Source organism: Bacterioplanoides sp. (assembly GCF_965219715.1).
GTDB lineage: Bacteria > Pseudomonadota > Gammaproteobacteria > Pseudomonadales > Oceanobacteraceae > Bacterioplanoides.
The window spans coordinates 4358079-4588764 of record NZ_OZ244785.1 but is presented as its reverse complement, the minus strand read 5'-3'; the positions used below and the strand labels follow the sequence as shown (position 1 = coordinate 4588764).

The window sequence follows — 230686 nt, the reverse complement described above, 5'->3', positions numbered from 1 at the left end:
TCCGGCCGTTACCTTCGTTTTCCACCAGGCACAAAGTACCGCTGTTGGCGACGGCCATATTAACCCCGGAAATACCGGCGTCTGCGGTCATAAATTTATCGCGCAAAATAGCACGGGCATTGCCGATTAATTCATCTACATCTTCGGTGTAAGGCACATCACTGCCGTCGCTGGTTTCGGCACGGGCATGCATTAAACGCGCAATCTGCTGCTTATTTTTGTGAATCGCCGGCATGATAATGTGTGACGGTGTTTCTTTTGCCAGCTGCACCAGATATTCACCCATGTCCGACTCAAGACATTCGATGCCTTTATCTTCGAGGAAATGATTCAGTTCGATTTCCTCGGTCACCATGGATTTACCTTTCACCACGGTTTTGGCGTTATTGTCCGCCAGAATCTGGTAAATCATGCTGCAGGCTTCATCGGCGTCTTCCGCCCAATGCACCTGAATACCGTTGGCCGTCAGGTTCTTTTCCAGCGTTTCGAGTAAATCCGGTAAATTATTCAGCGTGTTCTGACGTACGGCTTCGCCACGATCGCGTAACGCTTCGAGCTCTGCCGCATCCGGAAACATGGCTTTACGCTTGCCCACGAGAAAATTGCTGGCGCCGAGAAAACTCGCACGTAATGCTTCGTTTTCCAGCGACATTTTTGCCCGCGCTTTAAAATGGCGCTGCTGCATATCGGCAAATTCGTGCTCTTCACGATTCACCAGATTGGCGAGCTCTTCGCGGCTGACTTCATTAACCGCAGACAGGTCTGCAACAGGAATCTGGTTCATTGGCTGCGCTCCCATAACAGAGTGGCCAGATGTTTGGCTGGCATGGAGCGGCCCTGTTTATCCAGAGTACCGCTGATATTCATTAAACAACCGCAATCGGCGCTGGTAATGACGTCAGCACCGGTCGCCGCCATATTGTCGGCTTTATCTTTGGCCATGGCGGCGGAAATATCCGGCTGCTTCACCGCAAAGGTGCCACCAAAACCACAGCACTCAGTGACCCGCTCCGGCTCAACCACCTGAACGCCGGATAACGATGACAATAAGGCCTTGTGTTCATCCGCCACCTTCATTGAGCGACGCGCGCTGCATGAAGTATGTAGTGCAACTTTGGCCGGTTGCGAACACGTATCGGTCAGGCTGACCTGCAGCACATTCACCATAAATTCAGAGAATTCATACGTGCGTTGAGCCAGGGCGTTGGCTTCTTTTTCTTCCGCCTCACCGGCAAACAGCAGCGGGTAGTCTTTATGCACCATCGCCGCACAGGAACCCATCATCACCACCACCGGAATATCACCGGCAAAGGCCTTCAGCTGCTGGCGCGCCACCTTACGTGCCTCCTCGTCATAACCCGAGTTGTACGCTGGCTGGCCGCAACAGGTCTGGCTCTGTGGAAAGATCACTTCAACCCCTTCGCGCTCCAGCAGCGAAATGGCGTCCATACCCGCTTGCGGATAAAAGCTGTCGACCAGGCAGGTGCCCAACAGATAGACCTGTTTTGGCTTGGGCGGATACGCCCGGGTTAAAGAATCACTGTGCTGCATAAATCACCGCTTGCTTTTGTTATGTCTTAATTACCATAATTGGTCATACCAATTACCCAATTAACTTTATGGGTTTAAATTATCGTGATCCTGAAGCGTCCGTCAAATAACCAGACAGGTTAATACCCGGATTTTATTTAGACCTTTGTCTTAAGTTTTGCCTGAAATTAACCACTGACAGCCTTTCAAGGCTGCTATAGAATTGGTTTTACCTTTTTACGTCTTAGTAATTTATTTGTTGATTAGGCGTATTTCACAGCATTCGTTGGGCCCGTTATGACTGAACACACCATCCGCTCCACCAAAATATCTGATGTCATTGCCAAGCGTCTGGAATCGATGATTCTTGAAGGCAGCCTGGCACCGGGGCAAAAAATGCCACCGGAACGGGAGCTGGCGCAGCAGTTTGAAGTGTCGCGACCGTCGTTACGTGAGGCGCTGCAAAAGCTCGAAGCCAAGGGGCTGGTGGTGCGGAAACAAGGCGGTGGCACCTTTATTTCCAACGACATTGGTTTGTCATTTGTCGACCCGCTGACGCAACTGTTCCAGAGCCATGGTGAGTTTAATTACGACTTGCTGGAGTTTCGTCACGCCTTAGAAGAAGTCGCGGCCCACTATGCCGCGCTGCGTGCAACACCGACCGACCACGAAATCATTGAACATCGTTATCAGGAATGGCTGACCATTCACGAAAGCCGCAAAGGGTATAAAGAGGAAGCAGAAAAAGACTGGCATTTTCATCTTTCGATTGCCGAAGCCTCCCACAACGCCGTACTGCTGCATTCCATGCGTGCCCTGTTCAGCCTGTTTAAACAAACTATCGCCAATAACCTTGAGCACCTCTACACCCGCGAAGAGCGCCGTCACGAAATTAAAGAACAACACGCCGCCATAAAAGACGCGGTTATTCAGGGCGACCCTAAGGCCGCGCAGCAAGCCGTTAATGAACACCTGGCGTTTGTTGAAGAAACCCTGCAACAAAGCGCCCGGGTAGAAAGCCATTCGCAACGCTCTCTGCGTCGCATTGGTTTGATGCGTTGAGATGAAGATTCTGATTGCCGGGGGTTCCGGCGGTATTGGCCTGGCAAGCATACACACCTGCCTGCAGCGTTATCCGGATGCGCAGATTTATGCCAGTTACCGCACGACTCAACCGGAGTTTGATCACCCAAGAGTGCATTGGCATTTGCTCGACATTAATGACGAGCAATCTCTGGCTGACCTGGCCAAAACCCTCGGAAAAATAGATATTCTGATTAACGCTATCGGCTTTCTGCACAGTGAAACAAAGCGCCCGGAAAAAGCCTTAAAACAATTTGATGTCGATTTCTTTCAACAGAATATAAACAGCAATACCTTGCCAAGTATTCTACTGGCAAAGCATTTTTCAACGTCACTGAAGTCTGACAACAACAGCTATTTTGTCGCGTTGTCAGCGCGCATAGGCAGCATCAGTGACAATCGCAGTGGCGGCTGGCTCAGTTATCGTTGCAGCAAAGCCGCGTTAAATATGGCGCTGAAAACCATCGCCATTGAATGGCAACGCACTGTGCCAAATTGTTGTGTTTTATTATTTCACCCAGGAACCACAGATACCGGTTTCTCCAAACCTTTCCAGAAAAACCTGCCGTGCGGGCAATTACATTCCGCTGAAGTCACCGCCAATGCCTTATTGGATTTAATTGCTGACTCCACTCCGGCAGATAGCGGCCGCTTCGCCAGCTTTGATGGCAATGATATTGATTGGTGATTGTTTAAGCCAATGACATCCGACTCATGAGACACTGGACTGAGGCGACAAACCTGTTATGTTAAGCCTCAATAATATTTATAACACTAAGGTCTTCCATGCTGCGGCATCTGATCAGAATTATCCTGCTGTTGTCACTGACACAGGTAGCATTATCTGAAACCATCACCATGGCATTTGGTGAAAAAATCCCCCCCTACTGCTTCCCCGAAACAAATTCCGGTATCGAGCTGGATATTATCAGCGAAGCCCTGGCCTACCGTGGTCACACACTGAAACCCGAGTATTACCCACTCGGCCGGATTCCGGTCGCTTTTCGCCAACAACGGGTTGATGCGGCGATGACCGATCTGGGAGAAGACTTAACCAGCAGCGGTGGTTTTTATGGCGAACCGGCGGTGCTGTATTACAACGCCTTTATTACGTTAACGAAAAATCAGCTGACGATCACTCAGCCCGGCGATTTAAAAGACCTGAGCATTATCTCATTTCAGGGAGCGGATAAACGCTTTCCTGAATGGCTGAGCCAGGTAAAAGTGGGGAAAAACTACAGTGAAAAGAATGACCAGAATACTCAGGTAGCGATGCTACAGAGTGGCCGCAAAGATGTGGTGCTCAGCGATATTTATATCTATCGTTATTTCGAAAATCTGGCGTATAAAAATACCGGACTGAAACCTTTAGCGGTTACCGTTCACGATGTGATAGCGCTGAACCCACAAGATTATCGGCCAGTATTTCGCAGTAAAAAAATCCGTGATGATTTTAATGCCGGATTACAGCATATGAAAAACAGCGGCCGCATCCAGCAAATCTACGACCACTACATAAGCCACTAATCCATCACAACCAATACCGCAGCCGCTAATCCATCAATTATTAAATAATCAGACAAAAACCTGCGGATTAATCCTTCAGACGCTGCTGCAACGTTTGCCAGGCTTCAATCACCTGGTGGCTTTCACCTTCGCTGCCAACAATAAACTTCGGATTAACCACTTTACCTTTACTCAGGCAGGCTTCTTTTACCAGGCCAATACCCACCAGTTTGTCTTTAACGTAGAAGTTGTGACGGAAATAAAAGTATTTATGATCCCAGCCAATCAGCTGCGTATCACAACGGAATTTTGCCAGCGGTGAAACCGGGCGCAGATAGGTAAAATCCTGGGCCGCGATCATACGCACGTTATAGCTGCCCGATTGTGCCAGCCGGGTACCATGCCAGAAGCCATAACGGCCCAGTTCCATAAAGCTGTAAAAACGGTAATTTGGCAGATGATCGCGCCAGCCCAGGTCGTGCAGCCAGACGCGAAAATGCTGACTAAACACATGCTGAAAAGGTTTTTTATGGGTGCCCCAGGCGCCCAACAGCACCAGCAACAGACGTCCAAACAGATTCATACGGTAAATTTCTCACACACAAGCATGAGACAAAGTCTAAGACAGTGAACATCCCGGGCCATTGGCTGAGTCGACGCTGTTAACGGTTCCATCAGTTTTATCGGCAACCAGTACGCCGTAACCCAGCAGCCCCTGCTGGCAGGCCCATTTCAGAAAGCTGGCCGTTACCTGATATTTGAGCCAGAACAAACGACTGTGACGATGCTGATAACGCGACTTAAAAGCCGTGAGCCAGGAAGCAAAACCCTGCATGACAGGCTGTGATAAATCCTGATAACGAACCTGACTGAATCCGGCCTGTTGTAACAACAACCGTTGTTGCTCCAACGTCTGAATATTCTGCGGCGGAATACGGGAGGCGGCAAACATCCAGCGCAATAACAGCCGTTGTTTTATGCTCATGGCAGCGAATGGTTTAAGCAACACTAAATCGGTAAAACCGAGACGACCGCCCGGCGATAATAGCTGCTGACTGCGCTGCAAAAACGATTGGCGTTGCGTGAAATGATAAATACAATCAAGCGCCACCACCCGATCGATACGCTGCGATCTTAATTGTTGCCATTGAGGGGCGCTGAGCGCAGCAATATCGCCGTAGCAACATTGCTCGGCAGCACGACCATAACCCTGTTGTTGTAATCGTTGTTGCGCCAGTTCTGTCTGGCTATGGGATTTATTAAAGCCGTGCAGCGATTGAATCTGGTATTGCTGCAGCCACAACAACAGCTGATCGCCACAGCCAAAGCCAATATCCAACACGCGGGATTGAGCATGTAATCCCACCTGCTGTGCCAGCTCTGTCGCCAAGGCACAACAAGCATCGGCATATTGCTGCGCATGCCCTTCAACTTTTTGCTGCGAGTCTTCGCCAACCTGCGGCCATAATCCCAGATTGCCCCAATAACTCCCGGGTGGATTCAGCTGCTGCTCGGCCAGATTATGAAATTCCTGTCGCGACATCGCCTGCCGTAACCTGATCGCAAGCGTTACGCCGAGCGCCAGGGAATATCAACTCCCAACGCTTCAGCAATAGCAACGGAAGAGTCGACCGCTGCATCTAACAGCGGGACTTTGTCGGCCAGATAGGAACCACAAAACCACACCCCGGTCTGGTTGTTTTGCTGGGATTGCCGTAACTGCTGCATGGCTTTACGGCTTTCCAGTGTCACCACCGGACGGGTAAATTCGATCCGTGCCAGCAGCTTATCAGCGTCCGGTTCAAAGGTCGGGTGCCAGGTCTGAAATACCGTGCTTTGCTGGCGATATTTATCAATTGCTTTGGTCAGATCCACACTGACCTGGGGACGTTGCAGGCCCGCTTGCGGCAGACAATAACTCACCGCCGAACACCCTTCGCCCTGCTGCGGTAAAAAGCTGCTGTCGGTATGAATCATCATATCCGAACGCTCAAATGCCACCGTGTTCAGCAACTGTTTTTGCTGCTCAAAGCCTTGCAACATGGCCGCTGCCTGCTGTGCCTGGGAAGCAATCACCACCTGATCAAACACCTGGGTATCACCATCGGCACTGCGTACTTCAACACCGCTTTCAGTATGGCGAACCGCCACCACACTTTTGCCGGTTTGCACGCGAATGCCATCGGTTAAGCGCGGCACAATATCGTCGACGCCTTTTCTGGCATTGGTGATACCAAACTTCCAGATACCACTGGTGAGATACACCAGAATGATTTCCGCCGGGTAATCCAGCAGGCTCTGGTAATCACAGGTACAGGTAACCGCCAATACGGGTAATAACACGGTTTCAGTAAAATCCGCTGGCACCTGATGTTGCGTCAGAAACTGCCCCAGCGTCTGCTGTTTAACATCGCTGTTTTGCTTCAGCGCACGCTGTGCCAGTCGTGCGAATTGTTTGTACTGAATCATTAAGCGCCAGGCTTTTGGCCGCAATAATGAACGCAGTTTCGGGTAGGAAAAGTGTCGACCGGCAAACTGAATATTGCCGTAATGCAGAATCTCGTTACCGGCGGCATCAAGAAATACACCGGAGTGGTCACCCATTTCGATATCCACACCAATATAACGGTACAACGCCATCAGATTGGGGTAATAGCCTTCACAGAAAACCCGCAACGGAATATCAATACGATTGCGAATACCATCCGCATCGTAGTCGATGGTAAATACGCCCATCCCCACCCGCTCATGGCTTTCCAGCAGGGTGACCTGATATTTCTGTTTTAGTAACCAGGCGCTGGATAATCCGGCAATACCACTGCCTATGACTGCCAAACGAGGCTTTTCTGCATCAGCAGACATACAAAGACTCCTATGTATTCAGCGTCAACTTACCCCAGAAGCATCACAGCGACAACCCCACCGACAAGTAGGTGTGGGTGGTTGAACCATTGGCCTCATCCAGCCCTTTGGCGTAGCCGATTTTAACCGGCAGCAAGGCACGATAACCCAGCACAATTTCGGTGGTGATTTCGACTCCCACGCCGGTTAACGGTTTGGCATCCTGATGGCGGAACCAGGCGCTGCCATGATCGGCAAATATTCGGGCAGAGATATCGGCAACACCTAACGGATTAAGGCCCCAGTTATCATCAATTCGCGCTAACGGAAATGCCAGGCTCAGGCTCTGACGAAATACCCGGTGACCTTCCTGAACACCGCTGCTGTAACCACGCAACCGGTATTTATTACGCGCAAATAAACTGCCTTCTTCACCACTGCTGCTGCCAAGCACAAACGATTCGGCACCACGATCAGCAATACCTCCGGCGAGGTCATAACTCAACGCGGCACGACCGGGTAAATCAAAGGTATGGGCAAAGCGTCCCTGGTAAACATTGCCGTCGAACTCGGACGCAATAATATCGTTGGTTTCGACAATCAAATCGGCATAACTGCCCCAACCAACGCCGGGAACATCGAGGAAACTCTGGCGGTTATCAAAAGTCGCGGCGGCACCCACCAGCGATTCATCGCGATCCAGTGGAAAATCGACAATTTCTTTATGCTCCCGTACCAGGCCTAAATGGAATCTCAGCTGGTCCTGCCACAATGGCGAAATAATATTGCGTTGTAGCAGCCATAAATCATCACGCTGAATATTACGCACCAGCTCGCCATCTTCGATGCGGGAACTGCTGAGGGTATCGTGGTCGCGGCTGAATAAAAACGTCCAGCGATTGTCGTACTGGTACAACAACTGGGTATTCCATTGTTTTTGTTCGCTGTCGCGGTTCACCATCACGCTGTAACGATGACGACCTAATGCATCCGTGCCTGCGGTAATAACACCCAGACGGCTTTGATCATCATTGGAAATGGCCACCGGTAACCAGGTATGAGGACGAATGCTGCGCCAGAAAGCACCGCTGACCAAATTATAAAACTTGCCAGGTTCTGCAGCAGCATCCGCATTATTTTCTGGACCGATATAGTGGTAATTATATTGCCCATAAAAATCCGCTACGTTACCTGCCGCTGTTTGTACCGGTCGTTGCTGTACGATCTGATAACCATCATCCGCATAACGGGCATACTGCAGCCATTCACCGGATGGATTGCTGATGATCTGAGGATTAAATACACCGCTCAGGGTATGGGTTAATTGTTGCAACGCTCCGTTGGCTGGCGTCAGCTGATAGATATTAAAAATACGGTGATAATCGGCACTGAATATAATATCGCCATTGGCCAGAAATTCCGGAGAATTTTCCACCGCCCGGGTATCGGTAATTTTCTGCCAACGCAGTGTTACCTCTGAAGAACCTGACTCGAAATGGCTCAGCTCCAGATTCCAGCCCTGACCCCGGCGTTTGATCGCGGCAACTATATCACTGCTTTTTATATCGGTGCTTTTAACCTCACTACCTTTAGTATCGGTAGTTTGTTTAACATCAAAATCACCCAGTACATCGCCGTCCTGGCCGCGCCAGATTAATTGCTGTGATATCAGCTGATATTCATCACCCAGCGTTAACAGCATCAGCTCACTGATACCGGCAATATTGCGCGATGCCAACACCTGACGATTATTCAGCCAGCGCGCCTTACGAAAACGCTGATCAAACGTCAGTTGCTGCCAGCCGTTATTTTCACGCCAGATAAATAAATCACTCCATACCCGACCACTGGCCCGGGTTAGCAGACGCGCCGCAACAATGGTCTGATCATCGGCGACATCGATATAACGAATGCCTTTTTCCGGTGTTAATTGCTGTATGTCTGCCGCCGGATCAGAAGGAATAATCTCCAGTGCCTGGCGGTCTTCACGGTTATTGCGCAAGGCCAGTAATTGCCGGTTGTAATGGCTGAACACCGGCATTACCGGAATATTCTGCGCCAGTATTTCAATTTCGCTCGCGTGTTGTGACAGTTGTTGTTGCTGTGCTTGCTGTTGCTGAAGGCGTTGAATTTCCGGCGTAAAACGGGCAATCAGATATTGTTGATAGTCAGACCATAATTGATAAAAGTTTTTACGGAAAATCCGGCTGGCGCTGGATTGCTGCATAAAGAACGCAATAATCTGACCGCTGTAAAGCTGCAGATAATTGCGCACGGCATTTTCGCCGTATTCTTCCACCAGGTATTCAACAAAAAAAGCGCCGTATAAATAAGCCCGGTTGGTTGGGAAATGACGCCCGGTGACTACCACTTCGCCTAACGATTGCAACTCGCCACTGGCCACCTCAGTGCGCATTAACATGCTGTAAAAACTGCTTTGCAGGCGGCCGTAACCTGCGTCTTTATTGGTTTCCAGATAAACCGCCAGTCCTTCCAGTAACATCGATGGCGTTAATGCGTGGGGAAACGGAGAAACCGGTACTATAAACGGCAACAAGGGTGTACGACCAAAAATATTACGGCTTATTTTTACCGACCCACGTGCCATTTCTGTGTGCAGCACATGAACGTATTCGTGGCGGATTAAACCGTGCAGCCAGTCATCACTGCTTTCCAAACTGTTTACATCCTGCGGTGGCGAGCTGTAGAGCCGCATCTGTGCAAACGGGATGGGTGTAGCCCAGCCATTGGATAAATCAAATTCATCCACCAGCACCATACGTGTGGGTTCCGACGGTAACGTGACTTTGCCGGCGGGGCTGGTAAAAAACGGCACCAGTTCGTTATGTACGTCTTCCGCCAACAGTAATGACCGCTGCGCCATCGTTGCCAGTTTCGGCTGATAAAAAATTTCAAAATTTTCGGAGCGCTTGCTCAGCCAGCCTTGCGATTCCGTGTCCTGATTCTGATCCCAGGCAACCGGCACGGCCATCGCCGGAACGGAACAAACCATGGCAACAATCATCCAGCCAGCGCCTTTCAGCAGCCCCCTGCTGACTGCTAACAACCACCGACTTACCAGTAACAACCACACGTGCATAAAAAACAGCCTGTCAGAATTATCCATAAGGGCCCCTATGATAAACAACTCAACGACTGCGAACAGCTTGCGCGTGTAAATTGTCTGTCATACGCTTTTCTTTTAGCTGTCTATGCGCGAGCCGTATTCAGGAGGTTGCTATGCCCTGGTCAGATCATCATCGTCGTGCCGCCCGCTACAACCGCTGGATCAACCATTCGTTGTACCAGGTCTGTATGACTCTGGACGACCAGCAACTGAATCAGGATGTCGGATTATTCTTTGGCTCCATCAACGGTTGCTGGAATCATCTGGTGATTACCGACCTGCTGTGGCTGAGTCGTATGAGCAATGCCTATCCGATTCTCGAAGAACTGCACAATATTGAATTTCCGCGCAAGCTGGATGGCCATATCAGTGATGATATTCGCCAGCTATGGGCCTTACGGGAAAAAATTGATGACGTGTTAATTCGCTGGTGTGATCTGCTGCGCCAGAGCGATGCCACCGCCGTGATTGAATACCGCTCCACCGCTGGTGACGATTACGCCAAAACACTCGACCAGGTGCTGCAGCATCTGTTTAATCACCAAACGCACCACCGTGGTCAGATCACCGCTGCGCTCAGTGCCCTGAAAATCAACTTCGGCGCGACGGATCTGTTATTTGCACCATTGGATGACGGCTAAGAAGGCTGTTTAAGGAGCCAGGCTTTTTTGAATGGCCGGGTTGCTTAAGAGGCCAGGCTGTTTGAATGTCGAAAGGCTTGCGCAGCTATCGGGATAACGGATGAAACCGTCGCCAACCCATTATTCAGAAATAACGAATCAGTTCCGCAGCAATAATGCCTGCAACGGCTAAAGCGACCCAGTGCCAGTGGCGGAAGATGGGCTCGGGCAGCGCCGATGGCTCGACCGCATTGGCCTGATCGTATTGCTGCACCAACTCACGACCTTTATCGTAATCGTCGTTATTAACCATCACCCGCACGTAATTTTGTGCCGACAAGTCGCCGATGGCGCCCGTCAGATATTCACCTTCGATAAAAGCACTGATGCGGTGTTGCTGCATCATGCCCACAATCACATGGGCTTCGAGCATATCCGCCGCATTGTAGACACACTTCATACGCGATTCTTATTGTATTGTTGTTCTCTGATTATAGATCCCCGGCGACAATCTGTTCAGCACGACCAAGGTGGAAACGGTAAATCTGGAACGGGCCCTGTGCTTTCATCTCATCCCGGGACACACCAATCACCTGATGTAATGCCGAACAGGTGACGTAAAGATAACCGTCTGCTGCCAGACTGAAACCGTCCGGCCAGCGCAAGTCTGCGGAACGCAGCAAGGTCTGCAGCTCGCCATCGGGAGTGCGCCGGACAATGGCTGAATGCTCCAGATCGGATAAATACACATTACCGCTGGCATCAATGGCCATACCATCGGTCATGGTTTTTTCGCCCAGTGCTTCAACCCGCGACTCAAGCGTGGCATACGGTAGCTGCTTATCCTGCAGATCCGCCGTTTTCACACGATACAGCTGCTCAGCACTGATACCGGCAAAGTACAGCCATTCTCCCTGCTGATCTAAGGCAATGCCATCCACACCGGGATTCACGGTAAAGGCGTTAAATAAGGTCATCGCACGTCCCTGAACCACCGGCTGGTAATCTCCGGCGGCCACGGTGTGACTACCGTGCAGATGGCGCCAGCTGTCCTGCTGTTGTCGGTCGAACACCACCAGTGCCGGAGTACGGGCAATCAGACTGGCATCGGTAATATAGAAGAAACGGCCATCCGGGCTGATGCGGAAGTCGTTAGCGTGGGAACCCAATGGGAAGACGTTACGTGGAAAGCGATATTCCTGCAGCAACTCACCGGAGTTGATATCAAACGCCAGAAAACGCACGCGGCTGAGACCATGACGACCGTTATCCAACAGCCACAGTTCGTTGTTATAAAGACGCAGCGACAGCACTTCATTCAGCGCCTTTTCGTGCTCTCCACCGGGTTGCCATTGTGTGTTGGGAAACGCATGAGCAGAACCATCACGCCATTCTGCAACATTCACTTCCGGCCCGGCTTCCGGGTGGAAGGTAAAAAAGATACGGCCGTTATCAGCAACGGCGATATTTCCCGGCGGCGATGGCAGCTCTGCCACCACTTCCAGCTCCGTTGAAGGCAGCAGTGGTGTCGAGGTTAAATCGGGGAACTGACCATTGGTGAAATAGGCATAACGCACGCCAGCAAACCCGGCAACCAACAGTACAACGATGAGCATAAGCCAACGAGCAAACATCCGGCATCCTTCTTATTCTTGTTAACTGCGCGCACACTAACAAAGAACGGAACAGCTGTTAAGGCACAGGCCTGCAAAACCAACAGCCGTTAGCCCTGTTCAAACCGACACTCGTCACATCTTCCATTAACATAATCCACATCGATCTTGCCGATCGGCGCCAGCGGGTGAGCTATCACGCTATTTAAGGTAAAGTGCGCCTTTGTTTCTGTCGGAAGTTCATCATGTCGTTACCGGTGATATATCAGGACGATCATCTGATCGCCATCAACAAGCCCAGCGGGTTATTGGTTCACCGCAGCGAAATTGATCGCCATGAAACCCGCTTTGCTCTGCAGCTGGTGCGCAATATGCTCGGCCACCATGTTTTTCCGGTACACCGGCTGGATAAACCAACCTCGGGTGTGCTGCTGTTTGCTAAAAGCTCCGAGATCGCCAGCAAGGTCGTGGATCAATGGCGTGAGCGAGCGGTCGACAAACGTTATCTGGCGCTGACCCGCGGGTACTTCCCGGAATCGGTTCATCTCGATAAAGCCATGTCACCACCGGTCGACAAGTACGCCAAACACGAAACCATTAAGCCGCCGCAGGAAGCCATCACCGATTTCCGCTGCCTGGCGCAGATCGAATTACCAATCGCCATCGATAAATATCCGCAGTCGCGCTACTCGCTGGTGGAAGCCATTCCGAAAACCGGCCGCAAACATCAGATCCGTCGTCACCTGAAACATCTGGCTCACCCGATTATTGGTGATGCCCGATATGGCAAAGGTAAACACAGCCGCTATTTCCGCGATCATTTTGAAGCGCCACGGCTGTTGCTGCACGCCTGGCAACTGACCATGGAACATCCGGTCAGTGGCGAAGAGCTGGTGCTGACCGCCGAACTGGATAACGTCTTCCGCCGTCTGGTGAAACGGTTTGACTGGCAACAGCAGCTGCCGCAACCATTGCAGGACTTCAGCCATGAGGTTGACCCTGCCATGGACGACTTTTTCGTTGAGCGTGACGAACCCACCGCGGTATCCGACATTCCACCTCCTCCGCCACTGGCGGAATAAGTCCAGCAAGCCTGGCAGTGGATCTTCAACTTTCGCTGCCAGACTGAACAATTCCCCGCGACCGCTCACCGTGATGGATCAATGACTGTGGATAAAAAACTGGATGATTTTTTTACAAATGGCTCCAGCTCAATAACCACGCGCCTTGCAGCCAAATGTGTATAAATACGGCTAAAAATTTTTTTAATACTTTCAACCGCTTAGGGAAAACACCAAGACAGCGACAGGTTATTGACTTTGAGAATAAGTATTAGTTGCAAGGTAAAATCTCTGTGTATAAGGCAGTTTTTGTCGACTTCAGGCCCTTGACTTTGATCGCTCGGTTTTAGCCGGGGAAAACCCATACGAATTCTTTCTGGTGTGATTTTCTGCCGTTATGGTTGCCCACAGTTTTTGTGGATAATTCTGTGCTTAACCATCATAAAAAGCGCCCGAAGTGCGATAAAACCTCACCCCTAGTCAAATTGATCACTTTTTAAACAGTTTAAATTTTTCTATACTTTTCAATGAGTTATAAATTGCAATAGTTGTTTTACGAAAAATCCGAAGAAAATCCGGTGGATTTACAGCGCTGCATCGCCAATGTGCATAAGCGACACCAAATGCGCAAAAGCAGTGCCAGAAACAGGCAATAACCACAAAATAAACAAGGCTTAAATCAACTACGACAACAGCCACGGTTAATCATGGCCTGCAAGGTAAGTGGATACTTCTTCACAGATTCTGTGGATATCTCAGTGGACAAGCATTAGAAAACAGCACCCAATGCCCGGTTTTATAAGGCCGGTGACAAATTGATGCATTTTTACTCAATTTAAAAAAAGCTTGAAAAACAACAGATTAGAAAACAACCAAACGAAGGTGCCAAAATTACGTGGCGAAATCGACAAGCCAGTCAGCCAATGTTAATAAGCCTTGATGCCCAGCTTCAGTAACGCCTTTGTCAGCAGATTATCGAGGTTTGCCAGATCTTGCTCACGTATCTCAGATACCGCCAGCCCGGCTGCCGTTAGCTGTTCCAGCCGCTGCATCTTACGGCGCAGAAAATCTGCACTTGGCTGCCCTTTTGGGTATCCCCAGAATTCAATAATCAGCCCCGGTTGTGGCAGATAGAAATCGACGGCGACGGTTTGTGGTGACTCATCTTCGGCAGTCTGGGAAGCCAGTGCCGTTACTGCAACAGGGCGCTCACAGGCGTAACTGATGCGATGCAGATAACACCAGTTGGCAATCAGTCGCTCACCAGGGTTTCGGCACTGGCGCCCATCCAGACTGCGGCAGTCCGGGTTATCAGGATCAAGCTGAGCAATTGCGGCCTGCCAGTCAGGTCGTTGTTCGATTGTTTGAGGCCAGCTGACGTAAGTTGCGCCCTGCTCGGTTTCTTTTTTAACGCCACCCAGCGATTGGCCCACTGCGGTCAGTTGCCAGCCCGAAGCAACCGCTTCGATCCAGCCCAATTCCGCCAGCAATAAGTTAACCAGCCGTGCCGGAGCGGCAACTGGTTTTGCCAGTGCAGTAGCGCTGAGCTGCTTTTCTTCCATGGTTGCCAGCAGGCGATGTTGTAACAGAGATTCTGGCCAGACGATGTAGCGGCCGTATTTGTCCGATTGCAGGTATTCACCGCCCTCAAACTCGCCTTTCGCCGTCAGCTGGTAATGGTTTTTACCATCTTCTCCTTTCTCGCGAGTAAGCCACTGCCGCTCTAACAGCCGCTCAAATAACATACGGCTATCAATGCCCGCTTTTTTAGCCAGGCGTGTGGTTGATAACTTCTGCGAACGTGCCTCAGCCACCGTTGCCACACTCCTTCTTGTAACGTGCTACCAGTTCTTTGCGATAGGCAGCACCTTTGGCTTCATCCATATATTCGCGCTCACCCTTATCGTTGGTGGTGTAGATAGCATTGGCGCGTAACATCTCATCACGCTTTGCCGCCAGGCGTTTACACATGGCCGCCTTACGCTCTTTTGCGGCTTTGGCTTTGGCGCGTTTCTCTTCACGCTGCTGACGTTCATCCGACAGCGTTTTCAGTAATTGTTGTTGCCGGCGAGCACGGTCAGCTTCATTGGCAACCGGTTCATTACTGGTACGGGGGGCAATTTTTAATTCGACTTTTTCAGCCGAGGTCGGCTTCTTACGCGGTGGCTGATCACCAAAATGGACTTTGCCATTTTCATCAACCCACTTGTACACCTGCGCCTCAACAGCGCCAGCAGTCATCAATAGACTGATTAAAACCGTTAATCCATATTTCATTATTCTGTACTCCATTTAATTCTGTGCCGATCATAACCCGATTAATCTGAGCTGGCACGACCTGGTGACTGACCACATTCCGCCAGCCAGTTCTGCCAGGCTTTAACGTGACGCAGATTCATTTGCTCAAACTGTTGTTTCTCGAGTTGCAGCGACTCAAACCACAATAAAAACTGCGGGTGCGGCGACAGCTCAGGGCTGAGATTGGTCGCTAATGATTTAACCGCCTTTAATCGTGGCCATAATTCATTGCCGAATTTATAAATGCGCCCGAGATACGGCTGCAGCTGAGCGACATAAAACTGATTAAATACGTTACGCAGATATTCCGCCTGTTTTTTCTCCACGCCGTTGCTGCACAAACTTTTCTTTTGCTGACTCTGCTCCAGCATCAACGCAGCACGATATAAGCTCGGCGTCATAATTCGCAGACTGTTACGCCAACGGCTTAACGATTCAGCCAGATGTAACTGCTGTAGCTGCTGCTCCATATCAGAATCGGAATAAACGTAATTCTGTTGTTGCCAGTCAAGCCCCTGATCGATGGCATAATCCAGCGCCACCAGCCCCGGGCGCAAATGACCCGGCGAAGCTCCCCCCTGCTCCAGCGGTTCACGACTGCCAGAAATATACGATTGCCATTCAGCAGCGGCAAACCAGGCATTCCACCAGATTTTTAATGCCTGCTGACGTTTTTGTTGCAACGCCTGACTCAATAACTGCGCCAGCTCCGGGTTACTGCTTTGTAATGCCTCGATACAGGCTGGCGCCAACAGCAGGAAGTCCCGTTCCAGATGCATTTTCTGACTGGCAGGTGCCAACTTGCCTAACTGGCTGTTTTTGTAGCCCAGCGACTGTGCCAGCTCGCAGGATTGCAGTTTCAGAAAATCCAGCAATGAGACCTTACCGGATTCAATCAGATAGCTTTGCTGCTTCACCTGGGTCAACGGCGGAGGGTTATTAAGGAATGAGGGATCGTCCGGCAGATTTTCAGCAGTAACCCGGGCGATTCGTTCGAGATAGTCCTGTGCAATCTCGTCCGGGGATGGGCTACAGGCAGCCAGCGTCAGAGAAATAAAAATTAACAGCCATTTCATAGATTAACCGTCCGATTTCAGCCATGCGGTTCTGGCAATCAACATGTGTTCCAGTGTAAAAGTTTATCGGTCTGACGAACAGCCAGCGGTGAACATCGCCATGGGTGATAGTTGCGACTACCTCCGATGAGCGTGATTATCAAATCTTGATCAATATCAGCGTTTTCTGGCGTTAACCTGATAGCCTGCGGCCAGATTCTCGCGTTTTTTGCTCCGGAGCCCGATATGAAACCAGCCACCGATTTCCAACAACCAACCACGCTACCTGCGTTATTGCATGCCGATGTTGCGATTGTTGGTGCCGGCCCCGCCGGGCTGAGCTTTGCATTGTGTCTGGCCAACTCCGGACTGAACATCACCATCGTCGATCAACAACCGCTGGCTGCCATCGCGGACCCAGCCATGGACGGGCGCGATATCGCCATGAATCATTTATCCAAAGGTATCCTTGAAGAGCTGGGCGTCTGGCAACGTTTTCCGGCGGGCGAAGTACACCCGTTAAAGGAAGCCAAAGTCATCGACGGCAACTCACCTTACACCCTGCACTTCGAACGCAGTGATGATCCGGTTGCACCTTTGGGTTATCTGGTTGCCAACCATCAGATTCGCAAAGCCTTGTACCAGCAGGTTATTGAACACGAAAATATTCGCCTGATCACGGAGGCCAGCGTCACCAATGTGCATACCAACGCGGCGGATGGCGTTATTGAACTCACTGGCGAACAAGGTCAATCAACACTGAGAGCGTCACTGGTGGTTGCGGCCGATAGCCGTTTTTCCGCTGTACGCCGTATGATGGGCATCTCGGCACGAATGAAAGATTACGGCCGGGTAATGATGGTGTGTAACATGGAGCACGAACGTGACCATGAAAACACCGCCCGTGAATGCTTCTTTTATGGTCGTACCTGCGCCATTTTGCCGCTGGGGCCAAACCGCTCATCGATTGTGATCACCACTCCGTCATCACGCTCAACTGAACTGACCAATCTGAATGACGAAGACTTCACCCGCGAAGCTGAAAATATGCTCAGCCAGCGTTTAGGCAACATGAAACTGGTCACAGAACGCTACTCTTATCCGTTGGTTGGCGCCATGTCGAACCGTTTTATCGGCCAGCGTTTTGCCTTAATTGGTGATGCGGCGGTGGGAATGCACCCGGTCACGGCCCACGGCTATAACCTCGGACTGCGCTCTGCCGACACACTGGCGCAACAGATCATCAAAGCTCAGCAGTCCGGCAAAGATATCGCTTCACAGTGGGTACTGGGTAATTACGAAGTACGCCATAAACTGTTAAGCACACCCATTTATGACGGCACCAATCTGGTGGTGAAGATGTTCACCGATGATAACCCGATGGCCAAAGTTGCCCGTAAAGTGGCACTGCGCTTTGGCAATAACTTTAAACCGTTTAAAAATCTGGTGACTCAGCGCCTGATTCAGGAACGCTGATTCGGAAACGTCAGCAGCCAGTGGTTACCTGTCGCACAACGGGAGCGATAACAACCGTCAGATAGCTATCGTAGGATACATAACAGCCGGTATTGATGATTTGTTGAGCGGTAGCGCCCGTGGCAATCACATCGGAGCGGGTCATATACAGTTCGCGGGTGATCAGACCGTTTTCAGAGCCATTAATGATGGTGTTAAAGGTCCAGTTATCCAGATCGATGTCCATGGCTTCGAGAATTTCCGGAACACCATCACCGCTGCCAAAGCTGCTCCCCGGGGCATCAAAATCAAGAGCCACCGGGTAGCCCTGGTCGAATAACACACCGTTGGCGATAAAGCCGTTATTTAAGCCACCAGCGTCCTGATTGACCCGGGCGATGGTGTGTTGTGTCGCCGCTGTTGAATTAAACGTGCCGGCTAACCCTTCTAATGCAGCAATACGTGCTTCGTCACGGAGATCGGCAAACCGTGAAATAACAAAAGCCGATAAGATTCCCGCAATAACAACCACCGCAATTAACTCAACTAAGGTGAAACCTTCAGAGTTTTTCTGCATTTTCATAACCCGCAGTCCAATACTAATAACCAAAAGACACAATCTGTTATGAAGATTAGTCGATAAGGTGAGGTGACTGTAGGAACAAATTGTTATTTTAGTTAATTAACCCGCGCGATCCTGCCAACAGCGTTGTCTGGCGCCAACGGCAACAAGCGCGACACAAGCGACTGTGACCAAAAATAACTACGACCAAAAGTAACTGCGAACGGCCCAGCGTTCTTAGAAAAGCAGATCACTTTCGGGTTTACACGACGATTACACCCAGCCAACATGGCAAAATTTCCCATTTATTGCATAATGGTGGCATGAATCAGCTGCAAACCCCTTCCCGTTTGTTATCGGTGGTACGCACCATATTGCGTCCACTGGTCCACCTGTTACTCCGGTATCAGGTGACGTTTCCCGTGCTTATGCCAATTCTGAAGCAGCTGTATGTTGATGTGGCAGAGCAGGATTTCCCCATCGATGGCAAAAAACAAACCGAAAGCCGCTTAAGCCTGCTGACCGGTATTCACCGTAAAGACGTCAAACGCCTGCGCCAGGAAGCCGCGGAACATATTGAAGCTCCGGCTTCGGTCTCGCTAGGCGGGCAAATGGTGGCGTATTGGCTCAGCACTCCGGGTTATCACAAAAAAGGTAAACCCCAGCCGTTATTACGTCAGTCTCAAACCCCCGGTGATATCAGCTTTGAAACTCTGGTAGAAACCGTTGGCCGCCAGGATATTCGTCCACGTGCGGTTCTGGATGAATGGCTAAGACTGGGCGTTGTCCGGGTTATTAAGCAAAACGACAGTGACGATAAAATCGAGCTGTGTAATGAAGCCTTTATTCCCCGTGATGGCGAAGACGAAAAGTTATTTTATTTCGGACGAAACTTGTCTGACCACATTAAAACCAGCAGCCATAATTTATTACCCGACAGCGAACCGAGACTGGAACGCAGCGTCTATTACGGCAGCTTATCCGCCGAAGCAGTAGACGAGTTACACCACTTCTATCGCGAACAAAGCATGGAACTGCTGAAAAAAGTGAATGAAAAAGCCCGCGAGTTAAAACAAAACTCGCCTGGTGACTATCGAATGAATGCCGGCGTTTATTATTGCCAGGAAAGGAATGAGGAAAATAATGAACATTAATATCGCGATGTTTTCCGCGCTGCTGTTAACTGCTGTTAGCACTCAGGCTGGCACTGAAATAGAAGGCATTGGAGGAACCGGCCAGCGACCGGGCGAAGATGGTTTTGGTGGTACCGGTAAACAACAGGGTGGTCAGCGCCCGGAGTTTCCACAACGGCCTGAAATGCTGGAATTACCCGCACTGGAAAGGCCACAACGTCCAGAAACATCTCGCCCTGAGATTGTCCGACCGGATACCGGAGAAGTGTCTGACGGTGCCAGTGAACCGCCGGCTGGAGACGTGCGTAAATAATTCAGCGGCGCTTAAATTTCGGTGCGGCTTTAATTCCAGTGCCGCTGCCGAAAACAGAAAGACCTCAGAAGCGGACACTCAGACCCACACTCCAGTCACCGTCCGCTTCAGCACTGCCGTACGGTGACCAGTGATAGTCCAGCCACTCGAAACCAGCCATTAACGTAATCGCATGATTGTTATCGCGGCCAGGTTGGCTGGCTTCACTGCCATCATAAAACAATGAATAGTCGGCCAGTTTTATTCCAGCCCCCCAACGCCAGCTGTTCTGCAAATCAAACTCGCGACTTTTACCACGCTGGCGATAACCCAGATACGACCAGTAAACACCCTGCTGCCATTGCTGCAGCAATTGCAGCCGAATCCCCTGATCAACACTGCCGGTACCCAATGAATCCTGCGCTTCGGCGGTTGGCAACTTCAGACGAAAACGTACGTCCCACCAATGGGATAACCAGAGCCGCTGAACCAGATAGGTGGCCGACAGCCAGCTGTCTGTGATTCCTTGTTTACCGTCGCTGTAACGCAACCAGCCGGAACCGGCTTTTAACCGCCAGTGCTGTAGTCGCCAGCTGCCACTGAGGCTGACCTGGTTCCAGGAATCCGAACGTATATCATCCCCTTCGCCATAATGCACTCCCAGCTGGGCCGAGCTGAACTGCAGCTCATTCTTCTGCTCACCTTTCTGCCCGTTTTTCTGCTTACTGCCGACCTCTGCTTCATTCGCATGCAGCCCAACACTCACGCTGCTCAATAATCCAACCAGCAACGACACAAACCAATAACGCACCACAATCCCTGATATCCGGCAATTCAAAGGCGCTGATTGTATCAGCTCAGCAGTGTTTTTGTTCCAGAAGCTCGGATGCCTGGGTTTACAAGCCACTGACTTGATATGGAAATTTTTCCCACTTATCATCCAAACAATAAATGGTAAATTTTCCCATAAACGGATTGGAGATTGTTATGCGCCCTTATGTGACCAGTGCCATCCTGGCAGCCAGCCTGGGGTTAACGGCATGTATGTCGGATAATAAAAACTCAGACAAGATTGATGTCGACAACGCTCTGAAGAACAGTACGCAACTGGAGGCCTACCTGAAAAAAGGCCTGATTGGTGATATGGACGGTCAGCGCCGCAATACTGGTGAACCGGTTGCGGAAGCTGCGCAAGATTCCGCCAGTGGTGGTAGCCAGCCTGATTTTGGCAACAACAGTTCAACCACCAACACTCAGGAAAGCAATGTCGATGAAGCCGACATGGTGAAGCAAAACGGAGACTATCTTTACGCCTATTCACCGCGTAATTTCCGTACGTCGCAAAACGGACAAGGCGGTAGTAAACAAGCGATCCGCGTGTATCAAACACGAACCAATCCGGTGCGCAGCAGTAAAGTCGGCGACTATGAGTTACCGCAGCACTTTTACCAATTCCACGGGATGTTCCTGCATAACCAGGAGCTGATCACCTTATCTCAGGAAGGCACCGTTTCGATTTATCACGGCCCGGCTGTTGCCGTCGACGCTACGATCGAACCCGAAGCTGCAAATACCGACATCTCAGCCACCAGCCCGATACCAACTACCGATCAGATGCTGAAAGCATCACTGACATTCCTCAATCTTGATAACCCGGCACAGCCACAAAAACAGACCCAACTGGAATTTGAAGGTGACATCGTTGCCAGCCGTCGGGTAGGCAATTTTCTGTACGTTGTAAATCGTTTCCAGCCGCTGGTGTTACGCACTCAGGAAGACTATCGCGATCAGCAAAACTGGGTCCGCAAAGTCATCGATACCCCACTAGAAAAATTGCTGCCGCGTTACTGGGTGAATGGCGAATTAAAAGGCACGTTATTTAACGATTCCGGCTGCTACCTGCCCGATCTGCAACAACAAGGCGGTTACCACAATATCGTTACTCTGCTGAAAATCGACTTATCCAACCCAACCAGCTGGCAGGCCAAATGCAGCAGTGGCCGTGTGAATGATGTATACACCTCGGACAACGGCTTATTTTTAGCCGCTGGCTATTACAACAAAGGCACACGTATCGATCAGTTCTCAATGGACGATTTGTCGTTGCAGGCCAGCGGTCGCATTCCGGGCTTTTTACAGTGGCCAATGCCCGCCTTCCGTATGAGCGAAAAAGACGGCTATTTACGGGTGCTGGTTTCCAACCGTGATTTTATTGCCCTGCCTGAGCCGATTGACAGCCCGGTCGCGCTGGAATCAGACGCAGTGCCAGCGGGTGATAACATCCCACCATCCTGGTCTGATGCCCGCCACCGCTTATACGTACTTAAAGCCAATGCTCAGCAACAATTTGACCAGGTTGCTGTTATTCCTAACCGGGAACAAACCACCATCATTGGTAAGCCCGGCGAGCAGGTAAAATCCGTAGGTTTCCGCGGTGATCGTGCCTATATCGTCACCTTCCGCCAGACGGACCCTTTGTATGTGATTAACCTTAGCCAGGCCGATAAACCGTTTGTTGAAGGCGAACTGGAAATTGAAGGCTTTTCACAATATCTGCATCCGCTGTCAGACAATTTATTACTTGGCCTGGGTATCGATGCCAACAGTGCCGGTCGTACTCAGGGCTTAAAAGCGACTTTGTTTGATGTCAGCAACCCGGCCGCACCAACTGAGATCAACTCCCAGTTGTTTGCTGATGATCGATCCCATGCGGAATACCTGTACGATCACAAAGCGGTCAGCTTCCTCGACAGTGCGGATCAACAAACCACCCGCATCGCTTTCACCTGGAGCAACTGGAACCGCACCCGCATTAACCACATGCGTGTGATCGACATCGATAAATCCAGTAAGTCGATGAGCCTGGTGACCGACCATATTTACGCGAATGGCGGCGAGCAATCTTACGAGCGTTACAGCCGTGCAGCGTTACATGCCGATGGCGTACATCTGGTTCAGGATGGTGAAGTGACCTCAGGGCCGGTTTCCAGCTTTCACTGAGCACGACTGACGACATAATCCATTTCCCTTCGGCTCACCGATAGCAAACCTGTTGTGGTGGCAGGTTGCTATCCGTGAGCCTTTTTTCTTTCATCCGTCACTGCTGTCACCTGCCGTCAGTAGCCGCCGCTCCATCGCAGACTTTTAATAATCTGACGCTCAACTTTCCAGCCTCAATTCGCTAAACTAGCGCGCTGTTTTTATTGGTACTTTCCAGATACCCATTGGAGTCAACGCATGGTCAGCCCGTTACAGCCCGATTGCCCAAGTAAAGCCGCAGAACGCCGCTTCTGGGGAGACCTGCACGGCGCCAGTCAGGCGCTGGCGATTGCCAGTGCAGCGAGCAATCAGAAAGGTCTGACCTTAGTTGTGACCCGTGATCCGAACACCGCTCTGCGCTTAGAAGAAGAGATTCGTTTCTTCGCCAGCGAGCTGCCGGTATTACACTTCCCGGATTGGGAAATCCTGCCCTACGATGTGTTTTCTCCACACCAGGATATTGTCTCCCAGCGTATCGCCACCCTGAGTCAGCTGAGCGATTTAAAACAAGGCGTTCTGATTCTGCCAATCAGCACCCTGCTGCATCGTTTACCGCCAGCCAATTTTTATCAGGGCCAGAGTTTTGCGTTGGATATCGGAGCCAACTTCGACGTTGACGCGACGCGTTTGAAACTGGAAGCCGCCGGTTACCATTGTGTGGATACCGTCTACGAACACGGCGAGTTTGCGGTGCGTGGTTCGATTATGGATATCTTCCCCATGGGCCAGGAGATGCCCTTCCGTATCGAATTATTCGATGACGAAATTGAAACCTTGCGTACCTTTGAGCCCGATAGCCAGCGTACCGTCGAAAAAGTCGATTCCATCCGTATTTTACCGGCACGGGAATTTCCACTAAACACCACGGCCATTCGTACGTTTAAAGGTCGCTGGTACGACTTCTTTGAACAAGACGGCAAGCAGTGCCCGATTTATACCGATATTGCCGATGGTATCGCTCCGGCCGGTATAGAGTATTATCTGCCGCTGTTTTTTGACGATGATTTAGGCAACTTCTTCGATCACCTGCCAAAAAACACCCTGGTGATTCACGACAGTGAGCTGGAAGCCTCGGTTGAACATTTCCGCAAAGACGTGGAAGAACGCTACGAAAGCCGTCGCTACGATATCCAGCGCCCGATTCTGGCACAGAGCCATTTATTCCTGGCCGCCGATCAGTTATTCAGCCGCTTAAACGAATTTCCACGAGCCCAATGGCACGATAAAGACTTACCGGATCGGGCTGGCGCTACGGCGTATGCAGCGGAAAAAATGGTGGATATCAGCGTTGATTCGCGTCTTGAGCAACCGTCACAACGCCTTGAATTCTGGTTAAAGGAAAATGCCGCCGATCAGGGTGGTAACCAACGGGTTTTATTCTGTGCTGAATCCGCCGGTCGTCGTGAGGCATTAAAAGATTTATTGCGCCGTATAGAAGTTCGCCCACGGGAAATCGACAGCTGGGATGAATTTGCAACAGGTACAGATGCGCTGGGCATTATTATCGGCCCAATTGAGCATAGTGTGCAGCTGACCGAAGATCAGCTGGTGATCATCACTGAAAACGAATTATTTGGCCAACGTATTCAGCAACGTCGCCGTCGTACCAAGAAAACCACCGATGCGGATTTAATGATTCGTGATTTATCCGAGTTACAGCCGGGCTCTCCGGTGGTGCATCTGGATCACGGTGTTGGTCGCTATTTAGGCCTGGAAACATTGGAAGCCGGTGGCCAGACCAACGAATTTTTAATGCTGGAATACGCCACCGGTTCAAAACTATACGTACCGGTGTTATCGCTGCATTTAATTTCCCGTTATGGCGGTGGTGATGAAAGTACCGCACCGCTGAATAAACTCGGCAGTGAAAAATGGGCAGCAGCGAAACGTAAAGCGGCAGAAAAAATCCGCGATACTGCTGCTGAGTTGTTGGATATTTATGCTCGTCGTGAAGCGAAAAAAGGTTTCGCCTTTGATAAGCCCGACGATGATTATCATCGTTTTGCCGCCGGTTTCCCGTTTGAAGAAACCCCGGATCAGCAGGCGGCGATTGAAGCTGTCATTGGTGATATGACCGGCAAACGCCCAATGGATCGTCTGGTGTGTGGTGATGTGGGCTTTGGTAAAACCGAAGTGGCGATGCGTGCGGCCTTTATGGCGGTACAAAGCGGTAAACAGGTGGCAGTGTTAGTACCGACTACCCTGCTGGCGCAACAACACTATCAGAACTTCGCTGATCGTTTTGCCGAATGGCCGGTAAAAGTCGACGTGTTATCGCGTTTTAAATCGGCGAAAGAAACCCAGGCATCGCTGGATAAAATGCTGGAGGGTAAAACCGATATCGTGGTAGGTACCCATAAACTGCTGCAGAAAGATGTGAAGTTCGACCAGCTCGGGTTATTAATTATCGACGAAGAACACCGCTTTGGTGTGACACAAAAAGAGCGCATTAAATCCCTGCGTGCCAACGTCGATATTCTGACCTTAACCGCCACGCCAATTCCACGTACGTTAAATATGGCAATGGCGAGCATTCGCGATTTATCGATTATTGCCACGCCGCCTGCCAAACGTTTAAGTGTGAAAACCTTTGTTCGCCAGCACGATGACGCCACCATTAAAGAAGCGATTCTGCGGGAAATCCTGCGTGGTGGTCAGGTGTATTACCTGCATAACGAAGTCAAAAGCATCGAAAAAGTCGCACGTGAATTAGGCGAAGCCATTCCCGAAGCGCGTGTCACCTTTGCCCATGGCCAGATGAGTGAGCGCGAATTAGAAGGTGTGATGGGCGACTTCTATCACAAACGTGCCAACGTGCTGGTGTGTACCACCATTGTTGAAACCGGTATCGATATTCCATCGGCGAATACCATGATTATCGAACGGGCCGATAAATTCGGTTTGGCGCAGCTGCACCAACTGCGCGGCCGTGTTGGTCGTTCGCATCACCAGGCGTATGCGTATTTATTAACGCCGCCACCAAAAACCATGACCAAGGATGCGGAGAAACGTTTAGAAGCGATTTCTTCCGCCCAGGATCTTGGCGCTGGCTTTATGCTGGCGACCCACGATTTAGAAATTCGTGGTGCTGGTGAGTTATTGGGCGACGAACAAAGTGGTCAGATCGAAACCATTGGTTTCACCCTCTATATGGAGATGCTGGAGCAGGCGGTGAACGCGATTAAATCCGGCAAACAACCGGGTGATGATCTGGTACTGAATCAGGGCACCGAAGTGAACCTGCACGTACCGGCGTTAATTCCGGCGGATTACCTGCCGGATGTGAATGGTCGTTTAACCCTGTACAAACGTATCGCCAGCGCCCGTGATGAAGCCGAATTAAAAGATCTGCAGATCGAAATGATCGACCGTTTTGGTCTATTGCCGGATGCGGTGAAAAACCTGTTCCGCCAGACTGCGCTGAAACTCAAACTGACACCACTGGGCATTGCCAAACTGGATGCCAGTGACGAAGCCGGTCGTATCGAATTTGCCGCACAAACCAGTATCGACCCGTTTACTCTGGTCAAACTGGTGCAAACCAAGCCCGGCAGTTATAAACTCGAAGGCGGCCATACATTGCGCTTCTTCTTTAATATGCGCACCATGGATCAACGTTTTAATGTGATCGAACAAGTGGTCACCGAATTGCAAAAGGACCCTAACTCGTGAGTTTCCTTTCCTCTTTACGCCGCAGCGCCGCAGTTTTTTCGTTATTACTGCTGTCTGCCGCTCTGCTTCCGGCAACTACGCTGGCAAACCCATGGTATCGCGTGGAAGTTATGCTGGTTGCTTATCAGGATGAAGAAACCATCGATCATGAGTTATGGCCGGATGCCATCACCAGCGAACCACCTGCTTTCGAAATTGCCGACGAAATCGATAATACCCAGCACAGCTATGACTGGTGGTTAAAGCCACAAGCAGATGGTTCTGAAGCCACTGCTCTCTGGTCGAAATTTGGCGTGGAAAAAACACCGGACAGCCAGTTCCCACAGCCGTTAACTCAGCTGGACTATCTGATTTTTGCCGACAAAGCCGCCAAGATTAATCGCCGCAAAGATATGGAAGTGATCTGGCACCAGGCCTGGATTGAACCGGTTCAGAGCGAAGATAAAGCGATCAAACATCCAATCGACGTTTCATTGAAAGACAAGCTGGACATTCAGCTGCGTGGCACCATTCAGCTGCATGTCAGCCGTTATCTGCACATCAATACCGATCTGAATATTCAGCATTATGAGCTGGCTGAACCGAATGAATTAGCGGCGCTATCTTTGCCTGCTTCCAGTAATGAAAAATCAGATTACCGTGCCGATTTATTGAGTGGTAGTGAAGTCTCCTTGAGTGAGCCTCAGCTAGCTCCGATTCGTTCGGCCAAAATCCAGCAAAGCCGCCGCATGCGTAGTAAAGAATTACACTATGTGGATCACCCTATGCTGGGCTTAGTGGTGAAAGTCATTCCGATTGAAACGAAAGAGGATGTTTTGCCTCCGGAAGATGGCAAGAAATAGAAACCACTCTTATTAATTACTTGGGAATGGCTCTAATATACGGATAACAATATTTAGCCATTCTCTCGTCTGATTGACTTCCCAATCATCAATTTCTTCTCCTGATTTTTCTTTTCTTCTATATATCTCAAGTAGTGTACTAGATTTAGTAAGAAGCTCGTTCCATTGAATATAACATTCTTCACTAATTATCGAAGCTAGAGTTAAATTTATTCCAAGCAAATGTTCTTTTGATTTAAGTAACTTTAGAAACCCGCCCGTAATCGTCATCAATTGATTTTCTTCGGGCGTTAATATAATTGAATCAACTTGCTTTCGCCTAAGCCGGAAACTCAATTCATGTAGCTGATTTCGAATCTCAACAGCTTCTGCAAGAGAAAGGTGTTTATCAGAGACCAAATTAGGTGATGGATAAGCTCTTCGGATGTCAAACAAGAGAGGTGCAACAAAATGGTTTAACAACACTCTCATATTATTTTGCTGCTTTCTTTGTGCGCTCTGTGCACGACGATACGATACTGCATCGAGAATAATATTAAATATTATCCCTGACAGCCCCAATGAGAATAGAGTATTTCCCAACAAAGACTGGCCATTATTATTAACTAATGCCCAACCAATGAATGCCATCGCCCCGAATGAGGTCAAGAGTAAAAAATATTTTTTAAGGAATAAAGAAATCTCATCTCGAATCACAATATAAGCCAAAACACTAATGTTTATTACTAACCAAATTAGACAAACGTATTCCATTACTCACTTACAATCTTTTGCTAAGAAGGGGATGATTATATACCCATCTCACCGCACCTAAGAAATCAGTTCAACATTTACTCAACCTTCCATCCAAGCTATCATCTAGATTCATTAACTCCTGCGGAGACTAAGCTATGGGCGAAGCAGCAGAATCTCTTATAAATCAAGCACTTGCTCTTACATCCAAAGAAAGAGCGATCATTGCTGAACAGCTCCTGTTAAGTTTAAACAAGCCCAATGAAGAGCTTGATCAGATATGGGCCAAAGAAGCAGAAGCCAGAGTTGAAGCACTTAACCAAGGCAAACTGAAAAAGGTTTCCGCCGATTCTGTTTTAGGAAAGTGATCAGTGAAGGTCTCTTTCCTTGACGTTGCTGCAACCGAATTTAGAGAAGCCTTCGACTATTACGAGTCTGAGCAAACAGGGTTAGGAGAGCGCTTCAAAATCGAAGTAAAAAATGCAATCTCCCGGATTACCACCCATCCAAATGCTTATCAAAAGCTGAGTAAACAAACACGCAGATGCCTGATTGCAAAATTTCCGTACTGCATCATTTTTCATCACAACCATAACGAAGTAACCGTTATTGCCGTTGCCCACCTTCATAGACAACCAGACTATTGGTTGTCGCGTTAGCAATAAGGTTCTGCCACACCAGCAATCAGAATATGAAAAGGCCAGCTATCACATCAGCAGGCCTTATACGCACAATCAAGATATTCCGAAGAGTCGAAACTCTAACCCGCCATTTTTTCTCTGCCATTCAGTAAAAAATCACTCACCACCGAAATCACTTCCGGATCCCTGATAATTCTGCGATGACCTAAACCCGAAGCCTTCCAGATTTCTGCGCCAGAAAGTTTGCTCTGAATTTTCTCCGCTGCTGCAAAAGGCACTTCAATATCATCTTCCGAGTGTATTAACAGTACATCCGGCTGACACGGCAACAACATATTTCCCACATCAAGTTGGGCAGCCGGCCGCCCAACCTTTTCTCCAACGCCGTGTATAAACAGTTTGGTTGGTTTATCCGGTAAGCCAACAAAGCCCGCAAAGGCTTGTAAGGTATCGAGCATATTGGCAGGAGAGGCAATTAATACGTAGCGCGGAATATTCACACCAGACTCGCGGGCAATGGCCAAACCAGCGCAGCCCATTGAGTGGCCAACCGCTGCAGCAAAAGGACCCAGCTCTTCACTGGCGGCACGGACCGCATTAGCAAATTCCACCGGATTGGTTTCCAGCCCACCGGAGTTGCCATGCATCGGTGCGTCGATAGCAATTACTTCATACCCCTGCTGTGATAACGACTCCGCAATCACACTCATCTGACTAGCGCGGCTCTCCCAGCCATGCATCAATAAAATCCGCTGCCCTGCTCCGGCCCATTTCAGTGCGCTGAGTTGGCGACCATAAGCACGACCAAAGCTGATTCTTTGTGCCCGGGATTCCGCCTGCTGTTCCCAGTCTTTTGCTGCAAAAGCCCGCGGCGATAGAAACAGTTTGACGCTTTGCTGCGCCGTTTTATGCGGCATCAGGCGCCCCATGATCTGGTTTTTACTTCTCAGTATCTGCATAACATTCATCGTTATTCACCTCAGTGTTAGCCGCTCCCTTATCGCCATTAACATGTATATACATATATCTGGCCAAATTTTTACATCGAAATAATCGCTTCGGTCAGTTCAACCAGTTGCTCGCTGGCCGCTTCGCCTAAGCGATCACTGACATCTTGTTGCGCCTGCTGCCAACGTTCCCTGGCTTGCTTAAAAATCGCTTTGCCATCCTCAGTAAGAGACACCATAGACACACGCCGGTCCTCTTCCCCCGGTCGGGTTTCAATATAACCGGCCTTTAACAGCAACTTCAGATTGCGTGTCAGAGTAGTTTGCTGCAACACCAGCACACCTTGCAGGTCTTTTTGCGAAGTTGCTTTCAGGTACCACAGTGCTCTTAAAACAGAAAATTGCGCAATGGTGATTCCCAGGTCGCGCAGATAGCCGTCGTAATGACTGGTCAGCACCCGATTAGCCTGACGCAGGCGCAGGTTGAAGCAAGGCTCCACACGCTTATCCAGTGCTCTTGGGTCGATACTGTCTGTCATAGGCCTTCTCAAATTCTGACGCTGCAGCAAAGTATATGTATATAAATGTATTTTTTACAAGCCCCTGCTCCGACAGAAATGGACGAATAATCAAATAAGAAAGACGTTAAAGCATTATAAATCCAGCTTTTCAGACGGATACTGGTGGGCCATAACAGTCGAAGCAGAAGGTAAACGATGGAATATTCATTATTACAGTGGCTGACCGGCGTGGCGCTACTGAGTACCGGCCTGATGACTGGTGTCTATTTTACCTTCTCCGTGTTTGTGATGGCCTCACTGCGGGCACTGCCACACGATCATGGTGCCAAAGCGATGATCAGCATTAATAAAGTGATTCTGACGTCAGCCTTTATGCCATTGTTTTTTGGCTCCAGCCTGCAGAGCCTGGCATTACTGTTCATCGGTGATGGACTGGTGCAGCTGGCTGCTGCCATTTATCTGCTGGGTATGTTTGTGATTACCGCAGTATTTAACGTACCTCTGAATAACCGGCTACGTGACGCACCGGAGCAACAGCTGAACGAAACCTGGCAGCAGTATTTGCGTCACTGGACTCGCTGGAATCATATTCGCACTCTCAGTTCTCTGATTGCAGCGACCTTGTTTTTACTGAGCTTGAGTGGCGACTGAAGTGGCTTACAATAGCCGGGCAGCCATTTCTGGAGCCCGCTATGCCCACCTTGCCTTCATTTTCTCAGCTACCTTCTTCACTAAGACCTAAGCCGCTACCACAGTTACGCCGCCTGTTATCCGGGTTGATCATTATCTCACTCGGTTTATTAACCGCCTGTGCCGGGACGTCGAAAAACGGCAATCAGAAAATCATTGTTGTTGGCGCAGGTATCGCAGGCCTTGCCGCAGCACAGCGGCTGAAAGAAAGCGGTCATCAGGTAACCGTGCTGGAGGCGCGCGATCGTATTGGTGGAAGAATATGGACGCTGCAGGTGGGTGATATCAAACTGGATATGGGCGCCAGCTGGATTCATGGCATCAACGGTAATCCCGTTTACGACCTGGCCCAGCAACTGAATCTGGATACCGTCGCAACCGACTACGACAATATTGTGCGTTACGACCATTCCGGCAAACAAACACAATTAAATGAGCTTGAAGTCGAACAGTTCTTTTCATCACTGAATCGCCAGGGCATACAAAACCCTGATAGCGCTATCGCCGAATTAGCGGCACAGGCAGACACAGCGGGTCTGTCGCCACAACAAAGAAATTACCTGATTAACACCACGCTTGAACATGAATACTCAGGTAGCAGCCAATCACTTTCTTTTGCCGCTCTGCAGGAAGGTGAAGAATATTCCGGCGGTGATGTTATTTTCCCCCAGGGTTATGCGCAGATTATTAACCACTTACAACAGGGCCTGAACATTCAGCTGCAACAAGCGGTAAAACAGATCAATTACCAGGAAGATCAGGTTATTGTGTCCACGTCCCAACAACAGGAATTCCGGGCTGATAAAGTGTTAGTTACCGTGCCACTGGGTGTATTAAAAAAGCGCGTCATTCAATTTAACCCGGTGTTGCCAGAAAGTAAGCTCAGCGCCATAGACCGTCTGGGAATGGGCACTCTTAATAAAGTGTATTTAAAATTTCCCTCCAACTTCTGGGGTACTCAACAAGATCTGATTGGTTTTATTGGCGAGGGAAATGGCCAATGGGCTGAGTGGCTGAATATTGCCAAATACATCGGTGAACCTGTTTTACTTGGCTTTAACGCCGCCAGCTTTGGTGAAGCCATTGAGCAGTTGAGTGATGCTGAGATCCAACAACAAGCCATGACCACTCTACACAAAATATATGGCGAGGATATTCCTCAACCTGAAAAAATCTGGGTAACACGCTGGCACTCCGACCCATTCAGCTACGGTTCCTATTCCTTTCTAAAAACCGGTTCACAGGCTAAAGACCGGGCGGAGCTGGGACAGCCAATTAACAATAAAGTGTATTTTGCTGGTGAAGCGATTAACCGGGATTACCCGGCAACCGTTCATGGTGCTTATTTATCCGGATTGGCTGCTGCCGAGTCGATGTAAAAGATAATCGCGACTCAGCCGAATTTGCTGTCACCCCTATCAAACTAAAAACGGTATTACCTCAAAGGAGCCTGCATTTTTGCAGGCTTTTTATTAGGCCTTTCTTCCTTTCGCTTTTCTCCCTCCTCCCTCCTCCCTCCTCCTTTCTCCTTTCTCCTTTCTCCTTTCTCCTTTCTCCTTTCTCTCTGGTGGTACCTCTTAATCTTCCTTTCACTTATCTGCGATTCGGGAAACACTATATATAGAACAAAATCAAACCTAAGACACAAGATATAGCCATAGAAATGAAAGCAGAGTTAAGAACGGATACACCTTATGTTGTTTTTCAGGAATGCCCTGGAGAAGTTACTCTGGCCTTTAGCTGTTATGGCTGCCCGCTTGCCTGCGACGGTTGTCACAGTCCGGAACTCTGGTGCGCCAGCAATGGACAACCCTTATCAGATCAGCAATTCCAGGCATGGCTTGATTGTTATCAGGGGCTGATTACTGCCGTGGTGTTTTTTGGTGGTGAATGGGCGGTGTTTAACCTGCAGCAAAAATTAAAAATTGCACGCCGTTACCGGATAAAAACCTGTCTGTATTCCGGCTTAAAACACATTTCCTGCCATCTGCGCCCTTATCTGGATTTCGTAAAACTGGGCCCCTGGATCAGCGCTCATGGTGGCCTGAACAACCCAAAGACGAACCAGCGTTATTACCAGTTAACCGACGGTGAAATCAGTGCTGACCTTACCTGTTTATTTCAGCAGGCTGATTAACTTCACAGCCGATTCATTGAAAAATCGTTGCCATTAATACCCAAGGAGATACGCCATGTTGCGCCTCACCCCAGACCAGATTCAGGAAAAACTGCAGTTTATCGATGACTATGTTCACGCCAGCAATGCGGCTCAGGGATCGAAGTATGACGCCAATGCCAACGTCACCCATAAAAATATTGCCACGCTCGAAGCCGAGTTAATGAAAGATGCGGTAATTCAGGTAAACCGGGCCAAGGTGAAAGAGAAAATTACCCAGCTATATGATGCACAGCTGGCAGAAGAGTACGAGCGCCAGATCAACAACCACGAAATCTATATCCACGACGAAACCAGTTTAAAACCTTACTGCGCCTCAATCACCATGTATCCGTTTTTATTACATGGGTTAACCAAACTGGGGGGCGAATCCAAAGCGCCTCAACATCTGGAATCTTTTTGCGGTTCGTTTGTTAATCTGGTGTTTGCTGTCAGTGCCCAGTTTGCCGGTGCGATTGCCACCGTTGAATTTCTGACTTACTTCGATCATTTTGCCGCACGCGATTATGGTGATGATTATCTGGAGACCAACACCAAATGCATCGCTAACCACCTGCAACATGTGGTGTACGCGTTAAATCAGCCTGCAGCAGCTCGGGGTTACCAAAGCGTGTTCTGGAATATTTCGATTTATGATCGGTATTATTTTGAATCCATGTTCGCCGATTTTGTGTTTCCTCACCAAGATGAACAAGGTGCGCTACAAAAGCCCGATTGGCAGCGGGTTGAGAAACTGCAGCGCTTCTTTATGGACTGGTTTAATGAAGAGCGTAAAAAAGCCATCCTGACTTTCCCTGTGGTGACTGCAGCCATGCTTACCGAGAATGGCGACTACAAAGACCCGGAGTTTGCCCAATTCTGTTTTGAGCAACTGGCACAAGGAAACTCCTTTTTCAGCTATTTATCCGATAATCCGGACTCGCTGGCTTCCTGCTGCCGTTTACGTAACGAGATTACTGACAATACCTTTTCTTATACCTTAGGCGCCGGTGGAGTCAGCACCGGCTCTGTTAATGTGATCACCATGAATATGAACCGCTTGGAGCAGGATGGTCGTGATTTAAACAGCGAAGTCGAAAAGGTTCATAAATACCAGCTGGCTTATCGCATGCTGATGGAAGACTACCGGGATCACGGCATGTTACCCGTGTACGACAATGGCCTGATTGATCTGAATAAGCAGTTCTTGACCATTGGGATCAATGGCATGGCAGAAGCAGCAGAGAGCCAAGGAATTTCAGTCGGTAATAACCCGGAATATAAAGCCTTTGTGCGCGACCGTTTACAGGTGATTTATCGGGCGAACCAGAAAGCCAAAAAAGAAACCGGAATATTATTTAACACCGAATTTGTTCCCGCTGAAAACCTCGGAGTTAAAAATGCTAAATGGGACAAAAAAGACGGCTATCAGGTTAACCGGGACTGCTATAACTCATATTTTTATCTGGTAGAGGACACAAACTGTAATCCGCTCGATAAGTTTATGCTGCACGGCGAAGAAATGGTCGAATATCTTGATGGTGGTTCCGCATTACACCTCAATCTGGAGGAGGCCTTATCGGCTAAACAATATCGCCAGCTCTATAAAGTAGCAGCCCATACCGGCTGCCAATATTTCTGCATTAATGTTCGCATCACGGTTTGTAATCAGTGCGATCATATCGATAAGCGTACCGTTTATCGTTGCAACAGCTGTGGCAGTAATAACGTTGACCATGCCACCCGAGTGATAGGTTATCTCAAACGGGTATCTGCCTTTAGTCAGGCACGTCAGCAGGAACACGATATTCGTTTTTATAAACGACAACACGCTGAGCAGACTGCGCTTTAACTGAGGATACTGTTCCCGGCTGACATCAGTCAGCCGAGAACAATACTACCATCAGCAGTAACATCAGAATCCAGAAGGCTGACATAAGCTGCCAGAACAATAATGGGCTGCGGGCCATCTCGATTTTTGGATCATCACGCAGGAAATCCGGGTTAGGATTTTTCAGGTCTTTAATAAAGTCGGCAATCGAGAAATAGCGTTGCTCGAGGTCGAATTTCACTCCCTTCTCCAGCGCCCGATCAAACCACAGTGGAATAATATGATTGTATTGGCTGGCCGTGTGATAACGCAGGCGATCATAGTCCGCCGCAGTGCGGCATTCTTCAACCCCTTCGCCATAGGGTAAGTGGCTGGTGAACAGCTCATAGGTGATGGTTGCTAACGCGTACAGGTCTCCCTGGGTTGCACTGTTTTTTCCTAATAAGTAATTCGGATCGGCATAACTGGCGGTACCTAAAACTCCCTCATGACGAATTGGGGTAAATACTTCAGCCAGACTGGCGACGTACACCGAACCAAAATCAACAATTTTGATCCGGTTATCGGCGTTAATCATAATGTTGGCCGGGCGCAAATCCTGATGCACGGTATCGTTGCGATGTAATGCCGACAACCCCAAAGCGATTTGCTCAACAATATTAATGGCAATCGCCGGATCCGGTTGTGGATTATCAGCGATCCATTGCTCCAGTGTTACGCCGTCCACCAGCTCCAGCAAATAATAGAGAAATTTTTTCTCACGTTTAACCTGCTTCACTTCCACCAGGTAAGGGCTGGAGATACGTTTTCCGACCCACTCTTCCTGAATAAAACGGTCGATATAGTGGTTATCACCCTCGTAATTCAGCGACGGCGTTTTCATCACCATCACATCACCGGATTCTGAATCGCGCACCTTATATAACTGGCTGCGGCTGCTGGCGTAAATTTCTCCCAGCACTTCAAAACCATCCAGCTTCATACCGGCTTCCAGCGCAGGCGGAAATGGCAGCCGGGTTAAGCGTGCGTTGTAATCATCGATATTTTCTTCATCCAGTTTATCGATCACCCCAATGGTGGCACTGATATTGTCATCGCTGCCGTTCTCCAGCGCCTTTTTTACCAGATTCGCTGCCCGTGCCGAGGCCTCGCCCGGCTGGGATAACAGGCTGATCAGTTCATTGTCATCCATAAAGGTATGTAAGCCGTCACTGGAACACAGCAGGATGTCATTCTCCTCCAGCGGGAACTGGTTATATTCCAGATGTAACTGGCTATCCATCCCCACTGCCCGGGACAAAAATTCCTCGCCTTTTCTCAAGGTAACCGAGTGATCCTGAGTCAGCTGTTTAAGCTCGCCATTGCGCAATAAATACACCCGACTGTCACCCACATGAAACACATGAGCGGTGCGCGACTTAATCACCACTGCACACAAGGTACATAAAAAGCCTTTACCTTCGACTTTGTACTTCAGGCTTTTGCGAAATAATCGGAGGTTGATCGCAGAGACAATATTCTCCGCACTGTAGCCAACACTCCAGGTATCCGGGGTGTTGTAATAATCTTCAATAAAGTTATTAACCGTACTTTCACTGGCTTCCTGGCCCGCTTCGGCGGTACTGACACCATCGGCTACTAGTAAACACACTCCTTTATGTTTCAGCTGATGGTTATTATCGGGAACACATAAACCCACGGCATCTTCATTCAGGGGCTTTACCCCTTTATCGGTTGCAGCACCACAATTAACGTTAAGATTGTGGCTGGTGTTTTCCATGGTTTTTTCCATATTGCGCTCCTCTATCTGAAACGTTAACTGCGCTTCTGAAACCGAAAAATCAGCAAAGCATTATTTTTCAGCCGCCGGATCGGACAGCACATCCATGTGCTGGCGATCCTATCGCAACGTCCTGTTGCTGCTTTGAAAAACAATCGCTTTACTGATTTCTGTTAGCTTCGAAAGTGGTTAATTAACCAATATCAATCACATGCACAGTGCCGTCTTCGGCCACTTCGGTCATCTGGCCTTTTGGTTCATCCAGGAACATGGCGGCGAAGAAAATCACTGCAGCCGCACCGGCAATTACCAGGAAGAAGGTGCTGTAATCAACAAAGCTTAATACTGTCAGGAAAGTTACCGCGCCGACGTTACCGTAAGCACCTGCCATACCGGCAATCTGGCCAGTCATGCGACGTTTTACCAGAGGAACGATGGCGAATACCGCACCTTCGCCCGCCTGTACAAAGAAGCTACAGCACATGGTGGCGATTACCGCAGCCGGGATCCACCATTCACTGTTAATCTGCGACAGCACCAGGTAACCAATCGCCAGACCACCAATCAGGAACATCAGCGACTTACGACGACCAAAATTATCCGAGAACCACCCCCCGGTTGGACGTGCCACCAGGTTCATAAAGGCGAAACCAGAGGCTAATAAACCGGCTTTAACAGGGTCCAGGCCGTCGAAAGTTTCCAGGAAGAACAGTGGCAACATAGAAACGACTGCCAGTTCAGAACCAAAAGTAACGAAGTAAGATAAATCGAGAATCGCAACCTGCTTAAAGTTGTATTTATCCGATTCAGGCACACCGGCTTTTAAATGCTCGTGGTTAACGTGCCAGATCGAACGGGTTTGTACCGCAAACAATGCAACCAACACGCCCCACAGAATATACATAGTATTGGTATCAAACAGGCTCACACCGGATGGTGACAGTTTCCACGCCAGCACACCCAGAGCAACATACATAGGTACGTTCATCAGCAGGTAGAAGTACAGGTCTTTCATGCTGGTGACTTCTAAACCACCGGATTTTTTCGGCTTAAAGTAAGTCGAACCTTTCGGAGTGTTACGCGCAAGCCTGTAATAAATAGCACCATATACACCGGCAATCACACCAATACTCATTAACGCATAACGCCAACCGTCATCACCGCCGTATAACAACGCAATGGTTGGTAACGTCATGGCACCAGCGGCAGAACCAAAGTTGCCCCAGCCACCATAAATACCTTCGGCGACACCCACTTGTTTGGCCGGGAACCATTCACCCACCATACGGATACCAATTACGAAACCGGCACCGACAAAACCTAACAGAAAGCGGAACAGTGCCAGCTGCTCATAACTGTCTGCCAGAGCAAAACCAAAACTGATCACCGACGAGATCATCAACAAGCAGGAATACACAATTCGTGGACCGTATTTGTCCACCAGAATACCAATTACGATACGTGCGGGAATCGTCAGAGCAACGTTCAGAATTAATAAAGCTTTAACCTGCTGACTGCTCAGATCAAAGGCTTCTTTGATAAACGCCATTAACGGCGCATGGCTGAACCAGAGTACAAAGGTTAAGAAAAAAGCAAACCAGGTGATATGCAAGGTTTTGATTTTGGGGTCGCTGAATCTTAAGACATTCAGACTGGTGTTCTCACTCATAACAAGTCCTCACTATGAATCTGAGAGATTTAGTAGGCCCTAGTTAACGCCCGCGGGAGACGGCTGAGATTGACCTGAATCAAACTAAAAAATCATCTACTCCTTGTGCCCCGCTGCGCCTGAAATAGCTACCCCCAAGGGGGTATTCCACTGCTACCGGGTTACTGAATTAATATAAACAGCTTTTCTAATGGGTGGGTATTCCCAGCCAAACCAGTTTTTATGATCACAGCAACCGGGGAGCGCCATGACAGCTAACGCGAAACAAGCATTAATAATGGCAACCCTGGCGTTTGCAGCGAATTTTTCAGTCTGGACGTTATTTGCGGTACTGGGTGTTCATCTCGCCCCCACATTAGATATCAGCGCCACCCAATATGGCTTATTGATCAGCGCCCCGATTATTACCGGCGCCCTGTTGCGCTTACCTGCCGGAATCTTGTGTCAGTATTTTTCCACCAAAAAATTGTTTGTTATTCAGATGGCTTGTTTGATTCCACCACTGATGATGCTGAACCATATCAACAGCTTTCAGGGTTATGTTATTGCCGGTCTGCTACTGGGTATATCCGGCGTGTCGTTTACCATCGGTATCAGTTATGTATCCGCCTGGTTCGAAAGCAAACAACAAGGCACCGCCATGGGTATCTTCGGAGCGGGAAATTCAGGGGCTGCAATCACCTTGCTGTTAACGCCGCTGGTGATTGAACACCTGGGGCTGGAAATGGTTGGGCCAGTATTTTCCCTGGGCACCATTGTTATGATTTTGTTGTTTATCTGGCTGGCACCATCAAGCGAAAAAAGTATTCAGAAATCTCAACCGCGTTATACCCACGTGGCTATCACAGAACACCTGAAGCCACTTAAGTCGGCCAACGTCTGGATGTTCGGGCTGTATTATTATTTTGTGTTTGGCTCTTTTCTGGCGTTGTTATTGTGGCTGCCACAATATTATATCGACGTGTACAAACTCTCTTTATCCCAGGCGATGGCCTGGACACTGGTATTTGCCACAACCTCCAGTTTAATCCGTGCGATTGGTGGTTGGTATGCAGACCAGTATGGCGGCCGCAGTGTTAACTGGAGCGTGTTCTGGATTTGTATCGTCTGTCTGTTCTTCCTCAGCTATCCACCCACCACCATGGTAATTCACGGTGTGGAAAAAGACGTACCGGTTTCATTTCAGATAAACCTGTGGGTTTTTAATCTGCTGATTCTGATTGTTGGCCTGGCCCAGGGCTTTGGCCGCGCTTCGGTTTATAAAATCATTAACGACTATTACCCCTATCAAATGGGCAGTGTTGGTGGCGCTGTTGCCATGATTGGGGCATTGGGAGGCTTTACCCTACCCATTCTGTTTGGCCTGGCAATCGACATTGGCGGCGTACATACCGCCTGCTTTATGTTGCTGTACGGGCTGTGTGCCGCCTGCATGATTGTGATGTATTTCGCGATGAAGTCTGAGAAGTACAAACACCGGATGGAAGATGCACTGAATAACGATTTCCTGATTCAGGTACGCAAAAGTAATTTAATTAAGTAGTAACAGCCGGAGTATACGCCGGACGGAGATATAGCCGATGAAATCTGTATTTAACGATTTATTAGAAATGACCCGACAACAGCCTGAGCCACAACGGCTGCTGTTTTTGTTCGCGCAAACGGAAGACACCAAAGGAAAAATCAAAAAGCACCAGCGCGGCAGCATCAGCCCGGTGATGTGTGTTGATAAACTGCCGCAGGAACTGAGTGATTTCAGCAGCCTGAAATCAGAAGCCGACAGCGTCAGTAAAAATTGGGATTTTATCTTTATTGCCGGTTTAAGCGGCAGCAATGGTGAAGCGCCGAGCAGCGATGATGCCGAGCCTTATCTGAATAAAATGACTAACGATTTAGCCAATGGCCAGGATTTAAGCCGTTATGTGGTTATTAATCGTGATGAACAGGCGATCGAAATTGCACCATTCTGATTATTGATACAAACACTCTTTCGTTAAAAAATCCGCCCGGTTAATTCCTGGCGGATTTTTTTATTCTTAATAGATAATGTCTGATAACAACATATACCCCTGAATAAGTAGCCGCAGACATTCCTTGATTTCGGTCAAAAAGTTATTCCACTTTCGTCCTAATCTGGGTTGCAAATACCGCCGACCAATTAAAAGGTAATTGCAATGAAGAAAACGATTCTGGCCACTACTGTCTTAGCAACGTCACTGGCTGGCGCCACATCGGTACAGGCTGACGCCGTCACTGACGCAATCAAAGCAGGTAAAACCACCATCAGCCTGCGTCTTCGCAACGAAAACGTTGAGCGTGACGTTGATACCAACGATTCAGCCAACGCCGCAACATTACGCACTCGCCTGACCTACCAGTCAGCGGATATTGCCGGTATCAGTGTATTGGCCGAGGTTGATAATGTTACCGCTTTAACAGACACCAACTATAACGATGGGGTGAATGGTAAAACCACCGAGCAGAAAATTATTGATCCGGAATACACCGATGTTAACCAGTTCTATTTCCAGTATAAAAATGCGGAGACTACAGTAAAACTTGGTAATCAACGTATTTTGCTGGATAACCAGCGTCATGTGGGTGGTGTTGGCTTCCGCCAGAATGAGGCAACCTTTGATGCCATCTCGGTAACCAATACCTCAATTCCTGACACTAAAATTTATCTGGCTGGTTTTAACAACCGCCATACCATTACCGGTGCGGATACCTTAGAAGATGGTTTCCTCGGTAACGTTAACTACAAAATGGGTAAAGAGTTAAGCCTGACGGGTTATACCTACCTGCTCAACGACATTGGTGGCACCACCGACTTTAACACCTATGGTTTACGCGCTACGGGTGCCGTTAATATCGCCGTGTATGAAGTTGAATACGCTATTCAGAATAAAGAAGTGGCAGGCGCTGATTTTGACACCAGCTATTACAACGTTGCAGCCGGTGTAAAACTGGATGGCGTCACGGTAAAACTGGGGCAGGAATTACTTGGCAGTGATGATGGCAAAGCTGCCTTCGCCACACCATTAGGCACCAACCATAAATTTAATGGCTGGAGCGATAACTTCCTTGGCGGCAATGGCAATGATGGCTTCGAAGATACCTACCTGAATGTCGTAACCAAGGTTGCCGGATTAAAACTGGTTGGCCAGTATCACAGCTTCGCCGGTGACAACAGTGGTGATGATCTGGGTTCGGAATATGGCTTTGTGGTCGCCAAGAAGATCAACAACTACAGTCTGAGCCTGAAAGCATCACAATACGATGCGTCGGATAAATCAGGCAAAGCAGATACCACAAAAGTCTGGTTAACTGCGACAGCGAAATTCTGATCGGCAATGCAGGGAGCCTAGCGGCTCTCTGTTAACAACCGATTTCCCTTTTTCTGACTCCCATCAGAAATCTCCTGTAAGTTCAGGCGGGAGCCTCCGGTTACAGGACAGGGCTGTTTGATAAGCCCTGGTTGTATGCTGAATACCTCTCTCAGCACCCGCTCATCAGAGCAAGCTTGGGCCAGCGTTCACCTGGCCCTTTTTTATTTTTGGCTCTGTTTATTTCTGACCCTGTTTTATTTTTGACCCAGTTTGATTAATCAATCGTTTCCGCTTCCAGGGCGTAAACGCCATTTTCATCGTGAACTTCTTTACCGTTTAACGGCGGATTAAAAACACACGCCATTTGCATATCTTCGTTGGCACGCAGCAGATGCTTATCATGCTTGTCGAGAATATACAGGGTACCTGGCTCAATCTTATAAATTTTGCCATCGTCACAGGTTTCGACTTCCCCGCTGCCACTGATGCAATAAACCGATTCCAGATGATTCTGGTACCAGATTGGCGTTTCCGTGCCCGCAAAAATGGTGGTGATATGAAATGAGAATCCCATGTTGTCATCTTTTAACAACATACGAACCGATTCCCAGGTGCCACCATTAATGGCACGGTTAGAGCTTTTACACTCATCTAAGGTACGAACAATCACAATAAAACCCCAATTACTCTTTTATTCACTGGCCGGATTAACTGGCCTGGGAAACATCTTTTGATAAAGCATCAGCGATACAGCCGGATAAAATATCCAGACCACGATCCAGCACCTCATTTTCGATGGTCAGTGGCGCCAGTACTTTCACTACCTGGCCTTCTGAGCCACTGGTTTCAATCACCAGATTGCGCTTAAAGGCCAGTTCCGTAACAGCATCCGCCATATCGCCGGACTTAAACTCCAGCCCCTGCATAATGCCTTTGCCTTTATGCTTTAGCTGACCACCGTGTTTCGCCTGAATTTCTTTTAATCGTGCCTGCAAATGAGCGGCTTTTTTCTGCACATCGCGGGAGAACTGATCGTCAGACCAATAATGCTCCAGTGCCTGACGCGCGGTAATAAAAGCATGATTATTACCCCGGAAAGTCCCGTTATGTTCACCCGGCTTCCAGCTATCAAGCTGCTCTTTTAATAAAACAATCGCCATCGGCAAACCGTAACCACCTAAAGATTTAGATAAGGTGATCACATCGGGTTCGATACCAAAATCTTCGAAGCTGAAGAAGGTACCACTGCGACCACAACCCGCCTGAATATCATCAACAATTAATACCATATCGTAGCGACGGCAGATTTCCTGAAGGCGTAACATCCATGCTTTACTGGCAACGTTTAAACCACCTTCGCCCTGGATGCACTCAACAATAACACCGGCCGGATGACCCAACCCGGAAGACTGATCTTCCAGCGCCTTTTCGAAATATTCCAGCGTATCAAAGTCACCAAGGTAACCGTCATACGGCATAAACTGCACACCCGGTAATGGCATACCTACCGATTCTTTGTATTTCTGGTTGGCTGTCACTGCAACGGAACCCTGGGTTACCCCATGAAAACCGTTGGTAAAAGAAACAATGGTGTGGCGACCGGTATTTTTGCGTGCAATTTTTAATGCCGCTTCAACCGCGTTGGTCCCGGTCGGGCCGGTAAACTGCACGCGGTACTCCATCTTGCGAGGTTTAAGAATACGTCGATGAAATGACTCCAGAAATGCCTGTTTGGCATTGGTGTGCATATCCAGACCATGGGTCATGCCATCAGAATTGATGTAATCAACCAGTGCTTGCTTAAACTTCGGGTTGTTGTGGCCGTAATTCAGCGTTCCGGCACCACCAAGAAAGTCGATGTACTCCTTCCCTTCACTATCGGTTAACAATGCATTTTGTGCCTTGGTAAATACCACCGGAAAAGCACGGCAATAACCTCGAACATTCGATTCCAGCTGATCAAAAATTTCCATATTAAACCTCTTCGTGAGAGTGTTTTAAAAAAGTGTGAAGGGACCAATAACTACTAACTCTTCACTGTCGTGTTCGCCAGAAAAGTGTTGGTGTTTATCGAAAAATGATTTGTTGGTTAGCGGTGCGCCAAGATTCAGAGCAAAACGCTTAAAAGTGTTCCAGGACGCCTTGTTATCCGCCGTGATGGTAGTGTGCAGATACGTCACATTTCCAACCCGGCGCACCAGCTGCTCCAGCATCTGGCTGGCCAGACCTTTACCGCGCTGGCTGCTATCCACCGCCACCTGCCAGACAAACAAGGTGTTCGCTTGTTGAGGTAAACGATAACCGGAGATAAAGCCCACCAGCTCACCGTCCACTTCCGCAGCAATACTGGTATCACTGAAATGGCTGCACTGCAGCAGATTGCAGTACATAGAATTCTCGTCCAGTGGTTTACAACGCTGAACCAGGCGGAATACCTCACTGCCGTCGGATGGCTGCGGACAACGGAAATGGTACTCGGACGTCATGACAGGCTGAGTGCCCTGCTCGGGCAAAGAAAAATCGGATGTTGGGCTCACAGAGTCCATGGGATACAGAGTGACGCTTACCGGAAAATACCGTTACGCCCTCAAATTTGCTTAGTGTTCTAAATATAATACCGAGGCAAATATTATTTACAACCCTAAGTATTTTTTCAAAGCAATGTAGACAAACAATCCAATAATGTTGATTGAATGGCCATTCAACCAAGAAAATCTGATTAGAGCACTAAGCTTTCAGCGTAATCTGCCCTTAGACTCATTATTTAGTGCTGTATATTTTCGAGTTCAAAACAGCTGAGGTGCACCCAGTGAGTGCACCCGCTTCATCAGGGTTTTATCAGGCTAACCATCACAGATCTTCATGAGGGCCGAATACTTCGTAGTGAATGCGTGAATCATCCACCTTCAGCGCCAGCAATTGCTGTTTGGCGAAGCTCATAAAACCGGTTGGGCCACACAAATAGAAATCACCGTCAGCAAGCGGCAAATCATCAATCAGAGAAATATCCATATAACCGTGGAACGTATTTTCCACTTCCGGCGCTTCCGCCTGATACCAGCTGTACAACGTCAGGTTCAGATCTTTCGCCAGATTCTGGTTGGTTTTACGGAAGCTGTGCTGTCCTGGGTTTTCACAGGCATGCAGGTAATACACCAGACGTTGCGGATTTTCTGCAGCGACGGTTTCCAGCATCGCCTGCATCGGTGTTAAACCGACACCAGCAGAAATTAACACCAGAGGTTGCTCGCCACTGTGCAGATAAAAATCCCCCGCCGGAGCGTACAAGGTAACCCGCTCACCCAAACGTAAGTTATCGTGCAGATAATTCGAAACCACACCGGGACGACCTAAAATTTCGCGCTTAACAGAGATCTGATAACGATCAGATTGCGCAGCCGATGATAATGAATACTGGCGTATTTCCCGATATTCACTGCCCTCTGGCTGTACCTCAATACCGATGTACTGGCCAGGCAAATAGGCCGCAACCTGGCCGCCATCGGCCGGTTCAAATACCAGTGTTTTTACCAGTTCCGATTCGATGCGCTTCTCGGTTAAAACAAATTCCCGGCCATTTTCCCAACCACCCGGCAGCTCTGAATTCTGTTGATAAATCTGCTGTTCACGACCTATAAAAATATCGGCCAGTTGCTGGTACGCCAGCCCCCAGGCTTCTTCGATTTCGGCGGTAAACTGATCCGGCACCAGCTCACGTAAGGTTTCCAATAAGTGATGACCAACAATCGGATAATGCTCAGCAAGAATATTCATACTGCTGTGTTTTTGCGCAATCCGCTCCACCATTCCTAACAGAACTTCCGGTGTATCCAGGTGTTTGGCATAAGCAGCAATAGCAGAAAACAAGGCAAATTGCTGGCGCCCGGAGTGTTGGTTGCTCATATTAAAAATATGCTGAACTTCCGGATTATCACGAAACATACGTTTATAGAAATGCTCCGTCACCGCCGGGCCTGCACTTTCTAACAGTGGCACGGTACTTTTAACAAGATCGATATGATGTTGAGATAACATATAATTTCCAATGTATTGCTGAGTAAAAAAATTTATTTATTGCCCACTCGAACGGCGGGCTGTTTTATCGTTGCTTTAATATCGGGTAATAGACGTAACAGAACAGTGCAAAGGCGATTGCCCAACACACTGCGGATACGTTCCATCCCCATAAAGACAGTTGAAACAGCGGAAAGACAAAACGCACAGCGGCACCGATAAAAATCAGCAGAAACGCCAGCGTCATTAGTCTTCCAACCATCAATGGCCGTCCGGTATGGCCAAGAGAAACCCGGCTGATCATCGCCAGAATCATGCCGCCCAGAGTGCCCACAGTAATCAGATGAAAAGCATCACCACGGCGTATCAGACTGGTTTCCTGACTAATGGCAACCAGCACCAGACCGGCCCCAAGGAAAAAATACGAACCGTGTAATGACCACAACAACGGAATCCTGATCGTGCTGAACGGCGCCCACAGCGATTGTCGGTATAAGTGCAATACACCAACCAGCGCCAACAGCCATTCCGGCTGAAAGAACTCATTGCGAAAGATGTCCAGCCAGCCACTGAATAAAAAGCAAAAAGCCGCCGTCAGTGAAATAAATAACAAACTGATGTCCAGTTTTTCGTTAGCACGCACCTCCGCCTGAATGCCTGCCATACGACAACCATTACGGGTAAACATCGGAATAACCCGCCCTGCCACTACAGAAACAATGACACCAAAAAACAGGATAACGCTCTGGCCAATATGCAGTGCTTCGTTAAAGAAATTGCCGTAAGCCAGATAAATAAACAGCAGGTTTAAACAAGCGATAACGCTTAATAAAGGCAAAAACAGATAATTCCGCTGACTGCGTGCACGAATTAACAGGCGGGCAAAAAAGCCAATCACCAGAGCCCACCAGCTGAATTGCAACAGCAAGACAAGCAGCATCAGCGTTTGATTAACCGGCCACCAGGGCTGCCAGATAACAACACGAAGCGCCAGCCAGATTCCTGCCAATACCATCAGCGGTTTGCCGTGCAGGCTGCGTAAATTTGTCCAGGTCTGAACGGCGGTTAATAAAAAACCCGCAGCAACCGTTAATGCAAAACCAAACACCATCTCATGGATATGCCACAACACCGGACTGAACACCGGCTTCCAGCTGATAACGGAATTTAACAGCGCCGCCCATAACAAAACCGCGATCACCGAAAAGCCACTGGCCAATAAAAACAACGGCCGGAATGCCAGATCCCAGATTGGCGCGGAAGCATGCAATAAAGACTGGCCAGCCGATGAGGTGGTATTGGCAGCCGATAAAGGAATACTGCGTTGAGTCATCTGCGCACTACTCCTTCGCGGCCAGTTCATTGCTGGCAAACGCCTTTAATCCGGCAAAGCGATTTAAAGCGATGGAACGCATGATGTAGCCAAACTTCACCATGGTGGCGAACAACAAGGTGCTGATATGAGCAAACACTTGCACCGACATAGAAAACCAGTGGGCATAGGTATAACTGGCCAACACCGACAACAAAGTAAAAATCAGGCCAAAAATCATGCCCCAGTTACCGGCCACCAACAGGCAGTGAAACTGACGGGCATTGTGAATATCGGGACGTTGGCCACCCAGGTGAAAATGTGAGTACATACATAAACCTCGACTTATCAGTGCAAAATTAACTGCTTATGCCCGGGTTATAGCGAAGGCTATGCCAAACTCATTTATTCGTTATATTTCAACAACTTAACGATTTCACCCTGTAGTAAAAGAGTCATAATGACTACAAAACAAATGTGTCATATCGACTACAAAGTGCTATAAAGACTCTTATCGAATACATACTCTGAGAGGCTGTTATGAGCCCAATCTCACTCAACGCCCTGATCGAACTGGCCATCGATTTAAGCCACAGCCTGGTCAACGACGATCGTTTCGAACGTCTGCTGACCCATATCCGTAAAGCCATTAACTGCGATGCGGTGGTGTTATTAACCCTGCAAGGTGAGTTCCTCAAACCACTGGCGCAACAAGGCCTGACGACCGAAGTACTGGGCCGTCGTTTTGAGATTCAGCAACATCCGCGTTTTATTGAAATCTGTCAGGCGAAAACACCGCTGCGCTTTGACAGTGAATCCGAACTGCCCGACCCCTATGACGGTTTATTGCTGGCCATGGAAGGCGATTTACCGGTGCATTCCTGTATGGGCCTGCCATTGCTGTTTGAAGGTAATTTGATTGGGGTATTAACCCTCGACAGCCTGACCCCTAACGAATTTGACGATATTCCCGCCCGAACGCTGGATATTATTTCTGCCATTTCTGCTGCGGCATTAAAAAATGCGCTGACACTGGAGCTGTATCAGCGCGATGCCAGCCATGCCCGGGCGGTGGTGGAAGAACTCACCCAGGAAGCATTAACTAAAGACGGCGGTGAACTGATTGGCGACAGCGAGGCGATGTCGCGGTTAAAACAGGAAATTCAGATTGTTGCCGGATCGGACTTTACCGCCTTAATTCAGGGAGAAACCGGTGTAGGTAAGGAACTGGTTGCCCGTACCATTCATCAACAATCAAACCGCAATAACGGCCCACTGGTGTATGTGAACTGTGCCGCCCTGCCAGAGAACCTGATTGAAAGTGAATTATTTGGCCATGTAAAAGGCGCCTTTACCGGTGCCAGCCAAAATCGTTCAGGTAAATTCACCATTGCCAATGGCGGTACCTTATTTCTCGATGAAATTGGTGAAATTCCGCTACAGGTGCAAAGCAAATTATTACGCGCGCTGCAAAGCCAGGAAATTCAGCCGGTTGGCCAGGATAAAACCCATAAAGTGGATGTGCGTATCATTGCGGCGACGAATCGCGATTTACAGCAAGAAGCCGAAAACGGAGATTTCCGCGCCGACTTATATCACCGTTTAAGTGTGTACCCACTCACCGTGCCGCCGTTACGTCAGCGCAAACAAGACATCGTGTTATTGAGTGGTTATTTTGTTGAGCTAATGCGCCGTAAGCTTGGCTTGCAACAAATTAAGTTTGCCGCAGAAGTGATTCCCTACCTTAACCGTTACGACTGGCCCGGTAATATCCGCGAGCTGGAACATTGCATTAACCGCGCGGCATTAAAAGCCCGCAGCCGCAGTGCAGTGAACGAAGCGATTATTGCCATTAACCGCAATGATATTGGCCTGCTGCAAACAGATCACGAATTACCAACCAGCTCTGATAGCTATTCGAACCAAACAACGGCCCCTGATGCAACAAACCCAACTGTAGTAAGCCCAAGAACAAGAGAGCCGGTTAATAATCTGAAACAAGCCACCGAGCAGTTTCAGCGTCAGTGTATTTTACAGGCATTGGAATCCAGTAATGGCAACTGGGCCGCGGCGGCGCGCCAGCTGGATATGGATCGGGCTAATTTGTCGCGACTGGCAAAACGTCTGGATATTCAGGTCGTACGCTCAATAAAAGGCTGACATAAATCAAATCTACCCCATTAGGGGTAGCCATTTTACCCCCTCGCAGTAATTGGACTGGCAACCTCCTTCCCTACAATAGAGAGACAAATACAGGTTTAAAAATACAGTAAACGCCGAGCTTCTTTTCCTAACTCCCGCACAGCCAGACAGCTGCCGGGACAATGGAAACTAAGCCGATGGGTCAGATGGGAAACCGCCTGGCCTCCCGGGTTTGGAAAGGTGTTCCATGAAAAATTCTGATTATGCGCTGGGTGAAGCCAGCAGCAGTCATATCACAGACCGGCAGATGTCGTTGAGCAATTTCCACGATGGTTTCCAGCGCCAGTTCAGCTACCTGCGTTTATCCGTAACCGACGTATGTAATTACCGCTGCAATTATTGCCTGCCTGATGGTTACCAATGTGACGACAAACACGACAACCTGAGCCTGACAGAAATCCAGACCCTGGCGCAGGTATTCGCCAATCATGGCACCCGTAAAATCCGTATTACCGGTGGTGAACCGGTGATTCGTAAAGACCTGAGCGACATTATCCGGGTGGTGAAATCCACACCGGGTATCGAAGACGTCGCCTTAACCACCAACGGTTATAAACTCGAAGAGAAGGTAGAGTTCTGGTTCGATGCCGGACTGGATGGCTTAAATCTGAGTATCGATAGCCTCGACCCACGGGTATTCCAGACCATTACCGGCCACGATCGCTTAAAAGAGATTTTACGCGGCCTGGATAAAGCCATTTGTCTCGGCTTTAAACGCATCAAAGTGAATGCGGTGTTATTAAAGTCTTACAACCTGCAGGAATTCGATACTTTTCTCAGATGGCTGAAACATATGCCCATCAGCCTGCGCTTTATTGAATTGATGCAAACCGGTGACAACGGTGATTATTTTCAGCAAAACCACGTCAGTGGTGAAGACATTAAACAACGACTGTTAACCCAGGGCTGGCAGTTAAAAAAGAAAGGGCCACTGGCCGGGCCTGCGCAGGAATTTGAGCATCCGGATTACCTCGGTTCCATGGGCCTGATTATGCCGTACAGCAAAGACTTCTGTAACAGCTGCAATCGCTTGCGTATTTCTTCTTCCGGTAAATTACACACCTGCTTATTTGGTGATGGCGGCTACGATTTGCGCAGCCTTATTCAGCATAACGATCAGGCCGCTATCGCTGATGAAATTCAGCAACAATTGCTGGATAAAAAAGCCAGTCATTATCTGCAGCAAGGGTACTCCGGTTCTACCCATCACCTGGCCATGCTGGGAGGTTAGTTATGGTTAACGGTATTGATACATGCGAAGTACGGGCGCTATTACTGGCGGGTGGTCAATCGAGCCGTATGGGCACCGATAAAGCGTTATTGGCGCGTCAGCATAAACAAGCGAATAGTGCTCAGCAGCACAACCAGACTCAGCTGAGTTATATGCTGGAATTATTATCCCAGCTGGGCTTAAAGGAGGTGTTGTTAAGCCGTAATCCGCACCAGCAGGATGATCAGCATCACAACCCGACATTAGCCAGGATTTCGGATAACTTCGACAATGGTGGGCCGCTGGCGGGGATTGAAGCTGCCATGGCTTATTGTCTGCAGCAACCAGAGCCGGGAAAAGCCCTGCTGGTTGTACCGGTCGATTTACCGCTACTGACCGAACGTACACTGCGTTATTTATTATCCCAGGGGCAAGCCAGAAATCAGGCCTGTTATTTCCGCAATCATTTTCTGCCGCTGTTTTTGCCTCTGTCTCCGCTGCATCACCAATTAATCGCTAAACGTCTGATGCTGGCCAGCGCTGGCGAAAAGCACCAGGGACTATCGATCAAAAACCTGTGCCAGCAGATTGAAGCGAATGCGCTGGTTGCACCACACAGTCAATCATTAATTAACACCAATACCCCGCAACAATGGCAACAAGCTGGCTTTTGTTTGCGCCCTTCTTTGTACCTGGCTGACAAAGCCAGCTGACGTTTTATCGAGGTTTTTATGGGTCATAAAATTACAACTGAATTTGAACCGCTGCATCTGGCGGTGTTAACCGTGTCTGATACCCGCTCTCTGGATAATGATACCAGTGGCCAGTTACTGGTGGACAATTTACTGGAAGAAGGCCATCAGCTGGCCGACCGAAAAATAGTGGTCGACGATATCTATCAGATTCGTGCGGTGTTATCGAACTGGATTGCCGACGGCGACGTGCAAGGCGTATTAATTACCGGCGGTACCGGTTTTACTCAGCGTGATTCTACGCCGGAAGCGGTACGTCCGTTATTGGACAAAGAAGTGGATGGTTTTGGCGAGTTGTTCCGCCAGATCTCGTATGAGCAGATTGGTACATCGACGATCCAGAGCCGTGCGATTGCAGGCCTTGCGAATGGCGTGATTATTTTCTGTATGCCGGGTTCGACCAATGCTTGTCGTACCGCCTGGGAGTCGATCATCCGGCCACAGCTGGATGCACGCCAGGGGCCGTGTAATTTTGTCAATGAGCTGAAGCGCTCAGTAACACCGGCTTGTTCTAGCCGGGGGTGATGGCTTGCGTTGCTTATATGCCGGATGACACTTCGTTTATCCGGCCTACGCAACATTTTTCTGCTGATAAAATCGAACATTGTAGGGTGGATAAGCGAAGCGTCATCCACCGTTGAGTTTATTTAATGGCGCCACTCTCTCCCAGCCATACGCTTTCCTGGCACGATTTTTCCTTTCTGCTATCGTGAAAGCATGAATGTCGAGCATATTGGCAACTTCTTGAACCTGAATGCCTGTAGTCAAGCTTAAATGTACAGCTTTTACTTTAAATTCGTTTGAATATTGCCAGGTCTTTCTAGAATTGTCGTACTTGGGCATTGGACACCTCAATCTTGGTTAGATTTTGGTGTCCGTTTTATCGGGGTAAGGTCATTTTCCGAGTGCAGCAACTCGTTATACCTGCATACCTAAAATAACTTTCTCAGATAGCAGGTTAACCTCATCCAGCTTTTTATCTCGTAGCTGCTTGTCTGTAACCTCATGTATTTTCTTAACTTTTTCTGCAATAGCCTTAGAAAGGCTACACTTACTGTCGAACCTTGGTAACTCCATGTGCTTAAAAATATTACTTACTTGAATACTAATTGTATGGCTTTCAACATATTGAGTAACTATGTCAGAATTAAGCAGGCCGCATAAATAGTAAGCTTCATCCGCACTGCTACAATCGACGAAATACACTTTATGATCCGGAACGTACGGCCTAGACCCAACCAATGGCACACCTTTTGATGAGGCTACTGCCGCCTTAAAAGTACCGCTCTGCTCAGCCCACATAACTTTATATGGTGAAAAACTATAGCTACCGACATTGTAGATATGATAGAACGCATATTTAGACAACCTTGCCTTATACGTTGACCTACCCAGAAGATGACCTTTGTATGACTTAAAGTATTTAAACGATTTTGGCAGATCATTTTCTACATTATCCTCGGCATCTAATAAATACTTCTTTGTAATCCCTTTATTAGGTACAAAAATATATAACTCAGATTTAGGAGAAAAGAAACATGAGTCAAAATCTGCAGCGCCTTTAACAAGCGGAAATAGGAGATCAGGCTCTACCCAAAATTTCTTTGCTGGACCTATATCTTTTTTCCCTGCATTAGGTCTTGTTTCAATTTGAACAAGCCCAGTAGATGAATTTACATCTAGTATCTCGACCATATAAATTCCATTAAGATCCGCAGTAACTCCTTTCCTACCTGAAATCCAATCCGATTTTCCACGAATACATTCAGTTTTCTCAAAACAGCCTGGCTTCATTATTGCCCAGGGAGATCGAGAATCCCCCACAGGGTTCGCTTCATATGGCACAACATCAACACCGACACCAACTTCACTTAATTTCGCATGCTCATTAATTGCCTTTTTAAATCCTGGCCGTGCTTTCCAGATATTATATTTGACGGGATAAGCGTCCTCTAATCCATTTTTAGTCTTAATAAATGAAGCAATAACCGTTTTGTTTGCAGCATCTGGAAAGGGCTTTAATAACTTTAGATCTTCAACTTTCTCAGGTTTCAAATAGTACTCACTATCTATTTTGAAAGATCTAAACCCTTGAGATGAAGGAGATTGAAAATGTGTCTGGGTTATCACAAATACAAGCCTTCCATTATCTTTCAGCCACTTATCAGAAACCGTGTAGGATATCATTCCTGAAATATCTAGCTCATTCCCTCCATGAAATTTTGTTTCCGAAAATATCTCGTATTGTTCACAGGTCGGCTTTACTTTTTCTCTGTAATCAATTGGTAATGCAGACCATCGAACCCACGGAGGGTTACCCAATATTAGATCAAATTCTCCTGCCGTCGCGGACCAAAAGAAGTTTCTAACTATCCTAAACCAAATACCATTCCAATCCTTTCTATGAAGAGCCAAAACTCGATTATATGTATCTCCCAATAGACTTGACCACTCACGCAAGTCTTCATTTTTTAATATTTTTCTTCTTTTTAATTTAAATTCAACAGCATCATATTCCATATTACCATCTACACATTCAGCCATTATTCCAAAAACTTTATCGAGTAAGGTTCTGTCTAAGGCTAGTTCGGATGGCAATGTTATTAATAGGTCTGCTGTTTTACTTCCAATCCTGTATTCAACTACATCTTCTGTTGAAAGAGGATCTCTTGCTGGCGAATAGACGCTATCAGCTAATAGGACAGGAATCTCAATCTCTTTAGATTTACATTTAGCGATCAAATCCGATATTGAAATCAAAAAATTAACTCTAGCCGCTTGAACAGCCAAGGGGTTTAGGTCAAACCCCCAAACCGACGAGGTTAACATATCGATAGTATCTTCTGGTGAAAGACCCGACTTTTCTGCTTCCAATCTTTTTCTTTTTACTGCATTTAGCAGAAACGAACCAGATCCACATGTTGGATCAAGCACTTTTTTGTCAAGCCAATCTTCTACACCTGCCGTTTCTGCAGTTTTCTCCACAAGCCAATCAGGGGTATAAAACTCTCCTAGACTTTTTCTTAATACATCAGGGACTAATGATTGATATAATCCCTTCAAAACATCTCGAGACCTAGCTCCATCAAGGTTATCAAATCTATAAAGTGAAAGTTGTATAAGAGCATCCCTTATCGCTTCAATTACATCCCGCTTATCACTGCCTCCTGTTACGTCTAAGTACCAGGAGAATATAGCCTCCTCAATAAAACCTTTAATTTCAGCGGACTCGAAAAGTCCACTCTTCTCAACATCCTCAGACAAAGCATTTAAAAGGTCTTGATCAGAACAAGTTGCCAAGTTCCCACAAAAATCACGATACTGCGTAAGGTCTAAATAAGATACGATCTCTGCACCAATAAGCTTCATTACCAAAGCATTGTAGGTATGAATAACAAAAAGCAGGCCTGAAGTTTTTTCTTTACCAATATCGGGAATAGAGAAATTTAACTGTTTATTTATTTTAGATAATTGCTCGGCAGTCAGATTTGAGACCTGACCGAACAACGATTGCCATTCTTGAAATAGCATTTTTATTTTGTTGTTTTTATCGCTTTTAAAATTTACAGATAGCTCTTTAGATAGAGCCCCCATTAACTTTATACCAACATCTGAATCATGCCCAAAATCTTCAATAAGATTTTGGGATGTTAATGCCCTGCGAGTTGATCCCTCCAAGCATTTTGCTACTTTTTTTACAGATACTGGAGAAAATGGCATTAAGTCCTGATGCCTAATAATTCCATTTTCAACATAGCAAAAAACGATATGATCTCCATCTGTAGCAATTCCTGTATAGTCTCCCTCAGGGATTGATTCTTCCTTAGACTTTCTAACAATATATTTTTTTAGTCTATCTTCTACAGCCTCTGAAAACTTGGCACTCGATGTCTTCCCACGGAACAACCCCTTAGACTTCAGTTCTATAATGACCTGATTGTAAGACAGGTCATTTTTATCTCGTTCAGCATTAAACTCAACTCCAAACTTGGAGAAGGCCTTAATCCAAGCACCTCGGAGCTCCTCTTCATTTTGACAGTTTAAAGAGAATTTCTCTAACTCTTCGTATAACTTTGAATACATCTATATCTTTCTTTAAAATTAAGTAAGTATTAGCGAACAATAAATTTTTTAGACATAACGCCCACATCTAAGGCATGCCGACACAGCTGGACTACACCGAGCAGCGCTCGTTCTGTGCCCGACCTACTACTCTAAATCGGTCTGCAAATCAGAGATGTATCGGACACGATAATCTTTGAATAGCAGACTAACACAACTCAGATATCAACTAAACGCGATGAAACGAACTTAAAGAAAATACTCCACTGGCCGCCTAGGACAGATCGAGCGAGCAACCTAGCAAGGAAAGGAAGTTAGACCAGGGATTTAGCATATTGAACAAACAACAAAGCTGGCTCGATATACGTACCGGCTTTTAGTAATTTACGCGTGAAAAGCTTGGATTGAATGAAACGTCGTGAGAAGCATAGAACACTTATTCGTCCTCCCCCTACAAGACCACCCACCTTCCAAGATTCATCATCTTACAAGCTCGAAGAGACTCTTCTCACACTCGGATATAAAACTGATTTCAAACTGAAACCTTCCTGGCAGGATATTCCCTTCGGCAGGCATGCACAGCACACAACCTGTTTATTTACTGTTACGAAAAATATCACCAATAACCGTATCAGACAAACAAAAAAAGCCATTGCGCCGTGCTTTAACCTGAGTAGCACTTCACAATGGCTTTTTAAATTCTTCCGAGCGCTGAAGAATTCAGCTCACAATGCTATCAAACGGCTCCACAATCACAGTCTCACCCACTTCAACACTGCCACGCTGCTGCTCAAGAATGATGTAGCAGTTCGCCAGGTTCATCGAAGTCAGCATGCCGGAGCCCTGGCTGCCGGTAGTCACTACCGTCATATTGCCCTGCTCGTCCGTGCTGTAGATGCCACGTTGAAAATCGGTACGACCCGGCGCTTTCTTAATGGCACAACCGGCTTTGGCAGCAATCCGCAGTGAAGTTTGGCTTTCCTGGCCACTGATTTTATTCAGCATAGGTACACCCAGCTGATGCATGGTCACCAGTGCCGATACCGGATTGCCCGGCAGTCCGATAAATACGCTGTCGGGTAAGAAGCCAAACGCAAACGGCTTGCCCGGCTTAATGGCTAATTTCCAGAAGGCGATTTCACCCAACTCATCCAGTACGTCTTTGACAAAATCCGCTTCACCAACCGATACACCACCGGAGGTGATCACCACGTCGGCCACTTCGTTCGCCTGACGGAACGCAGAACGCAGCGTTTCCAGATCGTCCGGTAAAATTCCGAAGTTAGTGATTTCGGCATTCAGTTTGTGCAGTACCGCTGAAATGGTATAGCCGTTGCTCTCGTAGAACTGCCCGGCTTCCAGCGTCTCACCCGGCTTTTTCAATTCGTCACCGGTTGATAACACCGCCACCCGCAAACGGCGAATAACCCGCACTTCCGCCAGCCCCAGGCTGGACAGTAAGCCAATATCAGCGGCACGCAGTTTACGGCCGGGCTCAAATACCACCTGACCAACGGCAATATCTTCACCGGCATTACGTACGTGGCTGCCGCTGCGCACTTCGCGTTGCAGCGTTACCTGAGCGTCATTGGTCGCATCAACCGTTACCTGCTCCTGCATGATGACGGCGTCGGCACCGGAGGGGATCTCAGCGCCCGTCATAATGCGTACACACTCGCCTGCGCCAACCTGGCCGGTGAATGGGTGACCAGCAAAGGATTTTCCAACCAGCGTCAGCACAGCGCCTTCTGCGCCGTCACTGCCGCGAATGGCATAGCCATCCATGGCGGAGTTATCAGCCGGTGGGATATTCAGGGCACTGCTGACGGGTTCTGCAATCACCCGCCCTAATGCTTCTTCAATGCTAACCAACTCGGTTTCGGTAATTGGTTTCAGTCCAGCTAACAACTGCTCCAGAGCCTGATCTAATGGCGTCAGGCCGGGAGCGCTACAGCAGTCATTCATACAAACGGTCACTCATTCAAGACGGTTGTTATTTACCGACCTGCTTCTGGTTCACCACCCATACGGCGGCTTCAACACGGCTGCGCAGGTTCATTTTTTTCAACAGGTGTTTGACGTGTACTTTAACCGTTCCGTCGCTGATATTCAGCTCCCGGGCAATCAGTTTATTACTCATACCTTTGGCGATCAGTTGCAGGATTTCCTGCTCGCGGGTAGTGAGGGTGTCGTACAGGTTGGAATCGTTTTTCTGCGGATGACGTAACGCCGTGGCCAGTACTTCAGTGAGACGATCGCTGATCACCATCTTGCCGAGCACCGCCTGCTTGATCTTCTCGACCACGTCTTCCGGCTCCATGTCCTTCAGCAAATAGCCATCGGCACCACCGGTAATCGCGGCCACCACGTCTTCATCCTGATCGGAAACAGAATACACCACGATGCGTGATGCCAGCGATTGCTCGCGGATTTTCGCCAGGGTTTCAATGCCATTCATATCCGGCATATTTAAATCGAGAATAATCAGATCGGGCTCGTGTTCCAGCGCCAGAGGAATGGCTTCGATACCACTGCTGGCTTCGGCGATGAGTAATAATTCATCCTCCATTTCGATCAGCTGGCGTAACCCTTTTCGTAGCAACGGATGATCATCAACAATCATCACTGTGGCTTGTTCTGACATAATCTGCCCCCTGTAATTCTGTCGCTGCTGGTTTTGTGTTTGCCTATCCTATGGCGACTCTTATGCTGCTGTAAGCCGTGTTTCATCCACCCTTGATGTGCATCAAGTATTACATAAACCACCAGTATGCTGGATTTACCCTAAGTAGCAACTTAGGTATCCCTTTTGGGGTATTTTCTTTTAATTACCCACTTACCTTAGGGGCAAAAATCCGGGCAGAGTTTCGGCTTTTTTCGCTTTTTTTAATCCACTGAGTTATTGCCGGCGATTATTTAAGGTTTTTTTCTGTTTTTCTTCTTCACCGCCCTACCCCTTGTGAATTATTGCTGGCTCAGACACGGCTTCGCATAGTGGCAAATACAGTTTCATAAAAGGCAATGAGGAGAAATTCATGTCTGACTCTCTCAACAACGCAGGAATTGCCCCAACCCAGGGAGCAAAGTCCGGCGATATAAGCCAATGGGACCCGGAGGATAAAAGCTTCTGGGAATCCACCGGGAAAAGTGTCGCTAACCGTAACTTGTGGATTTCGATTCCGAGTTTATTGTGTGGCTTCGCCGTCTGGCTTTATTGGGGCATTATTACGGTTCAGATGCTGAACCTGGGCTTCCCGTTTGCGAAATCTGAATTATTCACCCTGATGGCCATCGCCGGTTTAACCGGTGCCACCTTACGTATTCCCAGCAGTTTCTTTATTCGCCCGTTTGGCGGCCGTAACGTTATCTTCTTTACCACTGCACTGTTGATGATTCCGGCGGTTGGTACCGGTATTGCGCTGCAGGATCAGAACACACCATTATGGGTGTTCCAGTTACTGGCATTATTGTCGGGTTTTGGTGGCGGTAACTTTGCCTCTTCCATGAGTAACATCAACTTTTTCTTCCCGAAAGAGAAGCAAGGTTTGGCGCTGGGCTTAAACGCCGGTTTAGGTAACTTTGGTGTGACCACCATGCAGATTCTGGTGCCATTATTTATGACCTTTGCCGCGTTTGGTGGCGACCCGATGATTCTGCAAAATACTTCCGGTACCTTAATTGGTAAAATTCCTGCCGGTTCTGAAACCTATATTCATAACGCCGGTTTTGTCTGGTTGCTGGCATTAATTCCACTGGCGGTGGCGGGCTGGTTTGGTATGAATAATATTCGTGCGCCACACGTTTCTCCAGAAATTCCATCACCTGTGGGTGCGTTCGCTGGTATCAGTGGCATGCTACTGGTCGGCTTCCTGACCGCGACGTTTGGTCTGTGGTTGTTATTACCTGAAAAAGTAAACGGTTCCGGTTTTGGTGTACCAAAAGAAATCGTGCTGGTGATTGTGGTGGTTTCCACCGTATTCCTGCTGAAGCGTATTCCGGGTGCCATTGGCCAGACACTGGATCGTCAATATCAGATCTTTAATAACAAACACACCTGGGTAATGAGTGTGATCTACACCATGACCTTTGGTTCTTTTATCGGCTTTGCTGCGTCTTTCCCGCTGTCGATTAAAGTGATCTTCGGTTACCAGCATCTGATGGTAGATGGTGTGATGACTCACGATACCGCTAACCCGAATGGCCCAAGTGCACTGATGTACGCCTGGATGGGCCCGTTTATTGGTGCTCTGATTCGTCCTCTGGGCGGCTGGATTTCCGATAAAGTTGGTGGTGCCTTAGTAACCCAAGTGTGTTCTGTTGTGATGGTAGGCAGCGCTTTGGGTGTGGCTTATTACATGCAGCTGGCTTACCAATCAGCAACTCCGGAACAATATTTTGTACCTTTCTTCCTGTTGTTCCTGACTCTGTTTGCAGCAACCGGTATTGGTAACGGCTCGACCTTCCGTACTATCGCCATGGTGTTTAACAAAGAACAGGCTGGTCCGGTGCTGGGTTGGACTTCTGCAATCGCTGCTTACGGTGCCTTCTACATCCCGAAAGTACTGGGTGAACAGATTAAAGCGACCACTCCTGAAGTGGCACTAATTGGCTTTGCGGTGTTCTACGCGGTGTGTATTTTTATTAACTGGTGGTTCTACCTGCGTAAGAGTGGCGAATTCTATAATCCATAGAAAACACTTCACTCTCGCTTAAGAAACTAAAAAACCCGCCAATTGGCGGGTTTTTTAATTTATCGCAACCGTATTATTTAATAATACCGATTCATCTGGCTCCCACGCGGAGCGTGGGAGCTAGAATATTTAAATACTAATGCTCAGTACCGGCATACACCCACATAGGTTCCGTCTGACCTGCACGCTCAAAACCTAACGCTTTATAAAACTCCACCGCTTCACCGTCGGCGGTTAACATTTGCTGATGAAAATCGCCGTACACGGTTTGTAGCGCCTGCATCATTAACCGACCAATGCCCTGACCATGGCATTCAGGGTGCACCAGCATATGTGGGTAATAGACCACCAGATGGCCGTCAGAGATGGCGTTACCAATCCCCACCAGCTTACCGTTTAGTCGTGCCGTCACCAGCGAGTGTGAGTTGCGTAGCGCTGCCAACAGCTGCTCTGGTTTATCGGCCGACGACCATTGATTGGCACGATACAAATCGATGACTTCAGATTGCTCAATCGAGTCGTTCAATGATATTTGCGCCGACGCTGACTCAGTATTCATGCTTGCGATACCCTGATGACAATATTAATAAGATACGAATATATCACGTGATTGACAGTAAATAACCGTGAATGATCGTGAATAAAAAACAGCCATAAAAAAGCCCCAACGATGTGGGGCCTTCAGAACAGGTAAAAAAGCATAACCATCAGTCGTCGACCAACGCCTGGAGGATATTTGATGTCGATAACACACCCACCATCATATTGTCGCGGGTGACAAATACCCGGTGGATTTTACTGGCCAGCATCAGCTTAATCACTTCATTAACCGCCGTTGTTTCTTCCACTTTAATCACGTGAGGTGTCATCACCTGGTTAACGGTGCAGTTTTCATCGGCTTTTTTCGCTAATGCTTCAACATCCGCTTCGGTGTATTCCACGCCAGCAAACTCGGCATAGACATCGCGCACCATCTGCTTCTTTTCCTGCTGGCTCTGACTGTCGAAATGAATCACATCCGAACTGCTGACCACACCCACCAGTGAGTGATCGCTGGCGATCACCGGCACACCGGAAATACAGTGTTTTACCAGAAATGACGATAAGCGTTTGATTGACCAGCCTTCATAGGCAGTAAGCACCTCGGTGGTCATAATATCTTTTGCCGTTAAATGACTCAGACTCTCAACCATAACGTTCTCCTTTTCAGTTTTTTATGTTGGCTTTTTAATAAACCCAACACAATTAACATTACCGGATATCAGCAGCGGATTACCGGCTTAACGCAACATTTGAATGGATCGACTCCGGCGAAAAGACAAAGGTGACAATGGTTCCTCGCTCTCCGGCACGTTCCATGGTAATCCGGCCTGTTAATAATTTAGCGCGCTCCTTCATAATATCCAGGCCGTAGTGATTCATTTTTTCCGGGCCATCGGGAATACCCACGCCGTCATCCGCCACCGACACGGTCACCTGGTTATTATTTTCCACCAGTGAAACCTTTACGTTTTCGCCCTTGGAATGATGTAACGAGTTTTGCAATGCTTCTTTGGCAATCTGTAATAAATGAATTTCTTCATTGGGTGTAAACAATATCGAATCCACCTGGTAATCCAGGGTAATTTTCATATTGGTGCGATTACTTAACTGGCTGATGGCATCTTCCAGCGCACCTTTTAAACCACGACCACCCACCTGCAGACGGAAGGTCGACAATAATTCCCGCAGCTGGCGATACGCCGACCCCAGACCGTCGCGAATTTCGTCAATCAGATTCTGGAATACTTCACCGTCGGCTTGTTTATCGTGGGCTTTTTGCATCCGTGATACCTGAATTTTCAGGTACGACAACGATTGGGCTAACGAGTCGTGTAATTCCCGGGCAATCACGGTACGTTCATTCAGCAGCGCTACCCGGCGATCCTGATGCACCTGATTTTTCAGACTCAGTCCAACCGCAATCTGATCAGCAACCGCCTGAATTAACTGATGTTGCCAGGCTTCCAGGCCGTTTTTGTATTTCATCCGCACCACCAGCACACCGTAGTTATGCTCTTCCCGCTCCAGCGCAAAACGCACCGTATAGCAGCCCTGAACATTACTCATAATGGTGCCACTATGAGAAAGGCAGCCTTCACAATTGCCGGTATCACAATTCGGTCGGTTGCTGACTTCATCAATTTCAAGCAAATGAATATAAGGCGAGTCTGCATCCTGTTTAGTGATACATAAATCCATATCACCAATACCGGTCAGATTAGAAAGTTCATCAAGAATGGGCTGAAAATCGAGATCTTCTTCGGTGGCATTATTGGATAAACGTGAGGTATTTAATAACAGCTGCAGGGAATCGTTGGAGCGTTTCAGCTGCATGGTTTTACGACTGACGCGACCCTCAAGGTCGGCGTACATCTCCGATAAAGAGTCACTCATGGAGTTAAATGCCTGGGCTAATAGACCCAGTTCGTCTTTATTATCCAGTTCAACCCGTGAGGTTAAATCACCATCACGCACCCGTCGTGCCATTGCCGTTAGTTGCGCCAGCGGTTTTTCGATATGGCCGTGAATCGACGTCATCGCCACATAAACCAGAATCAAAGTACTGAACAATGCAATGATCTGAATAATACGTAATAACTCAATTTTAGATTCTGCCGCTTGCTGATATTGCAGCACTAAAAAATCAATTTTATCAACAAAAGAATTAACCGTATCAAACAGCTGAGCTTTGGCCGTGGCCGTCGAATTATATTGCTCTAATGCCGGTTTAACCTCGGTTTTCCAGCTGACTACCACGGTTTTATAGGATTGTGCTAATGCCGAATCCGGCGATACCAGATCACCGGATATTAAAACCGGATCACTCAGAATGGTTTCAAACTGCTCGAACACTGCCTGTTGTTCAGTTACCGCAGCGGTATTTTCTGCCACCAGCAAGGTCGATAACATCAGGTAACTTTGCTTACGCAACGATCCGGAAACATTAATCGCCGCAGCGTCTTTATCGGCAATTTCAGAAATAACAAACGAGCTGAACATGCTGAGCACGGCCATCACCGTCATGGCCATCAGTAATGAGCCAATTCGGAAAACAATGGAATTACGGATCTTTGAAACCATACGAAAAACCTGTCTGGAAAAGCAGCCTGAAAAGCTTCAGAAAACATTATATCGGTAATGCTATCCGAATAGAGCTACCCCCTCCAGAACATAGGTAATAAGTCAGCTACCCCTTTGTAGGTAGACCCCCTCCCTCTAACGCAGTGATAAATCCCGCTTGTTGACGCACGTCAAATTCACACGCCTTTAGCGGCCCTATGTTGGTTGCACAAATGAAACAAAGCTCAGGGGTTTTAACCCAAAACAACCTGAGAAAAGCACCGTGTTTTTGCTCGCTATTCCAACCGGGTAGCTGCTTGTAGGAGAACCAATATGAGTCAATTTCTGGATCGGCTTCAGTTTTTTAAACGGAAGCAGGGTGACTTCGCCAATGGTCACGGCACCCTGACCAATGAAGACCGCCAATGGGAAGACGGCTATCGTCGTCGCTGGCAACACGACAAAGTCGTACGTTCCACCCACGGCGTGAACTGCACCGGCTCCTGTAGCTGGAAGGTGTACGTTAAAGATGGCCTGATTACCTGGGAAACCCAGCAGACCGATTACCCGCGTACCCGCCCTGACCTGCCGAACCACGAACCTCGTGGTTGTCCTCGTGGTGCCAGTTATTCCTGGTACGTTTACAGCGCTAACCGGCTGAAATACCCAAAGGTTCGTAAAGCATTAATCAAACTGTGGCGTGAAGCGAAACAGTCTCACTCGGATCCGGTTGAAGCATGGAAATCGATTGTTTCTGATCCGGTTAAAGCTCAGTCCTACAAGCAACAACGTGGCATGGGTGGTTTTGTTCGTTCCGACTGGAATGAAGTGAACGAAATTATCGCCGCGGCTAACGTATTCACCGCTAAGAATTACGGTCCTGACCGTATCACCGGTTTCTCGCCTATTCCTGCTATGTCGATGGTGTCTTACGCTGCTGGCGCTCGTTACCTGTCGCTGATTGGTGGTAACTGCTTAAGCTTCTACGACTGGTACTGTGATTTACCACCTGCCTCGCCACAAATCTGGGGTGAGCAGACTGACGTTCCTGAATCCGCTGACTGGTACAACTCCAACTACCTGATCGTTTGGGGTTCTAACGTTCCGCAAACCCGTACGCCGGACGCTCACTTCTTAACTGAAGCGCGTTACAAAGGTACTAAAACCTGTGTTGTAACGTCGGATTATTCTGAATGTTCTAAGTTTGGTGATACCTGGTTAGCACCAAAACAAGGTACTGACGCGGCGTTAGCCATGGCCTTTGGTCACGTCATTCTGAAAGAATTCCACATCGAAAACCAAAGCGAATATTTCTCGCAATATGTGCGTGAAAAAACCGACTTCCCGAATCTGGTGATGCTGGAAAAAGACGGTGATGATCCTCAAGGCAACAAGTACCGCCAGGGTCGTTTCTTACGTGCCGCTGATTTAGTGGATGGCCTGGGTGAAGAAAATAACCCGGAATGGAAAACCATCGCCATTAACGAAAATACCGGCGAGCTAATTTCTCCTAACGGTTCCATCGGTTATCGCTGGGGTGAAAAAGGTAAGTGGAACACCCTGCAGAAAGACGGTAAGTCGGGTGAAGACGTTAAATTAACCCTGACGTTAAAAGGCAGCGACGACGTTGTTGCAGTTAACTTCCCGTATTTCGCCACTGCAGCCAACGAGCACGAACACAAATACTACGACCACACTGAACACGACGAAGTATTACCACGTAATATTCCGGTGAAAAAAGTTCAGCTGGCGAATGGTGAAACCGCCTTAGTAGCAACCGTATTCGATTTAACCGTTGCTAACTATGGTGTGGATGCCGGTCACGGTGGTGACAATGTCGCTAAGTCTTATGAAGACAACGCGCCTTACACTCCAGCCTGGCAACAACGTGTAACCGGTGTTGATCCAAAACTGGTGATTGAAGTCGCCCGTGAATTTGCCCGTACGGCGGACAAAACTCGTGGTCGTTCCATGATTATTATCGGCGCGGCAATGAACCACTGGTACCACATGGATATGAACTACCGCGGCGTGATTAACATGCTGATGATGTGTGGTTGTATCGGTCAGTCCGGCGGTGGTTGGGCGCACTATGTCGGCCAGGAAAAATTACGTCCACAAACCGGCTGGCAGCCACTGGCGTTTGCGCTGGATTGGAACAAACCGCCACGTCATATGAACGGTACTTCGTTCTTCTATAACCACTCTAACCAGTGGCGCTATGAAAAACTGCGCATGGAAGAAGTGATTGAGCCACAGGCTAATAAAGAAAAATGGTCCGGTTCTATCATTGATTACAACTCCCGTGCAGAACGTATGGGTTGGTTACCATCCGCTCCTCAGTTGGGCATGAACCCACTGAACCTGTGTAAAGATGCTGAAGCAGCTGGTATGTCTGCCAAAGACTACTGTGTGCAACAGCTGAAATCCGGTGAGCTGAAGTTTGCGAACCAGGATCCTGATAACCCACAAAACTTCCCGCGTAACATGTTTATCTGGCGTTCGAACTTATTAGGTTCGTCCGGTAAAGGCCACGAATACATGCTGCGTCACCTGTTAGGCACCAAACATGGTCTGATGGGTAAAGACTTAGGCGAAGAAGGTGGTATCAAACCAGAAGATGTGAAATTCAACGATGCTCCGGTTGAAGGCAAGCTCGACTTATTAGTCACGCTGGACTTCCGTATGTCCACGACCTGCCTGTACTCGGATATCGTTCTGCCGACTGCAACCTGGTACGAAAAAGACGATATGAATACTTCGGATATGCATCCGTTTATTCACCCGTTATCAAAAGCCGCTGACCCGGCCTGGGAAGCACGTTCTGACTGGGACATCTTTAAAGGTATCGCGAAGAAATTCTCCGAAACCTGTGAAGGTCATTTAGGTCAGGAAAAAGATCTGGTGACTCTGCCAATCCTGCACGACACTCCAGCGGAACTGGCGATGCCATACGGTGAAGTGAAGTCCTGGTGGAAAGGCGAAATCGATTTAATTCCGGGCAAAACTGCTCCGAATATGATCGAAGTAACCCGTGACTACCCGGCCACTTACGAACGTTTCACATCCGTTGGCCCGCTGTTAGATCAGCAAGGTAACGGTGGTAAAGGTATTAACTGGAATACCGATGAAGAAATCGAGCTATTAGGTCAGCTGAACTACAAAAAACTCGATGGTCCGGCGAAAGGTCGTCCGAATATCGAAACCGCCATTGATGCTGCCGAAGTTATTTTAACTCTGGCACCAGAAACCAACGGTAACGTTGCAGTGAAAGCCTGGGATGCATTAAGCCAGGTAACCGGTATTGACCATACGCATCTGGCTAAGCCGAAACAGGAAGAAAAAATCCGCTTCCGCGATATTCAGGCACAGCCACGTAAGATTATTTCTTCTCCAACCTGGTCTGGGCTGGAAGACGAACACGTGTCTTACAACGCCGGTTACACCAACGTGCATGAAGATATTCCATGGAGAACCCTGACTGGTCGTCAGCAGTTCTATATGGACCACGAGTGGATGCGTGACTTTGGTGAAAACCATGTGTCGTACAAGCCACCCATTAACCTGAAAACCGTGCAGCCAATTATGGATAAAAAGCCAAACGGTAATAAGGAAATTGCACTGAACTGGATTACTCCGCACCAGAAATGGGGAATCCACTCAACCTACTCCGATAACCTGTTAATGCTGACTCTGTCGCGTGGTGGCCCGATTGTATGGATCAGTGAGATCGATGCGAAAAAAGCCGACATCGAAGATAACGACTGGATCGAAGTATTTAACGTAAACGGTGCTATTGCTGCCCGTGCGGTTGTATCGCAACGTCTGCCGGAAGGTATGAGCATGATGTACCACGCCCAGGAACGTATCGTGAACGTGCCGGGTGCAGAAACTACTCAGACCCGTGGCGGTATTCATAACTCTGTAACCCGGGCCGTGATGAAGCCTACCCATATGATTGGTGGTTACGCACAACAATCCTACGGCTTTAACTACTACGGCACTGTGGGTTGTAACCGTGATGAGTTCGTCGTCGTTCGTAAGATGAACAAAGTCGACTGGCTGGATGGCGAATAAGGTTTAGGTGAGGAGATTATTATGAAAATTCGCGCTCAAATAGGCATGGTCCTCAACCTGGATAAATGTATCGGTTGTCACACCTGCTCTATCACTTGTAAAAACGTATGGACCTCCCGTGAGGGGGTCGAATACGCCTGGTTCAACAACGTTGAAACCAAACCCGGTATTGGTTTCCCGAAAGAATGGGAAAATCAACAAAAATGGAAAGGTGGCTGGGAAGTTAAAGGCGGTAAATTAACTCCTAAAATCGGCGGCAAACGTAATATTCTGGCGAATATTTTTGCCAACCCTGATCTGCCGGAAATCGATGACTACTACGAGCCATTCGATTTCGATTACCAGCACCTGCACACTGCCGGTGAAAGCAAACACCAGCCGGTCGCCCGTCCACGCTCACTGATTTCCGGTAAGCGCATGGAAAAAATCAACTGGGGTCCGAACTGGGAAGAAATTCTCGGTACAGAGTTCAGCAAACGTAAAGCGGATAAAAACTTCGATAATGTACAAACCGACATGTTAGGTCAGTTTGAAAATACATTTATGATGTATCTGCCACGTTTATGTGAGCACTGCTTAAACCCTGCATGTGTAGCATCCTGCCCAAGTGGTGCAATCTACAAACGTGAAGAAGACGGTATCGTACTGATCGACCAGGACAAATGTCGTGGCTGGCGTATGTGTGTATCGGCTTGTCCGTACAAAAAGATTTATTACAACTGGAAAACCGGCAAATCAGAAAAATGTATTTTCTGTTACCCACGTATCGAAGCCGGTCAACCAACCATTTGTTCTGAAACCTGTGTTGGCCGTATCCGTTATTTGGGTGTACTGCTGTACGACGCAGACAAAATTGAAGAAGTGGCCAAAACCGCTAACGATCAGGATCTGTACCAAGCTCAGTGCAACATGTTCCTCGATCCGAACGATGAAAGTGTGATTGCCGCGGCTCGTAAAGAAGGTATTCCACAAAGCTGGCTGGATGCAGCACAACAATCGCCGGTTTATAAAATGGCGATGGACTGGCAGATCGCTCTGCCACTGCACCCTGAATACCGTACCCTGCCAATGGTTTGGTACATCCCACCACTGAGTCCGATTCAGAGCGCAGTGGAAGCTGGCCATGTGGGTATGAACGGTGAAATCCCAGATCTGAAATCGCTGCGAATTCCGCTGAAATACCTGGCTAACCTGCTGACCGCCGGTGACGAAGCGCCAGTGATCCGAGCACTGGAACGTATGATCGCAATGCGTGCTTACAAGCGTTCGCAAAACGTGGATCAGGTAGAAGATCTGGAAGTACTGAAGCAAACCGGTATCACCCAACGTCAGGTTGAAGAAATGTACCGTTATATGGCGCTGGCCAACTACGAAGATCGTTTTGTCGTACCAACCAGCCATAAAGCTTACGCCGAAGAAACTTTTGGCTCTGCTCATGACACACGTAACGGTTGTGGCTTTAGCTTCGGTAACGGTTGCTCCGACGGTAACGACGACCTGAACCTGTTTGGTGCGAAAAAACAAACCACCAAAGTAGTTAAGCCTGCGGTCTTTGACCCACAGGGAGAATAAAAATGAAGATTTTTAAATTAATTTCCCTGTTACTGGATTATCCGGAAACCGAAATTGCTGATGATCGTGCCGCAATTTTCGAACTGATTCAGGCCGACGACGATATCAGCGCAGAAACCAAAGTCGAAATGATCGACTTTGTCGAGCAGCGCGCCTCGATGGATTTACTGGATTGGCAATCGGATTACGACGCGTTATTTGAACGTGGTCGTAATTTATCCCTGCTGTTGTTTGAACACGTGCACGGCGAAAGCCGTGACCGTGGCCAGGCGATGGTGGATTTAATGGAACAATATAAACAGGCTGGATTAGAAATCGGGGCGAAAGAATTACCTGATTATCTGCCACTGTTTTTAGAGTTTTTATCCACCCAGGATCGTGAAGATGCCCGCGCCTGGTTACAGGATGTCAGCCATATTCTGGCGACCCTGCAATCACGTCTGGAACAGCGCGATGAAGGTTACGCTTCTTTGTTAGCTGCGCTGCTGGAAATCAGCCAGGCAGAACTGGACCTGAATGAAATTCGTGAAAATATCGCCAAAGAAGAACGTGACGATACTAACGAAGCGATTGATAAAGTCTGGGAAGAAGAAATGGTGACCTTCTCCGGCGGACCGGATCAGACCAACTGCTCAAGCAGTGTATCCCGCCCGAGTGAACAACAAAGCCGGGTTAACGAAATGCCGGTAAATATTATTCAACCGACTGCACAAGCGCGATAAAGGAGTCAATCATGAACTACTTAAATGACCTGTTGTTTGGCATCTACCCTTACATCGCGCTGGCCGTGTTTGTATTAGGTAGTTTAATTCGTTACGACCGTGACCAGTACACCTGGAAAACCGGTTCTTCCCAGATGCTGGAAAGCAAGATGTTGCGTAAAGGCAGCATGCCATTCCACGTCGGTATTATTATGGTATTGGCCGGTCACTTTGTCGGCCTGTTAACGCCCCATGAGGTTTGGCATGTATTAGGGATTACCGCCAGCATGAAACAAGTATTCGCCATGGCGATGGGTGGTTTCTTTGGCTTAATCTGTTTTTACGGTTTAACCATTTTAATTATCCGTCGTTTCACCAACGAACGTGTTAAAGCATCCAGCTCAAGCATGGATAACGCTATCCTGCTGCTGCTATACGCTCAGTTAATTCTGGGTCTGGCCAGTATCTTCGTTTCTGCCGGTCACTTAGACGGCGCTGAAATGTTAATGCTGATGAGCTGGGCACAAAATATGGTGACTTTCCAGGGTGGTGACGCTGCGGCGGCGATTGCCAACGTACACTGGATTTACAAATTACACGTATTCCTGGGTATGACCTTGTTTGTGGTATTCCCGTTCAGTCGTCTGGTTCATGTCTGGAGTGTTCCCCTGAAATACTTCCGTCGTAACTACCAGATTGTGCGTACCAAACAATCGAACTATTAATCAGTTAAAACAGCTAAAACCGACCGCCGATTCCCGGCATCCATAAAAGGTGGCCCGCTACCAAGGTAGTGGCCACCTACTATTAAAAATAGCAGTACTGAGAGGTTTACCATGCAGATGATCGAAATCCCTACCGTTAATCTGGATGATAACAATCAGCCAGAAGAGCCAAACACTATCCCGGATATTCTGGTTAATGACACAGCCATCAACGAAGCCCAGATTCTGGCTGAAATGCAATATCACCCGGCGGACAACCAGCGTGATGCAACAATCGCCGCTGCCGAAGCATTAGTCATTGTTGAGTTGTTAAAACAGCGTTGTGAACAACTGGATATTAAAAACGAAGACGGTTCTGAATTAACCGATGACCAGATGTTAGCCGAGCTGATGCAACGTGAAGTTCAGGTTCCAGCCATCAGTGATGAAGAATGCCAGCGTTATTTTACTGCCAACCCGGATAAGTTTATTACCTCGCCGATTCTCGAAGTCGACCACATTTTACTGGCGGCCGATAAAGAAGATCTGGATCAGCGTGCCGAAGCCAAAGAACTGGCGGACGGACTGTTAGAGCAAATTCAGCAACAACCGCAACTGTTCAGCGACTTTGCCATGCGCCACTCCATGTGCCCGTCAAAAGAACAAGGTGGTTCCTTAGGCCAGATCAGCAAAGGCCAGACCGTACCTGAGTTTGAGAAAGTACTGTTCCTGGCGGACGAAGGTCTGTTAAGCCGCCCGGTAGAAACCCGTTATGGCTACCATATCGCCCGGATTAACCGCCGTATCGAAGGCCAGCCACTGGAGTTCGATCAGGTGGAAGAAAAAATCAAAACCTATCTGAATGAAAAAGTGCACCGCAAAGCCCTGGCACAATATATCGAGTTATTAATCTCAGATGCCGAGATTGAAGGTTTTGAATTTCAGGTCAGTGATTCTCCCCTCGTTCAGTAATAAACTAGCCAGTAATAAGCTGACCAGTAACAAATAATCAGTATTGGATACCGGTAAAGATGACTATTGAAAATTTATTAGAGAAAAATCGTCGCTGGTCAGAAAACCAGACCTATATCGATCCGGATTTCTTTCAACGTCTGAGTCTGCAACAAACGCCGGAATATTTGTGGATTGGTTGCTCCGATTCACGGGTACCGGCTAATCAGGTAGTTGGCTTAGATCCGGGTGAATTATTTGTTCACCGCAATATCGCCAATGTGGTACTGCATACGGATTTTAACTGTTTATCGGTATTGCAGTTTGCGGTCGATGTATTAAAAGTGCGCCATGTAATCGTGTGTGGCCATTATGGCTGTGGCGGTGTTAAAGCTGCGTTAGGCAATACCGAATTTGGCCTGGTGGATAACTGGTTGCGTCATATTAAAGATGTGTATTACCAGCATCAGGATGAAGTTAATGCGATTGAATCGGAAGAAGCGCGCATTGATCGTTTGTGTGAGTTAAACGTGATGGAACAGGTAAACAATCTGGCGAAAACCAAAATTGTGCAACACGCCTGGGATCGTGGTCAGGAGTTAGCCATTCATGGCCTGATTTATTCAATCAAAGATGGGTTGTTGCAGGAATTAAACGTTAATGCCCGCAACCCGGATTTTATCGATCCGATTTTCCGGATGCAGTCCGGAGAGTGATTACTGCGGTGCCGGTAAAACAACGGTAAAGCAGGCCCCTTCTCCCGGGGTACTGCTGACCTCAATGCTGCCACCGTGTTCTTCAACAACGCCCTGAGAAATCGAAAGCCCCAGGCCAGTGCCTTCCCCCACCGGTTTAGTGGTGAAAAATGGCGTAAACAGCTGATCAATATGATCACTGCTGATACCCGGGCCATCGTCTTCCACTGAAATATAGAGGCTATTATCTTTACAACAGGTTTCTATTTTAATACTGCCCTGATCCTCCACCGCCTGATTGGCATTTGCAATCAGATTAATAAATACCTGGCTCAGCTTGCCATAAAACCCTTTTATGGTTGGCAGTTCGCCATAACTGACATCAACAACCGCGTGATACTTTAACTGGTTATTCAGAATATTCAGTGCTCCACGCAGGCAATCGTTAACATCCAGTTCCTGCATATCGCCACTGTCTTCACGGGCAAACGATTTCAGATCAGCGATGATTTGTTTAACCCGGTCAAGGCCTTCCAGTGTCTCTTTTGATAACTCACCAAAGTCTTCCAGCAGATAGGCAATGTCGAATTTATCCAGAGATTCACGGATTTTATGAACAACAGCATCGTTTGGGTTCACATCCAGTTGCTGTTCTAATACTTCGATAAAGTCCTGAATATCATTAAACGCTTCTTTAATGGTATTGAGGTTAGAGCTGACAAAACCAATCGGATTATTAATTTCATGAGCGATGCCTGCCGCCATAACACCTAACGACGCCATCCGCTCCGAAGACACTAACTGGTTTTGCTGTTGTTTCAGATCGTGATGGGCCTGTTGTAAGTCATAGAATGACGAATACAACTCGCGAGACTTATCCTCAAGCAGCTGCTCAGCGCGCTTACGTAATTCTTTTTCACGAAAGTAGGCTTTTTCGAAATCGACCACTGTCAGCTCCCTGCTTACAGATTTACTGCAACGTCACTAACAAATGACAGCGATCGTCCCCTTTATGCATACACACATCGTGGGTTAACTGATAGTCCTGCTTAAAATGTTTGGCACTGCCGTCGATCAGGCCTTCCGCTAATTTGCATAATTTGCGCGGCGATTTATACAACATGGTCAGCTTGTCGGGCAGCTGCTCGTCGTATTCGAATTGTGGCACACCGGCATCAGGAAACAGCTTGCGGACCTCCACATGAATCAGATGATCGACGGATAATAAAAACGGGAATAAACCATCACATTCAAAGAATTGCGGAAAACGCTGATAAAACTGCGTCACCATATATTGGCCAAAGGCATAAACCAGATCATTTGCGTCGATGCCGGTTACTTCTGATGCCGAGGCCACCAGATCCAGCAATGCCTGATCGTGATAGGTTTCGGTCGAAATAAACATGCCGTCTGAATCGGCACCATCCAGCACCGCTTGCCAGCCATCCAGGCCATAATTTTCTTCAACCATGTCGCGCAGCATATCGAATACCATGCCTTTCATGCGTTATCCCTCTGGTATACCGGGTTCAATCTCTTCAATCAGTACATAGACATCTAACTTATCACCTGACGTTTGTTCCAGATTCACAATTTTATCGATGACGTGGTCATCAAGAATATGACCACGTTTTAGTAGCACCATCCCCCGCCCTGATAGCAGGTTGCGGCTGAGCATCATTGACGGCCGCAAGGCTGAGACTGAAATCAGTTTTTCACCGTCGTCCAGTTTATCGGTGCTGAAGTCCTGATAAATTTCAACAAAGATATCAACGATGCGCGGGTCATACCGCACGCCGGAGAAACGTACAATTTCGTTTTTGGCTTTGTGCTCTTCGTATTCCGAACCGGTGTATTTGCCCAGCACCAGATCGACGTAATCACGGACAACTGCCAGGATCAGACTGCCATTAGGAATACGCTCGCCAGAGAGTTTGTCGGGAAAACCCGATCCGTCAAAGCGCTCGAACTGATTGCGGATATATACCCCGGCCATAAACAGGTCGGGCACACCTAATAACGCCGCTTCGCCGAGAATCGGGTATTGCTTGAACAACTTAAGCTCTTCGCCATCAAACTCGCTGTAAGGTTTGGACAACATCCGGTCGGAAAAACACATCTTGCCCAGATCACACAGCAACATGGCATCACGAACGGCGGCAACTTCGTCATCCGGCATCCCCAGTTTTAATGCAATCTCCTCCGCCATTGCTGCTTTTACGGTGGATGCTTTTGCCGCTTTTTCGTCGCGCATAGCGGCGATACTGGAGGCCAGAGTGACCATATGTTCGTAACTCTGGTTGATTTCTTTCAGTGCCTGATCGAGCTGCTCGGTGCGTTTTGCGACCTTCTCTTCAAGGTGGCCGTTCAGCTCTTCCAGCTGTTTGTTTTTTTCCAGCAACTCGCGGCTAAGCTGTTGATTTTTAACTTCTAAAATTTTTGAGCGGAGGTTGTCGTTTACAATCTGGCGAATTTCATCGTCGTTCCACGGCTTATTCATATAACAGGCAATTTTGCCTTTATTAACCGCAGCAATGGTGGATTCCAGGTCGGCATAACCGGTAAGAAGAATACGGATGGCTTTGGGGTAATCTCGTGCGGCAATTTCAAGGAACTCTGCCCCGCTCATGCCGGGCATACGCATATCCGAGATGATCAGATCGACATCGGTGTTTTCCATGATATACAACGCATCCTTGCCGGACGTTGCCGTAACAACATCAACAGCACATTTGCGTAATGTACGGGTTAGCGACTTAAGGATATTTTCCTCATCATCCACCAGCAGCACAATTGGCTTAACCGCATCTTGTTGCACTTCTGACGGGGCGATCTCTGCCTGCATTCTCAAGCTCCATTGACACCTGTCTTAACAGTCTAGCTGAACTAATCCAGCTTGCCGGATTCAGGCAACAGATCGCGATTGTTCGGGCTTAAGGCAGCTAAGGCAGAGCGAGCTCAAACTCCCCCAGCTCAAAGCTGACGCCATTTAACAACGCCTCAACCTTATGAACTCCGGGATAGTGTTTGCGGGTGCTCATATTTTTCAGCGACACCTTTTTACTGAACTCGGCACGGCCGCCCGGTTTAAGCTCTACCGTTTTCAACTTAAACACTTTGGCACTGGTGCTGCTGTTAGCTTTGACATAATGGATAACAAAGTCGACCAGTAATGGCTGCAGCTGGTCAGCGTTGTTGGTAACCGAAAAGGCGATGGTCAGATTATCACCCAGCGTCGCCTTCTCAGGAGTGAGGTTAATATCTCCTACGCTTACCTCAATATCCTGACCATAACCTAACACCGCCAGCGCCTGGGGCTCTGCTCGTTTAATCGCAGAACGTAAGGCGTGATTTACCAGCCAGCGACGTTCTTTACTCGCGCCCTGCAACCAGGATTCACAGGTCTGGCACAACACCTCAAGATTATCTTTGCCAATATCGTTGAGGTTATTAGCCACCGAGCGACGCACATACAAAGACTCATCGTCTTTTAGCTGTTCCAGCAATTCCAGAACCGGCACCGGGTCTTGTTTGAAGGGTTTCAGCGCAATACCCCAGGGTAAGCGTGGTCGCGTGCCTTCGGAGATTAACCGGCGTACATGCTCACTGGGGTCATCCAGCCACTGTGCCAAACGAGCCAACGTTTGCTGCGGATATTTCAATAAAAACGGGCGAATACAGAACTCCGCAGTAAAACGCTGCGTTAATTGATATTGCGCCGCCATGGATTCATCAAAATGATCCAGACCAAATTCAGCAATAAAGAAGCTGTGTGGCAAATAGAAAAACGACGACATACCAAAGCTACGGCTGTCGGTCAGCGACGCTCCCATGGAGCTCACCAGAATATCGATTGCAGTGGGATAATGTTCCGGCAGAAAACCCCGTAATACCTGAGCAATATGCTTGCCCCGTGGCATCAGCTCCAGCTGCTCGAACTCCGGCAACACCTGTTGCAGAAAACCCTCTGCATCAAATTGCGGAAATACCTGCTGAATATCGTTTGCCAGTTTTTGCGGAACTTCCGGGCCGTATTGGTCTTTTAGTGCTTCTGCCATAATTTTTCCATTTTCAAATCGTAAATCGCTACCCCGGTTGTGGTCAGGGAGTTGTAACAACCACATCCGCCAAACACAACAGCAAGCGCCTGGATTACTGACAATAAATGGCAGCAGTTTACTCCCCTGTATCAGTTCGCATGGTAGAGTGTTGGTTTTATTAACAATAATAAACGGATCTGGTATGGCGACATCCCAATCAACGACTTTCCTGACCCGCCTGGAAAACAAAATTCCGCCGCCTGTGATTATGATCATTTGTGCGTTAGGAGTCTGGTTTACGGCTGAAACAATCTCGCTGACGTTGTTTGCAACCGACGGCTCCTGGCACTGGAGCGCCACTCTGGCAGTTATTATTTTTGCCTGTGGTGTGGTGATTGATCTGATCAGCCTGAAACGTTTTTTTGCCGCCAAAACCACCATTAACCCGCTAAAACCCCAACAAGCCTCCAGCCTGGTAACCTCCGGTATTTATCGCTTTACCCGCAATCCAATGTATCTGGGCCTGATGTTATGGCTTGTGGCCTTAGCGACTTATCTCAACAACCCATTGGCATTCATCTGGCCGATTATTTTTGTTGTCTATATCAATCGTTTTCAGATAACGCCGGAAGAACGCTTTCTGAAAACATTATTTGGTGAGCCCTACCTGGCGTATCTGCAAAACACACCACGCTGGCTGCTGCTGAATTAAAACCCGACGTTACGATGAATCGCTCTGACCTGCAAAACCGTCTGAAAAGCCGCCTGCTGCCTTTGCTGCTTTTGTTTTCCCTGGCGACTCCTCCGGGAATGCTGCTCACCAGTTCGTTACTGCATGCCGACGATAAACACGAGCATCATGGTAGCGACAGCAACCACAGCGATCAGCTGCTGGTATTGCTGAACCACAAGATTGCCCTGCAAAAACTGCAGGCTGACTTTCCGGACGACGTTGCGCTGCAAAGTAAAAACCTGGCGCGACAAAAGCGTCATCTCGACCAGGCATTACCGGTATTGGAGGCCTATCTGAAAATTCCGGCAGAACGTTATCCCAATACCAGCCTGTATCACCAAAGCCTGCAAAACCGCTCTGCCATGCTGCAAGATTACGCTCGTATCGTCAGCGAGTTTTACCACAAGCTGATTGGTGGCTGAGCCCGGTTGAGCTCAGCGACCTGATAAAATCCCTCGTCTGCCATAGCCCTGCCTGTTTTTCCTGACTGTTTTACACACAACATATTCCTTCATTGCTTGCACCGTGCTGCGCCTAGGTCTATTTTATTAATCACTTGATTAATCAATTCAGACAGGTTGTCCATTTATGGCCCGTGGCAGACCCCAGGATCCGGCAAAGCAACAGCTCAGCAAGCAGGCTTTACGCCAGGCAGCACGCGATTTATTGCAACAAAAGCCCTACCGCTCCATCAGTATTCGTGAGCTGGCACAACAGGCTGGGATGCAATCAGCGATGGTGAGTTATTACTTTGGCAGCAAAGAAGGCCTGTTTATCAGCTTGCTGGAAGAAAGTGGTGAACACCGCCAGAAAGTATTCCAACAGGTTGCCGCCGAGATTCTGCAACAGCCCAATCAGGCGCTGGCACTGCTGGTGAACAATATGATTGATCTGATTACATCGGAGCCCTGGCTGGTGCGGCTGTTGCAGGATGAAATTCTGACTCAGCAATCTGAGCTGCGCAGCGCTTTTCTCGAAGCCGTTCCCAAACGCCTGTCGCGCGGATTGCTTGAACTGCTGGAAACTCTGATTCAGCACAACATTCTGCGCCCGGACCTGAACCCTCATTTCGCTGCGGCGTCCTTGATGAGCAACCTGATGTTCCCGTTATTGGCCGAACCGGTAATGAGCGAAACCATCAATGTTAACCGCGACGTTATTCGCAGCGATGCCTGGAAGCAACACGTTACTCAGGTGTTAAGCCAGGGCCTGATGCTGAACCCGGCAGCCAACCACAACAGCCATTCCGCCATCGCCGATCAACCCGATAGTGATGATTCAAGCCAAGATCAACTAAGCAACGATCACACAGACAACTGAGCAGGAGAAAACCATGTCATTTGCCCAACGGTTAGCCGATAAAAAAGCCCTGCCCATTCTGGTTATTGCTGGCGTACTTGCGCTGGTGATTGCAAAACAAAGTGCCACGCCACCACTACAAAAAGCCTTACAACAGGATGCGGTTGCCGTCACCTTGATGCCGTTGACCAGTGAAGCGATCAAGCCGTCGGTGTCCGGTTATGGCATGGTGAAAGCGGCAGTTGAATTAAATCAGACCGCTGAAGTTGCTGCCCGGGTGACTCGTCTGAATCCATTATTGGTTGCTGGCGCCACCATCAAACAAGGCGCAGAACTGATTCAGCTGGACGACAAAGACTATCGTCTTGCCCTGGCACAAGCCAAAGCACAACAAAAAAGCGTTGAAGCCCAGCGCAGCGAATTAAACAGTAATAAAAACAGCTTATTGCAGCGTCAGACGCTGGTGCAGGAAAAAATCCAGCTCGCCCGCCAGGAATTAAAACGCAAACAAGACCTTGCAAAAGTGCAGTCGTTATCCGCATCACAACTGGATGCCGAACAACAAAAACTGATTGGCCTACAGCAGGAAGCAGCGTCGCTACAACAGCAAATTGAAGCTTTGCCTGCGCAACAGCAAAGTTTAAAAGCTCAGCTGGAATCGGCCGTTGCGACGGTGGATCAGCAACAACGTAATATCGAACGAACCCGGATCCTGATGCCATTTGATGGTCGTATCCGTTCAGTGGATGTTGAAACCGGCGAATACGTTAAACAAGGCCAGGCGTTATTTCAGGCGATTGGTATTGATCAGGTTGAGATCGAAGCTCAGTTTTCGTTAGATAAATTACGGCCGTTTATTCAGTTGGCGTTTGCCAATGTGGCATCGCTGTCTGCACAGTCCTCACACCCGAAACAGTCTACTAGCAAAGCAGAGGCTGAACCGCCACAAGCAGCACTGCAGGCGAGCGGCCGGAATCTCAGCCAGATATTGCAACAAGCTGGTCTGCATGCACGTATTTCTGTGCCGCTGGTACCCGGACAATTCTGGCAAGGTGAAGTGGTTACATTACGCGAAAGCCTGGATCCGACCAGTCATACCTTAGGTGCGGTAATCCGGATTAATAAACATTACGACGGCGTTATTCCCGGTAAAAGACCGCCATTGTTAGCAGGGCTTCAGGTAAAAGCGGAATTGTTAAGTAATCCGGCAGACTTTATCAGTGTACCGTTAACCGCATTACACGCAGGGGCCGATAAGCAGCAATGGTTGTATCTGGCTGAGCCTGAGACGCCCGACAATAGCGCGTATTTTCGCCTGAAAAAGCAGCCAGTTACCCCGTTGTTAATCAGCGATAATCAAGCGCTGTTTTCCACCCAGCAACTGCAACCGTTTGCCAATAACAAATATCAGCTGGTCACCACCGACCTGACTCCGGCAATTGCGGATATGCGATTGAGTGCTGCTCCTTCTCTGGAGCAACTACAGGAAAAGCAACTACAGGAAAAGCAATTGCAGAAAAAACAGGCAGACAAAGCGCTGAATACTGAGCAGGAGTCTGGTCATGTTCAGTAATATTCTGCGCATCTTTGCCGGCCACCCAACCGCGGCCAATTTACTGATGCTGACCTTTCTGGTGGTTGGTCTTAACAGCTTATCGCTGCTGCAAAAAGAAACCTTTCCTGAAATCGATAAGTTCGAAGTAAAAGTGTCGGTCACCTATCCCGGTGCTGGCCCTGGCGAAGTGGAGCAAGGTATTTGTTTACCGTTGGAAAACGCCACCGACGGCATCAGTTTTATAGATGAAAAACGTTGTGAAGCGCGCTCCAATATTGGTTTTATGACGTTAAAAATGCTCGAAAGTGGTGACTTCGACGTATTCCTCGACGACGTGCGTTCGGCTGTCGATCGCATCGATAATTTTCCCGCCAACAGTAAATTGCCGGTTATTACCGAGATTGGTCGCACCGCTCCAGTGGTTACCCTGGCGCTGACCGTCGATGACCCGCAGTTTTCCGCCAGCCAGTTAAAAGATCTGGCAGAGCTGATTAAAGCCAAAATGCAGCAAAACCCGGACATTCCGCTGGTCGAACTCAGTGGCTTCAGCCAGCGACAATTAATTGTAAGCCTGCGCCCGGAAAAGCTGCGCCAGTACCAGATCAGTCTGCAACAGATTGCCAACCTGCTGCAGAAACAGAATCTCGATTTGCCGCTGGGTGATTTAACCAGTGCTGATAAAACCTGGGAATTGCGATTTGTGGATGAACGTCAGAGCGCCCGGGCATTGGCCGATCTCACCCTACTAAGTGGCAGTAACGGTGCCGAGATCCGTTTATCGGAATTGGCGGATATTCGTGACGACTTTGATAAAACCGAAGATTACAGCCTGTTTGATAATCACCGTGCGGCATTATTAAAGGTCTCGAAAAATTCCAGTGATGACAGCCTGGCAGTATTAAATGCCGTACAGGATTTAACTGAACAACTGGTTTTACCGGCAGGGGTTAATTTCACCCTGACCCAGGATTTCACCACCATTGTTAAAGACCGCCTCAGCATGTTACTCAGCAATGCCTGGCAGGGGTTAATTCTGGTGTTTATTACCCTGTTGATGTTCTTCGGCCTGCGCTACAGCTTCTGGGTGATTATGGGCTTACCGGTAAGTTTTATTGGTGCGCTGTTTGTGATGATTCAGCTGGGTATCACCATCAATATGCTAAGTATGGTAGCGCTGTTATTAGCGCTGGGTATTCTGATGGATGATGCCATTGTGATTGCAGAGAGTATTGCTGCACACGGTAAAAAAGGCCTGAAGCCATTAGATGCGGTGACACAAGGCGTTCAGAAAGTCGCCCGTGGTGTGTTTTCATCATTCTTAACCACCGTATTTGTGTTTGGTTCTATTCTGGGATTACAGGGGGATCTGGGTCAGGTATTACGGGTTATCCCGCTGGTATTACTGATCGTAATCAGCATCAGCCTGATTGAAGCTTTTTTAATTTTACCGTCTCACCTGCGTCATACTCTGGAACACGATCAGAAACACGGCACAGACCAACAACCCGGCCGCCTGCAATTGATGGTTAATCGCTGGTTTGAGGTTCGCCGCAGTAAACTCGGTACCTTATTAGAAAAAGCCATATATTATCGCTATGCCGTGGTTGGTTTCACCATTGCGTTATTTTTTGCCAGTATCGCATTGATGGCCGGAGGGATTGTTAAATTTAAAGCCTTCCCGGATATTGATGGCGATGTACTTGAAGCGCGATTGATAATGCCTGCGGGTACCTCATTGCATAAAACCGAGCAACAGGTTGATGTAATCCTGGATGCTTTAAAGCAAGCGGTTATCCCACTGGAAGCAAATGAAAACAGCGATTTAATTCGCCATATCAGCGTACGCTTCAACGAAAACCAGGACGCATTCGATAGCGGTGCTCACCTGGCCACCATCAGCCTTGATTTATTAACCGCAGAACAACGTAATACGAATCTCGATAGCCTGACTTCGGCCTGGCTGGAAAACCTGCCGGAAATGCCGGAGGCGTCTCGTCTGGTCATTGCCGAACCCTCACTAGGGCCTGCTGGCCGTGCGATTGAGTTACGCCTATCCGGGCTGGATCGCCAGCAGCTGTCGCAAGCGTCATATCAGCTGCAAAACTGGCTGAAGCAATACAACGGTGTCTACAACTTGCTGGACGATTATCGTCCGGGTAAACCACAACTGGTATTACATTTTAAACCCCAGTCACGCTCACTGAATATTGATGCCAGTGATGTTGCCAATCAGGTACGCAGTGCTTATGCCGGAATTATTATCGATGAGTTTTATCGCCCGATTTATTCTTCCCTGCCGTCATTAGGCTCTACGTCCGACAACATCGAAATTGTGGTGCAACTTGAACAAAACGACCAATCTCTGGATGAGTTACGCGACTTTCCGATTCAGTTAACCAATCCTCAGGGGAAAACCACGTTAGTGCCACTGGCAACACTGGCGGATATCGAATGGCAGCGCGATGTATCCCGTATTCAGCGAATTAATAATCAGTCCACCATTACCGTATTCGGTTCGGTTAATACTCTGATGGCGAATACCCAGGAAGTGATTAACGATACCTTTGCGCGATTTATTCCGCAGTTAAAGCAGCAATATCCTCGTCTGAATATTGGTGTCGAAGGTGAAATCAGTAACGCCGGTAAAACCCAGGGCTCATTAAAAACCGGATTAATTATTGGTTTATTTGGCGTATTTGCGTTGCTCAGTTTCCAGTTCCGCAATTATTCAGAACCTATGCTGGTGATGGTGTCGATTCCTATGGCATTAATCGGCGTGATCTGGGGCCACCTGATTATGGGATACGACCTGAGCATGCCCAGCATGGTGGGTTTTGTGTCACTGGCCGGGATTGTTGTTAATAATGCTATTTTATTAGTCGAATTTGTCAAACATCACGTTTCTGAAGGAATGGACCTGCATAGCGCCGCTCGTCAGGCGAGTCAGGACCGACTTCGCGCCATTTTATTGACAACAAGCACAACGGTTGCCGGAATGCTGCCTTTGTTATTTGAAACCAGCTTACAAGCACAGGTACTGATTCCATTAGTAATTAGCATTAGTTTTGGTCTTTTAATATCCACTCTTTTAGTGCTGATTGTTTTACCTTGTCTGTATACGATCCTTCAGGACCTGAAAAAACCGGATTAATTATAAATAAAGATAATTCGTCCATTATCAATTATGACAAAGTAATTAATTGGCATTTTTAATGCTCCTGCAGTGTTGAGCCATCTGTATCGGATGGAAATACAGCAGGAGTATATTATGAATGACCAAGTGTTAACTAAAGATTCTGTCACATCTGAAAATAATAATATTGCTAAACAAATACCGGATTTATCCGTTCCATTTCAGGAAACATCGATTGAAATCTGGGATCAGAAATACCGCTTAAAAGACATTCACGGCGATATTCAGGAAGAAAACATCAACAATACGTTTGAACGTGTTGCCAGCGCAGTTGCGGCCGTAGAAAAAACATCAGAATTACAGCAATACTGGCAGGAAAAGTTTTTATGGGCATTGAATCAGGGTGCAACTCCGGCAGGCCGTATTATTGCAAACGCCGGTGTTAATCAGCATAAAGCAGCAACCTCAACCGTAAATACCACCGTGTCCGATCACCTGGAAGATTCCATGGAGCAGATGCTGGAAAAAGTTCAGGAGGCGGGTTTAACCCTGAAATCCGGTGCCGGAATTGGATATGAATTCTCGACCCTGCGGCCTAAAGGCAGCTTTGTACACGGCAGCGGTGCACAATCCGCTGGCCCGGTAGCCAGCATGGGTGTATTCGACAAAGTGTGTGGCAATATTTCTTCCGCCGGAGGAAAACGTGGCGCACAAATGGCAACGCTGGATGTCAGTCACCCGGATGTTCTCGAATTTATTAAGGCCAAACGTGAAGACGGACAATTACGCCATTTTAATTTGTCGCTGTTAATCACCGATGAATTTATGAATGCCGTTGCCAGTGATTCCCAGTGGCCATTAATTTTTCCCATCAGCCAGCAAGAGCAGGAAATAAAACCGCTGGATCTCAGTGATGACACTCAGGTGTTGTGGAAGTACTGGCCGGTGGAAGGTGACTATTTTTATAACGAGTACGGTGAAGTTGCCTGTCGTATTTACCGTACGATTTCGGCCGCCAGTTTGTGGAACGTGATTATGACCTCCACTTACGATTATGCCGAGCCGGGTTTTATTCTGATTGACCGGGTCAATGAGATGAACAATAACTGGTTCAGCGAAAATATCCGCGCGACCAATTCCTGTGGTGAACAACCACTCCCTCCTTATGGTGGCTGTATTTTAGGTTCGGTTAACCTCACTCGTTTTATCCGCCAGCCATTCACCGACCAGGCCAGCTTTGACTGGGCTCACTTTAAAGAAGTTGTCACGGTATTTACCCGCATGCTGGATAACGTAATCGAGATTAACGGTTTGCCACTGTCTACCCAGGAACACGAACTGATGCGCACCCGTCGCCATGGCATGGGTTATCTCGGTTTAGGTTCGGCAATTACCATGCTGGGGATGAAATACGGTGACAGTGAGTCCCAGGGCTTCACCGAAGAAGTCACCCGGCAAATGGCCATTATTGGCTGGCAACAAGGGCTGGAGCTGGCGAAAGAAAAAGGCGCCGCACCTATGATGGACGAAATGTTCAGCCTGACGGCAACTCATTTTGCCCAGCGCCCGGAATTAAAAAAAGACGGTTATCAGATTGGTGATCAGCTGCCGGGTAAAGTGTTACACGCAAAATACAGCCGTTATATGCAACGTATTCATGAGCAGGAGCCTGAACTGGTCAACGAACTGGCCAAAGTTGGTAGCCGCTTCAGCCATCATATGTCGATTGCGCCAACCGGTACCATCAGCCTGTCGCTGGGGAATAACGTCAGTAACGGTATTGAGCCGAGCTTTGCCCACCACTACGCCCGCAACATCATTAAGCCCGGACGTAAAACCAAAGAAAAAGTCGACGTGTTCTCTTATGAGTTGCTGGCCTATCGTAAGCTGGTTAATCCACAAGCAATGCCCTTCAGCGAAGATCAACCTCTGCCGGAGTATTTTATTACCTCGGATTCGGTGACCCCCAAGCAACACGTCAACATCCAGGCTGCGGCACAAAAATGGGTCGACTCAGCCATTTCCAAAACCGCCAACGTTCCTACGGATTTCCCGTTTGATGAATTCAAGGGGATTTACCGATACGCCTATGAACAAGGATTAAAAGGTTGCACCACCTTCCGCTTTAATCCGGAAGTATTCCAGGGCGTATTGGTTAAAGAGCAGGATCTGGAAAACACCACCTACCGTTTCACGCTGGATAACGGCGAAGTGGTCGAAGCCAAAGGCAACGACATGATCGAATACGAAGGGGAAACACACAGCGCCGCCAACTTATTTGATGCGCTGAAAGAAGGCTATTACGGAAAGCTATAAATAATACCAAAACCCGAAATAAGCCTGATTGTATTAAAAGAATTCCGAACGACGGAGAAGAATATGACTATTAAAATTAATAACGGCATTGTTAAATTCGAGCTGGTTAACAGTGATGAAAACACTCCAGCATGCACTCAAGACAAGACTCTGGATAGCAGCCAAGACAGCAACCTGGCGGCGAGCGTCTCTGAGACAGGCCGACCAGTGGCATTACATGGTAAAACCTACGAGATCAAGAACCAGCAACAACAATTGCTGTTAACCATTAACGATCAGACCCTGGCTGACGGCTCCAACCGACCCTATGAAATTCTGATTCACACGAATAAGGCAGAAGATTATTCCTGGACAACCGCAATTGCCCGGTTAAGCAGTGCCTTGTTGAAGCAGGGTGGTGACCTGGCCAATATCGCCGATTCGCTGAAAGTGATTTTTGACCCGGCGGGAGGTTTTGTTGATGAAGCGAACCAGCAACATATCTCGATGTTGGCGGCCATTGGCAAACGGCTGGAAGCCCACCTGGAAACAGCCTGATTGCAGCGATATCTCAACCAATAAAAAACCAGGCGCTTCAGCCTGGTTTTTTATTCGCTCTGTCAGGGCATGTTAACAGGCCCTGCATTTTTAAAGGCTCAGCGGCAATTCCAGATACTGCTGATAAATAAAATCCCGGTGCTGAATTAATATCGGGTCCAGAGCTTGCTGCTCAGCCTCACTTAACGACTCAAATACCTCACGGATCACCGGCGACATGGCACACTGCTCATGCGTCAGCGGTTTAAAAAAGGCCATCACACAAGCGCAATAAATATCAGCTGCTGACAACTGATCACCCACCAGAAAACGACTGCCTGCCTGATTCTGCTGCTCTAACTGCTGAGTTAACTGCTGCAGCTGGGTACACACCCGCGACACATAGTCACCACTGTGCGAATCGTCGTAACCGTATTTTTTACCCAGATAATTGGCAATAAACTCCGGATAGCCACCTGGCTGTTGCTTAAGGCCTTTTTCGATACACACCAGGCGACGATTCCAGGCCAGACCGTTTTCATCCATCAGAGAGCCACACAGCGCCATCACTTGCTGCTTTTGTTGCGGATCCTGCGGCAATAATTCAGCGCCCTCTCCCTGAGTGTGAGCAAACGCCAGAATATCCTGCCAGCGATGCACAGGCGGCTGATTGTCGACCATTAATACTGGTGCACTGCGCTTGCCGGTCCATTGCTTCATCGCATCGTTACGCTGATCAAGGTACAACGCCTGCCATGAGATGCCACGCAGATGGAAAAATCCCTTAACCGCTTCGCTCCACGGGCTGGGAATGCCCTGCGGCACCACCATACGTGGCCCACTTGCACTGACTGCCTGCTCCAGGCTGATGTATTCAAATGACATTAGAGTTCCTTAACCGATTTATAATCGTCTGCGTAGTTCAGAGGTATATTCCACTTGTTATGTGTGCAGCACAAACGATAATATCTTGAGGGTAAATTAGATTTTCTAATCCAATCAAAGCTAACCCTATGAGCCACCCTGCCTTCCCCAGTCCGCCGATTCAGTATTTACCCGCCTTTGTTGCTGCCGCCGAGCACAACAGCTTTAAGCTGGCGGCAGAGCAACTGAATATCACACCGTCAGCGGTCAGCCAGCAGATTAAAAGTCTGGAAACCCGCATCGGTTTAACCCTGTTCAGCCGCCAGGGCAAAGAATTAAAGCTGACTCAGGCAGGAGAACGTTTTTATCAGTTTGCAGCAACCACCCTGATGCATTACAAACAGGGCTGGCAAGGCTTTGCCGATTTATATATCGCCAAACACATCCGCATCAGCATGACGGATTATGTCGCCAACCGGATTGTTATTCCGCGCCTGGCGGAGTTTGTTGAGCAGACCGGTATTCAGCTGGATATTCACACCAGTTCGGATTATCAGGATTTACAGGCAAACACATTGGATGCTGCTATTCGCTTTGGCACGCCACCCTGGCCTGACCATCAGGCGCGATTACTGTCTGAAGTCGATATTGCGGCGGTAGGCTCGCCTGGCTATTTGCGGCAGCACCCTATTAACAACCGCCGCGACTGGCGCAAACAAACTCTGATTCACACCCGACGTAGCCTTAATGACTGGCAACGGGTGGAACAGGCTCTGGGTTATCCGTTAAATGCTAAGCAGCATTTGTGGTTCGACAGTTATGAGAGTGCAGTGCAAGCCAGTAAAAATGGCCTTGGTTTAATGCTCGCCAGCTTTCCGATTTCTGAAATGGATATTCGCAGCGGCGAACTGCAAACATTGAGAGACAAGCGTTTTGCTTCGGAAGAGAAGTTTTATCTGATCACCAAACCCAACGATCAGAAAGAAAAACGATATCAGCAATTATATAACTGGCTGCAGCAGGTTTTTTCGGAGCCTTAATGCCGCTCAGCAAAGCAACGTTAATAGGCGGAAGCAGATTCCGGGGATCAGTTAACCACCGGGTAGGCCAATTCACCCCAGTTATGCTCCGATGACTCCAGCATAATATCGATAATAATCGGCATCAGGGTCATCAGCAGTCGCGCACCATCTTCAACCTGCTCTCGGTTAACCTGGCTCTGGTACGTGGCTCCGCCACCCACAACCTGGTTGTGCAGCACCTGCAATCGGTCTAACACAATACCAAGTAATTCCGGCACTTTTTTACGGCTGAGATAATTCAACGCATCGACAGAAGAGCGATCAAATTTGGCATGCCAGTCTTCGTTATTGTCGCGCAGAGATTGCCAGAACGGCGCAAACACGTACGGATTTTTGATCAGCGCTTTTACCGGGCCGGAATATTGGTGCCACAGACAGTGATAAATTTTCTGCTGTTTATCCAGTTCAACCAGCTGCTGAATAAAACGCTGAAAATCCTGTTGTTCGGCTAATGAATGGGCACCATCAGAAGCGTTGGCGCTGGAAAAGCTACAGGCAGAGAAGCTGATCCAGACCGAGATAAACTGTATATCTTTATCATCAGCCTGATTTTCAGCGGCCTGTAGCCAGCTGAGTGCCCGGTGCAAGCGGGTGGAATGTAATTGATTAAACAGGTCACGCTGATCGCGTAATCGTTGTTTTAACGCTGCAAACGATAATTCAGTTTGTGTTGTCATCAATTACCTTCCTCCGTGTATTAGCTTTTCCCGGGGCTACCCACGATTAACATCAACCGTTAACCGCAGCAGTCGCTGTGATCATCAAAGTCGATGGCCATAAAAATAGAGGTCTGTGGGAAGCCTGCCGGGTAAGCCATGTAGAAATGCGTCGATTCATCAACCGGCCACCAACAAGACGCTGCACGAGGTACATCTTCCAGGTTTACTCGCTCGATGCAGTATTGCAGTTCCATACCCACGGTTTCCGGGAAGAACGCATTAAAGGCAGACGGGAAACCAACTTCAGCGGTATCCAGCTTGTCTTCGATTTTTAATTCCTGAAGTTTCTTTTTCCAGGATTCGTCCTGGCTGGCATCAACCAGAAATTCACCTAAGTAGGTGGTGTGACGCTTTTTAATAATACGTTGGTTAGCCATAGCCTTCCCATTCAATTAGTAGTTGTTCGCTTAGATTAACCCTTATCGGATGTTTTTAAAGCAGCGATTGGACTATCGCGTGCCCATCGCAGGCACATGGACGTGCCTTACGATGGGTGCGGCTAAAATATCCGTTAAGGGTTAAGCCTATATTTCTGTGCATTACGGAACAAGATAATACCTACCCTGCTCCGCTCTTGTTTCGATTAAATGCGCTATTACCAGGGCAGTTGCTGGCCATTGGAGTGCCAGAAGCCACCGGTATTCTCAAGATTCAGCTCGTCGATACGCTGAGCCAGACCAGCCGCGGCTTCTGCCGGACTGATATCCCCGTTAAAGCCCACCATACGGGTTTGTACAAAACCTGGATGCAGCTGAGCCACTGCAATACCTTTAGGCTTTAAATCCATCGCCAGGCTTTTGCCGACTGCGTTTAATGCCGCTTTCGATGCACGGTAGCCGTAATAAGCACCTGACGTGTTGTCTTCGATAGAACCCATACGGCTGGTGATGTTGGCGATCTTACTGCCCTCACCCATTAATGGCGCCAGGCCATGGGCAATCATCAGAGGCGCGATGGTGTTCACTTCGAACTGCTCACGGATGCTGTCGGCATCCATCGCGTCCAGTGTTTCGTTTTTGAACAGACCAGCGTTGTTAATCAGCAGATCGATCTTGCCTTCTACTAACTCAGCCAGAATGGTCTGCAGACCCGGGCCGATCTGCTCATTGGTTACATCAATACCGCTGATGGTCTGATCAGCGATATCTTCAATCTCGTCACCTGCCTCACGGCAGATCGCAGTTACTAAATCGCCACGAGCGGCGTACAGCTTGGCCAGCTCCAGGCCAATCCCCCGGTTAGCACCGGTAATCACTACATTTGCCATGTTTTGTCTCCGCATAGTGGATGTGTTGGATGGCCAACATAGTAATGAAATTGAGGGGGAATGAAAGCAGCGATTAGCGGCCCGCTGGCTTAGATCAACCTCCTTCCCGCCAAGTCGAAACTGCATGTTAAAAGTATGTATACCTGTACAGCTTATTTCAGCGATGACGGTCAAATCGTGCTCGTTGGCACAGAACAGATGGGAAATAATGCGCGTTTGTACTGGAAGCTTCAGAAGATCTGTAGCAAAATCAACGGCCTAACAGAATTATCAGCAGTAATAACAAGCGCCTGTTATTACTGCAAACACGCATGCGGGTTTTAAGGTAAGAGTCTGGAGCATGGAACGGATGTCAAAATTTCCTTCAACAGAATCAAAGAGCTATAGCAGTACGGTGGAATGTCGCCAACTGCCAAAACGCGCATGCCTACAACCAAAATGTTAGGCAAAAATTAGAAATCAGTTTATGAAAGATATAATCCCTGTTTCTGTATTAGATATTCTTCGAGGCCACTACGCACTCGGCATAGCAAATGCAGAAGCATTTTACGATCAACACTCTGCCGATGAAGATTCAATTACTGGTGCTTTAGGTCAAGCACTGGCTCGAGCTGAGCCTATTCGCTACCAACAGGGCTTCGACGAGTTCCTAATTAATGTATCGTATAAAAAGATCAGAGGCCGTGGCCGTGGTGCTCCTGAAAGAATTTACGGAGCAGATGGCATATTTCAGCTAAGCGTTACAAATCAAGACGGCAAAGAAACAGCGGTTAAGGGGCTCCCTTTTCAGTCGAAGAAAAACTGGAAAGGTAAAAATAATGACTTGCTAGAACAAACCAGAAAAATGGAAAAAGCAACCCCCGGTGGAATCGTCATTGATTTTAGCTCTAATGGTTACAAAGCATGTACAGCAAGAGATGTCATTGCCTCATTAGGTAACCGTAATACTGCAAATCGTCATAGCTCAGTCAGGTCTCTTGAGCAGTTCCTATCTCATGATTTCTTAGATTGCCATATAGGGCGCCGCGGGCTTTCCTATAACCCACAAACAGAACGCTTTTCCAACCTCTATCTAGAGGAAAAGCCAGTTCATATAATTACTACTGAAGTTAAACGTAGTCAGTGGGGATAATAAATGCCTAACAAGTCAATCAACTACGCGCCTTTCAGGCACCGGACGCAGCAAGGCTGCGCCGGTTATTGAGGCGTTATGTGATGATGGAGTAAAGATTTATATTATGGAAAATGAAATAGATAATGAGGGCGCCTTCGGTTCGCTACTTTTGACATTGATTCCCGAAATTATTGCAGGGCTAATCGCCATTGCGGGTTTATTTGTCATCTTTTGGGCGTCTATAGAAATCTACAAACTAAAGGGGTTTTCTTGGCGAAAAGTTTTGCCAATATGCCTTGTTGGAAGCATTGTAGTAGAGCTGGCTCTTGCTATAGCCGAAACGTATTTGGACTGGGAAGTGTTCGTATATATTCAAGGTGTTGGCGTTATTCTTTCGTCTACTCTGTTTTTAATCGCTGCTTTAGCTTTTATTAGATTCGTTAACTATGCCAAAAGCACATAACAAGTTGCTGTTGTCGCCGCTGCGCGGCTGGGACAGCCAAAACGCGCTTCGCGCTGGCTGCCCCAAAGCAAAGCGTTAACACTACAAGTCACACGAACCGAGAATTGAATTAGGATTCAATGGATGAAACTAGAGCAAGTAAAAATAAAAAATTTCCGCTGCTATAGAGAAGAAATTTCAATTCCTGTTGCAGATCTAACAGCACTAATTGCCAAGAATGATGTCGGCAAATCATCAATTCTCGAAGCTTTAGATGCCTTCTTTAATTCTGATAAGCTGGAAGCCGGTGATCGTTCATCAGGGTTAAGGAATGCAGATAGTGTTGAAATAACCTGTGTCTTCGGTGAAATACCCGAACAATTGATAATAGATACAGATAACCTTATATCCCCTGCTAATGAATACCTTCTAAATACCGACAACAAACTTGAAGTTAAAAAGGTCTTTTCAGGGGCCGCCTTGAAATGCGAAGAAATATTCATACATGCATTTCACCCTACAGCCGAAAATTTTGATGATTTATTTTCGTTGACTGTTGCTCAGCTTCGAACAAGAGCTAGAAATTTGCAGGTAGATTTAGATGGTGTTAATGAAACCGTAAAATCAGCTTTGAGGCATGCTATCTGGTTAAGTGTTCCCGATGAGGAACTAGTAAAACAAGTAGTCGAACTAGAGATAAAGTCAAAAATATGGAAGCCTCTTCAGAATATACTCCCCCTTTTTCAATTGTTTAAATCTGATCGGCCAAGCTCGGACCAAGATGCTGAAGCCCAAGACCCAATAAAATTTGCTATCAAAGAGGCGCTCAAGCAAAAGGCTGGAGATCTTGAAACCATAGGTGATCATGTTAAGAGGCAGGTTGAAGAGGTTACAAAGTTAACTATTGAAAAGATAAGAGAGATGGATCCTGAGCTGGCAAGCCAACTCAACCCTAATTTCTCAAATTTTAATTGGAGTAAGGTGTTCTCAGTATCGCTTACAAATGAAGACCAAATACCGTTGAATAAGCGCGGTAGCGGTGTGAGGCGTCTTTTCTTGATAAACTTCTTTCGCGCTAAGGCTGAGCAACTAGCCGATGAAAGAGATGTGCAAGATGTAATATTCGCAATAGAAGAGCCTGAAACATCTCAGCATCCCAATAACCAACTATTGCTGCTTGATGCGCTTCAAGAATTATCACTTGAAGATTCTAATCAAGTGTTATTTACAACTCATAACCCCATACTTGCCGGAAGGGTAGATCGAGAATCAATCAGATTTATTGAAAAGGCTGAAGATGGCACGCGTTTCTTAGCAGAGAATGACGACGACACTTTGCTAAAGATAAAGGCAAGTCTAGGTATATTTGCAAATCACAACATCAAGGTATTTGTTGGTGTAGAAGGCCCAAATGATATTGAATATATCAGCGAAATATCTTCACGCCTATCACAAGAAGGCCCTAATATCGTCGATTTAAGAAATGCAGAGCGGCTTGGTCAGTTAGTTTATATACCCATGGGGGGCTCGACTCTTGAACTGTGGACGAACAGGCTCGAAGGCCTCCAAGTTCCAGAAGTTCACGTATTGGATAGAGATACGCTCCCTCCTGCGCCAGCAAAGTATCAGGCTGCCGCCGATAGAGTAAATGTACGTGGTGAAAATTGTCGATCTTTTATTACGAATAGAAGAGAAATGGAGAACTACATCCATTTTGAAGCCATCAATCAAGAATTTGAAATACAGTTAACTGAAAACTTTCAGCCTTTCGATGATGTGCCAAAATTAGTCGCAAAGGCCGTTCACGAAGCTTCAGAGTCTGCTGTAGCTTGGGAAGATCTTGATGATAAGAAAAAAGGTAAAAAAGAGAGTAAGGCTAAAAAACGGCTAAATCGTGGTGCTATTGAAAATATGACTTTAGAGCGACTTAATAATGTCGATTCAGATGGCGAAGTTTTAACATGGTTAGGTGAGATCAGTGCGCACCTCCAATAAAAGTGTTAACAACTCAAAGCACTCGGACTTGGCAAAGCTGTCACCTTTTTTGTACCAAAAAATCCGCCAACTCCACCAAGCCGGTGTTTGAGGCGTTAACTGTATAAAGGAGTATTCATGGGAGCATGGGGAATGGGAGTATTTGATGATGATACTTCCTGTGAAATTATCGAAGACGCTATGGAAGATGGAACTAGTGCAGTTCAACTTGTAGAGCAAGCATTATCATCCTCAGAAAACGAATATATCGAATATACTGAGTGCCATGAAATAATCGTAGCTGCTGCAATTACAAACGCTCTGGTAAACAAAGCTGAGTATGAGGGTATCGAAGAGCTTGATAAATGGTTAGCTAAACAAGACGCAACAAGCGTAATACCATTCAAAGCAAAACTAGCTTCGGCATTATCCCTCGTGCTTGGTGAGTCTTCTGAATTAAACGAGCTGTGGGCAGAGAATGAAGATGACTATCCCACATGGAAAGGCAACATTGAATCAGTCATCAATGGCCTCAACAGTTAACAATGCTCCATATGGCGGCGTTATAGCCAATATTTAGATGTTTATAAAAAGTTTTTTTTGCCCTAGTTATTTTTATATTTGTGGGCTTGGTATGTTCATATTAAGCCTACGTTCAGCTTTCGACCCTGGGACATGTGTTCAAGTGAGGTTTCGTCATCCCCATTAGTTGGAGTTGTTGTATCTATACATTGGCTATTGTTTACATTTCTGAGGGAAAGAATTGATCCTGGTTATACTAGAATCAGGAAGTCATGGCTTTTAATTACTTTGTTTTTTTGGTGTTTATGTTGTTTATGTCAATTGCTATTAATATTGTCGCGCTAAATGCTTATTCGCTTCTGTGCTAGCTTCAGACTCAATGTTAGGTGGTCGAAATCAATATAATGAAGACTACTTAATTCAAGCTATAACAATCACAAGCTAGCGATGCAAAAAGATGTGCTTGCTGTAAGGCGTTATAAACCTTAAGGAAGTTCTATGTGGTCTGATGATCAAATAGATTCATATGTTGACCTATGTATGGATCAGATGGAAAAAGCTCAAGAGAAGCTTCAAACTGAGTTTAATTTTGGTAGTTTCGAACGATTTGATTTTGATATTCCAAATAGAGCATTAATATTCAGTTCCAGCGGGCAACCGCAGCTGAAATGTGAAATATGCTTTATTTGCTCTACTCAAGAATCATCAGGCTCGTTGCAATGGGCCTGGGGAAATAAGTCATTGCCAGAAGACCTAACCAGTGACTCCCTAGGATTGAAGATCTTGAGCGAGGAATCAGGATTAGAAATCTTTTCCTTGCCTGTTTGGGAAGCATCGGAACAGGAAGGCTGGGAAATGGCTTCTATAGCCCTTAATCGTCTAGGTGGAATTGGTGTTTATCGTTGTCCAGCGGGTGATTCAAACTTATTTGTTCTAATCAAATCTGTGGCACACTGCTAACGATAGATAACAAATACACAAAGCATTATCGCTCAAGGAAGTTATGAAAAGTTTACTTACATTTTTTGTTTTAACTAGTTTATCAGCTTTTTCTAAGGGTAAAGAAGACTGCTCTCTGAAAGCCATTGGCTTATCTAACGATGATGATATTGCTCACCAACTTTATTATACCGGCACCTGTCACTGTCGGAATGGGGAGTACGGTAAATCAGCTAATTCATGGGAAAAACTTGCAGTATTAGAAGAAGTAAACCCAGATTCAAAAAAACTTCAAATCAATGTTTTAAATAACTTGGGTTACTTGATGTTCTTTGGTTACGGGATAGAAGAAAATAAGGAAAAAGCTATTGAATTTTGGAAGAAAGCTATCTCGCTTGGGCAATATGAGTCTGAATACCATCTGTGTCATGCTTTCGCAGATTCAGATGAGCCAACATACAATAAAGTCAAGGCTAAGAAACACTGTGATAAAGCCTATCTAATTTATAGTGATCTGGAAAATACACCCGGAGCTGATGCTGAAATCCTCAAACAAATAAAAGAATACCGCGAAAGAATCTAGTTTAGGCCTAACTAGAAGCTATAATCTTATTTCTTTGATTTCCCCCGACAATATAGGCTCCTTCAGGTGACTTAAAGTAGCCTATAATCACGAAAAATTATGAATCGTTTATTTTTCATCGCATTTGCATCAATTGCCCTTCAAGGTTGCCCCGTAACATTCACTGCGTATCTGAAAAATGACAGCAATGGTGAGATAAATGTTACCCCTCCGTTTGAGACTGATTACCTCTGGCACATTCCTTCAGGTGAAGAAGGCCAAGTAAACTGGTATCAAGAGTGCATAATTATTCGAAAAGGCAATAATACAGAGTATTACTCTGGCTGGCCCATACCGGACAATACTGTGAACAATGGTGTATTCGGCTCGAGTCTGAGTGTTGTGTATAAAGATGATCAACTGTACTTCAAAACACATTCAAATGAGCTGATCAAAGTTGCTAAGGTAAAAAAGTGCAGCAATGGATCATAGCTGATGCCACTAACCGGGGATGGTATTAGGCCATTAAATTAAAGGAGCCCAAAAATGATCTCTCATACCATGTTAGGAACCAACAACTTTGAAAAAGCAGAGTCATTCTATTCCTCGATAATCAGTGCTATCGGCGGCACACAGATTCACAAATCAGACACCGTTGCTTTCTGGCAATTTGAAGGCAGCAATACAAAATTTGCTCTGACGGTTCCCTTCAATGGCGAAGCAGCATCAAGTGGTAATGGTGCAATGGTTGCTTTCACGCTTCCCAACCCAGAAAAGGTAAATGAAGTTTTTGCTCTGGCCATTAGGCTGGGCGCCAGCAACGAAGGTGAACCTGGCGCAAGGAACAATGGTGCTTATTATGCCGCCTACTTCAGAGATCTGGATGGCAATAAAATTGCGATATTTCATCGCTAGCCCATATTGCTCTAGCGGTGTAGACAGCTCCCCATCCTCTGCCCTACCCTGAAACTCATATCTCAACGGAGCTGACACCATGAAAACCATGACCTGTAATCAACTCGGCGGCGCCTGCGATTTAGAGTTCCACGCCGAAACCTTCGAAGAAATGGCTGAGCTGAGCAAACAACACGGTATGGAGATGTTTCAGAAACAAGATGCCGCTCATCTGGAAGCCATGCAAAAAATGAAACAGAAGATGCAAAACCCGGATGATATGACCAAGTGGTTTGAAGCTAAACGTCAGGAATTCGAAGCCCTGCCCCATCACTAACGCCGAACCGTTTCAACGATCACAAACCAGTTTCTTATGCATGCAATAAACAAAGACGTACATACAAAGAAACGAAACAAATTTTCCAGGAGCACCCATGTTCAGAGTTGTATATGAATGGCGCGTCCCCGCCGAAAAAATGGACGAGTTTCAGAACATCTGGCGCTCAGTCACCGACGATATTCATCATACCGTCGATGGTGCATTGGGCAGCTTTATGCTTCGTTCATCAGACACTCCGGATAAAGTCCTGACCGTTGCCAAGTGGGAATCACGCGAAGCCTGGCAATCGTTTTTCGGCAACAGTAATCCAGAGAAAATGAAAGCCATGCGCAACATTGCAGAGCGCATTTCGGTTGAAGCATTCGACGAAGTGGAAGACCGAACCCGTTAACAGTTTAAACTGTTAGCAGATGCGTAATAACAAAACAGCAGGCTTAGCCTGCTGTTTTGTTACGGTAAGAATATAGCAGTAAAAGTGTAGCTGCCGCTAAGGCGTCCAATTAGTTAGCCGGGCCTTCCAAAGTCAGCGTGAACCAACCACCGGCAATATGCTTGTGAGTCCACACACCTAACAACACAACCTTGCCATCTTCGTCAGTCACCAGCTTAAAATAATCTTTCCACGGCTGATGGTCATAATTCATGGTTGCCGTCGCATCTTCACGCCAGCGAATATCCGTCATACCTACATTGCCCCAGATTGGGATTGGCAGATAAATTTTATCCATCCAGCGGAACAACAGCGGATCCCCCTGATGCTGAGTGCGGTAACGCTTACCCCAACGAACACCCAGGTAACTCAGGGGACGAACAATCGCCCATTCAGCAATATCCAGCACTGAGGCATTGGTACGCATGATTTTGCCTTTCCAGGCACGGCCAACCAGATCTTCTTTGGCATTCACATTCGGCAGAGAGTCGTATAATCGCACCAGGTCTTCTTCGTTATAGGCCACATCTTTCTCAGCCAGAATATCAGCTTTGATTTCTTCCAAAGATCTGCCGGAACCTTCCAGCTTTAACTCCTGGCTGCCCTCTTCGTTCCATACCGACACTTTTGGCTGCAGGTGACATAAGCCGCTGATCAGCATATTCAGCGGAAACATCAGCCATTGCGCCAGATCGTAAACAATACCGGGCAGGTTAATAACGGTTTTACCTTGTGTGTTCATAGCAACCTCTCTGTCTTCTATTTGTTCTACAGGGTCTGTTCAGAGTTGTGGTGAGTGCCGATCAAAACTGAATGACATGTCATTCCTAGAATTAGAATGGCATAGGGTATTGGCCGTGTCAAACAATCAAAACCGCGAATCTCTGCTGACAGACAGCTGTCAGGAGGGCCACCGTACTATTCAGGGGCCGGATACAAACATCCGCACAGATCGATGAAATTTACTTTGAAACTCATTCCAACCACAGGGAAAACCGCGATGACGACCACTATTGAACTGGTACGCTACCAATTAAAAGACGGCGTAAGCGCCACTGAACTGCAGGCCACTCATGAGGGTGTAAACACCTTTCTGAAACAACAACCGGGCTTTATTTACCGCTCCAACAGTCAGGATCCTGACGGCACCCTGTACGACATTGTTTATTGGCAATCCATGGAACAAGCTCAGGCTGCTGGTGAAGCATTTATGAATAGCAACGCTTGTCAGGCGTTGATGACCATCACCGATGAAACCAGCGTCAACATGACTCATATGCCAGTCAGCAGTGAGGTGCTAAATGAGGAAATGGCCGGCGCTTAATTAAAGGATGATGTGTAGGGAGGAGCTGCGCGCCAGGAGGTGCAGTGTGCCCGGCTCCTTCTGTGCCCCACCGAATTGCACCACTCCCCTGCAGCCTCCGAATTGCTTTTTACGCTGCTTTATTCCAAGCTAACCGCCGTTATACAACCCTGCTGTTCTTTCACAACGTTCAGCCGACGAGAAACAAAGGAAACTCTCATCAAAACCACATTTCAATTTGCGTCTTACACCATGCTACTGGGCGTCAGCAGTGTTTATGGCTTTCTGGGATTAACCACGGAAATGGGGGTTGCGGTTCTGGCCGGCGCCATTGGCCTGGCATTTTCTAATCTGGATAAAATCGCGCGCTTTAAAGGCGCCGGGTTTGAAGCAGAGATGAAGATGGTGCAAACCATGATCGAAAATCAGACCGAACCAAGCACCGATCAACAGGAAGAAGCCAAACGCAAAGACAATTTATCCGGCACCGATAAAAAGATTCTGAAGCGTTTGCAAAAACCTGGTTATACCTGGCGGTACGCTAAAACCATCGCCGGAGAAATATCAAAGCCAGAGCTGGAAACCGAAAAGGCACTGGAAGCCTTAATGCTGCGTGGATTTACCATGAACACCAAAGGCTCGAACGGTGAAATCTGGTCGATTACACCACTGGGAAAAAGTGTGCAGCAACAGCACGATGCGCAATAACCCAACCTTGAATCACGCGTAATAAAAAACGCCGCTATCGGAGAACCCATAGCGGCGTTTTTGCTTGAGCGAGAATTCAGTGTTTTGTATCAGTAGTAATAATACAAAGACACCTGAATATAATCGTCACGGCGGAACTGATAGCTCAGGTTATCTTCGTCATCCGATGAGAACAACAACCCTTCGACATTCAGCTTAACGCTTTCACCCAGACGGGTTTCGGCTTCCAGCAACATGCTGCGGGTACTGCTGTGATCAAGATCCTGAGTCATACCAAACAGAATTTCAGTGGAGTCAGCATCGTTCATCGCCAGACGGCCACCCACAAACAGATCGTTCTGGGTCAGACTGATATTGGCCTGATCGCGCGAATCGTACTGATATTCCATCAGCGCACCTAAGTCCCAATCGGTTTCAGCAATGCCATAAAAGGTATATTCAAAACCACCGGTTGCAGCGCTGTAATCTTCCAGTTTCTGGCTGCGGAAAGAATCTTTGACCGAATCATCGAAGGTCCGGTAAATAGTTTCCAACTTCCATAACCAGGAATCTAACGTCGCCTGAAAATCCAGGCCGAACTGATTAATCTGCGCGTAGAAGGCAGAGAATTCTGTTGGTTGTGGACCATTAAAACCTGACGGCTTTAATAACGGATCACGACTGGTGCCGTTAAAATACGATAAACCAATATCGTAATCATCAATGGTATGGCTCCAGCGTAAGGCATAGTCGATGTGTTTATCTTTATCGTCGTCCTGGTATTGCGCATCCTTGACCACCAGCTGCGGACGGAAACGGCCGTCTTCCCCAGGGAAGGTTCGCTCACGGAAACCCGGCAGAATAAAGGCATCTACTAAGCCCCAATCGCGCACCAAGGATAATTTCACCATTGGTTGACCAAGTTTGTCTTCACCGTCCGGCGCTTCAACAAAGTCAGTCTGGTTAACAATATCCACCAGATGCTGAGATTCAGTCACACCCCAATAGACCTTACTGATACCCGCTTTTAATTCCCAGTCGTCACCGTAAGTTAACCAGGAAGCTTCGCGAATATCGCCGTGGCTACGTTCATCGTCTTCGCTGTCGTAGCGACCAAAGGCTTTCAATACCACAACGTGGTCGCCACTTTCTGATTCCCAGGCGAATTCCGGTTCAGCACTGATACTGAACTGATGGCGCGCCTGCTCAATATCAGAATTGTTCCACTGCCCTTTTTCAATAAATTCGCGCCACTCAGCACCCACATTGCCGCTGAATTCAATTGCAGACAGATCCACCGCCTGCGCTGCAGCCGCGCTGAACAGCGCGGGCAGCAATAGTGTTCTGGAATATTTCATGTCTGATTCTGGCTCCGTAATACTTAACGGGCACGCTTCAGCGTGGCTTTGTTAAAGTCAGAGTCTTTCAGACCGGTTTTAAATTCCAGGCTATTGGTTTTCAGATCGGTACTTTTCTTAGTCTGATGATTCACCATATTCATCGCCATTGGGCGCCAGTACTGATCCAGGTACTGCTTGTAATCGTTAAAGGTCAGGGTTTTTAACAGCGACTTTTTACGATCGTAGAAATCAATTTTCTGGGCACGGAATTCAGCTTTATCTAACCAGGCAACCTGACGGGTATAGCCAGAGTATTTATCCGTTGGAATCTGCTCAATTTTGTAGCAGTCCACACCATTTACGGTTTCTTCACCCAACAGTTTGAAGTTGTATTTTTCCAGTTCAAACGAGCTTAAATCTTCGTAAGAAAACTCACTGCCCATAAACGGGCCAGACTTGTTACGCGAAGAAATACGTTTTACACGCTTCAGCGCTGGCAGGTACAACCACTGGTCATCGGCTTTTTTGATATGAGAAAAACTCAGGAACGCGGTGCCTTTTACATCACGCGGCTTATCAAAGATGGTTAAACCTTTATCGCCGTCGTCATTAATTTCCAGGCTTTTCATACGCATTTCGCGCACACTTTCTTCACCCTGGGCATTACGTAACGTCATGGTCACGGCAGATTGCGAATCTCCCCAGCCCAGATCACGGGTTTTACGTTCCTGTGCAATGGCCAGACCTTGTTCTTCCGGGCTTTTACCCGCCAGGTCCAGCGCCTGAGTAAGAGATGCTGCGGTTAATAAAATAATCGAGCTTGCCAGTGTATTTAATAATTTCATTGTTGCTATCCTCAGTTTTTATTTTGCCGCGTGAGATTGAATATTAACGTTTGATTCTGCCTGTGCGGAAGTATCACGTTTATCCGCCACCAACAGGAAGGCTGGCAGGAATAAGAAATCGACTACCAGCGCAATAAAGATAATCAGTGCCGTTGCCGTCCCCATATCCGCATTCATACGGAAAGAAGATAACGCCAGCAGCGAGAAACCAACACACAATACCAGCGTAGTGATCACTAATGCACGACCCACGCTGGAGAAGGCATAACGCACGGCCGCTTCGGCATCGCGGCCTTCGTTACGGGCACGCTGATATTTGGATAAAAAGTGTACGGTATCATCAACGATAATACCCAGCGTCATAGATACCACAATCGACAGGCCCAGGTTAATTTCGCCGGAAATCAGCGCCCAGATTCCGAAACCAACGGCCGCCGGCATAATATTCGGGATTAAGCTGATCACACCTAAACGGACTGATCTCAGGGCAAATACCAGTAGCAAGGAAATCAGGAACATAGCCGCAACCATACTGACAATCATACTGTCCATATTGGTTTCACCGATATGCGAGAACATCAGCGTTGGGCTGGAACCAGCAATGCGGTATTGCGGCGCACGCTCGGCAAACCAATCCAGTACCCGTTTTTCCAGGGCAACGTATTCTTTACTACCCAGGTTTTGTAACGTGCTGACTACCTGGGTCGATGACTTATCAATATTCAGCTGGTTGTTTAAGTCCAGGCCGTAAGGCAGAGACATTTCATACATCAGCAGATATTGCGCAGTTAATTCACGATCACCCGGTAAACGATAAAACTCTTCGTTATCGGCATTCATGCTTTTATTCAGACGCTTAATGGTATCGGAGATGGTTGCGACGTGATCCACTTCTGGCTGTTGGCGTAACCATTGACTGAAGTCTTCGACCACCTGCAGGAATTCCGGGTTAGCAATACCATTGGGTTCGTTGCTGTATAACGCCCAGTTAATCGACGACATGCCGGAAATTAACTCTTCCTGCTTATCCACTGACTGACGGAAGTCGGTGGAGGTATCAAAGTATTTCGTCGCTTCGTCGTTCAGTTCATTTTGTGGCACCAGCGCGGCAAAACCTAACATCACCGCACCGGTAATCGGCAACAGCGCTTTATGGTGTTTCACCACCCAATCACCGAGTTTTTCCATACCACCGTGATGTTCCGGAGCCACCGTGACTTTCATCGGCAATACCCGCAGCAACGCTGGCAAAATGGTGACGGACAATGCAAACGCAATCATCACACCGATGGCGCTGAGTTCACCAAAGTCGGCCAATACCGGCGATTCGGAGAACATTAAGGTAGTGAAACCAATTGCCGTGGTAGCGCTGGTAATAAAGATGGGCATTAAGTTCAGATCCATAGCAAACGCCACAGCCTCTTCCCGGGATTTGCCCTGGCGCATAGCAAACTGCATCGACGCCACTAAATGCACACAATCAGCCACCGCTAGTGTCATCACCACAATCGGTACGTTAATGGTACCAGTGGATAAGAAATAACCCAGCCAGCCGCCAACACCCATGGTTGCAGCAATGGTTAAAATAATTACCACCAGCGTCGATAACATACCAATCACACTACGCAGTAAAATCGCCAGCATGACAATAATCGCCAAAAACATCAGAGGAATCAGCGTCGCCATATCCTTCTGACCTTCGGTGGCGAAGCTGTAATTCATCAGAATCACACCGGTATGATAAAAGTCAGCGCTTTTGTATTTCTCTGAGAATTGTTCACTTAAGTTTTTGGCAAACTCGGTGACTTCAATCACCTCAAGCGTATTATTTTCCTGATCCGGTAATTGAATGGTGATATTCACCACTGCAACTTTGCCATCGGCAGACACCAGGCGGTTCACCAGATTTGGTTCTGAGGTGGAAACCTGCTTCGCCCGCTCGATCGATTGGTCATCAATCAGATCCAGTTCGAGAATCAGATCTTCAACAATTAAGTCGTCTTCTTCGGCCCAGGTATGTTGATAGTTGGTAATGGAATCCACACGGCTGGAGAACGGTGTTTGCCAGGCCTCATCGGTCAGCTCTTTAATCTGAGCGATCATATCCGGCTCAAAGACCGTGCCCTCTTTGGGAACAACAATAATGGAGACATTATCGTTTTTATTAAATAAGCGCTGCATTTCTTCAAAGGCGACTAACTGCGGAAATTCTTTTTCAAAGAACACCTTATAGTCACCACGAAAATACAGATTCTTGCCGCCTGCTGCTGCACCAATGCCCAGTACTAATACCAGCATTATGGTGATCCAGGGGTGGCGGAGAATACTGTTTAACCAGACCTGCCTCATAACGTTTCCTCCCGTTCAGGGTTTTAAAATTGTTGTTATTAATCGTGTGTGTTGTTTGTGTGATGAGTTGCCAGTGGCTTTAAATGTTCAGCGATGCGTTTCCAGCTATCGCAATAATCCCACTCGCTTGATAGCGGGCTCCAGCCCATGCCATCCAGTAATAAATTGACGTTATTCAGCAGAATGGTTTCCTGATCCAAGCGTGAAACCGCAGTTGCTTCAGCGGCAGAACTGGCCAATGCCAAGGTGCCAAATGACATGGCCCAGTTAGCAAAGCTGGCGGTTTCTACACTGACGTGGGGATTGTTAATTTCCCCCTGCTGCAGAGCGTGTTGAAACATAGAATCGCTGACATCATTAATCTGATTTTCCAGCAGGTCCATACACTCCACACGTTTATCGGAGGTTTTGTCGCGCACACCCGGCGATTTACTGATTAATACCACCTGAAACAAAGTGGGGTGAATGCGTGAGTACAGCTGATAGGCATAATGTATTGCCAGTGCTTTTTCACGTAAGTTGCCATCGAACTCAACCGCCTGCTGAAAAAACGTCATAATCGACGACACTGCGCGACAGCAGAGTGCGCTTAAACAATCTTCTTTGCTGCTGAAATGGTTGTAGATGGTGCCTTTGGAATAGGCGGAGCGAGAAGTCAGCTTCTCCAGCGTCAGCGAACCCGGGCCTTCGTTCGCAATAATTTCAACCGCCAGATCAATTAGCTCTTCTTCCCGAGCCTGACGTTTTTGTTCTGCTTTACTGAGCTGACTCACACTGCTGATACCCGTATTACGACAGTCAGTGGCACTATTCAGCCGTGACTGGCTTGTTTTGACGATCCGTCATTTTTGACGAATCGTCAGATTATCCCGCTAACATCTGAAATGAAAGCTGGAAATCGACACGAGTTCAGAACGCATTGTTGCTCTAAATAAACCAATCCCCTCCCAAACAACAACAGGCTTAAATAGATAACGGTATAAATATTAACACTGAGATTAACGGGTTAACGTTTGCTTGTCCTGGAAATCGACTTCGCGCCCCTGCAACCGGCTTGAAACGATGTAGGCCTGACCAGCACGGCCAAAACCTCTCAGCTTTTTGTCGAGCGCTGGCCAGCGACGGCTGAGCCAATCCAGGCTCCATACCACTGGCGCCTGTAATGCTGGCAACAGTTTCAGACCGTAGGTTGTGGGCAAATTCAGGGCTTTACGAATATCACCCGGTATAAAGAAGCCGGAATACACCCGATGTAACCAGTAAACAAAGGTTTGGTACAACGGACTGCCGGGAACTTCGCGAAAGGCTTCAAGGTAAGAACCCGCCAACTCAAGGCTGTCTTTGTCCGGGTTAATCCGGCTGGCCATCGCCACCATATACAACCAGTTCACACCTTCCTGGCGGGTTTGTGGCAATAGCTGGTAATTGTCTCCCATCAGATAACCGGCGTAACGCCACAGGTGCAGCACTGCTTCTATGTCCTCATCTTCAAAACGCCAACCCAACATTTTGCAGCCAAGAATCATCAACATCGAAAACGCAACGTTGGTTGCCAGCGAATCACCCTGATTAATCGGTAATCCCCACTCGGCCGAGTTCCAGTCTGGGTGGGCCAATAACCGACGACGCACTAACGCATGCATAATACGCACGCGAATCGCCGAGTTATAACCTTTAGCATGAATATCCAGACCGCCCGGCGTGGTAACGTCAAACCAGAACGATGTGGTTTCCGATACCCGATCAAATGAGCTGTTGCCGTTTAATGCGCCGGTAAATGCCAGTGGTTTGGCAATATCAGCATTGGCGTAGCCACCTAACAACGCCAGATCCCCCAGCGCATACATAGCATGACGACCACAACGGTGAATGGTGCGACATGCCAGATCAAGCTTACTCTGATCAACCCACTCCGGTTTATGCTCAGCTTTTTTGATTAAATCGAATAATGCCGGGGCGTCACACTCACCGTTATCCTGCATCAGGGAATCCGCGCCCTGCTCAATTCCCTGTTTTAATAAACGCATGCCTTGCTGCGGTTTCATGCTGGCGAATAATTCTTCCGCCACCGCATCTCCCACTTTATCGGCCTGCATATACGACTCGGCAAAGCACCGAATCAGAGCATCATCAGGATTCGGTTTATGGCCAAATAATAATTTAAAACCCCAGCGGATTTTGCTCGCCCGAAAAGTCCGATGACTTTCGGCAAACACAAAACGGTTGGGAATTTCCACATCGACTGAAGAGCGAGTTGTTTGCTGATGGCTGGCCATAATTAACGTTTCGTATGAGTTGTTATTTATGGTTATTGGAGCACAAGGGCGGGAAAATAAAAAACGACAAAGCCGGGGCTTTGTCGTTTTTTACTGGCAGAAATAAAGCTTGCTACAAAACCTGAGACTGGTTGGCTGAACAGCTTGTCGCAAGGTCTGCAATAATTGCGGCTGTGATATCCGTACCACAGTTGTTGTATATGGTCAGTGAGTCGTTACTCCAAACCATAGCTACAACTTGCTCACTGCCCTGCTGCGCCACATAACGACCTGACGTTTCTGACTCCTCATGAACAATCCAATGTGTTTCCAGATTGCCATTCGCTGAAAACTGTTCAAAAGAAGCGCGCTTATCAGCAGAAGAGATACGGAAGCTCAATTCGGTTGAGTTCTGGTGAAACATACTAACAACCGCGGAGTCGTCACTATCCTGCTCAACAACTTGCCAGGCAAGCCAATTGTTAACAGTGGTATCCCCTTGTTTGCCGTCAATATACAGCTTCCACGTATCTTCGCTATCACCATCCTGATATTCCAATCTCAGGGTGGTTCCGTTAACACTATAAGTCCAGATTTCACTGCCGGAATTGTTGTTATAGCTTGGCTTTACTCCGGAGTTACTCAACTGTGTTGTCAGACTGCTGGCCATACCGGAGGCCAGATTCATCGTGTTGTTTACAGTCGAGTTATTGGTGCTCTTCACCTGAATCTGAGGCAACGTAGGCTGCTTGCTCGTTGAGGTATTCGAGTCGCCGCCAGAAGAACTGCTGTCAGAAGAATCACTACCGCAGGCAACCATTAACGGGGCAGCGATCAACAGGGGAACCAGTCTTTTCATCTTATCTATCCTTTTAAGTTTATCCTGTCATTGAGTCTCTCACTCAACGAGTATCATAGTAATTTAAACCGCAAAAAATAGATGAGATATGCAGCATGCAATGAGTGAGAATCAGCGCACAATTTTATAAAACCAAGCATAAAAAAACCGCCGGGGTATTACTACCCGGGCGGTTTCTTATTATTCAGTGTAACAATCAGCCAGCGAACTGAGCCGTCATCAGACGCAGACGTTCATGCTGCATCTTCAGAGAGTATTCCAGTTCTTTATAACGGGTACGTAGCGCTGCTTTTTCCCATTTAACGGCCAGATTACGCTTGGTCTGTTCGTATTTGCCAGCCTGTAAATCGGTCCATTCATTCAGCATGGCTTTAAACTCTTCGTACTCTTTTTCCAGCTGCGCTGACCATTGTGCCAGTACCGCCGGGTCACTGGCTTTAGATACTGCCAGTTTTTCCTGAGCGCGTTTAAATTGCATTTTTACCATGGCACGACGGATCTTAAAGTCAGGCACAACTTTTAAATCCCAGGTCAGTCCTACCCAGGAGCAGGCTTTAATAAACCACTTGGTTGGATCCCAGTGGAACCAGCGAATGCCGTTACGGTAGTCAGTCTGGAAGATATGGTGGTAGTTGTGGTAACCCTCACCGTGCGTCAGGAAAGCAAAGAAAGCGTTATCACGCGCGGTGTTCTCATCCGTATATGGCTGCGAGCCCCACTTATGAGCAATGGAGTTAATAAAGAAAGTAATGTGGTGAGCAATCACAATACGCAGAAAACCCGCCAGTAATAACATGCCCACCAGATCATCGGTCAGCAGGCCCAGTAAAACAGGCACACCAATGTTCATTCCCATGGCGATTGCGACGTAGTACTTGTGCTGCCAGACCACAATCGGGTCTTTCATCAGGTTTTTAACATTGTCGAAATTGACTTCGCCGCTTTTGTATTTGCGTAACATCCAACCCATGTGGGAGAACCACAAACCACGCTTGGCGGAATACGGGTCCAGATCGACGTCATCACAGTAGCGATGGTGAACACGGTGACCGGAGCTCCACGACAGAATGCTGTTCTGAAACGCCATTGCTCCCCACAGGGCATACCACAGACGTAATGCCCAATGAGCCTGATACGCATTGTGTGACCACAAACGATGGTAGCCACCAGTAATTGCCATACCGGTCATCCAGGTAATGATGACACAAGCGACCCAGGCGGACGTCTCGTAGCCATAGACGATGCCATACCAGGGAACCAGAGTTACGGATACCAGCGTTGTTACCGTGAACATAATGACCGGCACCCAGTTCAGCGGGGCCTTCTCTTGTTGCGGTTGTTGCTGGGGAGAATTGTTATTGTTCATGATCGGTTGTTATCACATCCAGATAAAGATGCCGCGATCATACCTTATCCCGCTGCGTGGTGGTATGAGCCAGATCATAGACACCTGTATCTGTTGAGATAAATAACACCGAAGAGCCGGAAACGGCGGGGTTTCATCGACTGAATGTCATAATCACCGCAAATCTGTTCCAAAAAAGCACAGATGTATTTCCCTGATGCCGGTGAAATTTGTACCCAGGCACAATTTCATCTTAAATCATGATGTCTGTGGAACTTCTGCTCATCCAGCTGTCGAACCTTCAGGATTGCGTCTGTAATAACCCGATCGACTGAATCACCACAATAAAACCGCCGTCAACAATAAAACTCATGGGAGAAAATTTATGCGTCTATTGATCATGCTCTGCCTGACCCTACTCAGCCAGCTCAGTGTGGCTGACTGGATTCTGAACAACAGCCGCTCAGAAATCAGCTTCGTCGCCACCAAAGACGCCAATGTCGCCGACAACCATTATTTCACCCGCTTTAACGGCGTTATCAGAGACAGCGGCGAGGCTGAACTGAATATCCAGACCGCTTCGGTAGAAACCAATATCACCATGCGCGATAAACGCATGCGCTCCATTTTGTTCCGGGTGGATGAGTTCCCGGAAGCCAAAGTCAAAATGGCTGTAAGAGCGGGTGTACTAAAACCACGTCCGGCGGGATCGGTGCAATATCTGAATGTAAAAGCCCAACTGTATATGGTGGGAGTCAGCCAACTGCAGTCCGCACGCCTGGCGGTTTACCAGCTGGCCGATGGCAGCCTGGAAGTGAGCACAATCCAACCGATTCTGGTTGATAGTGAAGATTTCGGCATGCTGCCAGCCATCAATCAGTTACGAGAGCTGGCTGGCCTGAAAAGCCTGACAGTGAAAGTACCGGTTAGCTTCCGGTTGGTTTTCGAACCGGAACAATAAAGGGACGGTTGGTTTTCGAACCGGAATCATAAAGCAATAACACCGTAATCCCAGGTCAGCTACTGCGGCCTGGGTTTGCTGATCAGCTCTCCCAACGCCGCATATTCCGTTCCTCCCAGACGAGCTACCGGATCCAGCCCTTGCGCAGATACTTTTAACCGCCCATCCAGCTCCTGGGCAATGGTGTCGTCCAGATAAACCTGCTCAATTTCCAGAAATACAATATGTTGTGGCGCATCCCCAAGCTCAACTACTTGCTGAAGCTTGCAGGCAAAAGCGATCGGCGCTTCTTTTATACGTCCCAGCCCCTGCTCTGCAAAAGGTTCGATCTCCAACCCTAAGTGTTCGACTTCGCTTTCATGATCCGCCAGCGTCATCGCACTCTGATTCAGCGCCTCCAGTTGCGCTAACGAAGCAATATGCACCACACAACGGCCACTGCGTTTCAGGTTGGCGAAGGTATCTTTTGGTTGCTCTGCCGTTTTATTCCCAATAGAAACCACCAGCGTTGGTGGATTGGAGCAAACCGGAGCAAAAAAAAGAAAACGGAGCCAGATTCAGTTTGCCATTGGCTTGTTCGCTAAGAATCCAGGCCACCGGACGTGGCAATACGGTCTGAACTAATAAATGATAAATCTGGGTGGCTGATAACTCGGTTAAATCCAGCTTCATAATAACGCTTCCTTTAGTGCAGCGAATAAATCCGTTCGCTGCTTTCTGAGATAACGAACAACAAAGGCGCACATTAAGCACCACAGCGCACCGTCATTGAACAGCCATTCAACCTGAACTCACAAGAGTCGTTCCACAATGTCAGGGCTGAATATTTATTAACAACAAACATCATAACAAAGAGGTCAAAGGTGTAAAAATTATGAGCGAATCGGACAAGTGTTGATCAAACACTGGTGACAAAGCAGTCAAAATAAAATGTAATTTTTTGTGTCCCTGATCTGGCATCACTGCTGCAACAAAACGGCTAACTAACCGCGGTTTTATTTCAGTTTTTTAAAATCAAATCAGGAGACTTGTCTATGACACCTGCCGAGCTGGAAGCGCTGAAAAGTGCTTTCGAAATGCACCAGCAAATGAACATCGAAGTGTTCTATTGGTGGTGTACTGCCATTATGTTTATGATTCATGCGGGCTTTTTAGCCTACGAAATTGGTGCCTCACGGGTTAAAAATGCCCTGGCATCCGGCATGAAAAATATCCTCACCCTGGCCGTTATTATCCCAACCTTCTATTTCTTTGGGTGGTGGATTTATAACGCCTTTCCGGGCGGTTTTATTCCTACCGATGCGGCCTCTGCACTGCCGTGGTCAACCAGCATGGGTCCTGATGCCAAAGATTTAGGCACTGGTATTTTCTGGGCCGCGTTTGCTTTATTTGGTGCAACCACCGGATCAATTATGTCCGGCGCAGTGATTGAACGTATTCGTTTAAGTGCGTATTTAATTCTGACCATTGCCGTGGGTTCGGTACTGTGGATTTTAGCAGCGGCCTGGGGCTGGCACCCGGATGGCTGGTTAACCGGCGTATTGGGTTATCACGATGTGGGCGCCTCCGGTGTTGTACACGCCGTTGCCGGTTTCTTCTCACTGGGTGTGTTAATTAATTTAGGCCCACGTATCGGCAAATACGTCGACGGCAAAGCCATGGCCATTGTACCGCATAACATGCCAATGGCTTTAATTGGTCTGATGATGATTATTGTTGGTTTCTTCGGCTTCCTCGGTGGCTGCATCATCTTTAATGGCGGAGATACCGGCTGGACCACAATTTATAACAACCCAACCAATTTATCCGCTTTTGCTTTTAATACTCTGATGGGTTTTGCCGGTGGTGTGATTGGCGCTTATCTGACTTCCCGTGAACCCTTTATGACTATGTCCGGTGGTTTGGCAGGCATCATCACCATTGCGGCGGGTCTGGATCTGTATTACCCGGGTCTGACCTTTATGCTGGCGGTATTTGGCGGCGCCACCATGCCATTGTTCGGCAAGTTCCTGGAAAGCAAAGGTATCGACGATGCTGTTGGCGCCGTTGCCGTACATGGCTGGTGTGGCGTATTGGGCGTGGTATTTGTTGGTATTTTCGCTTCGGGTTATCCAAACGTAATCGAAGGTGCACCGGAAATTAACTTCCTGGGTCAGTTAATCAGTGCAGCCATTATGGTGGCCTTAGGCTTTATCCCGGGTTACCTGATTTCTCTGGCACTGAAAAAACTCGACATGTTACGTGTGCCACCGGAAGTGGAAGCTAAAGGTCTCGACCTGGTAGAAATCCCGGCAGTGCCTTATCCGGAAACCGTACCGGCACAGGATGTCGTTGCGCAAACCACTCCAGCGACGGAAAAACTGACTCCGGCGGCAGGCTGACTCCAGCCAGGAATCAACTCTTTTTTAATTTAACGGCCCACTGTTTGGGTGGGCCAGGAGCATTGTATGAACTCATCACCATTAACCAGCTGGGAAGGCGTTGCTGCCTATTTCACCTTCGCCGATAACCCGGTCGTGATTGGCGCGATGTGTATTGGTGCTATTGCCATTTTTTGTGGCTTTATGGGCGCTATTATCAAGCACGAAAATGAAAGCTTCGACCAGCACAAAGAGTGACAGTCAGTAAGGTTCACTCAGCCAATGCCTGTCAGTGAATGACAGGCTAGGCTTAATTCAAAAGCATAAACACAGACAGAACACATGAGTTATCAGATTTCCCTGGGACAACAGCAGTTTGTTTTTAATGACCTGAAAACCCTGATGGCCAAAGCCACGCCATTGCGCTCCGGCGATTGCCTTGCAGGGGTTGCCGCCCGAGACGAACAGGAGCGGGTAGCCGCACAATTAACTCTGGCTCAGGTGCCGTTAAAAACGTTTCTGCAGGAATGTCTGATTCCCTATGAAGACGATGAAGTGACCCGTCTGATTATCGACGAACACGATGCAGACGCATTTAAACCAGTAAGCCACTTAACGGTCGGCGACTTCCGTAACTGGCTGCTGAGCGAACAGGCAACAACCACCAGCCTGCAACAGCTGGCGCCGGGACTAACACCGGAAATGGTCGCCGCTGTCAGTAAAATAATGCGCATTCAGGATTTAATTCTGGTCGCCAATAAATGTGAAGTTGTCACCCGTTTCCGTAACACCATCGGATTAAAAGGCCACCTGTCCACACGATTACAGCCCAATCACCCAACCGATGATCCCGCTGGTGTCGCCGCTTCGGTACTGGATGGTTTGTTATATGCCAACGGTGATGCGGTGATTGGCATCAATCCCGCCAGTGACAATATTGAAGCCGTCACCACTTTAATGAGTATGTTGGATGATGTGATTCAGCATTATCAGATTCCGACCCAAAGCTGTGTATTAACCCATGTCACCACCCATATTGAAGCTATTAACCGCGGTGCGCCGGTCGACCTGATTTTCCAATCAATTGCCGGCACCCAGGGAGCTAATGATTCGTTTGGTGTAAGCCTGAATATTCTGCAGGAAGCCTATGATGCTGGCCTGAGCCTGAAGCGCGGTACGGTAGGCAACAACCTGATGTATTTTGAAACCGGCCAGGGAAGTGCCCTCTCCGCCAACGCTCATCACGGTGTTGATCAGCAAACCTGCGAAGCCAGAGCATATGCCGTGGCCCGCAAGTTTAACCCGTTACTGGTCAACACTGTGGTGGGCTTTATCGGTCCGGAATACTTATATAACGGCAAACAGATTATTCGCGCCGGGTTAGAAGATCATTTCTGCGGCAAATTATTAGGCCTGCCGATGGGCTGCGATATTTGTTACACCAACCATGCCGAAGCGGATCAGGACGATATGGATATGTTGCTGACTCAATTCGCTGCCGCAGGAGGGACTTTTATTATGGGCATTCCCGGCTCCGACGACATTATGCTGAATTATCAAACCACCTCGTTCCACGATGCGTTATACGCCCGCGAACTACTGGGGTTAAAACCAGCGCCGGAATTTGAAGCCTGGCTGAAAAAAGTTGGTATTTTTGACCAGCAAAACCACCTGGCTTTTGGTGGTCAACAACTGCCAGATGCTTTTAAGCACGTGTTAACCCAATGACAGCCGCCATAATAAAAAACAGCCAGGAGCAACCTGATGAAAAATGATTTTATTCACGAAAATCCCTGGCAAAGTCTGCGCCGTTATACCGATGCCCGTATTGGCTTAGGGCGAGCAGGCATCAGCCTGACCACGGATGTTCACCTGCAATTTCAGCTGGCTCACGCAAAGGCCAGAGATGCGGTGCATCTGCCACTGGATTTTGCGGCACTGCAACAGCAACTGCAGCAGTCCGGCACAAGTCCATCATCAATTTTTAAAGTGCGCAGCCAGGCACCGGACCGGGCAACGTATCTGCAACGTCCGGATCTCGGACGACTGTTACATAAAGACGATCAGCAGCAACTGCAACAGGCAACTCCGGCAGAGTTTGATATCGCCTTTGTGATTGCCGACGGCCTGTCGTCTGCCGCCATCAGCCATCATGCCAGCCATATGTTGTCGGCCATTACCTCGGCGCTGGCAGCCACATCGTTAACAGCCGGCCCGGTTGTTCTGGCGGAACAGGCACGGGTCGCTATTGGTGATCCAATCGGAGAAGCGTTAAACGCACGTATGTTAGTCATGTTAATTGGTGAACGACCGGGGCTGAGTTCTCCCGACTCCTTAGGGTGTTATTTCACCTGGCAACCACAAAGCGGCAAAAACGATGCACACCGCAATTGCATTTCCAATATCCGGCTTGAAGGTCTGAGCTACGAAGAAGCGACACACAAACTGATGTATCTGATTGTGGAAGCTCAGCGACGCCAGTTGTCGGGCGTTAATCTGAAAGACGAATCCGATAACGGCAACCAGAACCTGGAAAAAAGCCCGGCTAACTTATTGCTGCAATCTCACTGAATTTTAACGGAGCGTAACCATGAAACATTTACCCCTGCTACTGAAACGAACGTTGTTTTATCCAACCTTCCTGTTACTTTCCAGCGGCTTCTTTTTACTCGACTGGCGTGGCTTTATTCCGCTGGCCGTTGCGGCAGCGTCAGCCTTGTTGCTGCACATTGGTGTGAATGGTTACGAAATCTGGCAACAAAAGCGGAGTAGCAATCAAACGTCGTAAACAATGCTCTCAGAACAATGGCCTTGAAGCATCGACCGCCCGAGGAACTTATTGCACGTTCAGGCTGGAACCCCTGATCAAAAACCGATATAACCCGATGCATCAGAACATCAACCCGGTGCCGCCATGCTTTCTATTAATCGGTTTTTTCCATTCCTTGCCATTGCCGTCAGCCTGCTGGCCTGGCACGAGCCACAACCTTTAATTGCCTGGAAAGGTGCCATCCTGCCATTACTGATGGTGATTATGTTCTGCATGGGCCTGACGCTCAGATTGCAGGATTTCCAACGGGTTCTGAATAAACCCAAACCCATCGCAACCGGCGTTATGTTGCAGTTCGCATTAATGCCATTAATTGCCTGGGGTCTGGCTCAGGCTTTTGGTCTGTCTCAGGAGCTGACCGTGGGTCTGATTCTGGTTGGCGCTTGCGCAGGTGGAACCGCGTCTAATGTTATGACCTATCTTGCTGGCGGCGACGTCGCACTGTCGGTCAGTATGACGTTAATGTCGACATTATGGAGTGTGGTATTAACGCCGTATCTGGTGTGGTTCTACTCCGGCGCAGAAATCAGCGTCGATATTCAGGGGATGATTTTAAGCATCGCCAAAATTGTGATTGTGCCAATCGCACTGGGGCTGCTTGCCAATCGCTATTTACCCCAGTTGGGAAAAAGCCTGAATAAATATCTGCCGGATATTGCCAGCAGCGCCATTCTGATCATCATTGCTATTGTGGTTGCATTAAATGCTGATGAAATTGCCACACTGGGTGCTGGTGCAGCAGCGGCGGTGATATTGCATAACCTGCTCGGGCTTGCAGGTGGTTATGGCATTGCCCGCTGGAATGGCCATACAGAAGTGGAAGCACGCACCATTGCACTGGAAGTTGGTATGCAGAACTCCGGCTTAGGTGTCGCACTGGCATTAAAATTCTATGGCCCGGTGGCGGCGTTGCCAGGCGCTTTATTCAGCATCTGGCATAACATCAGTGGTTCGGCATTGGCTGCATTCTGGAAATGGCGAACGCAGCAAAAAATCAAACAAATGCATAATCAGAAAAGAGCGGCAGTAAATACTTACAACCCGGACTAAGGCTTGTAGGTATATAACAACGCTTTTAACCCTTTACCCTGCTGAGCCTCAACAAACACCTCCGGATTAGCCAGACGTTTTACGAACTGGCAATCCGGACAATGCTCTGCCATTTGTGCTTTAAGAAATTCTTCATCAAGTTCCGGAGCATTCAGGCACATTAATAATTCGGCGCCCGGGTTAGCCAGTTGTGGAATGCGGCGGATAATTTTCTGATAGTCGTGTTCGATGTTCACACTGCCTTTCTGAAAGGTGGGCGGATCACAAACAATCACATCATATGGCCCGTGTTTTTTCAGGCGGCCAAATGATTTAAAAATATCGACCCCTTCAAAAATTACTCGCTCTAAATCCTGACCATTCAGTCTGTGATTTTCCCGCCCCTGGGATAACGATGCCTTACTCATATCCACATTAACGATTTTCTTTGCGCCACCCGCGTGGGCAGCAACAGAAAAGGCACAGGTATAAGCAAACAGATTCAGTACCGATTTGTCCCGGCAAACTGATTGCAGCCAGCGCCGGCCATTAGCCATATCAAGAAAAATACCGGTGTTTTGTTGCTTCCCCAGGGTCAGCCAATAGTTTAACTGGTGTTCTGAAATCTCCAGCTTGTCGACCGTGTCGCCCTGTAACCAGATAAATGGGCCGTTTCTGACGTGACGTTGCTGCGCAACGATATGCTGTGCCTGGGGTAACTGTTGTGCAATATGCTGTGCCAGCTGCGTTAACCATTCATCACTGACATCACGATACAGAGTGATTAAAACCAGAGGAGCGTACCAATCGATATTCACATGTTCATAGCCGGGGTAGGCATGACCCCGACCATGAAACAGTCGTTGTGCATCATTATTTTCTGGCCAGCGAATCGCTTCGAGCACGGCAAAATCTCCCAAAGTTCAGATTGGCGCGATTCTCCGCTAATTTGCGCTCAAAAGTAATAGGAATGACATAAACATTCGTTTAGTCCGGCCGAATACGACCGATTGCAAGCAATATGTGAAAAATAGTAGCGATAAATACCAATTGACACTTGGTCGGTCTGTATAACTGAGCTACTATGGCTCTGCTTAGGGAATGATCCCGGGCATGATTGGCGAGTGCTCCATATTTTGAAGGATATGCTAGATACTGGTCGATAGTAGGCAAGACTCAATGTTCGTCAGCTTAGTTCTGTCAGCAAGGTCGGCCAAATGAAACACCCAAGCCAGATATATGGCATAACCGTTAGGAAAGAAACATGGCAGAATTAGTTCAAGGCACCGTTAAGTGGTTCAACGATGAAAAAGGCTTCGGCTTCATCGAGCAAGAATCTGGTAAAGACGTATTCGTTCACTTCAGCGCTATCAATGGCACTGGTCGTCGTTCTCTGGCTGAAGGCCAGAAAGTGACTATGGAAGTGACTACTGGCCAAAAAGGCCCTCAGGCTGAAAACGTAACGCCTGAATAAGTCTTATTCCGAACCAGCAGCTTCCGCTGCTGGTTTGCTCTCCCCTCCCCCAAGCTCGATCTTATCTCCTCTTTTTACGCATCAATACACCAATTTTATCCACCTGATTGTGACTCGCTATTTCCACGCAAACTGTTAATCTGAAGTTTGTGTATTACGGATAGTTGCAACGGCATGATTGATCAGGGTGAAATGTTTGAAATCGCAAACCCGTGCCGGGGTATTTGCGAAGTAAACAACAAAGGTTACTGCAAAGGATGTTTGCGCAAACGCGAAGAGCGCTTCCACTGGAATGAGTTCACCCCATTTCAAAAACAACTGATCGTCAATCTGTGTGGACGCCGTCGTGCCAAAGCCATTGCCGCCCGTCAACAAGCAGAGTGGCAAGCCAAATATGGCTCACCAGAACAAGATGTTGTCATCCCACAGCTCGATATGTTTATCAGTGAAGACAGCGCCGAAGATAAGAAACTGGCGGCAGCGGATATCAGTGCAGCTACAGAAAGCATTCAGGAAGAAGCCGATAAGTCAGCCGAGGCTAACACTGAAGAGCCTCAACCTCAGTCTCAACCGGAAACAGTAACAGCCAGTTTATTTGATATCAGCGACTCAACAGAGAATGATGGCCAGGCCGTCGCAGCCGAAACGTCAATAACTCAGAAGCAAGCAACTGAAGAAACAGTGCCACAGTCAGAGCCCCCAAAAGCCAGACAAGCCAAAACTAAACGAGCAAAAGCCGGGAAAGAATCAACGCCAGATCAGTTTGATCTGTTCTAACGATTTTACAGCTACGCCAGTGTACTCAAGAGCACTGAGCCACAGCACTGGCGAGTTCATTTTTCCAGCCTAAGGTCTTTGAAGTCAGCTGGGTCGGCTTATATTCAGCCCCAACCCAGCCTTTATAACCAGACGTCTCAATGGCCTGGAATATGGCGTGGAAATCCAGATTGCCGGTTCCTGGCTCACCACGGTCAGGGGTATCCGCAAACTGAATATGGCCAATATGGTCGGCATTGCGGGTGATCACATCACACACATCCTCACCCATCAGTGCCATATGGTAAACATCAAACTGTGCCTTGATGATATCCGGCTTGCCCAGCTCCTGAATAATATCGAACATATGCTGGCTGGAAGAAATCAGAAAGCCTGGCATATCACGGGTATTTATCGCTTCAAAGGTCGTGGTGATGCCAAACGGTGCCAGTGTTTCTGCCGTTTTCACCAGGTTCTTTTTAAACGTATCGAGATAAAACACTTTCTGGTTTTCGTCGTTACAACGACCCGGCAGAACATTCACACAGGAAACTTTTAACGCCCGGGCATACGCCAGGCATTCCACCAGTGACGCCGCGTATTCGGCCTGCTTACCGGGTACGGCCGCCAAGCCCTCCCCGCCTTGCATCAGGTCACCGGCAGGCACATTGATTAATACACAACGCTGGCCTGCGTCGTTTAACGCCCGCTGTACATCTGCCAGCGGAGTATCGTAAGGGAACTGTATTTCAACCGCAGTAAAGCCATCTTTTCGTGCAGCTTCAAAGCGCTTTAAAAAAGGTCGCTCGGTGTACATCAGCGACAAATTGGCGGTGAGTTTCAATCGGTTTTCTCCGTATACATCTCCACCAGCGTACAGGGGTCTTGTTCGTTATATCCCTGACTGCCGTGAAGTCTCATTAGTTCAGCGCCTAATCCAGCCATCGGAACTGAACTCTGCATGGTTTTGGCCAATTGATTAGCCATATCCAGGTCTTTTAATAATGTTTTAACGTGCCATTTTACCGGCTCAAAATCTCTGCTGGCCATGCGTGGCCCGGTCAGTTGCAATGGGATCGAGTCAGCAAAGCCACCTTTTAACGCATCCGGAATCTGAGCGGCATCCACACCTGACTTTTCAGCCAGCGCCATAACCTCAGCCATCACCAGAACGTTACAGCTTACCAACATTTGATTGCAGATTTTGGTCACCTGACCTGAGCCCACGTCGCCCATTCGGGTAACCCGCTGACTCAAAGGCTCCAGTATGCTGCGAACTGAGTCAATGTCCTGTTCACGTCCACCGGCCATGATTGCCAGCGTACCTTGCTCGGCTCCGGCAACTCCGCCGGAAACCGGCGCATCAATCCAACGAACACCCGCTTGCTGCAATAACGCCGCAGCCATGTCACGCGTCTGTTGTGGATCAATACTGGAGAAGTCGATCAGCAGTTGTCCATCACGTGCGAACTCAGCAATTCCGGATTCACCAAAGACAATGGCATTCACGGCATCGGTATCGGTTACACACAACATCAGAATATCACTGCGGTTAACCAGCTGCTGCAACGATTCACAAACCGTCAGACCGGCTGCCGCCAGAGGCTGGCACTTTTCCGGGTTGCGGTTCCACACGGCGACATCAAAACCTGCCTGATGCAGGCGGGTGCTCATAGGCACTCCCATCAGCCCCATGCCGATAAAACCAATCCGTTGCTGTGCGCTGAATTGTTGCATCCTGATTCGCTCCGAATTCACATTGGCGTCAATAATATCAAATAGTTAGCCAATAACTGAACGTTTATTTACGGAAAGCGCGAAACACTTTTGACACTTTTAGCGGGAAAATCCGCAGTAAAACAAGCCAAAGAAAAGTAACACGAATTAACAAGGAGATATTTACCCGATTGTGAAATCCTGTCCTATGCTTTCTGATAGGTAACTAAAGGAAGTAAAAAATATGAACATGGCATCCATTTTCTCTGAATCTCAACAACTGCCGCACATTCCTAAGGTGGTGCAGGAACTGATCGAAAGCTTCCGTAATGAAGATGTCGATGTTGACGAAGTCAGTAGCAAAGTCGCGATGGACCAGGCTCTCACCGCCAAAGTACTACGTCTCGCTAATTCCGCTCATTACGGCGTCTCACGCACGGTTGCGAATCCACATGATGCCGTGATGCTGCTGGGTTTTAATACGCTGCGCACCATGGTGCTGGCATCCGGTGTAACCGGTGCATTTAAAGCGCCTGCCGGTTTCGACCAGAATGCTTTTTGGCGTGATGCGTTTGCAATTGGCGCGTTGTCCAAGTGGATCGCTCCTTATGTCAGTGACTGCGATAAAGAAACTGCGTTTACTTGCGGTATGTTGCACTCAGTGGGCAGCTTGCTAATGCTGATGGTTATTCCGGAACAAGTCGCCAGCATTGATGAAGCTGAAAAACTCGGTGGCAAACGCCACGTGCTGGAAAATGGTCAGCTGGGTTTTAGCAATGCTGAAGTGGGTGCAGAACTCGCTAAGCGCTGGAAATTTCCGGAAGAAATGCAATCAGCCATTGCCGGTCAGAACGGACCGGAAACCGAACAGGAATACTCTAAATACGCCGGCATTATCTATCTGGCGAAATATCTGAAAAATGCCCATGACGAAAACTGGAGCGAGGAACAAATCATTGAGCAGTTCCCGCTGGCAGTTGCCGAGACAATTGGTATGGATGCTAAAAAAGCCTATGGTGACGTGGCGGAAACCACGGATCTGACTTCAGGTCTGGATGGTTTATTAGAATAATCTGGCACAATACAAAAAAGGGGCTCTGGAATTTTTCAGAGCCCCTTTTTTTATTTCAGAATAATCTGAATCACATTTGTGATTGCAGGTAGTTCTGCAGACCGATTTTATCAATCAGGCCCAGCTGTTGTTCCAGCCAGTGAGTGTGATCATTTTCCGTGTCATCCAGTAATACCTGCAACATATCGCGGGTCTGGAAATCACGAACCTGCTCACACAGCGCCATCACTTCACGCAAATCATCAATAACTTTGTATTCCAGGTTCAGATCGCTCTGCAACATAGCCGGCACATCCTGACCAATATTCAGGGGCGCGCGGGTAACCATGTCTGGTGTACCACCCAGGAATAAAATACGTTCGATCAGTTTTGAAGCATGACCTTTTTCATCTTCAAATTCGTGATCAATACGCTCGTATAATTTGCTCAGTCCCCAATCCTCGTACATACGGGAATGGATAAAGTACTGGTCCATGGCACTGAGTTCACCAGCCAGTAACTCGTTCAGTTTCTCTATAACCTGTTGATTACCACGCATAATATCGACTCCTCAAATGCCTTACATCATAGACTGTAAATAGTTTTCAATACCCACCTGGCGAACCAGCTCTTGCTGAGTTTCCAGCCAGTCGAGGTATTCTTCTTCATATTCCTGAATGTCCTGTAGCAGATCACGGGTTACGTAATCTTTTACCGATTCACAATATACGGTTGCTTCTTTCAATACTTCCAGCTGCTCTTCAATCTGGTCCAGATCACATTGCAGCATTTCTTCGGTATTTTCACCAATACGCAAACGGTTTAAACGTTGCAGATTTGGCAAACCTTCCAGAAACAGAATACGTTCGATCAGCTTATCGGCCTGCTTCATATCCTTAATGGATTTTTTATAGGCCTTTTCATTGAGGACACTCAGCCCCCAGTTTTTAAACATACGCGCATGCAGGAAGTATTGGTTAATCGACGTTAACTCAATACTCAGTATCTGATTAAGATACTCATTTACCTTGGCATCACCTTTCATTAGCTGACCTCCTCTCTCTTAGTATTTAGCAAGTGTATAAAGCGTTTATAACGAACGCAAGCTTATTGAGAAGATACCAAATTTAATAGAAAACAGGTTTATTCGCATTTGCACAAAGCCGCTTAAAATCAGCATTTTCAGGCAAAAAACCCGCAAAAATGCGGGTTATTAACAAATAGAAGCGGAAGCATTCACAAACATAACTGAGAGATATTTTTATTTGCCAGAATTGCCGCTATTTAAATAGAAATTATTTCGGTTTATTACCAATTTCAAAATGGCCATCTGACTCAAACCGAACAACCTGCTGGCGTTTTTTTCCTAATAAGAAAACCGAATCATCATAAAACAGAAAATTCTTCCAATGCTGTTTAAATATCTTCCAGTTAGTCTGAATTACGTTATGCAGGTCATAACAAAAATACACCACGGTATTGTCATCCCACTGGCAATGTTGCTCGATCAGTTCCGGTAACTGATTATCATCATCTTCCCACAGAGTTTGCCATTCCCCTTTTTCCAGCCAGACACCATTTTTTGCTGGCCAATCGTCGCCCAGAAAATGGCTGGCATGAGTCGCTTCTTTACTCAGATGCTGACGCCAGAATTGTTGTGCTGAATCATCTGCCAAAGGTTTGATGTGTAACTGGTTTTCATCCGGCACTGGCATATCCTTATGACGGAATATCCAGCCCTGTTTGTAGTCTTGTAATGCAATATAGTTCATATCAGCCTCTCAATTTCGCCAGAGGGTAACACCGCAACAAGCGAGGCTAAAGGGGTAATGTAATGACAAGTGCAGAGGTTATGCCGTGATGGTCCGGTTTTTACCAAGCGACTTAGCCCGGTACAAAGCGGCATCAGCATCTTTGACCAGCTTCTTGATACTGTCGTTGTGCTCCGTCAGGTGTCGCATGCCTATCGATACCGTACACTGAACATCGCCAGTGCTGGTTCGCAACGTTTGCTCAGCCAATTGCTGGCGCAGATCTTCACAAACATGAAAGGCATCTTCTGGCCGGGTTTGTGGCATAACCAACAGAAATTCTTCGCCTCCCCAACGCATCAGCACGTCACTGGAACGCACCCGGGATGCAAAGGTATTCGCGGCATTTTTCAGGACTTTATCGCCAACCTGGTGGCCATGATTATCATTAATGGCTTTGAAGTTATCGAGATCCATAATCGCAATACACAAATCATTGTTATGCCGTACTGCGAGTTTCAACAGCTGCTCAAATGCCGCATAACCGGCACGACGATTCAGTAGCCCGGTGAGTTCATCGGTGGTCGCCAGGTTTCGCAGCCTTTGCTCGAGTTCCTTTTGCTCGTTAATGTTGTGCACCATTCCGACAACACGCAGTGGCTGGCCCTGATCATCAGTCCGGCACACCATGCCACGGTCTTCCATCCACAGATATTTGCCGTTGCGATTCGCCAGCCGATATTGGGCTTCATAGCGCGAAGCTTGCCCCTGCAAGTGCTGCTCCATGGCATGCATAACCTGCTCGACGTCCTCTGGATGCAGTTTGCCTTTCCAGCTTTCCAGCACTGGCGCCATTTCATACGGACCATAACCAAGCATTTGTTTTAACCGCGGGCTGAAGAAAACCTCATCGGTCTCCAGATTCCAGTCCCACATGCCGTCAGTGGCTTCATTCAGAGCAAAAGACAATAACGGTTCACGCTGGCGCAGATCATCCTCCTGCTGTTGCCGCCGTGAAATATCAGACACTTCCGACAGCAGATATTCGCAACCGCCCCACTCCACTAAACGACTGACAACCTCAACCGGAAAGCCACTGCCGTCACTTCTGACATGCTGTCCAATAAAGGTGTAAGGAGATTCAGCCCGAATGGCTTCAACAATCTTGCGCCAGTGTGACAGATCGGCAACGTCTTGCTGCAAGCTGAATACCGTTTGTCGGCGAACCTCACTGAGGGACATCTTCAGCTGCTCCAGACCTGACTGGTTGGCCATCAGGATGGCACCGTCGTTCGGATCAATCAGATATACCGCCATAACCAACTGGCTATACGCATCAAAGCATTGTTCGATATAAGCTGACTGCGAACTCATTTAAGCAACCTGGAAAATTAGGAGGGAGCACGGGGTGCGATAAGTAATATTACCTGTAAGCATAGCCCAGATAATTCAGACTAAAGCAGGAGAAAATCACCCTTTTGTTGTTTTCTTGTTGCTCTACCGGCACCTGACAGCCACAAAAAAGCCGCATCAGTAAACTGATACGGCTTTTATCTGAACGGTCGAGGCTGATAGCAGAGATCAGCCTCTGATACCCACAGAATCAGTCGTTAAAGGTGTTCTTAGCAATAAATGCCTGAACTTCTTTAAGATCTGCTGGCAGAACATCAACCTTCTCTTCGCGATCCATCAGGTCACTCAGGTGATGTGGCAGTGCCGGTACTTCGAAACCAGCGCGCTCAACCGCTTCTGCAAATTTCACCGGATGAGCAGTACCCAGTGTAATCATTGGAATGCGGTTGTTACGACGACATTCACGTGCCGCTTTTACACCCACTGCCGTATGTGGATCCAGCAGGTAGCCGGTTTCTTCGAAGACTTCCTGCATGGTCTTGATGGTAGTGTCTTCATCAACCGCATAGCTGTCGAATACTTCGCGGGCTTTCGCCAGCTTCGACTCGTCCAGAGATACAATCTCTTCTTTGGCGTTCATCTTGGCCATCAGGTCTGCCAGCTGAGCACCGTCACGATCGTACAGATCGAATAACAGACGCTCGAAGTTACTGGATACCGCAATGTCCATCGAAGGAGTAATGGTGTGCTTCAGTGGACGTACTTCGTACTGGTTTTTGCTCATGAAGCGGTGCAGTACATCGTTACTGTTGGTACCGATAATCAGCTGCTCGATCGGCAGGCCCATTTTCTTCGCCATGTAACCGGCGAAGATATCACCGAAGTTACCGGTTGGTACCGAGTACGCCATTGGACGCAGAGGACCACCCAGGTTCAGTGCGGAATAGAAGTAGTAAACGATCTGAGCCATGATACGCGCCCAGTTGATGCTGTTTACTGCGACCAGTTTGCGCTCGCCACGCAGGAATTGCTGATCACCAAAGCTGGCTTTCACCATATCCTGTGCCTGGTCGAAGTTGCCTTCGATGGCGATGTTGTGGATGTTATCACCCAGAACCGTGGTCATCTGACGACGCTGAACTTCAGACACCTTACCGTGTGGGTGCAGGATAAAGATATCAACATTACGACAGGCTTTGGTGCCCTCAATCGCAGCAGAACCGGTATCACCGGAAGTTGCGCCCATAATCACAACTTTCTCGTGACGACGCTCCAGTACGTAATCCAGCAAACGACCCAGCAGTTGCAGAGCGAAATCTTTAAACGCCAGTGTTGGACCCTGAAACAGCTCCAGTACGTATTCGTTGTGATCGATTTGTTGCAGTGGCGCTACCGCTTTGTGACCAAAGCCTGAATACACCTCTTCCAGCATGGTTTTCAGCGCATCGGAATCCACACAACCTTCAACAAACGGGTAAACCACTTTGTGGGCCAGTTCGGTGTATGGCAGGTCCTGCCAGGAAGCGATTTCTTCCTGAGAGAAGGTTGGTACATCTTTAGGTACGTACAGGCCGCCGTCTGCTGCCAAGCCGGTTAACAGCACTTCTTCAAAGGTCAGTTCCGGGGCATTACCGCGGGTGGAGATATATTTCATCATGGTCAAAAGGCCAGTTATCGAAAATAGTCGTGGAAAAATTGTGGCGTATTCTACATCGACAGCGGTTATAAAGCATCCACCATATCGGTCTGCTTCGGCTGATGATCAGGCCAATCCCGGTTAGTTTTCACCACACCCATCGCAAGGAGCGCCACTCGGCACATCCCTATGCCTCGCCCTTCGGGCAGCTTCGCTGTGCAAAATTTGCATCCTGCAATTTTGTCCCTGCATCCTGCGATGGGCACGCAACCTCCATGTTGCTGCTCAGAAAACCAACCGGAATCGACCTTCCGGAGTTCGGGTTACAGCTGCTGAATCAACTCTGCACGGTAATCATCAGTGCTGATCGTTTTTCCCAGACTCGCCAGACGCTCATCAAACTCTTCAATCTGCTTGTTCAGATCATCCAGCGTCAGAGTGTTGTCTTCCAGCTGATACAGATGCCGGGAGCCATGCAGACTGAAGTAACGGATAACCAGAGCCGTGTGGAAAACCTCACTGTTTTGCTCGTCCTCCAACGCCGCTTCCAGTTTACGACTGGCACGATAGATACGGTTCAGTTCCTGCTTGAGTTTCCACATATAACGGATTTCCGCCATATAGGGTTTTTCTTTGATCAGACTGAACAACAGGATGGCGCTCAGTACCGCCGTGATCACTCCGGCCAGATTGTAAATAAAATTGGAACCATCCGGGTTGCCAAACAGCTCGATATAGAATGACGAAGCCGCTAATCCAACCACAAACAACATGGCTACCAAGCCGCCCTGAAAGCGGTTAAGGCGTTGTTTATACAAAGTTTTGTCAATCTGCTTCAGTTCCACCGTAATTTCCTGTTGAGTGCTAATCTTATCGGTTCAATGAAGTGCGGAGTTTAACACTGACAAGTGTTTTAGTTGTGTTAAAGTCCTGACAAACTACAAAAAATTGCCTGACCATCAGGGAACAATAATGACACTGGCCAGACGACTTTCAGCATTGATGCTGAGCGCTGCAAGCCTGCTCGGTTTAAGCGCCTGTTCCGACAGCAACTGGAACGATCCCCACCCGGAAAGCCCGGACAACGAGATTATTCTCTACTCCAGCTTTTCAGAACGTCCCAAGCATCTGGATCCCGCCCGGGCTTACAGCTCTGATGAATCGATTTTTATCGATCAGATTTATGAGCCACCGCTGCAATATCATTATTTAAAACGGCCCTATCAGCTGATTCCCCTGACGTTAACCGAAATGCCGCAAGTCCAGCTGTTGGATGAGCAAAATCAGCCGTTGGCTGATGACGCAGAAGCACCAGCTTACAGCCTCTACACACTGAAAATTCAGCCAGGCATCAGATATCAACCACATCCGGCGTTCGCGAGAAACCAAAATGGCGAGTTCACTTATCAATTCGCCGATGCTTCCCAATCGGCCGCATTTACCTCATTAAAGGACTTCACTGAAACAGGCTCTCAGGAGTTAATCGCCGATGATTATATCTACCAGATTAATCGCCTGGCTGATCCAAAGCGGCTGGCACCTTTGAGAGGTTTATTAAGCCAGTATATTGTTGGTATGACCGATACCAGCAAAGCCATCACTGAAGCGCGTAAACAACTAAAGGAAAACGGTGCTGACGACAACGCCTGGCTGGATTTACGCCAGTTTAATATGGAAGGTGTCAAAAAGATCGATGACCACACCTTCACCATAAAGTTAAAAGGCAAATACCCACAGTTTAATTACTGGCTGGCGTTCCACTTCTTTGCTCCGATTCCCTGGGCAGTCGACCGCTTTTATCACCTGCCGGGATTACCGGATAAAAACATCACCCTCGATTGGCATCCGGTCGGCACCAGTGCCTTTATGATGACGGAGAATAATCCGAACTCTGAGATTATCCTGAGTAAGAACCCGAACTATCGCGGTGAGCTGTATCCGTCAGAAGGTGAATCCGGCGGCTCTCAACCAGGCGACCGGGAAAAAGGCTTACTGGATGATGCAGGTAAAACCATGCCGTTTATCGACAAAGCCATTTTCCGCCTGGAAAAAGAAGCCATTCCGGTATGGACCAAGTTTTTACAGGGTTACTATGATCGCTCCGGCATCAGCAGCGATAGCTTTGATCAGGCAGTAAAAGTGGGTGGCGAAGGTATTACGCTGTCAGAAGAGATGATTGAAAAAGGCATCACCTTAAATAAATCGGTTCAGCCTTCTACCTATTATCTCGGCTTTAATATGCTCGATCCGGTGATTGGTGGCTACAGCGAAAAACAACGCAAATTACGTCAGGCCATTGCCATCGCTTACAACCAGGAAGAATTTATCAGCATCTTTTTAAACGGCCGTGGCGAAACCGCTATGAGTCCGGTTCCTCCGGGTATTTTTGGTTATCAGTCTGGTAAAGATGGTATCAATGATTACGTCTTCGACTGGCAGCAGGATGCAAATGATCCAACGTCTGGTAAAGCGGTACGTAAACCGCTGGAAGTTGCCAAACGTATGCTGGCAGAAGCCGGTTATCCGGACGGTCGTGATGCCAAAACCGGGAAACCGCTGGTATTAAACCTCGACACCATTTCCGGCTCCGGTACTCAGGCGCGCATGGAATGGATCAAAAAACAGTTCAAAAAGCTGAACCTGCAGCTGAACATTCGTGGCACCGACTACAACCGTTTTAAAGACAAAATGGAAAACGGTAATGCTCAGATTTATTTTTGGGGCTGGCTGGCCGATTATCCGGACCCGGAAAACTTCCTGTTCCTGCTGTACGGTAAAAATGCCCAGATCGACTCCAAATCCGGTGTGAACTCAGCCAACTATAAAAGTGCAGAGTACGACCGCTTATTCAAAAAAATGCAGTTGATGGAAAATTCACCAGAACGGGCAGAAATTATCGATCAGATGCTCGATATTCTGCATCGCGATACTCCTTGGGCAACCGGCTTCCATGGCCACAGCTATGCCCTGAATAACAGCTGGGTAAAAAATACCAAACCCCACGGCATTTCGAAAACCACCTTTAAATATCGTCGTCTGGATACCGAACTGCGCCGCGAGAAACAGCAACAATGGAATCAACCGGTATTGTGGCCACTGGGGCTGGTACTGCTGATTACTTTAATCATCGCAGTTCCGGGTTATCAGGCTTATAAACGTCGCCAGACCCGGGTGATCGACCATGACGGCGATCATAAACATGACAAGGCGACCTCAGAACGTTCAGGTACGTCATCAACAACTCAGGCGGAGGAGAATAACTGATGCTGGCTTATATTATCCGCCGCTTGTTTTACGCCATTCCGATTTTATTAGGCGTTAACATCATCACCTTTGCGTTGTTTTTTGTGGTGAACAGCCCGGACCAGATGGCCCGGGTTCATCTGGGCGATAAACACGTCAGTGAAGAAGCGATCCAGAGCTGGAAAGAACAACGCGGTTACGATAAACCGCTGTTTATTAATTCCGACAGCGACAGTCCATTAACGGACACCATCTTCTTCGATAAGTCGATTCGTCTGCTGGCGTTTGATTTTGGTAAATCCGATGAAGGTCGTTCGATTGGTGCCGATATTCAGGAGCGTATGTGGCCCAGCCTGGCAGTTCAGTTGCCTACCTTTGTAATTGGCATCTGGGTAAACATCGTATTTGCTCTGATCATTGTGATGTTCCGTTCCAGCTTATTTGACTACGCCGCGGTGACGTTATGCGTGGTTATGCTGTCGATTTCAGGCGTTTTCTACATCATTGGTGGCCAGTATTTGTTTGCCAAACTCTGGAGCCTGGTGCCGATATCCGGTTATTTACCCGGAGCGGACGCCACCAAGTTTTTAATTCTGCCGGTGATTATTGGTGTGATAAGTGGCATTGGCGCCGGAACCCGTTTATATCGCACAGTATTCCTCGAAGAAGCCACCCGCGACTATATCCGCACGGCCCGGGCAAAAGGCGTATCAGAACTGAACGTGTTATTTAAGCATCTGCTGCCCAACGGCATGATCCCGATTTTAACCAGTGTCGTCGTGGTGATTCCTTCGCTGTTTATTGGCAGCCTGTTGATGGAATCCTTCTTTGGTATTCCGGGGTTAGGCAGTTACACCTTAGATGCCATTCAGGCCCAGGACTTCGCCATTGTTCGCTCCATGGTGTTCCTTGGTTCGGTGCTGTACATCATTGGTCTGCTGTTAACCGATATTTCTTACACCTTAGTTGATCCAAGGGTGCGCCTGTCATGATTAAACCTGTTCTGTTGTGGAGCGATGCGCTGATCTTCTTATTGGTGACGTCGTTATTTTTATTCGCCTGGCAACTGCGCCAGAACCCACAGGCACGTAAGCGCTGGCATTCGGTATTTACCTCCAAAGTGGGCTTATCCAGTTTTATGGTGATTGTATTTTATGTACTGATTGCTCTGCTGGATTCCATCCACTTCCGCGAAGCCCTTCCACCTGCGACCATCAATGCCAATTCCATTGACAACATCAGCAATAGAAACGGTGAGCAAAACACCGTCAGTGAAGTGGTGGCTTACGATAACGAAGTGAAATCCGTACTCGATGTCATCCTCAGCGATATCGAGAAAAATCACGAAAAAACCTATTCAGCCCCTTTTGCGATTTATTCCTTTGCGAAGGAAAACAGTCAGGATGAATTTGGCAATGTGGTGCGTGAATACCCAAGGTTAAAAAGCGCAGGCCAGCATGTTAATAACGCTGACGAAGTGCTCGCCGATGTGATTACCCGTAGCGCCCAGGCCATTGTTAAAGCGCTGATTCTGACGGTGATTGTGATTGGCATTCACTGGTGGTTTAACCGTCGCCGGGAAAAAGTCCATGGCCCATCAGCCATTCCCTGGACAACCGCCTACTGGACATTTGCACTGCTGAGTATCATCAGTTTCTGGATGCTCGAACTGGGTAGTGTTTATCATATTTTTGGTACCGATAAAGTCGGTCACGACGTATTGGTGAACAGCTTAAAAGCGGTTCGTACCGGTGTATTAATTGGTACGCTGGCCACCCTGCTGACTCTGCCAATCGCCATTATTCTGGGCATCAGCGCTGGCTACTTTAAAGGCTGGGTCGATGATGTGGTGCAATACATTTACACCACCTTAAGCTCGATTCCCGGCATTCTGCTGATTGCAGCATCGGTGTTATTAATCGACGTTTATATCGAAACGCATTCTGAAGAATTCGATCTGACCATTTTACGTGCCGACTTTAAATTCCTGGCACTATGCGCCATTCTTGGTTTAACCAGCTGGACTGGTTTATGCCGTTTATTACGGGCTGAAACGTTAAAGATTTCCCAGCTGGATTATGTTCAGGCCGCCCATGCCTTTGGCGTGTCGCATCCCCGGGTGATTGGCAAACACATTCTGCCCAACGTTACCCATATTATTCTGATTGCTCTGGTACTGGATTTCTCCGGCTTTGTATTAGCGGAAGCCGTGTTGTCATACATAGGCGTGGGCGTTGATGCCAGCATGGGCAGTTGGGGCAATATGATTAATGCCGCCCGTTCCGAATTATCTCGCGACCCAGCCGTGTGGTGGTCTGTTTCTGCGGCCTTTGTCTTTATGTTCAGCCTGGTATTGGCGGCTAACCTGTTCTCCGACCAGGTGCGTAACGCGTTTGATCCACGCCTGGCACATAACACAGAAAAAGCCGGACATAACGACGAGTCGGAGTCGTCTTCTGCGACAACACAGGGAGCGAACTAAGATGGTCGAACATGTTTTATCTGTCGATAATTTATCCATTTCGCTGAGTCAGAACCCGGATGTGAAGCTGGTGAAAAACATCAGCTTTAACATCAATCAGGGTGAAATTTTTGCCTTGGTTGGCGAGTCTGGTTCCGGTAAATCGCTGACCTCGCTGGCTATTATGCGCTTATTAGATGAAGCACTGGCAATCAGTAGCGGTACGATTCATCTGCGTGGCGATAACTTATTCGCCCGTACCGAAATGGGCATGAACACAGTACGTGGTCGCAAAATTGCGATGATTTTTCAGGAGCCACAAAGCTCGCTGAACCCGGTACAGACCATTGCCCAACAATTACGGGAAGTGATCGAACTGCACCAGAAAGTGGCTGCCGCCGATATTCAGACACGCCTGGTGGAATTATTAACCGAAGTCGGCATTCCCGAGCCGGAAAAGCGCTTAAGCTGGTATCCACACCAGCTGTCTGGTGGTCAGAAACAACGTGTGATGATTGCCATGGCACTGGCTTGTGAACCCGAGCTACTCATTGCTGATGAACCAACAACGGCACTGGATGTAACCATTCAGAAGCAGGTGTTGGAGCTGTTAAACGAGTTACGTAAAAAACGTGATTTAAGCGTGTTATTAATCACCCACGATATGGGTGTGGTGTATCAAATGGCTGACCGCATCGCAGTGATGCAACACGGCGATATTCTTGAACAAACCGATCGTGATAGCTTCTTTGCTAATCCTCAGCATGAATACAGCCGCCAGCTGATTCATTCCCTGCCACGTCAGGATCAGTTTTTACAGCATCAGCAAAAAGATCAGGCGCTGCTAAAAATCGACAACCTGAAAGTCTGGTTCCCGCAAAAAAAAGGCATTCTGCAACGTACCGTGGGTCATACCAAAGCGGTGAACGATATCAGCCTGTCGCTGGATCAGGGCGAAACCCTGGCATTGGTGGGTGAGTCCGGTTGCGGCAAAACCACCACCGGCAAAGCGATTTTACGTTTAAACCCGGTGTATGGCGGTGAACTGTATTTCCGTGGCCAACGTATTGATCAGCTATCCCGCAATGACTTTATGCCGCTGCGCAAAGAGATTCAGGTGATTTTCCAGGATCCGTTTTCATCGATGAATCCACGTATGAGCATTCGTGAAATTATCGAAGAAGGTATGTTATCTCTGGGCGTGGAAAAAGATGCGGCAAAACGCGAACAAACCATGCAGGAGTTGTTGGTTAAAGTTGGCATGCTACCGGAACACCTGGATCGTTTCCCACACGAATTCTCCGGTGGTCAACGCCAGCGTATCGCTATTGCCCGTGCTTTAGCGGTAAATCCAAAACTGATTATTTGTGACGAACCAACGTCGGCTCTGGACGTTTCTATTCGTGGTCAGGTGCTGGAATTATTACGCGAGTTACAACAGGAACTGGGCGTTTCTTATCTGTTTATAACCCATGATTTATCCATTATTCCGCATCTCGCTCATAAAGTTGCAGTGATGAAAAATGGACAGATTGTTGAGCAGGGAGAAACTGAGCAGGTAATGCGTGATCCACAGCATTCTTATACAAAAGAGTTGTTGGCAGCGGCGCCAAGGATTCAGTGATTCTCAATAAAAATCAGCGGCCACTTGGCCGCTCATTCCCTATATAAATAAAAATTTTCAATTTTCCAACAGGGTTTACAACCTAAACGCCAGCCAATAAAATAATGATATAAAACATTATTAATGTGCCAAATCTATTTGGCATAAAAAATAGAACGACTAATTATTGAAACAAGGAGCCTGTTGAATGAATAGCGTTTATGAACAGCCATTAGAACTACTATTGCCACTATTACCAGATAAATGTGAGGAAGTTTTCATACATTGTTCTTATCTTTCCAACTCTGCGACCTACAGTGCAGAGTATAAATTATCAGGCTCCTCAGACTGGATCTCTGTGAAAGACTCCTCTCTGGAATTAGTATATTGGGTTTCATCCCATGGCGATGAAACAAGCAAGGGTGAAAAGAAGTGGACTCACCTTGACTTGACATATTCATTAGAGAGCGGGGATGTCATCATTAAATACAATAATGATCCTTCAGATATGCTGGGGTAAAACAAAAATAGCTGAGAAACTTAAATCGATTAGAATGTATGACTAGATAAATTTTTTTTTGGCTAATAAAAATTATAAAGTTTGTTTTCTATTATGTTTGAAGATCTCGCATCACATTAATTACTAAAATTCACTCTCATGAAAAAGTGCATTCATACCTCTCATAGGCTTGTACTTACCAAGACGAATATCTTTATTAAAGTTACTTAGAAATTCTTCCAGGCTATTGGAAACTACTTCGTCTGGCCCAATTTCATGAGAGTATTCAATTATCCTCCCTGACTCTAAATCTATACAGTAGTAATCACCACCACCAGATTCCATAACCGGGTGATAAACTCTACCCTCTTGGCCATATTCCTGTAAAAATTGAACTTGAGTATCACGTTGCTCAGTTAAACTTAAGAGTCTCCAGCCACCAAAAAGACCTTGAGACTCTGAAGATTCACCATCATTTAAAAGATGTATAGATTTAAGACCTTCCGGAAGCATATAGCCCAGTTCAAGCTCTACTGATTCGATAGTTGATATACTCCCGGGCTGAGATATGAAACTTAGGTGGCACCGATATTCTTCACCAAGCCAGGATAAAATTTTCAACCATTCCACAGCGACCTTTGAGCGGGCCATATCAAATCCTTTTTATGTAGCGACAACGCCTGAATTGCCTTAATACTATGGTGTGCTGGTAATTAAGCACACAAAAATAACAAATATATCATTTACATTAATAATGAACAAATGAATATAGGCTTAATTGATAATCAACCCAGCATCTCTAAAGCTATTAATTATCGACTCCGCCAATAGCTTATTAGCCAGCCTCGCTGTTGCAGGTTCTGGTGGAATTTGTTGGATTACCGCTTTGGTCAGGCTATGCAGCCCAGGTAGATAAGGCACCAGCTGCTCGGCAGCAAACTGATGATTGAAGTGATAGGTCTGGCTGATGTTTTTCAACAACACCGCCAGAAACAACCTGCTGTATTCATCACTGGAATATGGACTGTCACAGCGCTCAGCCGGAAACGGAATGACGTTACCTTCGTCGCTCATACTTCCTCCTCACCTTCATGCTTCTCGCCTTCAGGCACTCTTTCAGCCTACCACGAAGCAAATCGAGAATTCTGCTACAGATAAATTCGATATAAGCCTATTCCGGTAATTCCAGCTGCCTTTCGCTACGCCAGACCCGAATCAAAACGATTTCATCATTATGAAGAAGATAAACCACCCGAAACGGTGGATGAATTAATTCGCGAATATGCTGCGCTTCAAACTCAGGTACCACACGGCCTGATTCTGGATGCATTTTCAGCATTTCCAACTTGCGAACAATATCTGTCACAAACTCCTGACCAACAGCAGGAACGCCCTGATCGCGGTAATAACGCTGAATGGCTTTTAAATCCTGCAACGCCGAATTGGCGATACGAACATCCATTTATTCGATTCCCAGTGCCGCCTTTGCATCTTCTAAGGAAACGGTATCCCCTTCTTTAACATCCATCAGCCCCTGAGCGACAGCTTTGACGAACGCAAGCTCTTCAGCGGTTTTTTCGTATTCTTCCAACCCCTGAACCACGGCAACACCACGACCACGGCTGGTTAGCAGCACGGGCCTGCTGGTTTCCTGAACATGGCCAACAACCTTACCGGGGTTAACCTTAAGGTCAGACAAAGGCACAACATCTTCTGAAAATTTAACAGCCATCTGATCTCTCCTTTAATAAGACCAATAATTAGCACCTGTTAACAGGTGCGGTCAATCCAGCTGACAGCTTAAATACGCCTGGCCAACCGTTTTCACCTCCTACCTTGGCACTTTTGACCCGTTTCAAGCCTACCTACCAGTAGGTAGGCTAGTAGTCATACAACAAACAACTGCAGACAGCAGCTACCAACGAATGAGTTAAACCATGTCCGCCAACCACGCTACAAACCCCAACCGTAAGCAGCAGATCGTCGAGTTATCCGCCGATTTGCTGCGCGAGAAAGGTTTCAGTGGTTTCAGTTATCAGGACTTGGCCAAGACCTTAGGTATTAACAAAGCCAGTGTGCATCACCACTTCGCCCAGAAAGTCGATTTAGGTCTGGCGTTGTGCGACTGGACTCAGGAATGGCTGCAACAAGGGTTTGAGCATTTTGATGCCAGCAACCAGTCGCCACTGGAGAAGCTGAATCATTATCTGGCAACGGCTGCGCGTCATACCTTTAATGAACAAAAGATTTGCCCGGTCAGTGCGTTAAACAGTGAACTGGTGCGGCTGCCGGAAGCCATGCAACAGCGACTGGCAGAGTTAGCCACTTTCGAGCTGAACTGGATTGAGCAGGTTATTGCCGATGCTCAGCAAACAGATGAATTAAAACCCATTGCCAGCCCGCAACAGATGGCGCAGCTGTTTATTCATAGCTGTAAAGGTGCGCTCTACTATGGTCGTCTCCAGAGCTATGGCCGGCTTAAAAACTATGGCCGCTTACAAATTGACCTTGAAACCGGAAAACAATATTTCCAGCACAGTATGGAATTATTAATTAATCAGTGGCGTGACTAACATGCCAACAAATAATTCGTAACAAGAACAGACAGAACAAAAAAACAGGATATCGCTATGACACATAACGCTGCTTTATTTCAGCCAATCGAACTGGGCCCATTATCGTTAAAAAACCGCATCGTAATGGCGCCGATGACCCGTACTTATTCGCCGGGTAACGTTGCCAACGATATGGTGGCGGCTTATTACGCTAAGCGTGCAGAAAACGAAGTGGGCCTGATCATTACCGAAGGTACCTGTGTTGGCCATAAAGCCGCAAACGGTTATCCACGTGTACCGTTTATTTATGGTGACGAAGCTTTAGCAGGTTGGAAAAAAGTGGTCGATGCAGTACACGCTAACGGCGGCAAAATTGCTCCACAGCTGTGGCACGTTGGCGCCATCCGTAAAGAAGGTGTTGAGCCAGATGCGTCAGTACCAGGTTACAGCCCTTCCGGTTTGGTAAAACCGGGCAAAGAAAATGGCGTCGCTATGAGCCAGGACGATATTGACGACGTGATCGAAGCGTTTGCCCAAGCTGCAGAAGATTCCAAAAATATCGGTTTTGATGCAGTAGAAGTTCACGGTGCTCACGGTTACCTGATCGATCAGTTCTTCTGGGAAGGCACCAACCAGCGTGAAGACCAGTACGGTGGTGATTTAGTCGCCCGTACCCGTTTCGCCTGCGAAATTGTTACTGCCATTCGTGAACGTGTGGGTGAAGATTTCCCGATTATTTTCCGTTTCTCTCAATGGAAACAACAAGATTACTCAGCACGTTTAGCCAACACGCCGGAAGAGTTAGAAGCTTTCCTGAAGCCACTGGTTGAAGCCGGTGTGGATATTTTCCACTGCTCTACCCGTCGTTTCTGGGAAAAAGAATTCGAAGGTTCGGATCTGAACCTGGCTGGCTGGACCAAAAAAATCACCGGCAAACCTGCCATCACCGTCGGCAGCGTTGGCCTGAACGCCAGCTTTATCGATGAAGAAAAGAAAGACATGATCGACGCGTCCGGAGTACAAACAACGTCTTTCGAAGAACTGAACCAGCGTATGAACGACGATGAGTTCGAGCTGGTCGCCGTAGGCCGTGCCTTATTACAAGATCCGGAGTGGGTATTAAAAATTAAAGACGGTCGTTACGACGAACTGGAAGATTATTCCAAGCAATCGCTGATGCAGCTGGTTTAATCGCGTTTTTATCGCCAGTTTTTGAAGCCTCTGAAAGCACCCTGAACGGGTGCTTTTTTTGTCAGGCTTTTACGGCGCAAATAGCTGAGACAGATGGCAGAAACTGACTTAGCTCAACCGGGCAGTTAACGATACACTGTTGCCAGTTTTCCAGTTCCCGATTTTTCCCCTATTCCCTGAATTACGAGCAACACAATGACAAAGCCGGTAACCATTCAATGTGCCGATGGCCAGACACTTAAGATTCATCAGTTTGATCAGGTTAAAGCAGAAACCGCCAAAGGCGTGGTAATTATCGCCGGTGCCATTGGTGTCGCCCATGGCTTCTATCAGAAGTTTGCCCAACACCTGAACGAACAGGACTATATCGCTTTGACCTTTGATTATCGCGGCACTGGCGATAACGCCCATTGCACCGAAAAAGGTCCATTACATCTGGCCGATTGGGGTGCTCAGGACATCGAAGCGGTTATTCAACATGCCAGGCAGTATGAATTACCCGTCTCTGTGGTTGGTCATAGCATGGGTGGCCAGTTATTAGCGTTAGCGCCGTCAGCTTCAGAATTAAACAAGGTCGTTATGGTCGCTTCGTCCGCTCCACACTGGAGTCGCTGGTCCTGGCCACACAGTTTTAAAATGTTGCTGGTCAGCCGGGTTATATTCCCGCTGGTTGCACGCTTAACCAAAGACTTTCCGACCAAAACCTTCGGCCTTGGCAATATCACCATTCCGTCAGGTTTATTCCGCCAGTGGGCACGCTGGATGACTCGCACCGATTACCTGCTCGACCCGGGTTTTAAACTGGATACCCGGCAATATCAGACATTAAATGTTCCGACTCTGGCATTGGGTTTTTCTGACGATGACCTGGCACCGGAGGTGAACATCCGTCATTTAATGAAGCTGATGCCAAATCTGGATTCACAGATTCAGATTGTTGCGCCACAACAAACTTCATCAAAGACTATTGGTCATACCGGTTTCTTCCGCGATAAGTTTAAAGAAGAACTGTGGCCTATTTCCCTCGACTGGTTGAGCAGCAAATCATAACGATACAAACATAAGGAAAGAAAAATGCCTGAAGTTAAAACCCGTATCGACATTAACAGTGATGCACAAACGGTGTGGAACGTATTAACGGATATACCTGCTCATGCTGAGTGGAATACCATCTTCCGTGATTTTAAAGGCACAGCAGAACTGGGACGCGGAGTAAAACTGAAGGTGATGTTTGCCGGTAAACACAGAGCGTTCGCCGGTAAAATTCTCGACTGCGATGAGAACAAAGTATTCGCCTGGGGCTCGCCTAAATCCGCATTGGATATTCTGATTAATGCCCGCCATTATTTTATTCTCGAGCAAACCGACGACAATAAAACTCAGCTGACCCACGGTGAAACTTTCGGCGGTTTATTACCGTTATTGGCCTGGCCATTAATCAAGGGAGTTAAACCACTGTACGAGCAGTTTAACCGCGAGTTAAAAGCCAGGGTTGAAAAACAGAGCTGAAAACCAGAACAGAACCGTATTACGCGTTTAAAACGCGGTCGTCGCAAAACTGTCGCGCCCGGCCAGAGCCTGGCGCCACACCGCGATATGGCCATAGTGTTTATTCACTTCCAACTGTGGCAAACGAAAATCGATATAATCCAGCGCGACGGCAACCGCAATATCCGCCAGGGTTAAATCGGTATAATGGTTGTCTGCCAATGCGGTATTTAATTGCTGTAACGTGCGTTCAATCGCGACAAAGCGACGCTCCCCCAGATAGGTATTATAAATTTCATCGCCGTAATATTTGGCGTTAATAACGCTGTTAAACGCCATGTCCATCAGGCCGATGCCAAGACCCAATTGGGATAATTGCGCCGACGTTTTTACAGACAGATCCAGCGATTCACCTGTACCAGTCAAACCATTCAGCGTCTGGGCAATCAACAGCGACTCTGAAATCGCAACATTATCGTCCATGATCAGCGCCGGAATTCTCCCTACCGGATTAGCCGCTAATAAGGTTGCGTTGTTATTCCACGGATCAACCCACACCAGCTCAACCTGAGATTGCAGCCCTTTTTCCAACATCACTATCCGGGCAAAACGGGCATAGGGTGAAGTGGCATTAAGTAGTAGTTTCATGGGATTTTCCTCTGCTTAATTCGCTGCAAGCGACCAATACAAAACCCGCTGCCATAATCATAGCGGCGATAACATATAACGACTGATAACTGCCCAGTTCCACAAACAAGGCCGACATACCATAGCCGGACAACGCCTGAGTTAAAGCAAATACCGCCGTCGCCAATCCCCAGAATTTCTTATGATTTGCTGCTCCCAACCATTCGGCCAGCAGCGCAGAAGTTAGCCCCACAACACCGGGAATCATGGCGCCCACTAAGAACGACGATAACGAACGGCTGATAAAATCGGGCAAAGCACTGCCAACCACCAACAACGACAAAACAATGCCGCTGGTTTTCGCCAGATAGGCGAATGCCAGTGCGTTTTTTATTCCCCAGCGTTGCGACGACCAGCCAGCGATAAAAGGGCCACAACAGGCACCGATGCCAAAAATTAACCACTGCAACGATGCCGCCTGCATTCCTAATTGTTGTTCACGGGCAAGATAATCCACCCAGAATAAGGTGTGTGGCACATACGCAATAGCATCCAGACCGTAGGCCAGAATCACCAGCCACACCGGCCACATCATCCGCTTGTCGAGCTGAGCAGTGGTTTGGGTTTGTGATGGCGCCCAATTCAGACGGCGGATACCGGATTCCCCCAACCACACCATCACCAGACAAGCGATGGCCAGTGCCACCCAGGTAACAGATAAACTCTGATGAATCAGCAAGGGCACCACGCTGGAAGCAATCACAGCGCCGATACCAATACCGGCAAACACCATGGCGCCAATGCTGCCACGACGCTCAACCGGCGCCTGGGCCAATGCCGCCGATGGCGCTAATACCATCAGCCAGGCACCAGCAACGCCCGCCATAAAGCGCCAGAAGAAAAACCAGCTGAACCAGCCCGGCAACACACACAAAGCAAAGCTGAGAAACACAGCGGCAAAACTCAAGCGCAACAATAACGGGCTGCCAAAACGTTGCGATAACGGGTGGGCGCTGATGGCACCGGCGAGATAACCCAACAGGTTCGCGGCCCCCAGATACACCGCCTGGCTGTCACTGAACCAACCCTGCTCCACCAGCTGGGGTAACAGCGGCGTATAGGCAAAGCGGGCGATGCCAACCCCGGCCAGCGTGGCAGCAATACCCAGTTGCAGAATGGCCAGATCGGCGCGTTTGATCACTCGTACTCTCCTAAGGCCTTATGCCTTCCTTATACCCGATGCCTGGTAGCTGAAGCTTCAGTGCGGATGCAGATTAAGTGATAGCCGACTTCATTAGAAATGATTTGTAGTGATTCCGACTATCACTTATTGTGATTTATCGATGCATAGCATAATCATGATTATCAACTGAGCAGGTCACAAACACGATGGAACTTAAGTCGTTACGGTTATTTCTGGAAGCCGCCGAAAGTGGCAGTTTTGTTGCTGCCGCTGAACGGGCTAATACCGTTCAGTCGAACGTAACGGCTCATATCAAAAAGCTGGAGAGCGAGTTAAATACCCAGCTGTTTGAACGTAAAGGTGGCATCAGACTAACCGGTGCCGGTACAACCTTACTCGATCATGCACGTAAGATGTTACGTAGCCACGATGATGTACTGGGACTGTTTCAGCAACAACACAGTGCCAATAGCCGCTTACGCATTGCATCGATGGAAACCACCACCGCCATTCGTTTACCGGCGATTCTGGCGGAGTTTTATCAGCGTTATCCGCAGGTCGATTTAACCGTGGAAACCAGCCCCAGCGCGCAGCTGGTTGAGCGTCTGATTAAAGGCGAAGCCGATGGTATTTTTGTCGCCGGTGAAACCCGCCACTCGCAGTTCTATCATCAGAAAGTGTTCAGCGAGCAATTGGTACTGGTTGGCCCTGGTGAATTCGCTCACATGCCATCCGCAGAAACGTTATTACAATCGGCATTTCTGTCGTTTCGCCAGGGTTGCAGCTATCGCCAACGCATCGAATTGTTTCTTGCGTCCCAGGGTATTCACTCTACCCGTATTTTTGAGTTCGGCAGTATTGATGGCATGTTGGGTTGTGTCGCCGGAGGAATGGGTTATGCGCTGATGCCACTATCAGTCGTTCTCTCTCACCAGGGGCGCTTTAATATCGGTTATCAAGAGATCGCGGATGATATAGCTCTGGTTGATACCTATTTCAGTACCGGCAACCCACACAGCTGGTCACCGGCATTAAAACAGTTTATTGAGTTATTGCCGCAACTTAACTAACAGCCAGTGCGGCTTTACTGTTTCGGCATTACTGTTGTGGCTTGCAGAGAACCGGACTTAACGAGTTTCACCCTGCAGGGTAATCACCAGCTGCCTGGGTGTCGCATGATTGCGGTGTTCACACAAATAAATGCCCTGCCAGATGCCCATATTCAGCTGACCATCAGTGATCGGAATATTCAGGCTATTACCTAAAATGCTGGATTTTAAATGGGCCGGAAGATCATCCGCCCCTTCATAAATATGGGTGTAATAAGGCTCATTTTCCGGCACGTGATGATTAAAAAAGGATTCAAAATCTTCTCGCACAGAAGGGTCCGCATTTTCGTTAATGGTCAGTGATGCCGAGGTGTGTTTAATAAATACATTCATCATACCGATACGAATATCGCGTAATTGTGGAATATGACGCAGGATTTCATCAGTCACCAGATGAAAGCCACGCACCTGAGGTTTTAACGTAATTTCTTGTTGGAGCCACATAACATTCTCTTTCCGTTCACGGTAAAGCAGGCACTAAAAAGCCCGGCATCTGATATTAAGTGAGAGTGTATCAGAACAACCGGGCTTAACCTGTGATTGGCAATATCAGCGTTGTGATCAGTTCAGAAAAATACCCAGATGATGTTTCGCACTGGCATAAGCAAAGGCAAATGCCATACTGGCGGCCGCAAATAACAGAACCCGCAGACCAACTGGCAAAGCTGGTTTCAGCGCCAGAATACTCAGCACAATATAAGCCACCAGCCAGATTAACTTTTCTGTTAACCAGGCATCGGCGAACGGATATTGGCCCGCATTAAACATCAGCACAACGGCGCTGAGTAACAACAAACCACTGGTAGCGGCATTGGCGATTAATGCCGGTTTGGCGGAGGCTAAATCGTCACGCCCCTGAAAACTTAATGCGCCACGAATCCAGGTTACCGTTAACGACCCAAGGGCCATCAACGCGTGTAACTTTAATACGTACAACATGGTGATCTTCTCTTTATAATTTTGTAATTTATCTCGATGCCGGATTTTACCCTGCCACCAAATAAACCATCCTGACCCAGATCAAACCCTGCTGGATTGCCACACATTCCCTGATTGAAACCAAAAGAAAGCTACCAGTTTTAACAGAAAGCCAACGAAGCAAACAGCTGCGCCTGAGATAAACTGACGCAGGTGCCAGGAGGGTATGTTTGCAACTCCATGGTCAGGACCTGCACGTTATTTATGCCTTTATTCAGCACTTGCGTGGTCACTTTTTGCGATTAATTAAGCTTAATATAATTACTGGCCTGATCTTTTTTATTGTTGCTTACGCCACCGAATGGTGGGCAGATACATTAGCGGTATGGCCTGCTGGCGGCCTGGCACTGGCATTTCTGATGTTGTTTGGCAATAAGGTCTGGCCGGGACTGTGGCTGGGCGCTTTTGCTGCAGCCTTTTCCCACTTTAGTTTTGACGATTATTCCGCTTACTGGCAGGCCTTACTCATTCCGTTTTTTGCCGCTTGTGGCAACACGGCCGGGGCCGTTCTTGCCAACCAACTGCAACCGGCACGTTTTTTTGATCATCAGCTGGATGAAGAGCTGTACATCAAAACCGCTCGTTATTTAGCGGCGGCCTTGGTACTGGGCCTGATATCCGCGTTTGTTGGCATCAGCAGTTATCACTTTCTTTATGAACCGGTCAGCAGTGGCTTTACTTACGCCATTATTGGCTGGAGCATTGCCGACGTTGTTGGTGTTATCGCTTTTACACCTTTTGTATATTTGCTCTATCGCTTACAGAATCTCACCAGCCTGGTATCTGTGGAAAGCATCGGCATTGTCTTACTGACGTTGCTGGTTGGCTATTTTATTACCGGCTATGGCTACCAGGCGAAATTAGCGACCTTTTTACAACCGTCGTTATTAATTATTCCGCTGTTGTGGGCGGTGTTACGCAAACCTCCGCTGGCGGTTGCCTTTCTTAATCTGCTTATATTTATGCTGGCCTGGTGGGGAACATCACAGGAATACGGTTACTTCTATAACTTCTTTGGCCAGGGTGGCCTAACCGCAATGCAGGTAACGCTGAGTTTTATTCTGCTGTCGATTCAGGTTCTTGAACTGTTGCTGATTCAGCGCAAACATGAATTGCAGCAACAAAACGAACAGCTTGAAGACAAAGTCCGGCAGAGGACCCGGGAATTGGAACAAGCCAAACATCATGCAGAAACCCTTGCCCGTACCGACCCGATGACGGCATTAAATAATCGCCGGGCATTTTTTGAACTGGGCAATCAGATTGAGAAAATAGCCAAACGCCATAAGCGACCGTTTTGCATTCTGATGCTGGATATCGATCACTTTAAACGGATTAACGATCAATACGGCCATGACGTCGGCGACAAAGCCATTATTGCCCTGGCTGACTGCATCGGCGATACCATTCGTGATTCAGATGTTGCTGCACGGATTGGCGGCGAAGAGTTTGCCATTATCACACCTGAAGCATCGATAGACAGCGGCATGGGGCTGGCCAGACGGTTACAACAGGCCATTGCCCTGCTGCGTATACCTTCACAACAGGGGGAGTTTGGTTACAGCGTCAGTATTGGCCTGGCTGCGTTAGAGGATCATTCGGATAATTTAAACCGTGTATTAAAGCGCGCTGACGAGGCCTTATACGATGCCAAAAACAGCGGCCGGGATTGCATTCGTTATATCAATCCGTCGCCGCTGCAGCAGGTTAATCACAAGGACTGACGTTTTAACGCGCAACCTTGTGTTTTGGATCCGCCAGAATACGCACCACCGGGTTATGGCGATACACCCAGCTTTTCAGGCTGTAGCCGATCGTCAAACCAACGGCGAAACCACCAATGTGCGCCCAGTAATCGACACCACCCGGCGACGTTACCATAGCAATCACGTTATCCAGTACTAACCAGATGGCGAAATACCACAACGGCGACAGCTTTTTCTGGAACACCAGAAACATAAAGGTCAGGCTGGCAAAACGGAACCAGATTAAATACATGCCAAACAATGCGGCAATTGCACCACTGGCGCCAACACTCATAATCGGGCTGTTCCAGTTCATCGCCACACTGATCACGCTGGCACCAATTCCTCCTAATAAATACACCAATAAATAACGGCCACGTCCCAACACATCTTCAAGGTTATCGCCAATCACATAAAGGAAATACATATTACCAATCAGATGCATAAATCCGCCGTGCAGAAAGGTCGCGGTGAGTGGCGTCCATAATTCCAACCCGGCAGCCAGATCCGCCGGACGACTGGCAAAGTGCTCGAATACCCAGTTGCGGGTATCAACAGAAAACGCATAACCAAGAAAAATCAGCGTATTCAGAATCAGTAACGTCCAGGTGACAATCGGAAAGCGATGTGGCTTCAGGTTGTACTCCACCGGAAATTTAGCTAATGCCTGAAATACCCAGGATTTTACCGATATTTTTTTATTCAGTTCGTCCAGAGCGGTGCGAATACGCGGAGAGTGTTCGACTTTATCCAGCTGATCGTACTCCACCCAAACACCGTCACACTCCATACACAGTTCAACGTCGACCTCAAAATCGTTCAGCAACTGGTATTTGTGCAAATGCGACGGACAGGTTGGGCACTGATGTTCGGTACGACCGTGTCTTTTTCCTAACAGTTTCTCAAAGTCGGCGTCATCTTCACCGTTGTCGACCTTGGAAATCAGGCTGTTTAATTCACCGTGCTCAAACCAGGCGCCACCACAGCGACGACAGATATCCAGCTCTTCACCGTAATAGTGAGTCACCTGAAGCTGTTCATTGTGGCAGTGTGGGCAATATTTACGACTCATGGTTCACCACTGCCTGATTGTTATCGCCCTTCGCTGTTGCTTGCTCTGATGAGTCAGACTGCGGTTGCTGTACACCTTTAATTTCGACCACATTAACGTCGTAATCTTTCAGGTATTGTTCCAGATATTCGGTATTGGCTTTCAGCTTTGGTAAAACATTCTTGCTCATATTTTCCAGCTGCTGTTTCATCAGCTTACTGGCGAACGATGGGCCATAGGTAAAAGATTCACGCTTGGCGATGATGTCATCCACCTGGGCATAGAAACGACGGGTTTCACCCAGAAAGTAGCTCGGCGTTTCCAGTGTGGTTTGGGAATATTTCATCGTCTCCCAAACGTAACGGCTGATCTTTGGCGAATTGGCTTTCAGCTGATTTACCGAAATTCCGCGGCCCAGATATTCTTTATCGTATTCAGTCAGGATGGCGACATTGTCCTGCAGCTCTTCGTACAGCGACTGTCGCAGAAAATAATTGTGCTGACGGGAAACCACATCATCAAACAAAATGGCCTGTTGCAAACCCGCCTGGGCTGCCAGATAAACACCAGCGATGGTGGCGATGATCATAAGTATGTGACCAATCCAGAAACCTGAACTGGACAGATCCTGGTGATTCATTTTTTTCTTAGGCTTAAGTGCTTGTGCCATAACCTGTTCCTTGTAGTTGAGGGCAGTATGCTAACAAAGTGAGTTATCAGGAAGAAAGTAAATTCATGTAGTTTATGCTGACCAGATATCAGCGACAAAAAGGCCGGTATAAAAATGTTCGTATAAAAAGACCAGCCATAAAAAATGCCGCCTACTGTGCAGCAGGCGGCATTTTTAATAATTCCCTTAGGTACCGGTTTCTACTAGTCCCTTCAGTACTAGCGAAACGATTTACGATCCACAAACGGCTTTGGCTCTTTACCTTTGGCCATACCATTTTTCATCGCAATCATCTGGTTCTTACGTCCTAATAAACGTGCCTGTACCCAACGTTCCCAACGTAACGCTTTCCAGGTATCGGCTTTCCAGGTTTTCTTAAACAGATACTTGGTTGCAGCAATGGCGTCCGGCGATTTTTCTGCAATGGTGCGTGCTAACTCTTCAGCATCCGCCATTGGGTTATCAGACAACTTGGAAATCAGGCCATAACCAAAGCCCTCTTCAGCGCTGAACTGGCGGCCGGTCATGGTCAGTTCCTGAGCAATATCAATGCGGGTCAGCTGCGACAGCGTCACCATGCCACTCATATCCGGAATCAGGCCCCACTTCATTTCCATAATCGACAGGTTGGCGTCTGGTTTGGCAATACGATAGTCCGTCGCCAGGATGATCTGCATACCACCACCAAAACAATTGCCGTGTACCACTGAGATCACAGGAATCGGCAGGTCACGCCAGCAGTGAGCAATTTCCTGAGCCACGTTTTGTTTGGTCCAGGGGAATTTCAGGAACACCTTGGCAACCATGCTTGGTTCTTTGTTCAGTGCACCAAAGTCCAGGCCGGCACAGAAAGACGGACCGTTGGCCGACAGAATTACACAGCGGATGCTGCGGTCTTTGCGGATTTTTTTCGCCGTGGCAATCATCTGGCGGAACATCGGCATGTCCAGACCGTTCAGTTTCTCTTCGCGGTTCAGAGTTACATAAGCGATATGGTCTTTTACTTCTAATAATACGCGTGGCTTATCTGTCATGGTGCTCTCACGGCCGGGTGGCAGTTGTCTTATCAATTTCAGCCTGTAACCGGCTGTTGAGCCGCATGATTCCACAGAGACGCCATGGATACTATGACCAATCTGCACGATTCAGTGGCCAAATTGATCAATACGTCGAATCAGTAAGCGTTTTCAACCCGCATGAAGAATTCTCAGGTGCAGTAGAGTTTTTACTCGAATACAATGCGCGCCTTAAACTAAAGTCGCACAGCATCAGACTGACTTCATAAGCGGCCCGATTCATCACTCGCCAACAGCAACGCGAGCCATTAACAGTCCACAACAGACTAACCAGCCGATTACCCAGCCAGAGAAGTGTATGAGCCCACAACAACAGCGCCTGCGCGAAGAATTAATTGCCAAGCGTATCAACGCCGCCAAAACCAGTGTCGTAAAAGCCGTCTTTCCGTTTACCACCAACCATCATGAGACGTTATTTGGTGGCCAGGCATTAAGCTGGATGGACGAAACCGCGTTTATTGCCGCGACCCGTTTCAGCCGCAAACGCCTGGTCACCGTATCGTCCGATAAAGTCGACTTTAAGCATCCGATTCCGGAAGGTTCGATGGTGGAGCTGGTTGCCGACATCATTCACGTTGGCCGCACCTCAATTAAGGTCGAAGTGAATATCTATGTTGAAGACATGTACCGTGATGGCACTGAAAAAGCGATCACCGGGGTATTCAGTTTTGTTGCCATTGGCGAAGACAAAAAACCGGTGCCGGTTCTCGACGGTTTTGATCAGGAAACCGGTTTAAGTAACTAATAAACCGGTATAAAAAAAGCGCTGACAAATCAGCGCTTTTTTACACAACCGGCTCACGCAGGTAGCTTTGGTGGCCTTTTTACCAGCCCTGAGTGTGTTGCTTCACAAGATCCACCATCATCTGAATATGATCATCACGGTCATTCAGACAAGGAATATAGTGGTACTCCTTACCACCAGCTTCGATAAAGTTATCGCGGTTTTCTTCTTCCAGCTCTTCCAGTGTCTCTAAGCAATCGGCTGAAAATGCCGGGCTGATGACGTCCACCCGACCAATGCCTGCTTCGCCCCATTCTTTCAGAGTAAAGTCTGTATAAGGTTTCACCCACTCTTCACGGCCAAAGCGAGACTGAAAGGCGCAGAACCACTGGTCGTCTTTCAGTTGCAGTGCATCAGCCACGGCTTTTGCCGTGGCCCGGCATTGTGAGGGATAAGGATCGCCACGGTCTTCGTAGCGCTGCGGAATACCGTGGAATGACATCAGCAGCTTGTCACCCTGACCGTGTTCCGCCCAGTATTCTTTCACCGAGTTGGCCAGTGCCTGAATATACCCCCGATGTTGGTGGTATTCGTTTACCCAGCGGGTTTGTGGCAAATGTGGACAGCCTTTCAGGCCACTGGCGAGACGATCATAAACCGCCGCCGTGGTTGATGACGAAAACTGCGGGTACAGCGGCAGTACCAGCATATTCTCCACACCGGCCTGGCGCAGTTCACGACCGGCCTGTTCCATGGTTGGCTGACCGTAGGTCATCGCCAGTGCCACCGGAATGTCTTCACCATAAGCCTCAGCCAGCTGTTTTTTTAACGCCTGCTGCTGCTTTTTCGAGATCGCCATCAGTGGAGAACCTTCATCGGTCCAGATGCTGGCGTAGCCTTTGGCCACCATGCGTGGGCGGAAACGCAGGATCACACCGTGCAGGATCATCCACCAGATTGGCCGGGGAACGTCGACCACCCGGCGATCCCACAGGAATTCCGCCAGATATTCACGAACAGCTTTTGCAGTTGGGGCTTCCGGAGTACCCAGATTGGCCAATAACACACCAAATGGAGGACGAGATTTTGTGCTCACACGCGACCTTATTATGCAGTCGGCAGCTCCGTTATGGGCTGCCTGTATAAGTTTTGCATGAGTTTATAGGAACTTGGCGTCGCTGTTAACGCCGGGATACGGATTCAGCTCAAGGAAGTGCAGGCTTTTGGCAAATAAACCGCCTGTGTTACTCCAGAGATTCGAGTAACGCCAGGGTCGCCTGACGCACCGCTTCGGCTGAATTGAGAATGGCATCGGCACTTTGCTGACGATCTCCCATTTGCTCCCAGTTCTGCTGCCAGACGGTTACTAGTTCCGCACTGGAAAGCACCAGTGGCTCTCGCATCGGCGGCTTCATCAACTGCGACAGATCCTTAATCAAGAGTACGTGGCTCCAGCCGGTTCGGGGATTACCAAGATGCGTACGATCCATATCGTAGCGATGATGAAACACCACATTCTGCAGCTCACCGAGTTTGAACAGAATCTGAAATGCCGCCATCCGCTGATTCTGGTTATCTTCGGTTTGCTCATAGCGCCAGGAGTTGTAACTCAGGCTGCTGACCGCCACAAACAAGCTGATGATGGCCACCGCATTCTGCCGCAGCTGCTGCAGGATGGTGCGACCGCGGGATGGAGAACAGGAAGAAACTTCAGACATAACTCGTCCTGGCGTCATAAAGAATACTGATAACTATAGACGCCAGAACGGCTGTGCTGGTTCCCCGATACGGATTTCGATGTGGTTCGATCAGGCACTCAGGTCATGGCTGATGTATCGCCGGAACGCATCGTGAACCTGAGCTTCAGCCGGCGTATGAGCGGTTTTCACCAGCATGATAATACTCTGGGCATAAATCGCCTGATCCGCCCGCGGATGCACCATCACCTCTCCCTCTTTGCTGACCGCCGCCATTGGTGTACCGAGATTATCCAGCATCATCGCCTGTACCACGTCGCGCCACAGGTCACCCTCAAGCCATAACGGGAAACGTTTAAAATGATCTTCCGCCCGGGTAAACATATCTTCGACAATCAGTTCAGCACCGGGGCTTTCCAGCGCCCGGACAATCACTTCCGGATAAGAGCGAATCGGTCGTAATACCGACTTCACACCCACACTTTTAAAGCGCTCGCGGTTGCCATCATCAAAACATTCAACGATGACCCGATAAGACAGGCCTCGCTCGCTCAGACGATGGCAAATATCAAAACAGACGCTGTCGCTGTCTTCAGGAATATCGTCTTTCGCCAGCACCACAATATGTTCGGCCTCTTCGATATTGGCCTGCTGCCAATCCTGCGGGCTGACACCGCGACCTTCCACCAGGCGCACACCCATATCGTCGAGATATTCCGGCAAGCCCAGCGGATAATCGGGGTTAATTAAAACAATAGGGGTTTTGTCATGGGCGTGATTTTCCCGAACCTGGCGACAGAAGCGTTCAAAGTATTTATCCGTGCCGGATTTGGGTGCATTAATCACCACAATATGATTGTTCATAGCCTCCTCCACTGAATGTATCGGCATAGCAACCTTCAGTATATGCAGGCCTGTACGAATTCATTCAGAATAAAAAGGAGTTAAAAACAGGCTGTTTTTTCAAACAAGTTCTTTAATTTTTTGTTAACAGACAATGTGATGGCATGTGAACAACGTTTGTCGCTCACAGGCCTTTGCTTACCGATCTTTCAGCCTGAAAATTGATTAATCAACAATGGCATTTAACAGGGTTTTAATCTGCGTGTTTGTTAACGAACCGGTCGGTGGCATTTGTCCAGCTTCGCCTGTCAGGCGTAATTGCAGCAACGTCTTATTACCTTCACGGCGCAACCAACCATCACGGCGATTTAACAATGCACCCGGTTGGCTGGTTAATTCCTGATGGCAGGCCGAACATTCTTTCAACAGCAGGTCTTTAGCGTCGTCACGAAACAGGTATTCGTCAGATAACCCGGTAAGTGTTGGTGAAGCAGATAGCTCCTGTGCCGGATCGATATAACGACTTCCGGTGGATAACCGTAACAGCGCTTTGTTTTTGTCGTCGACAATCAGCAGGCTTTCATCCGGCAACATGGCTAAGCCAACCGGCGCACCTTCCGGCCGGACATCCGCCACTTTATTCCACTGGCTGATCACTTCCTGATGCTGCGCATCAGCTGCTGAGCCACCTTTAGGATTGGCTATATGAGTGGTGAACTCCGTTGCTGGCGCAATGGGATCGCGTTTAAACCAGATTGGATTTTCCTGGGCATTTTGTAAAACCGGCAAGCCTTTTTGATCAACCGCATACGCCACCAAACGATTGCCAATCACCCGGTAGCCGTGCCAGCTGATTAATAACTTACCCTGTAACCCCGGCAGTTTTTTGCCCGGGTAATACATCATATCCAGCGGTGCGGTATGCGGGGGCATTAATGAGTACGGTGGTTGGTAATTTTTCTGATGGCAACCGTCGGCAATAAACTGCTGATCGAACTCACGGTTTAAACAATATGGCCAGCCGTAAAAGCCCCCGGCGATAACCTGATTAATTTCTTCGAACGGCTCTTCCGCATCTTTAATGTCAGAGCTGTTCTCGGCCTGCAACACCGTACCTGAGTCGTGAGTGACCAATGCCACCGAATTTCTTAAACCGGTCGCGTATTGCTGGTACTGCTGGCTCCAGTTTTTCTGTGCCGCCACATAGGGGTAACGACGCAAGCCGACCCAACTTGCTTCCTCACAGCGGCCCTGACTCAGATCACCTGCGGTTAAACCACAGTCATCACTGGCCGAGCCAACATTAATCAGCAAACTGTTGTCCGCCATAAAGACGAAGCTGGTTAATGGATGACGATAGGTTTTACGATCATACGGCAGTTGTTTAATCACTATTTCTTTTTCAGAAATTTCACTGCCTGATAACCGAAAACGCCACAATTTATCGGCTTCGCCAATGTAGAACCAGCCATCACTGTGATGCTTAATATCGTGTGGCAACATCAGTTTTTCTGCCAGACGATGAGCATTAATCAGCTTCGAATAACGCTCGTCAGCAAACTCCAGTAACCATAAGACACCACGACTCGGTCCCCAGCCGCCCATATCCGTCACCAGTAACTGATGAGTACCAGCAACCGGAATCGCTTTTCTTGGTTTTTTAAACGGTAAATCCTTGTTGTCGATAATCAGTCCAAGGCAAAAACCGGCTTCCGTACCAACAGCGACCTGTGGCAAACCATCACATTGTTGCTTCAACACCGGATAGCCCGCCTGGGAATTCAGAGCAAACAACGTCAGCATCGCCAGCACAGTCAGACGTACAAAAAAGGCTGGATTAACACAACGTGTTAACAACAGAAACCGGGAAATAACAGATAACACGACACAGATCTCAAGCTGAAAAATCAGTGCTTACTGTATGTGTTTTCAGCGCCGGAGTCAGCCATAAAAAAACCGCTGACGCTTTCGCACCAGCGGTTTTTCCGAAACAAGAGATCGCGCCGGTTTAATAAATAAACACAGCACCTTTGCCCTGTCCAAAGCCACTGAATTGCAGCCCAGGACGGCTGGCTGCCACGGTTTCGCCATCACCAGCCAGATCGATGTCGTAACCGAGGAATTCGTTCGGAATAGACACCAGAGGTGAACGTAAATACGCCAGCTGGGTCCACGGGCCTAAAATACTGCGCTTACGATCAAAAATGTACGCAGCGCCGGATTCCTCATTACCCTCTCCCTCTTCCTGAGTGAATTCAGAGAAATAATGAATACCAGCCGCGAAACCACTCTCTCCCGGAGCACCAACCGCTATGCGGTTACCATCGGCACTGATGGCAATGCTATGTCCGAATAAATCATCTTTCTGATGAAAACGTGGGCGAATCCAATCAAACTCCCGATCCCAGATATAACGCTCGTTATTGACGTAGTTGTACACCGCCACGTAACCCGCTTTATCTTCATCGAAAACTTCCGCTTCTGGCGCGCTGGCAATAATTCGCTGGCCATTACCACTGATCGCCACGGCAAAACCAAAATGTCCGGTACGAGAGTTACCGTTCAGATACGACTCCTGTTGCCAGTTGCCTGTTTCTGCATTTTTACGGAACACATAAGCCGCTCCGGTATTCAGGCCGTTATTATTTTCCGGCTCTTTATTAACGTCGATGTAATCCGGATTGGCATCGTTATCTTCATAAGGCGCACCAATCACAGCAATATCACCACTGGCATCCAGTGCAACAGAGTAACCAAAACGATCTTCAGCATCGGCGTTAGCCGCTTTCAGGTAAGCCGTCTGATGCCAGCTGGAAGTCAGGTTGTGTGGTTCAACGGTAATAAACACATAAGCAGCTCCGGAATTTTCCAGGCTGTTATCGCTGGCGGAGGTCGAATTACTGTCTTCATGACGTGCTCCCACCAACAGAACATGACCACTGTCGTTTAATGCAACCGAATAACCAAAACTGTCGGAGCGACCGGCCTCGGCAGCGGTAATTTGTCCCATACTCTGCCAGCCACCCAAGCGGCTATCGTCAAAATAGGTGTACACCGCTCCGGCAAATTCGGTCACCGTTTCGACTTGCCCGGAATTCGGATTAAAGGCTTTTTTATCAGCACCGTTAGCACCAACGGCTAACACATCAGCATCCAGCGCAATTGAGCGGCCAAAATAGCTGTTGGCGCCCGCCGGAGACGGAATATAAGCCACCTGATTCCAGCTGCCGCTTGCCTGTTTTTTAAAGATGGTCACGGCACCAGCATCATTACGTGGCTGACCCGGCGCATCCGCGCTGGCAGAATCTTCAAACGGTACCCCAACGGCCAAAGTCGAGCCATCATCACTTAAGGCAATCGCACGGCCAAAGCGGGAATAGGATTCAACCGAATCCGGGCTGATCTGAGTAATGGCTGCACGCAAATAAGCGGATGTATCCGCTACATTAACGATATTGGAATCCGTGCATCCGGCACTATTACAGCTTTGCAGCTTGTATTGAGCATTTACCTGATCAACCAGCGCCACCTGTAATGACAAACCAATATCGAAATTGGAGATATCAGCACCAACCTGAGTAAAGCCTTCTGCCGCTGCCGTTTTTCCGAACAAGCGGTAATGACTCAGATTCTTTTGCGGTCGCCAGGAAAAATTGAAACTGCGACTGTCTGAGAGTGTTAACGCTAAGGTGTTGGCAACCGGAAGCGCTGTGGCAACAACCGGTGTTTCCGGTTCTGGCTCGGCAGAAACCGTGCTTTCAGTTGGCGTAGGCTCCGTTGGTGTTGCTTCAGTCGGGGTTGCCTCAACCTGAACGCCACTACCGGTTCGATTGTCGGCGCTGTCGCCGGGGTTGGGTTTATTATCATTTGACGAGTCGCTGCCACATGCGGCTAACGCCAGACAAGCGAAACTGACTGCTGTTCTGGTAAACATCAGATCTCCAATACTGTTCTTTTCTTATGCGGCTCAATGAGCCATTTAAGACCATTTACTATCTCTTGAGCTCATAAGAACAAAGTACCAGAGTGAAGTTCAATCGTTTTTTGATTTTTTTAACAATTGATCAGATAAGAATCGGTTTCAGTTAGATTATTTGCGCCAGTGGCCCGATAACCCCATATGGTATGCCGGTCAATTGAATCGAGTTAAAAGCTACTTGTGATTCATTGCGGCCTGTCACCAAGACACAATGCCTTTATAACCCCATCAAACTAAGTTGTTTCACCATACCTGAGAATCAGTAGGTTAATATTTTTTCTACATAGCACGCATGCAGATATTCAACGTATTCGTACCAAGTGTAAAAACCAGGGTGAGCAACAGTAAAGTACGACTGCCATAGTTATCTACATCGGTTTATTCTGATCGACTAATCAGGATCTGGTGAACGATCGAACATTAAAGCAGAGTTACGAAATGATTCTGTTAGAAAAGCAGAGGCCCGGATGCTCGCATTACATGAAACCGTAGATTCATTGAAATGAACGAGCTCAGGGAAAAGTTAAACCGCCAACCAGCTAAAACTATCTGAAGGGTGCCATAGCCAGCGGTGCTTGTTATCACACTAAACAACATGTATCTGGGGCATAGAGTCTGATTACCTGCCGCTAATTTTTCCCAGCCGAAAGGTACAAGCTGAGATTAATTAGGGAGAGTTATGGCATCAGGAACCCATGATGAAAATTACGAGCTATCTGATACTGATCAGTTGAATAAGGTACTTGATTGGTTAAACTCTCTAGTAGTGAATGATGCTGCTGTTAAAAAGGCAGCCCAAAGCTCTTGAGAGAACTAATCGCCGTCTTGGATAGTGAGTTGAGGAGTTTACAGGCTTAAAGGCTTGAATCTGTAAAGCTAGTTCAACGCCTAGCGACTAAACAGGCTTAATCGCCGAATCGCATTTCTGCCCAGAGGTAAGTGACTCCAAAACTCTCTGAAAAGAGTGAAGATTTATGATGCTTATAATGGCGATCATAGCTGTAAATTGCGGAGCGCTTTGACATACACAGAAAATAATATGCAATTCAACATAATAAAAATCACATAGAATCATAATTCAAAAATATATTTCAAGAGAAATACCATGAAAGATAATTTGATTGACTCACTTATACATGGGAAGTTCAATAGTGATGACATTCCCTTTAAAGCTACACAAAACACCGCGAATAATCCGATTATTTTAGAAGGGGTCGGCAAGGTATGGGAAAACAATAATTCTGACATTAGATTTCGAGGAACAATAGATTCAAAAAGTGAGAAAATATTAGAAAATCTATTCCCAGAATTTCAAAAACTACTATACAAGTCTTTCGTGGATAAAGAATCAGCTTTTAATCTGGAGCTGTTCGATTTCCACAGCAGCTCATGGAAGTCAATAAACTGCCATCTAAGCATAAAAAGGGCAAGTAATAAAATAGCTATATCAACGACAATTAAAAATATTGAATCAGAAGTAGAAACATCAAAAACAATCAATGAATGCGAAATAGTATCCAAAGACTTTCTCCCTATTGTAACCAATACAAGAACTACGATTGATAATTTAGAAATACCAACACTAGTTGTTTACTTCAGAAAAGGTGATATTCAAGGTTTCACCGGAACGCTAAATATACTCAGCTACCCAGACAGAACAGTATTCAAGATAACTGACACCATTGATCTTAATGAAGAGATAAAAGAAAATATCATAAAATCCGTTGAAATAATAAACGGGAAAAAGCTAAATATAATATATGAGAGCATATCAATAAACGGGATAACTAAAGTTCGAATACATAGTACAAAACATGATTATATAAAATGCAGGTCCGTAATTCCTAATGAGAAACTATCTCATGCAAAGTGCTCCATTGAATTTATAAAGTCCTATGTCTCACACTTCCAAAGTGATAGAGACGAAGTGATATATCCCTTTTGGTTAAAAGTAGTCTCTTGTAGCGTATTTGCCGAAAGCAAAGTTCTGGCTGCCTCCATTGCAATAGAAGGAATTATTAGAGAAGGGTTTGGCGAATATTTAGTCAAAAGTAAAGAGGAAATTTCCGAGATAAAAAATCGTATCACTGAGATTGAAGAATCGTCACTTTCAAAAGAAACAAAGTGTTACCTTAAGGATACTGTCAGAAATAACAACTATCGTTCTCCACGTCGTGCCCTCATCGACATACTATCCTCTGGCGATGAATTAGTAGTTGATAAAAGGTCAATCGCTTTATCAAAACTTTCAAAAAATGATTATATAAAAATTTTACAATCTGGAAAATTTCACGAAGTAACTCTCCCCGAAGAAAGTGCGAAATTAGAGAAAATAAAATTAGCCAAACTACTTTCAAAATCTTGGAATAATGCTAGAAACAAGACCGCTCATGGAAGCGATATAAATATGAATGATGAAAAGTTTATTGAGTTCTGCAGGGATATGGAGCGTTGCTATCTCATCCTTTACCTACTGATATTTAAAGTCATAAAATACCGAGGAGAATATTATGACTTATCGATAGACTCTAGTAACAAACCTACCAGATACATAAAATATAATTAGTCCCAGCTCTATAACTTAAAACCTTAACCTGAAGCTCACTATTATTAAAAATATGGGCTTCTTTTATTCGTACGTATCGTTCGCTTTCAAGTATTAAACGCATTGTTATCAATTGCTTAGATGCGCCAAACGACAGGGCAAATGCAATAGATGATTTTAATCGCTGACACGCAAAATCTGGCTTTAAACGTGATATAAAAATATCACCGTGTCTGCACTGCAGCAAATTTAAAACGCTTCGTTTATCACTTCGTTATCAAAACCGATCAAGCTATTCAGCTTGTAGGAGTTGCGAGTTCCAGATTCAGCAACTCACGGATAGCATTCAGTCTCGTCCAGTGTGCCGTACAGTCTCAACCGATGTGGCGCACTACGATTAAGAGCATAAAAAAACCGCTGAAGCTCTCGCTCCAGCGGTTTTTTTGGAATGATTTGAGATGCCCGATAAGCCGGGTTCTGTTCCTTCCGAAGAAGGCGACAATCATTCGTCTAGGCCTGCAATCGCTCACAGGCTCAAGCGACCTACCCGTTCCCAGCGCGGGCCACGCCTGTAGGGAACCTATTTGGTCTTGCTCCGGGTGGAGTTTACCTTGCAACCAACTGTTACCAGTGGCCCGGTGCGCTCTTACCGCACCCTTTCACCCTTACCTACCACTCGAAAGTGATGGGCGGTCTCCTCTCTGCTGCACTTGTCGTCGGCTCACGCCGCCCAGCCGTTAGCTGGCACCCTGCCCATTGGAGCCCGGACTTTCCTCCCCTCACTAATGTGAGCGACGATTGCCTGGGCATCTCGGCGGCGGATTCTATCAAAGCCACACAATAGTTGCAGCCATAAAAGCGGGCTCTGAGATATATTTCTGCAACCTTCTGCCACATGGATGTGGCAGCAGAGCATCCAGGGAAGGACTTGCTGCGTGTTGCAGGGGTATATCTGAGAGATTGCTTTTCTGTTTCCTGAAGCAAACTTTTCTGACTTAACCAACCGCCGGGTTAATCTCTTCTTTGGCCTCGCCATCATCATCTTTATCGTCTGATTCCGATTCAGCCGCACCACCACGACTGAGATACACCCCGGAGAAAATCACGGCCACCGCAATCCACTGCTCCAGGTTCATGCGTTCACCAAGGAAAATCATGGCGTAAATCAGAGAAATCGCCGGTAATAAATTAATGTACGCCACAGCAACGGTGGCTTTTACATAAGTCAGGGAATAATTAAATAAGCCATAACCCCCTAAGGTCACAATCACGCCGAGATACAGCAGTATGCCCCACTGTTCGATGGAGAAGCTGTCCGGCCATTCGGAGCCCAGCGCCAGTGGTAAAAAGAAAACCGCGCCAATAAACGATTGCATCGCTGTCAGGAAAATAGCCGGGTAACGTTCGGTCAGATGTTTCATCATCAGGGTGTACCCCATGGCGCAGAACATTGCCATAAATTCGAGAAAGTTACCTAATAATGGATTGCTGGCATGTTCATTCTGAACGCTGCCTAACGTCATCCACACAACACCAGCCATGGCTAATAAAAAACCGGCTAACTGGCGTTTACTGATGCGTTCTTTCAGGAAAATAAACGCACCCAGCGCCACCATTAACGGCAACATTGCTGTCACCATACCGGCCTGACCAGCACTGGTATATTTCAGCGCCAGCCCTTCAAAAATAAAATATAAACATGGCTCAAATAACGCCATCGCCGCCAGGTATTTCCAGTCGCCTTTACGATATTCAATGTTATGGCGAATCCAGCGCCAGGCCAGGATAAACACCACACTGCCAATAATCATACGCAGGAAAATTACTACCATAGGGGCAATATCGGTGATGATGACTTTCATCGCCATAAAGGTAGAACCCCAGATCAGCATGGCTAACACCAGTGCAGCATGGGCTCTTAATTGATCGTTCTGAATCATAATTTTTACTTCTTTAAAAACAAAAAAGCCGGAGGGTTTCCCATCCGGCTATCGACTATGAATAACGGGGATGAGTAACGTCAGGTTTTTCCCTGAATCTCCAGCGCTTTCTGGTACAGCGCCTTTTTATTTTCGCCACTGATATCAGCAACAATGGCGGCCGCTTTTTTCGGTGGCAGCTCGGCCAGCAATAAACGGAATAATTTATCGAGATTAACTGCGGAATCGCTTTGAGGGTTTTTATTACCCGCAACCATCACCACAAATTCACCTTTCTGTTGGTCGGCATCCACTTGTAGTTGCTGCAGAATGTCGGGAAAGGTGCCGTGATAAAAACTTTCGAAGGTTTTGGTTAACTCACGCGCCACACAGGCTTCACGTTCTTCACCAAAGACCTCTGCCATCACAGCCAGAGTATCAAGGATGCGGTGTTTGGATTCATAGAAGACCTGAGTCGCAGTCTGTTGCGCCAGGCCTTCAAGACGTTCTTTTTTAGCGCCACTTTTGTGTGGCAAAAAACCTTCAAAGGTAAAACGATCGGTTGGTAAACCCGCCGCAGATAATGCGGTAATCACCGCACTGACACCCGGAATCGGCGTAACCTTCAGACCTTTCTGACGCAGTCCCTGAACCAGTGGATAACCCGGATCAGAAATCAGCGGCGTACCGGCATCGGAAACCAGCGCCATGGTACGGCCACCATTCAGATGCTCAGCAACCTGTTCGATGCGGTCTCGTTCGTTGTGGTCATGAACGGACAGCAGCGGCTTTTTCAGCCCAAGGTGCTGAAGTAATTTCTGGGTATGTCTGGTATCCTCGCAGGCAATCAGATCAACCGCAGCCAGCACCTGACGGGCACGTTCGCTCAGATCGGCCAGATTACCAATCGGGGTGGCCACCACAAACAGGGTGCCCGGCTGCAACAGTGGAACAGAGGTCATGCGGGGAAACTCTTCAATTAACAGATCAGGCCAACTCAAATCGCCGGCATTACGCGCCTGGTCATTTGCCATTGGCCTTGGGTTAAGCAGTGTTGTCGGGCTCAGTGGTTGTAGCACAACACCTGACTATCCAACATCCGGTCTGAATGAACAAACCGTTGGCCAGTCGAATCAGGAATTGTTGACCACCGCGTCGACCAGCCTGCAAAACGGCGAGTTTCGCAATGCTGCGCTGCAATTGCAACTCTTGTCAGAAAGACAGCTTAGCGGCAACGACCAGCTGGAATACCTTTTATTGGCTGCGGAACTGCAGTTACGCGATGGCGATCCGGAACAGGCGTCGCTGTATTTAAGCGATGCTCAGAATCAGCAACAGTTCGCCACGCCGTCGCAAGAACGTCGTCTCGGCCTGATTAAGGTTGCGGTTCTGGAAGCCCAGCAGGAGTTCCTTGCCGCTGCTCGCGAACGTGACTTCCTCGCCAGCATTCTGACCCCACAAGAGCAGTCAATGAACCACGATCTGATCTGGCAGGATCTGATGCAGTTACCGGAAGTTGAGCTGCTGGCCTGGGCGGAAAAATCACCCGACACCCAATTTGGCCATTGGTTACAACTGGCGGCTATCAGCAAAAATTCACGCCTGACTCTGGATGAGCACCTGGTTGAACTGGAAAACTGGCGTACCGCCAACCCAGGACACCCGGCGGCATTACAACTGCCAGGCGGACTGGCAATTCTGGCGGATATCGCCGCGGAACGACCAACCAATATCGCTTTATTGCTGCCATTATCCGGTCCGCTGAAAAAGACCGGCGGTGCGGTACGTGATGGCTTTATGGCGGCGTATTATCAGTCGCTGAATAAGGGGTACGACATCCCGGCGATCCGTGTATACGACTCGCAACAATATAAAGAGATTGATAACGCCTATGCCGCAGCACAAATGGACGGCGCTCAGTGGTTAATTGGTCCGTTTAATAAATTAACGGTTCAGGCGCTGCAGCAACGTGAGTCATTACCACTACCAACACTGGCATTAAACTATGGCGAGCGTAGCCAACATTACGCTGATGAAGAAGTTACCCAGACCGAGCAACAGCCAGCCAGCAACCTCTATCAGTTTGGTCTGGCGGCAGAAGATGAAGCGGTACAGATTGCGGAACAAGCCTGGAATGACGGACACCGTCGTGCACTGGTAATGATGCCGAAAGGTGACTGGGGCCAGCGTATCTACGCCGCGTTTGAACAACGCTGGCTGGAGCTGGGTGGTGAAATTGGTGAGCAGCGTTATTACAGCAATCGCAAAGACTACAATCCGGAAATTAAAGCCCTGTTAAACGTCGATGACAGCCAGAAACGCTTTAAAACTATGCGCCGGATTCTGCGCGAAAGCACAGAGTTTGAACCACGTCGCCGCCAGGACGTCGACTGGGTATTTATGGTGGCATTACCAAAGCAAGCCCGTCAGATTAAGCCAACACTGGCGTTTAACTTCGCTTCAGATTTACCGGTTTACGCCACTTCCCACGTCTTCTCCGGGGTGGTGAATAAGCGCAAAGACCGCGATTTAAACGGCATTCGTTTTTGTGATGTGCCCTGGCTTCTGGAAAGCAGCGAGTTGCATCAACAGCTGGAAAACACGCTGAAAAACGGTCAGCGTGGGTACGCCCGGTTATACGCCATGGGCGTGGATGCCTTTCGTTTATTACCGCGCCTGAAACAGCTGGAAGCCTTCCCGAACAGCCAGGTGTTTGGCAGTACCGGCGCGTTGACGCTGGATAAACAACGCCGCATTCATCGTAAAACCGAATGCACCCGTTTCCGCTCCGGTAAACCGGCGCGCTTAGCGGCTCGTTAAATAGCAAAAAACGACTCAAATCAATCAACACAAGGATGTGTTATGTGGTTTAAATCTCCCTCCGACAAGCAACCGGATAATGCGCAGCAATCCCAGCTTGATGCCCGGAATCCGCAGCAAAAACGCCACTATGGCGAAGGCATTGAGCAGCTGGCCGAAGCCTGGCTTATCCAGCAAGGGTTGCAGCCTATCGAACGAAATTACGGCATTAAAGCCGGTGAAATTGATCTGATTATGCAACAGAACCAGGTGTTGGTATTCGTTGAAGTTCGTTATCGCGCGGACGATGAACACGGCAGTGGCGCAGAATCGATCACCTACCAGAAACAACGTAAGTTACGCAAAACCGCTGAGCATTATCTGCAGAAGAACTTTGGCAATACCCCACCCGATTGCCGTTTTGATGTAATTTCAGCCAGTGGTAATCCAGTGGTGTTTGATTGGATCAAAAATGCCTTCTGATCGCTTCCCAAGCCAATAAGAATGACTCTTAACGGCTATTCAGCGCCGGGCTTTTTCTTTATGATTGGCGCGTCTATTTACGGAGTTCCGCTGTGTTAGAACGAATCATCGGCCACTTTGGCGCCAGTATCGAAACCAAAATGTTATCTGCAGAAGAGCTGCCGCCGTATATTGAACAAGGTGGCCAGGTAATGGTGCAGAGTTTGGTCAGCGGCGGAAAAATCCTGACTTGTGGTAATGGTGGCTCCGCCGGTGATGCTCAGCACTTCTCTTCTGAACTGCTGAACCGTTTTGAACGCGAGCGCCCTAGCCTGCCAGCGGTTGCGTTAACCACAGACCCTTCGACCATCACCTCGATTGCTAACGATTACAGCTACAACGAAGTGTTTTCCAAGCAGATCCGCGCATTAGGCAACCCCGGCGATGTACTGCTTGCGGTGTCCACCAGTGGCAACTCTGCCAACGTGATTCAGGCGATACAGGCTGCCCACGAGCGTGAAATGACGGTTGTTGCTTTAACCGGTAAAGACGGTGGTGGCATGGCGTCACTGTTAACCGCCGAAGACGTTGAAATCCGTGTTCCAAGTGATATCACCGCCCGTATCCAGGAAGTGCACCTGGTTGTGATTCACTCTTTATGTGACTTTATTGATTGCTCCCTGTTTGGCGAAGAATAAGCTGACGAACATTCAGCAACTAAGAAGCAAACCTGCTTAGCCAGGCAGTCTTTAAAAACGGTTCTGACCACCAGTCTGAGCCGTTTTTTTATGGCCGTTTTTTATGACCAGAGTTTGCCGCCACAACGTAAGCTTCCGGCTCAACAAATAGAAAAAGCCCCCGCATAGCGGGGGAAACAGGGAAGTGTTTGATTTCACTGGTCGCTGGCGAGGAGCAAACGCCAATTGAGAGGGTGAAATCAAAATTAACGCCAGGCGGAGGTCACACCCGGCGTGAATCGGTTGCAACAGGGTGAAGCAACCAATACCCGCTGAACTATTCGTCTTTCAGACGATTAATCCCCAATGCTTTGAGTGTGTATTTTTCATAAATCGGTTCGCTGGAGCCGGTTTTCATCTTGCGCATAAAATATTTTTCAAACGCAATTTTGGCCAAATGCACCCACTTACCTTTCTTAAACCAGGTGACGTTGCGAGGTGGTATCTGAGGAATGGCCACAAATGCCGCCCCCGTGTTACCCATATCGGCCAGACAAATCGCTGCCCAGGTACCACGATGGTTGGCCTCTCCTTTGCCATCCAAATCCGCCGCTAAATTGTGGGCGATAGCAGTCATCATCGACTCAATCATATAACCGGTTTTGGGTGTACCGGTTGGAACCGGCGTCTCTTCCACCGGAGGAATGGCGACACACACGCCTGCCGAGAAAATATTGCTGAACGTTGGATTGCGCTGATACTCATCGATAATCACAAAGCCTTTCGGATTCACCAGACCGTCAACAGCGGCGACCGGATCAACCCCGGCAAAGGCAGGCAACATCATCGAATGCTTAAACGGCAGCTGATGTTGTTGCTTAAGGGAACCGTCGTCGTTCACTTCATCAACAAACATCATGCCGTCTTCGACCTTGGTCACTTTGGCGTTGGTGATCCATTTGATATGACGGTTGCGCAGCTCACTTTCGAGCATGGATTTGGAATCACCCACGCCTCCTAGCCCCAGATGACCGATATAAGGTTCACTGGTGACATAAGTCATCGGCACCCGATCACGCACCTTCTTCTTGCACAGTTCGCGGTCGAGAATAAAAGCGTATTCATAAGCAGGACCAAAACAGGAAGCACCTGGCATCGCTCCAACAATGACGGGACCCGGCTCGTCAATTAAAGCCTTAACGTTATCGCGGCAGATCTCCGAATGATCCAGTGAGCAGACTGATTGGGTAAAACCCTCATGGGGCCCGGCACCTTCAACAGCAGCGAAGTTAAGTTTGGGGCCGGTACAGATGACCAGCCGATCGTAGGATTCAACATCACCATTTTCTAACGTCAGATAGCTATCGTGTGCGTTGATTTCCACCACCGCAGAAGCAATAAACTCGATGCCTTTCTCTTCCAGATACGGACGAATCGGAAAGCTTACTTCTGAACGATCACGCCAATCCACCGCAATCCAGGGGTTTGAAGGAACAAACTGAAAATCTTCGCGGTTGTTAATCACGGTCACCTGATGCTCTTTGCTCAGCAGTTCGCGAATTTCATAGGCCCCTGCCATACCGCCGGTACCTGCACCCAATACGATCACTCTTGCCATACTTGCCTCTGCGTCTTAATGATGTGTTGTGCTTATTTGAATTATTTTTCGTCGCTATCAGACGGAGGTGTTTGCAACCGCAGGGCCAAATATTACTAAGTAAGCATAAAGTATAACTGCGTAGTTATTTTTGCTTCAGAACGGGCGGAATAACGTGAAAAAGCCAGCCAATTCCGAGCAATGGCCGGCTGACTTATCAGAGGAATAACGGATTAAGTGAATCTGACTGCCAGAACTGGCAGTCATTCAGACCCGGCCGGTGTCAGCCGTGACAGTCAGGGCAAGCATCAGTTTTGGATAACTTCCAGTTGCGCCATTCAGCACCGGCGGCATCAAAAGTCATCAGCTTGCCAATGGCAGGCTTACCAATCTCAGCGATCAGCTTTAACGCTTCCAACGCCTGCATACTGCCAATCACGCCAACCAGTGGCGATAACACACCGTTTTCAGAGCAAGTCAGCTGCTGGTCATCAAGGTTCGGGTATAAACAGCGGTAGCAAGGCGAATCAGGCTGGCGTGGATCAAACACGGTAACCTGACCGCTTAAGCCGACAGCAGCACCGGACACCCAGGGGGTTTTATGTTCCAGGCAAACCTGATTTAGTAAATACCGAATGCTGGCATTGTCGGTACAGTCGATAATCAAATCTACCTTCTGCCCGGACAAGGTTTGCTGCAACCAGGCAAGATCCGCACGCTGTTGCACCGCAATGACATTGCAGTCTGGGTTTAAACGCAGAACATCTTCTTTGGCCGACTCAACTTTGGCTTTGCCAATATCGCCGGTGCCATGTGCGGTCTGACGTTGCAGGTTAGATAGCTCCACCACATCGTCATCTACCAGAATTAATTCACCCTCACCTGCGCCAACACCGGCGGCAGCCAAGTACTGAATTACCGGACAACCCAAACCACCAGCACCCACCACCAGCACACGGGCATCAAGCAGAGCCTGCTGCCCTTCGATATCCATTTGTGGCAATAAAATATGGCGGCTAAAGCGTAAAAGTTGCTGGTCGTTCATGAATCAATTACTCACAAGGTTTTCAAAAGAATGGTAGATAAAAACAAAAACACACTCACGGTTATTTTTCAGCCGCACCCATCGGAAGGCACATCCATGTGCCTGCGATGGGCACGCGACATCCTGTCGCTGCTTTTGAAAAACAACCATGACTGTATTTTATTTGACTGAATTCCAGCAGCCACCTGAAATTCTTGGATTGCCGCCCAAATCTTTGCGGTTCTCAACCTGAGTAAAGCCACACTGAGTTAATAACTCACACACAGCTTCGGCCTGCTGAAAACCGTGCTCCAGCAACAACCAACCACCGTCGTTAAGATACTCAGGTGCCTGAGAAATAATATGCGCCAGATCAGCCATTCCGGCATCTTCAGCCACTAATGCCGATTTGGGTTCAAAGCGTACATCCCCCTGATCCAGGTGAGGATCATCACCATCAATATAGGGTGGATTAGACACAATCAGATCGAACGTCTGACCAGAGAATGCCTGATACCAGTCGCTCTGAATTATCCGCGCATTGTTAAAACCCAATGCCTGTTGGTTTACACTCGCTAACGCCACAGCTTCCGGTTGGAAGTCAGCACCTGTGATTTGCCAATCAGGTAATTCTGAAGCAACGGCTAACGCAATTGCACCAGTGCCGGTACCTAAATCCAATGCTGAACCTTGAGCTGGGATTTGTTGCTCTGCCGCCAGATCAAGAACCCATTCAATCAGAGTTTCGGTATCCGCTCGTGGAATTAACGTCGAAGGTGCCACTTTAAATGGCAACGACCAGAACTCGCGCTGGCCGAGAATATAGGCCAACGGTTCGCCGTTAAGGCGCTGCTCTAGTAAAGAATTCACCCGGGAACACTGCTCGTCCGTCAGCGCTTTATCACCCCAGGTATACAGATAGGTGCGGTTTTGCTCCAGTACATGAGTCAGCAATAATTGAGCATCTAATAATGCCGAATCTTTGCTGTGGCTATCGTGACCAGCGGCTTCTAACTGCTGTTTGGCTTGCTGCAGCCACTGATCGATCGAGATGCTTCCAGACACAGTAATCAGTTACCGGCCATTTCCGCCAGCAGGTTCGCCTGGTGTTCCTGAATCAGAGGTTCAATCACCGGAGCCAGATCACCCTGCACAATTTCATCCAGCTTATATAAGGTCAGGTTGATACGGTGATCGGTAACCCGGCCTTGTGGATAGTTATAGGTACGGATACGTTCAGAGCGGTCACCCGAGCCCACCAAGCTTTTACGGGTCGCCGCTTGTTCCGCATGCGCCGCCTGCATCTGAGCATCACGTAAACGGGTCGCCAACAACGCCATCGCTTTGGCTTTGTTTTTATGCTGGGAACGCTCGTCCTGGCACTCCACCACCACACCGGTTGGTAAGTGAGTTAAACGAATCGCAGAATCGGTTTTGTTAACGTGCTGACCACCGGCGCCGGAAGCACGGAAGGTATCAATACGCAGGTCGTTTTTGTTGATATCCACTTCTTCTTCGCTTTCTACTTCAGGCATGATGGCCACAGTACAAGCAGACGTATGGATACGACCCTGGCTTTCGGTTTCCGGTACACGCTGTACCCGATGAGCACCGGATTCAAACTTCAGACGTGAATACACGTCGGTGCCGGAAATACGGGTGATCACTTCTTTAAAGCCACCGTGCTCACCTTCGTTGGCGCTCATTAATTCTGCGCGCCAGCCCTGGGTTTCGGCAAAACGGGTGTACATACGGTATAAGTCGCCAGCAAAAATGGCGGCTTCATCACCACCGGTACCGGCACGGATTTCAACGATCACGTTACGGCCATCATCCGGATCTTTTGGTAGCAGCAGGATTTCGATTTTGCCTTCCAGTTCTTCAATCTCAGCCTTGGCGCTGACCAGCTCTTCTTCACCCATGGCTTTCATATCCGGGTCAGAGTCCTGAGCCAGGATTTCAGCTTCTTCCAGGTTTTCCTGAGCCTGTTGATAATCACCAAAAGTGTTAGCAACTTCTTCCAGCTCAGCGTATTCCTTGGATAACTTACGGAATTTATCCTGATCACCAATCACATCAGGGTCGGACAACAGATGGCCAACCTCTTCGTAACGGTCACGCAGATGTTCGAGTTTTAGCAGGATAGATTCTTTCATGGCAGTTCTTAGCTGGGGTTATTTGTCGGAATCCGGCGCCGAGTTCAGCTGAAACAGCTCACGGGTCCAGTCCAGTGCTTCCAACCGTCCTTCCGCCCCGGCTTTACGCAGAGACTTGGTTGGTGCATGTAATAATTTATTCGAAAAGGTATGGGCAAACTGGCGCAATACTTTTTCCGCATCGCCACCATTTTGTAATTGTTTCAGTGCTTTTTGCAGCTGATCTTCTTTTACCTGATCCACATGGGTACGCAGATCGGTCAGGGTGTTTACCGCATCCAGGGTTTTCAGCTCACGCATATAATGCTCAACCCCGGACAGAATCAACTCTTCTGCCTGGCGGGCGGCGTCTTCACGCGAGCGCACATTCTCTTCAATAATGTCGCGCAGATCATCGACGGTATACAAATACACATCGGATAACTCGGCAACTTCTTCTTCGATATCACGTGGTACGGCGATATCCACCATAAACATCGGCTTATGGCGACGCTTCTTCAGCGCTTTTTCCACCGCACCTTTACCTAAAATCGGCAACGGGCTGGCGGTGGAAGAAATAATAATGTCGGCATCGGCCAGTACGGTCGGAATATCTTCCAGCAATACCGCTTCCGCGTGGAATTCCTGTGCCAGATTCTGCGCCCGCGCCAGCGTACGGTTAGCCAGCGTCATCTTTTTTACACCAGCCTGATGTAAATGACGCGCTACCAATTCGATGGTTTCTCCGGCACCAATTAATAACGCACGGCTATGGCTTAAATCGGCAAAGATATGCTGTGCCATACGCACGGCTGCAAACGCTACAGATACCGGGTTTTCACCGATAGCGGTGTCGGTACGTACACGCTTGGCAATCGAGAAGGTCTGACGGAATAAACGGCCCAGTTCTGTGCCTACGGTCCCCGCTTCCTGGGCCACGGCATAAGCCGACTTCATCTGACCAAGAATCTGCGGCTCACCTAACACCAGAGAATCGAGGCCAGAAGCAACCCGCATGGTGTGTTGCACCGCTTCGTCTTCAGCCAGGCAATACAAAGAACCGTTCAGTTCATGCTGATCAATATTGTGATGATCAGACATCCACTGACTCAGCACCGCTTTCTGCTGCGCGCTTTGATCGGCAGTATCGTCTTCACTATGGGGAGAAGAGCAGTAAATCTCGGTGCGGTTGCAGGTCGATAAGATAACCACTTCTGAAACGGGATCCAGTTCCTGCACCTGATTAAGCACGTCCGACATACTGGCCGGGTCGAACGCAACGCGCTCGCGAACCGAAACCGGTGCCGTTTTGTGGTTAATTCCCAGTGCCCAGATACCCATACTGCTGAAGTAGCCTCGCGATAAAAAGCGCCGATTATAAACAGCTATTCGCAGCTTTGCTGCTGAAATCTTTGACTTAGCCCGCTATCTGACCGTAAATATGACCAAAGACTCTGATATCTCGAGTTTGAAAGCTACATTTGACATGGAACATCACATTGAGGCCGTTTGTGACACTACGCCTGCTTGCTCTTATTACATCAACATCCCTGCTGATTAGCTGTGCTTCTTTTCAGACATCGGAACATCCGGATTCACCGCAACCGGATCAGTTACAGCCAACCGATACCTCTGCCCAGGCAGAAGCCGAAGAGGTTTATCGCCCGATTCCTGCTGACATCCTGTATTCCCTGTTAGTGGCGGAAGTTGCAGGCCAGCGCCAGCGCTTTGATATTTCGCTCTACCATTATATGAATCAGGCGCGGAAAACTCAGGATGCCGACATTTCAGAGCGCGCCACACGTATTGCCCAGTACGTTGGCAGTGCCGAACTGGCCGAAGAAGCCATCGAAATCTGGCTGAACAGCAAACCTGAAGACCCGGCAGCCCATCAGGCCGCTGCGCAACTGGCGATGGACAGTGGCGATTTCGATGATGCCCTTAATCATCTGGAAAAATTACTGCAACTTGCCCAAATCAGTCAGTTTGACTATCTCGCAGCCAACGCGGCGCGTCAGCCAGAGGCCAGTAAGCGTCACATTCTTAAAAACCTTGAGACGCTGTCTGGCAAATATCCTGAAAACGCCAACCTGTTTCAGGCCCGTGCCATTATTGAGCAACAATTGGGAATGTATGATCAGGCACTGACCCATACCAACCATGCGGTGTCATTGCAGCAGAATTACCTCAGCGCCAAAATTCAGAAAGCGCGCCTGCTGGCACAAATGCAGCGCGTTGATGATGCCATCGAATGGCTGGACGAATTGGAGCAAGACAAACCCGACCATAAAGGTATTGCGGTTCTTAAAGCCAGGTTGTTATTGCAACAGCGCCGTATGGACGAAGCATTGCAGGCTTTTACGGATCTGAATAATAACTTTCCGGATGATATGGCGATTCTGTTATCACTGGCGTTATTAGAAGAAGAGCTGGGTGATAGCGAAACCGCCAAAACGCACTTGCTGCAACTGTTAGATTCCAGCAGCCACGAAAGTGAAGCGAACTTCTATCTCGGTAAAATTGCATTAGAAAGCGGCGATAAAGAAAAAGCGCTCGGCTATTACCGCCAGGTAAAAGGAGGTCGTGAGTTTCTTGCAGCACACCTGCAGGCCGCAGAGCTGATTGATGAGTTACAGGGCCTGAACGCAGCACGTGAATATTTAAATGAACTGCGCGGAGCTTATCCTCGCCAGACCACGCCACTGATTCGCATTGAAGTTCAGCTACTGACAAACGCCGATGAGAAAGAACAGGCAATGGAACTGTTAACCCAGGCATTGTCGATCTCTCCAAAAGACTACGACCTGCTTTACACCCGTGCGATGCTGGCGGAGCAACTGGATAATCTGGAATTATTAGAAAGCGACCTGCGCTTTCTGATCAGTCTGAAACCGGATCATGCTGAAGCGTTAAACGCATTAGGCTACACCCTGGCAGACCGCACAGATCGCTGGGACGAAGCATTACCTTTAGTAGAAAAAGCCTTGTCGCTATCGCCCAATAACCCGGCGATTATCGACAGCCTTGGCTGGATCTATTTCCGCAGCGGCGACTTCGATCGCGCACTGCCACTACTGAAACAAGCCTTTGAGATTCTGGTTGATCATGAGATTGCTGCGCATTATGGCGAAATTCTCTGGATTACCGGTGATAAAAATCAGGCTCGCACTGTGTGGCAACAAGGTCTGGACACTAAACCCGATAGCAAAATCATTCAGCGCACACTTGAGCGCCTGAATGTCGACAACCCGCCCCAGGCTCAATCTGAATAACATCTTATGATCACTCGCTTCATATTTCTGCTGCTGACGCTAACGCTCAGCAGCTGCGCTTTATTATCGCCACAAGTCGGCCAACAAACTCTGCAACAGCAGCTGTCACAGATCGATAGCTGGCAAGTCAGAGGCAAACTTTCGGTTACCTCTTCACACGACAGCGTCACCGGCTACCTGACCTGGAATCAACAGGATGGCGACTACCAACTGTTTATTACCGGACCATTCGGCCAGGGTTCGTCACAATTAAAAGGCAGCGACGACTCAGCAGAGTTGCTGTTACCCGGCTGGGATAAGCCACAACAAGCCAGTAACGCCGAACAGTTAATGCTGACTCACATGGGCTGGAAGTTTCCGGTGAGTGATATTCGCCACTGGGTTAAAGGACAACCGGCACCGGGCGGCCATTCTGACGCTAAGTTTGATGACTCAGGCCTGTTACAGGAATTGAATCAGCATGGCTGGAAAGTTCGTTATTCACGCTACAGCAATCAGCAAGGCTTCTGGCTACCCGGCCTGATTAAAGTAACCGGCCATAACTTCCGTTTTGTATTTTCGATTAAAGAGTGGACCATCAATGGCTAACAACAGCACGAATAACGCTTCTGTATCCAACTGGCTCACTGTTCCGGCACCCGCCAAACTGAATCTGATGTTACACATCACCGGTCGTCGTGAAGACGGCTACCACAATCTGCAAACCCTGTTTCAGTTTATTGATCGTTGCGATGAACTGAGCTTCCGCTTGCGTGATGATGATCAGTTAACTCTGGAGCCACATATAGAAGGCGTTGAGTTTGAGGACAATCTGATTGTTAAAGCCGCACGTGCATTACAGGCAAAATCAGACAAACCTTTAGGCGCCGATATTCAGCTTAAAAAAATATTACCCATGGGTGGTGGATTGGGTGGAGGCAGTTCCGATGCTGCCACAACTCTGCTTACTCTGAATAAAATCTGGGGACTTAATCTGTCTTTTGATGAATTAGCTGAGATTGGCTTAACACTGGGAGCTGATGTTCCGGTGTTTGTTCGTGGTCAGGCAGCCTTTGGAGAGGGCATTGGCGAAGTGCTCACACCAACGCCTGAGCTGGATGAACCCTGGTATCTGGTTGTGGTTCCGCAAGTCCATGTTAATACTGGGAAAATTTTTTCAAATAAATGTTTGACACGGGATACGCCGATCATTAATATACGCACCGCGCTGAGGCGAGAGGGAAACAACGACTTCCAAGACATTGTTTCTCAGCTTTATCCAGAAATTGGTAAAGCATTGAATTTGCTAAATAAATTCAAACTTGCTAAGCTGACGGGCACTGGAGCTTGCATATTTTCAAGCTTCGGTTCTGAGAAAGAAGCTATCACAGTTTCTGATCAGCTACCGGCTGAATATGTGTCATTTGTGGCTAAAGGAGTTAACACTTCGCCAGCTCACAAGATATTATTCAGACCGTCTTAAAAGTTGGGGTGTCGCCAAGTGGTAAGGCAACGGGTTTTGATCCCGTCATCCGCAGGTTCGAGTCCTGCCACCCCAGCCATCTTATTCTACTCTTATCTGTTACTGACTTATTGCATCAAAGGGGACAACCGTGTCTAAGTTGATGGTATTTACCGGCAATGCCAATCCGGAACTGGCCAAACTGGTCGTTGAACGTCTTGATATTCCCCTCGGTGAAGCCACCGTTGACAAGTTCAGTGACGGAGAGATTACCGTTGAGCTGCAGGAAAACGTACGTGGTAAGGATGTATTCATCCTGCAACCTACCTGCTCACCAACCAATGACAACCTGATGGAAGTTCTGCTGCTGGCCGATGGCCTGCGTCGTGCTTCAGCCAGCCGTATTACCGCTGTTGTTCCTTACTTCGGTTACGCTCGTCAGGATCGTCGTCCTCGTTCTGCTCGTGTGCCTATTAGCGCCCGCGCGGTTGCCGATATGATGTCAGGTGCTGGCATCGACCGTGTGTTAACGGTTGATCTTCATGCAGACCAGATTCAGGGCTTCTTCGATATACCGGTGGATAACGTATACGGCTCCCCTATCCTGATCGACGATATTGAGCGTCAGAACTACGAAAACCTGGTTGTTGTTTCTCCAGACATCGGCGGTGTTGTTCGTGCCCGCGCAGTTGCGAAACAGTTAGGCGTGGATCTGGCTATCATCGATAAACGTCGTCCGAAGGCCAACGTTTCTGAAGTGATGCACATTATTGGTGACGTAAAAGACCGCACCTGCATTCTGGTTGACGATATGGTGGATACCGCCGGCACTCTGTGTCAGGCAGCGAAAGCATTAAAAGAGTTTGGTGCAAATAAAGTTGTCGCTTACTGTACCCATCCTGTATTATCCGGCCCCGCTGTTGAGCGCTTGGCGTCAGCAGAACTGGATGAACTGGTTGTTACCGACACCATTCCTCTGACAGAAGCCGCTCGTAACGTTGGCAGCATTCGCCAACTGACCATTGCTGGCCTGCTGGCAGAGTCGATTCGTCGTGTGAACAACGAAGAATCCATCAGTGCAATGTTCCGCTAACAGACTCTTCATCAAGATCTGTTAACAGCAAGTACTGAAATTTAAGATTTTTACACCGCCTGAGCTGGTCGCAAGCTTGGGCGGTTTTACGTACTGAGAAGTACATTTTTATAACCTTTATAAAGGAAAGAACCATGTCAGAATTTTCTCTGAATGCAGTAGTTCGTGAAGACTCAGGGAAAGGTGCGAGCCGCCGCCTGCGTCGCGAAAATGGCGTACCAGCTATCGTTTACGGTGGTAAAGCTGGCGGTAACGACCGTAAGCCTACTGCTATCACCATCGCAGCTAACGAGCTGAACAAAGCTCTGGAAAACGAAGGTTTCTACAGCTCTATCATCACCCTGAACATCGGTGAGAAGTCTGAGCAAGTTATCCTGAAAGATCTGCAACGTCACCCAGCTAAGCAGCTGATCTGGCACGCTGACTTCCTGCGCGTAAACAAGAGCACTAAGATCAAAGCTCACGTTCCACTGCACTTCCTGAACGAAGACACTTGTGTTGGCGTTAAAATGGGCGGCGGTAAGATCTCTCACCAGCTGACCAGCCTGGACATCATCTGTGCAGCAGGCGACCTGCCAGAATTCATCGAAATCGATCTGGCTGAAGTTGAAGCAGGCACCGTTATCCACCTGTCTGACCTGAAACTGCCTAAAGGCGTTGAGTCTCTGGCTCTGTCTCACGGTGAAGATCACGATACTTCTGTTGTTACTGTTGCAGCTCCAAAAGGCGGCGCGGCTGATGAAGAAGAAGGCGAAGAAGCAGCTGAGTAATTTCAGTCTGCAGACCTTGTCTGAAAAAAGCGGAGCCTGTCTCCGCTTTTTTATGCCTGATTGTTTTGTATAACGTTGGAATAAAGTCATGTCTGATATTCAGCTGATCGTTGGTCTGGGAAACCCCGGCAACGAATATGAGAATACCCGTCATAATGCCGGCGCCTGGGTGGTTGAACGCCTGGCGGAAACCTATCGCATTCCATTATCTGCTGATAAAAAGTTCTTCGGCAAAGCTGGCAAGGGTGTGATTGATGGCAAAACAGTCTGGTTACTGGTTCCAACCACGTTTATGAATGCCAGTGGTAAAGCCGTTCAGGCGTTAGCCAATTTCTACAAGCTGACTCCGGAACAAATTCTGGTCGTCCACGATGAACTTGACCTGCCAACCGGTATCGCCAAATTTAAACAAGGTGGTGGACACGGCGGCCAGAATGGCTTGCGAGACATCATCGCTAAGCTTGGCAACAACAAAAATTTCCATCGTCTGCGTATTGGTATCGACCACCCGGGTGACAAGAACAAAGTCACCGGTCACGTGTTAGGCAAAGCCAGCAAAAGTGAACAACAAGCCATCGATAATGCGATCGATGAAGCCATTCGCGTTATTCCTTTTGCTCTGGCAGGCGATATTGCTAAAGCGATGAATCGACTTCATTCGTATAAAGGGTAAAATACCCGGCAATTTTTCATCCGAATTTAAATATTTTATTAGCAGGAATCTGATATGGGCTTCAAATGCGGCATCGTTGGTCTTCCCAACGTCGGTAAATCCACTCTGTTTAACGCGTTAACCAAGTCCGGCATTGGCGCAGAAAACTTCCCTTTCTGCACCATTGAGCCAAACAGTGGCATCGTGCCTATGCCAGATCCTCGCCTGGATACCCTGGCTGCTATCGTTGACCCTGAAAAGGTCATCCCAACCACCATGGAATTTGTTGATATTGCCGGCCTGGTAAAAGGCGCCTCCAAAGGTGAAGGCCTGGGCAACCAGTTCCTGGCCAATATTCGCGAAACCGATGCAATTGCTCATGTAGTACGCTGCTTCGAAGACCCGAATGTGATCCACGTTGAAAACACCATCAACCCGGCGGATGACATTGACGTGATCAACCTGGAACTGGTCCTGGCAGACCTCGACAGCGCCCAAAAGCAGCTGCAACGCGTTACCCGTACGGCCAAAAGCGGCAACAAAGACGCCGTAGCCGACAAAGCGCTGCTGGAGCGTATCGTAGAACACCTCGAAGGTGATCAACCGGTACGTACTATGGAACTGAACGATGACGAACAAAATCGCATTCGACTGTTCCATATGATCACCATCAAGCCAACCATGTACATTGCTAACGTAGCGGAAGATGGTTTCGAAAATAATCCACACCTGGATGTGGTTCGCGGCATTGCAGACAATGAAAATGCCGTTGTTGTGCCAGTGTGTAACAAGATCGAGCAGGAAATCTCCGAACTGGAAGATGCCGAAGACGTTGAAATGTTCCTGGAAGAAATGGGCCAGAGCGAACCGGGTCTGAACCGTGTTATCCGTGGCGGCTATGAACTGTTAGGACTGCAAACTTACTTTACGGCCGGCAAAAAAGAAGTGCGTGCCTGGACGGTGAAGCAAGGTGCCACCGCTCCTCAGGCAGCTGGTGTGATTCACACTGATTTCGAACGTGGCTTTATCCGTGCAGAAACCATGGCTTATGATGACTTTATCGAGCACAACGGCGAATCTGGCTGTAAAGCGGCCGGTAAATTACGCGTAGAAGGTAAAGACTACATAGTGAAAGATGGCGATGTAATGCATTTCCTGTTTAACGTGTAACTCTACTGTTAAAAACGCCACCAATCAGGTGGCGTTTTTGTATCCCACTACCTTCCTTTTCCGTACATTCGTGCGTTGGCGCATAAAAACGCCAAACTGTTCAATAAATTGGCAAAATCGACTCGCCAAATTATCCATACTCTTTCTATACTTTTTGCTTGAGATTAAAACGCCCCACACGGAGAGTATCGATGAACGCCTATTCAAAGACTGCACTCGCTGCCGCGATTGCTGCAGCACTAACCGCATGTAGTAGCGGCTCCACCAGCAACGATGACAGCAAACCCGCAAATAACGGCAGTAATGGTGGTCAACAGGCCGAAGCCGTAACCGTTGAACGCGTCAGCCTGACAGGCCTGGCGGTAAAAGGTAATGTACTCAATGCCAAAGTTGAGTTATTCAAAGTTCAGGACGGCAAAGTAGACACAACGGCCTTTGCAACGGGAACCACGGACTCCCGAGGGCGCTACAGTCTGTTAGCCGTATCAGACACACCGTACAACGGACCCGCTCTGGTAAAAATCAGTCATCGCAACGGCGCAAAAATGGTATGTGATTCACCTGCTGGTTGTGTTGGTACTCAGCAAGCTGAAGATCAACAGGCTCCTGATGGCATTCAGTTCAAAGAACTCTTCGATCTGCCAACCAACTTTGTGATGACCGCGATCATTCCGCGTGTAAACACCAGCAAAGTTGGTGAGCAAGTATTCTCGGCGAATATTACGTCCCTGACACACGCTTCCGCACAGTACGTTTCATCACAAACCAACATTAATGAAACCCTGATTCGCCAGCTAAACAACCGCATCAGAACCATGTTTGGTTTAGGCGGCAGTGTTGACCTACTGCTTACTGAACCAACCGATGTAACCAACAGCGATATTACAGCTGATCAGGCAGCGCTTTACGGCTCATTAACCGCAGCACTGGCAGATATTGCTAAGCAGAAAGATATTTCGGTTGAAGCGGTACTCAATCAATTTGTCAGCTCACTATCCGCTGAAGGTCAACTGCTGTGGAATAACAAAACTGATACCAGCAAAATTTCCATTGAAGAAATTCTTGCGGCTGCTCAACGGGTGATTACCGAGCTGAAAAAGAATACCACCTCTGACTTCACCATCATTGACCAGGGCGTGGCCGGAGGCATTACTGATGCGAATGGCCGCCCGGGTTCCGGTCCTGGCAGTATCAGTGACTACAATCCGCCAACCGCCATTCCTCCTGCCAACCAGCAAATTACTGTAGGCAATCAGTTGGTATTAAAAGGTTCGAGCGATCAGGACGGCGTTACCTACAGCTGGTCACAAATTGGCGGTCCAACCGTGCCAGGCGTTACCTTCCCAGTCACAGCACAAGATCTGGATATTACGCCAAATACGGTCGGTAATTATGAATTTGGTTTAACCGTCTCAAAAGCTGGCCAAACCGGATCCGCTCGCGTGCGAGTTGAAGTTGGAACTCTGCCTGGTGCTGCATCTTTAGTTGCAGGCAAGTACTCAGTCCTGGCAGGCACGGCTGACTTCGCAATTAATAATCCGGGTACAACCAGCAGATCTCTGGCTCTTGAGCTTGGTACAGAACGCACAACAGGCTTCGAGTTAAAAGCAGAATCTGGCAGCAACCTGACACTTAGCCTGAATGGCACGGTAGAAAATGACTGGGACTTAACTCAATCCTACACTCCTGACGCAGTATTCAGCGGGACAAACGCACCTAAATCGACCATTTCCGGTGACTTGTCAAAAGCGGATATCGATACCGGTACGGGGTCTGAGTCTGGGCAAATTGACTCGCAGGGGAATATCTCCATTACTACTAGTCCGGACGCCAATGTAGAAAATGACCGGATCGAGTACACTTTTGCACGAAGAGTCAATTTCGTTGAAGTTGCCCCAGGTAGCTATTTATCAACCCAACTTGCTCAGGAAGCAGAAGTCGGAAAAACATCAGATAACAAGCCAGATTTCAGTAACCGGAAACGTGAAAGCGTCATCGTTGATACACTGATGCTCAACAAGGATGACGGCAGCTTTAAATCAGCCAGCATCCAACCTAAATACGGTGTTGTCAGTGTCGAATTAGGGTCCGATGAGTCAAACGGTCAGGCTCTCGCTTCGGAACTTCAATCCTGGGAAACGACTGCAACCGATAGCGGTTTTAACCTTAAGCGAACGACGGATTCGAGCAGCAACAAAATTGGCCGCATTATTTCAAGATTCTCCGCAGGGCTGGCCTTCAACGGAAACAGCTATACGCAGATTACGGATCCGAATTTACGTAACTCAGTAATCAGTGCTAAAGACACCAGTGGAGAAGCAAACGATAGCGATGCCTTGCCGGCATTCTACATTTCTAATGGAAGCTCACTGTTCAACATCCCTTCATCGCTGCTGGATCAGGCACTCAACGGGTACAGCAATACCAGTGCGATTTTTGAAGGTTTATTCAGCCCTCAAGGCGAAGTAATCAATGTAAACCTGATGCTGAAAGGGTCTCTCGGCCAGTTTAGCGGCACAAGTATTGTTACTCAGGTTCTGAACCGTAATATCGGTGTCGCGATTGATAGCGCAGACCCGGGCAATATTACCGGCCAATATCGCATTCAGGGCATTGAGTATGGCATTCGTAAAGGCAATCCAGGCGTACTGGCTGCTGCACTGAATGGTATTCTGTCATTCAATAACACGACAGCTAACTTTGAAGTCCACTCCGATGATGTCAGTCTTAACGCTGAAAACAATTTCTTTGGAGTCAACGTCCGGAGTGAACGCAATAAAGGTACATTGAACGTCACGACTGCAGCCAATGGCCGTATTACGTTGGCCGATAGTGAAACCACACTGGAAGGCTTCGTAAGTACCGATAAAAAACGCGTCGTGCTGCGTATGATCAGTAAAGAAGCGATAGACAGTGCTAACACGCCAGCAAATCAGGCTGATGAAGCACGTCATGGTTATATTGTTGCAACGCTGATCGAGGATCAGGCTGCTCAATAATCTCAACCGCTTGCTTCCTATATCGCCCCGCTGGTAACAGCGGGGCTTTTTTATGCCCTGCTTCGCAGCTCATCTGCTGGAAAAGCACAAACAAGGTTGCAACAAATCATTTCAGGAACTGAACTCAATTAAGTTCCGCAACTACGTTAAACTAACGTTTTGTTCGAGTAACTACAGTGCGCCTCCCCCTTCCCTTTTTACTTGCCCTGCTATCTGCTATCCCACCCCTGGCAATTGATATGTATTTGCCAGCAATGGCTTTGATGGCCGATGATCTGAACGTTGATATTCATCAGGTGGAATTATCGGTCAGTACCTTCTTAATTGGCTACGCCATCGGCCAGCTCTCCGGCGGCCCATTGTCTGATCGTTTTGGCCGACGCCCGGTTATCATCCTGGGCTTGTCGTTATTTTCCTTAACAAGCCTCGCGCTGATTAATATTGAATCGCTAGAGAGCTTACTGGTACTGCGCATATTTCAGGCAATTGGTGGTGGTATTGCCACGGTTAATTCAGCAGCAGTTGTGCGTGACCGCTACCAAGGCAGCGATGTCGCTAAAACCCTGTCGATGGTTGCCATGATTATGATGCTGGCACCACTTATTGCTCCGCTGCTTGGTTCTTTAGTCGTCGAGTTTGCCCACTGGCGCGAGATATTCACCTTCCTTTCCGTTTATGCGCTATCAGTACTGGTAATACTGGCGTGGCAACTGGAAGAAAGCCACCCGAAAGAAAAACGCCAGAAATCGGCACCCTGGCAAAGCTACTTGAGAGTCATTCGACACCCTCAAGCCCGTGGATTTACCTTGTCGCTGGCGTTTGCCTTCACTGCTATGTTTGTTTTTATCACCGCATCGCCATATTTATATCTGGAACATTTCAACCAGCCATCATCGGTGTTTCCCTGGTTATTTGGCTCTAATATTGTCGTCATGATGACAATGAATCGACTGAATATGGCCTTGCTGAATCACTACAGCAGCAAGCAACTGCTGATTGTCGGAACGTTTATTCAGCTGATTGCCGCCCTGTCTGTGGTGATGCTCTACCTGACAAACAGCCCGTCGTTGTGGCTAACCGTGCCTTTGATAGCTCTGGTTGTTGGCAGCCTGGGGTTGATCGCCGCTAATGCCATGAGCCTGGTTTTGCATTATTTTCAGGATATCAGTGGCTCTGCAACTGCATTAATTGGCGTCACCGAGTTTTGTATCGGAGCACTGTTTGGCTACCTCTGGACCCTTATTCACAATGCCACTCCGTTACCAATGATGCTTATGATGGCGCTTTCAGCAGCATTAGCTCTGATATTTGCCTTGAGAGCCAATGCATTGGCTAAACAAAATGGCTAATGTCTCATCATTGAAACAATCTGATTCAATTACGACATCTAGTACTCTTCGCGATTGAAGAGCAGAATGAACATTCAGTCACAGATACAGAAATTTATGGATAAGCGCGAACAGATACTTGAAGCGACAGCCGATTTGATTGCCGAATGTGGGCTGCAGGCCAGTCCCATGTCAAAAGTTGCTAAAAGTGCCTGTTGTGGCGCCGGTACGATTTATCGTTACTTTGAAACCAAAGATGAGCTGGTGCAGGAGCTGTTTGTTGATCTTGCCCAGCGTATGTCTGCTGAATGTCTGCGCGAATATGATGAATCAGCATGTATAAAGATGCGTTTTTATCGTTTTTGGGGGAACTTGTACGGTTACATGTATTCCAACCCCAGAGATTGTACATTGATGGACCAGCTTTCTGCTTCGCCGGCTATATGCGGTGATTTTAAGGAAAAAGCGATGGAACAAATGCACAGCCAGCTTCATCAACTGATGAATGATGGTAAAGAACAGCATTTGTTTAAGGATTTGCCGAACGAGACACTCGTCATGTTTATCTATGGCAGTCTGACAACCATTGCCAAGAAACAGAACACCATGCCAGAGAAACTGGCCGGTCAGTTTGAAACCGATGACCTGCTGAATCTTTGCTGGGATGCCATCAAGGCATAATAAACCGGATAGAATGAACAACTAAAAAGCCAATTGGCTTTTTTATTTTCCCGAGAACTGAATGAACATTCACTCTCAAACACTTCAAGACCAGGAGATTACGATGACCACTAGCGCTGTTGCAGAACCTATCACCGCCAAATCCGACTCTATTCGCCCGGTGCATAAGCCGCGTGTTAACACGGGTTATTATGAAATGCTGGCGCAACTGGCTCTGACCAATAAACGCCGCCAGCGCGCAGCCTGATTATCAGGCTGCCTTCAATGTAATATCGCACCTTCACCATTGTCGGTGACGGCAAATGCCGCTGGTAGCACCGCCAGGCGATTGACCATCAGTACGCTGTGATCGGGAATCAGGATCTCACCATCCGGGTTAATTAACGGATCCAGCAAGACACATGTAGCATCGATAGCATCCAAACCCACGATAATCGCCAACGGAGCGCCAAACTGAGTATTCAGCGACACCAGATCGCCGATCTCAAGTTCTTCCCGCTCGGTAATCACATCATCGGCCAGCAACTCGTCCAGAGGCCTGGGCGTCTGAAAACGATGTAACGCCACCAACTGCACGATTCCCTGCACGACATCATCGTTCAGGTCCAGTTCAATATCCGGGCGGTCATTGGTATCAACGACCCGCTCTATCAGATCAAGAAACAGATTACTGTCTTCTTCCGACCAGCGCAGATCCTGAGGTTCGTAAAAAGGGGATTTAGAAGGGAAACTGACATCCATCGGTACTTCAGCAACATCGCCACCAGCATCCGCAGGCATCAGTAAACTGACAACACTCATGCCCTGTTGTTTGGTCTGGCTGATGCGCCAAAACAGGGGTTGCATCTCTGCATTCATAGGGATCACTCCTTAGTCTTCGCTTACACCGGTTAACAGGTTATCGAACGATAAAACAAGGCATCCTCTGTGGTTTGCATACTTTCTGTATATCAGCCAAGTAGCACAGAAACAAGCACTAACTGGTCGCATTCTCATGCACAGATGGTAATATCGGCGAAAAAATAATCCGCTACGGACCATTTTATAAGGAAGAAACATGAACCTGATTTCCCAAACCGCTATTGCCACACTGGGCGTAGTGCTGCTGAGTGGTTGTTCCAGTAAAATTGCCAACTTTGACGCCATCAGCCAGACCGCTAAGCGCGATGCCGCCGTTGCCGATGAGTCCGCAGCACGTACTATCCAACATGCTCAGTCTAAGATTGATCTGGGACGTACCGAAAAGCTGGAATTTTATGCCCCGCGCCACCTTGAGCTGGCTCAGGAACAACTGCTCGAAGCACAGGAAATGCATACCGGCGGCGAGCCTGACGGCCCGGTTAAAACCGTAGCTATGACGTCAATCAGAACCCTGGACGCCGGCTTAGAGACCAAACGCAATATTCTTAAGCAGCTGAAGCCCACGCTTGATCATCGTTCCGTTCTGATGAAGATCAAAGCAGACCAGTTTTTCCCGACCGATTTTGCCGGTCTGGAGCAATCACTGCGCGAAATGATTGACCTGATGGAAGACAGCCAGACTCTGGAGGTTCGCAAACGCCAGAAAGAACTGCTGGCCCGTATGCACCAGGTTGAAGTCAACACCATCGAATATATCCAGCTGCAACCAATCAAAGATCAACTGGCGCGTATCGACGCCAAAGGTGGCTCTTCTGTTGCTCCGATCAGCTGGGATACTGCACAAAAAGCTCTGATGCAGGCTCAGGCATTAATCGCTAAAACCCCACGCGCTAAAGGCGCAATCGCCAAAGCCACCGTTGCCGCAACCCGTGCAGCAGAACATGCCGATGTTATTACCAACCTGAGCAATGAGATTCTGGATGCCGATTCTGATGCTGCAGAAGGCATCGCACTGCGCATGGAACGCTGGTTATACCGCATCAGCGTGGCGCTGAAACATGACGACATCCGTCACGAACCATTGGCTGATCAGGCGGCTGAGTACGCCAGTGCCATCGAAGCCATGATGCGTAATAAATAAACGAAACAGCTATCAATCGCAGGCAGCATTCCGGCTGCCTGCCCCCTGCTTTGCTCAGTTAACTATCGCTGGTCAAAAAGTAGCAATTCTCCCCTCCGCCAACGTATAATGCCCCGCTTTTTTCAGCAGTAACGGCGGTATTCCGCCTCGATACACCACTATCACATGACAGAGCAGGCTATGACAGAGAAGGCGAAAAAGCTTTTTATCAAAACCCACGGTTGCCAGATGAACGAATACGATTCTGCGCGTATGGCCGATATGCTGGGTGAAAGCCATGAAATGGAGCTGACCACTAATCCCGAAGAAGCGGATGTGATCCTGCTCAATACTTGCTCCATTCGTGAAAAGGCTCAGGAAAAAGTGTTCCATGAACTGGGCCGCTGGAAAGGATTAAAAACCTCCAATCCGGACCTTAAGATTGGTGTTGGTGGCTGTGTTGCGTCTCAGGAAGGCGACGCCATCATGAAGCGAGCGCCATTTGTCGACATGGTATTTGGCCCGCAAACGCTGCACCGCCTGCCAGATATGGTGAATAAGGCTGAAAACGCCATCAAGATTGTTGATGTAACCTTCCCGGAAATTGAGAAGTTTGATCACCTGCCACAACCCAAAGTAGAGGGCTGTAGTGCGTTTGTGTCGATCATGGAAGGCTGCTCCAAATACTGTACCTTCTGTGTTGTACCCTACACTCGCGGCGAAGAAGTCAGCCGTCCACTGGCCGATGTTTTGAAAGAAGTTCAGTCGCTGGCAGATCAGGGCGTGCGCGAAGTAAACCTGCTCGGCCAGAATGTGAATGCCTATCGCGGTGACACGGCGGATGGTGATATCGCAGACCTGGCAGAACTGATTACGGAAGTGGCCGATATCGAAGGTATCGACCGGATTCGCTTCACAACGTCGCACCCACTGGAGTTCAGCGATAGTCTGATTGATGTGTACGCCGAAGTGCCGGAACTGGTCAGTCATATTCACCTACCGGTACAAAGTGGTTCCAACCGCATTCTGGCAGCCATGAAACGTGGCCATGAAATCGATATTTACATCGATAAGATCCAGCGTCTGCGCGCCTTACGCCCGGATATCTCTATCTCTTCGGACTTTATCGTTGGCTTCCCGGGCGAAACCTTGGAAGACTTCGAAGATACTATGAAGCTGATTGAACAAATCGGCTTCGACACTTCGTTCAGCTTTGTTTACAGCTCACGTCCGGGCACTCCCGCTGCCGACCTGGAAGACGATACCCCGGAAGATGTGAAGAAAGATCGTCTGCGTATTCTGCAGGCACGCATCGTACAGCATGCTCAGCAGATAAGCCGTCGCATGGTCGGAAAAGAAGAAACCATTCTGGTTACCGGTGTATCGAAGAAAGACCCCGGCGAATTGCAAGGTCGTACCGAGAACAACCGGGTTGTGAATTTCCGTCACCATGATCACGATTTGATCGGTAAGTTTGTTAAAGTAAGCATTGAAGATGCTTATCCAAACAGCTTACGCGGCATCGTATTGAATCCGGAACTGGCTTATTGATCTGCCACTTGGCAATCATCAATCCTAAGAAGAGGCAACAGAGACCCTTTTGAGTACAGAGACTCCTGTAAATCAGACAACTGTCCAGAAACAGGCGGCCGAGCAACCGCAAAAAACACAACACGCTACCAGTTTTACACTGGAACCCGATGATGCTTTGCGGTTATCCAACCTGTGTGGCCACCTAGACAGCCACATTCGCCAAATTGCTGAACATTTTCAGCTCACAATCTACAACCGCGGCGCCAAGTTCAAACTGGAAGGCAGTGCCAAAGCCAGTAAGCGTGCCGCTCATCTGATTCAGCGCCTCTATAAAGAAACTCATAACGGCACCCAGATCAGCCCGGATCTGATTCATCTGCTGTTACAGGAAGACGCCGCAGAAGCTGCCTACGCGCAAGTTAAGAAAGGCCAGCAAGCTGGTGTTATTAAAACCCCACAAGCAGTTATTAAGCCTCGAGGCCCCCATCAGCTGGAATACCTTGAGCGGGTTCGACAGTACGATATCAATTTCGGTATTGGCCCCGCTGGTACCGGTAAAACCTTCCTCGCAGTTGCTGCGGCAGTTGAAGCGCTGATGCGCGATGAAGTCAAGCGTATTCTGCTGGTTCGTCCGGCGGTCGAGGCCGGTGAAAAGCTGGGTTTCCTGCCTGGTGACCTGGCACAGAAAATCGATCCTTATCTGCGTCCGCTATACGATGCGCTCTACGAAATGCTGGGCTTCGAGCAGGTGGCGAAGATGATGGAACGCAACGTTATTGAAGTAGCACCACTGGCATACATGCGTGGTCGTACACTGAGTCATTCGTTTGTAATTCTCGATGAAAGCCAGAACACCACCAAAGAACAAATGAAAATGTTTCTGACCCGGGTCGGCTTTGGCTCCAAGGCCGTCATTACCGGCGACGTAACCCAGGTTGACCTGCCACGAGGCGTCTATTCCGGCCTGAAACATGGCTTGAGTGTGCTCGATGGTGTTGATGGTATTGGCATCACCCGCTTCAACAACCAGGACGTTGTTCGCCACCCTCTGGTACAAAAGATTGTTGATGCTTACGACAAGCACGATGAACTGGAAAAGCAGGAAGAACGTGACCGCCGTAAACAGCGTGACGGCTCCCGCAAAGAGAGCCACGGCGATGACTGAACACATGGAGCCACCCGAACTGTTCGTTGATGTACAGATTGCCGACGATATCGCTGATCATCCCGCCCTACCGTCTGAAGAGGCATTAACTCGCTGGGCGAATGCGGCCATTGCAGAACGCTGCCAGCTGGAAGACCCGGAGCTCACTATCCGACTGGTCGATAATGCGGAAAGTCAGCAACTCAATAGCGAATACCGTGGCAAAGACAAACCAACCAATGTCCTGTCATTTCCGTTTGAAGCCCCACCCGAAGTACCGATCCCTTTATTGGGCGACCTGATTATTGCGGTCCCGGTGGTGGAACAGGAAGCTATTGAGCAAAATAAAACCAGTGAGACTCACTGGGCACACATGGTTGTACATGGCTGCTTGCATTTATTAGGGTACGACCATATAAAGGATGATGAAGCAGAAGTAATGGAGAGTCTGGAGCGTCAAATTCTGGCCCAGCTGGGATTTAGCGACCCCTATTCTGAAGAGAAACTATGAGCGAAGAGCGACCGAGCAGCCAGCAGAAAAGCTGGCTGGAAAAAATCACTGACTTATTTTCTGACGACCCACAAAGCCGTCAGGACATCAAAGAAATTGTCCGCGAAGCTGCACAGCGAAGCATTGTTGATAGCGAAACCCTGACCATTCTCGAAGGCGCCTTACAGGTATCTGAGATGCAGGTAAGGGATATTATGATTCCCCGCTCGCAGATGATTTCAATCAACCTGAATGATCCACTGAAAGATTATTTACCCCAGATTATCGAGTCGGCTCACTCGCGCTTTCCGGTACTCGGCGAAGATCAGGACGAAGTTCTCGGCATTTTGCTGGCAAAAGATCTGCTGCCATTAATCCTTAACGAAAATCGTGAAGACTTCCACCTGAAGCAGGTACTGCGACCAACGACATTTGTTCCGGAAAGCAAACGCCTGAACGTATTACTTCAGGAATTCCGTGCAACGCGCAACCATATGGCCATTGTGGTCGATGAGTTTGGCGGTGTAGCCGGGCTGGTGACTATTGAAGATGTGCTGGAACAGATTGTCGGCGAAATCGAAGATGAACACGACTTCGATGAAGACGACAGTATGATTAAAGAGGTCGAGGAAGGCATCACCATGGTGAAAGCGCTGACCCCGATCGAAGACTTTAATGAACACTTCAGCACAAAAATTCAGGACCAGGATTTCGATACCATCGGCGGTATTGTTGTTCACCACTTTGGCAGGGTGCCTGAATGTAATGAGTGCATTCGGGTCGACAACCTGAGCTTCAAGGTTGTGAATGGCACCAGTCGCCAGATTAATCTGCTGGAAGTAACCGCCGTCGCGGACTAAACATTCGTTCGCGACTATTACGACAATAACTATTTGCGGTGCATTATGTCGCAGTTACTCACCTATCTGAAAAGTGGCCAGTCGGAATCTCGCTGGCTGGCTCCACTCCTGCTGCTCTCTGCTGGCATGTTGTTTCCCGTTGCACTGGCACCTTTGTTCTGGTGGCCAATAGGGTTGTTAAGCATTGCCGTTTTTGTTCATGCGATATGGCATAGCAGCAGCGTAAAACAGGCATTCTGGCGAACCTGGTGGTTCAACTTCGGTAAATTCTCAAGCGGCGTGTCCTGGATCTATGTCAGTATGCATGATCATGGCGGCACACCAGCGTTACTGGCCGTTCTCCTCATTGGTTTATTTGCCGCATTCCTGGGTACTTTTCCGGCCTTCTGGTTCGCCCTGCGCCAACGCTTTTTCTCTTCCACACTGGCCTGGCTGACCATTCCGGTATTCTGGTTTTTACACGAATGGTTCCGCAGTTGGTTTATGACTGGCTTTCCCTGGCTATTCGCTGGAGATGCACACTTATCAAGCTGGATTTCAGGCTGGGCGCCAGTGATCGGCAGCTATGGCTTATCTCTGATTTTGCTACTGAGTGTAACGGCCTGCTATCAGGCATGGCAGACGCGCAAACCAGCTTACTTACTTATCTTATTACTGTGGCCAGCGGGATTAATGCTGCAACAGCAGCAATGGACCGAGAAAACCGGTGAACTCAAGGTAGCAGCTGTTCAAGGGAATATTCCTCAGGATAAAAAGTGGTTACCCGAGATGGTTAACCCAACGATTAATGCCTACTACGGAGAAACCCGTGATCACTGGCAGGCAGATTTGGTGCTGTGGCCTGAAACAGCTGTCACCCTGCTGCTCAGCCAATTCCAGCCGTACCTGGATGCATTCTCACGTGAGGCAGCCAAAAATCATACGACTCTAATTACCGGTGTTCCTTATCGCTATCCAATAGGCCATCCGCTAGCGGGTGAATTCCATAACAGTGTCATTGCCGCCGGTAACGGTGAGGGTATTTACCACAAACAACAGCTGGTCCCGTTTGGCGAGTTTGTTCCTCTGGAAAAACAAATTCGCGGTTTAATCCCATTTTTCGATCTGGAAATGTCGAGCTTCTTACACGGAGAGCAGCAACAACAGCCGTTGAAAGTCACCAAAACCAGTAACAGCGGTGATGAAGAGTTATTTTTGGTTGCGCCCTATATCTGCTACGAAATTGCTTATCCACAGCTGGTAAGCCGCCTGGCAAACAATGCCGATATGTTAATCACGGTGAGTAACGATGCCTGGTTTGGTGACTCTCTTGGTCCCAAACAACATATGGCTCTGGCCCAGATGCGGGCGCTGGAAACCCAACGCTACTTATTACGCTCAACCAATACCGGCATTACCGCACTGGTGAACGAGAAAGGCGAAATTCTGGATAAGTTACCGCTGGAAGTTCGCGACACATTGACCGGAACCGCAGAAATGCGTCAGGGCCAAACACCTTACATGCGCTTCGGGCTTTGGCCTCTGTTTATATTCAGCTTATTGGTTTTACTAATTGCACGCTTTCAAGCGGCGCGTCAGGGCCAGCCAGTACCTGCTGCCAGCTCCTGATATTGCGATCATTCTTTAGTGGGGAACTGACCAGACGTGGTTCCTCCGGTACGCTGCGCAGATGCTCGTACAACGGCTCTGTCAGCTGCTCAATGTACTGCAGGTATTCATTAATCAGTTCGTCCAGGTCTTCACTGGCCTGACGTGCCTTCATAACGATGCTGACCTGAAATGTCAGGTGCTGTTTTACGTCAATCAACTCAAACAGCTTCTCGGTTAATAAAGTACGGATGCGTCGCGAGCTGTTTGCTGATGCCTGCAGTACCTGATTTCCGGTTGCCTCCATCAGAGCTTCAATGATGTCGACTTCCATTCTGGCCAGCTCCTGAGTGCTACGCCCCTGCTCCACGCTCTGATACATTGCCTGTACCATCTCAAGCATGCGGCCGTCATCAGTAATACCATCACGCCGGCGCTTTTCCAAAGCCAGCTTTACTGCCGTTGGGATTGCCCGATTGAATAACTCCAGGCCCGCTAACAATAAGCGGCCACCCAGCTCCAGTTCAGGAATCCGATACAGGTTATCAAGGAAGTCCAACCCCATATCGGTATGGATATTACAAACCCGTATACCCGAGCCCTGAACACTGTTCACAGCATTCATGCGTCCAAGGGTCCGAAGTGCCATGCGTAATGAAGTTCGGTCAACCGACAACAGTTCAGCCAGTTGACGTTCGGGAGGAAGTTTATCGCCAGCTTTAAGCTCGCCGGTAAAAATCAGTGCGATGAATAAATCCGCAATCTGATCAGGCAGGGTTTTTGCCATTACGTTTTTCTTTTAATTATTGGTGAGATATACGCCAAGTCTCGCCAAAATCAGCCAACAGTGCAAGCTGTCCGAATGGCGTAGTCCGTAAAAACTTACGTCGCCAATACAAAAACCGCCTTGCTAATGTAACATTCCTCTACTAGCATTGGTTTATCCAATTAAGAGATGTGCACATTCTCTTTTTCCTTGGCACAACCCGGGGCCTATCGCGAAATCGCGACCTCATTTGATAAGTGCCATACAACCGCCGCGTTATTCGTTTGGCGGTTTTTTTATGCCCGTTTACAATGGGCCTCCACAATCAATCAGACCTGTTATGGCCAAACTATTATTTAAGCTCAATGGTGTCAGCGAAGAAGAAGCGAATGAAATTCGTGAACTGCTGGATGAACACAATGTGGATTATTACGAGACGAATGCCGGACGCTGGGGAATTTCTCTGGCAGCTGTCTGGGTTCGGAACAATGATCAGTTTGAAGCTGCGCGGGAACTGATACTGACCAGCCAGCAACAACGACAGATCAACCTGCGAGCGGAGTTCGAAGAAAAACTGGCGAACGGTGAAATTCCCGACTGGCGTCAGCGCCTCTGGGAAAGGCCGATGGATTTTATTGCAGTTGGAGCGGCCATCGCATTCATCCTCGGAATCATGCTCTGGCCATTCTTAACCATCTTCGAATAATTGATTAAGTCAGACGTGCTGTAATGGCATCAAGAATCGGCTTGTTTGCTTCCGGAAACTGATAATCAGATAACTCGTGCGCTTTTACCCAGCGCACTTGCTGGCCCTCAGCACCATGAGCTAACAGAGCGTCGTTAATGCCAACCTCCACCCAGTAGACGTCCAGAAATACTTTTTTATCTGGATACTCAAATGGAATCTGCATCAGCTCTGACATATTAGACTCAGCTGTTGGCAGAGCCACCTCTTCATCTAACTCGCGCACCAGTGCAGCAGGTACGGTTTCCCCATCTTCGACTTTACCGCCTGGGAACTCCCATAAACCGCCCTGATGTTTGTCATCCGGTCTTTTGGCAATTAATACTTCAGCATCGTTAACAACAGCCACCGCGACAGCAACATGGACTTCTTTCATAATCCGAATATTCAATACTTAATTAATTTCGATCCGACATTATCACTATCGGCATGAGTCAAAATACTCTATGAGTAACGCAGTGATTAAGAGCGATAATCCGCATTAATCGATACGTACTCGTGAGATAAGTCAGTTGTCCACAGGGTTTCTTCAATGTCGCCACGCCCTAACTGGATACGGATAGCAAATTCGCTTTTAGCAAAAATTGCCGAACCAGCTTCTTCAGTGTAACTGACACATCGTCCGCCATTCTCAACAATCTGAACGTCATCGAGAAAAATCTGAACCTTCTCAAGATCAAAGTTCTCGACACCACTGCGTCCAATCGCCGCAAGAATACGACCCCAGTTAGCATCTGATGCGAACAATGCAGTTTTCACCAAAGGGGAATGCGCAACGGTATAAGCAACATCCAGCGCTTCTTTATGGCTGGCTGCGGTTGATACTTCGACCGTTACAAATTTAGTAGCACCTTCTCCATCACGTACAATCGCTTGTGCCAGTACCTGAAATGCGTTTTTTAATTCTGAAAATAATTGCTGCGCTTCAGCAGAATCTGCATCACTGATGACCAAAGGAGACTTACCTGTTGCAATCAACATACAGGAGTCATTGGTAGAGGTATCACCATCAATAGTAATGCGGTTGAAGGAAGCATCAGCTAATTGCTTACACCAGGTTTGTAACACTGACTTATCTACAGAGGCATCCGTTGCAATAAAACCTAACATGGTCGCCATATTGGGCATGATCATGCCTGCACCCTTAGAAATTCCGGTAATTGTTGTCATCACACCCGAAATTTCACATTGAGTACTAAAGCCTTTTGGCAAAGTGTCAGTGGTCATAATACCTGACGCTGCACGTTCCCAGTTATCACGGCTTAAGTCAGAGAATGCTGCAGGGATACCACGCTCAAATGCCGTCATATCAAGCGGTTCGCCAATAACGCCGGTAGAAAATGGTAAAACCTGCTCAGCAGAACAGCCTGTTGTTTGCGCAACCAGCTTACAGCTATCGATTGCATTCTGATAACCATCAGGCCCGGTGCCTGCATTTGCATTGCCGGTATTAATTAATAAATAGCGTGGGTTGGTCTTAGCCAGGTGATCCTTACAGATCGTAACCGGGGCAGCGCAAAATGCATTAAGTGTAAAAACCCCAGCTGTAACGGCAGTTTCCGCTAACTGAATCAAAACCATATCATCGCGATTCTGGTAACGAACACCCGCTTGAGTAATCCCCAACTCAATTCCATCAACCGCACAAAAATCTTTAAATACTTCGAAATTAACAGCCATCATTCACCTCTTTATACGCTTTTTATTTTCAGCGCTTTTAAATAACGATAATTGTATTTTTCAAAGCCACAACGGGGTGTTGCTCAGGGTTCGCCAGTACATAAATGTGCTGTCCAATCCGGCGGCAGAAAATCACAGCTATCGCTATTTTAATCCTTATCTTTCAAAACAAATATGCAGCCAGTTGGCTGCATATTTTAATCAATCACAGAAAAGCGAAATGTTTAATTCAGCTTACCGTGACAATGCTTAAATTTCTTACCAGAGCCACACGGACAAGGATCGTTACGACCCACCTTTTCACCGTCACGAACAAACGGCTGCGCAGCCTCGAGTTCTTCCGCAGCTTCCTGAGGTTGATCCCCGGTAATTGCAGATGCAGCTTCGTCATGCTGATAGCTTGCAGCCTTAGCCTGAGCTTCAGCCTGCGCACGGCGTTGCTCTTCCATTTCACGCACTTCTTCTTCCTCACGCACTTTCACATGAGAAAGCACGCGAATGGTTTCATGCTTAATGTTTTTCAGCAGCTCCTGGAATAATTCAAACGATTCACGCTTATATTCCTGCTTCGGATTTTTCTGTCCATAACCACGCAGATGGATCCCCTGACGCAGGTGATCCATAGTTGCCAGGTGTTCTTTCCACAAATTATCGAGAATTTGCAGCATCACCTGCTTTTCGAACATACGGATTGGTTCAGAACCAACAGAAGCTTCTTTATCTTCATAAGCTTTCTGAATATTTTCCTGGATACGCTCACGCAGGGTTTCTTCGTAAAGCTTATCCTCATTGTCCAGCCATTCCTGAATTGGCTGCTCAATATCAAATTCAGATTTCAGATGCGCTTCCAGACCCGCAACATCCCACTGCTCTTCAAGGCTTTGTGGTGCGATATAGCCATCGATGGCTTCGTTAACTACGTCCTTACGAACATTAGCAATAACGTCGGAAATATCCGCCATTGCCATCAGATCGTTACGCTGCTCGTAAACAACACGACGCTGATCATTAGCGACGTCATCGTATTCCAGCAACTGCTTACGGATATCGAAGTTACGGCCTTCAACTTTACGCTGCGCCTTTTCAACCGCATTAGTGACCATCTTGTGCTCGATGGATTCACCGTCCTTCATACCCAAAGCCTGCATCATGCCGCGCATACGCTCGGACATGAAGATTCGCATCAGGTTGTCTTCAAGAGACAAGAAGAAACGTGTGGAACCCGCATCACCCTGACGGCCGGCACGACCACGCAGCTGATTATCGATACGACGGGATTCATGGCGCTCGGTACCAATGATATGCAAACCACCGGCTTCGAGGATATCGTCATGGCGCTTTTGCCAGTCTTCGCGGATTTCCGCAATCTGGTTGTCGGTTGGATTCTCGAGGGCCGCAACTTCGGATTCCCAGTTACCACCCAGCATAATATCGGTACCACGACCTGCCATATTAGTCGCAATAGTGACCGCTCCCGGGCGACCCGCTTCAGCGATAATCTGGGCTTCGCGAGCATTTTCTTTAGCATTCAGGACGTTGTGAGCAACCTTAGCCTGCTGCAGCACCTGAGAAATATACTCGGAAGATTCGATAGACGCGGTACCCACCAGTACCGGTCGGTTCTGGGCGATAACTTCGCGAATTTCCTCTACAACAGCATCGTATTTTTCACGCTGAGTTGCATAGATAACGTCATTGAAGTCGATACGCTGAATCGGCTTGTTGGTTGGAATAACAACCACATCCAGGGCATAAATCTGATGAAATTCAAATGCTTCGGTATCTGCAGTACCCGTCATACCAGCCAGCTTGCCGTATAAGCGGAAGTAATTCTGAAAGGTAGTTGATGCCAGCGTTTGACTCTCAGCCTGAATTTCCACACCTTCTTTAGCTTCAACCGCCTGATGTAAACCTTCGCTCCAGCGACGCCCTGGCATCGTACGGCCAGTGTGCTCATCAACAATCACAATCTGGCCTTGCTGAACGATATAATCAACGTTCTTCTGGTATACCGCATGCGCTTTTAAGGCAGCATGCACATGGTGCAGCAAAGTCAGGTTAGCCGCTGCGTACAAGCTCTCGCCTTCTTTAAGAATGCCTGCTTCTGTCAGCAACTCTTCAACGTATTCATGACCTTCTTCGGTCAGTTCGATCGAGCGTTGCTTTTCATCAACGATGTAATGGCCGGTAGCAACCGCCTGGCCACCGTCTTCGTTTTCTTCGCCCTTCTGAAGCTTAGGTACCAGCTCATTGATTGCACGATACTGCGCAGAGCTGTCTTCTGCCGGACCAGAGATAATCAGAGGGGTACGCGCTTCATCAATCAGGATCGAGTCTACTTCGTCGACAATGGCAAAATTAAGATCACGCTGTGCCTTATCCTCCATCGAGAAGGCCATATTGTCGCGCAGGTAATCAAAACCGAACTCGTTGTTAGTACCGTAAACAATATCGGCCTGATACTGCTCACGCTTTTCGATCGGATTTTGACCCGGCACAACGATACCAACAGTCATGCCAAGGAATTCAAACAATGGTCGATTCCACTCGGCATCTCGACGCGCCAGGTAATCGTTCACGGTAACAACATGTACGCCTTTGCCTGATAGCGCATTCAGATAACTTGGCAGGGTTGCTACCAGAGTTTTACCTTCACCCGTACGCATCTCAGCGATACGGCCTTCATGCAGAGTGATACCACCAATCATCTGCACATCGAAGTGACGCATTTCCATCACACGGGTACAGGCTTCACGACAAACAGCGAAAGCTTCCGGCAGCAGCTTGTCTAATGCTTCACCATCAGCAACGCGCTGTTTGAACTCAGCTGTTTTGGCTTTTAATTCGTCGTCAGAAAGGGATTTCAGGCCCTCTTCCAGGGCATTTATCTGGGCTACAACTTTGCCCATGCGCTTAAGTTCACGGCTGTTTTTGCTGCCGAAAATCTTGCGAAACAGGTTACCGATCATGGTTTTAAGATTATCCGAATAAAAAATACTGGCGCAGGGCCGAAACAGTGCTAAAGGCTACTGTTAACCCACTATGATGACAAGCGTATTGAGCAGAAGTTTCATCGCGGTTTGCGATGAATGTAGGAAGCCGGGTCGACGGTGCGACCGTTTTTGTAAACTTCGAAATGAACATGAGGTCCAGTGGAACGACCACTACTCCCCATCAAGGCGATAACGTCGCCCTTACGAACAACCTCACCGACTTTAACATTGAGTTCCTTACAATGTGCGTAGCGGGTCTTGTAGCCATTCCCATGATTGACTTCAACCAGCTTACCGTAGCCATAACGAGGGCCGGACCAGGTAACAACACCTGAAGCAACAGAAACGATGTCTGACCCCATCTTACCGGCAAAATCGACTCCGGCGTGCCAAGCCAAACGCCCGGTAAATGGGTCTGTACGCTTGCCATAACGCGAAGACATCCAGCCTTTAGTGATCGGACGTCCTGCAACAAAGGTATCTGAGCTTAACTTGTTGGCAGACATCAGGTCATCAAGAACCTCGAGCTGCTGCTCACGGTTATCAATGCGTTCGGCCAGCTTATCTAAAACGTTGCTGATTTCAGGAGACTGATACGCTTCCCCGAGCGTACCCTGAGCACCAATAACGCCATTTTCCGGACCGCCAACGGCAGGTAATGCCGTGAAATCAAATTCTTCAGCATGTAAATCGGCGACATCAACCAGACGCTCACCTAAAGCATCCAGCCGTAATAATTTTGTTTGCAGTTCAGCTAACTTGAGTGTCAGGGCTTCGAGCTCCTGGTCAGTCTGTTTGCGAATCTGCTGCAGCTCCTGACGCTGCATGTCCAAATCGTGTTCCCAGGCTTTTGCAGCATTCAGATCAAGAATACCTTCATCTGCCAAACGCTCTGCTAACCAATACCCTGATGCTCCCATAGCAAACGGCAACGCAAACAAGAACCCCAGCATCACAGCCTTAGCCGTATTGCTAAGTGTGTAGGTGCGAGACTCTCCGTGGCGACGACCGACAATTATTATATTCATAGGATCAGGTTCAGAATTTTCGGGATTACCCTACTAATTTATTAATGTTTTTACCAATAATTTTACAAACAGGCCGGGATTCAATCACCCAGACACAACAAAGGCCATATAAGTATGGCCTTTATATATAGATTCTCCAATGGAATCCTGTGAACTTTGGTTAACCTGTATTAACCCGCTGCCGCTGGACGCATATAGGAAATTGGCGCGCTTTCTTCCGCAAACTCAACAAACTCCCAAGCATCCTCTTGCTGTAATAACTCACGTAACAGCTGATTGTTCAGCCCATGGCCAGATTTGTAACCAACAAATTCGCCAATCAGGCTATGACCCAACAAGTAAAGGTCACCTACAGCATCAAGAATCTTGTGCTTCACAAACTCATCGTCGTAACGCAGACCGTCTTCATTAAGAACACGATAATCATCAACAACGATGGCGTTCTTTACGCTGCCGCCCAGAGCCAGGTTCTTAGAGCGCATGTACTCTATATCTTTGGTAAAACCAAAAGTACGGGCACGGCTAACTTCTTTCACATATGAAGTGGATGAGAAGTCGAGGCTTGCACGCTGCACGCTTTGTTTGAGCACCGGGTGATCGAAATCGATTTCGAAACTGACTTTAAACCCATCGTAAGGAACAAAAGAGGCAACCTTGTCACCTTCACGCACTTCAATCTTACGCTTAATACGGATAAATCGCTTAGCAGCTTCTTGCTCTGCAAGTCCAGCAGATTGGATGAGGAATACGAACGGACCGGAACTGCCATCCATAATTGGCACTTCCTGCGCACTCAGCTCGACAATTGCATTATCAATACCTAAACCAGCCATCGCTGATAGCAAATGTTCAACAGTATCAACTTTTGCATGTTCCTTAACCAGAGTTGTGGATAAGGTTGTTTCGCCAACACTTAACGCATTCGCCGGAATATCAACAACCGGGTCCAGATCAACACGACGGAACACAATGCCACTATTTACAGGTGCAGGCTTCAGAGTCAGGTAAACTTTTTCACCTGAATGAAGACCAACGCCTGTTGCGCGGATAGTGTTTTTGAGTGTTCTCTGTCGGATCATCTGGACATTCCTGCCATTGCTGGGCAATTTTTAAACAATTTATCGATTGCCGGGATTATAACAGCAAATTGCAAAGCTACCAGAGGCTGTTTGCAATTTGCTACATTATGGCTCAATCAGCCTGACGGCGCAGGAAGGTTGGGATATCCATAATGCTGTCGTAGTCCATATCAGCAGCAGGCTTTTTAACCGCATTGCTCATATCTGCCGCTACCGTTGTAGGATGATCCATCGGATTCACACGCTCTGGTTTTTGTTGCGGTGTGTTATCAACAACAACTTTTGCTTCAGTTGGCATTGGAGCAACAGCGACATCTTCCTGACCAAGACCTGTAGCAACGACCGTTACACGCAACTCATCAGACAGATCAGGGTCCATCACGGTGCCAACAACAACGGTCGCATTATCGGAGGCAAACTCTTCGACAACACTACCGACTTCACTGAACTCACCCAGTGACAAATCAAAACCAGCGGTTACATTTACCAGGATGCCACGGGCGCCCTGTAAATCGATATCTTCCAGTAACGGGCTACCAATTGCCTTTTCTGCAGCCTCGCGGGCACGGTTGTCACCGCTCGCAGCGCCAGTACCCATCATTGCCTGTCCCATTTCGGACATAACTGTACGAACGTCAGCAAAGTCGACGTTGATCATACCCGGGCGAGTAATCAGGTCAGCGATACCCTGAACCGCACCTTGAAGAACATTGTTCGCTTCTTTAAAGGCATCCAATAAGGTTGTACCACTTCCCATTACGGACAGCAGCTTCTCATTTGGGATGGTAATTAAGGAATCAACATTCTCCGCCAGCTGTTTTAACCCTTGATCGGCAATCGTCATACGTTTGCGACCTTCAAACGGGAAAGGCTTAGTAACAACGGCAACGGTAAGAATACCCATTTCCTTTGCTACTTCAGCAACTACCGGCGCACCACCAGTACCGGTGCCACCACCCATACCAGCTGTAATAAAAATCATATCAGCGCCATCTAAGGCTTCAGCGATACGTTCACGATCTTCCAGTGCAGCCTGACGGCCAACTTCCGGATTCGCACCAGCACCCAGACCTTTGGTCAAACCATTACCTAACTGGATAATGGAACGGGAACTGACGTTACGCAGGGCCTGAGCATCAGTATTGGCACAAATAAAATCGACGCCGTCGATCTGGCCATCCACCATATGCTGCACAGCGTTACCGCCGCCGCCGCCAACGCCAATTACTTTAATAACGGCGTTTTGCTGTAAGTCATCTGCTAATTCGAACATATCCCCTTCTCTTTGTTGAGACATCGCTTTATCTCCTTCCGCGCGCGCGATCAATATTTAATCTTAAAAGTTGCCTTTAATCCAATCTTTTATGCGTGAAAAACCATTTTTTTCCTGATTTTCATCGAGTTTTTTCAGCGCTTTATTTTCTTGCTGCTTTACCGCCTGAAGCAGCAAGCCAACGGATGTTGAATAAATCGGGTTATTAATCACATCTTGCAGGCCAGAAACACCATGCGGGCGCGCCAGTCTTACCGGCATATGGAAGATTTCTTCGGCCAGTTCGACTACGCCTTCCATTTTTGCAGTGCCACCCGTTAATACAATTCCGGCAGCCACAAGATCTTCAAAACCACTGCGACGTAACTCAGACTGAATCAGAGTAAATAACTCGTCATATCGTGGTTCAACAACTTCAGCTAACGCCTGGCGCGACAGATCACGCGGCGGACGGTCACCAACACTTGGTACCTTAATTGTTTCGTCAGCCTTAGCTAACTGTGTTAACGCACATGCGTATTTAATTTTTATTTTTTCTGCGTGCTGAGTTGGCGTTCGTAATGCCATCGCAATATCGTTAGTCACCTGGTCGCCAGCGATTGGAATAACGGCGGTATGTCGAATCGCACCCTCAATAAAAATAGCAATATCCGTGGTACCACCACCAATATCGACCATACAAACACCCAGCTCGCGCTCATCATCCGTTAGCACGGAGTAGCTCGACGCTAATTGTTCAAGCACCAGGTCATCAACCTGCAAATCACAGCGTTCGATACAGCGCTCAATATTCTGTGCAGCATTAACAGCGCCGGTCACCAGGTGAACTTTTGCTTCAAGACGAACACCAGACATACCCACGGGTTCACGAATACCTTCCTGGAAATCGACCACATATTCCTGGGGTAATACATGGAGAATTCGCTGATCCTGTGGAATTGCTACAGCCTGCGCAGCATCAATTACTCGTTCAATATCAGTATGAGTAACCTCACGATCACGTACAGCAACAATACCGTGTGAATTCATTGATTGAATATGACTGCCAGCAATCCCCGCATGCACCGAATGAATACGGCAGCCAGCCATCAACTCAGCTTCTTCTACCGCACGTCGAATCGACTGCACCGTAGAGTCAATATTAACAACAACGCCCTTTTTCAGACCATGACTCGGACAACTCCCTAAACCTACAATATCAATTTGCCCGTCTTCACCAACTTCACCAACAATGGCTACGATTTTTGATGTCCCTATATCCAGGCCAACCACCATATTTTTTTGTTGCACCTGATTCATGCTTCCATCTCCCCAACCGGTAACCACTTAATTGCGGCACCTTTGACATAACGTAAATCTATTCCTGCCACATCTTTATGGGGCAAGGTTTTTAATAATAATTCGAGACGCTTCATACGTTCTTCAAAATACTGGCGACCAAATGCCACGCTCCAGCCATTTGACAACTTTCCAGTGATAGAACCTACGTCAGATACTTCCAGTTCCAAGACTGAAACACCACTATTTTTGAGCATTTGATGCAATCTTCGATAATTTCGCATCACACTTTCTGCATAATGAGTATTCCCACGCATGCGTGCCAATTTATCGCCAGACACAAACCCAGGACGCGGCAAAATATCGCCACCAACCGTCAATATTTCTTCACCATTCCAAATTGCCATCGGCACATCTTCGTGCACATTAATTAAAATTGTATCTGGCCAACGCTTTTTCACACTGACCACATTTAATAATGGCAAATCATCAACCTGCTGAAACACTTGTTGTAAATCAGCGGAAAAGAAACTTTCATCCGTTAACCACTCAAGCTGCCCAACAATCAGCCCGGGCTTCCACAAGCTGAACTGTCCATTTACTTCAACAGTATTTACCGGCCAGCTTAAATAAACCCAACGACCACTAAAAAATAACGCTGCGATTAGCAATGGAATAGCAAGCCAGTAGATATGGACTCGGGGGAAACGCAACTGTAACGGTTGTTTTTCAACAATTCTGGTTGCTCCCGTTGCTTTAGTCTTTCTCATATTACTGATCAGCCTGGCGCTGCTTAGCTTCTGTTAACAACTTCACAACCAGCTGCGGAAAATCAACACCACTCGCCCGGGCAGCCATAGGAACTAAACTATGATCTGTCATACCAGGACTGGTGTTAGCTTCCAATAACCAGAAGCTACCGGTGCCAGCATCCTGCATCACGTCAATTCGTCCCCAGCCCTGACAATCAAGAATATCAAATGCCTTTAACGCCAATTTCTGCAATTCAGATTCTTTTTCAGAGTTCAGACCACAAGGCAGTAAATACTGGGTATCATTGGCCTGGTATTTCGCCTCATAATCATAAAATTCATGCGGCGTTTTTAACTGAATGGCAGGCAGTGCTTCACCATCAACAATTGCAACGGTAAACTCAGGTCCACTTACCCACTGCTCGGCCAGAACCAGGGCGTCATACTCACTGGCAAACTCATAACTCTTTTTCAGTTCCTCTGCCGTATGAACACGGCGCATACCGATACTGGAACCTTCCCGCGCTGGTTTTACAATGGCGTTATTTCCCAGCAACTCGATAGTTGCCTGCCAGTCACAGTGCTTATCCAATAACACGGCCTTCGGGGTAGCGAGTCCAGCGGCCTGCCAGATTAATTTGGTACGCCACTTATCCATTGCCAACGCAGAAGCCATAACACCGCTACCGGTGTAAGGTTTATCCAACCATTCAAGAACACCCTGAATCGTGCCATCTTCTCCGCCACGGCCATGCAACGCGATAAATGCAATATCAAACTCAGCTTCCGTCAGCTGAGCAATAGCATGACCCTGAATATCAATCGCAATAACGTCTGCGCCAGCATTCTGTAATGCATTAAATACTGCGCGGCCGCTGTTCAGAGATACCGGACGCTCTGCAGAATTACCGCCCATTAATACAGCAATTTTTCCTAACGAGGAGGTACTCACTGGTCGCCTCCAACTTCTTTTAGCAAACCAGGTAATTTTTGCACCAGCTGCTGCGCTAAAGCACCCACATCGCCAGCGCCCTGAGTGAGTAAGAGATCTCCAGGCTTCAGCACATTTTTCAGCGGTTGTTCAACGGATTCATCCCGGGCAATAAAGACAGGATCAACCGCCCCACGTTGACGAACAGAGCCACACAAAGCACGACCATCAGCACCTGCAATAGGCTTTTCACCAGCAGGATAAACATCCATCAATAATAAGACATCGGCTTGTGACAATACCCGGACAAAATCTTCATACAAATCGCGAGTACGGCTATAACGGTGCGGTTGAAACAACATAACCAAACGTCGCTCCGGAAAGCCGTTACGAATCGCTTCAAGAGTCACTTCAAGTTCTCGCGGGTGATGACCGTAGTCATCCACCAACATGACATCACCATCTGCTAATGGAAATTCCCCGCAAACCTGAAAACGACGACCAACACCTTCGAATTTCTCCAACGCGGATTGCATTGCATCATCACTAACACCTTCATCATCAGCGACCGCAATTGCAGCTAATGCATTCAATACATTGTGTTTGCCCGGCATGCGCATACGAATATCCAGATCCGCTTTGCCATTATTGCGTTTCACAGTAAAGCGGGTATACATCCCATCCTGCGTCAGATTAATAGCCTGATAATCGGCATCATCAGAAAAACCGTAAGTCACAAACTGACGACTGATACGAGGCAAAATAGACCGGACATTTTCGTCATCAATACAGACAACAGCCAGTCCATAAAACGGCAGATTATGCAAAAACTCGACGAAAGTATTTTTTAACTTTTCAAAGTCGCCATCGTAGGTCGACATATGATCAGCATCGATATTGGTAACGATGGAAACCATTGGCTGGAGATGCAGGAAACTGGCATCACTCTCATCAGCTTCAGCCACCAAATAACGGCTTGCTCCCAGTCGGGCATTGGTACCCGCACTATTTAATTTGCCACCAATAACAAATGTCGGGTCAAAATTTCCTTCCGCCAGGATCGAAGTAACCAGACTCGTCGTTGTTGTTTTGCCATGAGTACCAGCCACCGCGATACCGTGGCGGAAGCGCATGAGTTCAGCCAGCATTTCAGCACGACGAACAATCGGGACACGTCGCTCAAGCGCTGATTTAATTTCCGGATTATTTTCATCAATTGCAGTGGACACGACCAACACATCAGCCTGCTCAACATTTTCACTGTCATGACCAATAAACACCTTGGCGCCCATACCAACCAGACGCTCTGTAACGGCACTCTGGCGTAAATCAGAACCAGTGATCTGGTACCCCTGATTCAACAACACTTCGGCAATGCCACACATGCCGACACCACCAATACCAACAAAATGGATGCAACGAATACGACGCATCTCAGGAATCAAATGGGTCAGTGTATTTGCTTTATGACTCACGACTAAATCTCTCAATCTGTTCCACTACCATCTGGGTAGCGTTGGGCATTGCTAATTGACGAGCAGTATCTGCCATCTGCTGCAATGCCATTTTATTTGTACTAAATTCTTGCCATTGACCAGCTAACCAGCTGGCGGATAAATCTTTTTGCTGACAAATCAGCGCGGCATTTTTGTCAGCCAGATAATTGGCATTGGCCGTCTGATGATCGTCTACAGCGAACGGAAAAGGGACAAAAATTGCGGCCTTACCGGCTGCTGCAACTTCAGATACCGTTAATGCACCGGCGCGACAAACAACCAGGTCAGCCCATTCGTAAGCGGCTGCCATATCATCAATAAAGGCCGTTACCCTGGCCTCAATTCCCGCCTGTTGGTACTTGCTCTGAACGTCATCGATATTACGCTTACCAGCCTGGTGCCATAACTCTGGTCGCAAAGATTCTTCAAGGCTTTGCATTGCTTCAAGAACATTCTGATTTAATGCCACAGCGCCCAGACTTCCACCAACAACCAATACTTTTAAACGTTGTTGAGCATCTGAAATCTGATTTTTAATTTGCTGTACATCTTTGCGTACCGGATTACCGGTAACCAGGGCATTTTCTAAAGCTCCGGGAAACGCCTGCATAGTGGTGTTTGATATTTTATGCAGTAATTTATTGGTCATTCCGGCAAACGCATTCTGCTCATGAATCAATAAAGGCACTCCGGCCAAACGCGCTGCTACCCCACCAGGACCAGTGGCATATCCACCCATACCCAATGCAGCAACAGGCTTCACCTTGTTAATGATTCTTCTTGCCTGCCATACCGCCTTCACGATGCGCAGCGGAGCCGTCAACAAACCGAGTTTTCCTTTACCGCGCAATCCAGCGATATCAATACAATGCAATGGATAACCTGCAGCAGGTACCAGATCTTTCTCAATACCTGCAGACGTACCCAACCAATGAATGTCATAACCTTTTTCGGCCATTTCTTTGGCAACCGCCAAAGCTGGAAATACGTGGCCACCGGTACCACCGGCCATAAAGAGAATCGCTTTAGACATCAAACGGCTCCTCAGTAACAATATCTTTTTTCTTTTTCACCACTTTTGCTTTTTTCTTTTTTGAACCAGCAATAGGTTTCTCATCTTCGATAACAATAGAAGGGTGTTCGATTTCGTGAGATATGCGCATTACCACGGCCACCATCGCGCAACACACCAACAAACTACTGCCGCCATAACTGTAAAATGGCAGCGTTAATCCTTTGGTTGGCAATAATCCGATATTTACTCCGAGATTGATAATAATCTGCAACGCAAGCAATGCACCGATACCAATTGCAATATAAGAACCATACAACTGCCCGGCTTGTTGCGCTTTCCAGGCGACTTGCCAGATAAAACCAATCAAAGCCGCAAGCAGTAACAAAGCAACCACCCCGCCAAACAGCCCTGTTTCTTCCGCCCATATTGCAAACACAAAATCAGTGTGTGCTTCTGGTAAGTAGAACAACTTCTGCACACTCTCTCCCAGGCCAACACCGAATAACTCTCCACGGCCAAACGCTATCAGAGACTGGGTCAGCTGATAGCCTGTGCCGTAGACATGCTCCGGCGCCCATGGATCTAAGTAAGCCAATAGGCGCTCCATTCGATACGTTTCAGCGGTTAACACAAAACCACTGATAATCAGGGTGCCAATCAACAACAGAAAAAATTGCCCTGCTTTAACACCACCCAAAAACAACTGAACCAGAGCGGCGCCCATCAATACCACAACAGCACCAAAATCCGGCTCCAGTAGCAACAGTACAACCATCGCGCCCAGAATAATGAAAGGCTTCAGAAACCCCTTCCAATGCTGCTGTACTTCCTCTTTGCGACGAACCAGATAACCTGCAATAAAAAAGACAGCGGCTAATTTCGCAATTTCAGATGCCTGGATTTTAATCAATCCAAGGTTTAACCAGCGCTGACTACCATTCACTTCATGGCCAATACCCGGAGCAAAAACCAGAATTAATCCCATAAAAGCAAACAATAAAAACAGCGGTTCTGTCTGACTCCACCAACGCAGCGGAATCTGGCTGACAACAAAAGTGACGGCCACACCCAGCAATAAATACACGGCATGACGCATCGCAAAATATTGCTCATTGCCAGTGTAATATTCGGCGATTCCAGTAGACGCAGAAGCAACCATTAGCCATCCAAGGAACATCAGGCCAAGCCAGGGTAAAAACAGCGTCTCTTTCGATTGCCAGAACAAGCGGGCGAATAACTGCTGAAATGGCAGCGATTGCAGTTTTTGAGCAAACTCAACCATGGGCCACCTCTTGTGAATCATTCACAAGCTGGCGGAAATATTCCCCACGCACCGCAAAGTTCTTAAACTGATCAAAGCTGGCGCAAGCAGGTGATAACAATATCAAGTCATCTGTATTGGCATTTTCCAGTGCATACTTCCATGCCTGATCCATGGTTGTAAAAGTCTGCGTCTGACAATCAACCAGATCCTTTTGAATATTGAGTGCATCGCGACCAAACAATAAGGTTTCCGCTACGTACTTTTGACAAGGCTGAACAAGTTCGGCAAAGCTCTGATCTTTATCGACACCACCCGCAAGTAGCCAGATTTTTCCTTTACTGCTCGCTCCCAGCCCATTAATTGCTGCCAGGGTCGAGCCGACGTTAGTGCCTTTGGAGTCGTTGTAACAAGCTACGCCATTAATATCAGCGACCCACTGACAACGATGTGCTAAACCGGCAAAGCTTTTAATGGCCGCAAAACTATCGGCCAGTTGAATATTAAGCTGCGGAGCAACCGCCTGAACCAGAGCCAAAGCCGACATCACATTCGCTAGGTTGTGTTGCCCTTTGATTTTTATCTCATCCGCTGACAACAGCGGCTGGCTGCCGAAATAAATCCAGTCCTGGCCATCCACCTGACGAAGGCCAAATTCATCAGTTTCTGGTGCTTTCAAACCAAAACGAACCGCTGAGGAATCTGAATCTGTCTTCGTTGCTTCATCATCCTTATTTTCAACAACCACTGAGGCACCAGCAAAAATGCGTTGTTTTGCAACCAGATAATCTTCCATACCTGAGTAGCGATCCATATGATCTTCACTCAGGTTTAAAATAGTTGCGACAGCGGCATTTAGCTGAGTAGTGGTTTCCAATTGAAAACTGGATAATTCCAACACGTAGATATCAACATCGCTGCCCTTATCACTACCGTCAGCAGCCACATCAGCAATCAGATCCAGAGCTGGCAAACCAATATTCCCGCCGACCAAAGCTTTCACACCACAGCCGTTTAACATATCGCCAACCAAAGAGGTTACTGTGCTTTTGCCATTTGAGCCGGTGATAGCAACCACAGGTTTGGTGACAAATTCTTTAAACAGCTGAATATCGCCGGAGATTTTAACCCCAGCCTGAATCGCTTGCTGAATTGCGGTTTCTGCCAGAGCAACACCCGGGCTGACAATCAACTCGTCGTAATGACTCAGCAATTCGCCACCCAGAGCTCCGCAGAAAATTTCACTTTCAGTGAACTCCTGTTGAACGGCATCGAGGTTAGCCGGATTATCGCGGCTATCACACAGATCGAACGACCAACCACGACGCTGACAAAAACGCGCACACGACAACCCGGACATACCCAGCCCGATAATCATGCGTTTAGTGGTAGACGTTTTGGTCAGAGTCATTGCTCGGTTAATCCTTGCTTGTCGTTATCGAATTTTCAGTGTCGCCAGACCAATCAGCACCAAAATAATGGTGATAATCCAGAAGCGAACAATCACACGTGGCTCTGGCCAGCCCTTGAGTTCGTAATGGTGATGCAGCGGCGCCATGCGGAAGATACGTTTGCCCGTCATTTTGAATGACGCGACCTGCAAAATAACGGAGACAGTTTCTGCAACAAAAATACCGCCCATAATGAACAGGATGACTTCCTGGCGAACGATAACGGCAACAACACCCAACGCCGCACCCAGCGCCAGAGAACCCACGTCGCCCATAAATACCTGAGCCGGGTATGTGTTAAACCATAAGAAACCAATACCAGCACCAACAATGGCAGCACAGAAAATCACCAATTCACCAGCACCAGCAATATAAGGAATATGCAGGTAATCGGCGAAATTAACGTGTCCTGCTAAATAAGCGCAAACACCTAATGCTGCAGCAACCATTACTGTTGGCATAATCGCCAGACCATCAAGGCCGTCCGTCAGGTTAACCGCATTACTGGAACCAACAATCACAAAATAGGTTAAAACCAGAAACATCAAACCCAACTGTGGCATGACATCTTTAAAGAAAGGCACAACCAATTGAGTTTCTTGTGGGCTTTGAGCGCTGTAAAACAGATAAGCTGCGGCAATAATCGCGAACACCGATTGCCAGAAATACTTCCAGCGACCTGGCAAACCTCGGGAGTTTTTCTCAACCACTTTGCGATAATCATCAACCCAGCCAATAGCACCGAACGCCAGAGTGACCAACAGCACAACCCAGACAAAGCGATTCTCAAGATCTCCCCAAATCAGCGTACTGATCGCAATAGAAAGTAAAATAAGCACACCACCCATCGTTGGTGTTCCGGCTTTGCTTAAATGTGATTTTGGTCCAACTTCACGAATCGCCTGACCAATCTGGTATTCACGTAATTTGCGAATAACAACGGGACCTAACAGTAACGATACCAACAGCGCAGTAATTACCGACAAAATAGCCCGGAGTGTTAAATAATTAACCACACCAAAGCCCGAATGAAATTGTGCTAACCAGTCACCTAGCCATAGCAACATATCAGTTTTCCTCTTCCCCAATTTGTAATGCAGTAACGACTTTATCCATACCTGCACTACGCGACCCTTTTATCAGCAATACATCGACTGCTGAGGTCTGTTGTTTTAAGTAGTGAACCAATTCATCACGGTTCTCGAACCAGATTCCTTTGTCACCAAAGGCTGCTACGGTATTTTTATTGTATTTTCCGGTAGCAACCAGGCGTTTAATTCCCTGTTGTTGAGCGTATTGCCCTATTTTGTAGTGAATATTTTCCGCATCATCACCCAGTTCGGCCATATCGCCGAGTACCAGCCAGCTGTTTTCAGCATCGGCTAATACATCAATAGCAGCATAAACAGACGCCGGACTGGCGTTATAGCTATCGTCCAGAATGCGTTGACCTTGAGTACCATCACACCAGCGTAAACGCCCCTTAAAAGCTTCAGCGGTTTCAAGACCCTTAATAATTTTTTCCAGAGACATTGGTACTGCCAAAGCAGCTGCGACCACGGCTAACGCATTACGGACGTTATGCTCACCTAACAACGGCAAATTAACGGAGTGCGACTCACCATTTACCAGCAGGTTAAAGTGGCAACCCTGAAGATTGGTCTCGATATCTTCAGCACGAACATCGGCATCAGGCGACAAACCAAAACTGGTTACCGCAATACCCTGGCGCTCAGCACGTTGCTGCCAAACGTCATAAAATTCATCATCGCGATTTAAGATGGTTCGTCCGCCCGGGCGAACATAATCAATAATTTCACCCTTGGTTTCGACGATACCGTCTAAGCTGCCAAAACCTTCAAGATGTGCTTCACTGGCATTGGTTAAAATACTGACTTGTGGCTCAACAAACTGAGCGGTGTAAGCGATTTCTTTTAAACCACTGGCACCCAATTCGATCATGGCCGCTTCATGCTCTGGCTGAATTGCCAATAATGTCAGCGGTGCGCCAATATGGTTATTCAGATTGCCTTGTGTCATCCAGGTATTAAATTGCTGGCTTAACACATTGGCCATCAACTGCTTAACACTGGTTTTTCCTGCACTACCAGTCACTGCAACCACAGGGCCTTCAAATTGACGACGCTGAAACTGGGCAATCTGGCCAAGTGCTAACAAACAATCGAATACGCGAATTAATGGAAAACCGTTCAGATCATCAACACTTATATCTTCATCAATCAGAGCGGCAACTGCACCAGCCGCCTTGGCCTGCTGAATAAAGTTATGACCGTTAAAACGCTCACCTTTTAACGGAATATATAAATCGCCGTTTGAGATGGTGCGGGTATCAGTCGAAACGCCGCTGATTTCTATATCGGAGCCCTGAGCAAGAACACCTTTAATAGTTGGCAGGATTTCGCTGATCAGAAAAGACTTAAGCATCATGACCTCCCGCCTTTTCAAACCCCAACTGCAGCAAAACCGCCTCATCACTGTAAGGCTGTTTTACTCCAGCGATATCCTGGTAGTTTTCATGACCCTTGCCAGCAATCACAATCAGCTCGGCATCGGACTCACAAGCCAGCTGGATAGCCCTGCTTCTGTCATGCTCACAGGAAAATTGTTCTGCACCAGCACAAGTCAGCACATCAGAAAAAATCTGCTCATTGTTTTCTGTACGCGGATTATCATCGGTTAGCCAGACCGTCGCCTTACTGTTTAATGCAGCCTGAGCCATTAACGGACGCTTGCTGCGATCACGATCGCCACCACAACCGAACACCAGTGCGATGTTTTCGGCCGACTCATTCACCGCCTGCATAACATTGGTTAATGCATCCGGGGTATGAGCAAAGTCGATAACTGCTTGCTGAGTTTTTCCACTCACCTGGCGACGATAAAGCTCCATGCGACCAGCAACCGGCTGCAGCTTTTCTGCCGCCAACAATAACTGGTTAAAATCAAAGCCATGGAGGCATAAAACACTGATCGCCGCCACCGCATTAGCCAGATTAAAGTCACCAATAAGGGGTAAACGAATAACACCGTCACCCCAGGGTGAAACCAGCGTTGCTGTTAACAAGCCATTAGCGTAATTAATATCGGTATAACGAACCAAAGCGCCTGCGCTTGTACCGTAGGTAACAACATCGGCATTTACCGCAGCGTTTTTCGCCAAGCGTACGCCGTATTCATCATCAATATTAATCAGTGCATTTTTAACTGAAAAATCGGTAAATAAGGCGGACTTGGCAGCAAAATACCCTTCCATATCACCGTGATAATCCAGATGGTCCTGAGTGAGGTTAGTTAACACCGCAGTTTCAAACGCTAATCCTTCAATACGGCCCTGATGGATACCATGGGATGACACTTCCATTGCCACCAGGTCCGCTTGTTTTTGCTGCATATCATTTAATAAACGCGCAACAACGGATAAATCGGGAGTAGTATTTCGCGTTTCTTCAAGCTCTGGCCAAACACCGTTACCTAACGTGCCCAATACACCCGCTTGTTGATTAACAGCCACTGCCAACTGGGCGATGTATTGAGTAACCGAGCTTTTTCCATTGGTGCCGGTAACGGCAATCAATGGCAATTCATTATTTAAGTTATAACGGTGCTGCAACCACTTAGGTGTTTCTGACTTTAAATCCGGTGTAGAAAATACCGGCACGCCACCACTGACGATTTCGTAGCCAACACACTCGAATGCAATGGGCCCTTCAGCCAATACAGCGCTTGCTCCACGTTTAATGGCATCGTCAATATGAGTACGACCATCCTGCTGAGAACCACTGCGGGCGATAAATAAATCGCCCGCTTGTACATCACGGCTATCAACGTGGATATGGTTTATTTCACGATCCCACTCGGGGGGAATAAATAGACTTCCCTGAGTTAATGCAGATAACTTCACGCTGCACCTCGCTCATGTAATGGAAGTTTTTTGCCGGAAACGGCTGCTTTTTTCATATTTTTTTCGACGAGCAACTTCTTGATATTGCTGTTATCCGGAGCTACCTGACGCAAGCGTAATGATTGCTCCATAATTCTTGAAAATACCGGAGCGGCAACTTCACCACCGTAATATTCCTGGCCCTGCGGCTCATCCACTACCACCACTAACACCAATTCCGGATTGGAAATGGGTGCAACCCCTGCAAAAATGGCGGTGTATTCAGAATCTTCGTAACCTTCACTACCAACCTTATGTGCAGTACCGGTTTTACCGCCGACTCGATAACTTTCCACCCGTGCACGACGACCAGTGCCTTTTTCTGAAGTCACGGTCTCCAGCATACTTAATACTTGTTTGGCAGTACGAGCCTTCATCACCCGCTGACATTCCGGGCTGTTTTCGATGTTCTTCTGCATTAATAAGCGCACAGCCTGACGACAACCTTGCTGACTTAAACTGGTATAAGCTTGCGCCAGTTGCAACGGCGTGACAGATAAACCATAACCGTATGACATGGTGGCTAAACGCAGATCATCCATTTGTTCCGGATAAGGCAAACTGCCCACTGCTTCACCAGGAAAACCTAACGCAGAAGCAGTGCCCATACCGGCATCATGAAAAAAGCGCCAGATTTTATCGGCGCCGAGGTTATGGGCTAATTTTGTTACTCCGACATTGGAGGATTTGGTGATAATGCCGGTGACATCTAACTCACCATAATCACGATGATCACGAATGGTTTTATGTTTTACCCGCATAAAACCGGGTGCGGTATTAACCTTGGTCGACGGAGAGTAACGACCTGAATCCAGCGCTGCCGCCACCGTAAATGGCTTCATGGTTGAACCGGGTTCAATCAAATCGGCCAACGCACGATTACGCATGAATTCTGCTTTTAATTTGGCACGGTTATTCGGGTTATAGGATGGCTGATTAACCAGAGCCAATACTTCACCGTTACGCGCATCCAATAACACTGCGGATCCGGATTTGGCTTTATGCGAGGAAACCGCAGCTTTTAACTCGCGGTAAGCCAGATACTGCAAACGCAGATCGATGGTCAGATTTAAATCACTGCCAGGCTGCGGTACTTCATCCACTTTTAATTGTTTGATGACATTGCCATATAAGTCTTTCACTACCTGACGGGAACCTTCCGTTCCTTTCAGATAGTCATCAAATGCCAGCTCTAAACCTTCCTGACCTTTGCCATCAATATTCACGATACCCAAAGTATGTGCCGTTACTTCGGCTGCCGGGTAATAACGGCGGAAATCGTCATCGCCATACACGCCATTAATGCCCATTTTCAGGACACGCTGCGCCAGTTCGGGCTCAACCTGACGTTTTAAATAAATGAAAGAGCGGCCCTGGCTGGCCGCTCTTTCTACTTTCTTCAGTAGCGTTTTCTTTTTCAGGCCAAGAGGCTTGGCGAGTAGCGGAAGTTGCTGCAGATTAATTTGTTGCGGGTTGAGCCATAAAGTAATAACTGGCGTACTGATGGCCAGGGGTCGTCCATGCCGATCGAGAATTTTGCCACGACTGGCAGGCTGAACTTCAGAACGTACCGTACGTTTTTCGCCCTGCTCGAATAAAAACGGTTGATCAACCGTATGTAACATAACCAGTCTCGCCAGAACCGCTAACAACAAAGCAGCAAAAACCGCCATCACCAGCGCAAAGCGCCAGCGGGCAATTCCGCTTGTTGTTAACTCTTGTTGTTCCGTCACCGTCTGGCTCCGTTTTTTCTATTGTTTGTTTTGCTTTAATTACTGCTGCAACACCTGGATATCGGTCGCTTCAGTCATAGTTAATTGTTTGCGTGCACGTTGATCGATTCGCCCCAGAGCCGTCAGTGTGCTGATTTCCAGTAATAACCGGGTCTGCTCCTGCATTAAATCCATGCGAATGCTGTCCAGCTTCTGCCACTGTGCTAACAAACTGCGATGCTGATGCACTTGCGCCACCTGAATGCCTGCAGTGATTAACACCAGCAACCACAAAAAAACCGGTACCATTTTTAATCCGGCTTTTATGTTGATGACAGTTGTCATCAGGCCAAACGCTCGGCAACCCGCAACACCGCACTTCGGGAACGAGCATTACGTTTTACTTCTTCCTCGGTTGGCATAATGGCCTTACCAACCCGTTTCATGGTTTTACCCAGCTGATCATCCGTTAACGGAATACCTACTGGTACGTCCTTGCCTTTTTCCTGAGCGCGGATAAAGCGTTTCACCATGCGATCTTCCAGCGAGTGGAAACTGATCACCGCCAGATGACCACCAGCTGCCAATAGGTCCACCGATTCATCCAGCACATTTTCCAGATCGCCCAGTTCGTTATTCACAGCGATACGAATCGCCTGGAATGCACGAGTGGCCGGATGCTTATGACGTTCCCAGTTTGGGTTCGCCGCTTTTACAATTTCAGCCAGACGTAACGTGGTGGTGATAGGCTCTTCCGCTTGCGCTTTTTTCAGCCAGTTGGCGATACGTTTGCCGTAGCGCTCTTCACCGTATTCCTTTAACACCCGGGCAATTTCTTTTTCCGGAGTTTGCTCCAGCCACTCAGCCGCGCTGATTCCGGCATCCGGGTTCATACGCATGTCCAGCGGACCGTCACGTAAAAAACTGAAACCACGCTCAGCATCGTCGAGCTGGGGAGACGACACACCCAGATCCAGCAAAATCCCGTCTACCTCAGAAATACCTAAGCGCGCTAATTCGGTTTTCATCTCGGCGAAACTGGACTGCACAATCTGAAAGCGATTGTCTTCCTGCTCTAACTCTTTGCCCGACTGAATCGCCAGCGGATCTTTATCGAATCCAATCAGACGACCTTTGTCAGATAACTTGCTTAATAACAAACGGCTGTGGCCACCACGACCAAAGGTACCGTCGACATACACACCATCGAGGTTGGTCAGGCAACCATCGACCGTTTCTTCCAGCAAAACCGTAGTGTGTAAAAATTCTTCTAAATTCGTGCCTTGTAAACTCATAGTGACAAGCTCTGTAACTCTTCCGGCAGCTGATCTGGCTGGCTCACCATATCCAGGTAGTCATCGCGACGGCTTTCCCATTGAGCTTTGCTCCACAGTTCCAGCTTCTTGCCCTGACCGACCAGCACACTTTCTTTTTCTAAACCGGCGTATTCCCGCAAAGGTTGCGGTAACAGCACTCGTCCACTGCCATCCAGCTCCAGATCCGTTGCATGGCCAATCAGCAGTCGCTGAATTCGGCGGGCAACCGGGTTAAAGCTGGGCAGCGCTTCAATTTTCTTCTGAATCTCTTCCCATTCGTTAATGGGATACACCAACAGACAACGTTCTTCGGTATCAATGGTGGCCACCAAACGGGCGCCACAGAGCTCCGCCAGCGGTTCCCGATATTTAGTCGGGATCGCCAGACGCCCTTTAGCATCCAGATTGATCGTGTGTAGCCCCCGAAACATGTGTCTGTCCGTCTGTGACCTGTTGTTTATCTATTGGGTAATTCTCTCCGGTAGCGATAGTGAGTACTAACCTTCCCTGAATCTCCACTGCAGCTTAAAGAGACTCCACAATTACCCACTATCATCCACATAATGACACTATAGGAAGCACCCTGGCCTTTTGCAAGCTGGTGAAGTGGACGAAATTGTACAATTTTGCGTTATTTCACAATGACTTAGCTAAGTGGGAGAGAATGGTGGGGAATTGTGGCGAACAAAACCTGAACAGAGTGTTCCATCTAACGCGCATAGTTAAAGTAATTTCTGAAGTTAGTACCCACCAACTTTTGCTTTTAGAAATTTTAGCTATATGAAGTAATTACTAACTTCACCTCTAGCGCAGTTGTTAGTGAACACTAATGTAATGGTAAAACATTCACTAGGAATAAAGAACTGCAAAGTTGTGCGGAATTCCACTCAATTGCAGTCGCCAAGGCCTTAGCCCTTGGTTAACATGGCGCGCTGACATCAATCACAATCCATTTTCCAACCACAACCAATTCCCTTGCTATGAACATCGAACAAATCCAGGCCGCTTCCCTCAAATTACGCGATAACAAGTTGTTTGAGCTGTTTGTGGTGTCCGTCATCATCATCTCCGCATTGTTGATCGGCGCCAAAACTTATCCGATTCCGGAAACCGTACTGCAAGTAGTGACCTGGCTGGATGTGGGTATCACCTTTATCTTCCTTTTTGAAATCATTGTGCGCTTTATCGCCGAACCGAATAAGAAACGCTTCTTCCACAATGGCTGGAACGTGTTCGACACCCTGGTCGTGGTGGTCAGCCTGATACCAATCGAAAACAGCGATATGGCGTTGATCGGCCGCTTAGTGCGGATCTTCCGGGTACTGCGGATGGTATCGATCATTCCCGAGCTGCGAACACTGCTGAATTCCTTGCTGCGTGCAATGCCACAGCTGGGTTATGTCTTACTGCTGATGTTTATCATCTTCTATATCTATGCCGCCGTCGGTGCGACCTTCTTTGCTTCGATCAATCCAGAGTTGTGGGGCGATATCTCCATTTCGTTGTTAACCCTGTTCCGGGTAATGACCTTTGAAGATTGGACCGACGTGATGTACGAAACCATGGGCACCTACCCACTGTCGTGGATTTATTACCTCACCTTTATCTTCCTAACGGCGTTTGCCTTCCTCAATATGGTGATTGGTATTGTCGTGAATGTACTGGAAGACGAACACGCCCGTGAACGTGCCGAGCAGGAAGAAGCCGAAGGCAAAGCCACCATCGAAGATCTGCAGGCGGAAATTCAGGAACTGAAACAACTGATTATCAACCAGCAGGGCAAATCATAATGAAAACCATACTCACAACCGCCCTGCTGTTAATAAGCAGCCTGAGCTGGGGCTTCAGCTATACACTGGAAATCAGCGAGCAACAGATCCAGCAAAAGATCGATGCCCTGATGCCACTGGAGCGTAAGAAGCTGTTTTTTGTGGTCACCCTGAGTGATGCCAAAGTCGATCTGGTTGAGGGTAAAAACGAAATCAGCCTGTTTACTCAGGTACGCCTGGATGCACCCAATAACATCAGTGCGACTGGCAGAGCTGAAATCGCCGGTACCCTGATCTACAAAGCTAAGGAAGGTGCGTTTTATCTGAATAACCCCCAGATCAAACAAATCGAAATCGATCAGTTAGATCCGGGTCTGATGCCGACGGTAAAAAAGCTGGCACAAAACGCAGTGGCTAAATCTCTGGTAAAACAACCGGTTTATAAACTCAATGACCAGGATCTGAAGCAGAAACTGGCGAAATCGATGCTGAAGTCGATAAAGGTTGAAAACCAGGTTTTAAAAGCAACGCTGAGCGCGTTCTGAGCTCAGCCTTGACAATTCCTCCACCGAAATCAAAATGACAGCCAATTCCGTTTTGATTCGAAGTGAGTTCCATGGCTAATATCGCCAGTGAAGCCAAAATTGCACAGCGTCGCGCCGACATTCTCGGCGCTGCAGTCGAAGTGTTTGCCAGCAAGGGCTTTCACGCCGCCGGTATTGCCGACATCGCCAAAATTCTGAATATTGGCCACGGTACCATTTATCGTTATTACAAAAATAAGCGTGATATTTTTAACGCTATTCTTGCCGATTTATTGGCAGAAATGGCTGAAGTGGTGCAACAGGAGCCACCAACAACCAATTCTCTCAATGAGTATCAGGCCCAGCTGGAACGCATTGCTGATCATATGATGGCGATTTTTAATCGTGATCCACGTCTGGCAAAAATTGCCTTTTATGAATCCCTCGGAGTTGATGGCGAGATCCACGAATCGGTTGAGCACTTTATTTCCATATTTGCCCAGTTTACCCAGGCTTATATGAGAAACGGTGTCGACAAGGGTTTCTTACGCGCCAGTATGGACCAGAAAATTGCCGCCAACCTGATTACGTCCATGTTAATGGAGGCGGTGAAACAGGTCGCGATTGGCCAGTTCAGCGATGAAGAAATGCAGAGCTGGCGCCAGGAGATTATTCAGTTTGTGATTGGTGGCCTGGGCATCGTCAGCGAATAACCCCGGACTGTCTATTTAGCCACGGTGTTTTTTCTGCAGGCCCTGTAGAAAATTACGTAATACCTGATCCTGGCACTCGCGATAATGACGATGGCCAGGATTGCGGAAGAACGCACTGAGTTCAGCCTTTCCTAATTTAAATCCAGCTAACTCCAACAATTCAAAAATATCTTCTGAGCGCAGGTTTAACGCGATTTTCAGCTTGCGCAGGATGATATTGTTATTAATGCGGGCGTGGGCTTTTTTCCAGGGATCAACCGCAGGCTTCTTGCTTTTAGTAGATTGATCTGCGGCTTCAGACTGTTCGCGAGGGCCTCGTTTTTCAATAATAAAACCATCGAGAAACGCATTCATGCTATCGTCGTCGCAGCGAATATAACCTTCCAACTCTTCTTTTTTCAGCCATCCGGTTATTTGCTCCTGGCTGGCTTTACAGTCACCCAGAGCAAAGATCGCTATCATTTTTTTGTCGTTCAAATTAAAGGTGTAACGCAGACGACGAAGAATATCGTTATTAGTCATAAGCCCGGGTTTTAACGCAACTGTTGCAAAGCAGCCAGTTTATCAGGCTCCGCCTCAATTTGCTTTACTGCCAGCTTGTAGGGCCTGTGCAGGTGTTTTTTCAGGTAACGAGTCGCCGTTTTACGATCAATACCTTTTAGCTGACAAAACAGCGCCAGCACAAAAACATTATCGTATTCCGTTAACGCCGGCTGGCGATTGGCCATGGCGTTATAACAACTGCCACAGCCACCACGAATGGTATAAGAGGAATTAGCGAGCAACACACCAAAACCCATAAAACCGGCCAATAATTCACTGGCTTCGGCAAACAGGTTCTGACCACCCGGCGGCAATATCCGACCCTGAACAACCAGGTGCTGCGCCAACACATGAGCGTAACTGGCGGCCATATCTTCCGGCTTTAACGTTTGTTGAGGATTATAAAAAACCTGCAATGGCTGTTCGGTCTGAATCAGCTCTTTACCCGCTTCAACTCCTTGTGCTGTTGCAGCACTTGGTAAAGAGTCACGCAGAATCTGCTCCAGCTCAGGCTGGGGCGCAGGAGGAATCTGACATTGAGGATCTTGCTGTAACTGCTGACTGGATAACAACTGCAATGGCCAGTGATTCAAACCGACATAACGCTGAGTGTGCTGAAAAATATTGGCGGCTTTTTCTTCAACGCTGGACACTCTGCCAGGGAAAAATTCGTTACTTGGCAATACCAGCTGCGTGCGGTTAAAAAACTCATCGGCATCAAAATGTTGCAATGCCCAGGCAAAGGTTTCAAAAATCCAATCAGCCGTTTCCTGATCAACCAGAGGTTTGGATTTAAATAAACTCAGCACAATACAACCCTTAAAATTCTTATCAGATAAATCTTGCAACCCGAGCATTAAAACTGATTTGTCGCAGTGCTGAAACCGAAACTGCAATACGAATTGCCTGATCAATCGCCTCATCAGACTCACCCGCCGCTTTTAAACTGGCGATATGGCTGTTGTAACAGGCAAAGCCCTGGTTGATTAACGACACCGCAACACAGGCATAGTGGTAGCCGGTTTCATCCGTTACCTGCAGCTCAGGGAAAGGTCGCATTCCCAAGCTTTGTAAACTACCGCCGGCATCAAGCGGCTGAACATTCCTTCCCATAAAATACGGGTTAGTTACCGCCATACGACTGCTTGCTAACATCACCGCCTTTTGTTCGACCCGGGTCAGGTTGCCAACGGTGTCGTTCACCTGACCAACTGCACATTCGTCTTTACAGGCTAGCGCTGCCGCCCAGGCCACCAGCTTTTTATGACTCAGGCTCAGGTGAGATTCATGAATAACAGCTTGCTCGAATAGCTGACGCTGATCCTGCAGTTCCGGGATAGCGTCAAGCAGCTCGTGTGGATAAGACATGGGACACCCTCAAAACGATTGAGGGTGTGACATCTCTTTTCGCGCGAAGTTCACCACTCTTGGCGTTATTTGACCGAATTAACAAGCGAGGTTACTATTGATAAAAAACCTAATTCAAGGATTGAACATGACCGCCAAAGTATTTGTAAGCTACTCACACAAAGATGAAGCATTCAAAGAGGAACTGGAAGAGCAGCTAACACTACTTCAACGTAATAAACTTATCTCCTGCTGGAATGGAAGAACGAAATTGATGAGAACCTAGAGAATGCAGACATAGTCTTACTGCTAATAAGCTCAAGTTTTATCGCCTCTGAATATTGCTATGACATTGAAATGAAAAGAGCAATGGAAAAACATGACAGCCAGAATGCGTTAGTTGTGCCTATCATAATAAGAGATTGTGACTGGACAGAAGGTACAGTTTTTTCAAAACTCCAAGCAATTCCAAAGGATGGTGTCGCAATCAATACTTGGGAAAACCGCGATTCGGCCTGGAAGGATGCAACACAGAAATTAAAGTCCGCGATAACTAACTTCCAACCGTCATCAAAAATATCAGAAGCAATAGAAAAAGAGCTAATCTCAGCAACAGAAAGAACTTTAACTTGGCTGGATGACACCGAGATATTACTTTCACACAGAAAAGTCAATAAGGTAACCCTTCAAGATATCTATGTATCTCCAGACATTAGAACAGAAAATGAATCTGGGGAAATAGAGTACATAGACTCAAAAAATATATTAAAGAGAAAGGGCTACCACCTAATATCTGGAGAGGAACAGCAGGGAAAAACAACACTACTAAAAAGTATTTACCTGGATTCCTTACAAAAAGAGGTTATACCTTTATACATCGATGCATCAAAAATATCAAAATCAGATTTAGCGTACAACATAGAAAAACTAATAAAACTGCAGTTAAACAATATCACACTCGATAAGTTCATAAACACCGATAACAAAGTAATACTTATCGATAATATAGATAAAATCAAACTAAACGAAAAATACCGTGACAAGTTCATATCCGAAGTGAACAATGCATTTGACTACATAATCATAACTTGCCATGACTCATTCGAGTACGTCGCCTGTGAAATATCCGCCTTGGATAAATACAAGAATGCAAAAATAGTAGGACTTGGAAATGTAAAAAGAGAAGAGATTGTTAAAAAATGGATATCTCTTGGTATAGAAGAAAATATTAATGATGAAGAACTATATACACAATGTGACGAGTTAAAGAACCAGTTAGACACCGTCATAAAAAGAAATATAGTTCCAGGAAAGCCACTATACATATTAATGGTACTACAGAACTTCGAGGCAAGTGCGCAACTAAATATAGAACTGACCTCATATGGACATTGCTACCAGCAGCTTATCTACCAAGCCTTTGATAAAGCAAAAATTAAAAAGACCGACTTCCCCAAATACTTAAATGTATTGACTGAACTATCTTGGAATATTTTCAACCATGGAAACGATCTAAACTCTTATGAAGTAAATAGCTTTTTCGCGGAGTACTGTGAAAAGTTTTTAACCGTAGAAAAGAATGAAGTCATAGAGAAACTGGAAAAGCATTCAATATTAGCACATAAAGGGAACCGACTCGGATTCAAATACCCTTATATTTATTATTTCTTTGTAGCAAAGAAAATTGCAGAAGATTACAACAGTGACGACCATAGCATCAAAGGCTGTGTAAGCATGCTGCTAGAAAATCTGCATAGAGAAGATTTTGCTAACATTCTTATATTCATTACACACCACACCAAGGACTCTTGGGTTTTAAGTGAGATACAAGGCGTTCTAGATAACCTATTCTCTGAGAGTAAAAAAGCGACTTTAGCCAATAACACTTTAGAGTTTATGACAGACTTCATGAACTCAATACCTAAGTTGGTTTTAGAGCAAAGAGAAATAGTAGAAGAACGTAGAGAGCATAATAAAAGACTCGATGCTATTGAAAGGTTGGATGAAGAAGTCAATGACGATGAACAGCCAGAAATACTATGGAAGATAAATAAAACTTTTAAAGGGATGGAGATTGCTGGGCAAATTATAAGAAATCGCCATGCAATACTAACAAGAGATTCTCTGCAATCAATTGCCGACTCTGGTATATCATCCGGTTTGAAGTTTTTAGACTATTTCTTGACGATATCAAATACAGCGAAAAATGAAATTATTAAACTTATTTCATCTCATCTTGCTAAGAACCCTGATCTTTCAAACATTGAAATTCAAGAACATGCCGAATCAACGTATACGCATTTGACATATGGGGTAATAAATGCAGTTATTCGAAAAATTTCTTCCTCTATAGGATCGAAAGAGGCTTATGAAATCTATGACAAACTTGAACAAGTCGAAGGCTCTCCCGCATACACATTAATCAGGCAAGCAATTGAGTTCAAATTCAATCGAACTCTCAGTTTTGATTCAGTGGAAAAAACTGCAACGATACTAAAGAACAACCCTGTCTGTTCGAGAATTCTTAAAGAGCTAGTAATTCATCAAACCTATATGTTTCCTGTAAATTACAGGGTCAAACAGCAGCTATCTGAACTATTAGAAATTTCAGTTTCTGGCCAAAGGTTGATGGACCGAAAAAGCCGTGCCAAAGGCTAATCTTAATAAGGCGCTATATCGATAGCGCCCCAACCATCCCCGCTGTTAATAACGCCAGGTCGTCATCACTCATAATAAACTGCGGCATCACATACACCAGCTTGCCAAATGGGCGAATCCAGATGCCACGTTCAACACAAGCCGGTTGTAAGGTCGCCATATCTACTGGTTGTTTCATTTCGATCACACCAATCGCACCTAACACACGCACATCTGCCACGGACTCGAGTTCTCGTGCAGGCGCCAGTCCTTGCTCCAGGCCGTGTTCGATACGGCGGACCTGAGCCTGCCAATCGTTCTCTAACAATAAATCGATGCTCTCGCAGGCCACCCGGCACGCCAGCGGATTGCCCATAAAAGTCGGGCCATGCATAAAACAACCGGCCTCGCCGTTACTGATTGTTTCCGCCACATGGGTGGTGGCTAATGTTGCCGCCAGGCTCATATAACCACCGGTAATGGCTTTACCGACACACAAAATATCTGGTGTGATTTCAGCGTGTTCACAGGCAAATAATTTGCCGCTGCGGCCAAAGCCGGTAGCGATTTCATCAGCGATTAATAGCACGTCAAATTCATCACACAGGGCTCGGGCCTGGCGCAGGTATTCCGGGTGATAAAAACGCATACCACCCGCCCCCTGAACAATCGGCTCGAGGATTAAGGCTGCAATTTCATCGTGATGTTGTTCCAGCTTCTGGCGCAGCGGCTCGATATCCTCAGAGTTCCAGTCATCGTGGAAACGGGCCTGTGGAGCCGGAACAAAAAACTGTTGTGGCAGGATGCCGGAGAATAAGTGGTGCATACCACGCTGCGGATCACACACCGACATCGCACCTAAGGTATCACCGTGATAACCGTGCTCCAGCGCCAACATACGGTTTTTATGCGGCTTGCCACGGGCATGCTGATACTGAATCGCCATCTTGATCGACACTTCCACCGCGACCGACCCCGAATCGGCAATAAAAACCTTATCCAGACCTTCAGGAGTTAACGTCACCAGACGTTTGGCCAGCTCTACCGCCGGAGCATGGGTTAATCCACCAAACATCACATGACTCATTTGCTGCAATTGCTCGGTTGCTGCCGCATTCAAACGCGGGTGGTTGTAGCCATGAACCACACACCACCAGGACGACATGCCATCGATTAACTCACGGCCATCTTCCAGCGTCAGGCGCACACCGGAGGCACTTTTCACCGGCCAGATATTGCCCGGAGTCGTCATGGAGCTGTACGGGTGCCAAATATGCTCGCGATCAAACGCCAGGTCCACATTCGCTGAGTGGAAGTTGGATTCAGTGGCAGACATAACGCTCTCCTAAAACAATAAAGCCGGGCAACACAACCTGAGTACAAAACAGGGTTACAAACAATGGCGAGAAAATAACCGCAGACATAATGACTGTATTGCCACAAGCAGTAAACCGACAAACTACAGTCTAGTTGACCACTGATCAGTGCCGCTTATGATGTCTACTTTTTGATCGGTCGCCATGCCTGTTTATCAGGCTCAATATCGATAGCCCAACCCAAAGCGAGAAGTATGAGCTGGAATCAACGTATTCATCAGGCCCTGGAACAACGTAACGAACAACATCTGTTACGTCGCCGGGTATCCCTCGACAGCCCGCAACAAGCGGAAGTCGAGATTGATGGTCAACGTCTGATTAACTTCTGCTCCAACGACTATCTCGGCCTGGCCTGCGAAGGCGGTGATGCACTGGCCAAAGCGGCCAGCAAGTGGAATCTTGGCAGTGGTGCTTCCCATCTGGTATGTGGTCACTCAAGCGCTCACCACGGGTTGGAACAGGCGCTGGCCGATTACACCGGTTACCCTCGCGCCCTGCTGTTCTCCAGTGGTTTTATGGCCAATGTCGGAACCATCTCGGCGCTGGCACAACGCGGTGATCTGATCTTCCAGGATAAGTTAAACCATGCATCGCTGCTGGATGGCGCTCAACTGAGCCGCGCCAAACTGTTGCGTTATCGCCATTGTGATTACGCTCAGCTTGATGACATGCTGGCCAATGCGTCCGATGACAGCAGTGAAAAGCTGATCGTCAGTGACAGCATCTTCAGCATGGATGGTGATCTGGCCGACGTTGCTCAACTTGCCAATATCGCAGAGAAACATCAGTCGTTATTAATGATCGATGATGCCCACGGTTTAGGCATTCTCGGAGCAAAAGAAAACAATCAAGGGAATGGCGTTCGTGATCATTTTGGCCTGAGCCACCAGCAATTACCTGTTTATGTCGGCACATTGGGCAAAGCGTTAGGTGGCTACGGTGCTTTTGTCGCAGGAAGTGAAGAGCTGATCGATTATTTGGTGCAGTTCGCACGACCGTATATTTATACCACCGCGTTACCTCCGGCTCTGGCGGAAGCCATGTTGTTTAATCTGGAGTTAATGAAGCAGCCTGAACGACGTAACACGCTGAACCAGCATATTGAATATTTCCGCCAACAAGCGGAAAAACAGGCATTACCTTTAATGCCATCGGAATCCGCCATTCAGCCGTTATTAATCGGTGATGCTGATAAAGCCATGACAATCAGCGAACAACTGAAACAGCGTGGTTTATGGGTGAGTGCCATTCGCCCACCAACCGTTCCAGCAGGCAGTGCACGTTTGCGTATTACGCTGACCGCGGGTCACAGTCGTGAACAAATTGATCTACTGTTAAAAGCCCTTGCTGAGGTCATGCAATGAGCTGGACAGTATTAAACCAGGTTGAGTCTCAGACTCTTTACTGCTGGTTTCCCGGCTGGAGTTTTTCTGCCGAAGTTTTTTCGCCGCTTTATCAACAACTGCCAGGTTGTCATCTGGCTGCTGATTATATCGCTGCAGACAGCCTCGAACCGTACGCTGAAATTCTGGCTAACGATTTACAACAGATTTGTCTTCAGCAGTCGGCTGAACAAATCACCTTGATTGGCTGGTCATTAGGTGGTGCATTAGCGATTCATACCCTGAAGCAATTTCAGATGGTTTCTGATATTCCGGTTGCCTTGATCACCCTGGCAACCGGTGAGCGTTTTCTGCAGGAGCCTGAGGTTTCAGAACAAGGAATGGAACAGGAAACCTTTGCTGCTTTTTCTGAAAATTTGAAAAAATTCCCGGCCAAAACAACCAAACGTTTTTTAGGCTTGTGTACTCAATATGCAGATGCACCACGGGAATTAATGCGTGAGTTGGCGAATACTCAGCTGAGTGACGAAAAGACGTTAATCAAATCGTTAAGCTGGCTGAATTACCCAACTCTGCCGCAAGTTGATGCACTACAACGACACTGGTATTCAACGCAGGATGGTTTTAACCCTCGTCGTTTAACTCCGGCTTCGGAATCGTCACAAGCCAGTCATTGTTTCTTTTTAACAGAATCCGGCCAGAAGGAATTACTCAATTCGATACGATCCCTGCTATCTCAGGTGGATACAGGAGGAGCCTGTTAATGAAGGTTGTAAATATTGATTCGCTGTCTTCTCATAAAAAAAATGATGAAGGTCATTCTGCTCACAATGGCAGCCGCGATAAAAAACAGGTTGCCCGACAGTTCAGCCGTGCCGCACAAAGTTACGACAGTGCGGCAACGATTCAGCAACAGGCCATCGAGCGTTTATTAACTTTTATGCCTACTGCTGTTAATAAAGATCTGGGACATTGGCTGGATATTGGTTGTGGAACCGGCGCAGCGTTTGAACCATTGCTGGAAAAAGGCATTCAACATTTAACCGGTGTTGATCTGGCCGAAGGTATGCTGCAGTTCGCTCAGCAACAAAAATCAGATTCCGACATTATTAACCGCCTTGAATTTGTTCAGGCAGATGCTGACGATTTACCTTTCCACGACGGCAGTAAAAACGGCATTTTTTCCAGCCTGATGCTGCAATGGAGTGAAAACCCGTTACACACATTAAACGAATGGCAGCGGGTACTAAAACCGGGCTCTACTATGGCGATTGCCACTTTATTGCCGGGGACCCAGCAGGAATTAAGCGACGCCTGGCACGAAATTGATGAACGTCCACATGTGAATCAATTTGTCGAAAAACAGCGCCTGGTGGATATCTGTGCTCAGCTGAATCTGGAAATTATTACCCAGCATCAGGAATGCCTGACGGAGCATTATGATTCGTTAACGGAATTATTGCGCAGCTTAAAAGCCATTGGGGCGACTAACGTAAACTCTGGCCGAAAATCAGGTTTGGGTGGTCGTGCGGCATTAAAGCAGCTGGATCAGTTTTATCCGCGTGATAATAACGGCAAACTGCCGGTGAGTTATCAGGTATTTTGGCTGGTTTTACGCAAAGGCTAACCATATTCACAAGGCCGATACTTTCAGCCGCCGGATCGGTGGGCCATCCCTGGCCCTCGATCCTACCGCGACATCCTGTCGCTGCTATTGAAAGTATCGGCCTCGTAAATATTCGATGATCTGAATCTGTATTGTGGTGTTTGCTGCGAGACAGTCTGCCGCATGGACGCGGCAGCCGAGTTTACACGGACGTATTCACAACGTGTCGAGCAGTAAATATCACAATGCAGATTTAAAGAGGGAAATAATGAAACGCTACTTTATTACCGGTACTGACACTGACGCGGGCAAAACTCTAGTTTCCTCTGCCCTGCTGCAAAAAGCACAACAACAAGGCTTAACTACTTTTGGTCTAAAGCCGGTTGCCGCAGGTTGTGAATTAGCCGACAGCGATAACGGCAAAGAGTGGCAGAACGAAGATGCTCAATTGCTGCGCCAATACAGCACAGAACAACAATCTTATTCGACCCATAATCCGGTTGCTTTAGAAGCGGCTATTGCCCCACATATTGCCGCTGAATTAGAAAATAGCTCGCTATCGAAAGATGCACTGCTGAAAGCCTGCCGACCCGGGCTGAATGTCGAAGCAGATTTTCAGCTGGTCGAAGGTGCTGGCGGCTGGTTGGTACCCCTGAACAACACAGAAACTCTGGCGGACTTTGCCTGTGAATTAGAGGCCGAAGTTATTCTGGTGGTTGGTCTGCGCCTGGGCTGTATTAACCATGCATTACTGAGCGCACAAATGGTGCAAAACAGTGGCGCTAAGCTAGTCGGTTGGGTGGCTAATAGTCTGTCAGAAAATATGGAAGCCCAGGCGGGTAATCTGGCTTTTCTGACGCAGTGGTTCGATGAACAGAAGGTCAGTTTTATTGGTCATACACCCTTTATCAAAGGGATTGATCGCACAGATCCGGAACAGCTGCAAAAAATCACAGATTGCCTGACGCTGCCGTGAATATTGCGGGTGACGATTAATTCAGGGCTTTGCTATTATTAGTGAATTCTCAGCCGTGAAGCCGATCCATGGAAGACGCCATCAATATTGAACAGATTCAGCACTTTGTCCCGTTCGACGAATTATCCGAACAAGCGATCGAAGAGCTGATGCCTCATTTCCGTCAGCATGAACTGGGGGCAAAAAAGATTCTGTTTAAACGTGGTGTTCATGATGATGAATGCCACTTTTTACTGTCCGGCGAAATCGACCTGGCGGATGAAAGCTTTAATATCACCAAGGTAAAAGGTGATGACGATGAAAACTTTCTCGCCCTGGATGGCAGCCATCCGATTCATCGCTGTGCCGGCATTACCCAATCGGCGTGCACCTTCTTTTCGATCAAGCGCAAGTATCTGGAGTTAATCACCACCTGGGCGGAATTGCGCCAGTCTTATGAGCAGGAAGACGAGCAATCCGATTGGCTCGAAGCCCTGCTGACTTCCAACCTGTTCAATCGTATTCCTCCGGCGAATATCCAGCAGTTGCTGGCGAAGTTTAAGGAGCGAAGCGTAAAACTTGGTGAAGAAGTCATTAAAGAAGGCGACGAAGGCACCGAGTGTTACGTCATTAAAACCGGTAAAGCCGTCGTCACCCGAAAGCAAGGCAGTAAGCAGGAAACGCTCGCGGCCATATCCACAGGAAAGCTGTTTGGTGAAGATGCCCTGGTTAGTGCCATGCCACGTAATGCCAGCATTACCATGAGCAGTGACGGCGAGCTGATGGTATTAACCAAGGAAGATTTCGATACCCTGCTGAAGCAGCCAGTACTGGAATACCTTAATGAAGAACAACTGAAGCAGCTGATTGATGATGGCGACACCGGCACCGTCATTATCGACGTACGAACACCTCAGGAAGCATCAGCAAATCCGGTTCCACGCGCACGGAATATTCCGCTGGCGCAATTGCGTAGTCATCTCGACGAATTATCGAAAGAATTTGTCCATGTGTTAATGGGCGAAGGTCGTGGAGAAGCGGCGGCTTATATTCTCAGCGAAGCCGGTTTCCAGGCAAAAGTGCTGACGCTGGAGAATGAAGCACCTGAACACTCTTAAATCGTTTTCCGTGATTCAGCGGAGCACGACCATAAAAGCCACGCCATAAAAAGCCGACAATAAAAAAACCCGCCGTAGCGGGTTTTTTTATTGTCTGGATTTTCTTATCTGAGCAATCAGCCTTCCAGGTTATCCAGGAAGCGCTCAGCATCCAGCGCAGCCATACAACCGGTTCCGGCAGAAGTAATCGCCTGACGGTAGATATGATCCATCACGTCACCTGCAGCGAAGATACCTTCAATACTGGTTTGTGTTGCATTACCTTCGGTACCGCTTTGAACCTTCAGATAGCCATCTTTCATATCCAGCTGGCCGTCGAAAATACCGGTGTTCGGCTGGTGACCAATTGCCACGAAGATACCTTCTAAATCCAGCTCTTCAGTCTCACCGCTCTCACGGTTTTTGATACGCATACCGGTTACGCCCATGTCGTCACCCAGTACTTCATCCAGCTCGCTGTTCCACTTAATGGTAACGTTGCCGTTTGCCGCTTTATCCAGCAGTTTATCGGCCAGAATTTTTTCACTGCGGAAGCTGTCACGACGGTGAATCACAACCACTTCTTTAGCGATATTCGACAGGTACAGCGCTTCTTCAACAGCGGTGTTACCACCACCAATCACAGCAACACGCTTGTTGCGGTAGAAGAAACCATCACAGGTTGCACAAGCGGATACACCTTTACCTTTAAAGGCTTCTTCACTTTCCAGACCCAGGTATTTGGCAGAAGCACCAGTACAGATGATCAGGGAATCACAGGTGTATTCACCGCTGTCGCCCTTGAGGCGGAATGGACGCTGCTGCAGCTCCACTTCGTTAATCTGATCAAAGATAATTTCAGTGTCAAAACGCTCAGCATGGGCTTTCATACGCTCCATCAGCGCAGGACCCTGAACACCGTCGTTATCACCTGGCCAGTTATCAACATCGGTCGTTGTTGTCAGCTGACCACCCATCTGCATACCAGTAATCATCACAGGATTCAGATTAGCGCGCGCAGCGTAAACTGCTGCTGTGTAGCCCGCAGGGCCAGAACCGAGAATCAATAACTTAACGTGACGTGCTTCGCTCACCTTGGTGTCTCCAAATCCACAATATTCAAATTCGATCAGCATTATAGGGGTATTGATGGCGTGGCCCAATGACTTTCCCGGTCTGATCAAGACTAATATTGACCAAGCTTATCGCTATTGGTTTCAAGCGTTAAATTAATATTCCTAATCTATCTATATAGACAAGCTATTGCTGCGCAAAAATCAGCCTGACTTCTATACTTATAAAAATACAAGGAGTATCCCTTCCGCTGCTTGATTCAGGTACCTTGGTGTTACAAGTTACAAAGTAATCAGATAGCATTTTTTGTTGGTATTTCAGGAACTTAAAAAGTCATCAACAGAGCCGGATTGGATACGTCAATTCTTATGCGTTGTTGTCGTTCAGCTTCTGCTGCACCATAGCGTCGCAGGAAAAATCAACAATAAAAGGGTTGCCTCAACATGCAAAAGCGGCAAGAAATCCAGCAGAAGTCCCGGCTAGGAACACTGTTAATCCACAAAGGACTGATTACACGCCAACAACTGGATCAGGCTCTGACTCACCAGGCCAAAAGCGGAAAACGTCTGGGTGAGGTGTTAGTTGAAAACAACTGGATCACCGAGAAACAACTTAACAAGGTATTGAAGAAACAGTCACGCTACCGCCTGGTTGCTGCTGTGAGCGCCATGTTGTTAGGTCCGATTCAACCCTTTATGGCCAGCGCCAATGCTGCAATCGATGACAATCGCGCCATCGCTGAGCAAACTCTATCTGAACGTACCGGGCTACAAGCCATCTCCGACTCCGACCTGAGCGCTGTTACCGGTCAGTCGGTTGGTTCCAACTATGACAAACTGATCGACATTATTAACGGCAGTTCTTCTGCGGAAGACGACATGGCACTGACCAGCCTGGAATCGCTTGCCGGAGCGCTGATACCTGGAGCCAATCTGCTGGAAGCAGATATGGAAATCAGCGGCATCGAATACGAACCAGGTCCAAAGACCACCCTCAACGCTGACGGTTCTCTGGACGTTAAAGTACCAACTAAAATTAAACAGATTGCCTTTAAAAACGTTCGCGTTGCCGGCGCCACAGACTCTCATTTCGGGGATGTGACCATGAGCAACATTAACCTTGAAGGTGTCGACGTAAAAATCCGCTTACGCCCATAGTAATTCGCCAACACAAATAAAAAGCCGGGAAATGATATGTAACCATTCCCCGGCTTTTTCATGCCTGAAGAAAAGAGCTTATTTCAGGAATTTGCCAATCAGCTCTGCTTTCTGAGCATCAGATTGGGCTGCAATCTCAGTTAATTGCTGACGCTGGGAAGGCGTTAACGCGCTAGCATCCCAGTTCGATAAAATAGCGTTATTAACCAGATTTGAAGGCTCCTTTGCGATATGCTCAATCAACGATTGGCGATAATCAGGATTGCGACTTAGCACTGCACCGGACGCATAACGTTCTTTACTGGAGCCATTCGCCAGAGAATCCACCATTTTATTTTCCAATCCGGAAATATTGGCATTACCTGCCGCCAGGATTGCACTGGCAGACTGATTACCACCCTGCTCAATCGTGTCACTCAGTTGTCCTTTCAGACGATCCTGTAATCCGGATGTACTTTCACCCGCGGCTTCCAGAGTTTTAATCGTTGTGCCCATATTAATCAACGCGTTATTACGAACGTTAGCCGATTCATCAGTCTGATTAGCCAATGCCGAAAAACGATCAAACGACTGTTGAGTTACCTTGTCGTTACTCGACAGCGAAACCATCAACCTTACTTTCTGCAGATCCGCAGCCGTTCCCGCCTGTAACGGCATGGCGGCCAGGGTATCCAGCATAAAAGCTTCAGCGTCTTCACGACCCGTTAGTCCAAGCGCAAAAATTAAATCACGTTTCGTGGCGTCATCAAGATTGCCCTGCAACAAAGCATCGCGTGTATCATCGGCAGAAAAGTTATCCAGCATATAGTTAGCAGCCTGCTTCAGCGCCGCCACATCTTTACTGCTATCAAAGCCCGCAATGGCCTGCCACATTTGTTGCTCATTTTCGATCCCGGCAGTGACGTCATCACCATTAACCTGCTTAACATTCCAGTGATTACCGCTATTGGCGTAAGCACTGTAATCCAGCTGGCTGAGATCTTTTACCGCAGGAATTCGCTCAGCTTCTATACGAAAACGAATAAAGCCCTGGTGGCCCGCTGCCGTAATGGCCTGCTGCTCGTTCGATACCAGTGTTTTAGGTAAGCAGTGACTGTCCAGAGTCACCTGCCAGTCACTTTTGTACTCGTTAAAGGAGTTTACGAATTTATCGATATTAGCCGTTGTCGGGAACACTGCACGCTCGACGCTTCCACCATCATGACGATAACGATAAGTCCGCTGCATCGCGTCGTAGGGGAAAAAATAGTTATCACGGTCATTACCGACCGACAATGCCTTAATCAACTGAGACAAAATCGCCATTGGATGCCGCTCAATCAACCCCAGTGAATTAAACGAAGAAAACACCAGATATTGATCAGCATTGGCTTTGGTCAGAAACAATACATCGTGTAACGGTAAGTCTCCCTCACCTTCATTCACACGAATGTCGTCAGCAAGTCCTTTAACGACATTATCATTGGCTTGCTGTAAGTGCGCATTAAAGCGCAATCGTGAGTCATAAACAGCGCGATCATTTAATTCAGACGCAACTGTGACGGTGACCCGGTAAGCAACATTCAGGGATTGCCCGGCAGAACAGGAAAAAGCCATCAGTTGCCCGGAATCGTCCAGATCTTCGACATTCACGTATTCAGGCGCTCCGGTCGGTAGCGACTGAATATAAAGATAGAGTGCGCCAGCTGAGATCAGCAGCAGTGAGACAATTACAATTATTATTTTTTTCAGAATAGCCATGTCAAAACCTGATATAAAAAAAGCCCTTTGGCTGCTTATAAGAGCGGCAAAGGGCTTTATATCATGCTTAATACAGAGATGTACTAAACGTTCAGCAGATGATTACTGTGCAATCGCCTGAGATTCTTCACGTACAAACTCAACTGCATTGTCTTCTACGCCGGTCCATTTCAGATCAGCTTCGTCGCCAAATGCGTTGATATCGATACCTAATACTTTCAGGAAGGTGTTCACATAACCGTTACCTGAGCTCAGTTCACGCTTCAGAGTTTCGGTTTTGTAAGTTTCGTAGCCACCTTCGGACGCTTCACGCACACCTTCTTCAACGGTGTAAGGCATCGCCAGATCCATCACCCACAGTTTGAACTCAGCACCAATCTGCAGCAGATCCGGGATAAAGTTCAGGATAGAAGTGATGCGCAGGTATGCGGTAGAAGACAGCCACAGTTCCATGCGAGGAATCACTTCCAGGCTGGT

At 47.9% G+C, this 230686-nt stretch carries 216 protein-coding genes, 1 tRNA gene, 1 other RNA gene and 1 riboswitch (2 of these 219 only partly in view); of the genes, 107 read left to right on the top strand and 111 right to left on the bottom strand.

All coding sequences use genetic code 11. The annotated features are described in order from the left end of the window. Together ACOQOZ_RS21205 and ACOQOZ_RS21200 are read right to left on the bottom strand one after the other, a co-directional pair. Positions 1-784, bottom strand: the 5' portion of a protein-coding gene (locus ACOQOZ_RS21205; RefSeq protein WP_420590147.1) for a LutB/LldF family L-lactate oxidation iron-sulfur protein. The gene continues 848 nt to the left of window position 1, outside the view; the window shows 784 of its 1632 coding nt (coding positions 1-784); the start codon lies at positions 782-784; its stop codon lies beyond the left edge, outside the window. Next, entirely contained in the window at positions 781-1551 is a 771-nt protein-coding gene (locus tag ACOQOZ_RS21200; RefSeq protein ID WP_420590146.1) for a (Fe-S)-binding protein, read from the bottom strand. The genes ACOQOZ_RS21205 and ACOQOZ_RS21200 overlap by 4 nt, the downstream gene beginning before the upstream one ends. A 276-nt stretch (positions 1552-1827) precedes the next feature. On the opposite strand from ACOQOZ_RS21200, the gene ACOQOZ_RS21195 reads away from it, so the two are divergent. The 3 genes from ACOQOZ_RS21195 to ACOQOZ_RS21185 all read left to right on the top strand — a co-directional run bounded on the left by ACOQOZ_RS21195 (position 1828) and on the right by ACOQOZ_RS21185 (position 4140). Then, the gene (locus tag ACOQOZ_RS21195) at positions 1828-2592 is read left to right on the top strand and encodes a GntR family transcriptional regulator (protein ID WP_420590145.1); all 765 of its coding nucleotides are present in this window, start codon (positions 1828-1830) and stop codon (positions 2590-2592) included. Between the two features lies 1 nt (position 2593). Next, positions 2594-3301 (top strand): SDR family NAD(P)-dependent oxidoreductase, encoded by a 708-nt coding sequence (locus ACOQOZ_RS21190; protein WP_420590144.1) that lies wholly within the window; start codon positions 2594-2596, stop codon positions 3299-3301. A gap of 98 nt (positions 3302-3399) precedes the next feature. After that, positions 3400-4140 (top strand): substrate-binding periplasmic protein, encoded by a 741-nt coding sequence (locus ACOQOZ_RS21185; RefSeq protein ID WP_420590143.1) that lies wholly within the window; start codon positions 3400-3402, stop codon positions 4138-4140. A 67-nt stretch (positions 4141-4207) separates the two neighbouring features. On the opposite strand, the gene ACOQOZ_RS21180 is transcribed toward ACOQOZ_RS21185, so the two are convergent. Genes ACOQOZ_RS21180 through ACOQOZ_RS21165 form a run of 4 tightly spaced genes read right to left on the bottom strand, consistent with a single transcriptional unit; the run spans position 4208 to position 10087 of the window. Beyond that, positions 4208-4702, bottom strand: coding sequence for a thioesterase family protein (locus tag ACOQOZ_RS21180; RefSeq protein ID WP_420590142.1), 495 nt, complete (start codon positions 4700-4702; stop codon positions 4208-4210). Between the two features lie 36 nt (positions 4703-4738). Next, positions 4739-5662, bottom strand: a complete 924-nt coding sequence (locus ACOQOZ_RS21175) for a class I SAM-dependent methyltransferase (protein WP_420590141.1) — start codon at positions 5660-5662, stop codon at positions 4739-4741. A gap of 26 nt (positions 5663-5688) precedes the next feature. Beyond that, positions 5689-6981: an FAD-dependent oxidoreductase gene (locus tag ACOQOZ_RS21170; protein ID WP_420590140.1), complete on the bottom strand. Its 1293-nt coding sequence runs from the start codon at positions 6979-6981 to the stop codon at positions 5689-5691. Between the two features lie 43 nt (positions 6982-7024). Beyond that, complete coding sequence (locus ACOQOZ_RS21165; protein ID WP_420590139.1) at positions 7025-10087, bottom strand: hypothetical protein; 3063 nt, start codon at positions 10085-10087, stop codon at positions 7025-7027. Between the two features lie 113 nt (positions 10088-10200). Here ACOQOZ_RS21165 and ACOQOZ_RS21160 point away from each other — a divergent pair, with 113 nt between their 5' ends. Then, on the top strand, positions 10201-10728 hold the full coding sequence (locus ACOQOZ_RS21160; RefSeq protein WP_420590138.1) for a DinB family protein: 528 nt from the start codon (positions 10201-10203) through the stop codon (positions 10726-10728). A gap of 124 nt (positions 10729-10852) precedes the next feature. On the opposite strand, the gene ACOQOZ_RS21155 is transcribed toward ACOQOZ_RS21160, so the two are convergent. Then, the gene (locus tag ACOQOZ_RS21155) at positions 10853-11167 is read right to left on the bottom strand and encodes a DUF2007 domain-containing protein (RefSeq protein ID WP_420590137.1); all 315 of its coding nucleotides are present in this window, start codon (positions 11165-11167) and stop codon (positions 10853-10855) included. Positions 11168-11198: 31 nt separating this feature from the next. Continuing rightward, complete coding sequence (locus ACOQOZ_RS21150; protein WP_420590136.1) at positions 11199-12341, bottom strand: SMP-30/gluconolactonase/LRE family protein; 1143 nt, start codon at positions 12339-12341, stop codon at positions 11199-11201. 224 nt (positions 12342-12565) lie between these two features. Here ACOQOZ_RS21150 and ACOQOZ_RS21145 point away from each other — a divergent pair, with 224 nt between their 5' ends. Continuing rightward, on the top strand, positions 12566-13402 hold the full coding sequence (locus ACOQOZ_RS21145) for a pseudouridine synthase (RefSeq protein WP_420590135.1): 837 nt from the start codon (positions 12566-12568) through the stop codon (positions 13400-13402). A 905-nt stretch (positions 13403-14307) separates the two neighbouring features. Here the strand turns inward: ACOQOZ_RS21145 and ACOQOZ_RS21140 are convergent. The 3 genes from ACOQOZ_RS21140 to ACOQOZ_RS21130 are packed head-to-tail and all read right to left on the bottom strand — an operon-like array spanning position 14308 to position 16755. Next, on the bottom strand, positions 14308-15195 hold the full coding sequence (locus ACOQOZ_RS21140) for a hypothetical protein (RefSeq protein WP_420590134.1): 888 nt from the start codon (positions 15193-15195) through the stop codon (positions 14308-14310). Further along, positions 15188-15658 (bottom strand): DUF4124 domain-containing protein, encoded by a 471-nt coding sequence (locus tag ACOQOZ_RS21135; protein ID WP_420590133.1) that lies wholly within the window; start codon positions 15656-15658, stop codon positions 15188-15190. The genes ACOQOZ_RS21140 and ACOQOZ_RS21135 overlap by 8 nt, the downstream gene beginning before the upstream one ends. 41 nt (positions 15659-15699) lie before the next feature. After that, entirely contained in the window at positions 15700-16755 is a 1056-nt protein-coding gene (locus ACOQOZ_RS21130; RefSeq protein WP_420590132.1) for a DUF3080 family protein, read from the bottom strand. A 225-nt stretch (positions 16756-16980) separates the two neighbouring features. Here ACOQOZ_RS21130 and ubiM point away from each other — a divergent pair, with 225 nt between their 5' ends. Next, on the top strand, positions 16981-18210 hold the full coding sequence (ubiM, locus tag ACOQOZ_RS21125; RefSeq protein WP_420590131.1) for a 5-demethoxyubiquinol-8 5-hydroxylase UbiM: 1230 nt from the start codon (positions 16981-16983) through the stop codon (positions 18208-18210). Positions 18211-18220: 10 nt separating this feature from the next. On the opposite strand, the gene ACOQOZ_RS21120 is transcribed toward ubiM, so the two are convergent. Next, complete coding sequence (locus tag ACOQOZ_RS21120; RefSeq protein WP_420590130.1) at positions 18221-18772, bottom strand: pilus assembly FimT family protein; 552 nt, start codon at positions 18770-18772, stop codon at positions 18221-18223. Positions 18773-19074: 302 nt separating this feature from the next. Here ACOQOZ_RS21120 and ACOQOZ_RS21115 point away from each other — a divergent pair, with 302 nt between their 5' ends. Next, complete coding sequence (locus ACOQOZ_RS21115) at positions 19075-19905, top strand: DUF6502 family protein (protein WP_420590129.1); 831 nt, start codon at positions 19075-19077, stop codon at positions 19903-19905. After that, entirely contained in the window at positions 19895-20197 is a 303-nt protein-coding gene (locus tag ACOQOZ_RS21110; protein WP_420590128.1) for a hypothetical protein, read from the top strand. The genes ACOQOZ_RS21115 and ACOQOZ_RS21110 overlap by 11 nt, the downstream gene beginning before the upstream one ends. A gap of 64 nt (positions 20198-20261) precedes the next feature. Here the strand turns inward: ACOQOZ_RS21110 and ACOQOZ_RS21105 are convergent, their stop codons facing one another. Then, positions 20262-20987, bottom strand: coding sequence for a hypothetical protein (locus tag ACOQOZ_RS21105; RefSeq protein ID WP_420590127.1), 726 nt, complete (start codon positions 20985-20987; stop codon positions 20262-20264). 176 nt (positions 20988-21163) lie between these two features. Between ACOQOZ_RS21105 and ACOQOZ_RS21100 the strand changes: the two genes are divergently transcribed. The 3 genes from ACOQOZ_RS21100 (at position 21164) to ACOQOZ_RS21090 (ending at position 27729) form a co-directional block, all read left to right on the top strand. Next, positions 21164-23176 (top strand): beta-propeller domain-containing protein, encoded by a 2013-nt coding sequence (locus ACOQOZ_RS21100; RefSeq protein WP_420590126.1) that lies wholly within the window; start codon positions 21164-21166, stop codon positions 23174-23176. A 237-nt stretch (positions 23177-23413) separates the two neighbouring features. Then, on the top strand, positions 23414-26887 hold the full coding sequence (gene mfd, locus ACOQOZ_RS21095) for a transcription-repair coupling factor (RefSeq protein WP_420590125.1): 3474 nt from the start codon (positions 23414-23416) through the stop codon (positions 26885-26887). Continuing rightward, positions 26884-27729 carry a CsiV family protein gene (locus ACOQOZ_RS21090; protein WP_420590124.1) on the top strand — a complete coding sequence of 282 codons (846 nt, stop codon included), beginning with the start codon at positions 26884-26886 and terminating at the stop codon, positions 27727-27729. Before mfd ends, ACOQOZ_RS21090 begins: the two co-directional genes overlap by 4 nt. Positions 27730-27741: 12 nt before the next feature. Here ACOQOZ_RS21090 and ACOQOZ_RS21085 read toward each other — a convergent pair whose 3' ends face one another. Beyond that, entirely contained in the window at positions 27742-28482 is a 741-nt protein-coding gene (locus tag ACOQOZ_RS21085; RefSeq protein ID WP_420590123.1) for a hypothetical protein, read from the bottom strand. 137 nt (positions 28483-28619) lie between these two features. Between ACOQOZ_RS21085 and ACOQOZ_RS21080 the strand changes: the two genes are divergently transcribed. Both ACOQOZ_RS21080 and ACOQOZ_RS21075 read left to right on the top strand, forming a co-directional pair. Continuing rightward, positions 28620-28829 carry an addiction module protein gene (locus ACOQOZ_RS21080; protein ID WP_420590122.1) on the top strand — a complete coding sequence of 70 codons (210 nt, stop codon included), beginning with the start codon at positions 28620-28622 and terminating at the stop codon, positions 28827-28829. A gap of 3 nt (positions 28830-28832) precedes the next feature. Next, positions 28833-29120 carry a type II toxin-antitoxin system RelE/ParE family toxin gene (locus ACOQOZ_RS21075; protein ID WP_420590121.1) on the top strand — a complete coding sequence of 96 codons (288 nt, stop codon included), beginning with the start codon at positions 28833-28835 and terminating at the stop codon, positions 29118-29120. 101 nt (positions 29121-29221) lie between these two features. Here ACOQOZ_RS21075 and ACOQOZ_RS21070 read toward each other — a convergent pair whose 3' ends face one another. Then, positions 29222-30070: an alpha/beta hydrolase gene (locus tag ACOQOZ_RS21070; protein WP_420590120.1), complete on the bottom strand. Its 849-nt coding sequence runs from the start codon at positions 30068-30070 to the stop codon at positions 29222-29224. A gap of 71 nt (positions 30071-30141) precedes the next feature. Continuing rightward, a complete protein-coding gene (locus ACOQOZ_RS21065; RefSeq protein ID WP_420590119.1) occupies positions 30142-30588 on the bottom strand; it encodes a MarR family winged helix-turn-helix transcriptional regulator in 447 nt (148 codons plus the stop codon). A 177-nt stretch (positions 30589-30765) separates the two neighbouring features. On the opposite strand from ACOQOZ_RS21065, the gene ACOQOZ_RS21060 reads away from it, so the two are divergent. From ACOQOZ_RS21060 to nrdD, 4 genes are all read left to right on the top strand, one after another. Further along, on the top strand, positions 30766-31221 hold the full coding sequence (locus ACOQOZ_RS21060; protein WP_420590118.1) for a DUF1772 domain-containing protein: 456 nt from the start codon (positions 30766-30768) through the stop codon (positions 31219-31221). A 41-nt stretch (positions 31222-31262) separates the two neighbouring features. After that, positions 31263-32639 carry a flavin monoamine oxidase family protein gene (locus ACOQOZ_RS21055; RefSeq protein ID WP_420590117.1) on the top strand — a complete coding sequence of 459 codons (1377 nt, stop codon included), beginning with the start codon at positions 31263-31265 and terminating at the stop codon, positions 32637-32639. Between the two features lie 284 nt (positions 32640-32923). After that, entirely contained in the window at positions 32924-33397 is a 474-nt protein-coding gene (gene nrdG / locus ACOQOZ_RS21050; protein WP_420590116.1) for an anaerobic ribonucleoside-triphosphate reductase activating protein, read from the top strand. A 55-nt stretch (positions 33398-33452) separates the two neighbouring features. Further along, positions 33453-35267, top strand: a complete 1815-nt coding sequence (gene nrdD, locus ACOQOZ_RS21045; RefSeq protein ID WP_420590115.1) for an anaerobic ribonucleoside-triphosphate reductase — start codon at positions 33453-33455, stop codon at positions 35265-35267. 25 nt (positions 35268-35292) lie between these two features. On the opposite strand, the gene ACOQOZ_RS21040 is transcribed toward nrdD, so the two are convergent. Beyond that, the gene (locus ACOQOZ_RS21040) at positions 35293-37038 is read right to left on the bottom strand and encodes a protein kinase domain-containing protein (protein ID WP_420590114.1); all 1746 of its coding nucleotides are present in this window, start codon (positions 37036-37038) and stop codon (positions 35293-35295) included. Positions 37039-37219: 181 nt separating this feature from the next. Beyond that, the gene (locus ACOQOZ_RS21035) at positions 37220-38695 is read right to left on the bottom strand and encodes a NarK family nitrate/nitrite MFS transporter (RefSeq protein WP_420590113.1); all 1476 of its coding nucleotides are present in this window, start codon (positions 38693-38695) and stop codon (positions 37220-37222) included. Between the two features lie 247 nt (positions 38696-38942). On the opposite strand from ACOQOZ_RS21035, the gene ACOQOZ_RS21030 reads away from it, so the two are divergent. The 3 genes from ACOQOZ_RS21030 to ACOQOZ_RS21020 all read left to right on the top strand — a co-directional run bounded on the left by ACOQOZ_RS21030 (position 38943) and on the right by ACOQOZ_RS21020 (position 42042). Continuing rightward, entirely contained in the window at positions 38943-40238 is a 1296-nt protein-coding gene (locus ACOQOZ_RS21030) for an MFS transporter (protein ID WP_420590112.1), read from the top strand. Between the two features lie 37 nt (positions 40239-40275). Beyond that, positions 40276-40665, top strand: a complete 390-nt coding sequence (locus tag ACOQOZ_RS21025; protein ID WP_420590111.1) for a ribonucleotide reductase subunit alpha — start codon at positions 40276-40278, stop codon at positions 40663-40665. A 204-nt stretch (positions 40666-40869) separates the two neighbouring features. After that, complete coding sequence (locus ACOQOZ_RS21020; RefSeq protein WP_420590110.1) at positions 40870-42042, top strand: hypothetical protein; 1173 nt, start codon at positions 40870-40872, stop codon at positions 42040-42042. Positions 42043-42298: 256 nt separating this feature from the next. Here the strand turns inward: ACOQOZ_RS21020 and ACOQOZ_RS21015 are convergent, their stop codons facing one another. From ACOQOZ_RS21015 to ACOQOZ_RS20990, 6 genes are all read right to left on the bottom strand, one after another. Beyond that, positions 42299-42694 carry an ectoine synthase gene (locus tag ACOQOZ_RS21015; RefSeq protein WP_420590109.1) on the bottom strand — a complete coding sequence of 132 codons (396 nt, stop codon included), beginning with the start codon at positions 42692-42694 and terminating at the stop codon, positions 42299-42301. Between the two features lie 37 nt (positions 42695-42731). Further along, on the bottom strand, positions 42732-43997 hold the full coding sequence (gene ectB / locus ACOQOZ_RS21010) for a diaminobutyrate--2-oxoglutarate transaminase (protein ID WP_420590108.1): 1266 nt from the start codon (positions 43995-43997) through the stop codon (positions 42732-42734). A gap of 24 nt (positions 43998-44021) precedes the next feature. Continuing rightward, positions 44022-44561 (bottom strand): diaminobutyrate acetyltransferase, encoded by a 540-nt coding sequence (ectA, locus tag ACOQOZ_RS21005; RefSeq protein WP_420590107.1) that lies wholly within the window; start codon positions 44559-44561, stop codon positions 44022-44024. Between the two features lie 313 nt (positions 44562-44874). Further along, on the bottom strand, positions 44875-46059 hold the full coding sequence (gene hmpA / locus ACOQOZ_RS21000) for an NO-inducible flavohemoprotein (protein ID WP_420590106.1): 1185 nt from the start codon (positions 46057-46059) through the stop codon (positions 44875-44877). A gap of 64 nt (positions 46060-46123) precedes the next feature. Then, positions 46124-47371 carry an NnrS family protein gene (locus ACOQOZ_RS20995; RefSeq protein WP_420590105.1) on the bottom strand — a complete coding sequence of 416 codons (1248 nt, stop codon included), beginning with the start codon at positions 47369-47371 and terminating at the stop codon, positions 46124-46126. Positions 47372-47378: 7 nt separating this feature from the next. Continuing rightward, on the bottom strand, positions 47379-47681 hold the full coding sequence (locus ACOQOZ_RS20990; RefSeq protein ID WP_420590104.1) for a hypothetical protein: 303 nt from the start codon (positions 47679-47681) through the stop codon (positions 47379-47381). Positions 47682-47890: 209 nt separating this feature from the next. Here ACOQOZ_RS20990 and norR point away from each other — a divergent pair, with 209 nt between their 5' ends. From norR to moaB, 4 genes are all read left to right on the top strand, one after another. Next, on the top strand, positions 47891-49510 hold the full coding sequence (gene norR, locus ACOQOZ_RS20985; RefSeq protein ID WP_420590103.1) for a nitric oxide reductase transcriptional regulator NorR: 1620 nt from the start codon (positions 47891-47893) through the stop codon (positions 49508-49510). A gap of 102 nt (positions 49511-49612) precedes the next feature. Continuing rightward, positions 49613-49751: riboswitch (molybdenum cofactor riboswitch) on the top strand. Between the two features lie 54 nt (positions 49752-49805). Beyond that, on the top strand, positions 49806-50783 hold the full coding sequence (gene moaA / locus ACOQOZ_RS20980) for a GTP 3',8-cyclase MoaA (protein WP_420592442.1): 978 nt from the start codon (positions 49806-49808) through the stop codon (positions 50781-50783). 2 nt (positions 50784-50785) lie between these two features. Beyond that, positions 50786-51475, top strand: a complete 690-nt coding sequence (gene mobA / locus ACOQOZ_RS20975) for a molybdenum cofactor guanylyltransferase (RefSeq protein WP_420590102.1) — start codon at positions 50786-50788, stop codon at positions 51473-51475. Between the two features lie 18 nt (positions 51476-51493). Beyond that, positions 51494-52039 (top strand): molybdenum cofactor biosynthesis protein B, encoded by a 546-nt coding sequence (moaB, locus tag ACOQOZ_RS20970; protein ID WP_420590101.1) that lies wholly within the window; start codon positions 51494-51496, stop codon positions 52037-52039. Between the two features lie 102 nt (positions 52040-52141). Here moaB and ACOQOZ_RS20965 read toward each other — a convergent pair whose 3' ends face one another. From ACOQOZ_RS20965 to narL, 4 genes are all read right to left on the bottom strand, one after another. Further along, a complete protein-coding gene (locus tag ACOQOZ_RS20965; RefSeq protein ID WP_420590100.1) occupies positions 52142-52357 on the bottom strand; it encodes a transposase in 216 nt (71 codons plus the stop codon). A 75-nt stretch (positions 52358-52432) separates the two neighbouring features. After that, positions 52433-55597: an N-6 DNA methylase gene (locus tag ACOQOZ_RS20960; protein WP_420590099.1), complete on the bottom strand. Its 3165-nt coding sequence runs from the start codon at positions 55595-55597 to the stop codon at positions 52433-52435. A gap of 699 nt (positions 55598-56296) precedes the next feature. Then, positions 56297-57541 carry a molybdopterin molybdotransferase MoeA gene (gene moeA / locus ACOQOZ_RS20955; protein ID WP_420590098.1) on the bottom strand — a complete coding sequence of 415 codons (1245 nt, stop codon included), beginning with the start codon at positions 57539-57541 and terminating at the stop codon, positions 56297-56299. Between the two features lie 28 nt (positions 57542-57569). Beyond that, positions 57570-58220, bottom strand: a complete 651-nt coding sequence (gene narL, locus ACOQOZ_RS20950; protein ID WP_420590097.1) for a two-component system response regulator NarL — start codon at positions 58218-58220, stop codon at positions 57570-57572. Between the two features lie 391 nt (positions 58221-58611). Between narL and ACOQOZ_RS20945 the strand changes: the two genes are divergently transcribed. Next, the gene (locus ACOQOZ_RS20945; protein ID WP_420590096.1) at positions 58612-60267 is read left to right on the top strand and encodes an MFS transporter; all 1656 of its coding nucleotides are present in this window, start codon (positions 58612-58614) and stop codon (positions 60265-60267) included. Between the two features lie 136 nt (positions 60268-60403). Here the strand turns inward: ACOQOZ_RS20945 and ACOQOZ_RS20940 are convergent, their stop codons facing one another. From ACOQOZ_RS20940 to ACOQOZ_RS20930, 3 genes are all read right to left on the bottom strand, one after another. Further along, complete coding sequence (locus ACOQOZ_RS20940) at positions 60404-60826, bottom strand: GNAT family N-acetyltransferase (RefSeq protein ID WP_420590095.1); 423 nt, start codon at positions 60824-60826, stop codon at positions 60404-60406. A gap of 148 nt (positions 60827-60974) precedes the next feature. Next, positions 60975-61460 (bottom strand): CBS domain-containing protein, encoded by a 486-nt coding sequence (locus ACOQOZ_RS20935; protein WP_420590094.1) that lies wholly within the window; start codon positions 61458-61460, stop codon positions 60975-60977. A gap of 79 nt (positions 61461-61539) precedes the next feature. Then, on the bottom strand, positions 61540-63390 hold the full coding sequence (locus tag ACOQOZ_RS20930; RefSeq protein WP_420590093.1) for a HAMP domain-containing protein: 1851 nt from the start codon (positions 63388-63390) through the stop codon (positions 61540-61542). A 312-nt stretch (positions 63391-63702) separates the two neighbouring features. On the opposite strand from ACOQOZ_RS20930, the gene ACOQOZ_RS20925 reads away from it, so the two are divergent. The 6 genes from ACOQOZ_RS20925 to can all read left to right on the top strand — a co-directional run bounded on the left by ACOQOZ_RS20925 (position 63703) and on the right by can (position 72090). Beyond that, positions 63703-67446: a nitrate reductase subunit alpha gene (locus ACOQOZ_RS20925; RefSeq protein ID WP_420590092.1), complete on the top strand. Its 3744-nt coding sequence runs from the start codon at positions 63703-63705 to the stop codon at positions 67444-67446. A 21-nt stretch (positions 67447-67467) separates the two neighbouring features. Beyond that, the gene (narH, locus tag ACOQOZ_RS20920) at positions 67468-69018 is read left to right on the top strand and encodes a nitrate reductase subunit beta (RefSeq protein ID WP_420590091.1); all 1551 of its coding nucleotides are present in this window, start codon (positions 67468-67470) and stop codon (positions 69016-69018) included. A gap of 2 nt (positions 69019-69020) precedes the next feature. Next, positions 69021-69740, top strand: a complete 720-nt coding sequence (gene narJ, locus ACOQOZ_RS20915) for a nitrate reductase molybdenum cofactor assembly chaperone (protein ID WP_420590090.1) — start codon at positions 69021-69023, stop codon at positions 69738-69740. Positions 69741-69751: 11 nt separating this feature from the next. Then, positions 69752-70444: a respiratory nitrate reductase subunit gamma gene (gene narI, locus ACOQOZ_RS20910; protein WP_420590089.1), complete on the top strand. Its 693-nt coding sequence runs from the start codon at positions 69752-69754 to the stop codon at positions 70442-70444. Between the two features lie 111 nt (positions 70445-70555). Continuing rightward, complete coding sequence (locus ACOQOZ_RS20905; protein ID WP_420590088.1) at positions 70556-71395, top strand: peptidylprolyl isomerase; 840 nt, start codon at positions 70556-70558, stop codon at positions 71393-71395. Between the two features lie 59 nt (positions 71396-71454). After that, entirely contained in the window at positions 71455-72090 is a 636-nt protein-coding gene (gene can, locus ACOQOZ_RS20900; protein WP_420590087.1) for a carbonate dehydratase, read from the top strand. On the opposite strand, the gene ACOQOZ_RS20895 is transcribed toward can, so the two are convergent. The 4 genes from ACOQOZ_RS20895 to ACOQOZ_RS20880 all read right to left on the bottom strand — a co-directional run bounded on the left by ACOQOZ_RS20895 (position 72091) and on the right by ACOQOZ_RS20880 (position 76127). After that, positions 72091-73017 (bottom strand): sensor histidine kinase, encoded by a 927-nt coding sequence (locus ACOQOZ_RS20895; RefSeq protein WP_420590086.1) that lies wholly within the window; start codon positions 73015-73017, stop codon positions 72091-72093. 22 nt (positions 73018-73039) lie between these two features. Then, positions 73040-73573 carry a heme NO-binding domain-containing protein gene (locus tag ACOQOZ_RS20890; RefSeq protein WP_420590085.1) on the bottom strand — a complete coding sequence of 178 codons (534 nt, stop codon included), beginning with the start codon at positions 73571-73573 and terminating at the stop codon, positions 73040-73042. Positions 73574-73576: 3 nt separating this feature from the next. Beyond that, positions 73577-74914, bottom strand: a complete 1338-nt coding sequence (locus tag ACOQOZ_RS20885) for an HD domain-containing phosphohydrolase (protein WP_420590084.1) — start codon at positions 74912-74914, stop codon at positions 73577-73579. Between the two features lie 97 nt (positions 74915-75011). After that, positions 75012-76127: a hypothetical protein gene (locus ACOQOZ_RS20880; RefSeq protein WP_420590083.1), complete on the bottom strand. Its 1116-nt coding sequence runs from the start codon at positions 76125-76127 to the stop codon at positions 75012-75014. A gap of 184 nt (positions 76128-76311) precedes the next feature. On the opposite strand from ACOQOZ_RS20880, the gene ACOQOZ_RS20875 reads away from it, so the two are divergent. The 7 genes from ACOQOZ_RS20875 (at position 76312) to ACOQOZ_RS20845 (ending at position 85682) form a co-directional block, all read left to right on the top strand. Continuing rightward, entirely contained in the window at positions 76312-76821 is a 510-nt protein-coding gene (locus tag ACOQOZ_RS20875) for a methyltransferase family protein (protein ID WP_420590082.1), read from the top strand. A gap of 14 nt (positions 76822-76835) precedes the next feature. After that, a complete protein-coding gene (locus ACOQOZ_RS20870) occupies positions 76836-77264 on the top strand; it encodes a hypothetical protein (protein WP_420590081.1) in 429 nt (142 codons plus the stop codon). A gap of 166 nt (positions 77265-77430) precedes the next feature. Next, entirely contained in the window at positions 77431-78162 is a 732-nt protein-coding gene (locus ACOQOZ_RS20865; RefSeq protein WP_420590080.1) for a TetR/AcrR family transcriptional regulator, read from the top strand. A gap of 13 nt (positions 78163-78175) precedes the next feature. Beyond that, positions 78176-79714 (top strand): efflux RND transporter periplasmic adaptor subunit, encoded by a 1539-nt coding sequence (locus ACOQOZ_RS20860; RefSeq protein WP_420590079.1) that lies wholly within the window; start codon positions 78176-78178, stop codon positions 79712-79714. Next, on the top strand, positions 79704-82847 hold the full coding sequence (locus ACOQOZ_RS20855; RefSeq protein ID WP_420590078.1) for an efflux RND transporter permease subunit: 3144 nt from the start codon (positions 79704-79706) through the stop codon (positions 82845-82847). Before ACOQOZ_RS20860 ends, ACOQOZ_RS20855 begins: the two co-directional genes overlap by 11 nt. Positions 82848-82964: 117 nt before the next feature. Beyond that, positions 82965-85145, top strand: a complete 2181-nt coding sequence (locus ACOQOZ_RS20850) for an adenosylcobalamin-dependent ribonucleoside-diphosphate reductase (protein WP_420590077.1) — start codon at positions 82965-82967, stop codon at positions 85143-85145. A 63-nt stretch (positions 85146-85208) separates the two neighbouring features. After that, a complete protein-coding gene (locus ACOQOZ_RS20845) occupies positions 85209-85682 on the top strand; it encodes a hypothetical protein (RefSeq protein WP_420590076.1) in 474 nt (157 codons plus the stop codon). 90 nt (positions 85683-85772) lie between these two features. Here ACOQOZ_RS20845 and ACOQOZ_RS20840 read toward each other — a convergent pair whose 3' ends face one another. After that, entirely contained in the window at positions 85773-86546 is a 774-nt protein-coding gene (locus ACOQOZ_RS20840; protein WP_420590075.1) for a glutathione binding-like protein, read from the bottom strand. A 128-nt stretch (positions 86547-86674) separates the two neighbouring features. On the opposite strand from ACOQOZ_RS20840, the gene ACOQOZ_RS20835 reads away from it, so the two are divergent. Beyond that, complete coding sequence (locus ACOQOZ_RS20835) at positions 86675-87565, top strand: LysR family transcriptional regulator (protein ID WP_420590074.1); 891 nt, start codon at positions 86675-86677, stop codon at positions 87563-87565. A 47-nt stretch (positions 87566-87612) separates the two neighbouring features. On the opposite strand, the gene ACOQOZ_RS20830 is transcribed toward ACOQOZ_RS20835, so the two are convergent. From ACOQOZ_RS20830 to ACOQOZ_RS20820, 3 genes are all read right to left on the bottom strand, one after another. Continuing rightward, complete coding sequence (locus ACOQOZ_RS20830; protein ID WP_420590073.1) at positions 87613-88284, bottom strand: hypothetical protein; 672 nt, start codon at positions 88282-88284, stop codon at positions 87613-87615. Positions 88285-88343: 59 nt separating this feature from the next. Continuing rightward, the gene (locus ACOQOZ_RS20825) at positions 88344-88703 is read right to left on the bottom strand and encodes a hypothetical protein (RefSeq protein ID WP_420590072.1); all 360 of its coding nucleotides are present in this window, start codon (positions 88701-88703) and stop codon (positions 88344-88346) included. A gap of 218 nt (positions 88704-88921) precedes the next feature. Further along, entirely contained in the window at positions 88922-89593 is a 672-nt protein-coding gene (locus tag ACOQOZ_RS20820) for an SDR family oxidoreductase (RefSeq protein WP_420590071.1), read from the bottom strand. Between the two features lie 466 nt (positions 89594-90059). Between ACOQOZ_RS20820 and ACOQOZ_RS20815 the strand changes: the two genes are divergently transcribed. The 10 genes from ACOQOZ_RS20815 (at position 90060) to ACOQOZ_RS20770 (ending at position 96771) form a co-directional block, all read left to right on the top strand. After that, positions 90060-90725, top strand: coding sequence for a hypothetical protein (locus tag ACOQOZ_RS20815; protein ID WP_420590070.1), 666 nt, complete (start codon positions 90060-90062; stop codon positions 90723-90725). Positions 90726-90831: 106 nt separating this feature from the next. After that, positions 90832-91170 (top strand): hypothetical protein, encoded by a 339-nt coding sequence (locus tag ACOQOZ_RS20810; protein ID WP_420590069.1) that lies wholly within the window; start codon positions 90832-90834, stop codon positions 91168-91170. A gap of 123 nt (positions 91171-91293) precedes the next feature. After that, positions 91294-93144 (top strand): ATP-binding protein, encoded by a 1851-nt coding sequence (locus tag ACOQOZ_RS20805; RefSeq protein WP_420590068.1) that lies wholly within the window; start codon positions 91294-91296, stop codon positions 93142-93144. A 117-nt stretch (positions 93145-93261) separates the two neighbouring features. Next, positions 93262-93666, top strand: coding sequence for a DUF4259 domain-containing protein (locus ACOQOZ_RS20800; protein WP_420590067.1), 405 nt, complete (start codon positions 93262-93264; stop codon positions 93664-93666). A gap of 477 nt (positions 93667-94143) precedes the next feature. After that, entirely contained in the window at positions 94144-94605 is a 462-nt protein-coding gene (locus ACOQOZ_RS20795) for a DUF6882 domain-containing protein (RefSeq protein WP_420590066.1), read from the top strand. A 43-nt stretch (positions 94606-94648) separates the two neighbouring features. Continuing rightward, positions 94649-95167, top strand: a complete 519-nt coding sequence (locus ACOQOZ_RS20790) for a hypothetical protein (RefSeq protein WP_420590065.1) — start codon at positions 94649-94651, stop codon at positions 95165-95167. A gap of 99 nt (positions 95168-95266) precedes the next feature. Continuing rightward, positions 95267-95638 (top strand): hypothetical protein, encoded by a 372-nt coding sequence (locus tag ACOQOZ_RS20785; protein WP_420590064.1) that lies wholly within the window; start codon positions 95267-95269, stop codon positions 95636-95638. Positions 95639-95692: 54 nt separating this feature from the next. Then, a complete protein-coding gene (locus ACOQOZ_RS20780) occupies positions 95693-96061 on the top strand; it encodes a VOC family protein (protein ID WP_420590063.1) in 369 nt (122 codons plus the stop codon). Positions 96062-96140: 79 nt separating this feature from the next. Continuing rightward, positions 96141-96377 carry a DUF1059 domain-containing protein gene (locus ACOQOZ_RS20775; protein WP_420590062.1) on the top strand — a complete coding sequence of 79 codons (237 nt, stop codon included), beginning with the start codon at positions 96141-96143 and terminating at the stop codon, positions 96375-96377. Between the two features lie 97 nt (positions 96378-96474). Then, entirely contained in the window at positions 96475-96771 is a 297-nt protein-coding gene (locus ACOQOZ_RS20770; protein ID WP_420590061.1) for an antibiotic biosynthesis monooxygenase family protein, read from the top strand. A gap of 109 nt (positions 96772-96880) precedes the next feature. On the opposite strand, the gene ACOQOZ_RS20765 is transcribed toward ACOQOZ_RS20770, so the two are convergent. Continuing rightward, positions 96881-97552, bottom strand: coding sequence for a DUF4334 domain-containing protein (locus ACOQOZ_RS20765; protein WP_420590060.1), 672 nt, complete (start codon positions 97550-97552; stop codon positions 96881-96883). 258 nt (positions 97553-97810) lie between these two features. Here ACOQOZ_RS20765 and ACOQOZ_RS20760 point away from each other — a divergent pair, with 258 nt between their 5' ends. Together ACOQOZ_RS20760 and ACOQOZ_RS20755 are read left to right on the top strand one after the other, a co-directional pair. Beyond that, on the top strand, positions 97811-98134 hold the full coding sequence (locus ACOQOZ_RS20760; protein ID WP_420590059.1) for a hypothetical protein: 324 nt from the start codon (positions 97811-97813) through the stop codon (positions 98132-98134). Between the two features lie 231 nt (positions 98135-98365). Further along, positions 98366-98821: a hypothetical protein gene (locus ACOQOZ_RS20755; protein WP_420590058.1), complete on the top strand. Its 456-nt coding sequence runs from the start codon at positions 98366-98368 to the stop codon at positions 98819-98821. Positions 98822-98910: 89 nt separating this feature from the next. Here the strand turns inward: ACOQOZ_RS20755 and ACOQOZ_RS20750 are convergent, their stop codons facing one another. The 7 genes from ACOQOZ_RS20750 to ACOQOZ_RS20720 form a co-directional block, all read right to left on the bottom strand. Next, a complete protein-coding gene (locus ACOQOZ_RS20750) occupies positions 98911-100158 on the bottom strand; it encodes a hypothetical protein (RefSeq protein ID WP_420590057.1) in 1248 nt (415 codons plus the stop codon). A 23-nt stretch (positions 100159-100181) separates the two neighbouring features. Continuing rightward, positions 100182-100985: an outer membrane lipoprotein-sorting protein gene (locus tag ACOQOZ_RS20745; protein ID WP_420590056.1), complete on the bottom strand. Its 804-nt coding sequence runs from the start codon at positions 100983-100985 to the stop codon at positions 100182-100184. Between the two features lie 18 nt (positions 100986-101003). Continuing rightward, positions 101004-103334, bottom strand: coding sequence for an efflux RND transporter permease subunit (locus tag ACOQOZ_RS20740; RefSeq protein WP_420590055.1), 2331 nt, complete (start codon positions 103332-103334; stop codon positions 101004-101006). A 38-nt stretch (positions 103335-103372) separates the two neighbouring features. After that, entirely contained in the window at positions 103373-104107 is a 735-nt protein-coding gene (locus tag ACOQOZ_RS20735) for a TetR/AcrR family transcriptional regulator (protein ID WP_420590054.1), read from the bottom strand. Between the two features lie 225 nt (positions 104108-104332). After that, entirely contained in the window at positions 104333-105610 is a 1278-nt protein-coding gene (locus ACOQOZ_RS20730; protein ID WP_420590053.1) for an oxygenase MpaB family protein, read from the bottom strand. A 112-nt stretch (positions 105611-105722) separates the two neighbouring features. Continuing rightward, the gene (locus ACOQOZ_RS20725) at positions 105723-106448 is read right to left on the bottom strand and encodes a hypothetical protein (RefSeq protein ID WP_420590052.1); all 726 of its coding nucleotides are present in this window, start codon (positions 106446-106448) and stop codon (positions 105723-105725) included. Positions 106449-106644: 196 nt separating this feature from the next. Beyond that, positions 106645-107814, bottom strand: a complete 1170-nt coding sequence (locus ACOQOZ_RS20720) for an acyl-CoA desaturase (protein WP_420590051.1) — start codon at positions 107812-107814, stop codon at positions 106645-106647. A 364-nt stretch (positions 107815-108178) separates the two neighbouring features. On the opposite strand from ACOQOZ_RS20720, the gene ACOQOZ_RS20715 reads away from it, so the two are divergent. Then, positions 108179-108754: a YceI family protein gene (locus tag ACOQOZ_RS20715; RefSeq protein WP_420590050.1), complete on the top strand. Its 576-nt coding sequence runs from the start codon at positions 108179-108181 to the stop codon at positions 108752-108754. A gap of 59 nt (positions 108755-108813) precedes the next feature. On the opposite strand, the gene ACOQOZ_RS20710 is transcribed toward ACOQOZ_RS20715, so the two are convergent. Both ACOQOZ_RS20710 and ACOQOZ_RS20705 read right to left on the bottom strand, forming a co-directional pair. Further along, the gene (locus ACOQOZ_RS20710) at positions 108814-109257 is read right to left on the bottom strand and encodes a flavin reductase family protein (protein ID WP_420590049.1); all 444 of its coding nucleotides are present in this window, start codon (positions 109255-109257) and stop codon (positions 108814-108816) included. Next, positions 109238-109426: a hypothetical protein gene (locus ACOQOZ_RS20705; protein WP_420590048.1), complete on the bottom strand. Its 189-nt coding sequence runs from the start codon at positions 109424-109426 to the stop codon at positions 109238-109240. The genes ACOQOZ_RS20710 and ACOQOZ_RS20705 overlap by 20 nt, the downstream gene beginning before the upstream one ends. Positions 109427-109788: 362 nt before the next feature. Here ACOQOZ_RS20705 and ACOQOZ_RS20700 point away from each other — a divergent pair, with 362 nt between their 5' ends. The 6 genes from ACOQOZ_RS20700 to ACOQOZ_RS20675 all read left to right on the top strand — a co-directional run bounded on the left by ACOQOZ_RS20700 (position 109789) and on the right by ACOQOZ_RS20675 (position 114994). Continuing rightward, positions 109789-111135 carry an ammonium transporter gene (locus tag ACOQOZ_RS20700; RefSeq protein ID WP_420590047.1) on the top strand — a complete coding sequence of 449 codons (1347 nt, stop codon included), beginning with the start codon at positions 109789-109791 and terminating at the stop codon, positions 111133-111135. A 66-nt stretch (positions 111136-111201) separates the two neighbouring features. Then, entirely contained in the window at positions 111202-111372 is a 171-nt protein-coding gene (locus ACOQOZ_RS20695) for a hypothetical protein (RefSeq protein ID WP_420590046.1), read from the top strand. Between the two features lie 84 nt (positions 111373-111456). Next, a complete protein-coding gene (locus ACOQOZ_RS20690) occupies positions 111457-112842 on the top strand; it encodes an ethanolamine ammonia-lyase subunit EutB (protein WP_420590045.1) in 1386 nt (461 codons plus the stop codon). 36 nt (positions 112843-112878) lie between these two features. Further along, the gene (eutC, locus tag ACOQOZ_RS20685) at positions 112879-113685 is read left to right on the top strand and encodes an ethanolamine ammonia-lyase subunit EutC (RefSeq protein ID WP_420590044.1); all 807 of its coding nucleotides are present in this window, start codon (positions 112879-112881) and stop codon (positions 113683-113685) included. Positions 113686-113704: 19 nt separating this feature from the next. Then, positions 113705-113902, top strand: coding sequence for a hypothetical protein (locus tag ACOQOZ_RS20680; RefSeq protein ID WP_420590043.1), 198 nt, complete (start codon positions 113705-113707; stop codon positions 113900-113902). 126 nt (positions 113903-114028) lie between these two features. Further along, positions 114029-114994, top strand: a complete 966-nt coding sequence (locus ACOQOZ_RS20675; protein WP_420590042.1) for a bile acid:sodium symporter family protein — start codon at positions 114029-114031, stop codon at positions 114992-114994. Here ACOQOZ_RS20675 and ACOQOZ_RS20670 read toward each other — a convergent pair. Next, positions 114991-115878 (bottom strand): class I SAM-dependent methyltransferase, encoded by an 888-nt coding sequence (locus ACOQOZ_RS20670; RefSeq protein ID WP_420590041.1) that lies wholly within the window; start codon positions 115876-115878, stop codon positions 114991-114993. The two genes, ACOQOZ_RS20675 and ACOQOZ_RS20670, sit on opposite strands and share 4 nt — an antisense overlap. A 359-nt stretch (positions 115879-116237) precedes the next feature. Here ACOQOZ_RS20670 and ACOQOZ_RS20665 point away from each other — a divergent pair, with 359 nt between their 5' ends. Beyond that, a complete protein-coding gene (locus tag ACOQOZ_RS20665) occupies positions 116238-116447 on the top strand; it encodes a cold-shock protein (RefSeq protein WP_068657569.1) in 210 nt (69 codons plus the stop codon). 192 nt (positions 116448-116639) lie between these two features. Continuing rightward, positions 116640-117224 carry a DUF1289 domain-containing protein gene (locus ACOQOZ_RS20660; RefSeq protein WP_420590040.1) on the top strand — a complete coding sequence of 195 codons (585 nt, stop codon included), beginning with the start codon at positions 116640-116642 and terminating at the stop codon, positions 117222-117224. A gap of 25 nt (positions 117225-117249) precedes the next feature. Here the strand turns inward: ACOQOZ_RS20660 and ACOQOZ_RS20655 are convergent, their stop codons facing one another. After that, on the bottom strand, positions 117250-118047 hold the full coding sequence (locus ACOQOZ_RS20655; RefSeq protein WP_420590039.1) for a hydroxypyruvate isomerase family protein: 798 nt from the start codon (positions 118045-118047) through the stop codon (positions 117250-117252). Next, positions 118044-118940, bottom strand: a complete 897-nt coding sequence (locus ACOQOZ_RS20650) for an NAD(P)-dependent oxidoreductase (RefSeq protein WP_420590038.1) — start codon at positions 118938-118940, stop codon at positions 118044-118046. Before ACOQOZ_RS20650 ends, ACOQOZ_RS20655 begins: the two co-directional genes overlap by 4 nt. Before the next feature lie 223 nt (positions 118941-119163). Here ACOQOZ_RS20650 and ACOQOZ_RS20645 point away from each other — a divergent pair, with 223 nt between their 5' ends. Beyond that, entirely contained in the window at positions 119164-119991 is an 828-nt protein-coding gene (locus ACOQOZ_RS20645; protein WP_420590037.1) for an HDOD domain-containing protein, read from the top strand. 70 nt (positions 119992-120061) lie between these two features. Here ACOQOZ_RS20645 and bfr (ACOQOZ_RS20640) read toward each other — a convergent pair whose 3' ends face one another. The 6 genes from bfr (ACOQOZ_RS20640) to ACOQOZ_RS20615 all read right to left on the bottom strand — a co-directional run bounded on the left by bfr (ACOQOZ_RS20640) (position 120062) and on the right by ACOQOZ_RS20615 (position 125555). Then, complete coding sequence (gene bfr, locus ACOQOZ_RS20640; RefSeq protein WP_420590036.1) at positions 120062-120529, bottom strand: bacterioferritin; 468 nt, start codon at positions 120527-120529, stop codon at positions 120062-120064. Positions 120530-120550: 21 nt separating this feature from the next. Continuing rightward, positions 120551-121015, bottom strand: a complete 465-nt coding sequence (bfr, locus tag ACOQOZ_RS20635) for a bacterioferritin (protein WP_420590035.1) — start codon at positions 121013-121015, stop codon at positions 120551-120553. 250 nt (positions 121016-121265) lie between these two features. Continuing rightward, positions 121266-121742: a DUF2947 domain-containing protein gene (locus tag ACOQOZ_RS20630; protein WP_420590034.1), complete on the bottom strand. Its 477-nt coding sequence runs from the start codon at positions 121740-121742 to the stop codon at positions 121266-121268. A gap of 78 nt (positions 121743-121820) precedes the next feature. After that, positions 121821-123095, bottom strand: coding sequence for a sensor domain-containing diguanylate cyclase (locus tag ACOQOZ_RS20625; protein WP_420590033.1), 1275 nt, complete (start codon positions 123093-123095; stop codon positions 121821-121823). A 229-nt stretch (positions 123096-123324) separates the two neighbouring features. After that, entirely contained in the window at positions 123325-124728 is a 1404-nt protein-coding gene (gene thrC, locus ACOQOZ_RS20620; RefSeq protein WP_420592441.1) for a threonine synthase, read from the bottom strand. Between the two features lie 305 nt (positions 124729-125033). After that, positions 125034-125555 (bottom strand): DUF3087 family protein, encoded by a 522-nt coding sequence (locus tag ACOQOZ_RS20615; protein WP_420590032.1) that lies wholly within the window; start codon positions 125553-125555, stop codon positions 125034-125036. 127 nt (positions 125556-125682) lie between these two features. On the opposite strand from ACOQOZ_RS20615, the gene ACOQOZ_RS20610 reads away from it, so the two are divergent. From ACOQOZ_RS20610 to ACOQOZ_RS20590, 5 genes are all read left to right on the top strand, one after another. Beyond that, positions 125683-127974, top strand: coding sequence for an ABC transporter substrate-binding protein (locus tag ACOQOZ_RS20610; protein ID WP_420590031.1), 2292 nt, complete (start codon positions 125683-125685; stop codon positions 127972-127974). Then, positions 127974-128945 (top strand): ABC transporter permease, encoded by a 972-nt coding sequence (locus tag ACOQOZ_RS20605; protein WP_420590030.1) that lies wholly within the window; start codon positions 127974-127976, stop codon positions 128943-128945. The genes ACOQOZ_RS20610 and ACOQOZ_RS20605 overlap by 1 nt, the downstream gene beginning before the upstream one ends. Continuing rightward, entirely contained in the window at positions 128942-130435 is a 1494-nt protein-coding gene (locus ACOQOZ_RS20600; RefSeq protein ID WP_420590029.1) for an ABC transporter permease subunit, read from the top strand. The genes ACOQOZ_RS20605 and ACOQOZ_RS20600 overlap by 4 nt, the downstream gene beginning before the upstream one ends. A 1-nt stretch (position 130436) precedes the next feature. Next, on the top strand, positions 130437-132038 hold the full coding sequence (locus tag ACOQOZ_RS20595) for an ABC transporter ATP-binding protein (protein WP_420590028.1): 1602 nt from the start codon (positions 130437-130439) through the stop codon (positions 132036-132038). Between the two features lie 187 nt (positions 132039-132225). Further along, on the top strand, positions 132226-132537 hold the full coding sequence (locus ACOQOZ_RS20590) for a hypothetical protein (RefSeq protein ID WP_420590027.1): 312 nt from the start codon (positions 132226-132228) through the stop codon (positions 132535-132537). Positions 132538-132660: 123 nt separating this feature from the next. Here the strand turns inward: ACOQOZ_RS20590 and ACOQOZ_RS20585 are convergent, their stop codons facing one another. From ACOQOZ_RS20585 to ACOQOZ_RS20570, 4 genes are all read right to left on the bottom strand, one after another. Further along, positions 132661-133167: an SMI1/KNR4 family protein gene (locus ACOQOZ_RS20585; protein WP_420590026.1), complete on the bottom strand. Its 507-nt coding sequence runs from the start codon at positions 133165-133167 to the stop codon at positions 132661-132663. Positions 133168-133290: 123 nt separating this feature from the next. Further along, the gene (locus ACOQOZ_RS20580; protein WP_420590025.1) at positions 133291-133590 is read right to left on the bottom strand and encodes a hypothetical protein; all 300 of its coding nucleotides are present in this window, start codon (positions 133588-133590) and stop codon (positions 133291-133293) included. A 97-nt stretch (positions 133591-133687) separates the two neighbouring features. Next, positions 133688-133978 (bottom strand): type II toxin-antitoxin system RelE/ParE family toxin, encoded by a 291-nt coding sequence (locus ACOQOZ_RS20575; protein WP_068659076.1) that lies wholly within the window; start codon positions 133976-133978, stop codon positions 133688-133690. After that, positions 133979-134248 (bottom strand): type II toxin-antitoxin system Phd/YefM family antitoxin, encoded by a 270-nt coding sequence (locus ACOQOZ_RS20570; RefSeq protein ID WP_420590024.1) that lies wholly within the window; start codon positions 134246-134248, stop codon positions 133979-133981. It lies immediately after the preceding gene. 205 nt (positions 134249-134453) lie between these two features. Here ACOQOZ_RS20570 and ACOQOZ_RS20565 point away from each other — a divergent pair, with 205 nt between their 5' ends. From ACOQOZ_RS20565 to ACOQOZ_RS20550, 4 genes are all read left to right on the top strand, one after another. After that, positions 134454-135089, top strand: coding sequence for a TetR/AcrR family transcriptional regulator (locus tag ACOQOZ_RS20565; RefSeq protein ID WP_420590023.1), 636 nt, complete (start codon positions 134454-134456; stop codon positions 135087-135089). Between the two features lie 57 nt (positions 135090-135146). Beyond that, positions 135147-136262 (top strand): NADH:flavin oxidoreductase, encoded by a 1116-nt coding sequence (locus ACOQOZ_RS20560; protein WP_420590022.1) that lies wholly within the window; start codon positions 135147-135149, stop codon positions 136260-136262. A gap of 195 nt (positions 136263-136457) precedes the next feature. Then, positions 136458-137312 carry an alpha/beta fold hydrolase gene (locus ACOQOZ_RS20555; RefSeq protein ID WP_420590021.1) on the top strand — a complete coding sequence of 285 codons (855 nt, stop codon included), beginning with the start codon at positions 136458-136460 and terminating at the stop codon, positions 137310-137312. A gap of 24 nt (positions 137313-137336) precedes the next feature. After that, positions 137337-137771, top strand: a complete 435-nt coding sequence (locus ACOQOZ_RS20550; RefSeq protein ID WP_420590020.1) for an SRPBCC family protein — start codon at positions 137337-137339, stop codon at positions 137769-137771. A 27-nt stretch (positions 137772-137798) separates the two neighbouring features. Here ACOQOZ_RS20550 and ACOQOZ_RS20545 read toward each other — a convergent pair whose 3' ends face one another. Together ACOQOZ_RS20545 and ACOQOZ_RS20540 are read right to left on the bottom strand one after the other, a co-directional pair. Then, the gene (locus ACOQOZ_RS20545; RefSeq protein WP_420590019.1) at positions 137799-138398 is read right to left on the bottom strand and encodes a glutathione S-transferase family protein; all 600 of its coding nucleotides are present in this window, start codon (positions 138396-138398) and stop codon (positions 137799-137801) included. Beyond that, a complete protein-coding gene (locus ACOQOZ_RS20540) occupies positions 138382-139578 on the bottom strand; it encodes a YbfB/YjiJ family MFS transporter (RefSeq protein ID WP_420590018.1) in 1197 nt (398 codons plus the stop codon). Before ACOQOZ_RS20540 ends, ACOQOZ_RS20545 begins: the two co-directional genes overlap by 17 nt. 188 nt (positions 139579-139766) lie before the next feature. Here ACOQOZ_RS20540 and ACOQOZ_RS20535 point away from each other — a divergent pair, with 188 nt between their 5' ends. Next, complete coding sequence (locus ACOQOZ_RS20535; protein WP_420590017.1) at positions 139767-140630, top strand: LysR substrate-binding domain-containing protein; 864 nt, start codon at positions 139767-139769, stop codon at positions 140628-140630. A 57-nt stretch (positions 140631-140687) separates the two neighbouring features. Here the strand turns inward: ACOQOZ_RS20535 and ACOQOZ_RS20530 are convergent, their stop codons facing one another. Together ACOQOZ_RS20530 and ACOQOZ_RS20525 are read right to left on the bottom strand one after the other, a co-directional pair. Further along, positions 140688-141113, bottom strand: a complete 426-nt coding sequence (locus ACOQOZ_RS20530) for a secondary thiamine-phosphate synthase enzyme YjbQ (protein WP_420590016.1) — start codon at positions 141111-141113, stop codon at positions 140688-140690. Between the two features lie 117 nt (positions 141114-141230). Continuing rightward, on the bottom strand, positions 141231-141608 hold the full coding sequence (locus ACOQOZ_RS20525; RefSeq protein WP_420590015.1) for a SirB2 family protein: 378 nt from the start codon (positions 141606-141608) through the stop codon (positions 141231-141233). A gap of 209 nt (positions 141609-141817) precedes the next feature. Between ACOQOZ_RS20525 and ACOQOZ_RS20520 the strand changes: the two genes are divergently transcribed. Continuing rightward, the gene (locus ACOQOZ_RS20520; RefSeq protein ID WP_420590014.1) at positions 141818-143371 is read left to right on the top strand and encodes a diguanylate cyclase; all 1554 of its coding nucleotides are present in this window, start codon (positions 141818-141820) and stop codon (positions 143369-143371) included. A 4-nt stretch (positions 143372-143375) separates the two neighbouring features. Here ACOQOZ_RS20520 and ACOQOZ_RS20515 read toward each other — a convergent pair whose 3' ends face one another. The 3 genes from ACOQOZ_RS20515 to ACOQOZ_RS20505 form a co-directional block, all read right to left on the bottom strand. Beyond that, entirely contained in the window at positions 143376-144464 is a 1089-nt protein-coding gene (locus tag ACOQOZ_RS20515; RefSeq protein ID WP_420590013.1) for a rhomboid family intramembrane serine protease, read from the bottom strand. Further along, entirely contained in the window at positions 144454-145113 is a 660-nt protein-coding gene (locus ACOQOZ_RS20510) for a hypothetical protein (protein ID WP_420590012.1), read from the bottom strand. Before ACOQOZ_RS20510 ends, ACOQOZ_RS20515 begins: the two co-directional genes overlap by 11 nt. Positions 145114-145331: 218 nt before the next feature. Then, positions 145332-146147 (bottom strand): crotonase/enoyl-CoA hydratase family protein, encoded by an 816-nt coding sequence (locus ACOQOZ_RS20505; protein ID WP_420590011.1) that lies wholly within the window; start codon positions 146145-146147, stop codon positions 145332-145334. Positions 146148-146487: 340 nt separating this feature from the next. Here ACOQOZ_RS20505 and ACOQOZ_RS20500 point away from each other — a divergent pair, with 340 nt between their 5' ends. Continuing rightward, positions 146488-146934, top strand: a complete 447-nt coding sequence (locus ACOQOZ_RS20500) for an acyl-CoA thioesterase (RefSeq protein WP_420590010.1) — start codon at positions 146488-146490, stop codon at positions 146932-146934. A 79-nt stretch (positions 146935-147013) separates the two neighbouring features. Here the strand turns inward: ACOQOZ_RS20500 and hemH are convergent, their stop codons facing one another. From hemH to ACOQOZ_RS20475, 5 genes are all read right to left on the bottom strand, one after another. Then, positions 147014-148009, bottom strand: coding sequence for a ferrochelatase (hemH, locus tag ACOQOZ_RS20495; protein ID WP_420590009.1), 996 nt, complete (start codon positions 148007-148009; stop codon positions 147014-147016). Between the two features lie 148 nt (positions 148010-148157). Further along, the gene (locus tag ACOQOZ_RS20490) at positions 148158-148631 is read right to left on the bottom strand and encodes a hypothetical protein (protein WP_420590008.1); all 474 of its coding nucleotides are present in this window, start codon (positions 148629-148631) and stop codon (positions 148158-148160) included. Positions 148632-148721: 90 nt separating this feature from the next. Next, positions 148722-149474 carry a TrkA-related ion transporter gene (locus ACOQOZ_RS20485; RefSeq protein WP_420590007.1) on the bottom strand — a complete coding sequence of 251 codons (753 nt, stop codon included), beginning with the start codon at positions 149472-149474 and terminating at the stop codon, positions 148722-148724. 204 nt (positions 149475-149678) lie between these two features. Continuing rightward, positions 149679-151337 carry a PQQ-dependent sugar dehydrogenase gene (locus tag ACOQOZ_RS20480; protein ID WP_420590006.1) on the bottom strand — a complete coding sequence of 553 codons (1659 nt, stop codon included), beginning with the start codon at positions 151335-151337 and terminating at the stop codon, positions 149679-149681. Between the two features lie 124 nt (positions 151338-151461). Then, the gene (locus ACOQOZ_RS20475) at positions 151462-153387 is read right to left on the bottom strand and encodes an FG-GAP repeat protein (protein ID WP_420590005.1); all 1926 of its coding nucleotides are present in this window, start codon (positions 153385-153387) and stop codon (positions 151462-151464) included. Positions 153388-154111: 724 nt separating this feature from the next. Between ACOQOZ_RS20475 and ACOQOZ_RS20470 the strand changes: the two genes are divergently transcribed. Then, positions 154112-154240, top strand: a complete 129-nt coding sequence (locus ACOQOZ_RS20470; protein ID WP_420590004.1) for a hypothetical protein — start codon at positions 154112-154114, stop codon at positions 154238-154240. 297 nt (positions 154241-154537) lie between these two features. Then, entirely contained in the window at positions 154538-155998 is a 1461-nt protein-coding gene (locus ACOQOZ_RS20465) for a hypothetical protein (protein WP_420590003.1), read from the top strand. Positions 155999-156427: 429 nt separating this feature from the next. Here the strand turns inward: ACOQOZ_RS20465 and rnpB are convergent. The 3 genes from rnpB to rsmI all read right to left on the bottom strand — a co-directional run bounded on the left by rnpB (position 156428) and on the right by rsmI (position 158858). Then, positions 156428-156791, bottom strand: an RNA gene (gene rnpB / locus ACOQOZ_RS20460) — RNase P RNA component class A. Between the two features lie 181 nt (positions 156792-156972). After that, a complete protein-coding gene (locus ACOQOZ_RS20455; RefSeq protein ID WP_420590002.1) occupies positions 156973-157917 on the bottom strand; it encodes a DMT family transporter in 945 nt (314 codons plus the stop codon). An 80-nt stretch (positions 157918-157997) separates the two neighbouring features. Beyond that, on the bottom strand, positions 157998-158858 hold the full coding sequence (gene rsmI / locus ACOQOZ_RS20450) for a 16S rRNA (cytidine(1402)-2'-O)-methyltransferase (RefSeq protein ID WP_420590001.1): 861 nt from the start codon (positions 158856-158858) through the stop codon (positions 157998-158000). On the opposite strand from rsmI, the gene ACOQOZ_RS20445 reads away from it, so the two are divergent. The 3 genes from ACOQOZ_RS20445 (at position 158857) to ACOQOZ_RS20435 (ending at position 161855) form a co-directional block, all read left to right on the top strand. Further along, positions 158857-160716, top strand: coding sequence for a penicillin-binding protein activator (locus tag ACOQOZ_RS20445; protein ID WP_420590000.1), 1860 nt, complete (start codon positions 158857-158859; stop codon positions 160714-160716). The two genes, rsmI and ACOQOZ_RS20445, sit on opposite strands and share 2 nt — an antisense overlap. A gap of 42 nt (positions 160717-160758) precedes the next feature. After that, positions 160759-161178, top strand: coding sequence for a YraN family protein (locus tag ACOQOZ_RS20440; protein WP_420589999.1), 420 nt, complete (start codon positions 160759-160761; stop codon positions 161176-161178). Between the two features lie 92 nt (positions 161179-161270). Beyond that, the gene (locus ACOQOZ_RS20435) at positions 161271-161855 is read left to right on the top strand and encodes a phosphoheptose isomerase (protein WP_420589998.1); all 585 of its coding nucleotides are present in this window, start codon (positions 161271-161273) and stop codon (positions 161853-161855) included. A gap of 316 nt (positions 161856-162171) precedes the next feature. Here the strand turns inward: ACOQOZ_RS20435 and ACOQOZ_RS20430 are convergent, their stop codons facing one another. The 5 genes from ACOQOZ_RS20430 to hemA all read right to left on the bottom strand — a co-directional run bounded on the left by ACOQOZ_RS20430 (position 162172) and on the right by hemA (position 167931). Further along, positions 162172-163452: an NAD(P)/FAD-dependent oxidoreductase gene (locus ACOQOZ_RS20430; RefSeq protein ID WP_420589997.1), complete on the bottom strand. Its 1281-nt coding sequence runs from the start codon at positions 163450-163452 to the stop codon at positions 162172-162174. Between the two features lie 262 nt (positions 163453-163714). Beyond that, a complete protein-coding gene (locus ACOQOZ_RS20425) occupies positions 163715-164476 on the bottom strand; it encodes a HesA/MoeB/ThiF family protein (RefSeq protein ID WP_420589996.1) in 762 nt (253 codons plus the stop codon). A gap of 159 nt (positions 164477-164635) precedes the next feature. Further along, the gene (gene prmC, locus ACOQOZ_RS20420; protein WP_420589995.1) at positions 164636-165520 is read right to left on the bottom strand and encodes a peptide chain release factor N(5)-glutamine methyltransferase; all 885 of its coding nucleotides are present in this window, start codon (positions 165518-165520) and stop codon (positions 164636-164638) included. A gap of 5 nt (positions 165521-165525) precedes the next feature. After that, complete coding sequence (gene prfA, locus ACOQOZ_RS20415; RefSeq protein WP_420589994.1) at positions 165526-166611, bottom strand: peptide chain release factor 1; 1086 nt, start codon at positions 166609-166611, stop codon at positions 165526-165528. A gap of 18 nt (positions 166612-166629) precedes the next feature. Continuing rightward, the gene (hemA, locus tag ACOQOZ_RS20410) at positions 166630-167931 is read right to left on the bottom strand and encodes a glutamyl-tRNA reductase (protein WP_420589993.1); all 1302 of its coding nucleotides are present in this window, start codon (positions 167929-167931) and stop codon (positions 166630-166632) included. Positions 167932-168101: 170 nt separating this feature from the next. Between hemA and ACOQOZ_RS20405 the strand changes: the two genes are divergently transcribed. From ACOQOZ_RS20405 to ACOQOZ_RS20350, 12 genes are all read left to right on the top strand, one after another. Continuing rightward, complete coding sequence (locus tag ACOQOZ_RS20405) at positions 168102-169862, top strand: tetratricopeptide repeat protein (RefSeq protein WP_420589992.1); 1761 nt, start codon at positions 168102-168104, stop codon at positions 169860-169862. 6 nt (positions 169863-169868) lie between these two features. Then, positions 169869-170450 carry a lipoprotein insertase outer membrane protein LolB gene (gene lolB / locus ACOQOZ_RS20400; RefSeq protein WP_420589991.1) on the top strand — a complete coding sequence of 194 codons (582 nt, stop codon included), beginning with the start codon at positions 169869-169871 and terminating at the stop codon, positions 170448-170450. Continuing rightward, on the top strand, positions 170443-171324 hold the full coding sequence (ispE, locus tag ACOQOZ_RS20395) for a 4-(cytidine 5'-diphospho)-2-C-methyl-D-erythritol kinase (RefSeq protein WP_420589990.1): 882 nt from the start codon (positions 170443-170445) through the stop codon (positions 171322-171324). The genes lolB and ispE overlap by 8 nt, the downstream gene beginning before the upstream one ends. 4 nt (positions 171325-171328) lie before the next feature. After that, a tRNA-Gln gene (locus ACOQOZ_RS20390) sits at positions 171329-171403 on the top strand. Positions 171404-171454: 51 nt separating this feature from the next. Further along, a complete protein-coding gene (locus ACOQOZ_RS20385; protein WP_068659031.1) occupies positions 171455-172396 on the top strand; it encodes a ribose-phosphate pyrophosphokinase in 942 nt (313 codons plus the stop codon). A 134-nt stretch (positions 172397-172530) separates the two neighbouring features. Further along, positions 172531-173166, top strand: a complete 636-nt coding sequence (locus tag ACOQOZ_RS20380) for a 50S ribosomal protein L25/general stress protein Ctc (RefSeq protein WP_420589989.1) — start codon at positions 172531-172533, stop codon at positions 173164-173166. 88 nt (positions 173167-173254) lie between these two features. Further along, positions 173255-173839 (top strand): aminoacyl-tRNA hydrolase, encoded by a 585-nt coding sequence (gene pth / locus ACOQOZ_RS20375; RefSeq protein ID WP_420589988.1) that lies wholly within the window; start codon positions 173255-173257, stop codon positions 173837-173839. Positions 173840-173893: 54 nt separating this feature from the next. Beyond that, positions 173894-174988 carry a redox-regulated ATPase YchF gene (gene ychF, locus ACOQOZ_RS20370; protein WP_420589987.1) on the top strand — a complete coding sequence of 365 codons (1095 nt, stop codon included), beginning with the start codon at positions 173894-173896 and terminating at the stop codon, positions 174986-174988. 191 nt (positions 174989-175179) lie between these two features. After that, entirely contained in the window at positions 175180-177987 is a 2808-nt protein-coding gene (locus ACOQOZ_RS20365; protein WP_420589986.1) for a PKD domain-containing protein, read from the top strand. A gap of 176 nt (positions 177988-178163) precedes the next feature. Further along, positions 178164-179336, top strand: coding sequence for a Bcr/CflA family multidrug efflux MFS transporter (locus ACOQOZ_RS20360; protein WP_420589985.1), 1173 nt, complete (start codon positions 178164-178166; stop codon positions 179334-179336). A 96-nt stretch (positions 179337-179432) separates the two neighbouring features. Beyond that, positions 179433-179996, top strand: a complete 564-nt coding sequence (locus ACOQOZ_RS20355) for a TetR/AcrR family transcriptional regulator (RefSeq protein ID WP_420589984.1) — start codon at positions 179433-179435, stop codon at positions 179994-179996. 103 nt (positions 179997-180099) lie between these two features. Further along, complete coding sequence (locus ACOQOZ_RS20350; RefSeq protein WP_420589983.1) at positions 180100-180243, top strand: hypothetical protein; 144 nt, start codon at positions 180100-180102, stop codon at positions 180241-180243. 14 nt (positions 180244-180257) lie between these two features. Here ACOQOZ_RS20350 and ACOQOZ_RS20345 read toward each other — a convergent pair whose 3' ends face one another. Beyond that, the gene (locus ACOQOZ_RS20345) at positions 180258-180854 is read right to left on the bottom strand and encodes a hypothetical protein (protein WP_420589982.1); all 597 of its coding nucleotides are present in this window, start codon (positions 180852-180854) and stop codon (positions 180258-180260) included. A 199-nt stretch (positions 180855-181053) separates the two neighbouring features. On the opposite strand from ACOQOZ_RS20345, the gene ACOQOZ_RS20340 reads away from it, so the two are divergent. The 6 genes from ACOQOZ_RS20340 to lnt all read left to right on the top strand — a co-directional run bounded on the left by ACOQOZ_RS20340 (position 181054) and on the right by lnt (position 187612). Next, on the top strand, positions 181054-181998 hold the full coding sequence (locus ACOQOZ_RS20340) for a hypothetical protein (RefSeq protein ID WP_420589981.1): 945 nt from the start codon (positions 181054-181056) through the stop codon (positions 181996-181998). Between the two features lie 180 nt (positions 181999-182178). Further along, the gene (gene miaB / locus ACOQOZ_RS20335; protein WP_420589980.1) at positions 182179-183528 is read left to right on the top strand and encodes a tRNA (N6-isopentenyl adenosine(37)-C2)-methylthiotransferase MiaB; all 1350 of its coding nucleotides are present in this window, start codon (positions 182179-182181) and stop codon (positions 183526-183528) included. A 157-nt stretch (positions 183529-183685) separates the two neighbouring features. Beyond that, a complete protein-coding gene (locus ACOQOZ_RS20330) occupies positions 183686-184675 on the top strand; it encodes a PhoH family protein (protein WP_420592440.1) in 990 nt (329 codons plus the stop codon). Further along, positions 184668-185165 (top strand): rRNA maturation RNase YbeY, encoded by a 498-nt coding sequence (ybeY, locus tag ACOQOZ_RS20325; protein ID WP_420589979.1) that lies wholly within the window; start codon positions 184668-184670, stop codon positions 185163-185165. Before ACOQOZ_RS20330 ends, ybeY begins: the two co-directional genes overlap by 8 nt. After that, positions 185162-186004 (top strand): HlyC/CorC family transporter, encoded by an 843-nt coding sequence (locus tag ACOQOZ_RS20320; protein WP_420589978.1) that lies wholly within the window; start codon positions 185162-185164, stop codon positions 186002-186004. Before ybeY ends, ACOQOZ_RS20320 begins: the two co-directional genes overlap by 4 nt. A 45-nt stretch (positions 186005-186049) precedes the next feature. Continuing rightward, entirely contained in the window at positions 186050-187612 is a 1563-nt protein-coding gene (gene lnt, locus ACOQOZ_RS20315) for an apolipoprotein N-acyltransferase (protein ID WP_420589977.1), read from the top strand. On the opposite strand, the gene ACOQOZ_RS20310 is transcribed toward lnt, so the two are convergent. Beyond that, positions 187536-188378, bottom strand: coding sequence for a FadR/GntR family transcriptional regulator (locus ACOQOZ_RS20310; RefSeq protein ID WP_420589976.1), 843 nt, complete (start codon positions 188376-188378; stop codon positions 187536-187538). The genes lnt and ACOQOZ_RS20310 overlap by 77 nt on opposite strands. Positions 188379-188697: 319 nt before the next feature. On the opposite strand from ACOQOZ_RS20310, the gene ACOQOZ_RS20305 reads away from it, so the two are divergent. Continuing rightward, positions 188698-189063: a DUF6164 family protein gene (locus tag ACOQOZ_RS20305; RefSeq protein WP_420589975.1), complete on the top strand. Its 366-nt coding sequence runs from the start codon at positions 188698-188700 to the stop codon at positions 189061-189063. Positions 189064-189067: 4 nt separating this feature from the next. Here ACOQOZ_RS20305 and mutT read toward each other — a convergent pair whose 3' ends face one another. The 20 genes from mutT to mraZ all read right to left on the bottom strand — a co-directional run bounded on the left by mutT (position 189068) and on the right by mraZ (position 212759). Next, the gene (gene mutT, locus ACOQOZ_RS20300) at positions 189068-189478 is read right to left on the bottom strand and encodes an 8-oxo-dGTP diphosphatase MutT (protein WP_420589974.1); all 411 of its coding nucleotides are present in this window, start codon (positions 189476-189478) and stop codon (positions 189068-189070) included. Between the two features lie 86 nt (positions 189479-189564). Further along, positions 189565-190785, bottom strand: coding sequence for a bifunctional glutamate N-acetyltransferase/amino-acid acetyltransferase ArgJ (argJ, locus tag ACOQOZ_RS20295; RefSeq protein ID WP_420589973.1), 1221 nt, complete (start codon positions 190783-190785; stop codon positions 189565-189567). A 221-nt stretch (positions 190786-191006) separates the two neighbouring features. After that, positions 191007-193751, bottom strand: a complete 2745-nt coding sequence (secA, locus tag ACOQOZ_RS20290) for a preprotein translocase subunit SecA (protein WP_420589972.1) — start codon at positions 193749-193751, stop codon at positions 191007-191009. 101 nt (positions 193752-193852) lie between these two features. Continuing rightward, positions 193853-194803, bottom strand: a complete 951-nt coding sequence (locus ACOQOZ_RS20285) for a M23 family metallopeptidase (RefSeq protein ID WP_420589971.1) — start codon at positions 194801-194803, stop codon at positions 193853-193855. A gap of 170 nt (positions 194804-194973) precedes the next feature. Next, the gene (gene lpxC / locus ACOQOZ_RS20280; protein WP_420589970.1) at positions 194974-195882 is read right to left on the bottom strand and encodes a UDP-3-O-acyl-N-acetylglucosamine deacetylase; all 909 of its coding nucleotides are present in this window, start codon (positions 195880-195882) and stop codon (positions 194974-194976) included. A 112-nt stretch (positions 195883-195994) separates the two neighbouring features. Next, positions 195995-197155, bottom strand: coding sequence for a cell division protein FtsZ (ftsZ, locus tag ACOQOZ_RS20275; protein WP_420592439.1), 1161 nt, complete (start codon positions 197153-197155; stop codon positions 195995-195997). Between the two features lie 63 nt (positions 197156-197218). Beyond that, the gene (gene ftsA / locus ACOQOZ_RS20270) at positions 197219-198454 is read right to left on the bottom strand and encodes a cell division protein FtsA (RefSeq protein WP_420589969.1); all 1236 of its coding nucleotides are present in this window, start codon (positions 198452-198454) and stop codon (positions 197219-197221) included. Beyond that, a complete protein-coding gene (locus ACOQOZ_RS20265) occupies positions 198451-199203 on the bottom strand; it encodes a cell division protein FtsQ/DivIB (protein ID WP_420589968.1) in 753 nt (250 codons plus the stop codon). Before ACOQOZ_RS20265 ends, ftsA begins: the two co-directional genes overlap by 4 nt. 1 nt (position 199204) lies before the next feature. After that, on the bottom strand, positions 199205-200137 hold the full coding sequence (locus tag ACOQOZ_RS20260) for a D-alanine--D-alanine ligase (protein ID WP_420589967.1): 933 nt from the start codon (positions 200135-200137) through the stop codon (positions 199205-199207). After that, on the bottom strand, positions 200134-201549 hold the full coding sequence (gene murC, locus ACOQOZ_RS20255; RefSeq protein WP_420592438.1) for a UDP-N-acetylmuramate--L-alanine ligase: 1416 nt from the start codon (positions 201547-201549) through the stop codon (positions 200134-200136). Before murC ends, ACOQOZ_RS20260 begins: the two co-directional genes overlap by 4 nt. Positions 201550-201580: 31 nt before the next feature. Next, on the bottom strand, positions 201581-202645 hold the full coding sequence (gene murG, locus ACOQOZ_RS20250) for an undecaprenyldiphospho-muramoylpentapeptide beta-N-acetylglucosaminyltransferase (protein WP_420589966.1): 1065 nt from the start codon (positions 202643-202645) through the stop codon (positions 201581-201583). Continuing rightward, entirely contained in the window at positions 202638-203909 is a 1272-nt protein-coding gene (gene ftsW / locus ACOQOZ_RS20245; RefSeq protein WP_420589965.1) for a putative lipid II flippase FtsW, read from the bottom strand. Before ftsW ends, murG begins: the two co-directional genes overlap by 8 nt. After that, positions 203902-205299, bottom strand: a complete 1398-nt coding sequence (gene murD / locus ACOQOZ_RS20240; protein ID WP_420589964.1) for a UDP-N-acetylmuramoyl-L-alanine--D-glutamate ligase — start codon at positions 205297-205299, stop codon at positions 203902-203904. Before murD ends, ftsW begins: the two co-directional genes overlap by 8 nt. Positions 205300-205323: 24 nt before the next feature. After that, positions 205324-206406 carry a phospho-N-acetylmuramoyl-pentapeptide-transferase gene (gene mraY / locus ACOQOZ_RS20235; protein WP_420589963.1) on the bottom strand — a complete coding sequence of 361 codons (1083 nt, stop codon included), beginning with the start codon at positions 206404-206406 and terminating at the stop codon, positions 205324-205326. 1 nt (position 206407) lies between these two features. Beyond that, the gene (locus tag ACOQOZ_RS20230; RefSeq protein WP_420589962.1) at positions 206408-207787 is read right to left on the bottom strand and encodes a UDP-N-acetylmuramoyl-tripeptide--D-alanyl-D-alanine ligase; all 1380 of its coding nucleotides are present in this window, start codon (positions 207785-207787) and stop codon (positions 206408-206410) included. Beyond that, complete coding sequence (locus tag ACOQOZ_RS20225) at positions 207777-209261, bottom strand: UDP-N-acetylmuramoyl-L-alanyl-D-glutamate--2,6-diaminopimelate ligase (protein ID WP_420589961.1); 1485 nt, start codon at positions 209259-209261, stop codon at positions 207777-207779. Before ACOQOZ_RS20225 ends, ACOQOZ_RS20230 begins: the two co-directional genes overlap by 11 nt. After that, complete coding sequence (locus ACOQOZ_RS20220) at positions 209258-211033, bottom strand: peptidoglycan D,D-transpeptidase FtsI family protein (protein ID WP_420589960.1); 1776 nt, start codon at positions 211031-211033, stop codon at positions 209258-209260. Before ACOQOZ_RS20220 ends, ACOQOZ_RS20225 begins: the two co-directional genes overlap by 4 nt. Positions 211034-211072: 39 nt before the next feature. Beyond that, the gene (gene ftsL, locus ACOQOZ_RS20215) at positions 211073-211321 is read right to left on the bottom strand and encodes a cell division protein FtsL (RefSeq protein ID WP_420589959.1); all 249 of its coding nucleotides are present in this window, start codon (positions 211319-211321) and stop codon (positions 211073-211075) included. 35 nt (positions 211322-211356) lie between these two features. Continuing rightward, the gene (gene rsmH, locus ACOQOZ_RS20210; RefSeq protein WP_420589958.1) at positions 211357-212307 is read right to left on the bottom strand and encodes a 16S rRNA (cytosine(1402)-N(4))-methyltransferase RsmH; all 951 of its coding nucleotides are present in this window, start codon (positions 212305-212307) and stop codon (positions 211357-211359) included. Continuing rightward, positions 212304-212759 carry a division/cell wall cluster transcriptional repressor MraZ gene (gene mraZ, locus ACOQOZ_RS20205; RefSeq protein WP_420589957.1) on the bottom strand — a complete coding sequence of 152 codons (456 nt, stop codon included), beginning with the start codon at positions 212757-212759 and terminating at the stop codon, positions 212304-212306. The genes rsmH and mraZ overlap by 4 nt, the downstream gene beginning before the upstream one ends. A 549-nt stretch (positions 212760-213308) precedes the next feature. On the opposite strand from mraZ, the gene ACOQOZ_RS20200 reads away from it, so the two are divergent. The 3 genes from ACOQOZ_RS20200 to ACOQOZ_RS20190 all read left to right on the top strand — a co-directional run bounded on the left by ACOQOZ_RS20200 (position 213309) and on the right by ACOQOZ_RS20190 (position 215334). Continuing rightward, complete coding sequence (locus ACOQOZ_RS20200; RefSeq protein WP_420589956.1) at positions 213309-214118, top strand: ion transporter; 810 nt, start codon at positions 213309-213311, stop codon at positions 214116-214118. Next, positions 214118-214642 (top strand): DUF1439 domain-containing protein, encoded by a 525-nt coding sequence (locus tag ACOQOZ_RS20195; RefSeq protein WP_420589955.1) that lies wholly within the window; start codon positions 214118-214120, stop codon positions 214640-214642. The genes ACOQOZ_RS20200 and ACOQOZ_RS20195 overlap by 1 nt, the downstream gene beginning before the upstream one ends. A gap of 71 nt (positions 214643-214713) precedes the next feature. Further along, entirely contained in the window at positions 214714-215334 is a 621-nt protein-coding gene (locus ACOQOZ_RS20190) for a TetR/AcrR family transcriptional regulator (RefSeq protein WP_420589954.1), read from the top strand. Between the two features lie 15 nt (positions 215335-215349). Here the strand turns inward: ACOQOZ_RS20190 and ACOQOZ_RS20185 are convergent, their stop codons facing one another. Genes ACOQOZ_RS20185 through ACOQOZ_RS20175 form a run of 3 tightly spaced genes read right to left on the bottom strand, consistent with a single transcriptional unit; the run spans position 215350 to position 217245 of the window. Then, positions 215350-215856, bottom strand: coding sequence for a DUF1456 family protein (locus ACOQOZ_RS20185; RefSeq protein WP_420589953.1), 507 nt, complete (start codon positions 215854-215856; stop codon positions 215350-215352). 11 nt (positions 215857-215867) lie between these two features. Continuing rightward, a complete protein-coding gene (locus ACOQOZ_RS20180) occupies positions 215868-216686 on the bottom strand; it encodes a hypothetical protein (RefSeq protein ID WP_420589952.1) in 819 nt (272 codons plus the stop codon). A gap of 22 nt (positions 216687-216708) precedes the next feature. Continuing rightward, positions 216709-217245, bottom strand: a complete 537-nt coding sequence (locus ACOQOZ_RS20175; RefSeq protein WP_420589951.1) for a carboxymuconolactone decarboxylase family protein — start codon at positions 217243-217245, stop codon at positions 216709-216711. A 228-nt stretch (positions 217246-217473) separates the two neighbouring features. On the opposite strand from ACOQOZ_RS20175, the gene ACOQOZ_RS20170 reads away from it, so the two are divergent. Further along, the gene (locus ACOQOZ_RS20170; RefSeq protein ID WP_420592437.1) at positions 217474-219882 is read left to right on the top strand and encodes a TIR domain-containing protein; all 2409 of its coding nucleotides are present in this window, start codon (positions 217474-217476) and stop codon (positions 219880-219882) included. Between the two features lie 13 nt (positions 219883-219895). Here the strand turns inward: ACOQOZ_RS20170 and bioA are convergent, their stop codons facing one another. Next, a complete protein-coding gene (bioA, locus tag ACOQOZ_RS20165; protein ID WP_420589950.1) occupies positions 219896-221197 on the bottom strand; it encodes an adenosylmethionine--8-amino-7-oxononanoate transaminase in 1302 nt (433 codons plus the stop codon). Between the two features lie 234 nt (positions 221198-221431). Between bioA and bioF the strand changes: the two genes are divergently transcribed. The 5 genes from bioF (at position 221432) to ACOQOZ_RS20140 (ending at position 226259) form a co-directional block, all read left to right on the top strand. Further along, on the top strand, positions 221432-222601 hold the full coding sequence (bioF, locus tag ACOQOZ_RS20160) for an 8-amino-7-oxononanoate synthase (RefSeq protein ID WP_420589949.1): 1170 nt from the start codon (positions 221432-221434) through the stop codon (positions 222599-222601). Beyond that, the gene (locus tag ACOQOZ_RS20155) at positions 222598-223344 is read left to right on the top strand and encodes a thioesterase domain-containing protein (RefSeq protein WP_420589948.1); all 747 of its coding nucleotides are present in this window, start codon (positions 222598-222600) and stop codon (positions 223342-223344) included. The genes bioF and ACOQOZ_RS20155 overlap by 4 nt, the downstream gene beginning before the upstream one ends. Continuing rightward, positions 223344-224207: a malonyl-ACP O-methyltransferase BioC gene (gene bioC / locus ACOQOZ_RS20150; RefSeq protein ID WP_420589947.1), complete on the top strand. Its 864-nt coding sequence runs from the start codon at positions 223344-223346 to the stop codon at positions 224205-224207. The genes ACOQOZ_RS20155 and bioC overlap by 1 nt, the downstream gene beginning before the upstream one ends. Before the next feature lie 247 nt (positions 224208-224454). Continuing rightward, complete coding sequence (gene bioD / locus ACOQOZ_RS20145) at positions 224455-225162, top strand: dethiobiotin synthase (protein ID WP_420589946.1); 708 nt, start codon at positions 224455-224457, stop codon at positions 225160-225162. 68 nt (positions 225163-225230) lie between these two features. After that, a complete protein-coding gene (locus ACOQOZ_RS20140; protein ID WP_420589945.1) occupies positions 225231-226259 on the top strand; it encodes a cyclic nucleotide-binding domain-containing protein in 1029 nt (342 codons plus the stop codon). A 116-nt stretch (positions 226260-226375) separates the two neighbouring features. Here ACOQOZ_RS20140 and trxB read toward each other — a convergent pair whose 3' ends face one another. Further along, the gene (trxB, locus tag ACOQOZ_RS20135; protein WP_255857283.1) at positions 226376-227332 is read right to left on the bottom strand and encodes a thioredoxin-disulfide reductase; all 957 of its coding nucleotides are present in this window, start codon (positions 227330-227332) and stop codon (positions 226376-226378) included. 423 nt (positions 227333-227755) lie between these two features. Between trxB and ACOQOZ_RS20130 the strand changes: the two genes are divergently transcribed. After that, the gene (locus tag ACOQOZ_RS20130) at positions 227756-228469 is read left to right on the top strand and encodes a hypothetical protein (protein WP_420589944.1); all 714 of its coding nucleotides are present in this window, start codon (positions 227756-227758) and stop codon (positions 228467-228469) included. A gap of 78 nt (positions 228470-228547) precedes the next feature. Here the strand turns inward: ACOQOZ_RS20130 and ACOQOZ_RS20125 are convergent, their stop codons facing one another. Together ACOQOZ_RS20125 and ACOQOZ_RS20120 are read right to left on the bottom strand one after the other, a co-directional pair. Continuing rightward, the gene (locus ACOQOZ_RS20125) at positions 228548-230209 is read right to left on the bottom strand and encodes a hypothetical protein (protein ID WP_420589943.1); all 1662 of its coding nucleotides are present in this window, start codon (positions 230207-230209) and stop codon (positions 228548-228550) included. Positions 230210-230311: 102 nt separating this feature from the next. Then, positions 230312-230686: the 3' portion of a hypothetical protein gene (locus ACOQOZ_RS20120; RefSeq protein WP_420589942.1), read on the bottom strand. The gene runs 1149 nt beyond the window's last position; only the last 375 of its 1524 coding nucleotides appear in the window; its start codon lies off the right edge, out of view; it ends in the stop codon at positions 230312-230314.

Excerpts from the sequence above, each read along its gene's own strand:
- ACOQOZ_RS20545 (WP_420590019.1), bottom strand. The coding sequence starts at position 138,398 with ATGAAACTACTACTTAATGCCACTTCACCCTATGCCCGTTTTGCCCGG.
- ACOQOZ_RS20125 (WP_420589943.1), bottom strand. The coding sequence starts at position 230,209 with ATGGCTATTCTGAAAAAAATAATAATTGTAATTGTCTCACTGCTGCTG.
- mraY (WP_420589963.1), bottom strand. The coding sequence starts at position 206,406 with ATGTTGCTATGGCTAGGTGACTGGTTAGCACAATTTCATTCGGGCTTT.
- ACOQOZ_RS20995 (WP_420590105.1), bottom strand. The coding sequence starts at position 47,371 with ATGACTCAACGCAGTATTCCTTTATCGGCTGCCAATACCACCTCATCG.
- ACOQOZ_RS20845 (WP_420590076.1), top strand. The coding sequence starts at position 85,209 with ATGACTATTAAAATTAATAACGGCATTGTTAAATTCGAGCTGGTTAAC.
- ACOQOZ_RS21060 (WP_420590118.1), top strand. The coding sequence starts at position 30,766 with ATGGAATATTCATTATTACAGTGGCTGACCGGCGTGGCGCTACTGAGT.
- ACOQOZ_RS20940 (WP_420590095.1), bottom strand. The coding sequence starts at position 60,826 with ATGAATACTGAGTCAGCGTCGGCGCAAATATCATTGAACGACTCGATT.
- ACOQOZ_RS20990 (WP_420590104.1), bottom strand. The coding sequence starts at position 47,681 with ATGTACTCACATTTTCACCTGGGTGGCCAACGTCCCGATATTCACAAT.
- ACOQOZ_RS20625 (WP_420590033.1), bottom strand. The coding sequence starts at position 123,095 with ATGAGTTCGCAGTCAGCTTATATCGAACAATGCTTTGATGCGTATAGC.
- ACOQOZ_RS20890 (WP_420590085.1), bottom strand. The coding sequence starts at position 73,573 with ATGAAAGGCATGGTATTCGATATGCTGCGCGACATGGTTGAAGAAAAT.
- ACOQOZ_RS20925 (WP_420590092.1), top strand. The coding sequence starts at position 63,703 with ATGAGTCAATTTCTGGATCGGCTTCAGTTTTTTAAACGGAAGCAGGGT.
- ACOQOZ_RS20660 (WP_420590040.1), top strand. The coding sequence starts at position 116,640 with ATGTTTGAAATCGCAAACCCGTGCCGGGGTATTTGCGAAGTAAACAAC.
- ACOQOZ_RS21195 (WP_420590145.1), top strand. The coding sequence starts at position 1,828 with ATGACTGAACACACCATCCGCTCCACCAAAATATCTGATGTCATTGCC.
- ACOQOZ_RS20585 (WP_420590026.1), bottom strand. The coding sequence starts at position 133,167 with ATGGCCCGCTCAAAGGTCGCTGTGGAATGGTTGAAAATTTTATCCTGG.
- ACOQOZ_RS20795 (WP_420590066.1), top strand. The coding sequence starts at position 94,144 with ATGTGGTCTGATGATCAAATAGATTCATATGTTGACCTATGTATGGAT.
- ACOQOZ_RS20830 (WP_420590073.1), bottom strand. The coding sequence starts at position 88,284 with ATGACAACACAAACTGAATTATCGTTTGCAGCGTTAAAACAACGATTA.
- nrdD (WP_420590115.1), top strand. The coding sequence starts at position 33,453 with ATGTTGCGCCTCACCCCAGACCAGATTCAGGAAAAACTGCAGTTTATC.
- nrdG (WP_420590116.1), top strand. The coding sequence starts at position 32,924 with ATGAAAGCAGAGTTAAGAACGGATACACCTTATGTTGTTTTTCAGGAA.
- ACOQOZ_RS20200 (WP_420589956.1), top strand. The coding sequence starts at position 213,309 with ATGAACATCGAACAAATCCAGGCCGCTTCCCTCAAATTACGCGATAAC.
- ACOQOZ_RS21185 (WP_420590143.1), top strand. The coding sequence starts at position 3,400 with ATGCTGCGGCATCTGATCAGAATTATCCTGCTGTTGTCACTGACACAG.
- ACOQOZ_RS21150 (WP_420590136.1), bottom strand. The coding sequence starts at position 12,341 with ATGTTTGCTCGTTGGCTTATGCTCATCGTTGTACTGTTGGTTGCCGGG.
- ACOQOZ_RS20840 (WP_420590075.1), bottom strand. The coding sequence starts at position 86,546 with ATGTCATTTGAATACATCAGCCTGGAGCAGGCAGTCAGTGCAAGTGGG.
- ACOQOZ_RS20760 (WP_420590059.1), top strand. The coding sequence starts at position 97,811 with ATGACGACCACTATTGAACTGGTACGCTACCAATTAAAAGACGGCGTA.
- ACOQOZ_RS20575 (WP_068659076.1), bottom strand. The coding sequence starts at position 133,978 with ATGGATGTTCGTATCGCCAATTCGGCGTTGCAGGATTTAAAAGCCATT.
- ACOQOZ_RS20505 (WP_420590011.1), bottom strand. The coding sequence starts at position 146,147 with ATGACAGATAAGCCACGCGTATTATTAGAAGTAAAAGACCATATCGCT.
- ACOQOZ_RS20785 (WP_420590064.1), top strand. The coding sequence starts at position 95,267 with ATGAATCGTTTATTTTTCATCGCATTTGCATCAATTGCCCTTCAAGGT.
- ACOQOZ_RS20305 (WP_420589975.1), top strand. The coding sequence starts at position 188,698 with ATGGCCAAACTATTATTTAAGCTCAATGGTGTCAGCGAAGAAGAAGCG.
- ACOQOZ_RS21085 (WP_420590123.1), bottom strand. The coding sequence starts at position 28,482 with ATGGAATACGTTTGTCTAATTTGGTTAGTAATAAACATTAGTGTTTTG.
- ectB (WP_420590108.1), bottom strand. The coding sequence starts at position 43,997 with ATGGAAATTTTTGATCAGCTGGAATCGAATGTTCGAGGTTATTGCCGT.
- ACOQOZ_RS21030 (WP_420590112.1), top strand. The coding sequence starts at position 38,943 with ATGACAGCTAACGCGAAACAAGCATTAATAATGGCAACCCTGGCGTTT.
- ACOQOZ_RS21040 (WP_420590114.1), bottom strand. The coding sequence starts at position 37,038 with ATGGAAAAAACCATGGAAAACACCAGCCACAATCTTAACGTTAATTGT.
- ACOQOZ_RS20650 (WP_420590038.1), bottom strand. The coding sequence starts at position 118,940 with ATGCAACAATTCAGCGCACAGCAACGGATTGGTTTTATCGGCATGGGG.
- ACOQOZ_RS20800 (WP_420590067.1), top strand. The coding sequence starts at position 93,262 with ATGGGAGCATGGGGAATGGGAGTATTTGATGATGATACTTCCTGTGAA.
- ACOQOZ_RS20865 (WP_420590080.1), top strand. The coding sequence starts at position 77,431 with ATGGCCCGTGGCAGACCCCAGGATCCGGCAAAGCAACAGCTCAGCAAG.
- ACOQOZ_RS20675 (WP_420590042.1), top strand. The coding sequence starts at position 114,029 with ATGCTTTCTATTAATCGGTTTTTTCCATTCCTTGCCATTGCCGTCAGC.
- ACOQOZ_RS20745 (WP_420590056.1), bottom strand. The coding sequence starts at position 100,985 with ATGAAATTATTAAATACACTGGCAAGCTCGATTATTTTATTAACCGCA.
- narH (WP_420590091.1), top strand. The coding sequence starts at position 67,468 with ATGAAAATTCGCGCTCAAATAGGCATGGTCCTCAACCTGGATAAATGT.
- ACOQOZ_RS20665 (WP_068657569.1), top strand. The coding sequence starts at position 116,238 with ATGGCAGAATTAGTTCAAGGCACCGTTAAGTGGTTCAACGATGAAAAA.
- ACOQOZ_RS20690 (WP_420590045.1), top strand. The coding sequence starts at position 111,457 with ATGAGTTATCAGATTTCCCTGGGACAACAGCAGTTTGTTTTTAATGAC.
- ACOQOZ_RS20525 (WP_420590015.1), bottom strand. The coding sequence starts at position 141,608 with ATGTTGTACGTATTAAAGTTACACGCGTTGATGGCCCTTGGGTCGTTA.
- ychF (WP_420589987.1), top strand. The coding sequence starts at position 173,894 with ATGGGCTTCAAATGCGGCATCGTTGGTCTTCCCAACGTCGGTAAATCC.
- ACOQOZ_RS20310 (WP_420589976.1), bottom strand. The coding sequence starts at position 188,378 with ATGGCAAAAACCCTGCCTGATCAGATTGCGGATTTATTCATCGCACTG.
- ACOQOZ_RS20610 (WP_420590031.1), top strand. The coding sequence starts at position 125,683 with ATGACACTGGCCAGACGACTTTCAGCATTGATGCTGAGCGCTGCAAGC.
- lolB (WP_420589991.1), top strand. The coding sequence starts at position 169,869 with ATGATCACTCGCTTCATATTTCTGCTGCTGACGCTAACGCTCAGCAGC.
- secA (WP_420589972.1), bottom strand. The coding sequence starts at position 193,751 with ATGATCGGTAACCTGTTTCGCAAGATTTTCGGCAGCAAAAACAGCCGT.
- pth (WP_420589988.1), top strand. The coding sequence starts at position 173,255 with ATGTCTGATATTCAGCTGATCGTTGGTCTGGGAAACCCCGGCAACGAA.
- ACOQOZ_RS20600 (WP_420590029.1), top strand. The coding sequence starts at position 128,942 with ATGATTAAACCTGTTCTGTTGTGGAGCGATGCGCTGATCTTCTTATTG.
- ACOQOZ_RS20570 (WP_420590024.1), bottom strand. The coding sequence starts at position 134,248 with ATGGCTGTTAAATTTTCAGAAGATGTTGTGCCTTTGTCTGACCTTAAG.
- ybeY (WP_420589979.1), top strand. The coding sequence starts at position 184,668 with ATGACTGAACACATGGAGCCACCCGAACTGTTCGTTGATGTACAGATT.
- ACOQOZ_RS20455 (WP_420590002.1), bottom strand. The coding sequence starts at position 157,917 with ATGATTCAGAACGATCAATTAAGAGCCCATGCTGCACTGGTGTTAGCC.
- ACOQOZ_RS20810 (WP_420590069.1), top strand. The coding sequence starts at position 90,832 with ATGGAAAATGAAATAGATAATGAGGGCGCCTTCGGTTCGCTACTTTTG.
- argJ (WP_420589973.1), bottom strand. The coding sequence starts at position 190,785 with ATGATGGCTGTTAATTTCGAAGTATTTAAAGATTTTTGTGCGGTTGAT.
- narI (WP_420590089.1), top strand. The coding sequence starts at position 69,752 with ATGAACTACTTAAATGACCTGTTGTTTGGCATCTACCCTTACATCGCG.
- bfr (WP_420590035.1), bottom strand. The coding sequence starts at position 121,015 with ATGAAAGGTGATGCCAAGGTAAATGAGTATCTTAATCAGATACTGAGT.
- ACOQOZ_RS20155 (WP_420589948.1), top strand. The coding sequence starts at position 222,598 with ATGAGCTGGACAGTATTAAACCAGGTTGAGTCTCAGACTCTTTACTGC.
- ACOQOZ_RS21200 (WP_420590146.1), bottom strand. The coding sequence starts at position 1,551 with ATGCAGCACAGTGATTCTTTAACCCGGGCGTATCCGCCCAAGCCAAAA.
- prfA (WP_420589994.1), bottom strand. The coding sequence starts at position 166,611 with ATGAAAGAATCTATCCTGCTAAAACTCGAACATCTGCGTGACCGTTAC.
- ACOQOZ_RS20880 (WP_420590083.1), bottom strand. The coding sequence starts at position 76,127 with ATGGCAGAAGCACTAAAAGACCAATACGGCCCGGAAGTTCCGCAAAAA.
- mutT (WP_420589974.1), bottom strand. The coding sequence starts at position 189,478 with ATGAAAGAAGTCCATGTTGCTGTCGCGGTGGCTGTTGTTAACGATGCT.
- ACOQOZ_RS20855 (WP_420590078.1), top strand. The coding sequence starts at position 79,704 with ATGTTCAGTAATATTCTGCGCATCTTTGCCGGCCACCCAACCGCGGCC.
- ACOQOZ_RS21110 (WP_420590128.1), top strand. The coding sequence starts at position 19,895 with ATGAACATTAATATCGCGATGTTTTCCGCGCTGCTGTTAACTGCTGTT.
- ACOQOZ_RS20850 (WP_420590077.1), top strand. The coding sequence starts at position 82,965 with ATGAATGACCAAGTGTTAACTAAAGATTCTGTCACATCTGAAAATAAT.
- ACOQOZ_RS20560 (WP_420590022.1), top strand. The coding sequence starts at position 135,147 with ATGACACATAACGCTGCTTTATTTCAGCCAATCGAACTGGGCCCATTA.
- ACOQOZ_RS20930 (WP_420590093.1), bottom strand. The coding sequence starts at position 63,390 with ATGGTTTCAAAGATCCGTAATTCCATTGTTTTCCGAATTGGCTCATTA.
- lnt (WP_420589977.1), top strand. The coding sequence starts at position 186,050 with ATGTCGCAGTTACTCACCTATCTGAAAAGTGGCCAGTCGGAATCTCGC.
- ACOQOZ_RS20605 (WP_420590030.1), top strand. The coding sequence starts at position 127,974 with ATGCTGGCTTATATTATCCGCCGCTTGTTTTACGCCATTCCGATTTTA.
- ACOQOZ_RS20790 (WP_420590065.1), top strand. The coding sequence starts at position 94,649 with ATGAAAAGTTTACTTACATTTTTTGTTTTAACTAGTTTATCAGCTTTT.
- ACOQOZ_RS21145 (WP_420590135.1), top strand. The coding sequence starts at position 12,566 with ATGTCGTTACCGGTGATATATCAGGACGATCATCTGATCGCCATCAAC.
- ACOQOZ_RS20470 (WP_420590004.1), top strand. The coding sequence starts at position 154,112 with ATGGCATCAGGAACCCATGATGAAAATTACGAGCTATCTGATACTGAT.
- ACOQOZ_RS20355 (WP_420589984.1), top strand. The coding sequence starts at position 179,433 with ATGGATAAGCGCGAACAGATACTTGAAGCGACAGCCGATTTGATTGCC.
- moaB (WP_420590101.1), top strand. The coding sequence starts at position 51,494 with ATGGGTCATAAAATTACAACTGAATTTGAACCGCTGCATCTGGCGGTG.
- ACOQOZ_RS21190 (WP_420590144.1), top strand. The coding sequence starts at position 2,594 with ATGAAGATTCTGATTGCCGGGGGTTCCGGCGGTATTGGCCTGGCAAGC.
- ACOQOZ_RS20725 (WP_420590052.1), bottom strand. The coding sequence starts at position 106,448 with ATGAAAAGACTGGTTCCCCTGTTGATCGCTGCCCCGTTAATGGTTGCC.
- eutC (WP_420590044.1), top strand. The coding sequence starts at position 112,879 with ATGAAAAATGATTTTATTCACGAAAATCCCTGGCAAAGTCTGCGCCGT.
- rsmH (WP_420589958.1), bottom strand. The coding sequence starts at position 212,307 with ATGAGTTTACAAGGCACGAATTTAGAAGAATTTTTACACACTACGGTT.
- ACOQOZ_RS20715 (WP_420590050.1), top strand. The coding sequence starts at position 108,179 with ATGCGTCTATTGATCATGCTCTGCCTGACCCTACTCAGCCAGCTCAGT.
- ACOQOZ_RS20555 (WP_420590021.1), top strand. The coding sequence starts at position 136,458 with ATGACAAAGCCGGTAACCATTCAATGTGCCGATGGCCAGACACTTAAG.
- ACOQOZ_RS20440 (WP_420589999.1), top strand. The coding sequence starts at position 160,759 with ATGTGGTTTAAATCTCCCTCCGACAAGCAACCGGATAATGCGCAGCAA.
- ACOQOZ_RS20905 (WP_420590088.1), top strand. The coding sequence starts at position 70,556 with ATGCAGATGATCGAAATCCCTACCGTTAATCTGGATGATAACAATCAG.
- murG (WP_420589966.1), bottom strand. The coding sequence starts at position 202,645 with ATGTCTAAAGCGATTCTCTTTATGGCCGGTGGTACCGGTGGCCACGTA.
- ACOQOZ_RS20580 (WP_420590025.1), bottom strand. The coding sequence starts at position 133,590 with ATGAGCGACGAAGGTAACGTCATTCCGTTTCCGGCTGAGCGCTGTGAC.
- ACOQOZ_RS20510 (WP_420590012.1), bottom strand. The coding sequence starts at position 145,113 with ATGGCACAAGCACTTAAGCCTAAGAAAAAAATGAATCACCAGGATCTG.
- hemA (WP_420589993.1), bottom strand. The coding sequence starts at position 167,931 with ATGGGTATCTGGGCACTGGGAATTAACCACAAAACGGCACCGGTTTCG.
- ACOQOZ_RS21080 (WP_420590122.1), top strand. The coding sequence starts at position 28,620 with ATGGGCGAAGCAGCAGAATCTCTTATAAATCAAGCACTTGCTCTTACA.
- ACOQOZ_RS20530 (WP_420590016.1), bottom strand. The coding sequence starts at position 141,113 with ATGTGGCTCCAACAAGAAATTACGTTAAAACCTCAGGTGCGTGGCTTT.
- ACOQOZ_RS20430 (WP_420589997.1), bottom strand. The coding sequence starts at position 163,452 with ATGGCAAGAGTGATCGTATTGGGTGCAGGTACCGGCGGTATGGCAGGG.
- ACOQOZ_RS21160 (WP_420590138.1), top strand. The coding sequence starts at position 10,201 with ATGCCCTGGTCAGATCATCATCGTCGTGCCGCCCGCTACAACCGCTGG.
- ACOQOZ_RS20195 (WP_420589955.1), top strand. The coding sequence starts at position 214,118 with ATGAAAACCATACTCACAACCGCCCTGCTGTTAATAAGCAGCCTGAGC.
- ACOQOZ_RS21020 (WP_420590110.1), top strand. The coding sequence starts at position 40,870 with ATGAAGAAAACGATTCTGGCCACTACTGTCTTAGCAACGTCACTGGCT.
- narL (WP_420590097.1), bottom strand. The coding sequence starts at position 58,220 with ATGTCAGAACAAGCCACAGTGATGATTGTTGATGATCATCCGTTGCTA.
- ACOQOZ_RS20780 (WP_420590063.1), top strand. The coding sequence starts at position 95,693 with ATGATCTCTCATACCATGTTAGGAACCAACAACTTTGAAAAAGCAGAG.
- ACOQOZ_RS20820 (WP_420590071.1), bottom strand. The coding sequence starts at position 89,593 with ATGGCAAATGTAGTGATTACCGGTGCTAACCGGGGGATTGGCCTGGAG.
- ACOQOZ_RS20720 (WP_420590051.1), bottom strand. The coding sequence starts at position 107,814 with ATGAACAATAACAATTCTCCCCAGCAACAACCGCAACAAGAGAAGGCC.
- ACOQOZ_RS20535 (WP_420590017.1), top strand. The coding sequence starts at position 139,767 with ATGGAACTTAAGTCGTTACGGTTATTTCTGGAAGCCGCCGAAAGTGGC.
- ACOQOZ_RS20875 (WP_420590082.1), top strand. The coding sequence starts at position 76,312 with ATGGCGACATCCCAATCAACGACTTTCCTGACCCGCCTGGAAAACAAA.
- ACOQOZ_RS20645 (WP_420590037.1), top strand. The coding sequence starts at position 119,164 with ATGAACATGGCATCCATTTTCTCTGAATCTCAACAACTGCCGCACATT.
- ACOQOZ_RS20475 (WP_420590005.1), bottom strand. The coding sequence starts at position 153,387 with ATGTTTACCAGAACAGCAGTCAGTTTCGCTTGTCTGGCGTTAGCCGCA.
- ACOQOZ_RS20445 (WP_420590000.1), top strand. The coding sequence starts at position 158,857 with ATGCGGGGAAACTCTTCAATTAACAGATCAGGCCAACTCAAATCGCCG.
- ACOQOZ_RS20485 (WP_420590007.1), bottom strand. The coding sequence starts at position 149,474 with ATGAACAATCATATTGTGGTGATTAATGCACCCAAATCCGGCACGGAT.
- ACOQOZ_RS20680 (WP_420590043.1), top strand. The coding sequence starts at position 113,705 with ATGAAACATTTACCCCTGCTACTGAAACGAACGTTGTTTTATCCAACC.
- ACOQOZ_RS20565 (WP_420590023.1), top strand. The coding sequence starts at position 134,454 with ATGTCCGCCAACCACGCTACAAACCCCAACCGTAAGCAGCAGATCGTC.
- ACOQOZ_RS20185 (WP_420589953.1), bottom strand. The coding sequence starts at position 215,856 with ATGACTAATAACGATATTCTTCGTCGTCTGCGTTACACCTTTAATTTG.
- ACOQOZ_RS20825 (WP_420590072.1), bottom strand. The coding sequence starts at position 88,703 with ATGGCTAACCAACGTATTATTAAAAAGCGTCACACCACCTACTTAGGT.
- mfd (WP_420590125.1), top strand. The coding sequence starts at position 23,414 with ATGGTCAGCCCGTTACAGCCCGATTGCCCAAGTAAAGCCGCAGAACGC.
- bioF (WP_420589949.1), top strand. The coding sequence starts at position 221,432 with ATGAGCTGGAATCAACGTATTCATCAGGCCCTGGAACAACGTAACGAA.
- ACOQOZ_RS20340 (WP_420589981.1), top strand. The coding sequence starts at position 181,054 with ATGAACCTGATTTCCCAAACCGCTATTGCCACACTGGGCGTAGTGCTG.
- ispE (WP_420589990.1), top strand. The coding sequence starts at position 170,443 with ATGGCTAACAACAGCACGAATAACGCTTCTGTATCCAACTGGCTCACT.
- ACOQOZ_RS20550 (WP_420590020.1), top strand. The coding sequence starts at position 137,337 with ATGCCTGAAGTTAAAACCCGTATCGACATTAACAGTGATGCACAAACG.
- ACOQOZ_RS20860 (WP_420590079.1), top strand. The coding sequence starts at position 78,176 with ATGTCATTTGCCCAACGGTTAGCCGATAAAAAAGCCCTGCCCATTCTG.
- thrC (WP_420592441.1), bottom strand. The coding sequence starts at position 124,728 with ATGAAATATATCTCCACCCGCGGTAATGCCCCGGAACTGACCTTTGAA.
- ACOQOZ_RS20765 (WP_420590060.1), bottom strand. The coding sequence starts at position 97,552 with ATGAACACACAAGGTAAAACCGTTATTAACCTGCCCGGTATTGTTTAC.
- ACOQOZ_RS20705 (WP_420590048.1), bottom strand. The coding sequence starts at position 109,426 with ATGAAGCTGGATTTAACCGAGTTATCAGCCACCCAGATTTATCATTTA.
- ACOQOZ_RS20590 (WP_420590027.1), top strand. The coding sequence starts at position 132,226 with ATGAATAGCGTTTATGAACAGCCATTAGAACTACTATTGCCACTATTA.
- ACOQOZ_RS20805 (WP_420590068.1), top strand. The coding sequence starts at position 91,294 with ATGAAACTAGAGCAAGTAAAAATAAAAAATTTCCGCTGCTATAGAGAA.
- ACOQOZ_RS21035 (WP_420590113.1), bottom strand. The coding sequence starts at position 38,695 with ATGAGTGAGAACACCAGTCTGAATGTCTTAAGATTCAGCGACCCCAAA.
- ACOQOZ_RS20350 (WP_420589983.1), top strand. The coding sequence starts at position 180,100 with ATGACCACTAGCGCTGTTGCAGAACCTATCACCGCCAAATCCGACTCT.
- ACOQOZ_RS20465 (WP_420590003.1), top strand. The coding sequence starts at position 154,538 with ATGAAAGATAATTTGATTGACTCACTTATACATGGGAAGTTCAATAGT.
- ACOQOZ_RS21180 (WP_420590142.1), bottom strand. The coding sequence starts at position 4,702 with ATGAATCTGTTTGGACGTCTGTTGCTGGTGCTGTTGGGCGCCTGGGGC.
- mraZ (WP_420589957.1), bottom strand. The coding sequence starts at position 212,759 with ATGTTTCGGGGGCTACACACGATCAATCTGGATGCTAAAGGGCGTCTG.
- ACOQOZ_RS20740 (WP_420590055.1), bottom strand. The coding sequence starts at position 103,334 with ATGAGGCAGGTCTGGTTAAACAGTATTCTCCGCCACCCCTGGATCACC.
- ACOQOZ_RS21135 (WP_420590133.1), bottom strand. The coding sequence starts at position 15,658 with ATGAAATATGGATTAACGGTTTTAATCAGTCTATTGATGACTGCTGGC.
- ACOQOZ_RS20595 (WP_420590028.1), top strand. The coding sequence starts at position 130,437 with ATGGTCGAACATGTTTTATCTGTCGATAATTTATCCATTTCGCTGAGT.
- ftsW (WP_420589965.1), bottom strand. The coding sequence starts at position 203,909 with ATGGTTGAGTTTGCTCAAAAACTGCAATCGCTGCCATTTCAGCAGTTA.
- ACOQOZ_RS20885 (WP_420590084.1), bottom strand. The coding sequence starts at position 74,914 with ATGCAGGCAGAGATCGCCCCGTCAGAAGTGCAACAAGATGCGGTTAAG.
- ACOQOZ_RS20700 (WP_420590047.1), top strand. The coding sequence starts at position 109,789 with ATGACACCTGCCGAGCTGGAAGCGCTGAAAAGTGCTTTCGAAATGCAC.
- ACOQOZ_RS21120 (WP_420590130.1), bottom strand. The coding sequence starts at position 18,772 with ATGAAAATGCAGAAAAACTCTGAAGGTTTCACCTTAGTTGAGTTAATT.
- ACOQOZ_RS20870 (WP_420590081.1), top strand. The coding sequence starts at position 76,836 with ATGAATCGCTCTGACCTGCAAAACCGTCTGAAAAGCCGCCTGCTGCCT.
- ACOQOZ_RS20755 (WP_420590058.1), top strand. The coding sequence starts at position 98,366 with ATGCTACTGGGCGTCAGCAGTGTTTATGGCTTTCTGGGATTAACCACG.
- ubiM (WP_420590131.1), top strand. The coding sequence starts at position 16,981 with ATGAAACCAGCCACCGATTTCCAACAACCAACCACGCTACCTGCGTTA.
- ACOQOZ_RS20750 (WP_420590057.1), bottom strand. The coding sequence starts at position 100,158 with ATGAAATATTCCAGAACACTATTGCTGCCCGCGCTGTTCAGCGCGGCT.
- ACOQOZ_RS20960 (WP_420590099.1), bottom strand. The coding sequence starts at position 55,597 with ATGTATTCAAAGTTATACGAAGAGTTAGAGAAATTCTCTTTAAACTGT.
- hmpA (WP_420590106.1), bottom strand. The coding sequence starts at position 46,059 with ATGTTATCTCAACATCATATCGATCTTGTTAAAAGTACCGTGCCACTG.
- ACOQOZ_RS20500 (WP_420590010.1), top strand. The coding sequence starts at position 146,488 with ATGAGCCCACAACAACAGCGCCTGCGCGAAGAATTAATTGCCAAGCGT.
- mobA (WP_420590102.1), top strand. The coding sequence starts at position 50,786 with ATGGTTAACGGTATTGATACATGCGAAGTACGGGCGCTATTACTGGCG.
- ACOQOZ_RS20730 (WP_420590053.1), bottom strand. The coding sequence starts at position 105,610 with ATGGCCAGCCATCAGCAAACAACTCGCTCTTCAGTCGATGTGGAAATT.
- ACOQOZ_RS21155 (WP_420590137.1), bottom strand. The coding sequence starts at position 11,167 with ATGAAGTGTGTCTACAATGCGGCGGATATGCTCGAAGCCCATGTGATT.
- ftsL (WP_420589959.1), bottom strand. The coding sequence starts at position 211,321 with ATGGTACCGGTTTTTTTGTGGTTGCTGGTGTTAATCACTGCAGGCATT.
- ACOQOZ_RS20425 (WP_420589996.1), bottom strand. The coding sequence starts at position 164,476 with ATGAACGACCAGCAACTTTTACGCTTTAGCCGCCATATTTTATTGCCA.
- murC (WP_420592438.1), bottom strand. The coding sequence starts at position 201,549 with ATGCGTCGTATTCGTTGCATCCATTTTGTTGGTATTGGTGGTGTCGGC.
- ACOQOZ_RS20190 (WP_420589954.1), top strand. The coding sequence starts at position 214,714 with ATGGCTAATATCGCCAGTGAAGCCAAAATTGCACAGCGTCGCGCCGAC.
- ACOQOZ_RS20365 (WP_420589986.1), top strand. The coding sequence starts at position 175,180 with ATGAACGCCTATTCAAAGACTGCACTCGCTGCCGCGATTGCTGCAGCA.
- narJ (WP_420590090.1), top strand. The coding sequence starts at position 69,021 with ATGAAGATTTTTAAATTAATTTCCCTGTTACTGGATTATCCGGAAACC.
- ACOQOZ_RS21115 (WP_420590129.1), top strand. The coding sequence starts at position 19,075 with ATGAATCAGCTGCAAACCCCTTCCCGTTTGTTATCGGTGGTACGCACC.
- ACOQOZ_RS20515 (WP_420590013.1), bottom strand. The coding sequence starts at position 144,464 with ATGAGTCGTAAATATTGCCCACACTGCCACAATGAACAGCTTCAGGTG.
- ACOQOZ_RS20695 (WP_420590046.1), top strand. The coding sequence starts at position 111,202 with ATGAACTCATCACCATTAACCAGCTGGGAAGGCGTTGCTGCCTATTTC.
- ACOQOZ_RS20775 (WP_420590062.1), top strand. The coding sequence starts at position 96,141 with ATGAAAACCATGACCTGTAATCAACTCGGCGGCGCCTGCGATTTAGAG.
- ACOQOZ_RS20965 (WP_420590100.1), bottom strand. The coding sequence starts at position 52,357 with ATGCCCAAGTACGACAATTCTAGAAAGACCTGGCAATATTCAAACGAA.
- ACOQOZ_RS20285 (WP_420589971.1), bottom strand. The coding sequence starts at position 194,803 with ATGAATATAATAATTGTCGGTCGTCGCCACGGAGAGTCTCGCACCTAC.
- ACOQOZ_RS20835 (WP_420590074.1), top strand. The coding sequence starts at position 86,675 with ATGAGCCACCCTGCCTTCCCCAGTCCGCCGATTCAGTATTTACCCGCC.
- ACOQOZ_RS21100 (WP_420590126.1), top strand. The coding sequence starts at position 21,164 with ATGCGCCCTTATGTGACCAGTGCCATCCTGGCAGCCAGCCTGGGGTTA.
- ACOQOZ_RS20175 (WP_420589951.1), bottom strand. The coding sequence starts at position 217,245 with ATGTCTTATCCACACGAGCTGCTTGACGCTATCCCGGAACTGCAGGAT.
- ACOQOZ_RS20345 (WP_420589982.1), bottom strand. The coding sequence starts at position 180,854 with ATGAATGCAGAGATGCAACCCCTGTTTTGGCGCATCAGCCAGACCAAA.
- ACOQOZ_RS21165 (WP_420590139.1), bottom strand. The coding sequence starts at position 10,087 with ATGGATAATTCTGACAGGCTGTTTTTTATGCACGTGTGGTTGTTACTG.
- ftsZ (WP_420592439.1), bottom strand. The coding sequence starts at position 197,155 with ATGTTCGAATTAGCAGATGACTTACAGCAAAACGCCGTTATTAAAGTA.
- ACOQOZ_RS21175 (WP_420590141.1), bottom strand. The coding sequence starts at position 5,662 with ATGTCGCGACAGGAATTTCATAATCTGGCCGAGCAGCAGCTGAATCCA.
- ACOQOZ_RS21170 (WP_420590140.1), bottom strand. The coding sequence starts at position 6,981 with ATGTCTGCTGATGCAGAAAAGCCTCGTTTGGCAGTCATAGGCAGTGGT.
- ACOQOZ_RS20380 (WP_420589989.1), top strand. The coding sequence starts at position 172,531 with ATGTCAGAATTTTCTCTGAATGCAGTAGTTCGTGAAGACTCAGGGAAA.
- bfr (WP_420590036.1), bottom strand. The coding sequence starts at position 120,529 with ATGCGTGGTAATCAACAGGTTATAGAGAAACTGAACGAGTTACTGGCT.
- ACOQOZ_RS20815 (WP_420590070.1), top strand. The coding sequence starts at position 90,060 with ATGAAAGATATAATCCCTGTTTCTGTATTAGATATTCTTCGAGGCCAC.
- ACOQOZ_RS21025 (WP_420590111.1), top strand. The coding sequence starts at position 40,276 with ATGAAATCTGTATTTAACGATTTATTAGAAATGACCCGACAACAGCCT.
- ACOQOZ_RS20935 (WP_420590094.1), bottom strand. The coding sequence starts at position 61,460 with ATGGTTGAGAGTCTGAGTCATTTAACGGCAAAAGATATTATGACCACC.
- bioD (WP_420589946.1), top strand. The coding sequence starts at position 224,455 with ATGAAACGCTACTTTATTACCGGTACTGACACTGACGCGGGCAAAACT.
- norR (WP_420590103.1), top strand. The coding sequence starts at position 47,891 with ATGAGCCCAATCTCACTCAACGCCCTGATCGAACTGGCCATCGATTTA.
- ACOQOZ_RS20265 (WP_420589968.1), bottom strand. The coding sequence starts at position 199,203 with ATGAGAAAGACTAAAGCAACGGGAGCAACCAGAATTGTTGAAAAACAA.
- ftsA (WP_420589969.1), bottom strand. The coding sequence starts at position 198,454 with ATGAATCAGGTGCAACAAAAAAATATGGTGGTTGGCCTGGATATAGGG.
- ACOQOZ_RS21130 (WP_420590132.1), bottom strand. The coding sequence starts at position 16,755 with ATGAAATGGCTGTTAATTTTTATTTCTCTGACGCTGGCTGCCTGTAGC.
- ACOQOZ_RS21055 (WP_420590117.1), top strand. The coding sequence starts at position 31,263 with ATGCCCACCTTGCCTTCATTTTCTCAGCTACCTTCTTCACTAAGACCT.
- can (WP_420590087.1), top strand. The coding sequence starts at position 71,455 with ATGACTATTGAAAATTTATTAGAGAAAAATCGTCGCTGGTCAGAAAAC.
- rsmI (WP_420590001.1), bottom strand. The coding sequence starts at position 158,858 with ATGACCTCTGTTCCACTGTTGCAGCCGGGCACCCTGTTTGTGGTGGCC.
- lpxC (WP_420589970.1), bottom strand. The coding sequence starts at position 195,882 with ATGATCCGACAGAGAACACTCAAAAACACTATCCGCGCAACAGGCGTT.
- ACOQOZ_RS20140 (WP_420589945.1), top strand. The coding sequence starts at position 225,231 with ATGGAAGACGCCATCAATATTGAACAGATTCAGCACTTTGTCCCGTTC.
- bioA (WP_420589950.1), bottom strand. The coding sequence starts at position 221,197 with ATGTCTGCCACTGAATCCAACTTCCACTCAGCGAATGTGGACCTGGCG.
- moeA (WP_420590098.1), bottom strand. The coding sequence starts at position 57,541 with ATGAATGACTGCTGTAGCGCTCCCGGCCTGACGCCATTAGATCAGGCT.
- ACOQOZ_RS20945 (WP_420590096.1), top strand. The coding sequence starts at position 58,612 with ATGTCTGACTCTCTCAACAACGCAGGAATTGCCCCAACCCAGGGAGCA.
- ACOQOZ_RS21065 (WP_420590119.1), bottom strand. The coding sequence starts at position 30,588 with ATGACAGACAGTATCGACCCAAGAGCACTGGATAAGCGTGTGGAGCCT.
- ACOQOZ_RS20130 (WP_420589944.1), top strand. The coding sequence starts at position 227,756 with ATGCAAAAGCGGCAAGAAATCCAGCAGAAGTCCCGGCTAGGAACACTG.
- bioC (WP_420589947.1), top strand. The coding sequence starts at position 223,344 with ATGAAGGTTGTAAATATTGATTCGCTGTCTTCTCATAAAAAAAATGAT.
- ACOQOZ_RS20320 (WP_420589978.1), top strand. The coding sequence starts at position 185,162 with ATGAGCGAAGAGCGACCGAGCAGCCAGCAGAAAAGCTGGCTGGAAAAA.
- ACOQOZ_RS20490 (WP_420590008.1), bottom strand. The coding sequence starts at position 148,631 with ATGTCTGAAGTTTCTTCCTGTTCTCCATCCCGCGGTCGCACCATCCTG.
- ACOQOZ_RS20770 (WP_420590061.1), top strand. The coding sequence starts at position 96,475 with ATGTTCAGAGTTGTATATGAATGGCGCGTCCCCGCCGAAAAAATGGAC.
- ACOQOZ_RS21070 (WP_420590120.1), bottom strand. The coding sequence starts at position 30,070 with ATGAATGTTATGCAGATACTGAGAAGTAAAAACCAGATCATGGGGCGC.
- murD (WP_420589964.1), bottom strand. The coding sequence starts at position 205,299 with ATGACTCTGACCAAAACGTCTACCACTAAACGCATGATTATCGGGCTG.
- ACOQOZ_RS20230 (WP_420589962.1), bottom strand. The coding sequence starts at position 207,787 with ATGATGCTTAAGTCTTTTCTGATCAGCGAAATCCTGCCAACTATTAAA.
- ACOQOZ_RS20630 (WP_420590034.1), bottom strand. The coding sequence starts at position 121,742 with ATGAACTATATTGCATTACAAGACTACAAACAGGGCTGGATATTCCGT.
- miaB (WP_420589980.1), top strand. The coding sequence starts at position 182,179 with ATGACAGAGAAGGCGAAAAAGCTTTTTATCAAAACCCACGGTTGCCAG.